A 210915-nucleotide genomic window follows, 5' to 3' on the forward strand; every position below is an offset into this window, starting at 1 on the left:
TCGTTCTACCTGTCGATGTTCTGGATGTTGAATACCATTGGTTGGGTCACCTTCTACTGGCATTGGAAACATCTGGGCATTTGGCAAGGGAATGTGGCTCAGTTTAATGAGTCTTCGACTTACCTGATGGGTTGGTTACGTGATTATCTGTGGCTGAATTCGGCTCAGTTGATTAACGGGTATAACCCTTATGGTATGAATAATCTGGCAGTTTGGGCCTGGATGTTCTTATTTGGACACCTGGTTTGGGCGACTGGATTCATGTTCCTGATTAGCTGGCGCGGTTATTGGCAAGAACTGATTGAGACTCTGGTTTGGGCGCATGAGCGCACTCCTCTGGCGAACTTGGTTCGTTGGAAGGATAAGCCGGTGGCAATGTCGATTATTCAAGGTCGCTTGATTGGTTTGGCTCACTTTACGGTGGGGTATATCCTAACTTATGCGGCGTTCTTGATTGCTTCGACGGCAAGTAAGTTCGGTTAATCTGGCACCAGAAAAGCCAAAATTTGAAGAGACTCCCCCCACCCCGATGATGGTAGTAAAGGGGGAGTTTAAATAAAAATCCCCCGCTGATAGCGGGGGATTTTTATTGCCCGAGGGCGGATTGGTAAAGAGGGCCTAAAAAGAGGGGTGGGGAATCATCGCCGGTCGTTGTTGTCCTCACCGCTCTTTTTTCGACCCCTGGCGATTCATTCAGGGAATGATGCCTTGAATTAGCGATCGCTTTCAACGTAGATGAACAGCAGACCCATAACCACTGCTGGCATTAACCAACAAACGACGGGAATCAAAATCCAAGGCAGGTAAGCAGCTGCGTATGCACCTGTCATATCTAATTTCTCCTATTTCAAGTTTTAGGTTGACGAGAGGACAATTCACGACGGTGAGTCGGTTATTTTCCTCTAAAGTGGACTTTTCAAACATCAAAATCTGCCGGTGCAGATGAGCTAATTTTAAGTGACCCGAGGTCACGATTCAAAACCAGCAAATTAAAGCCCTAGCCAGGGACTAAATGTCGAGTTAGTTGACTAAACCCCGGAAAATGGCATCAACGCCACCCAGGTTTTCCAAGAGGAAATAGGCGACAAATGCGCCACCCATTGCACCTACGAAGAACCCAGCGGTTAGCTGACTCCAACCCTCAGCACTTTTCAGGCTAGTGGGGGCTTGGGGATTTTGGCTGGGGTAATCATCATCGCCGGTAACTTGGAACGAGGCAATCCCGTAGATAGACATACAGGCGGTGGCGATTAAAACTAAAGACAGAGTAGAGACTAATCCGCCTAAATTGGCCGCTTCGGTATAATCGCGCAGGGGACCCAATTTAACCCAAGGCCCAACCAGGAAATAGCCGTGGGCCATCCCAATTTCGATCCCACGGAGAATGGGAGAGAGTCCTTTCCGGTAGGCAGGCAGGTTACCAATGAATGCTTTGGTGAAGGCAGAATCACTAATCGGGGTGGACAGGTGACCCACAAAGGGGTCTCCACCGTAAGGCTTCACCATTTCAATATCTCTTGCATCGGCCATATTTGTTTTTCCTCTTGGTGTGACAATCAGTAAAAGAACTTAAGGTCATATTCTAAGCAAGGAGGGGTCGCCTAGTCTCAGAATTAGTGCGTAGCTTTAAAAAACTTCATGAAAATCGCCTAAATCCCCTGGGGCTGGTAACCACTGATTTTAATTTACCTCGGTTCGGTGACCTTTGCGATCGCGATCCCAGCCTTTAATTTTCGGATGGGAGTAGGTTCGGGGTTTAACCTCGGTTTCTGTTAAATTTTGTTAAGAAATTTAACAATTTCAGGGAATAGGCAGGGTATTTCTACTCCTTTAGAGATTTTGGCACAGGTCAACGGCGATCGCCCCGGGTCAAAAGGCAGATTTCAGCCGAATCGGCAGGGAGAGTGACTCATCCACTGGCATGATTTGGAACGGTTCCCCGCAACGAGGGGAGTCGGCTTTTAAACTGTTCTAGTCCCGGTGTAGGGTAACAATTAGAAACCGGGGTTTTTTACCCCATTTTGGCTGACTCTTTTCCACTCCTATAGGGAATTGGGCAATTCAGGGAGAGGCGTAGGAGGTGGGATTATAGAAATTAAAATATTCATAAATTTTATAAATTAAACCCCAATTAAAAAGCGATCGCCTGACTCTTTCTAAGTTCCCGGAAGCGATCGCCTTAAGTTGGGTTAGGGGTTATTCGGGAAAATCGGGAATAATCCATTTCGGAGGCTGCATCCGTTTTTTTCTAACGGCTTCCTCGGCGATTTCTATCATTTTATCTAAGGATGTTTCCTCGATAAACTGGGACGTTTGTTCGGCATATTCGCGGTTAGGGCATTTGTCTCCCAATACACAGCCATTCACGCAGGCTACAGCACAGTTAATAGTCTCTGTCACGACAAACCTCTTCTTTATGTTCCTCTGAGTTGACATTAACCCCAAACAACTGGATCAGCTAGATGAAACCCAACTACAGTCGTCTGTTAAGAATCTAAGTTCTGAATATTTATTGTAGCATCACGGGTGAGGGGCATTAATATCCGTGGGACCGTGACAGTTAGAAAAGACTTGACTCCCAGGGATCACAGAAAAGGGCGATCGCCACAATCCTCTCCCAGGAGACCCCCGGAATCAATCCTCTGGGGAATCTCAACTTTTACTCGGGAATTTCCCGAAAACAGAGGGGTTGCGATAGACTATGAGCAAGACTAATCTATTGGGAGAGGTTGCCTCCGGATGTTCGGATTCCCCTAGGGTTGCTGGGGTTGAGTGGGTGCGATCGCCCGCTGCTGAAACCTGCCCAATCCGGTTTCTGTGATTGAGGAGATCGCTGCGATCGTACGGGCATTAAACCGCTATTTATTCTTTAAAATTATCAAGATTTTTAGTCAGTTTAACCCTGAAAATGCCATCCCAACTCTTCCGGATTATTAAGTGTTTTAGCTGTGAATTATAACCTCTTTAATTGCTATATTTTTGACATTATGGCTTTCCCTCTCATGTTCCGTGCCTTAAATCAAACTGTTAAAATTGGCTCTTTATCGTTGATGATTGCTGGACTCTGGGGCTGTACCAATTTGCTTAAGTCGGGAGTCGGCGTCACCGATATTGAGCGGATCCAAAGCGACTGGCAGGACCAAGATACAGTGTATTTAAAAGGCACTGTTGAAAATCTTGCCCCGTTTCTGGAATCAGGGGCTTATCAACTTCAGGATGACACGGGCACAATTTGGGTGATGACTCATTCACCTCTGCCAAATGTGGGCGATCGCCTGGTGATGAAAGGGCAGGTTACTTATCAAAGTATTCCCATTGCAGGACAAGAGTTAGGAGAAGTTTATATTAAAGAACTGGAACAGCTTGAACGAGAGAGTTCTGCCCAGAGTAATCTTTAACCTGTTGGGTGCAAAAGAAACCGGGTTTATTCAAGAAACCCGGTTTCTTTTGGGTGAAATTAACGTAAGGTTACGAATTCCTCGGCAGTAGAAGGATGAATACCGATGGTGGCATCAAAGTCTTTTTTAGTGGCTCCCATATTGACAGCAATGGCTAACCCTTGAATGATTTCGGCGGCATCTTTACCGACCATGTGAACGCCTAAAATGCGATCAGTAGTTTTGTCCACAATTAATTTAATCATCACCTTTTCATCGGCATCGGTGAGACTATAAAACATGGGACGGAATTTAGCGCGATAGATGGTTAAATTATCGCCCACTTTATCTCGGGCTTCCTCTTCAGTCAATCCCACTGTGGAAGCTTCCGGCTGGGAAAAAACAGCAGTAGGGATGCCGGTATGGTTAATATGACGGGGGATATGACCAAAGACGGTATCAGCGAAAGCACGACCTTCAGCGATCGCCACGGGGGTTAAATTGATGCGATCGGTGCAATCTCCTACCGCATAGATATGGGATTGATTGGTGCAACTATCGGGACTGACGGCGATCGCACCAAGAAGCACTTCTACTCCTGCATTTTCTAAGTTTAAGCCGCTTAAATTCGGTTTGCGCCCCGTCGCACAGAGTAAGGTATCTACCGTGATTGGCTCATGTTTTTCATCGGCAAAAATCAACTTTAAACCATCATCAGTTTTTTCAATCTTCTCCAGGGTTGTCTGAGTTTTGAAGTGAATCCCATGTTTAGTCATGCCTTCTTGAATGTTCTGGGCAATATCATGATCGAAGCCATGTAAAATATAGTCGCGCCGAATAATTTCGGTGACTTCAGCCCCCAACCCATTCATAATTGAAGCAAACTCGACGCCAATATAACCGCCACCCCAAACAGCGAACCGTTTGGGAAATTCACTGAGGTGGAACATTTCATTAGAGGTGATGCTATGTTCGATGCCCTCAATATTCGGTTTCTCCGGTTTTCCTCCTACTGCAATCAAGATTTTGTCCGCTGTGATTTTGCGATCGCCCACTTCAATGGTGTGGGGATCAACAAAAGTACCCATGCCATTGATTAACTCAACGCCCGCTTTTTCCAGATTATTAATGTGGATTTGATTCAGGCGCATCACTTCTTTCTGAACCGCTTCCACCAGTTTATTCCAATCAAAATTGGGTTCAGCTTTTTCCCAACCGTAACCCACGGCATTTTGATACAGTTTAGAAAATTGGGACCCATACACCATTAATTTTTTGGGAACGCAACCCCGGATGACACAGGTACCCCCCACTAAATCCCCTTCGGCGATCGCCACTTTAGCCCCATAAGAAGCAGCCCGTTTCGATGCTGCTAATCCGCCAGAACCCGCACCTATCACAAATAGGTCATAATCAAAGTTCGTCATCTCAGTCACTCCGTTTGTCTTCTTTTAATAACAGGGTAATCCGTTTCGCAAGGCGATGGGGAGATGGGGGAGATGGGGAGGATGGGGGAGATGGGGGAGATAGGGGAGATGGGGCGGATGGGGAGGATGAGGGAGTAACGACTGAAGTCGTTGCTTTCGTGTGAGGGCTGAAGCCCTCACACCTGCAATCCAAGGGTCTAGCGCCTGCTTGGGAACTGGAAGACGAGTCTGATAGGAGGGCGCTACGTCGTTACTCCGAAAATTTCTTCATCCTCCCCATCCTCCCCATCTCCCCCATCCTCCCCATCCTCCCCATCTCCCCCATCTCCCCACTCCTCCGTATAAATACTAACAAAACCCTCCGTATCGTTACGGAGAAAGGATTGATGACAAATACGGATGTTTTAAAACACGGGAACCGTTAAGCTATAGCATATTGGAAAAATCAGCTTTTCTAGGGGTGGAAGAAATCAGAAATTGCCCCTCAGTTGTAGAGCGAGTTGAGAAGATTGCTGATTGTATTGGATAGTGCTGATGAGTCTATATTAAGGGTTCGACTGAGTAGGGCTAATCGCGGAATTTTACGGGGCGGGCGTAGGAATTAAATGGAGAAGAGAAAACCTCTAATTTCCCCGTTTGATAGGTTCGTAATTTATCTAAATTTTATCACAAAATACCGAGTTGCTTCCCTATTCTGAACTGACGGTTTAGGAGGGGATTGTTTTAAACTTGCTTGGGTGAACTCGGCAAAACAGTATTTAAAAATCAGCCATCTGGCTGATGCGATCGCCCCAGGTCAGGGGGTCATAATGTAACTATACTCTCTGACCGGATTGACATGGATTAAGTAGTTTTAGATAGCCCGCTTCCCCGGATGCCCGATCGCCTATTGTTAAAAAATCCTGATAAATCAGGGGGCTGAGTGGCTTGAATGTTACGGTGGTAACACCCTTAACCTTAACGGGTTGATAAACTATAGAGACAATTAAGGTTTAAAACTGGCAGAGGAGGTTATAAAAGTCAAAACAATTAGTAAATTTCATTTTTTATTGGGGTTAAAGCGTTAGTTATTAATTTTTAATTTAAAAGCTGTCGTTAGAAATTAAAAAAATATAAATTTTAAGCCGAAACACCGAGAAATAAAGAGGGGATTATGGTAGAAAACACACCCATTCAGCCGCAGAAACCAGAGAACGTTCACAGTGCAGCCGCTCAGCTTGTCGGGTCACCGACTAAGGCATTACAAAAAATTGTGAACAATAATCTATCCGGGCGATTGACGATTCGAGATACGTCCGATCCTTCGGTATTTTGGCGGGTCCATTTTGGCAATGGCAAGGTGCATTTTGCCAGTAGTCTAACGGGATACAAAGAGCGCCTCAGTTATTATCTGTCTCGATTGTGCCCGCAACTGAAAGAGCTTTCCCTAGAAGGGTTTCAGTCGGACTATCAGGCAATTTGCCATTATTGGAAAGCGGGAAAAATTTCCTTACAACAGGCTAGAGAAGTCTTACTTAAACTCACCCAAGAAGCATTGGTACAGGTCCTCAATTTACCTCAAGCGGGACTGCAATTTGAAAAAACCGTGGGACTCGATCCAATTCTGCTTTCCCTGCCGTTGAAGCAGACGATATTGCCGATGCGAGAAGCGATTGGGAAATGGGGGAAAATTAAGGCAGAAATTGCCTCGCCCTTTCAGAGGATTTTTATCAGGAATTTAGAGCAAATTCCTAAGCTGTTATGGCCGACGTTTAAAAATGTTGACGGGATTAAACGGCTGATTGAAGTTTTAAATCGAGGTGGGTGTCTGTATGAAGTGGCTCAAGGGTTGAAAATCGATGTTCTATCTTTGGCACTCTTACTGCAACCTTTGGTGCAAGCGGAAGCGGTTGGGGTGAAGCCCTATCAGTCAGAAAAAGTTGAAGATGGGCCGATTATTGCCTGTATTGATGATAGTAAAACCACTCAGCGGCACGTTCGGGCGATTTTGCAGGCGGCGGGATACCGCTGTTTGATGTTAACGGAACCGGCGAAAGCGTTAACAACTTTGGCGCGGCATAAACCGGCGTTGGTGTTGATGGATATTAATATGCCAGAAATTAATGGTTATGAACTCTGCCGGATGTTGCGCCAGTCGAGTTTGTTGCAGGAAATCCCGATTGTGATGTTGACGGGACGGGATGGGATCATCGATAAGATGCGATCGCGGATGGTGGGAGCGAATGATTATATCACCAAACCTTTTGATGCCCAACAACTCTTGAAGGCGATCGAAATGCAGTTACTCGGCACGGCGGATTCTGACGGGGAAACAATTCTGCAAACGGGCTGATTTTACCTCATTTCCCTGGGGAATGAACTATCGTAATCTATAGCAAGCGGATTGGAATTAGGGATTCAAAGTGCGATAGGATAACCGGGAAAATGCTGAGAACGTATGCAGGGTTGCAATTAAGTCCCAAGGTACAAGTTGTGGTGCCGATCGAGCAAGTCGTAGAGGAAATTGCCCGATCGCGACGGCAAATTTGTCCGATCCCTGGGGTTCCCGAGGCTATTTTAGGGGTGGTGAATATCGCCGGTAAGTTGCTATGGGTGATTGATTTGGCTGATTTTCTGACGGAGGTTTTGGGACTGACGCGCCGATCGCCCTCGCGAGGGGATGAGTTAACCTTGGTCGTCATTCGCAAGGACCCCCGAACAGAACAGGACCCGGAGGAGGAAGAATCCACCCTCACTCCCTTTGCTTGTGTCGTCTGCGATCGCCTTGTCACTCTCACGCTCAACTCAACCCACGTTACCCCCATTCCCGACCCCTGGAGACCCCTACTCCGTCCCCTGTTTTCCGGTTTAATCTGGATCTCACCTCCTACGGATGCGGCATCCCCTCGGTTTCCCGTGGGATTGCTGCAAGTGAGCGCCCTATTTGAGGCCCTCAGTCGGCACAGTACCTCCACTGCCGGAGAATTTCGATGATAGCATCCAATCGGGAATCCTCTGTGCCAGAAAATCTCCGCCTCGACTCCCCGGCGATCGCCACCATTGATCCCGATGCGCGCCACTGCTTCCTCCATGAAGAAGCGCCAGAATGCTTACTCGCTTTAGAACAAGGGATTCAATGTTTAAGCAGCAACGCCGCCACTCAGGAGAACCTCGGCGCTGCCTTTCCTGACCTAATTCGCGCCGCCCATACCCTCAAAGGGGGTGCCGGAATGGTGGGATTACCACAACTTTCCCACCTGGCACACTATATCGAAGAGTTATTAATCGCCCTCAATGAGGGACGAGTCCCTCACTTACCTTCCGCCTACGAACTTTTATCTTTAAGTCTCGATCCCATCGGGGATTTACTGATTCAAGCTTGGAATAACAACGACTCCCTAACCTCCGATCGCCGACTTCAGAACCTGATCCTCACCCTGGATCGCTTTGTCCAAGATTTACCCCCTCCACTTCAGGAGAGTTTGGAAGAAGAAGGTGCGGGGGAGGAATTCCCTCACGCCTCTGATTCCTCGGTGAACTCCTTTGTTAAAATTGCCTTGGAGGTTGATTTAGAAGAGTGTCTGGAACGCCTAACGCGATCGCTGGCTGAATTTACGGACCATCCCACCTCCGCAGAACCCTCCCTCCGCGAGAGTCTCACCGTTTTTTTAGAAGAATGTACCCTCCTGGGGGAAACCTTGGGATTAGAGAGGTTAACCAATATCAGTCGGGAAATTTTTGCCTCCCTCTCCCAGGAACAAGCGCCAGCGGAACAGTTAGCACAACTCGCGATCGCCCGAATTCGCACTCTCCAAACCGAAACTCTCACCCCATCTCCCCCATCCTCCCCATCTCCCCAGTCGGAGTCAACCCGTTCCTCTATCCCAGAACGATTTTTAAAATACCTGATTGTCAATCCCAATCCTGATCTGGCACCCGCAAATCTCACCCTACGAGTCCCCGTCACTCGCTTAGATCGGATGAGTGATACCCTGGGTAATTTAGTCCTAGAATCCGATCGCCTCACCTTAGAACAAGAAAAACTCCAAACCGCGATCGCTACCCTCTCCCAATCCTCCCCATCTCCCCAATCCTCCCCATCTCCCCAATCCCTCCAATCCTCCCCATCTCCAAACCTAGCAGCGATCACCGCTGAAATCCAACAAACCCTCGATCGCCTCAAAACCTCTTTAAACCAACTGAACCGGGACCTCACCGACTCCCGACTCATCCCCTTTGGGGCGATCGCCGAACGATTTATCACCCCCTTGGAAACCTTGCAACGACAGTATGGGAAGCAAGTTGAATTAGTCATCCAGGGAAAAGATAGACGAGTCGATCAACCGATTTTAGAACAATTACAAACCCCCTTAACCCACCTGTTCCGCAATGCCTTCGATCACGGGATTGAGTTACCCACGGAACGCAAAGCACTCGGCAAGTCACCCACCGCTAAAATCACCTTCTCTGCCACCGTTGAAGGGACTCAACTGGTAATTACGGTGGAAGATGATGGACGAGGAATCGATCCCCAGAAGGTTTATAAGCGTGCCTTAGCAATGGGATTGATTGATCCCGAAAAAGGGTTTTCTAAAACCTTTTCTCCGGAGAATTCCAACCCGAGTGAGATTTTACAATTTCTGTTCACGCCGGGATTTTCCACTGCCTCAAAAGTGACTGATTTATCGGGGCGTGGGGTAGGATTAGATATCGTGCAACATCAAGTCGCGCGACTACGGGGAACGTTGCAAGTTGAGACAGTATTGGGACAGGGTACTAAGTTTACCATTGCAGTTCCCTTAACCTTGAGCCGGTTGTCCGTTTATTTGTGCCAATGTCAGGAGTACACCGTAGCAATTCCCGCAGATAAGGCGATCGCCGTGGTGAAGTTATCCGAGGCAGAGATCGCCGGGGGTGAAATTGGCGATCGCCATGAAGAAATTCCAGGACAAACGGAACCCTTGCCCATCTTTAGATTATGGGATGTGCTGCCCTACGGATCCCAAGTCCGGCAAACAGTTTCTGAAGTGAATTCGCCCTCAGTTTGTCTGATTTTGCGGGTAAAGGGTCAACAGGTGGCGATCGCCGTAGATGCGGTACTGGAAGAACGTCCTGTCATGCTCAAACCCCTGGATCTCACTGTCCCCGTTCCTCCCTACGTTGCCGGTTGTACAGTCCTAGGCAGCGGTGAAGTTGTGCCGGTCCTCGCCCCGCATCACTTTCATCCTTTACTGTTTCCCCGTTCTTCCCTTAAACCCATCGCCAATGTCTCACAGGATACAGTATTAAGTTCTGATACTGCTCCTCATCTATTAATAGTGGACGATTCCCTCACCATGCGCCGGATGTTGCAGGACCTATTCGAGAGTGCTGGATTTATACCCACCCTCTGTACCGATGGACGGGAGGCATTAACTCAACTAGCGCGATCGCCCCAGGGACAATTCCACCTGATCCTATCCGATGTAGAAATGCCCCATTTAGACGGATTAGGATTACTCCAAACCGTGCGATCGGACCCCCAATGGCATCAAATCCCGATGGTGATGCTATCCTCCCGCGCCAATCCCGAGGATATTCACAAAGGCATCGAATTAGGCGCAACTGCCTATTTAAGTAAACCATTCGATCCAGGGATGTTGCTTGCTGCTATTCGCGAGATCCTTGATAGGGGATGAGGGAGATGCGGGAGATGGGGAGGATGGGGGAGATGGGGAGGATGGGGGAGATGGGGGAGATGGGGGAAATGGGGGAAAAATAGGCTTTTTAAGTCTGACTAAGCCTATAGATAGAGATAGTAAATTTAAGTTTTATGTCTCCTGATACAGGTCAAAATAAAGAAAGAATGCTAGATATATCTCAGGTCATAGAACTTTAATTAAAATCAATTAACGTACTCCTAAAGATATATGACTCAGGTTCCTGGGGTGTTTTACTCTGGTGGAAGAAATGAAGGGATTTTAAAACTCTTATCAGGCGACTGGGGAATGAATTAAGGGGGGATGACAATCTTTAAGAGAACTTTACATAAAACTTCTGGAATTTACTCTAACCGATGATAAACTTGGGATAAATCAGCTATCCTTCCGACTGATTGAACTCAAGTAGGAGTGATCGCTAAATAATCCCGGTCAAATTTATAACCGTTTTTAGGGAAACTCGACTGAGACTCATAAAACGGTTTTTAGAATCAGGAACGTTAGGCGATCGCTACTGAATAGAGGATCACAAAGTCCTGAAATCCCATAAATTCCATTAATTTACTAAGGGTGAACCACAGTCATTATAAAGATTCAGAAGATTTGGCATTGAAATTTAGCACCAACTAGATCGTTTCAGCTTAAGCAAATCCCAGAAGCTTTTAACAATCCTGGGATGTCATTTCCGGAGATTAATAAACTCCTTTTAAACACTGCGATTCCATCAATCGCCAGATGTCGTGTGAATTTATGTCGTATCTATCAAGGTAAACTCATGAGAAATCCTGTTATCGCCATTGGATTGGATGCCGGAGACCCGAATCTGCTCGAAAAATGGATGGCGCAAGGGCATTTAAAAAACTTAAAAAAATTGCGCGATCGCGGAGCTTACGGACGACTCAAAACCTTTGATTATTATCGAGCCGAAACCCCTTGGACTACCTTTTTAACCGGAGCTTCTCCAGAAAAAACTGGCTATTGGGCACCCGTAAAACTGCGGGAAGGGAGCTATCATGTAGACCCCATAGAAGCCTATGATTTTGCCGAATATGAACCCTTTTATGCCCTAGGGGATGATTATAAAGTCGCTGTCTTTGATATGCCCCAAGCTCCCCTAAGCGATCGCGTTAATGGAGTTCAAGGATTAGCCTGGGGTGCACATTCCCCCCAAACCCCCACCCATTCCAAACCCGAAGCATTTTTATCCGACATCATCGCCAAACATGGGGAACATCCCGCATTACATAAAGACTTTGCCAGTATCTTAGATATTCCCGCCCTCCAGGAACTTCAGAAGAAATTAGAAACCGGAATTGAGCGGCGGGGTCAGATTTGTAAAGATTTACTCCAACAGGATAACTGGGATTTCTTCTTAACCATTTTTGGAGAAACCCACTCTGCCGGACATTTTTTTTGGCACTTAAGTCAACCGGATCATCCCCTCTATCCCCTGGTTGGGAATCGCTATCCCGGAGACCCGTTGTTAGAGATTTTTGAAGCTATTGATACCGCCATTGGGGAGATTTTAACCGCAGCGCCTGAGAATGCCAATGTGGTCGTCTTTGCCGCACATGGCATGGACTTCAACAATATGGATCTGCCGAGTATGGTATTTTTGCCCGAGTTTCTCTATCGGTGGAATTTCCCCGGAAAAGTGGGATTAGCCGAGGGTAAAATGGGTCAAAATCCTGGGGGACCGCTTGTGGGAGAACGGGCGAAACGGGGCTTTATGGGCACCCTGTGGAGTCTCAAAGGCGATCGCAATCCCTTACGAGGATTTTTGCGGCGAACCCTCCCGACTAAAATCTTTAACCGGATTGAACCCTTGTTTGGTTCCGAACTGGAACAGGACTTGATTTCTCCCTTTGAAATGCAAAAAAAAGGCGATCGCTTATTCTTCCAAACCCCCTGCTGGTATCAACCCGCATGGCCCCGGATGAAAGCCTTTGCCCTCCCGAGTTTCTCCGAAGGATACATCCGGATTAACTTAAAAGGACGGGAACCCAATGGAATCGTTGACCCCTCGGAATACGATGCCGTTTGTGATGAAATTACCGCACAATTGTATCAACTCAAAGATTCCCGAACCGGGGAAACAATGGTACAAGATGTAGTGCGCACTCGCACAAAGGCTACCGATTCCGACCCGAAACTACCCGATGCCGATTTAGTGATTATCTGGCAGGATCAATGCGCCAGTGATACTGTAGAAAGTCCTCAAATTGGCCGGATTGGACCTATTCCCTTTAATCGCACGGGATCTCATCGGTCCGATGGATTTTTAGCTCTAGCAGGGCCCGATATTCAACCCGGTTCGACCTTGCCTTTCGGCCATTCCTTAGATTTAGCTCCCACTTTATTAGCCTTATTAGATGCCCCGATTCCCAACTCTTGCGAAGGGAAATCTCTCATCAATCAACCGGCAGTGGTTCGCTAAATAACTGGAGTTTAACCCTCCGAAACCAGGGCTTTATTTCCTCTTTTAGACTCCCCTAGCACAGGCCAAACTTGACGGAATCAAGCCTCAGTTTAACAAGGCTGGGGGAGTCAACCCGGGGAGAAATAACCCTCATCTAACATCCAGAGCCGAGTTACCCCCTTTACCCTTGTTCAGTCCGCAATATTGAATAGTTTTTTGGCTTAGACTTGTCGTCATCAAAGGAGTTTTAAGTTTGAGAATTAATGAAATAAATCCTATGAGCTTAGGTCATTCCAGGTTAGAAAATAAATTACTGAAAATCCCGCTGACTGCTTACGCTAGTCCTCTGGTAAAAAATGTAAAGAACATGATAAATCTGTATAGGTTAAGGATAGATAATCAAACTATCAATCCTGCCTATTTGGTTTCCCGACAGATCACTTGAAAAACAATCACTATTAATTAGGGGTGAATCACCATGCCATTAGTTTCTGTTGTCGTTCCCGCTTACAATGTTTCAAAAACGATTCGCGATACCCTCGATTCGATTTTAAAACAAACTTTTTCTGATTTTGAATTAATTATTATTAATGATGGCTCTACCGATCATACGTTACAGGTTATCGAAGGAGTCCGAGACCCCAGACTTCAAGTCTTTTCTTATGAAAATGGCGGACTCCCCGAAGCGCGAAATCGGGGAATTGCTCGCGCCACCGGAGAGTTTATTACCTTTATCGATGCAGACGACTTGTGGACGCCAGATAAATTAGCGCTCCAAGTTGCTGCATTACAACAGAATCCGAAAGCTGGACTTGCTTATAGTTGGACCTGCTTTATGGATAGCGAAGGAAAATCTTTCAGTCAAGATTTTCCCTGCTATATTGAAGGAAATGTTTATCCTCAATTGTTAGTCGGTAATTTCATTAGTTCAGGGTCCAATGTGATGCTGCGTGCATCAGCCATTGAATCCGTGGGACTGTTCGATCCTACCCTGAAATCCATTGAAGATTGGGAATATTGGTTGCGAGTTGCCGCAAAATGGCCGTTTGTAGTTGTCCCCCAGTATCAAATCCTATATCGACAATCAGCGACATCAATGGCCTCTAAAATTGATGTCATGGAAAAATATAGCGTCATGGTCATCGATCGCGCCTTTGCCAACGCACCCGCCGAACTACAAGGACTGAAAAAACACAGTTTAGCCAACACCTATCAATATTTAGCCCGCATCTGCGTCACCCACACCCCAGATGCTGACAAACTGAAAACCGGCTGGGAAAATTTGCAAAAAGCCATTCACTTACACCCCGCTATTTTATTAGATAAAAAGGTCCAGCGGCTATTAGGAAAGTGGATGTTACTGCGTTTAGGTTCTCCTGAAGTCTCCCAATATTGCCTAGAAAAATTTGGACAAATGAACCCCAAAAACGACCCGCGTCGAAATAATCTCAATAACGAGAAAGCCGAGAAAAATGTCCTGGAGATTGATAATAAAATTCAAAACTTTCTGAATCAAGGAGTTTTGTAATCTCTAGCAACACCCCCCAAAGGTTCAAATCCCCACTTTTCTCCTACACAGATGTTTAAAATCCACCCTAAATGTAAAGACGATTCGTGCGATCGCCTCTACATTTAGGGTTTAATATTAAAAATGGCCCAACTCCCGTCACCCTTGACCCCATCACCCCACCCCCTCCTAAAACCTGGAGTTTCTTCCAACCCCCTACAGCAATTCTGGGACAATCTAGGCTAGGGGGCAAGTCTGACTTACACCAGACTGAAAGGACTGAAATGCTGCCAAAACATGAGGTTCAGAAATTTAAGGAAATATTCAGAATGTTAGCTGGCTTGTTCAGGTTATTGTAATAACAATAAGTCTAAGCACTTTGCAGACCTCATCACTCATTTGGGCATTGCGGAAGCCCCTTAAACTCTCTGGAGAAGTTTGCCACTTACCTCGGTATGTCTTTCCAGACCGTCAATGTTGAAACGATAATGGATAAACGGACTATGACGGTCTGTGCTTCGACGGCAACCAGGCATTTTTCATCCGGATGAATGCTTGGGATAGCCTCCCGAAAGCGATCAAGGGAATATCATTAGATTGCTGTCCAGGCGATCAATGCTCAGGGTAATTAGTTGTTGGTTATTAAAAGTTTGTCTTAGTTTTTAAATTTGGGGTACAACATCATGGATCAAGATAATAAAATTCAAGAGCCCATTTTTGATGTAAAAAGTATAGAGGAAGTTGATTCATTTCCATTAGCATCTCGCATCATGAATCGACAGAATCAATATCGTATAACGATGGATAGATTTATTAGATATTGCCTTATGTACGATCCATTGATTGATTCAAAAACTGGAACAACCCAAACCATTTTTATGAATCCAGGCGCGCTACCGGGTTATGAGTTTGATAGTAAAAAAGAACGGCACAAACAAATATTTTTATTAACTCATCTTATGACAATACCTAGTTTGACTATTTTAAAAAATCAGTATATTGATGCTCAAAATTGCTCCCGGAATAATTATAATGATTATTTAGAAAAAGCTGGTAAACAAATTAGTTATTATTCTTGTCTTGCCCCCTACAGAGTTTTAAATCCACAAGAAATAACTGAAAAATATTTTAATGATTACTATGTTAGTAAAAATGAAACGAAACCCCTAGGAAAAAAAATAGGTCTTCAACAACAAGAAAATACAGATGATAATAGTAATAAAGAATCAAATATCCACAAGAAACCGAAATTGGATTGGATTGGGAAAAAGAGGTTGGATAAATTGGAAACCAGTGAAGTATTGGGTTACAAGCAATATATTTGTTGCGAGCATGAAGGACAAAAGGGCTGGATCGTCCTTTCCAGAAGTTCAAGTTTAAAACTAGATGATTTCTATACAAACTCACTAGGTATTGGTGAAAATATTGTAGAAGCAGACTTAAATTTTCAAAGTAAAAGAGCAAATTTATTTTGGCAAAATATGGAATTTAATTCCAACCTACTGGATTTAAATACTCCAGTTAACCTAGAACAGATGAAAAAAATGTGTCAGAAGTACGATCAAGATATAATAATTGATAGCCTAAAGCATAAATGCCTTAAATCGGTTGAACCCAATTTTGGATTTGAGTTATCTTGTGAATCCGAGAAATATAAATTTAATGTTGTTGTCAATTTTTCCTCAATTCAGTGGACTGTAAAAAGATACATAGAAGCGGATTACGATATTCCGATAAAAGCCACAGGCAAAACCTTAAAAGAAGCGTTTGAAAACTTAGTAGAAAAGTATGAACGGCTTTCCACCGATCCAAAATTTATTGAAGAACAAGTAAAGCGTATTTACCAAGAAGAAGAAAAGTTAAATATGCAAGAAAGTTATGAGGTGTACAGATGGCTAATTTCTGAATTTGGAAGTGATATTTTCCCTGATTAAAATTCAATAAATTAGCGGGTGTTAAAATCACTTACAAAGTTGACAAACTGATTCAAAATTCACCTCAGCGGCAGCGAGTTCATGAATGTAGAAAGGTTGGACACTTAGGAACCTGCTCAAACCGATCGCCTTATCCCCCTGTAGAGGCACTCATAGAAGCACCTCTACAGAATTGAAACCCCCAGAGGTTGTTGCAACTCAGGGCACTGGATTACAAAGACCGATGAATTGAATCGGGCCAGAAGTCCGTGACATCATAGCCGAGTTCTTCCAGAAGACTCCGCAATAAGGGTAAACTTAAGCCAATCACATTGGTATGACAGCCCTCCAATTTTTCGACGAAGAGTCCGCCTCGGCCATCGATCGCAAAGCAACCGGCACAGCGCAGGGGTTCTTCTGTTGCCACATAGTTTTCGATTTGCCGATCGCTGATGTTAGCAAAGTACACCCGCGTCATTTGGCAGCGCACTACATGGCGATCGCTGTTTAAATCGAACAAGGCATGACCTGTATAAAGTTCCCCCACACCCCCGCGCATTTTTTGCCAGCGTTGGATTGCTGCTGCTGGAGTTTCTGGTTTGCCGTAGATTTCCCCATCTACTTGTAAGACGGAATCGCACCCCAAGACGACTACCCGGGAGGGGTTATCGGGTTTTTCTGGGGGGATAGTGCGATCGCCCGGATTCCTAAACTTAGCGACTACAGTTTCGGCCTTACATTGCGCCAGGGTATTCACGAGAGTTACCGGATCCGGTGATGTCACTGTTGATTCATCAAAGTCACTCCGACAGACAATCGGTTCGATTCCCGCACTTTGCAACAAGTGCAAACGCGCCGGAGAAATTGAAGCTAATACAAATGCAGGAATGCCCATAACTTTATTTTTGCTTATTAGTAGAAGACTGAACCCCCTCCCCTTTTAAAGAAAAGAGTTGAGGTAAAAAGGAGGGGATTTCAGCTTTATGATATTTACCGATTTAGTAAACTGAGAAACTATCAACCACGGTTTGAAACTGCTCTTTCATTTTTTGGGCGCGCGCTTCAGAAGTGGAAACATTTAGCGTAAAAAGTTTCCCGCGACTAATCGCAACACTGGCAAAATTATGTCGCTCTTGGGTGGGAAGTTTTACCGCATATTCTAACAGATAGTAAGTCTTTGAACCCTTTTCTCGCTGTTCGGCATTAATTAATTCCGCTTCGCGCCCGGATCCCGGCGGGGCGATCGCATTTTTGGAGAGTTTATACCCCACCTCACTCGGTGTACCCAGTTCGCTTAAGGTTTTCCCATCTTGAACTGGAGAAATCACTACGCTCACATTTTCCCGGGTTTCTATCAAATCGTGATACACCACATCCGGACCCTTATTCACCTTCACGGGCACCCATCCATTCGGATACAGGAATTCGTATCCATCGGTACTATCGATATGGCTTTTGAGTCCACTGGCGGCTGAAACCGCACAACTACTGAGGACCAGACTAACTATGACCACCATAATTGTGGCAATTCGTTTGAGCATGACTGCAATCTCCTTCATTGATGACCGGGATTGCACCAGCACCAATGGCTGAAGCGCCCCCTTACGCTTGCGCGTGCTCTTATTTTCCCATTGCCGGGGCCGATTTTATCTGAGAGCGAGTTTATTTTTTCCTGAAGGGCACAGGACAGGACGCCGATTTACTTAGTTTTAGGCGTAGTCCCTTCAGCGAGTTTGGGAGTGATAATTATGGGTTGAAAATTAGTAAAGATGCAGCCTATAGAAAGTTATTTCCATCAAAAGGGTCGCAAATTTTTCTAACAGGACTTCCACCTATTTTGAAAACCTACCCTAAATGCAGAACTATTGTAAAAAAACGGATTGATCCCCCCAACCCCCCTTAAGAAGGGGGGCTTAAGAGATTTAGGCTTAAGTCCGACGATTTTGCAACAGAAACCCGCTGATGCAGCAGCGTTTAAGGAATTCCCGGAGATGAGTCAACCCATTTAATTTTAAGGTCGGGAAATGAGTCAACGACCTTAACTTTAAAATCCGGGAACGACTCAACCACCTGCCACTTGCCACAAGCATCAGGAAATGAATTAACCATTTTTACCCGGAGGTCGGGAAATGAAGCAACCATCTGAATTTTCAAGTCCGGAAAACTCTCGACAATTTGCACTTTGCCAAACAAGGAAATGTCATTATAGGTACAGTTCCCATCCACTTTGTTTTGAGTCCGTGCTGGGGTCACCCAGAGGATGAGTCCGACCGTAAAAAGGCTGGTGAATATCCACAAAAACCAACGTTTCATCATTTGGGGATAAAATTAATCAGGGGAAGAGTTGAGGATTGAATAGACTTTTTACAAAATACCAGTTTGATTTGCCTTTTTCCCCGTGCGATCCCCCTCCCGTCCCCCTTAAGAAGGGGGAGGCCAGAGGAATAAATGTTTTATTACTGGGGGAGGGCAGAGGAATAGACATCTTGCAAAATTAATTCTCTGAAGCCCCCCTTAGTAAGGGGGGTTGGGGGGATCAATCCGTTTTTTTGCAAGATGTCTAGTTTTTCTGAAAGACTAGAAATAAACAGAAACAGAACAACTGCACTTGACAATGAGCCAGATCGATCGCACTGAAAAAATAAACCGGGTTGGAGTAATAGGCGGGGGTCAACTGGCCTGGATGATGGCGGATGCGGCGGATGCACTCGGGATTGAACTGGTGGTGCAGACGCCCAAAAAGAGTGATCCGGCAGCGGCCCGCGCTGCTGAGGTGATTTTAGCACCGATTGATGATGCTAAGGCTACGGCGCAACTCGCTCAACGCTGCGATGTGATTACGTTTGAAAATGAGTTTGTGGATTTAATGGCGTTGGGGGAGTTGGAACGACAAGGGGTCTGCTTCCGCCCGAAATTGTCGGTTTTAGCGCCCATTTTGGATAAATATGAGCAGCGGTGTTATTTGCGATCGCTAGGGTTGCCGGTGCCCAAATTTATGGCCTTTGATGGGACGGAACTGCCCCCGACCCCGGACCTGCCATCGGAAAAGGTAGTGATGAAGGCGCGACGGCATGGCTATGATGGTCAGGGAACGGCGATTTGTGGCGATCGCCAAACTCTCCTCGCCACCTGGGAACGTTGGGGATGCCCTCCGGTCCTGCTGGAAGAATTTATCCCCTTTGAGCGAGAATTGGCAGTTATGGCAGCGCGAAATCAGGCCGGTGAGGTGGTGATTTATCCGGTGGTGGAAACCCAGCAGGAAGCGCAAGTTTGCCGCCGTGCGATCGCCCCTGGGGATGTGACCCCGGAGGTGAATGCTCAAGTGGAGGCGATCGCCCACCGTCTCTTATCCGCCTTAGAGGTTGTTGGTATCTTCGGCATCGAACTGTTTTTAACCCCCCAGGGTCAGGTCCTGGTCAATGAAATTGCCCCCCGGACCCACAACAGCGGACACTTAACTATCAATGCCTGCAATACCTCGCAGTTTGAAATGCATCTGAGGGCAGTTTGCGATTTACCCTTGCCCGACCCCTCCCTCAACTGTGCGGGGGCCGTCATGGTGAATTTGCTGGGATATGAGGAGTCTGAAGACGACTATAGCGCCAAACAGCAACAACTCCGGGCAGTTCCCGGGGCACATCTATATTGGTATGGTAAGACTCAATCCCGTCCTGGACGAAAAATGGGTCATGTAACGGCGATCGTCGAGGGGATATCCGGAAATGCCTTACAGCACCACTGTCAGGAACTCGCCCACCAGATTGAATCCATCTGGTACCCAGGGTCCCGTTAAATTCAGGACGGAGGCATCTCCCCCATCCTCCCTATCTCCCCCATCCACCCCATCTCCCCCATCCTCCCTATCTCCCCCATCCACCCCATCTCCCCCAAATTATTCCCCAGCCCCCCTTGTCATTTCTCTGAAATAGATTACAATGAAAAAGCTGAACTGCAACGTTGGTGACTGCCAATAGTGTTTTATGATCTATGCCTTAATTTATAAGGGAATCGTAGAGCTCTAGTCGCCGTAAACCGGACATTGTATCCGGAAACGTAAAGCTATGAGCCGCGATGCCCACCTGGTTTTTCCAGGTCAGAAGCTGAGGTAAGACGGCGTTGCGGTCAGCCCCAATTTTTTAAATCCTATCCTGTCAGGAGAATCCCGCTTCATCAGCATCAAGGATGCGGGGTGCGAGGGTAGAAGAATAAACGGTTACGGTTGGTCGCGGTTGTAAAGAGGATGACCTGTGACCGGGTAAAGTTGACCAAATCGGAAAAAGCACTTAACATCACGAATAACTAATTTTTTAGACCGGATCAGGTCTAGCCTTTGGGTGAACACTGGGAGTCGGTCTGAAAATTAGCACCGGAGATTGTTGTCTGCGGTGAATCGACCGGACTGATGCCAAGAAAGCAAATTAAACTCTATAGGTCGAGGCGATATGAGAAGCGCCCCTATCCCTGTAGAGAAAGAAGAGGTTAGTCCGGTTAAGTAAGGGAGCAAAAAAGCCCCTAAAAATGTCCATCTCTTCATCATCCTGAATTAAGGGTCTTAATTGAGTATGATCAGGAGAATCAAACCGTTGAACGCCCCTAATTGCCTATGGCTCGCTACACTGGCTTATTTATCGTTGCAGTTCCCCTGGAAAATTTCCGGCCCTTGCTTGGAGAAATTTTAGAGGCTGCAAATTTGAATATTATTTACGAAACCGTGGATTATATTATGGCGCGGGAACAACCGGGAGAAGTTCCATTTACCAAGTTAGTAACCGTGGAAGTGTTAATAAATAGAACGGTTGGGGTAGACGATGAAGTTCGCATGAATGTGGTGATGAAAAATGAAGAATTGCCCCTGCATTTAGATAACCGTTGTCGGCAAATGTTTAATCTACTATCGGAGGCGATCGCAGAAAATCGCTATTGGGAGCTTTTAGAAACTGCCGCTAGTTAATCGGGGTATCGGTTCCCAATTAGGGGCAATGGGAACCGATTTAGACTAGACCTTTTGCAGAATTCTAACAGAGATCCCCCCAACCCCCCTGAAGAAGGGGGGCTTTTTATAATGAAGTGCGACGCAACAATAGGGAATTAGTGACGACACTCACGGAACTGAAGGCCATGAATGCACCAGCAGTCGCGGGATTTAATAAGATGCCCCATAGAGGCAGTAGCAGACCCGCAGCGACGGGAATGCCGAGGATATTGTAAGCGAACGCCCAAAATAAGTTTTGCCGAATTTTGCGAAAGGTGGCGCGACTCAGTTGGATAGAACTGACTACATCAAGGAGAGAATCGCGCATGAGGACGATGCCTGCGGTTTCTACGGCAACATCGGTGGCGGCATTTAAACTAATCCCAATATTCGCTTGCGCTAAGGCAGGGGCATCGTTGATGCCATCTCCGACCATTGCGACGCATTGTGCCTGGGATTGCAGGTGCGCGATCGCCTCTGCTTTACCGGCAGGGGAGACTCCGGCGAGAATATCGGTGGGGTTGAGTCCCAGGGATTGACCGATCGCCTGGGCCGCTTCTGGGCGATCGCCCGTCACCATCATCACCCGTAATCCCATATTCCGACAAGCATCCAGGGTGGATTGAGCATCCTCTCGCAGGCGATCGCGCACGGCGATACACCCCATTAATTCTCCCCCTTTCCCCACTAACACAACGGTTTTCCCCGCTTCGGCGAGTGTTTGGATCCGGGAACTCCAGTCTGGGGAAATCTCTATCCCCTGTTGCCTAAACCAGTCCTCAGTTCCTAACAGGATGGCATCATTCTCCACCGTTGCCGAAACTCCGCATCCCGGTTCCGTCTGGAAGCAGTCGCCACTCAGGAGAGGGAGATTTCGGGTTTTGGACTCACTTAAAATCGCCTTGGCGAGGGGATGATTGGTCCCGCTTTCCACTGTAGCGGCGAGTTGCAGCAGTTCGGTGGCATCAACCGAGTCCTTGCAAAGACAATCCGTGACTTCCGGTTCTCCGGTGGTGAGAGTACCCGTTTTATCAAAAATCACCGTATCAATTTGGGCCACTCCTTCGAGAATGTCTCCCCCGCGAATCAGTAATCCGCGTTCTGCACCCATGCTAGTGCCGACGAGGAGGGCGGTGGGGGTGGCGAGTCCCAGGGAACAGGGACAAGCGATGACTAAGACGGCGATCGCCAGTTTTAAACTGAGTAACAAGGGGGACGTCGGTTCCATCAGGGAATGGAGGTGCCCTGCCATCGGTAAGAGGGGGGTCAACTGCATCGCCGGTTGTAACACTTGGGGAAACAGGTGCGTGCCGATTAAGTACCAGAATACAAAGGTAACCGTAGCGATCGCAATGACACCGTAGGTAAAGTATCCCGCCACAGTATCCGCGAGGTTTTGAATTGGTGCTTTGCGGGTTTGGGCCTCTTCCACGAGGGCGACAATTTGCGCGAGGGTGGTTTCTCCACCAATGCGGGTGGCGCGGATGACAATAACGCCGGACTGATTCAGGGTTCCCCCAACCACGGGATCCCCGGTTTGTTTGAGGACCGGGAGGGATTCGCCGGTCAACATGGACTCATCAAGGGTGGTACTGCCGGAGATGATTTCTCCATCCACGGGGATTTTTTCGCCTGGGAGGACTTGGACCAATTCCCCGACTTTGACGCGATCGGCGCTGATTTCCAGGGTGAAGGGGGGGGAGTCGGAATCAGTTGCCGCAGAGAGGGGGGTTGTAATTAAGCGGGCGGTAGCGGGTTTGAGGGAGATTAGGGCCTGGAGAGAGGCGGCGGCGCGTTGCCTTGCCAGTTGTTCTAGGGTGCGTCCGAGGAGGATAAATCCGAGTAACATCACGGGTTCATCAAAAAAGCATTCCCATTTGAGTTGGGGAAACAGGAAGGCGATGCAACTAGCGAGATAGGCACTGAGTGCGCCTAATCCGACTAGGGTATTCATGTTGGGACTGTTGCGCCATAAGGCGCGGACCCCTTCGATGAGGATGGGACGGCCTGGAATGGCGATCGCCGCTGTTGCTAAGGCCCAATGAAATCCGATTTGGTTGAGGAGTCCGAGTTGGCCGAGGTGTCCGAGTCCGGAGAGGAGGATTAACAGGGTGGCGATCGCCAGATTCCAGATGGCGGCGCGAATGGATTCCCGGTGGCGACGAGTTTGGGCATTCTCCCCCTGTCCATCCGGGGTGCTACAACGCAGTTCCGTGGGGAATCCTGATGCGGTCAATTTTTCGGCCAGTTGTGCCGGGTCAATTTTGTCCGGTTCATACTCCACTGCGGCCACTTCCGTGACCAAATTGACCTGGGCGGAAATCACCCCAGGTTGTTGTGTGAGTTGACGTTCTACCGCTTGGACACAACCGGCACATTTCATGCCGCCCACATCCAGGGCAGTAGTGGCAACAGGTGAGGGCGGATTCGTTCTCTGGGTTTCGGATGAAAGCATGAATATCAAATCATCAAAGTATTATCGCCAAAGTGTAACGCTTTTCCCACGGGAGTGGGCCTTATCCTTCATCCTCGGGTTCCGCGATCGGGCGCTTGACTGAGGAAAAAATTCGGTATTTTTTATTCTCACTATCCGAGAATCCCGTGGCGGAGTCTCCCTCCCATCTCACTACATTATACTCTACGTTGTCAGCATAAATGGCGAAGGTGATTCTCACAACTTCTAAAAAGTTGATCAGCCACTTGCATTCTGTTTGTGACTGTTCCTCATAGTAGCGGATTAAATTAGCTAAACAGGCTTCTAAGTGAGGGGAACAGGATTTACAAATTAACACCAACTTCAAAAGGACGATCGCTAAGGTCATGGGATTGCCATTTGCCAATAATAAAATAAATAACAAAGAGGGTTCTTTACCCGTTTCTGTGGTTAAAAATTCAATGGTTTTTTTGCAAGTAGTTTCGAGTAATAGAGGAGTTAATATTTCTGAATCATGATTTTTCCCCAACTCCAATAATTTATGGGAAAGCTTGCTATTAATCGTATCTACAAAAGTTTGATGTTCCACGGAAAAAATTAGATACTTTTTTAAGGCAATTTTAAAAGATTTATAAGGAATTCCTTGAGTTTGATTGACAAAAATATTAGCCAAATTTACATAATTGTAAGGTCCTCGTTTAGCGACCACGGTTTTAATCAGTCGGAGGACATCATTGCCCAACCCCGTTGGGTTTTTGTTCGTGACTTCCGCAGGCATAATTTGAGATTGGGACCGCGCAGTGTACATAGCGAGGTCAAACTTAAACCGTTCTTTGAGTTGGCGCGAGAGGGCTTTGGCGGCTTCTTTTTGTTCTTGGGATTTACCAAAGACCGATTGATGAGCTAATAAATAACTCGAATAGCGATGACTCCAATGACCATCATCGGTGCGCGAAGCAAACAGTTCCAGGGCTTTGTAATCTTGGCTATTGGAGAAATTAGTTAACCAATTTCGGAGCCGCTGTAAACTCATAGAAGCGGTATAAGAGCCAATCGTTTTGTCCTCAAATATTTGGATGAGGTCCTGAATGGCAGCATTGTGGCGAGTGGATTGCCAATTATTGACGAGAATGTAACAACAGCGGTTGAGGATTTTATGAAATTTGTCTTCATCTTCCGCATAAAGAATCCGAAACAGAACATTCCAAGCATCGGTATTTTTATCGGTATTTACAAATTCAATGAATAAGGTTTTAAACTCAAGGGTGACGATTTCCGGAGAATTCGTGGTCACCAGGGTGAGGAAAAAGCTATAAATAATTTCTTCATTTTTATAAAGGGGTGTGGACTGCCCGTCCAGATTGGGGGAATCTGGGTGCTGCCCATTGGGTAAAGCGCCACTGGTCATAAGTTCTTTGATCTCAGATCTAAATAGGGGTAAAAAGAGTGGAATCTTCGACTGAAATTAAGTTTAAGGAGGAAAGATTGGGGGAAATAATTCAAGTTTAGATTAAACCGATCGCCCGCCTTTGACCCGTTTAAGTTTGCCGAAATAACCCGACCCCGACACCCTGGGTATTCCCTTGGGGTTCCCGATACTCGACAGGCAGTGGAGGGGTTTAAGGGTGGCGATCGCCAACACTCTACTCTTAAAAGACTTGAGAGGATGGGATCATCTGACAAGTCGCCATTGCCCAAGGGGGAAATTCTCAACTTTAGGGGGTGGATTAACCTGAATAACTATCAATTTCATCGATTTTCCATAGGATAAGATTGGAGATCGCACCGGAAATTTTTTGGTAACCGGAGAATTATCTTTAATTATAATTGACCGATCTCGATTCAGTAGGATGCAGCCTTTAACCCTGTCTCCACCTAGCATTCAGGTTATGGGATTATACCGGAAAAACTGCCCAAAACTGTCTCAACGGTTCAGATCCGAAGGCGATCGGATGGTTTCCCCCAGGGGAGGGGATGTAATGGCCCTAGAGGAATGCTACAGTCATCGCCATGCCTGATGATCGGTCGGGACTTGGGGTGAAGAGGTGCAGATTGCCGGTTGCCCTTGCCACCCGGAGGCGATCGCCCGGGGAGGCGCTTTTCCCGAACTGCCCGATTTGAAGGGGATACCTCGGCGATCGCCAAGGAATCTGTCCTGGAATGTCCCTGTTTTTTCAATGGGTTCCAGGTCGCGTAGATGACGGATGAATTGAATAAGCGACCTGGATCGTTGGGGTTGTCCTAATCGGGAAACAAGCGGCCCGGACTCGTGATAAAAGGCGAGAATAATTTATCGACCCGCACTTTTAATTCTCGCTAAAATTGTTTCCATTTCTGATAATTCTATGGCCCCGGAGAACGGTTCTTCATTCATGAAAAAGAACGGCGTTCCATTAATGCCTAATTTACGGGCCAACATGAGGTCTTCCTCAATGGCGGCTTGGGCGGTTTCACTCTGGCGATCGCTATTAAATTTCTCTAAATCTAAATTTAAGGTTTGGGCGATCGTCCCATATAACGCTTCTCCCAACTGCTCTTGCTGTTGGAATAATGCATCATGATATTCCCAGAATTTCCCCTGTTGTTGAGCGGCCCAAGCCGCTTGTGCTGCGGGAAGTGCTTGGGCATGAATTTGCGTCAAAGGCAGATGCTTGTAAGTCAAGGTGACCTCAGACTGATGTTTCGCCATAAACTGATTCACCGTTGCGTGAGCTTGGGCACAAAACGGACATTGAAAGTCAGAAAATTCCACAATCACGATATTTTTTTGAGGAGACCCTTTAAGGGGAGAGTTCCCGATAATTGCGCCCGGGTCGGTAGTCATTTGCTGTAAGAAAGCTTGCCTTGCTTGCTGAACCTCATTTTGTTGGTTCTCTTGATAGGCTTGCACCGATTCAATAATAACTTGGGGATTATTCCGAATAATCTCCAAGACTTGTGCTTCGAGGTCGGAATTGGCACTCGTGCTATTGAGACTGGTACAACCGAACAATCCAAAACCGAATATCAAACAGCAGGCTAAAGTCAAGGAAAAAAAGCGAAACCGGGACATGAATAACCTCTCGGATAAAAATTAGCAGCAGATCACTACTATAGGCGCTTTCCCAGGATTTTGACGAGTTTTCCCGGGGTGCAGAAGGCCCGTTTCATTGGTGATATCGATCGCTGCTAGATTAGAGGAGTAACGTTACCATCATCTCCAGCACTCCCCGGCCCTTGGGCAACACTGGACGGCGGTAGATTTCGGTAGCCTACAGTACAGTTTGGGCATTAAGGAGTCATCGGTTATTTGATCCAAATAGATTTGGCCCGTCTGCTTTCCGTTGCCTTTGAAGCAAGCGGGAAGCAGCGATCCCAATTTGAGGTCCCCGGTTATCCCGAGACGGCGATCGCCCCCTGGTTGCATTGCACTGATGGCGAACCGTTGCTGTGGAAATCTGACCCCTCACTAAACTCTAACCACCCCTCACGAATGTTACTCAATCCCCTATGTATGAGCGGAATTTTTCAGTGGATGATCGCGTCCAATCCCCTAATCAACCCATTAAAGTCGGGGTGTTACATTCCCTAACGGGTACGATGTCGATCGGTGAAGTATCCGTCAAAGATGCCACCCTGTTAGCGATTGAAGAAATTAATGCCGCCGGTGGGGTATTGGGCCGCCCCTTAGAAGCCGTGATTGCCGATGGGGAAAGCAATTTAAAAACTTTTGCGGACAAAGCCAAACAATTACTCACTCAAGAGCAAGTGGAAGTGGTTTTTGGCTGCTGGACCTCTGCCTCACGCAAGGCGGTACTCCCGATTTTGGAGGAATTAAATGGATTGTTGTTTTATCCGGTCCAATATGAAGGATTAGAACAGTCTCCCAATATTTTCTATACGGGTGCAGCACCCAATCAACAAATTGTTCCGGCGGTCCAATATTTATTGGATCGGGGCTTTCGCCACATTTATTTACTCGGGTCAGATTATATTTTCCCCCGGACAGCGAATCAAATTATTAAAGCGCAATTAGTAGCCCAAGATGCGGTTTTAGCGGGGGAAGAATACATTCCCCTGGGTTCGCGAGAGGTGAGTACCGCGATCGCCCATATTCTTTCCGTACAACCGGATGCCGTCTTCAATACCCTCAATGGCGATACGAATGTAGCCTTTTTCCGAGAGTTAAATCAAGCGGGGTTGACCCCGCAGGACTTGCCGGTGATGTCTGTGAGTGTTGCCGAGGCGGAGGTCCGGGAAATAGGGGCCGAGGCGATCGCCGGACATTGGGTGGCGTGGAATTACTTTCAAAGCATCGATACCCTGGAAAACCAGAAATTCGTGAGGGCCTATAAAGCCAAGTATGGCAGCGATCGCGTTACTTCGGACCCGATCGCCTCGGGGTATCTGGGGGTCTACTTGTGGAAAAAAGCCGTGGAAAAAGCCCAGTCTACTCAAGTGGCGAAGGTGAAGGCAGCGGCGAAAAATATAGAATTGGTCACCCCTAAAGGGTTAGTCAAACTGGATGCCAAAACTCAGCATCTGTGGAATACGGTCCGCATAGGGCAAATCAAGCCCGATGGGGCGATCGTGGAAATTTGGAACTCCCGGGAGGCTATTGCACCAGACCCCTTTCTCGCCCGCTATCCTTGGGCCGCCGGACTCTCTCAACGAGGCTTCCGCTGGGGAATCAATGCCAAACTGATGAGCTTATTTAGCAGTTTAGTGGCGATCGCCTGGGTGGCATTGGGCTTAGAGTGGCTGACAGCAGCAGAAATTCAGCGAAATATCGCCGCCCTAATTCAGCGGGTTGAGCAAATGTCTACACCCCACGCGGAAATGTTGCAATGGGGGGATGCGGTGATGGCCGCAGCGCAACGCAGTCAATATTTATTGCTAATGCTACTCCTGTTGAGCATTCTATCAATGGGGGTGGCTTTTTTTGTCGTTTCCCGAATTACCCGGGCATTAAATGGGGTGACTCAAACCGCCCAACGATTAGCATCCGGGGATTTAACAGCGCGATCGCCCCTGGTTTCAGGAGATGAAATTGGCGTGCTCTCTTCGACTCTGAATACAATGGCACAACAGGTCAACTGTTTACTCAAAGGGTTAGAAGTTCGTTCTCGCCAGGTGGAAGAACACAGTTTAGAATTAGAGGCAGCGGTTTACGCTGCCCAAGCTGCCAGTCGGGCTAAAAGTACGTTTTTAGCCAATATGAGCCACGAATTGCGAACGCCACTGAATGCGATCGTGGGGTATAGCGAACTCCTGCAAGAAGAAGTAGAGGAGATTCTCGCCGATGAACAGTTGATCAGTGACCTCCAAAAAATTAACATTGCGGGCAAAAATCTCTTGGCGATCGTCAGTGATATTTTAGATATTTCTAAAATTGAAGCAGGCAAAATGGACTTGTGTTTGGATGCCTTCGATGTCCCCCAGTTGATTCATGAGGTAGTAACCACCCTTGAGCCCTTGCTGCTGGCGAATGGTAATGCAATCTGCTTAGATTATCCTCACCCAATGGGAATGATGACAGCGGATCTCACCAAGGTCCGACAAATCCTCTTAAACCTGCTGAGTAATGCGGCTAAATTTACAAAAAAGGGCAAAATTATGGTAGAGGTGAGGATTACAAATCCCGCAGAAAATACCGGGGAACAGGTCACCCTAAATTCTACGCCTCTCCCCCCAAGTGAAACGCCCTGGATTCTATTTCGGGTCCGGGATACAGGAATTGGCATGAGTTCCGAACAAATCGCCCAACTGTTTCAACCCTTTGTGCAGGGGGATGATTCGACTACGCGCAAGTATGGCGGGACGGGATTGGGTTTAGCGTTGGTTAAAAAATTTTGCGAGATGATGGGAGGGGCGATCGCGGTGGAAAGTGAACTGGGACGAGGGTCGGTGTTTGAGATTGCCCTCCCCTTGGTGGTCAAGAATACACCCGCCCAGAAGATGACCCTTAATCAGGCTGCTTAAAGCGGGACGGTCAGCAGGTGAGCCGATTGCCAGTAAAATATTCAGCAAAACCACTTGAATTCAAACAATTATAATGCCTGAACCTATGATAGGGCGATCGGTTGAGACCTTCTCAGGCCACTTAGACCGGGTGAGTTCCGTGGCCGTCTCGCCGGATGGAAAAACCCTTGCCAGCAGCAGTTTGGACCACACGATCGCCCTATGGGATTTAACCTCGGGTCAAAAACTCCATACCCTCTGCGGACATTCTGGAGCGGTTCTGGGGGTGATTTTTTCCCGGGATGGTCAATGTTTGGTCAGTTGCGGGACGGATAAAAAGATTCAGGTTTGGGATTTGGGCCGCTTGAAGCCCATTCGCCAGTTGGGGCGATGGTTTGGCGGTCATCAGGAACCTGTTTTAGCCCTGGCAATGGCCCCCGATGGCAACATTCTGGTGAGTACCAGTGGCGATCGCACCTTGAAACGCTGGAATCTAGGGACAGGTAAACTGGAATGGACCCTCACTTTGGAGGGGGAGGAACTGGGGGAGATTCAATCCCTAGCGATTAGTCCCGATAGCAAAATTTTAGCGGGAGGCAGTAGCGATAGTCAGATTGCCCTGTGGAATTTACAGACAGGAGAAACATTGCGGACCCTCACCGGCCATTCTGCCGGGGTGACAGGGGTCGCATTTAGTCCCGATGGGCAGGTTTTGGCCTCTAGTAGTTGGGATAAAACCGTGGCCCTGTGGAATTCCCAGACTGGAGAGCAAATCGCCTCCCTGGTGGGACATTCCGATGTGGTGAATGCCGTCACGTTTCATCCCGATGGAGAGAGACTCGCTTCTGGGAGTTGGGATAAAACTGTGGCCCTGTGGAATAGGAAAACGGGAGAACAAATTGCGTCCCTAGTGGGACATTCCGATGCTGTGCGATCGCTGACCTTTAGTCCCGATGGGAGTGTGTTGGTTTCCGGGAGTTGGGACCAAACGATCGCCCTGTGGCAGGTATAGCCTGTCTCGGGTTGGTATGGAAAGATTTATTCCTCATTCAAAATCCCCCCTAAATCCCCCTTAAAAAGGGGGACTTTCCAGGTCCCCCCCTGATGGAAACATTTATTCCTCCGGCTCCCCCCTTCAGAAGGGGGGCAGGGGGGGATCTCAGGGAGCTAGGGGGGGCTCCAATCGAAGGGTGCGATCTAATGCGCCTATCACCGGGGGCGATCGCTGCGAATGCCCCATTCTTCCCTCGTCCCTTGTGCGCGATCGCCGGGGACTTTTGGCGGGAAAACAGCGGCCCTAGGTAGCTGAGTGAGGCCGTAATTCCCCTCTCTAGGTTAATCGAGGAAACCCATCAATCCCTCACTCTCATCCACGTCATTCGAGCAAATGGGCCGGTTTCCCATCAAATGATCGCAGTTCATGAGGATGGTGCTTTCTGTAATCGGACGATTTCCAGATACCTGCATGGAGTGGGCGACATGAATCAGACTCGCCCCAATCGGACGAATTCCCGAGGAGTTTAAGGTATCGGCGACGATAAAATTACTAGCCTCAACGGGACGGTTGCCGGACAGGTTGATACTGTCAGAAATCTCAAAGTTGCTCAGTCCGATGGGGCGGTTTCCGGGTAAACCCCCTTGCCGATAGAGCTGAATGCCTTCCGGGGCGGCTTTTTCAGGTAATTTATCTTGTATTTTCTTCATACTATCTTGGGGTTCGTTTTCTGGGTTGGGTTTCTCAGTTTCATCAGCGATCGCGCTATCCGCCATCTCGGGATTCTCCTCCAAAAACACTGGGTTAGTTTTCCTTTCCTCCTGAAAATCCGTCTCGTTTCCGCCCTGTTTTAGCACGGTTGAATCGGTACGTTTCTACCTCATCGATGGCGATAGGGCCTTATTTCATGAGTCGGAGACTAGCTTTCGCTGTCAGATCTTTTTTAGGGTTCTAACTTAAGCCTTAATTATACGGGTTGAAGGATCTGCAGACGAGTTCATCGCACTCTACATTACTGTAAATTTTTGTAAAACTCTCAAAAAAAATCTTATTGGGATCATAAGCGGGGATAGCCGTTCCTCGGGCATCCTAGGGTTCTTGCAGATTCGCTACGGGGGGGATCTGAAGAAAAGGGCCAAGGGGCGATGCGTTGCGATCGCCCCTTGGCCCCCAATTTATTAAATCCGCCTGATCCTCGCCTTACTTGCGATTACTCAGCCATTTTGCCGCAGCAATTCCTAAAATAGCCGCGACTAAGGGATTACTCAAAAACTTCATCATCCAGGGTTTATCCGCTAACACATCCCGGAAAATATCAGGATGAGCGTGATAGGCAAATGCGGCTAATTTGGACACATCATCTGCCGACATTTTCTTGGGATGATGACTAGAAAGAGCGAGTTGTTTTTCTAAATCCCGATCGCTCAGTCCGCGTTTTTTCAGTTCTTTAAAGAACTCCTGGGCCACATCATCCCGTTCATCGGGCTTAATTTGGGCGATCGCTTTTCTCAGTTCCGGTTCCATCTGGGCCGGAGGAATGCGATCGTGTTGCAGAGACTCGCCAAATAAGCGCTTACGCTCTTCCCGCGTCGAGCGCTGGGCAAAATCATCAAAATTTTGATAATCGTCGGTCTGGGGAGCATTCGGCATCATGTCGCGATCGCCTCTTGCCAAATCGCCCATAATTTCCCGTTTATATTCGTCACTGGTCGCCATCTTATTCTCCTAATTTATTCTTTACTGTCGATCGGTCGTCAACAGGGGGGCAATTTGGCCTCACACCCTATCCCGCCTTATACTGAATCTGCTGGGACTGCACATCATAATCAGCCGTCAGAATCAGTTGTTTATCCGGTGCATACACCATCACTTTTAAATTCCGATTGGGGAAGTTGTGATGAAAGCCTTGAGCCAGCGATCGGGCTAACTCTCGCACTTCATTCGGTCGCACTTCCGGCGTAATCACCACCCCTAATTTATCATTGTCTCGCACATAGGCATCTTGAATCAGTCCTTTGGCATTTCTTACCACCCAGTTGCCAAAATTCTCCCCGGTTTGAGTATTACCCCGTTCAAGTTGGCTGTAATTGTGCGGACTCGTCACGGAAGGGGAGAGGCGGTTGGGTTGCTGCGCCGTCGGAGCTCCTGCACTACAAGCGCTGACCACGCTGAGGACTAATACCAAGACCAAAGCGGTCAACCCTTTCTGAACTCGCTTAAACAGACTCACCTGAATTTTCCTCCCAAATTTATAGTAATTTACCACCCCGTTCTCAGGGGATGCCGGTTTATTGAGAGGTGAATTGATCACTGTTTTATCAAATTTTGGACCGACCCCTTCAACAAACCTTTAAACAAAATATTGAATTTTTCTCCAATTTCCCCTCTGAAAATGGGGCATTGGAAGGTTTCCCTTCACCTGAAAGCAAAAGGGTTAAGACTGGAGGGAAAGGCGGGGAGTCTCCCCGCCCTTCCCTCTCTTCAAAGATTAAGCTCTAGTCCAGAGCTTCTTTTAAGTTATCTTTGATATCTTCTTTGGCGTGTTGGGTTTCAGCTTCAGCTTGCTTCATTTTGCCCTGAGCCTTATCTTTGGGATCGCCGGTCACGTTTCCTAACGCTTCTTGTGCTTTCCCTTCTACATTCTTCATCGTTGCATTAACTCTATCTTCAGCGCTCATATTATTCTCCGTCTTTTTGACTGGTTTTTATCTGAATTAAGATTAGCAACGATCACCCGGCTAAAGCATCTATCAATGGATATATTCTCGTCCTACCCCTTAAGATTTCAAATCGGGGATCGCTGAAATCTAAGCAGCTTCCTATCCCATTTTGTCTAATTCGGGGGTTTTTAGCTTCCATAAAAAAGGGCCAGGGTATCAATACCCTGGCCCTGATCCCTTGACTCGCCTACAACTCTTCTATTTGAGTTCTCTTGATATCCAGTTCTTCTTTTAAGTTTTCGACCCCATGTTCAATATTGGCTTCGATTTGCTTGGCTTGACCCACTGCTTTTTGCTTGGGGTCTCCCGTCAGGTCCCCGAAAGCTTCTTGGGCTTTCCCTTCGATATTCTTAGCCGTGGCTTTCATGCGATTTTCCATACTCATGTGAATTTTTCCTCTTTATTTTTAGTTTTTATAGGCTAGTTTATTTGAGTTTTACACTTAAATATTTAGCCTTAAACTTATAGTAGCAACCTATTTCCTAAAATGCCCTCTATCCTCCGACATATATTTAAAAAACCCGCTAAAAAGTAAGAGGTAACAGCAGCAGTCCAACTCATCCCATCGGTCCAGAAAGCGGTCTTTTTCCTAAATGGGACCTAGAAGTTCGGCAGGAGGACATCTCGAACTAAGTACAAATTCTGCATCCATTCAAAAGCATCAACAGGGATTAGTATTTTGAGTAGATATTTCCCTCAACAACCTTCTACAATAGGAAAGAACTCATCCTCAATCCGACTATGCAGCCCTTTCGCCTTGAAGCGCCCTATCAACCGACAGGGGACCAACCCCAAGCGATCGCCAAACTGGTCCAAGGTATCCAAGGGGAAAAACCCTATCAAACCCTCTTAGGTGCCACTGGAACTGGAAAAACCTTTACCATTGCCTCCACGATCGCCCAAGTCGGCAAACCCACCCTCGTTCTCGCCCATAATAAAACCCTCGCCGCCCAACTGTGTAACGAATTGCGGCAGTTTTTTCCCCATAATGCTGTTGAATACTTTATCAGCTATTACGACTACTATCAACCCGAAGCCTATATCGCCGTCACCGATACCTATATCGAAAAAACCTCTGCCATTAACGATGAAATCGATATGCTACGGCATTCGGCCACGCGATCGCTCTTTGAACGGCGCGATGTGATTGTTGTCGCCTCGATTAGCTGCATTTACGGGTTAGGAATGCCTTCAGAATACCTTAACGCCGCGATTCCCTTACAAGTCGGACAAGAACTCGAACCCCGGCAACTCTTGCGCGACCTCGCCGGTATCCACTATCATCGCAATGACGTAGAAATCGGTCGCGGACGCTTCCGCGTCAAAGGAGATGTCCTAGAAATCGGACCCGCTTATGAGGACCGGATCGTTCGCGTCGAGTTTTTCGGGGATGAAATCGAGGCGATTCGCTACGTTGATCCCGTCAGTGGCGGAATTCTCGCCAGTCTGGATACCTTAAGTATCTATCCAGCGCGTCACTTTGTTACCCCTGATGACCGCCTAGAAGCAGCGTGTCAGGCGATCGAACTCGAATTAGAAGACCGCCTTCAGGAACTAGAAAAAGCCGGAAAATTAGTTGAAGCACAACGCATAGAACAACGGACTCGCTACGACCTAGAACTGCTGCGAGAAGTCGGATATTGCAACGGCGTAGAAAACTATTCCCGCCACATGGCGGGACGGCAAGCGGGAGAACCGCCCGAATGTTTACTGGATTATTTCCCCAAAGATTGGTTATTGGTAGTGGATGAATCTCACGTTACCGTCCCGCAAATTCGGGGAATGTACAATGGCGATCGCGCCCGCAAACTGGTCTTAATCGAACATGGATTCCGCCTCCCCTCTGCTGCGGACAACCGACCCTTAAAAGCAGAGGAATTTTGGGACAAGATGAATCAATGTATCTTCGTCTCCGCCACCCCCGGCGACTGGGAAATTGAACAATCTGCCGGGGAAGTGATTGAACAGATTATTCGCCCCACGGGAGTGGTAGACCCCGAAATCTTTGTCCGTCCCACGGAGGGTCAAGTGGATGACTTGTTAGGTGAGATTAAAGACCGAGTGAAACGCAATGAACGAGTCTTAATCACCACCTTAACCAAACGCATGGCGGAAGACCTCACGGAGTATTTCCAGGACCGGGGAATTCGAGTGCGTTATCTACACTCGGATATTAATTCTATCCAACGCATTGAGATTCTCCAGGACTTGCGGGAGGGGGAATTTGATGTATTGATTGGGGTCAACTTGTTACGGGAGGGGTTGGATTTACCGGAAGTGTCTCTCGTGGCGATTTTAGATGGGGATAAAGAAGGATTTTTGCGATCGCATCGGTCCCTTGTCCAAACCATCGGACGCGCCGCCCGCCACATTCGGGGACAAGCGATTATTTATGCAGATAACATGACCGACAGCATGACCTTGGCGATCGAAGAAACCGATCGCCGTCGTGGAATTCAGACCGCCTACAATCAGATGCATGGCATTACCCCCACAACCATTATCAAGAAATCCAGTAATGCCATTTTGGCCTTCCTAGACGTTTCGCGCCGCTTAAATGCTGCCGCAGCCGAAGGCGTGGATTCCCTCACCGTCGCCCTTCAGGAATTGCCCTTAGAAGACATTCCAGAAGCGATTTCTAAACTGGAACTCCAGATGAAAGAAGCAGCCAAAAAACTGGAATTTGAGGAGGCCGCCAAATTGCGCGATCGCATCAAAAAATTGCGGGATAAACTCGTGGGTCATTCCTAATCCAATTCAGGTAAAGCGGGTGGAACACTCCATCCACCCTCTCATCCCGCCACCCTAAACTATGGTAAACTTATCTTCCAGTCCCTAAATCGGCATCATCAGACCGAACTCCCGTCAGCCCTCAAAAAAAGTTGAGATTCCCGACAACTCAGGAATAACAGCTTTTTTGATAAGGTTCAGGCAGACTGAGTTAAGTGACCTCCATTTATGACTGATTATTGTTGTTTATCCCTCGAACCGATGGCAATTACGAAAACTGAAGCCAAACAGTTATTAGAACGGCTAATTTTTGACGAAGAACCCCCCAGAGAGTGGGTGCAAGATGTCTGGGAAATGAGTCCTACCCTGGGAGAAACCGCTGCTAAATTATGGGACGTTTATGAAGCCATTATTGAATGCTGTCCCGAAGAAAAACTGGAAAATTTACTGCACAGTATCTATCAAGATTCTCTCAAAGACTTGTAAAATTTTAGAAGTGGAATAACCGGAACCCTTGCCAAAAGCAAATTGTTCCGGCTATTCTAATAAACAATGCAAATTAACTGGAGAATAGGCAGTCGTGACAGAAGCAACCAATGTACTGGGAGGAAAACTGGAAAATTGCTGCACCTCCCCCATGACCGGATATTATCGAGATGGAAAATGTAACACGGGCGGGGGAGACTACGGTGCTCATGTCGTCTGTGCACAAGTCACAGAAGAGTTTCTCACATTCAGCAAACAGCGGGGAAATGATTTGAGTTCCCCGGTTCCCTTGTTTAATTTTCCCGGCTTAAAACCGGGCGATCGCTGGTGCTTGTGCGCCTCTCGCTGGAAAGAAGCCCTGGATGCTGGAGTTGCACCCCCCGTCGTCCTCTCCGCTACTCACGCATCCGCTTTAGAGTACGTCTCAGAAGAGGAACTCAAACAATATGCCATAGACGAATCATAACCCACTAAAATTGTAAACATTGCATCTAGGGGCCCGAAATCTTTTCAAAAAACCCGGTTTCTCACCCTGAATTAGAACCCGGGTTTTTCTCCTCACCTTTTGCCAATTTTTCCCGAGAGATGTTCCCCAAAACTTACCCCTAACCGCGATATCAGCCATTATTCCAGCGGTTCTAACGTTACCGGGTCCTCTGGAATCGGCACAATAAACCGACTATTAGCACGAACAAAACAATTCCCCTCCTCAATAGAGACAGGAATCCAAGGTTTCCCCCGCTTATCTAGCAGCACAATCTGATTAGCTAGATTTCCCGTCACCGCCTCCAATCGGTCGCCCCCTTCAAAAACCCTCACAACCGACCACTGAGAAATTTCATTGCGATTATTCGTGCGTAAGGTTTCCGGTACCTCCATACTATCCATAACAATGCCCAGAAATTGCCGAGGCATTCGACAATTTAACCCATTCGGATCGCGATCGCTCACCTGCCAATTAAACTGACGATTTCCACGCCTTCCGGGGAACAAATAATCCCCATCCGCATTCGTAGCAGGAACCGCCCAACTCGGACCAGAAACCAGGACCAGACTAGCCACAACAGCCGATAAACACTTTAATAGTTTCATTCGAGTCTAACCTCAAAATCTTACCTCTGTTCTAGCATCTTTAGTCCGGCGATCGCAAGAGTTCCCGAGGAATTAATCCTCCCTACAATTGTATTCAATAAGTTGCTCAAATTCCAACAGCGAATTAATCAAAATAGCCCATTTTAACAACTGCTGTTTTCCTTACAGTTTCCCGATGTGATTGTGCCGGTGGAAGTGAGAACAACGGCAGCAACCCAGGAGACGGACGCGATCGCCTCGGTGAAACCCCACCCCAGTTTTCCTCCTACCGCCTGGGTTCCACCCGTTCGTTCCTTGGGATATAGTCTCGCTGCCGGGGTGTTGTTTATAGCGATCGCCTGGTTATGGATTAAGCGCAAGGACCAATGATGTTACCTCATTGGCGGTATTCTCAACCCTTTTAACCCCTTCCCCTTTTGCTCTTCACTTAATCCTTTTCCCTGGATTAACACGCCAAATCCTCCTAATCCTCTGGGGTCGATCGCCTCATGTAAGACTTGCCTGCGGTTAATCATCGTTCCCAAATCCATGCCGGGGGTGGTGGAGAGTGCCGCAATGCGATCGCCTAACCCCAATGCCATTAAAAACATTGCCTGTTGGGTAAACCCCAGTTTCTCTAATCCGCAGGATTCCCCGACTCGTTCCAAGGCGGTAAAATCAACGTGAGCAGTTATATCCTGTTCTCCGACTAAAATATAGGGATTATCATGATAGCGGTGTTGATAATAACATTGTAATGTTCCTTGAGGTCGCGTTGGCGTATAATAACGGTGAGCCGGATATCCATAATCAATGGTTAGCACATATCCTTGCTTAAGTTTTTCGCTCACCTGTCTCACCCAATCCAATGAAGCAAGATTGACTTCCGTGCGATATCCGTCGGGATAGGGTTTGCCGGTGATGTCGATGTCAATCTGTTGAAAATATTCGGTAATTTTGGGCGTGGAGAGTTCACCCGTGATTTCTTCAAAGGGAGATGCTTCGGGAGACTCGGGGATGTTGTCCGAAGTGGTGATATAAATTTCTTGGAGTTTTCCCTCTATTACCTGAATTTCATGTACGGGGAAGGCATCGATTAATTCATTAGAAAAGAAACAGCCGGTGATTGAATTTGCTGCAATTTCCTCCCAAGTCACCCAGCGCAAATTGGCACCACTGCTGGAGAGTTTTGAGAATTGCTGCTGTTGTAACTGGCGCATTGCTGGAGATTGTTCGATGATCAGATATTCGGTGGCGGCGAAACAATCTCGATGGTGGCGATAGAGATATTTGATGACATCCGCAGCGATTAATCCTTGACCCGCACCCATTTCGACGAGATGCAATGGGGTAGGATGTCCGAGAATTTCCCAGATTTCGATGAACTGCACTGCCAGCATTTCCCCAAAATCTGCACCTAAGTGGGGGGAGGTCATAAAGTCTCCTTGTGCGCCAATTTTTCCCACATGGGCGGCATAATATCCATGTTGAGGGTGGTACAGGGCTAATTCCATATAGTCGGCAAAGGTGATTTGCCGTTGGGGATTTTGTTTGATTTTTTCTAGGATGATTTGGGTTAATATATTGGACATTTTGAGTTAGGATTTAAGAGTAGGGTGGGTATTGGTTTCCCTACCGCAATCAGGCGGCAGAGCCGCAAATAATGCGTGTCACGGCAGAGCCATGACACGAAAGGTCTATTTCTATTAGTCGGTTTCAACCGACTTTAGCTGTTAGGCGGGGGTTCAAACCCCCGCCAGTTGTTGCACCTACAGGCGGGCATTTAATTATCGGTCAACGGAACCCATAATCACATCGATACTGCCGAGAATTGCCACAATATCCGCGACTTTGTTACCGCGTAAAATCGAAGACAAGACTTGCAAATTATTGAAGTCAGCCGCGCGGATTTTCCAGCGCCAAGGGAAGACATTATCATTACCAATCAGATAAATTCCCAGTTCTCCTTTGCCACTTTCCACTCGGAAATAATGTTCTCCAGCAGGAATTTTAAAGGTAGGGGCAATCTTTTTGGCGATGAATTGATAGTCAAATCCGTTCCAGTCGGATTTGGGTCCTTCCATCATCCGCTTGGCTTCTAGGTTCTCGTAAGGTCCACCGGGAAGACCCTTTAAGGCTTGGCGAAGGATTTTCACCGATTCGCGCATTTCGGCCATGCGGACGGTATATCGCGCTAAACAGTCCCCTTCGGTTGCCCAGCAAACTTCCCAATCAAAGTCGTCATAACATTCGTAATGGTCAACTTTTCTTAAGTCCCACTTAACGCCGGATGCTCTCAAAACGGGACCGGAAAGACCCCAGTTGATAGCTTCTTCCCGGGAGATGACGCCGAGGTTTTGAATCCGACGACGGAAAATGGGGTTGTTGGTGATTAGGCGTTCGTATTCGTCAATAACGGGATCGAAGTAGTCGCAAAAGTCTTCGCATTTATCCACCCAACCGTAGGGGATGTCAGCGGCGACGCCACCGATGCGGAAGTAGTTATTATTGACCATGCGTTGCCCGGTGGCGGCTTCCCAGAGGTCATAAATCATTTCCCGATCGCGGAAAATGTAGAAGAATGGACTCAGTGCCCCGACATCGGCGAGGAAGGGTCCCAACCAGAGTAGGTGGTTGGCGAGTCGGTTCAGTTCCAGCATGATTACCCGCAGGTAGCTGGCACGTCGGGGAACTGCGATGTCGGCGAGTTTCTCCGGCGCATTGACGGTTACCGCTTCGTTGAACATTCCCTCAGCGTAGTCCCAGCGACTAACGTAGGGAACGTACATGATGTTGGTGCGGTTTTCGGCAATTTTCTCCATGCCTCTGTGCAGGTAGCCCAAGACTGGCTCGCAATCGACGACATCCTCGCCGTCAAGGGTGACGATTAGGCGCAGCACCCCGTGCATGGAGGGATGGTGCGGTCCCATGCTGAGAATCATGGGATCGGTTCTGGTTTCTATCCGGGTTGGTGGTGCCATAAATTCAGGGTGCTCCTGTTGAGACAGATTTGGGCTGCCCTACCCGCCTGACAAGGATTTTCTCCAATCTAAAATCGGGACGGGGTAAGGCTGTTCTGTTACCAATTGTTTCTTTTTGTTTCATTGCTTTCATCATTATAGGGAGATTGGGTCCGTGGTAAATCAGGGAGTGAGTGTAAATCCCGAGGCAATGGAGGGGTTTGTCCATTTGTCGGTGTTGAGTCGGGAAGTGGTGGAGGGGTTGGCGATTCGTCCTGGAGGGCGTTATTTGGATGCGACGGTGGGTGGGGGGGGTCATTCCCGGTTGATTTTGGAGGCGGCCCCGGGGGTGCAGTTGGTGGCGATCGACCGCGATCGCCTCGCCCTAGATGCCGCAGGGAGTCGGTTGGCGGAGTATGGGGATGCGGTGACATTTTGGCAAGGGAATTTTGCCGACTATCAGCCCCAGGAGATGCGGTTTGATGGGATTGTGGCGGATTTGGGGGTGAGTTCGGCGCAGTTAGACCGCCCGGAACGGGGGTTTAGTTTTCGGTATGAGGCTCCGTTGGATATGAGAATGGATGAACGGCAGGATTTGAGTGCCGAGGAAATTGTCAATCATTGGGATGAGGTGGAATTGGCGGATATTTTTTATCGGTATGGGGAGGAGCGGTTTTCTCGTCGGATTGCGCGGCGAATTGTGGAACGGCGTCCGTTGGAGACGACGACTCAGCTTGCCTCAGCGGTGGCTTCTTCGGTGCCTGGGAAGTACCGCAATGGGAAAATTCATCCCGCAACCCGGGTGTTTCAAGCCTTGCGAATTGCGGTGAATGGGGAACTGGCTGCTTTGGAAACGTTTTTAGAAAAGGCTCCTGAATGGTTGCATCCGGGGGGACGTCTGGGTATTATTAGCTTTCATAGCCTAGAAGATCGACTGGTCAAGCATCGGATGCGGGATTCACCGCTTTTGAGGGTGCTGACGAAAAAGCCGATCACGCCAGGGGAAGCAGAAATTGCCCACAACTCGCGATCGCGCTCGGCCAAGTTAAGAGTATTCGAGCGCATTGAGCCGGATCTAACCTAGGAGGGGACACTCCACTGGGTTAATCCTGATGTCAAGGGTTTGGAGGGGCTAGAAACACTGACCCACTGCCTCACCTCAACAGAGTCACGGTCTTTAACAAATTGACCGAACTCAATTGCACTCGGCTCACAAGCCAGCTCTCTATGTTAAGCTCATTTGAGCGGAGAAAAGCCCGTTAGTGCCTGCCGATCGCCGGGTACTTTTGTAGAGAAAGGAATGCCCACCCAAAGCGTGATTTGCCAGTGGTGTTCTCAACCCGTTAGGCACCCGATTGAGATCGGCCCGTCGAAAACAGCCGTACAAGGGCGCAAGTCACACTGAATCCATATAGCCTGTAAGTGGGGTATCGCATGAGTCGGGGAAAAGGGAGCAAGCTGAAACTGATGGTGGTCGATGATGAAATCGACAACCTAGACTTGCTATACCGGACGTTTCGGCGGGACTTTGACGTTTATCGAGCAGATAGTGCGTTTAAAGCTCTGGAGGAGCTGGACGAAAGCGGCGAAATGGCCGTGATTATTTCAGACCAGCGAATGCCAGAAATGAACGGCACAGAATTTCTCAGTAAAACGGTAGAACGGTTTCCCGATACGATTCGGATTCTACTGACCGGCTACACCGATGTAGAGGACCTGGTAGAGGCGATTAACTCCGGCCAAGTATTCAAGTACATCACCAAACCGTGGAACCCTGAAGAATTAAAGGCGGTGGTTCAGCAAGCGTCTGAAACTTATAAGGTAGTTAAGCAAAGTACAAATATTCTCCGTCGCGCTCTGCGCCGGGAAGCATTATTTAATGCGGTAATGAGCGCAATTCGGGAGTCATTGGACTACCGCAGTATGTTGCAGACCATTGTGGAAACCGTTGGCGAAAATTTTGAGGCGACTCGTTGCATTCTGCGACCTGTAGAGGGCGATCGCCTCACGCCAGACTCGTTTTCCTATCTGAACCCTAACACAGGCTCCATTGATGTACCCGAGGAGGAGGACGCCCTCATTGCCACAGTCTTGGAAAGCCGTCAGACTCAATTAGTTCAAGGAGACAACAATGGCAAGGATTCCACTCGCTTGGTTGTCCCCCTGAGCTACCAAAAGGATCTGCTCGCGGTGATGTCGGTCTACCAAGATGGCAGCGCTAACAGTTGGTCTCCTGAAGATATCCAATTGATTGAAGGGGTGACCGAACAAGCCGCCCTGGCGCTGTCTCAAGCCAAGCTCTATCAGCGCACTGAGGAGCAAGCCCAGCAAATGATGGCTGAATTAGAGGTGGCTCGTCAAATTCAAACCAATTTGCTTCGGCAAAGTTGGCCGGAATTTGAAACCGCTCGGGTTCAAGCCTCTTGCTATCCCGCTCGCGCCGTCGGTGGTGATTTCTTTGAGGTCTACGTTCATGCTCAAGGTGATATCTGGGTCGCTGTGGGTGATGTGTCCGGGAAGGGGGTACCCGCTGCCCTGTTTATGGCGAGTGCTATTTCGGTGATGCGGCGCGAACTGGCCCAGGAAACTTCGCCCGAACCCGAAACAGTCATGATGAACCTGAACAGCGCTCTGGCCGATGACCTAATGGGCAATAACTGTTTTATTACAATGGTTGTGGCTCGTTATCGCCCCTCTACCCGAGAGTTGGCCTATGCAAATGCTGGACATATCTATCCCCTCGTCTGGTCTCATCAAATGTTAACTTCTTCTGATGCAGCCACCATTGAACCCAATTTCCTCAAAGCTCGGGGCATTCCTTTGGGAATTTTACCCGTTTGGAGAGGCAAGGTGGGGAGCATGGAGTTAAATCCAGGGGAAGTTTTTCTGCTAACGAGCGATGGTCTCACAGAGGCCACCATCACCAATCCAGACTCCTCGATTGGACATCATAAGGGGTCGATGTTGGAACAAGAAGGTCTCTGGCAGTTGATCGGTCAGGAAAATCACCCCCTCGACCTCAATCACTTATTAGCTCGCGTCCGCGAAATTGCTCAAGAGCAGGAAGATGACCAAACTATACTTTCTCTGGAGGTTCTGTAAGCAATGAGAACTGAGTTGCACGTCCCAAGCGACTTGCGGTTTTTGACGATTGTTGAAAACTGGCTGTTGGGCTGTCTGGAAATGGAGCTTGGAGATCATATTGAGTGGCCCCGTCAGTCGAATCGCTTACGTTTAGTTCTGGCGGAAGCCTATTCTAATGTGGTGCGTCACGCTCACCGGGATCAACCCAATCTCCCGGTCCTGGTTCGTCTGGAACTCAAGGAACGGGATATCGCCCTGGAAGTTTGGGATCACGGCAAAGGGTACGATTTGTCTACCTATATGGCCCCAGTCCCGGAACAAATGCCCGATGGCGGTTATGGATGGTTAATTATGAATCGTCTGATGGATCGCGTTGAGTACAGTCTCCAAATTGATGGTCGTAACTGTCTCAAGTTGGAAGCGAGTATGTCAGAACAAAAAGTGTAAGCGATTACCTGTGGAACGGCGATCGCTCTATTTTTTTCCAGGGTTCAGATCGTCCGTTCGGGCGGCGAGGATTCTCCTATGAAAGCTACTCTCTAGGCGATCGCCCCTTGACGTTCTCCTCTCGCCCTCCCTCTAAAAAAGGGGTGCATTCTATGTCTAAGAACTCCACAAAATAAAATATCCAAAACCTACCCCCTCAAGGGTGGGGAGAAACGCGGACAAAGCCTCCCTAAGCCCGCTACAAGAGTTAAGTAAATTCTCAACCATCGGATTGGGATAATTTATGTTTTAGCATACCCTAAGCATTTTAAAAACTCTCTCTCCCCCATCCTCCCCATCTTCCCCATCCTCCCCATCCTCCCCATCCTCCCCATCCTCCCCATCTCCCCCATCCTCCCCATCCTCCCCATCTTCCCCATCTCCCCCATCCCCAATCCCCTACCGTCTCAGGTTGACTAATTCTTTCAAGGATGCCAACAATTTAACCCGGACGCTGAGAATTTCTGCCTCTGGATTCAAGACAAAAAACCAGGCAACGTTCACTTTAAAAAAAGCTGTCTCGACCTGTCCCCGGATTTCAAAATGCTGGTTTCCCTCTTCAACCGATTCCTGAAAGTCCGATCGCGGATAGAGTTTCATTCCTTTAGCTTCCGCTTCTAAATAGGCGGCGATCGCCTCCGGTCCCACTACAGGTTCCTCAAACGGTGGTTGCAGTTCCCCCTCCGGTGCAAATAACTCGCTGACTGATTCAAACTCCCCTTCATTCAAGCCCTTAAAATACTGCTGAATAGTTTTAAGAAACTCCTCTTGTCTTCCTCCTTCGGACATAGAATTATCCAAATTTGAGTTATAATTAATCTCAGTTAGGGTCTCTATAGTTGTCATAATTTTGTCGTAAAATTTTTGAATTCAATTGATAACCATTATAATTCTAGGTCACCAAATAAAATCTGGCTGCGGAAGAAAACCAAAACTTCCACAAGCCAGATTAAGTTTGCCTAGGGAGAGGCAAGAACGTTGGGAAAACTTATATCAATCTCAAGGCGAGGGTTGTATCTCCTCCCAGAGATCCAGATAAAAACTTACAGAGTTTAAAATTTAGAGATTCTTCGCCGTGGAGGTTCTGCCACCAACACGGAGGATTAAGCCAGTAAGCGGATTATTTTCGCTTCTGCTTTTCCTTCTTGACTCCCATTATGTAACATTTCTTTACAACTAGCAACCCCTGGATAATCAGAATTATCAATCACTGTCTTAACCTAGAGTAATGAGAGTCCCCAACCACGGCGACTGCCTTAATTTCAGCCGATCGCCTCGCCACCGATCGCCCCACCCAGAGAGGCGATCGCATTCACCTACCCAGAAATCTAGCCATGAACCCCACCCCCACCCAAATTAAAGCCAAAGCCGAAGAATTAGGATTTCATCAAGTCGGCATCGCGGCGATCGACCCCCCAGACCCCGCCCCCATCGCCGCCTTACAACAGTGGTTAGCCCAAGGCTATCAGGCTGAAATGGAGTGGATGAACAATCCCAGACGCCAGGATATCCGCCAAGTCATGCCCGATGTCCAATCCGCAATCTGTGTCGCCCTCAACTACTACACGGAACACCAACACCCCCAAGACCCCAGTTATGCCAAAATCTCTCGCTATGGGTGGGGGCGGGACTATCATAAAATCATGCATAAAAAGCTTAAAGCTCTCACTTTATGGCTGCAAGGGCACAACCCGGAGATTCAAGCCCGCTATTATGCGGATACCGGCCCAGTCCAGGACAAAGTGTTAGCACAACGGGCGGGAATCGGTTGGATTGCTAAAAATGGCAATGTGATTTCTCGACAGTATGGTTCCTGGATTTTTCTCGGGGAAGTTCTCACTAATTTACCTTTAACCCCGGATTCTCCCCATACTTCCCATTGTGGAACTTGTACCCGTTGTATCCAGGCTTGTCCTCCGGGGGCGATCGAGCAACCTTTTGTAGTCGATGCCAATCGTTGTATTGCTTATCATACCATCGAAAATCGTTCAGAAACCTTGCCTGACTCCATCCAACCTCACTTAAACCGCTGGGTTGCCGGTTGCGATATTTGTCAGGAGGTTTGTCCCTGGAATCAACGCTTTGCTCAACCTACAGATGTTAGTGAGTTTCAACCCTATCCAGAGAATGTTTCACCGACGCTGGCAGAGTTAGCGGATATTTCTGATGAAGAGTGGGACCGCAGGTTTCGCGGGTCGGCATTGCGTCGGATTAAACCGGCGATGTGGAGGCGGAATGCGAGGGCGAATTTAGATAGGATTAAGAGGGATTAACAGGGATTTCAGGGATTTTCGCGGAAGGGGAGTTAATTTCTTAGGGTTTGAATAAGTTGGCGTTTGATTTCTATGAATTCTGGGGTGAGTTTGGTATCTAAAGTGCGAGAGGGTGGTAGAGATATGGCTTGTTCCTCTTTGATTTGTCCCGGATTAGCACTCATGATATAAATGCGTTGGGATAGGAAGATTCCTTCTTCTAGGTCGTGGGTTATCATTAAGATGGTGGTCTGGGTTTTTGACCACAGTTCTATCATGAATTGTTGCATCTGTTCTTTGGTTTGGGAATCTAAGGCTCCAAAGGGTTCATCCATGAGTAAGACTTCGGGTTCGTTGGCTAAGGCGCGGGCGATCGCAACTCGTTGTTTCATCCCTCCAGAGAGTTGTTTGGGATAGGCATTACTAAATTTTGTTAATCCGACTACTTCTAAATAATAGTGAATTTTCTCCTGTCGTTCTGCTTTAGTCATACCTTTGAGGGATAGACCAAATCCAATATTATCGCTAACGGTTAGCCAGGGAAATAAAGAGTAGTTCTGAAAAATCATCCCGCGATCGCACCCGGGTCCTAAGACGGGTTCTCCATCAATCAACACTGTTCCAGATGTTGGGGTTGCTAGTCCTGCTATAATGTTTAATAGGGTCGATTTTCCACAGCCCGATGCCCCGACGATACAGACAAACTCATTGGCTTGAAGGTGGAGGTTGATATTCTCTAATACCACCAGGCGATCAAAGCTTTTATAAAGTCTTTTGACTTCGAGTTTCGGAGAATTAGGTTCGGGAGCGGCTTGGTTCATTTGATTAACTGCGATCGGGTTATTTTAAATAAAATTTGGGGGCGCGGCGCAATTTTTTTTTAAGTTTGGCTTGCCAATCTTGCGGTTTATGCTATTATATTAGATAATCAGAGTAGTGAATAAAATTTTATAATAAGCACCACTCTGATTATCTAATATAATATCATGAAAATCAAGCGGCGGCGCATATTTTAAAAAAAAGTTGGCGCGCTGCAATTGTAACGTTATTTTAATCCCTGGGCGATCGCCTTCGTCTGGATGCCAACTGCGATAGAGTAGACGGGATTCGTTGCGACGAGAGACTAAAAGATTATGCCGCGATCGCCTAAACCCCATCTTAAACCTTCCATATTTTGGAGTATTCGGCAAGGATTTCCCTACCGACTCCGGATTTTGTTAGCCATCAGCGCCCTTGCCATTCCCCTGCTAGTTTGGTCTATTTTAAGCTATGGCGGGTGGATTTCACCCATGCTGTTGCCCACTCCCACCGCTGTTTTTAGTGCAGGCATTCAAATGTTTGCCCAAGAGAACCTATGGGGGGATGTAGTTGCCAGTTTCCTGCGTGTCACTGCCGGATTCTTTGCTGCTGCTGCCGTTGGCATTCCCATCGGCATTGCGATGGGAACCTTTTACAGCATGGATAGTTTATTTAGCCCGCTTGTGGGAACAGTCCGATATATGCCCGTGGCAGCATTTATTCCCTTAATCATCGTCTGGTTTGGACTGGGAGAAAGTGCCAAAATTGTGATTATTTTTTTAGGCATTGTCTTTTATAATGCGATCATGATTGCGGATGCAGTGAAGTTTATTCCTAATGAACTGTTGAATGCAGCTTATACCCTAGGTGCGAACCGATGGGATATTTTAACCAGAGTGATTTTACCCGCATCAGTACCCAGCATTTTAGATACCTTGCGAGTGAATATAGCTGGGGCTTGGAATTTCTTAGTGATTTCTGAATTAATTGCAGCCGATCGGGGGTTAGGATTTAGAATAGCCCGGGCGCAACGGTTTGTGCAAACCGATCGCGTCTTAGTAACCATTGTAGTAATTGGGGCGATCGGCTTACTCCTAGATTTAGCCTTTAAAACCCTATCCAAACGAGTCACCCCTTGGGCAGAACATTCTCAACATTAACCGCGAAGTTTAGAGGATGAAGCCAATCAAAATTGGTTTTCATCTCCTAAACTTCGGGAAGAAGGAAAAGAGCGAGTTGCATCATTATGAGGGACATTCTAATAGTCCCTCTACGCGATGAGTCCGGAAAACTCTATATCTCTATATTCATCTTAACAAAACAGGCTGGAGTTTCGTTCGATTTCGCCCCAATCGCGATCGCCTCCTCAAACATCGGATACAATAGGAGAGTGCAAAACGAACCTGGCAACCACCCGATTGCCCCTAACGATGACTCAAACCTTAGTTACCCCACCAGAAGTCGGTTCCCATTTGGTATTATATGGCGTCAGTTGGGAGATGTATGAACAACTGCTGGCTATTTTTGAGGAAAATCCGACGCCGCGCATGACTTACTACAAGGGAACGTTAGAACTGATGACGCCGTTACCGGAACATGAACGCTATAGCTGGACCTTGGGACGTCTGATTACGGCTCTATCGGAGGAACTGGAGATGGAAATTTGTGGGTTGAAATCTACAACCTGGCGATCGCAACCCAAAGCAGTCGGGAAAGAAGCTGATGAATGTTTTTATATTCAAAATGAACGGGTAATTCGCGGTAAATTAAAGATTAATTTAGCCGTAGACCCCCCGCCAGATTTAGCCATTGAAATTGATACAACCCATTCCTCTGTGAATCAAATGGATATTTATGCAGAACTAAAAGTTCCAGAGGTATGGCGTTGGCAGCAGGGGAAACTCAGCCTTTATTGTTTAACTGAGACAGGGTATGTAGAATCAGAAAACAGTTTAGTCTTTGGTTCGTTTCCGGTGAAAGAATTGGCGCGGTTTATGCAGTTAGACTCGGAGAAAGGAGAAAATGCTAGATTGCGGGAATTTCGGCAGTGGGTGCGATCGCAATTGCCAAGATAGAGAATTGCTGACTCAAAGGTGAGGGGATGAAGCGAATCAAAATTGACCCTCATCCCCCATCAACTTAATTGGATCGTTTGTCTCGTAGGGCAAGCACAAATCTCGGGTCAATGAAGGGCGTTAAATCAGGAAGTTGTTGGATTTGATTTCGAGATTTTAAGAATTGGGCGAGGGAATTCATAGTGTTTAATAAATAGAATTCACTCTCAGGATTTGCCAGCATCTCGATATTTGCGTTCAAATCTGGGAGACGCACCCCTTGCAATCCGGCTTTTAATTCATCAAGTGGAATGCCTAATTGAGTGGAGGCGATCGCCACCCCTTCCTCGGGATTGGCTTCCAGAAATGCCAATCCTTCCAAAACTCCGGCAACAAAGGCTTCTACCATTTCTGGATTGCGATCGGCATAGTCCGCATCGAACACATAAAGGTCATTAATTGCCGTCGGCATTTGGGAAGAATCATAAATAATTCGTCCATCAGGTTGGGCAGTATTGGCTTGTTGTAAATAGGGGGCATAAGTGACGGCGATGGGAATATTTCCCGATTGATAAGCTGCCGCTGCTGAATCCGGTGGCGCATTAATTAAAGTAAAATCTCCCGCCCCCAAACCCACTGTATCCAACACTTGCAACAAGAAAAAATGACTAACACTGCCTTCTTCTACCGCAATTTGTTGACCGCGAAAATCAGCTAAACTGGTAATACTCCTGCGGGCTAAAATTCCATCGGCACCCACAGAAGTATCTTGGACTAAAACAATTTTAAATGCCTTACCTGCTGCGGCTAAAGTTACCGCCTCCGACCCCACTGGAGAAACCGCATCTAAGCGGCGAGAAATAAAAGCCGTATTGGCATCGGTATTAGCACTAAAGACTTTAATATCTAAGTTTAATCCCCGGTTCTGAAAAAAGCCTTTAGCTTGGGCAATATAAAGGGGAGTAGAACCCACCCAAGTAAATAAGCCTAGGGCAGGGGATTGGGTATTAGTTGCAGGAGTACAAGCGTGTAAAGCCAGACCCCCAGCGGCACCAACTAGCATCCACAGAGTTTGACGACGAGTCCAACGTTGAGTCATGGGTTTAGGAAATAGGATAGACGCGATTGTATTGTATCTGAATTAAATCCATAGGGAGGATAATCAAAGAAAAAGTTGTCCAATCGCGTATAAAGTACCCAGGAGGGACGTTGCCTCTTGGGTTTTCGGGTAATTCCAATCCCTAAACGACTTCTACAGAAATCAGAGACGGATGAATTGGCGATCGCCTCAAAATTTACGGGGTTTAAGAGATTTTCCCGATATGAGCAGCAACGATATGCCAACTTCCGCTTGAAGAGACAGCCCAAACTCGCGTGAACCGAAAGTCTCCATGTGCAGGGCTGCCATTGTAACTCCCAGTGATTTTCATTCGGACAGAAACGATCGCAACTTCTCCATGTATTTGAATATGCTGCTCCGATGGTTCCAACTCATGAATCTTAATTAACCCTGATTCATGAGCACCTATATCATCTTGTTTTGCCAATAATTCTCCTAGATGACTCGTAATCAGAATATCCGGGGCTAGTAGTTCATTCAAAACGGGTACATCAGAAGCAAGCATTGCCTGTCTTAGACATTCTTCGGCATCAATAATTTGAGTTTCCACTGTTTTATTCATATAATTTTTTCCCAATTATAAAAATTTTTCACGCCTTATAAGTGAAACTTTCGCAATAAAACCCAATTTTATTTATTTTAAGGATTATTCGTTAAATTGCGAAAAGTCTTGTTCTAATTGTCGATATTTCGGCACATCAATGATGGTTTCAAAGTTTTGAAAATTCACTAAATTATCAAACCCAGTCGTTGTTTGATGTTGTCTTAAATACTGGAAACAGTCCTCGATCGCCTTCGTTGCTGCAAACAACCCCGACAACGCATACACCGCAATTTTATACCCCAATGCCTCTAACTCCTGCGCTGATAACACCGGCGTTTTTCCCCCTTCTATGGCATTGGCAAACAACGGTACATCGGGAAAGGCGGTGGCAATTTCCTGTAACTCCTCTGCGGACTGCGGAGCCTCTATAAATACAATATCTGCCCCGGCTTCATAATAGGCGCGACCCCGACGAATGGCTTCGGGTAAGCCTAACGGTGCTCTGGCATCGGTGCGTCCGACAATGACTAATCCACTCTCACCTCGGGCTTGGACTGCGGCGCGAATTTTTTGTATATGTTCTTCGGCAGGAATCACCCGTTTTCCTTGGAAGTGACCGCACTTTTTCGGCCATTCTTGGTCTTCTAAAATCACGCCCGCAATTCCCTGCTGTAGGGCATCGGTGACAGTGCGGATGACATTCAGGGGGTTACCATAGCCGGTATCAATATCGGCAACTACGGGAATTTTGACTGATTGTGCGATGCGGCCTACACTATATAGCATTTCCGTGGCGGTGAGGAAGCCATAATCGGGCCGTCCCAGGGTGGAGGCAGAGATGCCGAATCCACTGGTGAAAACCATTTCAAAACCGGCACGTTCGGCGAGTTGGGCGCTGATACAATCATAAATCCCCGGAACGACGAGCATTCCGGGGCGCTGGAGGAGTTGTCGCAGAGTGTGAGTTGAGTTCATGATTCGAGTGGCGATCGCAAGCAACATGAACCCTATTTTAAACGCTGAGTGCCTCCGATAAATAATCTGCTGCCGCCTCTACGATCGCGATCGCATTTTCATAAACCATCCGCGTGGGTCCGAGAACCCCCACACTCCCCACAGGGACGGTTCCGCGATGATAAGTCGCCGAAACCAAGGTACAGGTTCTAATCGGTTCTAAGGGATTTTCCGCCCCGATTCGCACTTGCACCCGCCGTCCGGACCCTTCCGGTGCAGGGGGTTCAAAAATCAAGGGTAAAAGTTGGTCCTGTTCTTCTTCCAGTAATTGAATCAGGGTCTGGACTTGGGTCAGTTCACAAAATTCCGGTTGTCTCAATACTTCTGAAACGCCACTAATCAAAATTTGAGTTTTGCCCGGGGTTTGAGCACGGAGGGCTAAATCTTGTAACCAGTGACTCAAGACTTGGGCATACCGCTCAAATTCTCGGCCTAATTCCGTCCAATCCAGGGCGGATAATTCGGCGAGGGTTTGTCCGCGTAGATGGTTATTGAGGAAGTTGGAGAGGATTTGCAACTCGCGATCGACCACTTCTGCATCAGCGAGGGAGTCCTCTGAGGACTCGGGAAGTTCTATGACCGCAGATTGGGTTTGATAGTTATCAATCACCACCACAATCATAATTTTGCGCGGTTCAATCTGGATTAACTGCAAATGCCTCAGACAAGCGGTGTGAGTCTGAGGCATTGTAATTAAGGCGATATATCCGCTGAGGGCCGCCAAGATTTGAGAAGCCCCGCGCAATACGGCTTCAAAGGCCCAATTTTCTAACTTCAGGCGATCGCTCAGGGCTTGTTCCACTTGGCGCGAGATGCCATCGTCGGGTTTAATTAGCTTATCTACATAAATACGATAACCGGAATCCGAAGGGATACGACCGGCGGAGGTATGGGGTTGATAAAGTAATCCGGCTTTTTCTAACCACCCCATTGCATTGCGAATGGTGGCGGGACTGACGCTTAAATTATATTCATCCACCAAGGTTTTAGAGCCTACAGGTTCGGCAGTGGCGATATAGTGCCGGACAGTCGCCCATAAAACATATTGTTGTCTTTCGTTAAGGTTCATTTGCACAAATATGGGAGCCAAAGCCAAATGTAATCGGTTTTAAAAACTGAGCGGTTATCAAGTGAAAAGGGAGTTATGGAAATCAGCCCTAGGGTGAACTACGCCCATTGTGGGGATCCGTCAGTGGAATCCGGACTAGGTAGAATATAGCGACGTTTACCCTGAAATTCTGCTGCTGTCGTTACAGGTTGGGAGAAGGTTCACGCTCTTTTGAGACGGATTTCCATTGGGTTTAGATTCTATTTTAGTTGAAAAAGGTACGGGATGGGGGTTTGGGACCCTGGAACAGGCGGGTCCCGCAGGGGGAGGGTAGCCCTTGGTATAGGGGGGTAGTCGCCTTATCCCGAAACGTTCAAGTGCGATCGCCCCAGGGACTGGGCCGAGACTGCACCAGAGGGCCTCGGGATTAAGGCAGTTCTACGGAAGTGGGTTTCGCAATGTGAGGCAGACCCCACCCCAGTTTTTCTCGGAGAACATGGAAGAATTCCGGGGGATTAATCCGGATAAATTTAGCCGAGTAGGGCGATCGCTGAATTCGCACCTGGTCCTCAGGCAACACATAGCACCCGGCATTCCCATCCACCACCATTACCAAACGATTGGTATTCGCTGGAAAAATCGTCACAGGTTCAGTATTGGCAAACACCAAAGCCCGAGACGCTAGAGAATGGGGACAAATCGGCACCAGTTGCAAGACCGGGACATCCGGGGTAATCACCGGACCCCCAGCCGAGAGACCATAAGCCGTTGAACCCGTGGGGGTGGAAATAATCACCCCATCGGCGGCAATATCTACCGGCGCATGACGTCCCACTTGAATTTCAAAGTGACACATACAGGTGAGGGGTTCCCGGTGTAGGACCATTTCATTCAGGCAAAGTGCCTCCCAGACAACGGTATTGTCTCGGATAGCCTGCACCGTGACCATAGTCCGTTCTTCGATTTGATAGTTCCCCGCTACCACCTGTTCGATCGCCTCGGGAAGTTGGTTGAGGTAGGTTTCCGTCAGAAACCCCATGTGGCCCGTATTGACCGTTAACAAGGGAATGCCGCTGCTTGCCACCTGCCGAAATGCGGACAGCACAGTGCCATCGCCTCCCAACACCACCGCGAAAGACATTTCAGCGTTAAATCCAGGAGGGGTGAGCTGTTCGACGGTGGTATGACAGACCGGCTTATCGAGGTCAGAATAGCCCAGAATGCCGCCCATGCCGGTGGCGAGAGCAACTTCCCAACCCAATCCAATCAGCTTGTCTCTCCATTCTTCGGCAGCGCGACAAGCTACGGGTTTAACATCGTTGTAAATAATGCCAGCTTTGGGCACCGCGAAAAAGTCCTGCTAGTGGTTTATTAATTGCCAGAGTTAGGGATGGAATAACATTCCCGATGAGTCACCGTGAATGCACTGGGCGGATGAATGGCACTTGTGATGCCAAATAGCCCTGTGAAACTAGAGTCTGAACAAAGCTATGCCATTTGTCAAGAGCCTTTAGGCGATCGCCCTCTACAGGCGAGTTCCTTTCATGGGGCTCACCCCACAGCAGGGGTTAAAATGGGACTCTGCGTTTGGACTGCTTCTTGGTTTTGCTCTGTTCGTAATCTAATTCTTTCAACTTCTTTAAAATTCGGCTGAAATACTCTTTCAAGTACGATTCTAGGGTAGTTGTGTCCTTGGGGTCCAATCCAAAGACAGGATACACTTCATCCATATTGGCCGTTAAGGGTTTCTCTGAGGCGAGCACTTCAGCAAATGCCAAGCGATCGGCTACATTCCAACCCCATTGGAAAAATCGCACCACCCGGCGAAAGGCTCGCAGGACACCCAAAGGCATTCGGGTTACCTTGGCTTTTTCCCCTGAGAGTCGTTCGCACTGGTCGATAATTTCCTGGGGAGTCCAAGGACGAGTCCCCACCACGGGAAAAACAGACTTGGAGGTTTCAGGGACCGACAAGGCCCTTACTGCAAATTTAGCAATGTCCTGGGTATCCATATAGGCGATCGGAGCAGTTTGGTTAGTCACCCACACCGCTTGATTGTCCAAAATGGGGATGGCATATTGAGAAATCAACCCTTGCATGAAGCCCGCTAATTGCAGGATGGTGTAATCTAATCCCGATTCAGCCAGAAAGACTTCTGTGCAGCGTTTAATTTCCATTAAGGGGACTTCTGGATACTGGTCCGCATCCAGAATCGAAAAGAAGATATACCGTTCGACCCCCGCTTTTTTGGCAGCTTGAATGAGTGCAACTTTACCTTCCCAGTCCACTTGTTTGATGCTCAAAGAATCCGTTGGCCGATTCGTTGCTGCATCAATAATCGCCGTCACCCCTTCTAGGGCAACGGGCAAGGTTTCTGGATCACATAAGTCTGCACGGACCAACTCAGCGCCCCATTCTTTTAAAAAGGCCGCTCTTTTGAAACTGCGTACTAAACAACGTACCTGGTATCCCTCGTCTAAGGCGCGACGGGCAACCTGTCTGCCTAGGGTACCAGTGGCACCGACAACCAATAAGCTCATCCAGGATAGTTTGACGAAATTTTAACTTTTATGAAATTTTATCAGAGATTCCTGAGATTTCTTTGGGAAATTCGTTACAAATCTGAACAATTTTGACCCATTGCGCTAAAAAACGTAAAGAATCGAGGGCACTCAGGTCCCTACTTACCTCAAACCAGAGCCATCTCCAGTCTCCTTCTATATCTAACGAGACCAGGACCTAGGACGCGGATACCGTAATTAGAGACCCTAGGACTAGAAACCGGCTTTCTAACCGTTACTGGATCCCCGGACTAGGATCCCAAACTCAAACCGCCTCAACCCCCCAGTGTCTTGACAAAACTACCCAGATTGGTTACAGCTTGAACGATAAAAAGGCGTAATATTTCTGTTAAGCCCAGCTTGACCCGCCAAAGGCAGTCGATTCACATCTTGAACAATCCCATCAATGTCCCATTCCCTCTAACCAACTGCACTTATGAAGAAACGCTGGATTTCACTAATCATCCTATTTCTACTGGCCCTGCCGATCGCCGCAGTCGCCCAAGAAGCTGAAGAGGCTGCACCCACCGGGTTCCTCCCCACCCTCGATGCCGTCTTCACGCAACTGGTGAACTGGATGTCTGCGGTCCTCTTTTTCGATTTTGGCCTGGGCATTCCCTTCATTGTCTTATGGTTGATTAGCGGTGCGGTTTATTTCACCATTCGCATGGGCTTTATCAACTTCCGCGCCTTGAAGCACGCCTTTTTTGTCATCCAAGGTCACTATGACGACCCTGCCGAAATCGGAGAAGTCAGCCATTTCCAAGCCCTAGCGGCGGCCCTGTCCGCCACGGTGGGACTGGGAAATATTGCCGGGGTGGCGATCGCCATTTCCCTGGGGGGACCCGGGGCCATGTTCTGGATGACCATCGCCGCCTTATTCGGCATGACGAGCAAGTTTGTGGAATGTACCCTGGCTCAAAAATACCGCGTTGTCTTGCCTGATGGGCGGATTGCCGGTGGCCCCATGTACTATCTCTCTCGGGGTTTAGCCGAAAAAGGTAAGGCTCAACTGGGCAATATCATGGCAAGTTTGTTTGCCATCCTCTGTATTGGGGCGGCCTTCGGTGGGGGCAATATGTTCCAAGCGAACCAATCCTTTGCGGCTATTTCTGGCTTATTCCCGATGATACCCAACTGGCTCTACGGAATCGCTCTCGCCTTCTTGGTTTCCCTCGTGATTATTGGTGGGATTCGCCGGATTGGGAACGTTGCCGGTGCACTTGTCCCGGCTATGTGTACCATTTACGTTGCTGCGTCTTTGTGGATTATTCTGAGCAATCTGCCTCAGATTCCGACTGCCTTTGCCCAAATTTTTACCGAAGCGTTTGTCCCTCAAGCGGCTTATGGGGGATTAATTGGCGTCTTAGTCCAAGGGTTCAAGCGAGCGGCATTCTCCAATGAAGCGGGGGTCGGTTCAGCGGCGATCGCCCATGCTGCCGCCCGAACTGAAGAACCCGTCCGCGAAGGCATTGTCGCCCTCCTCGAACCCTTTATCGATACGGTGATTATCTGTAACATGACCGCCTTAGTCGTCATTATCACCGGAGAATATGCCAACCCCAACACCGCACCTGGGGTAGAAACTACCGCTGCCGCCTTTGCTTCCGTGATCAGTTGGTTCCCCGTCGTTCTCACTTTGGCGGTCTTTCTGTTTGCCTTCTCCACCATGATTTCCTGGAGTTACTACGGTGAACGTGCCTGGACCTACTTGTTTGGCGAAAGCACCATGATTGTCTACCGTATCATTTATGTCGTTTGCGTCTTCCTTGGGAGTGTCATCAACCTAGGTGCCATCCTCGATTTCGCCGATATGATGTTCTTTGCAATGTCCTTTCCCAATATGTTAGGCGGGTTCCTGCTGGCGGACAAAGTTCGGGCGGATCTCGATAGTTATATGCTCCGTCTCAACCGTGGCGAAATGCCAGTTTATAAGTAGTCTTGTATCTGACTCCCTGAAAGGGCTGGGGTGAGGTTTAGTCTTGATTGTTTGACTCATCCTCTCCCCAACCCCACTTCGTTACTATCCACCGCCTCTGTAATTCCATCCCTGTATAACCCTACTCCTAACCCCTGTAAAACTTCTCCGCGTTCCGGGGTAAAGGCTCCCTGGGTGTTATTGTTTTCCCAATAAACCATAAACAATGCTCACCAGTTTACCTCTATCCCTTAAGGGGACGCACAGAATTGACTTGGGTTGAGCTTGTTAGATATAAGAATCCCTGGTAAAATTGTTGCGGCGTGGGGCATCATTTAACATCAGAGTTTCTTGAATACGGGCTACATAATTGACTATAAATTCCCAAAGGGTCTGACAGTTTTTCAAGGGAATCGCTGGCAACACCATGACCCGATTCTCAACGCATACGATTAATTGATGGTGGGGCGATCGCCTCATTCAAACCGAGGAAAGAGAGTCAGGGTAACGCCGGAAGTTAGCGTAATCCAGTAAAGCGCTTTTGACAGAGATCAAAATAGATATGCGCCACCTGATCACCGGGATTTTGATTTAAGCAATAGGCCAATAAACGGGCTGATCCCAGAAAGTCTTCGTCATCAAATAGAGATAAAGCTTCAGTAAATTGGTCTAAGGTCGCTAACTTTGCCGCTTTGATTTCTGGAGGGTCGGCATCAAAGACTTCATAGACTGTTACTTCTTCGGATTTTCCTTTGACCTTGACCCGATCAATCCGGCGAATGGCATAGCGATCGCGATGGATTAACCGCGAATAAGTTTGCTCCGTAATTAACAGCGCTACCCCATAATTTTTGGTCAATTTTTCTACTCGGGAAGCTAAATTCACTGCATCGCTAATCACCGTCCCATCCATGCGATTTTGCCCCCCCACGGTTCCTAACATTAAGGACCCGGTATTAATCCCAATCCCATTTTTAATGGGTGCAAAGCCCCAACTCACCCGATGTTGATTGTAATCAACCAGACGATGCAGCATAGAAATTCCCGCTTTAACGGCATTATCGGCTTCTCCACTGAAGAGCGCCATAATTGCATCGCCAATATATTTATCAATAAATCCTGAATGTTCAGCGATCGCGGGTTCCATTCGGGATAAATAAGAGTTAATAAATTTAAAATTTTCTTCCGGGGTCATACTTTCACTCAGGGTCGTAAAGTCGCGAATATCGGAAAACAAAACTGACATTTCAACCTGTACTTGGTCCCCCAATTCCACATCCACAATACTGGTTTTATTTAACACCTGGAGAAACTGACTAGGAACAAATCGTTGGTAGGCTTGATTGAGTTGAGCTAAATGCTTTTCATTCTCTCTAACTTCGGAATAGAGTTTAGCATTTTGAATAGAAATTGCAGCTTGTCCCGAGAGGAGTTTTAAAATTTCTACCCGTTCTGGGATAAATGCCCCAGTAGTCCGATTATTCTCTAAATAGACAATACTAACCAGCTTACCACCATCAATGAGAGGAACACAGAGGATAGATTGGGTTTGATTTTTTTGAATATAGGAATCATTGGTAAAATCGCCATCTTGGGTTGCATTATTTAAAACAATGGTTTCTTGAGTTCTCGCCACATAATTGACGATCGCCACTGAAACCCGATCCGATTCAATCACGGGAATCGATTGCAACACCGTGATGCGATCGCCATCAATCGTTCCCTCTGCTTCTATCCTCAATTGTCCCTGATTAGATAAAATCAAACAACCCCGTTGTGCCCCGGCATTCTCAATGGCAATTTTCATTAAACTAGAGAGCAATTTCTCTAAAACAATTTCCCCATAAATCGCCTGGGATGCTTTCATCATGGTTGATACATCCAGATGGGCGAGTAACTCTGCTGCACTGGCAGATATCGTTTTTTTTGTGTCTGGAATTTTCCGATTTTCTGGGGTGAGTAAGTTATCATATAATTTCTCTAATTGCTTTACCTTAGCGACTGCACCCCAAAGTTGATAGCAGTAGTAAGCTTCCTGTAAATAGGCTTTAGCAATTAATCCTTTGGATTGAGCAAAATAAAATTTAGCTGCCCGTTCATAAATTAGGGCAGTCTCAGGGAGACAATCCCGTTGTTGAACCAAATCAAGGGCGGAATCGTAGCAGGCGGCAGCCCGTTGATTTTGACCCAAGACTCGATACCGTTCTGCCTCAACTAGCTGAAATTTATGAGCATTATTCATGCCCGCAATCCGCGCCCATTTTTTAAGTTTTTTCTGGTTTATATTAACTTTTTCAATCCGTAGTTTTACAGATAAAGGCTCAGATTTAGCCGCCATATCTAAGCGAATTAGAGAATCATAAAAATAAAAATAAATCACTACAGGAGATGCGGTAACCCCATCCAGATAAGGTTCACAAAGATTAGCTGACTTAATTGCTTGGTCTAAATTGCCAAACAGATAATTTAAGATTAATTTATTAAAATATAAATAACAAATAGCAGTCCGGTCATTCCGGCTTTCAAGTTCCGGCAGCATGATGATTTCATCAAAAGCGGTCCCTTGTAACGTGCAAGGATCCGCAGACTTTCCCAGTAAGTTAAGCACTCCCTGATGAAAGACTTCTTGTAAATTCAAAACCCGCACCTGTCCCATTTCCTGAATTCGGGTAGCATAGGTCGCCATTTGTGATTCTAAGGGGACTAATTCATGTCCGCTTAAAAAGGCATTATAGCAATAGTGACAAGCGGCATAAGCGGCATATTCTAAGTCTCCGTTTTCCAAACCCATTTGATAGGCACTCAGAAGGGGTTTTAAGACGGAATTGAGAGGGTCAATCCAATGCTGAATTAAAGCCCCGACTACAAATTCGGTTCGGGCTTTCACATCTCGAGCATTCAGTTGAGAAAGAACCTTAAGGCAGAGTTGACCAAATTGATATCCAGTTTGCAATTGTCCCACGACTCCACAGAGAATTACCCCATAACTACTATAGGCATAAGCGGATTCTGAACTATTGCCCCATTTAATGGATAAAGTGACATTTTTAAACACAATTAAGGGAAACATTAAGGGGGCTGCAAAATAGGCTGAAGAGGTAATTTTACCGAGGATACTCACGGCGGCTTTCGGATAGGCAGCAGTCATCAAGGGAAGATTGACGAAGCTGGCAATGGGTTTAAATCCGATCGCTAATTTGCTTTGCAACAGGCCCCATAAAACATGGCCGGTGTGGGGATTCTTGGGGAGTTTAACGCCCAAGAGTTTTAAGACTTTTAATCCAATGGCGATCGCCTCCTTAAATTGACTCTGGGCATTATAAGCTAAGATTTTGACTTCATACACTGCCACTGTATCTAAAACCGTTTTAGCATGACTCAAAACCGCTTCTATCATTTGGTCCATCAAGGCAAAATCTGTATTCAAATAAGCCACTTCTGCCGCTTTTACATACAGAGATAATGTTAAAGTATAATGCTTTTTCCAACTGTTCTGTTCTAATAAATTTATCCCGACTTTTAAATAATTTAAAGCGGGTTGATAAGCAGCGGACAGTTTAGCTTTTTCTCCTGCCATCAGATTTAATTCAGCCCATTCATATTTTTGCTGGGATTCAGTCACTAACCCTAGGGCAAAATTAAATTGATTTACCATATCAAAAATTTTTTCTTCCAGGCGACTGGGGGGAGTATTCTCCAGAAGAATTTGCCCAATATCTCGATGAACCCCAACCCGTTCGGCATCTGGAATCAGAAAATAAGCCGCCTGTTGAATGCGATCGTGAACGAATTGATAAACCAGGGCGGGATATTCCTTGCGAGGTAAATAACAATAAGAATAATCCTCTTCACTCAGAATTAACTCGATTTCCCCAGAATTTAGGCGAGATTTTAATAAATTTTCGGCAACTGCGGCGTTTAAATCTTCTACTGTTTTTCTCAAAGATTGCTGACTGATTAATTCTAAGAGATTTAAGTCAAATTCATTACCGATACAAGCAGCCAATTTTACTAATACTTGAGTCGCTTCGGGTAGCTTTTGAATTTTACCCGTCATCAGTTCTACCACATTATCCGTAAAATCTCTGGCTTTAATTTGCCCTAAATCCCAGAACCAGCCAACCCTACTACTTCCTAAGTTTTCCGGAGAATCAGGGAGGAGAGAAGTGGTATCCGGATCCTCAGATCCTTGAGTTCTAAACTTTAGTAGTCCTTCTGTATAAAGAGACTTTAAAAATTCGTTCATAAAAAAGGGATTGCCCCCGGTTTTAAACTGGACTAACTCCGCCAATTCCATCACTCGTTCTGGCGTTGATTTCAGGGTATCGGCAATTAATTGGGCAATGGTTGGTAACTCTAAGGGAGATAAAAAAATTCGCTCAATAAGGATTCCATTTTTCGTAATTTCATCCACCATTAACTCCAATGGATGACCCGCCGATACTTCATTATCTCGATAGGCCCCAATTAAAAATAATCCTGGGACCGCCCCTGCGATCAGTCGTTGAATTAAGTTTAAAGAGGCCCCATCTGCCCATTGTAAATCATCAATAAATAAAGCTAAAGGATGTTCCGGTTGTGTAAAGACTTTAATAAAATTTTGAAAGACTAAATTAAAGCGATTTTGGGACTCATTGGGACCGAGAGTGGGAACCGGAAGTTGTTTGCCAATAATTAATTCAATTTCCGGAATGACTTCTACAATGACTTGACCATTAACCCCTAACGCAGTTAAGAGTTTCTTCTGCCATTGTTTAAGTTCAGATTCACTTTCCGTTAATAGCTGTTTGATTAACTGCTGTAGCGATCGCACCAAAGCACTATAGGGAATATTCCGCTGGTATTGGTCAAATTTACCCGAAATAAAATAGCCCCGATGAGCCGTGATTGGTTTGTAGAGTTCTTGTACTAAAGCTGATTTGCCAATCCCGGAATATCCAGCAATCAGCATTAATTGACTTTGCCTCCTTGCCCGTTCAAATGCAGAAATTAAGCGTTCAATTTCTACCTCTCTGCCATAGAGTTTTTGCGGCAGTTGAAACTTATCCGAAATATCTTGTTGTGCAATAGGGAAGGGAGAAATTTGACCAGTTTTCTGGAGTTGCTGTAAACAAAGTTCTAAATCTGCTTTTAATCCGTAAGCACTTTGATAGCGTTCCTCCCCGGTTTTTGCCATCAGTTTTAAGATGATGTCAGATAGAACTGGCGGAATCAGACAATCCGGTAAAGTCTTGGGGATTCCGTCTATATCAGTTTCCAAACGCTTTCCTTCTGCATTTAACTTTTCAACCTGAAGATGAGGGGGAATTGGCTGTTTGGCAATATGACAATGGATTAATTCTAAAGGGTCGGTACTTTCAAAGGGTAATCGGTGGGTCAGTAGTTCATAAAAAGTCACCCCCAAGGCATAAAAGTCACTGCGATAATCCACACAGCGATTCATTCTGCCTGTTTGTTCCGGAGATAAATAGGCCAAAGTTCCTTCCAAACCACTAGGATTTTGTAGGGGGGTATTTTGCCGGTTTAATTGGGTAGAAATTCCAAAATCAATGATTTTAATCTGCCCCGTAGTCGGGTTAAAAACAATATTACCCGGGTTAATATCTTTATGAATAATATTGGCAGCGTGAATCTGGGCCAGGGCCTCGGTTGTTTCAATGGCAATTTGCAGAAATTCAGCTAAAGTAAATTGGCGATGCTGCATCCAATAGCTTAAAGATTCCCCCCCAAAATCCTCGATAAACATGACGAGGCGATTCTGATATTTTTGCAAGTCATAGACTTGCACCACTCCCGGTACATTGAGAGATTTAGTAATTTCATATTCCGTGCGATAGCGAATGAGTTCTTGAGGAGTGGGATAATTTTCTTTCAGAAATTTGAGGATAATAGATTGATTATCTTCCTCACGAATCCCTCGATACAAGAGAGAATTAGAACTTTCATAGATTTGCACTTTAACCGCAACACCAGGAAGAGTCAGCATAGTTACATTATCGCTAGAAAGCTATGAAATTTGAGGGAATTCCGGGGCGATCGCCACTCAAACCCGCTCAACATTCGCACCCCCAATGGGGCTAAAATCGGCAAACGTACAATTCTGAACCGACTATCCCCGATCCGTACAGTAGGTCCTACCCAAAAATGTCGTTAAATATCAGTCTTTAGATAGATGCAGCTTAATCTATTAGTTTATCTAAATCAACCGCCCAAATGAGGGTAGGGTCACCCCTTACCCTTTCTGTAAGGGAGAAGGGATTGAGATACTGACGCCACTCAGAAGGGAAACATCAACCCGGGGGAACCCTAAAATAAAGGACCCTCATGAACCCCAAAGGAATAGATAGTTTGAGTTTAATTTTGTCGCCCATCTGAACGAAAGCAAGTGCTTTCTAGGATAGCTTATCTGTTCTCAGAATTTTGAGGCGATCGCCCCTAAAATTGGGGGTACTCATCCCCATTTCCCCGCCACGGATTCTCTCAGGGTTGGGCTTGCGGAGTCCCCTTTTCAAAACAGGACCCAATTAATTCGACTCCTTTAGGGATTAAGCTTCCGTTGAGCGCGATCGCTATAAATCTGCACCACGCGATCGCCAGGATTTTGCTTCAGACAGTCCCCAAACAACTGTAACGCCTCCAAAAACTTCCCGGCTCCATCGAAAGATAAGACTTTCGTAAATCGCTATAAAGTCGCTACTTTCGCACTTTTATTTGACTCACATAACCGTGGGCTTTTTATAATCATTTCACCCTTTTGGTAGAGGGAAATTAAAAACCAAAAGGGATTGATTTATAGCGTAACCAGTTGCCCAATTTACTCCGCTTCCCCCGCATGATAGGAACTGCGAACTAGAGGACCCGATCGCACATGAGAAAAACCCATTTCTCGGGCGACTGTCCCTAACTGATCAAACTCCTCCGGTGTCCAATATTTCTGCACCGGCAAATGTTCTAAAGAGGGCCGCATATACTGTCCCAACGTCAGGCGATCGCAATCTACCGCCCTCAACTCTTCCATTGCCTCAATTACCTCATCCTGGGTTTCTCCATGTCCCAACATCAAACCCGACTTCGTAGGAATCGTTGAATCCAGTTCCTTGACTATCCTTAACACTGCCAAAGAGCGATCCAACTTTGCTCCTCGACGCACCCGCCCTTGTAACCGTCGGACGGTCTCAATATTATGGTTGTAACAAGCCGGTTTGGCGGCCACAACTGTGGCAATTCTCTCCCGTTGTAAGCGCTCCAACTCTGTCCCTTGTCCCCCCCAGAAATCGGCGGTGAGAACTTCTATCTGAGTCTCCGGAGTGCGATCGCGAATTTCGTTCATCGTTGCCACAAACCATCCCGCACCGCCATCGGCTAAATCATCTCGCGCCACCGAAGTCAGCACCACATACCGCAAACCCAACAACTGTACCGCCTCCGCCACCTTTTGCGGTTCCTGGGGGTCCAACGGCATCGGCGCATGACCCTTATCCACCTGACAGAAGCCACAAGAGCGAGTACAAGTGGGACCCATTAACAAAAACGTAGCCGTCTGATTGCTATAACATTCCCCCCGATTGGGACAACGGCCCTCTTCACAAATCGTATGGATCTGCCGTTGCTTGATAATCCGTTGCACCTGGGACAACTCACTCGCCTTGCCAATGCCGCGACGTCGCAACCAGTCCGGCATCGCCTCTATTTCATTGCGGAACGGGGTTGCAGCCGTCGGATTCGTGGGGTTGGGTTGAGCAGACATGGCGTTAAAAGGGTGAAGGGGGTAAAAACTGCTTCATTCCAGCCGGGGACTGAAGCGGAGCGAACCTATTCTACTCTAAGCCTTTGCGCCTTGATCTGTAACCCCAGACACGCTCCAGGGCGGGAATTGCCATCATGATGAGGTTAGCATAGACCTGGTTCGTGCAAAAAGAACCAAGAGGGAGATCAACCCGGTCCCAAAGCCCAATACAATCAAGAAAGCTGTCATTTTTGGGATCTGCCTGGACCACCGTCTAGTTTTGGCGGGGGTGCATCAGCATCCTAGGGGCAGGCATAATGAAAAAACTCTCTTGTTAGAATTACAGCTTTCACTCACCCCCAGAGGAGTCAGTCGTGGCAAGTCACAAGATCCTAGTTATCGATGATAGTGCAGTGATCCGGCGCATGGTCAGAGATATGCTGCCTGCCGGTAACTTTGAAGTATTAGAAGCAAAAGACGGCGAACAAGGACTCAAACAGATCCGCGAAGAACGCCCTAACCTGATTATGTTGGATTTCCTATTGCCAAAGGTCAGCGGTTGGGAGGTGTTCCAGCAGTTGGAGAAAATCTCTAAAACTGAAGGAAAGATGACTCCACTCGTTTTGATGTCAGGACGGAAGGAGGAAGTCGCCGAAAAAATTGCCGAACCGTTCAATTATTTTGAATTTATTGAGAAGCCGTTCGAGAAGAAATCTCTAATTGAAGCGATTAAAACCTCGATGGCGAAGGCCAAAAAATGGCAACCGGAAGGGGCCCCCGTACCTCAACCCAGCAGTGGTGGAGACAGTGCGGCAGAAATTCAGGCACTCAAGCAACAAATGGCTAAGATGCAAGCTGAAATTAATGCGTTAAAGAAACAAATGACTCAAGTGGTGACCCTGATCAAAACCAAGTTGAAGTAGTCCCTAAGCTCAGGGATGGTGTTAATAAACTCAGTTCAATCCCATCGTCTCGTTTCTGTCTGACCTGACGGGGAATTGGCGTGGGTTGAAGGGGGATTGAATGCTCCCAGGACCTCTGTGGAGAGATTTGCTCAGGCGATCGCTCTTTTTTGGTGCGATCGTCAAGATTGCCGATCTCGTCCCTGTGGTCCAGAATTCTGATGTCTGAACTTTTAACAGAGAGTTGACCGAAATGGCTATTGAGTCCCACTTTGCCGATCGCCTCCGGGAAGGAGCAAGACGCTCCCTAGAGTTGATAGACCGCTTTTCAACAGCGCGGGTCCTCGTGATTGGCGATTTGACCCTGGATGAATTTCTCACGGGTCAGGTGGAGCGTATTTCCCGAGAAGCGCCTGTTTTAATTCTGCGCCATGAAAGCACCCGCCAAGTCCCCGGAGGGGGAGCGAATGCGGTTTACAATCTGGCAAAAATGGGAGCTAAGGTTAAAGTCGCCGGTTTAATCGGCCAAGATGAACAAGGAAAGGCCCTCTGCCGCATTTTTGAAGCAGCAGGAATCGATACTGGGGGGATTTTCCTTGATGGCGATCGACCTACAGTCACCAAAACCCGGATTTCGGGCCATGCGCGTCAGTCGGTGACTCAGCAGGTGGTTCGGGTCGATCGCAAATCCGATGAGTTACCCAGCATAGACTTACAGCAACAACTCGCCGACTACATCCGCGCTCAACTCCCTACGGTGGATGCGGTTGTTTGTTCCGACTATGGCGATGGCGTCCTGACTCCCCTGGTGATTGAGGCAGCATTAGGACATGAACTGACGGTGGTGGATGCTCAAACCGCCCTCCATCGCTATGCCGGTGCCACAATCTTTACCCCCAATGTCCCAGAAGCCGAACAAGCGGTGGGATACGCCATTACTACACCTCCATCCGTCACCCAAGCGTCACGGGACCTGCTGACCCTCACCCAGGCGCAACAAATGCTAATTACCCGAGGGGATGAAGGAATGACGTTATGCGATCGCGCCGGAATGGAACATCACATCCCCCCGTTCAATCGCACGGACGTGTTTGACGTCACAGGTGCTGGAGATACGGTAGTTTCAGCACTCACCCTCGGACTCTGTGCCGGGGGTTCCTACTGGGAGGCAGCAGTTCTCGGCAATTTGGCCGCCAGCATTGTGGTCCGCCAATTCGGCACCGCCACCACCACTCAAGGGGAAATGAAGGAGGCGTTAGCCTTATTGTTGAGTGAGGAGACGGTTTAAGGGAGATGGGGGGATGGGGGAGATGGGGAGGATGGGGGAGATGGGGAGGCTGGGGGAGATGGGGGAGATAAGTGCTGGTGATTTGGCTAATGCCAAGTCACGGGTTCAGAAGGAGGCGATCGCGCCAGTCCCCAAACAGATGCTTAATCCGCTCAGAGTAAGTGCCATAGCGGATGCCATGACACGAGAGCAATGACTGAAGTTGTTACCACAAATAATCTCCCCCATCTCCCCCATCCTCCCCATCTCCCCCATCCTCCCCATCCTCCCCATCCTCCCCATCCTCCCCATCTCCCCCTCTCCCAAGATAAGCACAACCAATCAGAGAACAGGGGAAAGCTCAGAATTTTGGGCCAATCCGTCCGATGCTGGGTTAGAAATGTAAAAATATTATTATTTTATTAGAGCTTCCCCGTTACCCAAGACTGCACTCCGGCTCGCCGGATCGTCTTCATAAGGGGATCGCCTACCATGAATGGGTTTTCACCTATACAGCCCTTCCCGATTTACCGGGATTTTTAAAGGCGCAGGGATGCGATCGCTCTCCCCTTTAACCGCATAAGGCTAACGGTTGGGAGAGTTTCTATCGGTGAAATAGTAGCTTTTTCAATGCAATTCGGTACAATAAAAGTGAAAAGCAGTTCGTGATTCAGGTCACAAACATGGTTTTAGCAATATGGAGATTCACAGTCCCCTGACCGGCGCAATCCGTCTGGGAATCGCCCATGAAACAATCCATAGGGCCTCTTTCAGCCCAAAAAGATTCCAACCGACTCAAGGTAAAGGGTGTAACCTGACCGTTCAGGTATTCTACAGGGTCTTGCTTAACCAACTGATGTATTTTTTCTAAAGCTGCGGGGTTTTTTCTGTGATTGCTATTTCACCTCGTCCAATAGAGCGTAGCTGGAACACCATTAGCTTTGCTTCCACGCTCTATTTGTGTCCAATCCTGGATCTGCTATTGGTTGATATTCCGCGCCAATGGCAGGCCGAAATCCGTCTCGGACTTCAGGAAGCATTAGTCAACGCTGCCAAGCATGGAAACAATTTAGATCCCCGAAAAACCGTGGTGGTTCGATTTAGTGGGATGGCCGATGAATACTGGTGGGCGATCGCGGATCAAGGAAAAGGTTTTGCCTGTGCTTGCCCTTGTCATGTCGATCCCGAGGAACATTTGCCTCATGATGAAGGAGAATGCGGCAGAGGGCTTTTTATTCTACACCAAATTTTTGATCAAGTCAATTGGGACGATAATAACCGAGAACTGAAATTATGTAAACAATTTAATCAGTCCTCCCGATTACCTAAACTGCGATAAGCGATCGCCCAGGGTACGGAATTCCAGAATCAAGGGTCGATTCTTCTTGAGGCTAGACCCAAACGGGGAAAAAATGCTCCCGTGAGGTCCTTCTGGATGGACTATTGCTCAGAGGATTTAGAAGACCGATCGCCATGAGTTGGGCAGGGGGGAGCACTAATTGAGCGATCAATCCACCCCACAGCTTGGTGTAGTCGTAACAAAGCTTCTTCGGGGTTCTCCTTGAGCAAAAACACTAAAGCAGCAGCAGCCTGTTCTTGGGCGCGAACCGCTCGGTTAGACTTCAGGCGATGCCAATCTTTTTCGGTTAAAGTCAGGCGTTCTGCGAGGGCCTGAGCGAGTTCTAGGGTACTAAACTCTTGTAACTTGTCCGAAAGCGGACTCTGCAAACCCATCGTCCGGTTGCCGTGGGTGGGAGTTGGGTTAGCCATTGTACAAATCCCCTGAATTCAAGGGGGGCAAATTTCTTGTGCGCGGTCAGGAATGGGTGAGCGCATCAATCCAGCCCATTTCAGGGGCCAGATGTCTTGAATGGAAAAAGAGTAGAAGTAGCATACCATATTTATGGCATCCTGCACGGTGAGCTTGTAAAATTATCTATTTTTATTTCTAACAGTTCCGAATGACATTACCCTCCGACCCATTTGACCCCTCAGACTCTGAGCGATCGGGCGAACTGCGAAGCGATCGCGGCGTCAATCGTGAGGGTCCCCCCGGACCAGACAGTAATCCCTTGGGAGAAATTGAGCGCCAAGTTGAAGAAACCGAGCGATCGCTCACCCATCTCAAAGAGCGGATCGCGCAAGTTCAGCGCGATCGCCAGCGCCAACGAGAGCTCCAAAACCGACGAGAGGACATCTATCAAGAAGTTCGTCAAGCCAAAACCATAAACCCATCGCTGATCCCGGAACTCAAACAAGAGTTAAAACAAATCCAGACTACCCTAGAGGCGATCGAACTCAACTTAGAAAGCGAACTCTTCAGTTTTAGCGCCCTCAGAGAACCTTTTTGGCAAGCCCTTCGCTTTGGGGGAATTGGTATTATTATCGGCTGGTTATTAAGAGCCTGGGCCAGCTAAACTCATCCTTCGCCACCCTCACGCCCTTTCCTCCGTTAAAATCATTACACTCTCAACCTAAACGCGAAACTCTAAAATGAAACAAAGGATAGTTGAAATTTTGCGAACTGGCGAACCCCAAACATCCGTAACTGTTCAGGGGTGGGTCCGCACCAAACGAGAATTAAAAGAATTTACCTTTGTTGAAGTCAATGATGGTTCCTCCCTGGCGAACCTTCAAATCGTTCTCAACCCCGATTTACCCCAGTACGCCGAAATTCTCAAACAACTCAACACCGGCGCATCCCTAGAAGTCTCCGGCATTCTCGTCGAGTCTCCTGCCAAAGGACAACGGATCGAGCTCAACGCCTCCGAAGTCAAACTCTATGGCGAATCTGACCCGGAAACCTACCCCCTCCAGAAAAAGCGCCACTCGTTTGAGTTTTTGCGGACGATCGGACATTTGCGCGGACGGACCAATACTTTTGGGGCCGTCTTTCGCGTCCGCAACGCTGCCGCAACTGCCATCCACCAATTCTTTCAAGAACGAGGGTTTCTCTGGGTTCATACTCCCATCATGACTGCGAGTGACTGTGAAGGGGCCGGGGAAATGTTAGCCGTCACCAGTTTAAATCTCCAGGACATTCCCCGGTTAGAAAATAGCAATCAAGTGGACTATGGAAAAGACTTTTTCGGTAAACCGGCTTATCTAACCGTCAGTGGTCAATTAGAAGCCGAAGTCATGGCAATGGCTTTGAGTGATGTTTATACCTTTGGTCCAACCTTTCGGGCTGAAAATTCCAACACCTCGCGACACCTCGCTGAGTTTTGGATGGTAGAACCAGAAATGGCCTTTTGTGACCTAACTGGGGACATGGATTTAGCCGAGGCATTCTTAAAATATATCTTTAAGTTTGTGTTGGAAAAATGCCCGGAAGATATGGAATTTTTCAACGATCGCATCGATAAAACGGTGCTGGAAACCGCCCATAATATTATTAACAATCAATTTGAGCGAGTGACCTATACCGAAGCCGTTACCCTCTTGAAAAAAGCCGATAAAAAATTTGAGTTTCCCGTAGAGTGGGGACTAGATTTACAATCGGAACATGAACGTTATCTGGCGGAAGAGTTATTTAAAAAACCGGCGATCGTTACGGATTATCCTGTAGAAATCAAAGCCTTCTATATGCGGCTGAATGATGACAACAAGACCGTAGCCGCAATGGACATCCTCGCCCCCAAAATTGGGGAAATCATCGGCGGTTCCCAACGGGAAGAACGTCTGGATATTCTCCAACAAAGGTTAGAAAAGCAAGGACTCAGTATTGAGGATTATTGGTGGTATTTAGATTTACGCCGCTACGGGACCGTTCCTCATGCCGGGTTCGGATTAGGATTCGAGCGTTTAGTCCAATTTATGACCGGCATGAGTAACATCCGAGATGTGATTCCCTTCCCCCGTGCACCCCTGAGCATTGATTTCTAAGGGAGGGAAAAGAAACTGGGTTTCTGCTGTCAATTGATTGCCAATTGCCAGCAATTTAGAAAAGAAACCCGGTTTCTAACCTATAGTACAACCGGGCATTAGGGATTGGAAAAGGTATTAATATTACCGCCCCCAATATGGCGACCGGGAACGGAATTGGGGACTGAAAACGGCTGAATCGGTTGAAGGGGTTGCACTCCGGGAGTCTCTCGGTTGAGATTAAGGCTCGAATTGTCTACTGGAGTAGACTGAACCGAGGGGGGATTTACGGGTTGATTGATCGGTACATTGGTGGCGGGATTGAGGGAGGAGGGACTGGGTGGCTGGCTGGGTTGATTTAGGGGTAGGGGTTGCGCTCCTGGAGAAACCGGAGGAGAAACCGCAGGAGAGTTGCCTACAGGTTGGTTAGTCGGAGGCTGATAGATCGAAGAGTTCGGCGTTAAATCCCTGGCAGTTCCGAGGTTGTTTGGTGCTAGGGGAACCGCACTGGGTGCAGTGGGTGCCAAGGGAACTTGTGTCCCGCGCAATTGTAATAAATACTCATAGGCATTAGTAGGAATGGAATTCGGAGTCAAAGGGGTAGCGGGAAGGGTTTGATAGTTGTTCGGACTGTTGTAATCCTCAGAGTAATCCACGGTATAGGTGGGGCTGATTTCTCCCGGCAGTCTGGGAGTGATGACTTGGTTGGGATCTCCCGATGGCTGATTCAAAACAGACCCTTCAACGGGGTAGGGATTGAGGAGAGTCTCCGGGGTGATATTAGGTATTGGCGTCAGTTGAGGCGAGTTGCCGTAGGGACTGGGGGAACTTAAGGGCGTGCCGTAAGGGTTATTTGACCCGGGTTGAAGCGGGTTGGCGGAAGGATTGGCCGCATTCTGGGGAGTGCCGTTCGGCGTTGGCGTCCGTTGAGGAGTGTTCCCCGAGGAATTGGGTGCAGTTTGGGACCCGGAGTTCGCTCGATTTTCTGGGGCGTTGGGGCGATTTTCCCCAGAGTTCCGGCGATTGGATTGTTCTTGAGGGGTAGATTCTCGCTCTTGACTCCCTTCGGGATTGTCCGGGTTGCGATCGCCATCGGTGGAGTTGTCGGGAGAATACAAGCGATCCATTGCTGATTGTAAGGGACTTACCGGCAATCGGGACAGGTCTGGAGTCTCAAAATTATTAACGCTACCGGAATAGATTCCCAAGCGATTCCCGGGAGGTGGCGGGGTCCCATTGCTATTTTCTGGAGGCGTAGGCACTCCGAGAACGCTTACCTCGGGTAATTCTTCAGAGGTCCCATTAGCCTCATTATTGGATGGGGGTAAAATAGAGAGTTCTGGCAGTTTGTATAGATCTTCCCCATTTTGATTCGGGTCCTCCACGCCCCCTAAACCCCTGTTAATCGGAGATTGAGCGGGGTTCGATGGCGATCGCCTAGATGAAGACCTCCGGTTGGAGTTCCTTGGGGTGGGCAGTGTAAGGGATGGAGGCGGTTGGATCTGCTTCAAATCATTGATCAGCACTGAGGAACTATCAATATCTGCGGCGATCGCACTATCTTCCGGGGACATTCCCATCTCCCCCTCCAACTCATTCCCCAGTTCCATCTCCTCATCCTCCTCTAAGCTAAACAGATAGAACTGTTCAGGATTTTGGGAAAACTCCCAGATTAACAGGGTTAAGAGTCCCAGAATCAGCACAGAACCCCACACGAAGGGTCGCGTGTAATGTCTTAACCTGGCTCGGATTTTGCGGATGGCAGGAGAGGTTGAGTTGGGGTGTGACATAGCTTTTAATCCCGAGCTAATTGATCTAGGTAGAGGGATGAACTGATTTAATGTTGCTGATTATAGAATAATCGCACTTTAGAACCCAGGTAATCAGTTCCGGATAAACTTTTTATAAAGATTGTCTACTATGTATTATAGTCCTTCAATGGATTGATGGGTCCTTATTTATAAGGGTCATCAGGATTATTAATTTTTAGATTCAGCATTCTTATAGGACTCCTGAATCTATTCTGTTCTGGCTATAACCCTGAGAGCCTTGAGCGTGGGTTTGCTTAATCTGTAGGTTAGCACCCATATTTAGCTCGTTAGTTTGGTTATAAATCATTTAGGATGGCGATCGCCTCAGAGCCACTGCGATCGCCGTGGCTCTGTAAAATCGGGCTACCATCAACCGTAGTTTATCGTGAAGCCCGCACTAATAAAAATACGCTTATCACTAACCCCAGGGCTATGGGCAACCAGGCTGCCATAAAGGGAGAGAGAATCGCCAATTGACCCAGAGCATTAGCAAGAAACGCCGTTAAATAGTAGCCAAAAATGATAATAATGCTAATCCCAAAACTGGTCGCTTTACTGGCACGACGGGGGCCGAGTCCCAAGGTAGCCCCGACTAAACCAAACAAAACACAGACAAAGGGCAATGCATATTTTTGTTGAATCCGCACCTCTAATTCCCGAATATTTTTTTCACTCCCTCCAAACCGAATAATTTCGAGTCGTTCTTTAGCTTGGGCGATGCTCATTTCCCCATAATCTCGCCCCCGGGAGGCTAAATCTAACGGAGTGCGAGGCAGTTTAAGTTCTTGATGTTCAAACCGGACAATATTCCGATAAGAGCCATCGGGTGCGATTAAATAAACCGTACCATTAAAAAAATCCCAGGTATTTTCTTTGGGATTCCAAATGGCCGATTCTGCTGAAACGATTTGGTTTAAGCCTACCTGGGAACGGTCCAAAATGGTTAAGGTTTTCATCCGTTCACCATCGAACTCTTCCGCATAAAATAGGCGTTTCATCACCGTAACTCGGTCCCCATCCTCTTCGGTTACCCGGTCAAATTCTGTATAAATAATATTCCGGTCTTGAAAAGAAGGTCTATCTTGATTGAGTGCCCGCTGTAAGGTAACGGTTGCCTCGTAGTTGGCTGCTGGAACAATCAGTTCATTAAAAGCAAAGGTCAATCCAGTCACGCAAAAGCTCAGGGCGATCGCCGGGACAACTAATCGATAAACACTCACCCCACAACTGCGTAAAGCGACGATTTCGCTATCGGCAGACATCCGGGAATACCCCATTAAGGTAGCGAGTAATACGGACATGGGAAAGGCTAGAACGATGAAATCCGGGAGTTTTAAGAAGAAAACTTGCAGCGCAATTTCTATGGGTAAGCCTCTTTCCGTAACGCGCCGCACGAGGTCAAATAAGGTCCCGATCGCCACCCCTACGGAAGAAAACGAGCCGACTCCAAAGAGAAACGGCCCGATTAATTCAAGGGCGATATAGCGATCCATCACCGAGCCTCGCAACAGCCACCAACTGAAGGATTGAAACGATTTTAATGAATTCGAGATCATGGGAAGTGTGAGGAGGAGTTGATGCGATGGCAGTTTTTAGCAGTCCGGAGGAAGGACTGCATGAACCCTGAATCTGGTTATTCAAACGAGGGACTAATCCCTATTTTCTACTAAATTTTCAAGATTTACAGACTGCTATTTTTTGAATGAATTCCAGTTAGAAAAGCAATTTTTAAAGAAAAAAAGGTAAATTTAACCGAGATTGAGCTAATTTTAAGATAGCGTAAAATTCTCCCCTAAATAATATTGTCGGACCAGGGGATTGGTAGAGAGTTCCTCCGGGGTGCCAAATGCCAGAATTTGTCCATCCCGCATGATGTAGGCGCGATCGGTGATGGCGAGGGTTTCGCGGACATTATGATCGGTAATCAGAATCCCCATGTCGCGATCGCGAAGTTTGGCGACGATTTGCTGCATTTCCGACACGGCGATCGGATCAACCCCCGCAAAGGGTTCATCTAACAGCAAAAATGTAGGACCCTCGCCCCGTACAGCTAAGGCCCTCGCCATTTCCGTCCTTCGTCGTTCTCCCCCGGAGACATTTTTGCCCTTTGTCTGGGCGACAACTTGTAGACGGAATTCTCGCAGCAGCGTATTGAGACGCTGCTGCCACTGCCAAGGTGGGACTTTAGTTTGTTCTAAAACCAGCAAAATGTTATCTTGAACCGTCAGATTCCGAAAAATGCTCGGTTCTTGAGCCAGATAGCCAATTCCCAACCTAGCGCGGTCTTGGATGGATAAAGGGGTAATATCTACGTTATCGAGCCAAATTTTCCCTTGGGTGGGTTTTTCGAGTCCCGTCACCATATAAAAGGTGGTGGTTTTTCCCGCACCATTAGGACCAAGCAACCCGACAATTTCCCCTTGGGAAACCGAAAGGCTCACCCGGTTAACAACGGCACGCTTGCCGTAGGATTTGTGAACATTCTCCAACCATATTTTCACTCGGGACCATCCTCTTAGGACTAAGGGCTAATGTCTACAAACGGAGCAATTTTTTCCCCGATTGGAGAGAAGGAGTTACCGATGGGGCGATCGCCCCCAACCACTCCTTCTTAACCATTTTTAAGCATTCAGGCGTCCATTGTCTCCCTTAGAGTCCAGGAGCGGTCCCATCCGGTAGGAAATAAATCGACTCCACTTGTTTGTTGTCTTCCGGAAGGGCAATAAATCGGCCCTCATCCAAAAGATAGGTAATCGTTTCCCCCCGAATGCTGTTGTTATCTTGGATCACATAAGCATTCCCACTGAGCACGATGCGTTGCTCTCGGCTAAAAAATTGGGCTTGGGCTGCGGTCCCTTGCATATTTCTCGCAGGATAGTTGATACGGACATTGCCGCGTGCCGTGATAATCCCGGTTCTGGAGTCAGATTCTTGCATATCCGATCGCACTCGCAAGGCACGGTTGTCCTGCGCCGCATTCGGAGTTTGGGGATAACTCGGCATGGCAACAACGCTCGACAAGGCGACTGGCATCATCAATGCCAACCCGAGGCGAAGCAATAAATGTGAGGAACTTAAGCGGACAGAGGGCATCATAGCTGAGTTCACTGGTATAGGCATGATAAGCACATTCGCAAGAGGATGCAGATGGAGTTCTGCCATCTTCTATTGGTAGTCTAGCCAATCCTACCAATCCGTAATCCGGATCGCGTCCGAGGGCAACTTCTGTAGCCTCCGTTCTGCTTGATGTTTGACGGTTTCCAGTCTTCCGAAGTTTCGGAAGCCTTGACTAGGACAAGATTTTACCAAACTTTATCTCCCTCTGGATTAAGGGCCAGAGGCTTTCTCTCTTTTTAGCTATTGTGACCCCTTTTGGACACCCAGGGGGCAGCTTTTTCAGGCCCTGGCTTACAACATCTATCTTTAGGGGGATTTCCTCCTATCCTTACAGACAAATAAATTAGGTGCTTTAGAGGGAAAATTCAGGCTTACTTTTATAGCCTCATCCCTCCTAGGCTGACCTTTTTCCCTTCCCAGTCATTGCCTCCGCGTCATCTTTCCGGATTTCAAATTCAGGATTTGAAAACTTTATAATTTTCTTAATTTTCTATTGGGCTACTTTCATTTAATGTATTTAAAAAGTTTGAAAATTTAAGTATTATCCCCGATCAAAAATTTCAAATTTTTGATTATCCTAATCACAGGATCACCGAAAATTCCTTAACGCTTATTATTTACCGCACCCAGATTGAGCTAATTTTTATAAAATTTTTAATAAATGTTTCCTAGTTTCCCGTGAATTGGCTCACCATAAGGGACAAAATTCTAAAATTTTACCGTCACCCTTAAACATGAAAAAATCTAAGAGAGCTAAAATCTAATTTTGGCTCAGTAAAACTTTATTTATGGTAAAAAGCAAGTTTTATTGCTACAGATAGATTGAAATTTTACCTTGTTTTTTGAGCAAACCTCCCCCTGTAAACTCATCTTTATTTTTTGAATTTAGGTTAATTCCTTCATGAGGTTTGCCGGAAAATTATTTCGGCTTTTGAAAAGTGAACTATTAAAAATGTAACTGCTAGAAAGTAGAGGCTTCCAAAATTACCAGATTTATCCAGCTATTGCCTAAAATTTAGCTGGGGAATAGGGTATTGGCAAACCTTGAATAGCAGTCATTCAAGTTCAACTGGAGGAATTCCCTTGGAAGGAACTTTAGACTTAAATGCCTTTACCGTCCTGGTCGATGAGACGGACTATTTAACAGCTTATCCCGATGTTAGAATAGCCGTAGAGACGGGGATATTTACCTCGGGATTAGAACATTTTCAACGCCACGGAAAACCGGAAGGCCGTCAACCGATCGCCGGATACAATACCGCTTACTTTTTAACGGACAATGCTGAGGTAGTTGTGGCGACAAATCAAGCGGATTTTATCCTAGCACTCGATGGAGGCGATCGCGTTTTTGGATTAGAAGGAAATGATTTTATTAATGGCAATCAGGGAGATGACTTCATCAATGGGAACCAAGGCAATGATACCCTTCATGGGGGACAAGGGAATGATGTCTTGCGAGGGGGTCAGGGAAATGACCTCCTATGGGGAGACTTAGGAGATGATACCCTTTATGGGGATTTGGGTGCGGATACCTTAACGGGTGGCAGTGGCAATAATGTCTTTGCGATCGCCAGGAGAGACGATGTACCCGGTTTTCGGTCCACTGGTAGCGCCAACTTACCAGAAGCGGACTGGATTATAGATTTTAAAAACAATCTTGATCGCATTTACCTAGACGGTGGACTGGCATTTGAAGACCTGTATATTTTTCAAGGAACAGGTGCTTATTCTAGTCATACTATCATTCAAGATAGAATCACCGCTGACTATTTAGCAATCTTAAATGGGGTCGATTTCGCCACCGTTGATCGGAATAATTTTATTTCCCTTTCTCCCCCCTCTTCTTCTGATCCAAAAATTGTATTTGCACCCACGCCAAACCTAGGAATATCTAATCCCGAACCCACACCCACACCGGAACCCACACCAGACCCCATCTTAGAACCAACTCCGGAACCCGAACTCACACCAGGCGCGGTGGGATTGAATGCACCGATCTTTACCGTAAAAGAAGATGGAACAGCGATCGCCTCTGTCACCGTTGTTCGGACTGATGGCAGCGATGGCGCAATTAGTGCCGATTTATTCCTTACCGATGACACCGCAACTGCACCCGCCGATTACATTAATGAAACACTTACAATCACCTTTGGCGCGGGAGATACTACCCCTAAAACTGTACTCATTCCCATCATCAATGATAGCGAAGTAGAATCCACAGAAACCCTTAATTTATCTCTCGGCAATCTCTCCGGTGGTGCAGTATTGGGGACTCAAAATACTGCCATTTTGGAAATTCTGGACAATGATAATCTCAATAATTTAGAACTCACCCTGGCAACCTATCTCGGAGGTGGGGGAAATGACGAAGGGAATGCTGTAGCGATTTCTCCCCTTGATCGCGCCATTACTGTTGCGGGTAATTTAAATGGAACGGCGCAACTCCTACGATTTTCCGATCGCGGTGATACCCTGCTGTCGGAAACAGATTTAGGCGGGATTGTCAAGGATTTAGATATCGATCGCAACAGTGGAGAAATCGTCACTGGCGGCGATTTTGGGATTAAAGTATTTGATAGTACCGGGACTAATCTTCTCTGGTCCCAACCGGGAACAGTGGATCGGGTAGCGATCGCTAATAATGGTGCGATCGCCGCCTTAAACATCGCCACGGATACTGTCACCCTCTGGAGTGAGACAGGCACTCCCCTCGCCTCCACTACCTTGACTGGCACCGATATTCGTCCCTCAGATATTGCCATTAATCCCCTGAATAATCAAGTGTATGTCACCGGATTCAATCAAGTTTCTTCTGACTTACAAACTCCCTTAATCCGAGGATTTGATAGCAACTTAAATCTACTTTGGAATACCTGGGATTACAGTGCCACTGAAGTCACTTCTCAAAATTTAGGCGCAGATACTCGGGGAGAACGCCTCACCATTGCCGATGATGGCACTCTTTATTTCCTGGGAAAAACTGATGGAGGAAATAACGTGTTTACGCGGGATGGCAATACCATTACCACAACCCTGGGTAGTCGGTTAATTCAGCAGGATGAATATAATAATTTATCCGGCGCTGGCAGTGGTTCATTTACATTTTTTGCGAAAATTGATAGCAATACGGGTATGATCGACCGGGGTCAATTTATCGCCACTCGCCTGAGTAATGGCAATGCCAATAGTTTCAACCCTAATTCTATCGCCGTCGATGAATCAGGGACTGTTTACATCGGTGGTGCTGCTGCTGCCTCTATCCAAAACCGGAATTTAAAAACCATTAATGGGGAATCTGTGGGGAATTATACCCTCGGTGAAATGGCAGTATTAGCAGTCTCCGCAGATTTTACCACCCGCCAATTCTGGACTCCCTTAACTCAATCCGGTGATCTGGATGGGTCATCGGGAACGGTCAATTCTTTTGCCGTGGCAGGCGATCGCGCAGTGATTTTCGGAACGGTTAATAATCCCGGAGTTGCCACCACTTCCAATGCCATCAATCCCAATCCATTAGGGGGAACTGATGCCTATTTAGCAACTTGGGTAATCTAAATAATTCCCCAATCTTTCAAAAACGAGCAAAGTAGGGACAAGGCAATATCTTGTCCTTTTTTTATCCCCTAAATCCGGTCAATAGGACAAGAAACCGAATGTCTTGAGGAATTTTTTAATTCATTCAAACTTGTTATAGACCACTTTCACAATTTGAGGGACTTTCAATCCGGCTATTTCATCAGTTGGTTCGAGTCGATCCGAACTCAATAACTGTTGCGCAAACTCTGCCACATTATCAGGCCCTGACTCCTGCAAAGCTCGTAAAATTTTTTGACTTTCTCTGAGTAATTTTTCGACATTTATATTATAATATTCAGGAGAATAATACCCTAATCGACTCATTCCTTCGCCCAATAAAATGGCCGCACCTCGCCAGTTGAGATTTCCTAAATGATAAAGGGATACGGCAATCTGTAGCACCCCTTGATAAAACTTTTTGTCTGGTTCTACTGCATCCATCCATAAAGCTTCTAAGGTGTCGTGGCAGGCATAAAAATCTTGAGCATTAAACTGCTCTACCGCTTGCCAAAATTCTTCAGGAATCTCTTCTGTCATCGTATTTAATTCTATCACAATTCAACCCCGATTAGAGGCGCTCCAAGCTACAGAATTTGGCAAAGTGGAGCGGCTCTTGTGGTATTTTATCCCATGCGGCGATCGCTGAACAGCCCCACCCCAAGCAGGAGCCATCCCACGCCAAATCCGGTCCCTCATGAAACTTTGACCTAAATAATTTTGGCCCGTAGCCTGGTAAATTTTCTCTAACATGGAAAAATGGATAGCAATAGGAGAGCCAATGCTATATTTGGGGACAGAAATATCTTAATCTAGGTAACAGGGATGCGATCGCCCTTTCACTAACCGGCGATCAAAGCCATTGATCGCTATCACGCTTCCGAACTTGAGTTGTGGACCTCTTATGCCAGTAATCGGGTAATATTGAGTTCACCTTACCTGCTCCCAGCAATTTACCAATCCCCTGGGAATCGAGACCTGGAGTGCGGATATCCGTTTTTTTAACGGCAATTTCGCCCGATAAGCGAAAGACACCTAGACCCTGCTAGAGTAAATTCTCATGGGTGGCAGACATGGGTATGATGCGAATATTGTGGCCCCAATGCTCGTTTACGGCATTAGAGCGCTACTCACGTCACGAATAACGTCCAAGATTTAAGCGATTTTGGGATATATTAAGGTTGCGATCCTAGCTAGTAGGGGGAAGCGGAGATCTCTATGCTCTGTCTGTTTTAGGTTAAGCGCACCATCTATTTAATTAATATCCACCCTTCCAGATCCCCCGTGAAAAAAATGTTAGAAATATTAGAGTAGTGCTATAAAATTTTATGGAATCTCCCACTAAAATAGTTCCAATACAACTTGCTGACGGAACAATAATCCGCCTTGAGGCTACTGTTTTTGGAAAATCTGTAGAAGAAACCCCTGTTGCTATTGGCGAAGAAATAGAAACCGATGTTTCCTTTAAAATACCACTCAAAGAAGTAACGGATGCGATTGAAGGTATTGCCGGGGCTATCAAAAAAAGCTTGGATAAAGTTAAACCGAGTAAAGCAAGCGTTGAATTTGCTTTAGAGTTTGGTTATGAGTCCGGAGAACTTACCGCTATGATAGTCAAAGGTACTGGTAAAGCAAACTTAAAGATTACTCTGGAGTGGAGTAACTAATAATTTAGGTAAAGAGTTGTAGTTACAGATGGATGGTCAGCTATATGAACTTTTCCGAGAATGCACAGTCCGGTTGAAAACACCTAGCGATTACGGTACCGGCTTTTGGGTAGCTCCTGGGCTAATCCTTACCTGTACTCATGTGGTCAAGGGGGCAGATATCAATTTGATTCAAGTTTGCTGGCAAGAGGAAATTTACATTCCAGACAGAGTTGAGCCGTTGTCAGAACCTGATCTAGCGCTTCTGAGCTTGCCAATAGACCATCATCCTTGTGTTTATTTGGATGAGGAAGTAAAACCCGGGCACAAACTTTACAGTTATGGTTACCCAGATCAAGACCGCGACGGTGCATCTATAACTGTTGAGTGTGAAGGCCCTTCTGATAAGGGGCAGTTACTTACGATTAAAGATGAAAACGTGCGGCCAGGGTTTAGTGGAGCACCTTTGCTAAATCAACACACTCTAAAGGTATGTGGAATTATAAAAAGTGGACGTAACGTACGCGTTACACCTGATATTTTACGAGGAGTGGGCGGACAAGCAATCCCAATAAGGGTTATTTTTCATGAATGGCCCGAACTGCAAGATAAAAATCTGGATTTTCATGAGAGAGATAGGAGTTGGATAAGTTTTTTGTCAACGATTGAGGCACTTGATTCGGATTGGGAATCTTTAGATGCTACTGGCAAAAGAATTACCAACTACTTGAAAACATCTCTGTTTTTGTTAGGTGTTCTTTGTTCTTGGCTTATCCTAGGATTGTTTGCTAAAAATTCTTTCCCTTTTGAATTTGCTATTTCATTGCTGTTGTGTTCTCTTACTGGAAAAATTGGACAAGAGGTTAGACGCCAACAAAAACAGCTCAAACAATTAGAGTTATCCCCATTTTATTCTATTAAGGGAGAGGCCAAAAGGCTAAACAAGCTTGATTCGCGATATTGGCTTCTTATAAAGATTATAGATTTTGCTTCAGGAGGAGAAACTGATTCAATTAGTACCTCTCGACTTTTTTGGACAATCGAAGCCCTTGATGAGCAAAGAGCTATTATTTTAGAACTAAAAAATGAACCTTCTAATACTTTAACTTTATTAAGCAACATTCAAAATTTTATACAACGTATTTTTTCTTCGATAAATCCTGGTAATAGGGAGTTAACAAAAACAAATCTGGTATTAAATATGTTGATTCATAACTATGTTTTTGTAACGACACAATATTACATAGAAATTCACGAGATTTTCATTAATTTGACAATAACACTTAAAGAATACCCTTTGTTTATAGATTCATTTAATTTAACAATAGTTTTTTTGGGAGATCTATTCAAGGAAGTAAATAAAATTTTAGATTTAGCAATAGCTGAATCCTTAGAAAAATTAGACCAAGAATTGATAAAAAATAAAAGAATAAAACTTTTATATAAAATCAGGATTTTGTTGCACTGGATTGCCAAAAATGATGAATCAGTATTTTTTGAAAATAGTGATGGTGTGTTTAATGAAAAGCCCCAAATTTTAATTCAAGGTGGACCTATCAGATCTTGGATAAATAGGCGCACATATCATTTTAACAGAGACTGTAAATTGTATCCAGAAAGAGTGAAATATGAAGAAAAGACCAAGATTATTTGTTATAACAGTCGTGAAGAAGCCGAGAAAGATAATAGAAATCCATGCAAAATATGTATTAAATTAAATGTTAAGGCAGATTAGGCTTAACTATCTGGAATAAATATTTGGTAAAAATATTCAATCAAAATACTAAAAATAAATTTTATTTATTGCAGCTAGGAAAAAAGCTTAATTTACAACTAAAATAGTAATAAATTAAGGATATTTTTATCTAAGAAAAAAATAATTTCGGAGTTTGACAATTGATTTTACTCAACCCCATCATCTCAAATTCTATAAAATTTCAATTAAGAGCTGCCCATCAAAATAAATTTTAAACCTGTAAAACTACACCTAAAATAGTTGACTTATGGAAGAACTGTTAGAACTCAAAGAAAAGCTCCTCAAAGGTGATATTCAAGGGTCTTTAGCACTGGTTGAAGAATTGACAGAAATAGGACGTAAAGACATCATCAAGAATATTCGCAGTTATGCGGTGATTTTACTGATCCATTTGATTAAGCAGCAAGTAGAAAAACGGTCTACTCGGTCTTGGGATGTCTCGATTCGTAATTGGATTTTAGAAATAAAAGAAGAAAATAAGCGACCAAAATCAGCCGGATTTTACCTTTCCCTAGACAAATTACAGGAAGTTTTAGAAACTGCGTATCAACAAGCGTTTAATACAGCGTCCTTAGAAGTGGAAGAAGGGCGTTACGACGTCGGGGAGTTGGAAGAGAAACTAAATCAAGCAGAAATTATCGATCGCGCCTTGGGTTTAATTACAGCCGAATCAGAATAAGGGGGGCAATCTACTAGATTTTGCTCGGGGTTTGGACCCGGCGATCGCCCCCTGGGATAAACCGGCATCACTTGACGCTAAACTTTCTCTGATGTTGACTTATGGAAGAACTGTTAGAACTCAAAGAAAAACTCCTCAAAGGCGATATTCAAGGGTCTTTAGAACTGGTTGAAGAATTGACAGAAATGGGACGGAAAGACATCATCAAAACCATTCGCAGTTATGCGGTGATTTTACTGCTCCATCTGATTAAGCAACAAGTAGAAAATCGGTCTACTCGGTCTTGGGATGTGTCAATTCGTAATTCAGTTCGGGAAATTCAGTGGGAAAATAAGCGCCGGAAAGCTGGGGGTTATTACTTGAATCGGGAAGAGTTACTGGAAACAGTAGAAGAAGCCTATACCAATGCCCTTGATGAAGCGTCCTTAGAAGTGGAAGAGGGGCGTTATGAGGTGCGGGAGTTGGCTGAGAAAGTAAATCGAGTCGAAATTATCGATCGCGCTTTAGGTTTAATTACAGCAGAATCAGAATAAGGGGGCCAATCTACCGAATTTTTATGTACCCCTGCATACTCGGGAGCACTCTCCCCTGAATTCTGTACTCAATAACTCAACCCCCTCCCAATCACGCTCATCTGACGCGGTAGAAACTATTCGGGATTGAACAAAACTCAGCAGAACAATTCGCCGATCGCCCAATGGCTGACCCTGAAATCAGGTGTTCAGGTTCTATCGCTACATCTGTGTCTACAAAAACTTTTCTTTAAACCAAAAAACCCGCTGAAGGGGGGATCAAGATTAGCCCCAATTGGAGCCCGATCAAGAGATCCATTGCTGATGCTTTGAGGATCAAAGACGGGGGGTTTGCGAGTCCGGGAGTAAGCACTTTTACTCTGGGGTATGAAAATACAGTTTAGAGATTGACACCACTGGGACTGCGCGATAACCTGACCATAAGTACAAGGCTGATCCTCAAGAATTCTTGGAACAAAACTTATTACCATCTGGCACTCATTAAGCCTACAATGACAATATGAATAAATTATTTAATTTTTTGGGCAGTCCCCCATATTATGGCTTGAGGCAGAATAGGTCTGAGCGTTAAAATTTTATATAATTCTGCTGATCCTAAGCCAGCCCTAAACCACGTCCCAATACAAAACCGTTGAGAAAGCCAAGCCTTTCACAAAAATCGAGGGAGCAATGAATCGGATGAACGTTAGCGAACTACTTGAACAGTATGAAATGGGTCAGAGGGATTTTTCTGGGGTGGACCTGAGTGGAGCCGATCTCAGCCGAACCAACCTAGCCGGTATAAATCTCAGTCATTCAGTGTTGCGGGGAACGAATTTAAGTCGCGCAAATTTGACTAAAGCGGACTTTAGTAAGGCGGCATTGCAATGGGCGAATCTGAGCTATGCAAAGATGGAAAACGCTAAATTGATGGATGCAGATCTAACCAAAGCGGCGCTCTCCGGTGCAGTTTTAGTCAAAGCAAAATTACCTAGAGCCAAACTCAGCGCGGCGAATCTCAATAGTACAAACCTGCGAAGTGCCAACCTACGAAGTGCAAATTTGACAGGTGCAAATCTGGAATGGGTAAATCTGCGCGCGGCTAACCTGACGGGTGCCAACCTCAGTTGGGCTATCCTAAATTGGGCCAGACTCAGCGGTGCAATGCTCTATGGTGCCAATTTAAACGGCATTACCCTAGAGGGGGCCTATTTAAACGGGGTAGACCTGAATGGGGTCAATCTCAATGGCATCAATCTCAAGCAAGCTAAATTGAGTAACTCTAATTTAGAGGGGGCGAGCTTGATTGCTGCTAATCTCTCGGATGCCACAATGCGATCGGCGAGTTTAATGGGGGCGGACCTGAGTGGAGCCAATTTAACGGGAGCTTCTCTCCAGAAAGCTAACTTAAATTGGGCCTCTTTAAATCGGGCTGAGTTGGTGGAAGCGGACCTGAGTAATGCCACGTTGGTGGGAACGAATGTCGAGGGGGCGAATTTTGCCGATGCAGTTTTACCCGAACTAACGAGGCGCTACTTTTATTTAACTACTGGCGGCAGTTCGAGCTATCAATCTGAGCGAGTCGTGAGCGCTCCGATGAGTTAACTTTGATGAGGTTCAGGAGCAAGCAAGCGCCGGTGATGACTGCGCTTGCTGCTACCGGATTGAGCAACTCTTTCTCCGGTCACTGAGTAGCCTGTAGTGGCTTGTGAAGAGCAAAATGAGGGCTATTCCCTAGATTTTTGGATGCTAGGAAATAGAGTTTATACCCGGTAAGGGCAATCTAAAAATTAAAATATCCTTATATATATAGACCTCTGGTAAAAAACTGGATTGCTCCTCCCAACCGATCGCGGTTTTGAAGGGGGGCTTCAGAGAATTTTGCCAAAAGTCTAATCAATGGCTTGGGGATTGTAGGGAGCGATCGCACCGAACTTGAGTCCCCTGCGCTCGCCACACCAGGACCGATCGCCGATGGGTCATCCCCCAGATTAGGGGTGAAATTGCTGGGTAGGGTTGTCAGAGATTTTTGAGATCGCCAGAATAAATGCGATAAAATCCTTGAACAATGAAAAACTCTTAAACTACCTGCGATTTACCCAATGGGGATGCAACGCTCGCTTTTTCTTCTTGGACTCTGCCTGGTTGTGGCTTTGGGGGCAGTATGGGGTTGGGTGCTAGTCGGACTCGACTCTGTAACCTGGAAACTAGCGTTATCGATACCGGCTGGATTGGTCCTGTTTTGGCCGATCGCCCAGCATATTGCCAACAGTTCATCACTATCCGTAGGAACTAGACGGGAATGCGTGATTGAATTAACCCTCAAGTTCCTGGCTAAAACTATCATGGGAGTCAGTGCTGTAACTGGGGTGGGAGCATTGCTACTCGCCGGGTTTTGGGCCATTACTAGGCGGGGGGCGATGGCTAAAGAAACTGCCCTGTTCGGGGTCCAGTCGTTCGGGGTTGCCCTCGCTGCTTTGCTGATGGCGATCGCCTGTCATTATCTCTTTCGCTTCCTTCTCAAAAAGTTAGGGGCCGTCCAACTGGATATTCTCTATTTAGCTGGGGCCGGGGCTACGGTTCTAGCCGGGGGTGGACTGATCGCTGCTCAAACCTGGATAGGCATCCTAGAGGAACCCGCTCTCTCCCACCGAATTGCCAATTCTGCCTGGATTGCAGTGGTGGGAGTTGGCTATGCCTGGGTACAAATTCTAGCGGCTACCCCCAATGAGAAAAAAGTCGTCGTTCCTGATGCCTTCATGACAGCTTTCGTGGTAGTCTGTGGGTCCGTTTTATTTTGGGCGATCGGCAAAGCAGCCTTTCCCGTGGCGATCGGGTTACTGGCTTGGGTGGGCGCTTTAATCTTGGATAAAGACCAGAAAAAACGAAAATTTTAGATGAGTCATCCCCCTTAAATATGAAGATAAGACATTGCAGATCCTCATCCTCTCAGGCGCGGAACTTTGACTTTGATTTCATTACACCTCGGGCAAAATTCCTCTAAACCCACCCGCACCAACCCCCCCTTGATCCGGACAGGAGTTAGAGTTTGCATGAGGTTAGAAACCGGGTTTCTTGACAAACTTTTTGCTCATCAGCCACGAATGAGGAACAGAAACCAGGTCTCTGGTCCTATGGATTTAATCCTGAACCCTGCCTTAGAAAATTTTTAACTTTTTTCTCAACCGACGAAACGTAATCCCTTAAAACCTTTGATGTCTTCTACCCAATCCACCGTTACCGTTACCGTTCCGGCCACCACTGCTAACCTTGGGCCGGGTTTTGACTGTTTTGGGGCTGCATTGACCCTGTACAATCACTTTAAGTTTTCGCCGATCGCCCTCAATCCATCCACACCGGCTCAAAAACCGCTTCAGATTCTCGTCAAGGGATTAGAAGCCGATCGCGTGATTGCTGATGAGACCAATCTGGTCTATAAAGCTTTTGCTAAATTCTACGCCCATCTCGGCCAATCTCCACCGCCGGTTACAATCGAGATAGAACTGGGCGTTCCCCTCGCGCGAGGACTGGGAAGTTCCGCAACGGCGATCGCCGGGGGATTGATGGGAGCCAATCACCTTGCCGGAAAACCCCTGACGCTACTGCAACTGGTGGATCTGGCGATTGACATGGAAAAGCATCCCGATAACGTCGTTCCAGCCTTACTCGGGGGATGTCGTCTGGCGGCATCGATCCCGGAAGAGTTAGCAACGGATGGACCTGGTTGGGAAATCTGTGACGTGTCCTGGCATTCAGAAATTGTCCCGGTAGTGGCAATTCCGGATTTTGAGTTAGCCACAGAAACCGCGCGACAAGTGCTGCCAACCCACTACACCCGGGCGGATGCGATTTATAATACCGCCCATTTGGGGTTACTCCTGCGGGGATTGGCTACGAACAATGGTCAATGGTTGCGCGTTGCCATGAGCGATCGCCTCCATCAGCCCTATCGCAAGAGTTTGATTCCCGGTTATGATGCGGTTCATGCAGCGGCTTTAAATGCGGGAGCCTACGGGTTGACCATTAGTGGTGCGGGTCCAACCCTGTTGGCGTTATGTTCTCCAGGGCAGTCGGCAGATGTGGCGATCGCAATGGTGGAAGCATGGCAGCAAGCCGGAATTCACTCCCAGGCACAATCTGTACAACTGGATATCCGAGGCTCGGTGAGTGTGGAAGCGAAATCTTCCTTGTCCCCAACCCGTTAACTTTTCTACCTCCGGGTAAGGGCTTTGTCGGTGGTAATTTTCCTCTAGTTGCGCCACAGGAGGCAGAACCTCCAACGGCGCGTGACTTAAGTTGAGCTTTCGTCACGAGGAAAATTACCCCAGTGCCGGTTCTGGCTAATTATCCACGCGCCAAATTCGGGACAGATGAGAGCGATCGCGATTGGCGGCATTCCAGTCCAGGGACTTGCGGAAATTCACCACCATTGCATTCAAGTCTTCCATATCAATTAAAAAAGCATCGTGACCGTGGGGAGAGTTCAACCAACCCAGTTGAGCATTGGGAATCAACTGCGCTAACTTCTCTTGTTCCACCGGAGGATAAAGTACATCCGAGTCGATCGCCACCACGAGAGTCGGTTGCTGGATACTGGCGAGCACCGAATCATAATCCCCAATTCCACGAGACACATCGTGACTATCCATCGCGTAAGTCAGGGTGATATAACTATTCGCATCAAAGCGATTCACCAGTTTTTGACCTTGATGGTGGAGATAGTTTACGATTTCCCAATTGCCATCCGCACTTTTGTTGCGCCCAAATTTTTGCTCTAAACTGGCCCAACTGCGATAAGAACACATTGCCATCATCCGTGCAGCAGACAATCCAGCGGCGGGAGGTTGTTCAATGGTGTAATAGCCACCGCGCCAGTAAGGGTCCGCATAAATGGCTTGGCGTTGGGCTTCGCTGAGTCCAATACACCAGGGGGAATGTCTTCCCGAGGCGGCAAAGGTGGCGATCGCCTCGACTTTTTCCGGATACATTACCCCCCATTCGAGGACCTGCATCCCCCCTAATGACCCCCCGATCACCAGCTTCACTTTGGCAACTTCCAATTCATCCAGCAAGGCCGCTTGGACTCGCACCATATCCCGAATCGTAATCCGAGGGAAATCGGGACCGTAGGGACAGCCGGTTTCTGGATTGACCGAGGTAGGTCCAGTGGTGCCGTAACAACTGCCCAGGACGTTGCTACAAATCATAAAATCTTTTTCCGTATCCAGGGCTTTTCCCGGTCCAAACAACGGGTCCCACCACTGATCCGCATCGGCCCATCCGGTTAACGCATGGCAGATAACCACGGCATTATCTCGTTCAGGGTTGAGCTTCCCCCAGGTGCGATAGGCAACTTGCACCCCGATCAAAACCTGTCCAGATTCTAGGATAACGGGTTGTTTAAGCTCACAAAACTGGGTTTCAGGGGAAATATATCGGGTCTCATTCATAATGTTTCATCTCTAGCGATCGCATAATGGGTCGGTGAACAATCGGCTAAGAAACGCTCCTGGCGTCTGATAACCGTTAGCGTTGGGTATTCGCTGACGGCTTGTTGCTACATAGTACCCCTTGCCGGTCACCGACTCCCCTCAATTTTTATTGTTTCTATTGTAATCCAATCTTGTTCTGGGTTCTATTTTTTAGGTCACGAATTGATCATCCCTGGAGTTCTGGTGGGAAAAATCAGACTCCAAAGGCCCTCTATTTTGAATGAAGTTCTGAAGGTTAGAGGTGCGAACACAGAGGCGATCGCCTCTGTGACGCAGCATTCTGTAATTAACCCTTTCCTTCCTTTGCAGGCAACAGGGTTAATCCCTAAGCTTTAAAAGCTTGGTCGAAATCCGCCTTGATATCCTCAATATGTTCAATTCCCACAGACACCCGAATCATATCTGGGGTAACCCCAGAAGATGTTTGTTCCTCTTCACTCAATTGTTGATGAGTCGTCGAGGCGGGATGAATCACCAGAGTTTTGGCATCGCCGACATTGGCTAAATGGCTGGCTAACTTCACACTATTGATAAATTCTCGCCCCGCTTCCATGCCACCTTTAATCCCAAAATTGACCACACAGCCAAACCCATTGGTCAGGTATTTTTGAGCTAAATTGTGATAGGGATTATCCTTGAGTCCGGCATATTTAACCCATGCGACCTTGGGATGATTAGAGAGCCAAGTCGCTAATTCCATCGCATTATCAGCATGACGCTTAACTCGCAGAGAGAGGGTTTCTAACCCCTGCAAGAGTAAGAAGGCATTAAAGGGACTCATCGCCGGTCCAAAATCGCGCAATCCTTCTACTCGGGCGCGAATGATAAAGGCAATATTCCCAAAAGGACTCTTGGGTCCAAAGACTTCATAGAAATTCATCCCATGATAACCCGGAGACGGTTCCGTAAAAATCGGGAATTTGCCATTTCCCCAATCAAATTTACCCGAATCCACAATCACGCCGCCAATGGATGTCCCATGACCGCCAATCCATTTGGTTGCCGATTCCGTAATGATATCTGCACCATGTTCCAAGGGTTTACATAAGTAACCCCCACACCCAAAAGTATTATCTACAATTAAGGGAATTCCATGTTCATGGGCGATATCCGCAATGGCAGAAAAATCAGGAATATTGCATTTAGGATTCCCAATACTTTCTAAATAAATGGCCTTGGTTTTGTCATCGATCGCTTGACGAAAATCTTCCGGATTATCTCCATCAACAAATTTAACGCTAATCCCTAAACGGGGCAGGGCGACTTTAAATTGATTGTAGGTTCCGCCATAAACAAAACTGGTAGAAACAATGTTATCTCCGGCTTCACAGATCGTAGCGATCGCCAGAAATTGTGCAGCTTGACCACTCGATGTTGCTAAGGCTGCAACCCCCCCTTCCAACGCAGCAATCCGCTTCTCAAATGCATCGGTTGTCGGGTTCATAATTCGGGTATAAATATTCCCGAATTCTTTCAGAGCAAATAAATTGGCTCCGTGGTCCGCGTCATTGAAGACATAAGAAGTGGTTTGATAAATTGGAACAGCCCGGGCATTTGTCCCTGGGGCTGGTTCCTGTCCGGCATGAACTTGTAGGGTCTCAAAGCGGTAGTTCGGCGTTTCACTCATAAACTTGAAAAGTTCCTCGAATTTCTGGTGTTTTTAGCTGATTGGATATACAATTCATCTAGCGCTAGAGAGTCATACTTGACAAGGATTTTACCCTTCCCTAACCAGCTCAAAACATTAAGCAATTATAGGGCTATTTTTTTCGGCTCGGGTGATATTTTTAAAAAACTTAATAAACTCTCAAGGTCCAAGACTCGATAAACACTCAGGTCTGACCCTGTTTTGGAGGGAATTTTTTAATAACAGAAAGTGCTTCTCATCTGCCAGCAAACCAGGCGGGGAAATTAACAGGCCATCACTTGAGGGACCGGCCCCATCAGTAGAGCCTAGGTCATGGACCCGGGTCAAGTACCAGTGATACCCAATCCAGTTGTAGTAGGTCTATAAAACCCTGCCACCTCAAAAGAATGGGGCTATTTGCAACCGGATTTGGTAGGACTTCAATTCAGGAATCAACGGGGACGAGTGTCGAGTTCTATGCCGTTGTTCTCAATTGAATAAATCCCGGAAGCGCCGGGGTGGGCCTAGGAGAGCTTACCGGACGATGGAGAGTTCATCCACGACTTGCACCCGTCCCCGGCACAGAGAACGGAGGAGGCGATCGAGACTGAAGCGGTCCTCGTCGCTGAGGGATTCATCTAAAATCGCGGCCATCAGTCCATAGCGATCGGCTTTGGTGATGCAGTGGGTATCTTGGACCGTGGCAAGTAGTTCAGGAATGGCACCGGGGAGCAAGTTGAGGTAATACATCAGTAGGGTGTTGAACTCGACATCTTTATCATCCCGTGTTTTCTCGCGATCGCCCGTGATTCTACTGAACCCCCTCCGTGATTCTAACGAGGTTTAGCAGTGATCTAACCCAATCAGGTGCGGTGATGGCGATCGCCAGGAAGGAATCCCGAGAATTCAAGGGACCTCAATCCCCCAATAGGGACTGAACTGTTCACCATGATAAGCATTTATACTAGCTTATCAGTCCTATTGATGATTTTTACTTAACATCCCTTTTCAAAACTTTATATAGCTTAATAAACTAAAAGAGTAAGCAATAAGTATTTATTACCATCTATGTTAAGCATAGACTTTCCCTGGCTAACCACTATAATTCTTTTCCCGCTCCTAGCGGCCTTAGTCATCCCGGTACTTCCCGATCAAGAGGGTAAAACCATTCGCCTTTACAGCTTAGGCGTCGGCGCGATCGAACTCGCCCTCACCCTAGTCGCTTTTTGGCAAAACTACGACCTCCAGAACCCCGAATTGCAGCTTGCTGAATCTTACCCCTGGATCCCTCAACTGGGGCTAAACTGGACCCTCGCCGTTGATGGCATTTCCATGCCCCTGATTGTCTTAACCGCCTTAGTCACCACCCTTGCCATTGCCGCCGGGTGGAACGTCACCAAAAAGCCCCGGTTATTCTATGCCCTGATGTTGGTCTTGTACAGCGCCCAAATTGGCGTCTTTGCCGCTGGGGATATGCTGCTGTTCTTCCTGATGTGGGAAATCGAACTCGTGCCGGTTTACCTGCTCATTTCGATTTGGGGTGGGGAAAAACGCCTCTATGCCGCGACTAAATTCATTTTATATACTGCATTAGCTTCTATCTTTATTCTGGTCGCAGCCTTAGCAATGGCATTCTACGGCGATACCATTACCTTTAATATGGCCGAACTGAGTGCCAGACATTATCCCATTGCCTTAGAATTGCTGCTTTATGCTGGGTTGTTCATCGCCTTTGGCGTCAAACTCCCCATTTTCCCCCTGCATACCTGGCTCCCTGACGCTCACGGAGAAGCCTCTGCCCCAGTTTCCATGATTTTAGCTGGGGTCTTGCTGAAAATGGGCGGCTATGCCTTAATTCGCATGAACCTGGAAATGCTTCCCAATGCCCATCTCTACTTTGCCCCAGTTCTAGCAATCCTGGGGGTCGTGAATATTGTTTATGGCGCATTGAGTGCCTTTGGGCAAGATCACCTCAAGCGGCGTTTAGCCTATTCTTCCATTTCCCACATGGGATTTGTCTTGATTGGGATTGCTTCTTTAACGGAACTGGGAATCAGCGGTGCTGTTTTGCAAATGATCTCTCACGGATTGATTGCTGCCGCTTTATTCTTCCTCGCTGGAGTCACCTACGATCGCACTCATACCCTGGCAATGGAAAAAATGGGCGGTTTGGCGAAGTTGATGCCTAAAGTATTTGCCCTATTTACTGCCGGTGCAATGGCATCCTTGGCGTTACCGGGGATGAGTGGATTTGTGAGTGAGTTGACCGTATTTTTGGGACTTTCCACCAGTTACGCTTACAGCACCCCGTTTAAAGTGGTGGTGATTGGGTTAGCTGCCGTGGGTTTAATTGTCACCCCCATTTATTTGCTCTCTATGCTGCGCCAGGTGTTCTACGGCAAAGTTGAGCCAATGGTGAATGTCGAGGCGTGGGAGTTCATGGATGCGAAACCTCGGGAAATTGCGATCGCCGCTTGTCTGTTATTGCCCATTATCGGAATTGGGTTATATCCGAAAGTGGCGACTCAAACCTACGACGTGAAAACCACGGAAGTTGCCGCAGAGGTTCGCAATGCCCTACCCATCTTTGCTCAACAGCAAGATCGCTTGTTCTCCGGTGGATTTTACGCCCCCAGTATCCCCCGTGTCGATGCTCAAGCTTTATTTGGCGTGACGGATATCGGTAAGGGCGCTTAATAGATTTCGGGGCATGACAATTCATGCCCCACAGTTACCCCATACTCCCGAATCCTGGCTGAATTCGGGAGTTTAACGCTTTTTAGGGACTTGTTTGCTATGCCGCAAGCATCCCCTATGATTTAGACTCGCTGTATATATATAGTGAATATCTAAAAGTCTGTTGAGTGAACACCTTTGGTTCTGAGCCGTAGGCGATCGGTACAGTACCGATTAAAAACCAGATTTTTGGACAAAATTTTGTGCGAATTGCTACAGATTTTCTCAAAAAACTCGATTTATCTTATTCATACGGTGCTGATATTTTAAGGCTCAACGCCGGAAAGCTTTCGGGTGGGGATTAGATAAAAAGGAGAAAAAACAGGCTTTCTCCGGGGTAATAAATGGCTGATTATTAAAGATTGTGTAAAGACAAGGGGTTTGTAACCTCAAAGCATTTGTTGAAATTAGCCCGCCCAAGCGGGCTTTATTTTATGTGATTCCACCCTTCCAGGCTAGGGGATTTCCGATAGATCCGCCTCTAGGAGTAAGCGTGGGAACAAATGTAATCCACGTTTCTAAACTTGACCCAATGAAGTAGGACGATTTACACCCTGGAGTATAGATGACAGGGAGAGAGTTTTATGCTATTTCTTGGCGGCATGGTCCGTAAATCTTCATTTTTAGCGTAGTAATCAGCTATTGGAAGTTTTTTTTAGAAAAAATCACCTCAAAACTTCATCCCAATGGCAGATGAGAGCTTTACAACTGATCGATGAGAATTATAAGCAAGCGATAGAGAACTCCGAGAGTCAAAAGCGGACCTGAAATGGACTGTCCAGTGTGAGGACAAATCCCAAACAGAACGCTTAAAGATGGGGAGACTTTCTATCGGGTCGAACTCTAGTAGAATGGCGGGACTCTGAAAGGGGGTGGGATGGCCTGACCCACTAACTCCTTAAATATCGGAAGACCGGCTGCATTTACCACTGTGCGATCGCACTGATTGTCTGGGTCTGAATTGAGCAACAGACCCCCGTGAGTATCGCTGCTGATAGGAAGAGGATAAAGTTATGAATGATGCTGTAAAAATCTTTTCTCATTATAATACCAAGTCAGGCTCTGTGTCTAAAAAAAGCCGGTGGCCTATTTACTTATTTTTAGGAATTACAACGAATCTGGTGGTTTGGGGGCTGGCGATCGCCTATATTACCCTCAAAGCCCCAAACTATACGACAAAATGGTCGATCACGTTACCGAGTACGGGTTCTACAACCCGCGTAGACTTACCCGATATTGGGATCGCTTCCTCCCAAACCGACTCTCCCTACCGATATGATTCCCACCACGACCCTCGGGAAAATTACAAATATATTGCTGGAAGCGATGAGGTGAGAAGCCGCGCAGCCCAATTGCTCAATCTCGACCTGAAAGCCTTCAATAAACCCAAGATCGAGATTATCGGCAACTCCACCCTAATGGAGTTTGAAATTGTCGGAGATACTCCCCAACTCGCTCAACAAAAGGCAACCGCCCTCCACCAAGCCTTTGAACTTCAGTTAGAGGCACTCAGGCAAGAAGAAATCAGTGATCAGGACCGCAGCTTACAAATGTTGCTCAGTCAGTCTCAGCAAAACTTAGAACAGGCCCAGGCTAGATTATCTGAGTATCAAGTTAGCTCCAGCATCATGTCTTCTGAGCAATTGGTTGATCTCTCAAAAACCATTGAAGCCTTACGGAAGCAAAAAGCGGAAGTGGATGCCCTGAATCGGCAAAGTAATGCCCGAATGGTCCAAATTACTCAAAACTTAGACCTTTCCCCCGCAGAAGCAAACGAAGCCTTTGCCTTACAGTCTGATGCTTTATTTCAAGACTCTCTGCTGAAATATCAAACGGCGAGGGGTGAGTTAACGACCTTGACCTCGGTTTATACTCCGCGTCATCCTGTGGTTCTGGCTAAACAACAAGAAATCGACGAAGCCCGAGAACAATTAACCCAACGGAGTCAGCAAATTGTCGGGCGACCCTTTGATCCGGAAATCTGGGAACAAACCAACTTAGGAAGTGGCGACAATGCCTCTAAGCGAGACCTCTTTTTCCAAGAGTTAATTACATTTCAAACCGAAAATGTGGGCTTAGAAGCACAATCCCAAGAGTTAGGATCGCAGATTGCCAGCTTGGAAAATCGCTTAAAAACCTTGTCCGTGCAGGGGTCAGAACTGGAAAATTTACGCCGGGACGTTCAAATCGCCGAAGCGGTGTTTTCTTCAACTTTAACCCAGCTTGATATCAGTAAATCTAACATTTTTGCCAGCTATCCACGGATTCAAATGTTGACGCCACCGGCCTTGCCTGAAGAACCGAGTTCGCCTAAAAAAGTTTTAGCCTTACTTGGTGCAGGCATGAGTTCGATCTTTTTTACCACTGGATTTCTGCTGCTGTGGATGCGGGATGTCAAAAATCAACGGCGTAAACAGGGGGTAATCCTAGAGCCTAAACCCCAACCGATTCCCGTTAACTCAGCTTACCCTCAGCAAAATTCCTCTACCGCAGTGTCTAAGCGATGAAGCCAGAAAATCTACCTGAAAAGTTAGTGTGGTATTACATTCTTGGCACTTATATCATTTACTTTATAGGCGCTCAGTATGTACTTGCCCCTCTGTTATCTTATGTTCTGCTATTTTATGTGCTAAAAAAATGGTGGAACCAAACGGAGGAGACACCCCTAGAAGAACGGGTCAGGTTTACTCCCTCGAACTGGCTGTGGATTGTGGCGATGTTCATCATGCACATCGCGTTAATCATGGGTCATATAGAGTTTGGAATGGGATTACCGCAAATCATTCGCTCTACGGTGAATGGATGGCTCCGAAGCTGGGCGCTGTTGGCACTCTTTCCCCTCGCCGCTCATTTAGATATTCGCCCAAAGTTGATTTATCGAGCGATCGCTATTCTTTGTATTCAAAGTTTGATTTTGATTCCCTTCGGTTATCTGTTTAGCATGGCCGGTCTTCCGAGCAAGCTCTATACTTCTCCTTTGCAAGCTTTTGGAGGGGGTTCTTTATACAACGTCAATTTACTCTATCAGTATGATTCCGAAGGGGGTCAAACGCGAATGTTTTTATTCGCACCTTGGGCACCGGCGTTAGGAATGATTGGCAATATGTACTTTGCGATCGTTCAACAAGAGCAAGACAAAAAATGGCGGTGGTGGGGGATGGTGGGGGCAGCAGCAATGGCGGTTTCATCGGTTTCTCGCTTAGGAATTATCGCCTTGCCTTTGGTTCCTGTCGCGGTGTGGGGATTGACCCATTTTTTAAGACCTTGGGTAATCTTTACATCCGGGTTTGCCAGTTTAGGCTTAGGGCTATTTGCACCCGCCTTGATCGAGTTTCTCAGCGCCGTTAAAAATCGATTTACTCAAGCCCGGGCTAGTTCTTCCCACGTTCGAGATCAACTCCAAGAAATAGCCCTTTATCGATGGAAAATGGATGCCCCTATTTGGGGACATGGCATTCTTCAACCGAAAGGACCAAAAGTGGTGGAATATATGCCCGTTGGCTCTCACCATACTTGGGTTGGGGTGTTGTTTCTGCATGGACTCGTCGGCTTTTTCGCCATCGCGATTCCCATGATTTGGACCTTCATAGAAATGCTGATTAAAGCCCAGCACTCTCAAATTGCTAAAGTTAGCTTACAATTTCTGATAGTTTTATTTTTGTTCACTTTTGCGGAAAATGTTCAGGGTTTGGCTTACCTCTATTGGCCCTGTTTGATTCTGATGGGCATGGCCTTTAAAGAACAATTAATCGTTTGGAGCGACACTGATGAAAAAGAAACGTATCTTATTTCTGATTTCTGATAAAAAGATGGGCGGTGTGATGACAATGGTGGATAGTTTGACGGGTTCTTATCTATCCAAACAGTTTGACTTTAAAACCGTGTGCCTCGATGCCCATGAAGCCATCAATGAACGGGTGACTCCCGATGTCGTGGTGATTAATAAAGCCTGTACCTGGAAGAGAATCCCGAATTTACTCTGGTTATATCTCCGGAAAAGAAAAACCCAAGTGGTGATTATCGAGCATCACTACACGGCGGGATTTGAAACCCATCAAGTTCCTGAGAAAAAGCGCTTCCGGTTGATGCTAAAAATTTCTTACGCTTTAGCCGATCGCGTGGTGGCAGTTTCCGAAGACCAAGCCGATTGGATGTTTAAAAACAACCTCGTAGAGGCTGAAAAGCTTTATAAAATTAATCCAGCGGTCAAACTGAAAGAATTCCTAGAAGTGTCCGATCGCCAGCCCCGCAAAGAAATTCATTTAGCCGCCTATGGTCGATTCTGCCAACAAAAAGGATTTGACATTTTGATAGAGGCCATGAAGTTAATTCCCCAACATACTGTGAATTTATATTTAGGAGGTGATGGCCCGGACAAAGATGACTTGAAAGAGCGCGCCATCGGCTTAAAAAACGTGACATTTTGTGGGGCAATTGACGATGTTCCGCAGTTTTTAGAAGGATGTGATGCAGTGGTCATTTCATCACGCTGGGAACCCTTTGGATTAGTCTGCATGGAAGCCAAAGCCGCAGGAAAACCCGTGATTGCCTCAGATATTGATGGGTTACGAGAACAAGTGGACAATTGTGGGATTTTGGTTCCCCCAGAAGATCCCGTTAAATTGGCCGAGGCGATCGCCTCCTTGGGCGATCATGACCTGTTGACTTGGGGGCAAAATGGGCGGAACTCGGTCAAAGATGCCCGGACCCAATTTTTAACAAAATGGGAAAACTTACTGCTGGAATTAACTCAAAGTTAAAATCGGTCTGTTTTTTTAAAAGTTCTGATCAACATCTCAATCATCAATAGAAAGGAAGATATTTAATGAAAAAGTCCATGCGCTGGGATCGTTTTTTTACGAGGGGAACACCAGTTATCGCACTGCCGGATTGGAATGCTCCTCGGCTTTTTGTCCCGGCTGAAAATTTTTCGCAGCGGTGGAAAGGAAGCTCCTTATGTCCTCCGCCCTCGGTGGAACCCGATGCCATTGCCTTGCCCCCAAAACTGAGGCGAATTTTGTATCGAATTCGGGTGGCGTTAGGCCCGTCACCGATCATATTTGCCAACCGAAAAAAGTCGGGATCAATCGATATTAAAGGGTTTGTCCGGGAGGTTTTACCCGAGTTTAGTTGGGCCGCCCTTTCCGTCGGTGTTCCGGGTAAAGCGCAGAAAATTACCGCCCAACTTTGGAACGATCGCAATGAAGTGATTGGATATTTGAAATACTCTTCCAAACCCATCGCCTGCGATCGCATCGCCCGGGAATACGCCGTTCTTTCTCAATTGGATGTCCAACCCCGACCCTTAAAATTTGGCCCATTGAGTAAGGGGACTGCCCTTTTAATCGAACCGATTCAGGGAAAACATATCTCTTGTGGAACGCTTCCCCCAGAACCCGCGATTCTCACTCTCCTCGATCAGTATGCGATCGCCCCACCTGTGCCCCTACATGAGCATCCTTGGGTTCAATCGTTCCAACAAACAGCCGAACCCTTCGCCATCAAGTGGTTAGAAGCCCTGGACCGTCGCCCCTGGCCGATTGTCGCCCTACATGGGGATTTTTCCCCCTGGAACCTGTTGCGATCGCCCGATGGCAATATTTTTGCCATTGACTGGGAATATGGTGTAGCGGAAGGGTTTCCCTACCTCGACCTCGCGTATTACATCCTACAGGTCGCCTATTGGTGCTTGCAGTGGTCTCCCACTCAAGCTTTTGAGTCCGCAGTCAAGTTTCTCTCTAGTACAGATGGGCCAAACCTGACATTAGCGGAAGCAACAGCGATCGTGCGATTGAGTGCCTATCAGGGCTATCAATTTATGCTCGAAGATGGACATTCTTTGGAAGAAGAACCTCAATATTGGCGATCTAAGGTGTGGGAACATGAACTTTGCAACGTTACAAACTAAGGTTAAAAAGAAGCTCAGTAACAAATTTGTTCAGAATATTGGCTGGCTAACCGGGGCCGAATTTGCCATCCGAATTGTCCGCTTACTGACAACCGTGGTCTTAGCCCGGTTTTTAACCCAGTACGATTATGGATTGGCAGCCATTGTCTTAACCACTTATGAATTTACCCATGTTTTTACCGACATTGGCATCGGTGCCAAACTGATTCAAGCCGAACCCGAAGAACTCGAAGACCTCTGCCGAAATGCTTATTGGATGAGTTGGGTCCTCTATGGCGGCTTATTTCTGGGTCAGGCCCTGGTTGCTTTTCCCATTGCCTGGTTTTATAGCGATACCAATCTAATTTTCCCCATCGCCGTTTTAGGAGGTGTCTTTTTAATCACCCCGTTAGGGGTCGTGCAAGCCATCTTACTCCGTCGAGAAAATCGCTTAGAAATTCAAGCGCTCAATCATACCGCTGTCCAGGGAACCAGTAACTTGTTATCCCTGGTTTTTGCGGTCTTAGGATGGGGAATTTGGGCCATTGTCATTCCGAAAATTATGGTAACCCCTTTATGGGCTTATATCTACCTCCGCAACCACTCTTGGCGGCCAAAAGGAGGTTTTCGGAACGATAAATGGAAAGAGATTTTTGGGTTTGGGAAAAATGTCTTGGGCATTGAACTATTAAAGACCCTGAGAACGAATCTGGATTATATCCTCGTGGGTCGCTTTTTAGGAATTACGGAGCTAGGCGCTTACTTTTTTGCCTTTAATGCTGGATTGGGCATTAGCTTGAGCATTATTAAATCCATTAATGCTGCCCTCTTACCTCATTTATGTGCACTCCGACAAGACTGGGTAAAAATGAAACAGCAGTTCTATAAGAGCTTAAAGGTAATTGCTGCTTTAATCATTCCCTTAGCCCTCTTACAATCCACAATGGCCCCGTTCTATGTCCCGATTGTCTTTGGAGAAAAATGGATCGGAGCCATTCCGGTTTTAATGCTAATCTGTCTCTCTGCTATCCCTCGTCCGTTTGGGGATGCTGCCTCTCAATTAATGGTGGCAATTGGCCGACCGGATATCGATTTTAAGTGGAATATTATCTTTACCACAATCTTTACCATCAGCCTGTTTATCGGCCTCCAGTGGCAAGTGATTGGGTTAGCAGTAACCGTATTACTCGTTCATGCGATCGCCTTACCGGCCTATACGATTTGGGCGAGTCGGTATGCGTTCAACCGCAATCGCTAATCCTTACTCGGGGGAACCGTTAATCACCGTTTCCCCCAGGCCATTCCCCTCTTTTGTATCCCCTTTTAAAAAGAACAACCCTCTCCTTAAGTCCTTTAGTAAATTGCAGGGTTAAATCTATGAAATTTATTTCTGTCATCGTTCCCGTTTATAACCTAGAACAGTATATCGTTGACACCATCCAATCTGTGTTAGCCCAAACTTACAAGCATTTTGAATTGATTGTAATTGATGATGGATCAACCGACCGAACCGCTGAAATTTGCGAACAATTTCAGGAACCCAAATTAAAATTAATTCGTCAGAGAAATAAAGGGGCAAATGCCGCTCGAAATGCGGGACTGCGGGCAGCTCAAGGAGACTATATTGCTTTTCTTGATGGGGATGACCTCTGGTTCCCTGAAAAACTCGCCAAGCATATTGAGCATTTAGAACAGTCCCCACAAGTGGGCATTAGCTATAGTCAATCCGCTTTTATTGATGAAGCAGGAAACCCTATGGGACTCTATCAAATGCCTAAACTCACTGACATTACGGTTAAAGATGTCCTCTGTCGTAATCCTATTAGTAATGGATCCTGTGCTGTCCTTCGTAAAGAGGTATTTGAAGATATTAAATTCCAAGATGACCTCTATGGAACTCAGGACGATTTTTACTGGGATGAGCGATTAGAAGGATCACAAGACCTCGATTGTTGGTTTAGAATTGCTCTGCAAACGGATTGGAAAATGGAAGGAATTTCCGAAATTTTAACCTTGTATCGGGTGAATTCTCATGGACTCTCGGCCAAACTCTTAAAAAAACAAGAGTCTTGGGAACAAGTTATCGAAAAAACTCGGCAGTATGCACCGGATGCCGTCGCTCAATGGGAAAATCCAGCCCGCGCTTATCACTTGCGATATTTGGCGCGTCGGGCAGTTACATTAAAGGATGGAATAACCGCCCTAAAATTAGCCTGGATTGCGATCGCCACTCACCCCAAAATGGTGCTAGAAGAACCGAAACGCACGGTAGTTACCCTAGGGGCTGCCACAGTTCTTTCAGTGCTGCCTAAACCCATTTATCAACAACTCGAAGACCTTGGAATGAAAGTAGCAGGATGGTTTCAAAAACGTCAAGTTTTTCAGTATAAAATTTAACCCCTCTGTTGCCGTTCCTTCTCAACCCTCGATTTTCTAGCCGTAGGGAAACCAGGTTCTCCCTAAACTGTTTTAAAATTTACTCACTTTCTCAATCTAACCAGTCATTATGAAGCTAGTTTCGGTAGTGGTTCCGGTTTATAATGTTGAAACCTATATTGCGGAAACCATTCAGTCAATTCTCAATCAAACGTACTCTAATTTTGAAATCCTGCTTGTCAATGATGGGTCAAGCGATCGCAGTATAGAAATTATTCAAACCTTTGATGACCCCCGCATCACTCTGATTCATCAAGAGAACCAAGGGGTATCAGCCGCCCGAAATCGGGGAATTGCGCAAGCCAAGGGAGAGTATGTTGCCTTAATTGATGGGGATGATATCTGGGCTCCGGAAAAGCTGGAAAAGCACGTTGAACATTTAGAAAAATCCCCCAAAATTGGCCTTAGTTTTTGTCGTTCTGCGTTTATTGACCTCAAAGGAATGCCCTTGGGAATTTATCAAATGCCCCGGCTTCACAATATTGAACCCCATCATATTCTCTGCCGAAACCCCATTGGTAATGGGTCAGTTCCAGTAATTCGTCGGGCTGCCCTTGAAGCAATTAAACATCCCTCAACCCGAAATAATGGTGCATCAATTTCCTATTTTGATGAGAGTCTTCACCACTTAGAAGATGTAGAATGCTGGCTCCGAATTGCCCTAAAAAGTGATTGGCAAGTGGAAGGTATTCCTGAAGCACTTACCCTCTACCGCGTTAATTTAGCAGGGGCTTCAACTAAGGTTGATCAGCAGATAGCTTCCTTAGAAAAAATGCTGCTTAAAACTGCCACTTATGCGCCTGAACTCGTGGCAGAATGGGGCAGTATGGCGCGGGCTTATCAAATTCGCTTTTTATCCCGCAGAATGGTCAGTCTCGGCAAGGGAAAACAAGCGGTGAAACTGGCAAATCAAGCGCTGTTAACCTCCTGGAAAATCGCCCGGGATGAGCCTCGCCGGACCTTTCTCACTTTAGCGGCAGCCTATTCCCTCTATCTTTTACCCGCATTTATTTATAAACAAATCGAAGCCCGAGGGATGAAAATGGCGGGACTGGCGCAACAAAAACGAATTCTGCGCGAACAGCGTAACTAGACAATTGATTGAGTTTTTAAACTGAGGATAGTAAACCGATGAAATTTGTTTCTGTGATTGTTCCCGTTTACAATGTCGAGCGATATATTGCCGAAACCATTCGCTCAGTTTTAGCTCAAACCTATGCTCATTTTGAAGTATTAATCGTGGATGATGGGTCACCGGACCGGAGTATAGAAATTTGTGAGAAACAGTTTGATGACCCCCGAATTAAAATTATCCGCCAAGCCAATCGGGGATTAGCGGGAGCGAGAAACACGGGAATTCGTCACGCCCAAGGTGAATATTTAGCCTTTTTAGATAGTGATGATTTGTGGGAACCGGAGAAACTAGCAAAACATATTGAACATCTGGATAGGGCGGGGGATGTCGGAATTAGTTTCTGTCGTTCCGCTTTAATTGATGAAGCGGGCAATCCTACCGGAACCTATTTGATGCCCCAATTAACCGATATTGATGTGCCTTGTTTGTTGCGGGGTAGTCCTTTAGGAAATGGCTCAACTCCAGTCATTCGACGAGAGGTTTTTGATGCTATTGAATTTGAAGAAAACCGCTACGGTACGGTAGAAAAATTTTACTTTGATGAAGCATTTCGGCAGTCGGAAGATATTGAATGCTGGTTAAGAATGGCGTTAACCACCGACTGGAAATTTGAGGGAATTCCTGAAGCACTTACCTTATACCGGGTGAATACAGGGGGTCTTTCGGCGAACTATCTTAAGCAGCTTGAAAGTTGGGAACAGGTGTTAGAAAAAACCCGGTCCTACGCACCGGATGCGATCGCTCAATGGTGGGATTTGGCGATCGCCTATGAACTGCGATATTTAGCCCGCAGTGCCATTCGCGTCAAAAATGGCAAAGTTGCCGTAGAGTTGATGAATCGAGCGCTAGGGACCTACTGGCGCATCCTCCTAGAAGAGCCCCGGCGCACGGTTTTAACCCTAATTGCTGCCTATGTCTTACGATTGTTACCTCCCTCCATTTATAGCTGGATTGAAAATCGCGGCAATCAGTTAAATGGTTCCACCCAACAGCAGAAAATTCACCGCGATCGCCATCCGGAAACCTCCCCATCCAGTATCGAAATCGGGGTCTCTATCAAATAGCCCTTGGCGATCGCTGGCGATCGTCCGTTAAAATAGAGAGAAAGCCCTCACCCTATCCGGTTAGGGCTTTCCAGATTAAGCCCCCTGATGACGGTCTATTTAAGGTTTTTACAAACCAGTTTTGACCTCAACCCACTGAAAACCTGATCGGATTGTGACAATGTTTAACCATTGGTTTCAAGGAAAGATGCGCACCTCTGTTTTAGCGGGTACGGCGATCGCATTGGCAGCATCTGCCACGGTGTTCGCTATTGGGTCCCTTGCTCTCGAAAATCGCGATCGCTTCGCCCAGAATCGAGGCAATTTTGAAGTAAAAAATAGTAAAATTTATGCCCCCGATGGCTCAGAATTTCTGATTAAAGGAACCAATATCAATGGTCCTGATTTTGGCTGGCCGGGAAATACCCCAAGCTATGTTGATTTAGTGGCAGACTGTTGGAATTTCAACACCGTGCGAGTGAATATCCGACTGTTAGGCGGGGAAGAATCCTACGAGGAAAATGGCACGATTGAAGAAATTATTGACGTTTACACCGGGCGCGGTTTAGTCACAATGGTGGAACCCCATGACCGCACCGGGTCTTACTATGAAGGGGAAGATTTAGAAACCCTCAAAGATTTCTATCGAGACCTAGCCACTACCTATAAAGATAACCCTTATGTCTGGTTCAATGTGATGAATGAACCGGGGGGTCATGAAAGTAGTGCCAATATTGATAAATGGTTGAAAGTTCATCAAGAAGTCATTAAAGTGATTCGCGATGAAGTCGGCGCAGAGAACATTATCGTGATTGATGGGCATTACTGGGGTCAAGATGTAGGAGAGTGGAATTCTAAAGCAGTTTCTTCAGAAAAAAGTGCTATTTTAGGACAGTCTCAAAAACTTATGAATTTTAACGGTAAACGCTATGATAATTTAGTGTTTAGTGTCCATTTTTATGACCAATGGAAATATTCTGAGACCAAAATGGCCGATTATTTAGACCGAGCGATCGCCAAAAATATCCCCCTGATTATCGGAGAATATGGGGTGGAAAAAAATGCCGAATTTAAGTCTCCTGTTGAGTTCATGTTCAATACAGCCGTGCCTCGAAATATTGGACGCATTGTTTGGGCTTGGTGGGGGGGCGATAATTTTGAATTAACCACTACGGATAATGGCGGAGGTCATCATATTGATAGCTGTGAAAATCCCACCAATTTAACTTGGTTGGGAGAGCAAGTTTGGAAAGATAATCATGGAGAAGATCCTCGCAATTGACCCCGAGTAACCCACCGATGAACAGCCACCCCAGGGGTTTAAACTGGAGGATCTCTTTCCCCAAAAGTCTCGCACGTTTAGCCGTTGCTCTATTAACCCCGATCGCCCTCACGGGTTGCCAGTCTCCAGCACAGATACAACCCCCAGCGGTACAAACGGAGTTTGAGCCGGGGTGGAATAACGTAGCCCTAGGCGGCGGGGGATATGTCACGGGCCTCTATCTCCATCCCCAAGTGCCTAACTTAGTATATATCCGAACCGATATGGGAGGGTTCTATCGCTGGGACGCAACCCAGACCCGGTGGATACCCTTGACCGATCGCTTTACTCGGTCCGAAAGTGGTTACTATGGCGGGGAAGCGTTAGCACTTGACCCCAACCATCCCGACCGGGTGTATATTGCGGCAGGCAAATATTTATGGGCCGAACCGGGGACAATTTTTAAGTCTAGCGATCGCGGTCAAACTTGGGTGCAGTCGGACCTCCGCCTGCCAATGGGAGGGAACGAAGAACTACGCGGGGCTGGAAATCGCCTGGTAGTGAGTCCCCATGACTCGAATTTGCTGTTATTTGGGTCCCGACAAAATGGCTTGTGGCGGTCTCTTGATGCCGGAATAACCTGGAACCCCATCCCCGGTTTTCCCACCCCTTCAGACTCAAAAATTGGCATTCTGGCGATCGCTTTTGACCCCAATGATGCCAGCCAAATTTATGCCAGCGTTTACGGCGATCGCCTCTATGAATCCACCGATGGCGGAACAACCTGGAATCCCCTGCCCGACAGTCCCTCACAAGCGTTTAAATTAGCCGTCGCCTCCGATAGCACTCTCTATGTAACTCATGCCCAAGGGGTTAGCAAATATCTCCAGGAAACCTGGCACGATATTACTCCCCCGAACAATCCTTTTCTCTCCTTGATGGGTCGCGAAACTCCCCCCTTTAATGGATTAAGTATTCATCCCCAACATCCCCAAGAACTGATCGTCAGTCATGGCGAAACCACCCGAACGCAACTCTACCATTCCCGAGATGGCGGGGTAACTTGGACTGAGAAAAAATCTCAAATTAATAATACCGTTCCCTGGTGGCCGGATGATTATTTTAGTAATCATTTGTCAGCTTTAGAATTTGACCCAATTGTTTCAGGGCGAGTTTGGTTATCCGATTGGTATGGAGTCTGGAAAACGGACAATTTTAACGAAAATCGGCCCCTTTGGACCAACTATAGCCAAGGTCATGAACAAGTCGTTACCTTTGAGCTCATCTCTCCCCCGACGGGTGCATTACTCCTGAGTGCTGTAGCCGATGTGGAAGGATTTTATCATTCCCGATTAGATCAGATTCCGCCCCAACGTTTTGGGTCCGATCGCGGTTCATTTCAAGAGACTTATAGCCTAGATTATGCGGCACAATCTCCTGAACATTTAGTCCGAGTCGGAGGCGATCGCTGGAATTCTCGTTATGGCGGTGCCACCTCCGCTGATGGCGGGTTAACCTGGCAAAGATTCCCTCAATTTCCGGAAGAAATGATGCCCATGCGGGTTGCCGTCTCAGCCACCAATCCCCAGCTATTTGTTATCACTCTGAGTAATGCTCAAGGCATCCAAACCCAAGATAATGGTCAGTCCTGGCAACCGATTCAAGGTTTACCGGATAGCATGAAAGGTCCTTGGAAATGGTCTCAACCTTTAGCGGCTGATGCGGTGAATGGTACCCGATTTTATTATTATCATGAAGGCACAGTTTACCAGAGTCAGGATGGCGGATTATCCTTTGCTCCAGTTTATCAAAACTTACCCAAATCTGATTGGCATTTTCTTAAAACAATGCCGGGAGTTGAGGGAGAAGTTTGGATCAGTTTAGACCAGGACGGATTATATCGATCGCCGGATGGGGGACAGAGTTTTTCCAAGGTAAAAGGAGTTGAACAAGCTTATTTATTTTCGTTTGGAAAAGCTGCCCCCGGACAGAAAGTACCCGCCCTATATCTATATGGCAAAATTGTTAATCAACCGGAGAGTATTTTTTGGTCTCCTGATTTAGGAGAAACGTGGATTAATATCGGCGATCCAGAGATTCCCATCGGCAATCAACCCAATGTAATGGAAGCCAGTCAACAGCAGTTTGGCTTAGTGTTTGTCGGGACCAATGGTCGGGGGATTTATTACCGGGCGATCGGCGATGAATAACACGCAAGTCAAAACGCCATTTTTACTCAAATCGTTACCTTTCCTGTTGATTTAGAATGGGAATAGGTTGAGCGCTGAGCGTTTTTCGGCGACGTTTCATGAGTAATGCACCGACAAAACCGAGGGCAACTGCGGCGGAGGGTTCATAAACAGATTCTGATTCCATCACTGGGGTTTGAATCATGTTAAAACCCGGGGGGCCCATGTATCCATCCCCATACTTTGCACTCATCTCACAAGCCTGAAATTTACAAGCGCTCAAAGGCAAGCCCGGTGGTGCTTTTATGTATCCACTAAAAATATCTGTGAAACGCGGCTCCGTATTCTCTAGGATCCACAGGTATAATCGGTCCTCCAGGATTCCAAAAAGAGAAAGTTCCCCGTTCAATGGCTGTAAGCTGCCTCCCCCTGATGACCATTTAAAATCTGTGACAACCTCCGGGACCACCGTCGCCCGGTTGATGCTGTCGAAATAACCGGGCGCGGCAGTGTATTCTCCATCAATGAAAAACGTATTAGGTGGAGAAGAAATGATGGTATCGAAAATCCCATCAGCGAGGGTATATTCAATTTCAAAGTTTTTAAAAGCCAGGGCAGATCCAGAAAGGCTGCCTTTAAAGGTCAACCCATTTGCTGGAGTTGCACTCAGCACTCCCATTGAACTAAAAAGGACGGCGAAAAGGGTCAAAAATTGGGGCTGGTTCAAGAGTAGTTTTGGCATAATATGCTCCTATTATTTAATGAATCAATTGGGTCGTTGAGGAGTGGATTTTTCGAGCCTTGAATTTAGCAGGAACTCAAAGGGAGATTGGCGATCGCCTGGTTCTGATAGAAAATCAATCCATCCAAACACCCAATTTTAGGGGTTTTATTGGGGCTTTCAGTCGGCCTCAGCAATGACAACCGCTGGTATGCTGACCGCTTTTCGGGGACGTTTTAAGAACAAGAAACCGACAAAACCGAGGGCGATCGCCGCTGACGGTTCGGGAATCGATTTGGGTTCGGGGACTGGCGTTACCGTCATCCGAGACCCGTATAATCCGCCTTTCCCTCCAAAGTCGGCAGAAGCATCACAAGCCTGCGTTTGACAAGCGCTCAAGGGTAGTCCCTCCGGTGCTTTTATGGTGGACATGAAAATATTCTGGTAAATGGGGGATTGGCTCACATCAAGGAGTTGGAGGAATAATCCAGCCTCGGTGATTCCAAAAATAGAAAGTTGGACGTCCACTACATTGACAGGATCCCCTACTGTATAGGTCTCATTAGTTGTCCATTTAAACTTCGTTACCACTTCTGGTACAAGGGTTGCAAGGCTCATCGGTACTGTAGGTTCAGGACCGAATGTGTAATCTCCATCTATGAAAAAGGTATTAGGTGGCGAAGAAATGATGGTTTCAAAAATGCCATCAGCAAGGGTATATTCAATTTCACTATTTTCTAAAGCGGGAAAGTCAGTTTGGTAAATTATTCCTTTAAATGTTGCTGCATTTGCTGGAGTTCCAATCAGCAGGCCCATTGAACTGATAACGGCAGCGGAGAGAGCAACTAATCCGGGACGAGTCAAGCCAAATTGGGTCATCATAGGGTCCTCTTGTATGATTCATTAGGGGTTATTTAAAAAGAAAATATGGCCGTGTAATTGAGGGGCTTTAGAAGCCCTGGGGCGGAAAATTGCGAAGCGATCGCCTGTTGAGAACAGAAGAGCAAGATTTTTCTCCCTGTTGCCTTTACAGTTGAGCGGCGATCGCACCTTGTTGAATCACTCCACTCGCTGTTTTATTAATAAAATTTACAAGATTTGGGTCGGAAACCTGTTCAATCTTATGGATTTATTTTATCTTTGATAGTTGAATTTAAACTCATAAAATATTAAAAGTTTTATGAAGATAATTATGGAATTTTTATACCCAATAAAGCCGAGGGTTGAAGTAAATCAATCCTCGGCTTTAGATAAGAATTATTTAAAGTTTGAAAGGGATAGTTCATTCAAACTTTGAAGCTAACTTAAGAAGCGATCGGCGTCATGGAGTGTTTGCCATACTTTTGCTTGTCCTCTAAGGACCGCACCTTATGTTCAGCCTTAACTGTTTCCAGAAACCAATCGATGGTTTCTTGCTTCACCCACCCTTTAAGAACTGCTATTTCTCCAAACTTCATCCCGGTTTGACGTTGATAGTTTAAAATGCGGGTGATTTGGTCATCATTTAACAAAGCCGCTTTCTTCAGATAATGTCCTAAAGGCTGCTGAGGATGAGCAGTTTCTAAATGGGGTAACTGTTCCGCAAAAAAGTCAACGGTTTCCGGTTTAACCCAGCCTCGGCGTGCGAGTAAATCTCCGAAGCGCAGATGCCGTTGATAAGCTTGTTCTTGCAAAATTGCTGCTACTTGTTCGGAAGAAATTAAGCCAGCTTTTTGGAGCAACTGACCGATGGGACTTTTGTATTGGTAGAGATTCAACTTTTGTTGAAATACTAACCAGAAAAAGGGCAAGTCTTCTACCAAATATCTCTTCCAGAGGCGTTTGGGTTCAGACATCAGGCGAAATGCCCATTCCACCCCATATTTACTCATCCATTCCGGCGATCTCGGACGGTTCCCGGCTTCAAAATCTAGGGTTGCCCCAATTGCCATAAACACTTTGATATTCGGCAACTGATTTTTATATTTGTAAATCCATTTCTCCTGTTTGGGTGCACCCACTCCCACGGCTAAAACCGTGGCCCCGGATTCATTGATCATTTCAATAATTTTTTGACATTCGGCTTCATTTTTCTCAAACCCGTATGAAGGGGAATAACAGCCGATTACTATTTCCCGACCTAACTTACTGTTAATATTTTCCTGGGCTTTTTGGGCGACTCCCTCGGCGGCACCGAGTAGAAAAATTTTAGTGTCTGGGTCATCTTGGAAATAGTTATAAAAAGCGGGAAATAAGTCTGAACCTGATATTTTTTCTCGGATAGGACTCCCCAGCCATTTGGAAACTATTTTAACAATTTGGCTATCACAAACCCGATAATCTGCTTCTTGATAAATATGATGAAACTCTGGGTCTTTTTGCAATTTTATTAAATGATCGACATTGGGGGTGACTACGACTCCGCCTTTGTCTTTAAGGAGACTCAGTAACTCTTCTTGGGTTACGTTATCGATGCTTACATTTAAGATGTTAATTTTGTTCATTGAATCAACCCCTGGAATAAGAGATGTGGACAATCTTGCTTTTACCGGATTTTTCACGAGATTTCTAAAAATTTATTTCGATTGTTCTGACCCACCCCTGAGAGGCAATTTCCGGTTTCCCCTCATCTGAGTCGATGGCCTACCTCAGATTATCGATGGCGATCGCCTCGGGAGAGAATCGGAGAGATTAAACTACAGGTTCTTGTTCCAGTCAGCAACACTAGCATTTTTCAGTTCAGGTTCAGGATTAAAAATGATAGGAGATAAACCGGGTACTTACCTGTGGTTCTGGTATTGAAACTATCTTTCCATAGCCGGAGCCTTTATGACATCCCCCTGCATGAATACACGGAAAGAGATTCCGACTGTCATTAACTTCTCTTTATTGAGAATATTCATGCTATTGGAGTATCTATTTTACTCTTTGTAAAAAAAATAGTTGAGGGTCATCTGTCTATAGATAGATTTTGCTTTAAGTTTTATACAAATATTCACGAAACTCTAATTGTAGAATAGAGATTTAGTTATACTGCTCTATCTCCGGGAGTACGCCTTTTACTCTCACACTCTCACCCCTACTCCATCGAATGTAGAATTTACGGAGATAGACTTCTAGCACAAAAAATAATAGCCTTTTAACAACTGCATTTAGTATGATCGTTACCAGTTAGCTCAATTTTGGGTAAAGCTTTGCATCATTGAGCGGGTTGAGATTTCGTAGAATTTGCCCGGGCGGGGAGAGGGTAAAATCTTCTCAACCTTTTATCGTCGTATCAAATTATTTTGCAAGCCGTGTCAAAACCTCTAGGATCCGGTGTTTGATCTCTATCAACGCGGATATTGGACCCCGGTTGACCCAAAGGCTCCAAATTTTAACCCATTTGTAGGATCCCGCTGGTGGGATTTTTTGAGCGGCTGTTACATCATTTACATAACATCAAGAGCTAAGGGGCTGAATTTTAAAGAGGCCCGGATGCAGTCAGAGGTTTTTCTTCGGGAAGCCTCCACTCACAATCCAGTGTCTGAGGAAAGTCACCTAGAACCCTAGCCTTATTCCTGCTTGAGTCCGGCTTTGAGGTGAGGGGCGCGGGAGGGTGTGCTGCAAGGGGTCTAATGTAGGATATTCTATAGCATAGGGTCGCTCCCGTTCGTTGTGCCTGGAGATGAAAGCTATAGGGGCGACGAACTCACCAGAAATTTCAGATAGGCAAAATAAGTCAACGATGATAGATCCCCAGAAAGATGAAATATTAGCCATTCTCTCGCAAATTGAGGAGTTGCAACGGGAACGGAGTACCCTTGCCATTGATGAGCTTTCTTTAGAAGAGGACTCTCCAGAAGCGATCGCAATGGCGTATCGACGTGCGGCAAGAGAAACGGCGGCGGTTGCTATAGAAGTGAAAGGAATTGACGATGCGATCGCCGCCCTGCACAGAAAACTTTCTCAGAAACAGAGCGAGTTGAAGCGCCAAGGCGGAAATAACGCGATCGCCGCCCAGGTTGAAGAGTCCCGAGAGTGTGCCCGGGTTCATGCCCACCGGATTAACGAACTGGCGAACGAACTGAGCGAAGAAGTCAAAGCACTCAAGGCGATCGCTGATGAAATTTCTCCCCGTTATTGGCAGGTTTATTACAAACCTTTTATTACCGGATTTACCAGTATTTCAGTCCCCCACGTTCGTTCCGATGGGGATGTCTGGATGATTATCAACCGCGTTTTGTAACTCGGAGTATTTCGGGACGGTTACCTTCTAGTAATCACCCAGACTGCATGAATAATGCCGGGAAGATAGCCCAAAAACGTCAAAATCAGATTAATCCAAAAGTCTCGACCCAAACCCACTTGTAAAAAAACGCCTAGGGGCGGCAGAAAAATAGCACAAATCAGGCGAATAGGATCCATTTTTTACCTCTTTTGTTAAATATCATCTCAACGGATCTCGAACGCTCACCGCAGAAGCACTCTCAGCGTTGTCCTCGTCCGGTCCATTTCCTATGTTAGCTTTTTCCGAAAGAATGCATCGGTGAGCGCACCCGAAGCGGTTTGACCCTGGGGGTCTATCACTGGGATTTTGTACGGACTTTTATCGCCAAGGAAAGCGCTGTTCTGAGGGCATCCATCTAGGGCGGGGGCGGGCTGCCCCAGGGTTGCCACTCTAGATCAACTCATCTCCGGTTTGAGGGTCTGGAGGGGCAACTTTGATCGCACCCAGAGCATAAACGATGGTAGGGTAGATCCGGTACGGTGACTCGACCCTCGCAAACACAAGCTAGGAATAGAGATCAAAAAAGAGAGCATCCCACCTGGGTGCTTAATTATCTCAAGCTGGAAAAAAAAGGGAGTGCGAACCAATGGCTGGCTGTATTTTTGCTCGGGAGGCTTTTGCTCCTACTGCGTCCCTGCCAAAACCAGGGAATCACAGGACAATTGAACCGATCGGGGTTTGTAATCGAGGGTTCTTAGGATGGGAAGGGCCGCGCCAGAGTGGTTTAGGTTCCGTTCCCTTCCGTCAACGCACCATGATATCTGCCGTTTTATCTTTAAAGTGTAGCTGAGGTAATTTATGCTGGCACCCCGTGACCTGCAATATCTGTTGGATATTTTAATCTCGGCAAAACTCGCTTTGAACTACGTTTCGAGAAGTAGCTGGTCCAGTTTTGTAGAAGATGTTCAATTACAAGATTCAGTAATTCGGCGATTAGAGGTGATTGGAGAGGCGGAACGTCGTCTGTCCGAACGCACCCGAGTTTCTCTGTCCCGAATTCCTTTTATTATGATGCGGAATAGAATTATCCATGAATATGATAAGATAGTATTAGAAGTGGTTTGGGATACGGTTCAAAAAGATTTACCTGTTCTTGTGGAATCTTTAGAAAAGGTTTTACCCGGGCAAGAACCCGAGGAACAATCCTACTACTAAACCTCGAAAAATAGCCTCTGTTTTCGAGGTTTAAATCTGCGTTAATCGGGTTCTATTTTGTGTTCGAGTCGGGATTTAACCTGGGGTTTGGTAAGTTGAGGATCAACGCCGCACCCCTGGAAAACCGACCAGTTGATCGCCCTTGGTGTGTTCTTAGTCTGGGTCTAAGGGGCGATCGCGCGCGCTTCCAGTCCCTGCATAAGCCCTCGTCGAACCCAGGAGAAGGTCCTGCTGTGTTCCGGGGATGCTCCGCCTTTTTTCCGTAAAACTACGGAACTTTTTACCCCTAGGGCAATCCCCTCTTTAGCGATCGCTGGACCCATTCCTCTTTCTGCGCCACCTCAGCCTACTGAACTCGTCCCCCTCCCCAGATTTCCAAAAAAAACTCCCCGAAATGATATAATTTTCTATAAATTCTCATCACCGGGTAGAAAATAACTCCCTCCCTTCAATCGGTAACAACTACAACGAATTATCAGGGGTTTTTAGGCCGAAAAGGGTCACTCGAAGTCGCTCTCCTGCTAAAGAATGGAAAACTTATATGGATTCAAATCGGAAACTCAACTCATACATTTGGCGAGTAGCGTTGCTACCTTTTGGCGGATTATTGATCCTTCTGGTCTTGCTCTATTCTAACCGAGAACAAGCCGAGCAATCCTGGACCCGTCTTAAGCCCATTAGTACCCAAAATTTAGGGGGAAGCGAAACCGTCTTAACCCCAACTGAACAACAACTCGGAACTCAAGAAATTAGGAACCTTGAAAATAGCTTCAATAACTTACAAGTCACCCTAATTTTAGGGGGATTAATCGAACTAGGGTTAATGGGGTATGCCGTATGGGCGATCGCCTCCGGCGTGAACCGTAGAGTTGAGGAAGTCGCCCAAGAAATCACCCAATCCTCCACGGATATTGCCACCACCATGACGCAACAAGAACGCATCGCCAATGATCAGGCAGCGTCGGTGAATCAAACCACTACCACAATGGATGAATTGGGTGCATCCTCCCGACAATCCGCAGAACAAGCGGAAGCGGCTGCCGCTGATGCACGCAATGCTTTAGTGTTAACCGAAGGCGGTAGCAAAGCCGTTGAACGAACCTTGGCGGATATGTCCGCTTTAAAAGCCAAAGTCGGAGAAATCGCCGAACAAATCCTCCGCTTGAGCGAACAAACCTCTCAAATTCGTAATATTTCTGGACTCGTCAGTGATTTAGCTACTCAAACGAATATGTTGGCCTTAAATGCTGCCGTAGAAGCAGTTCGGGCGGGGGAACATGGCAAAGGATTTGCCGTAGTTGCCAGTGAAATTAGAAAACTGGCCGACCAAAGTCAGAAATCAACGGAAAAGATTAATGGGCTAGTTGGAGACATTCAATCGGCGATTAATTCCACGGTAATTGTCACCGATGAAGGCAGTAAAACAGTCCAAGCTAGTTTAAAAATTGCCAAAGAAACCGCTGAAGCCTTCGAGGGAGTGACCGAAGCCATTAATAACATTACTTTAAGTACGCAACAAATTTCCTTGAGCGCCAAACAGCAAGCGATCGCTATTCAGCAAGTCGTCGAAGCTATGAACTCCCTGAATAAAGTTGCCAATCAAACCGCCCAAGGCATTAGCCAAGTTAAAACTGGCACCGATCGCCTCAACAGCGTGGCTCAAAATTTGAAGCAAATTGTTTAAAACTCCTGCGCTTTAAACCGGGCTAAACTCTTGAAAACTGCTGTCAGAGTTTGCCCCAGTTCAAAGGCATAATTCAGTGGATTTACCCGTAAATGGGTGCAATTTTGAGGAATTAAAATCAGCCGCCACTGATTTTGGCCGAATAACCTAAACTCGTCAAAATTTCCACAACTTTTTGCTTGCAATCCCCTTGCATTTCAATCGTATTTTCCTTTACCGTTCCCCCAGTTCCGCACTGGCTTTTGAGCTGCTTTGCTAAGTCCGATAACGTTTCGGGTTTGAGTTGAAAGCCAGTAATTTCTGTAACCGTTTTACCCTTGCGCCCCTTACGCGAGGCTTGCACGCGAATCTTTTGCTGAGAAGGCGGCAGTTCTGTAACCGGACGCTCCGTAGCGGCATTCGGTTGGCTACCTGTTCCGAATTCTTGATAAGCGATGCGATTGTCCCGAGCGGATTTCTTTTTAGAAGCGTCCATAAACCGTATCAAATCATAAGAAACAGCAATCCATTGTAGTTTAGCCTAGGGCAAACCCGAGGGAGTTAAAAGCGGCAAAGGGAGACAGCCGGAGGACTCCGGAATGAGCGCTGGCCTCGTATAATGGAAGTCTGATTCCATTATTGTTTCATTTATTGCGATCGCCGTGACTACCACACCCAGACCCTTAACCCCCACCTCTAACCCGCAACAACCGGATACCTTTGGACGCTTCGGACGCTTTGGCGGCAAATATGTCCCTGAAACCCTCATGCCTGCCCTAGCGGAACTGGAAACCGCCTATCAGCAATATCGCAACGACGCGGAATTTCAAGCTGAACTGGACTTGTTGCTGCATGATTATGTCGGACGTCCCAGCCCCTTGTATTTCGCGGAACGCCTGACCCAACATTATGCTAGACCCGACGGCAGCGGCGCACAAATTTATCTGAAACGGGAAGACCTCAATCATACGGGTGCTCATAAAATTAACAATGCGATCGCCCAGGCCCTCCTCGCCAAACGCATGGGCAAACAGCGGATTATCGCTGAAACGGGCGCGGGTCAACATGGGGTCGCCACCGCCACGGTCTGCGCCCGCTTTGGCCTAGAATGCGTGATTTATATGGGCGTTCACGATATGGAACGTCAAGCTTTGAACGTGTTTAGAATGCGTCTGATGGGGGCTGAAGTCCGCCCCGTTGCCGCTGGGACGGGCACCCTCAAAGATGCCACTTCCGAAGCGATTCGCGACTGGGTAACCAACGTGGAAACCACCCATTACATCCTCGGTTCCGTGGCTGGACCCCACCCCTATCCCATGATGGTCCGCGACTTCCATGCGGTAATTGGTCAGGAAACCCGCAGCCAATGCCTGGAAAAATGGGGCGGGTTGCCGGATATTCTCCTCGCTTGCGTCGGCGGCGGTTCCAATGCAATGGGGTTATTTCATGAATTTGTCAACGAACCCCAAATCCGCCTGATTGGGGTAGAAGCAGCGGGGGAAGGAGTGAATACCGATAAACACGCCGCGACCCTGACTCACGGCCAAATCGGAGTCTTGCATGGGGCAATGAGCTATTTATTGCAAGATGATGAAGGGCAAGTCATTGAGGCCCATTCGATTAGTGCCGGGTTGGATTATCCCGGAGTCGGTCCCGAACATAGTTATTTGAAAGACCTGGGACGGGCGGAATATTACAGCATTACCGACAAAGAAGCATTAGATGCCTTTCAGCGGTTATCGCAATTAGAGGGGATTATTCCTGCCTTGGAAACCTCCCATGCGATCGCCTATTTAGAAACCCTTTGTACCCAAGTTGAAGGTAGTCCTCGGATTGTGATTAATTGCTCAGGCCGGGGTGATAAAGACGTACAAACGGTCGCGAAACATCTTCTCCCTAACTCCTAACCGGATCAAACCCCATGAAACTCGGATTTCTACTGGCAAAGCTGGCACTCTTGACAATGGCGACGACGGTCAGTGGTTGTCAGTTTTCCACCTATTTAGAAGCCGGATTAGAAGAAGTGGGAATGGGGTCGAGTCCTCAACCCACAACCCCCATTCCCGCACCTTCTGATTCTGAATTAAGCCAGATGGAGCAAAGGGTTCATGAACTGGTGAATCAATATCGGCAGGCCCAAAACCTGCTGCCCCTAACCATAGACCCCCGAATCAGCGACCAGGCCCGAAAACATAGTGAAGCGATGGCCCGGGGTGAGATGACCTTTAGTCATGATGGGTTTGAGGACCGGATCAAGGCGATCGGTAAATCCTTGTCCTATCGCAGGGCTGCGGAAAATCTAGCCTATAACATGGGCTATCAGGATCCGGTCAATCAAGCGGTCGAGGGGTGGATTGGGAGTCCCGGCCATCAGAAAAATATGGTAGGGGCTTACGATTTGACCGGCATCGGCATGGCTAAAAATGCCAAAGGCGAGTATTATTACAGCCAAATTTTTATCAAGCGTCGGTAAGGTGAGCGCCCCCCTGGATTGGTCGGAGTGATCCAGGGCCATTACACCCCTTTCCGCTTCTAAATTCCACTCATCCCCAATACCCAATATGAACCCACAATTCAGACATCCCATTCTCCCCGAGACCACCCATGACGAGTTGGCACGGCAAAACTTCGTCACCAGCTTGAAAAAGCACGTTTTTAGTCTGAGTGTCAAAAATCAAGGGGTTTACGAAACCCGTGCGAAACCTCGCTTTGAGCAAGAGCATCAGCGGTCCCCAGAAACCCGCTATGAAATTCAGCAGGCGATGAAGGACGAGCCCCAATATCGATGGGTCAGCGCCCTGAAACGCATGGGCCAAGAACTGATGTGGGATTCAGTTCTTAGTAGTGTGGAACGTCAACTCCCAGCGTTACGGGAACGGGCGAAGGGGGTCACGCAGCCCTTGGGTTCTTTAACGTTAAACCCTGATCTGGTGATTCCCAGCTATCAACAAGCAGTAGACATTCATTGTATGCCGGGAAGTTATCACAGTGACTTGGACGGCGATGATGTAGCTGCCGGTGCACTCTACGATCGCGGGGTTTATTTATATGCCCAAGGAATGCTGGGTCCCCTAAATGATGATATGGGGCGATCGGCAGTGCAGAACTTTCTCAAACGGGAATACCCTGACTTTCACCCGCGCCATATTTTGGATATGGGATGTACGGTGGGTCACAGCACTTTACCTTATGTAGAAGGCTATCCGGAGGCAGCCGTTCACGGCATTGATATTGGAGCCTCTCTGTTACGATATGCCCATGCCCGGGCGGAAGCGTTAGGGAAGCGGGTCCATTTTTCCCAGCAGAATGCGGAAAAAACCAATTTTGCCGATCAGTCCTTTGATCTGGTGGTGAGTCACATTTTGTTCCATGAAATCCCGGTTCCCGCGCTTCGGAATGTCCTGCGGGAGTGCTATCGGTTGTTGACCCCGGGGGGAATGATGGTCCATATCGAAGCCCCTCTGTATCGCCACATGGATCCCTATCGTGCTTTCGCCTTCGATTGGGAAACGGTGAATAATAATGAACCCTTTTGGAGTGCATTTCGGGACCTGGATTTGAAAGCAGAGGCCACAAATGCGGGGTTTGAGCCAGACCAAGTGTTAGAAACCTTTGCACCCAATGGAGCCTGGTTGCAAGCCCAATCGAATGGGATTCCCAAGGGTCAAGGTTTTGGCAGTCGCGGGACCTGGTTCATGTTGGTAGCTTGGAAATAAGCAGTAAGGATGGGGATGAAAAAAAAATCCAAGGGAAAAAGGCCCGTTTATTTACAAAACCCGGAACAAGACCAGTTATTGGCGATCGCCCTGGCATTAGCAGGGGAAGTCTCGGTCCTGCGGGAACGACTTGACACAATCGAAAGAATCGCTGAGACTAAAGGACTGTTCACCGCTGCGGAGATTGAGGCGTATCAGCCTGATCCCCAAGGTGAACAGGAACGAGAGCAATGGCGGGCGGAATATATTGCCCGGGTATTGCGGGTGTTGCAGGAGGATGAGGGGTAGGTTATGACATTGCAAGCATTTCAAGTGTGCGATCGCGATTTAACACCGGAACAGTTGGCGGGGTATTTATCCGCTAGTGCGATCGCCGTGGATACGGAAACAATGGGACTCTTACCCCAGCGCGATCGCCTCTGTTTGGTCCAAATTTGCGATCCTCAAGGTCATGTCACCGTCATTCGCATCCCCCGAGGCCAAAAAGAAGCCCCCTATCTCAAAGAACTTCTCGAAGCGTCCAATATCCTCAAAGTCTTTCACTTTGCCCGCTTTGATATGGCAACCTTGCTCTATCATCTCGGCATCGCCGTCCAACCCGTCTTTTGTACCAAACTCGCCAGCAAACTCGCCCGTACCTACAGCCCTCGCCACGGACTAAAAGAAGTCGTCCAAGAACTCTGTAAAGTTGAACTGGATAAAAGTGCTCAAAGTTCCGATTGGGGCAATCCTGACAACCTGGAAGAAGCACAGTTAAATTATGCCGCCAATGACGTGCGCTATTTACTCCAGGTACAGCAGAAGTTACAAGCCATGCTAGAACGAGAGGAACGTTGGGAACTCGCCCAGCAGTGCTTCCAATGTTTGCCCGTGTTTATTTCCTTAGATTTATTGCAATATAAAGATATTTTTGAGCATTAAGTGGCTTCAAAATTTTCAACAATTCCATCCACCTTGCCACTGAAAATCGGGAACATTGTCGGGGATGAAACATAATCGGGTGAAAGCCTCTTATCCTGCTTAAACCCGGTTTCTGCTCCTGTTCTTTAGGATTCCGTCGGACTTACCGAAGGTTGTAAGCCACTGACTAACTGTTCAATTCCGCGTTTAATCCAGCGCGTCACGGTCATGGGACTCACCCCAATTTGTTCCGCCACTTCTTTGCGGGGAATTTCATTAAAGAACACCGACTCAATCACCGTGCGAGTTTTATCTTCCAACTGACTGAGCGCTTGTTGGAGTTGTTGGCGTTCTTCTTCTAAACTTTGGAGAGATTGATAGTGATGATCCACCAAGGTATCACCCAAGGTCACCGGAGAATCAACCTGGACAGAAACCAAGGCATCTAAACTCAGGGGCATCCGATTTTGTGTGGCTAACTTCGTTTGCCGCCATTCTTCCACAGAAACCAGCAACTGTTCGGCAATCTCTGTATCCGTGGGGACACGCCCAAGGGATTGAGTTAAAGTTTCGCGAATCCGTTCACCTCGGGTTTGCAATTCCCGCCACCGCCGGGGAATTTTCACTGAAGAGCCTTTATCCCGCAAAAAATGCAGCATTTCGCCGCGAATGTAGGGGACGGCAAAGGAGCTAAAGGCACAACCTTGACTGGGTTCAAAGCGCTCGATCGCCCGAATTAAGCCCAAATAACCAATTTGTTCCAGGTCTTCGTAGGGTTCAGCACATTGATGGCTGACTCGGTGAGCTATTTTTCTGACCAAGCCCGCATTTAAACGCACAAGCTGATTGCGAACAAGCACTGAGGGATTTTGGTGATAGGAGACTAAGAGCTCCATCCCTCGGTAGTGCATAGAGGATTGAGTCGCCATTTTATTTACATCCTCAAATAAAGGTATTCCCTGGTTTTCAGGGGCGGTGGATTCGGGAATAAGAAAAACTGTTTTAAGAGTTAGTCAATAAATTTAACCTACTTTTAGTATGCCTTAAGGTAGAGGGAGCCGGTAGAGTTGTTTTACGGAACTCCTCCGGGTTGAAACGAGGGAGTTACGCAAAAATACGGAAATTTTTTTTGATGAATGTAAAGTCTCTCCAGGGCTTGTGAAGAAATGTTAATTCGCCCCTCTGGTCCCCTCCCCTTAGCAAGGGGAGGGTTAGGGTGGGGTCCTTCTGATGTGGCGATTCCCTACGGGATAGCTCCGCTTACCGCCAGGTCACGCACTCAAAGGAGGCGATCGCACCTGTATGGAGGCTGGGTAACCCTGTTTCTTCGTGATGCGAGATCGGGCAAGAGGACCCCACCCTAACCCTCCCCTTAGCAAGGGGAGGGGACCGGAAGTGGAGCAAATCACTATGAGCGTAAAAAAGCTACTTTTCTAAGGGTGAGGTCCCGGGCATCGACACCCCAAAGAACACAGTCTGCTTGGCCCAACTTTAGCTACAATAGCAATCAGTTATCAGCTTGATTGAGAAAGGAAATCCGCGACAGCCAACATGGAAGTTTTAGAAATCAAACGGGAAGTTGAACAGTTGTACGATCGCCTGGGTAAAACCCAGGACTATCTTTGACATTCCCGCCCTCACTGCCAAAATCCACGACTTAGAGCAATTAGCCGCTCAACCCGAGTTTTGGGATGACCAGAACAAGGCATCTTCTACCCTGCAAGAACTCAACGACCTCAAGTCTCATTTAGACCAATATCATCAGTGGAAAAATAGCCTAGAAGATACCAAGGCTATCTTAGAACTGCTGGAAATTGAAGCCGATGAGGCACTGTGTCAAGAAGCGGAATCCACCCTCACCCAACTTGACCAAGAATTGGATCGCTGGGAATTAGAACAATTGCTCTGTGGACCCTACGACAAAAGTGGTGCGGTTTTGAGCATCAATGCTGGTGCCGGTGGTACTGATGCTCAAGATTGGACAGAAATGTTGGTGCGAATGTACACCCGCTGGGGTGAAAGTCACGGGTATAAAGTCCAATGTAGCGAAATCTCCGAGGGAGACGAAGCGGGGATTAAGTCAGCTACTCTGGAAATTGAGGGACGTTATGCCTATGGTTACTTGAAGGGAGAAAAAGGAACTCACCGACTGGTAAGAATTTCTCCTTTTAATGCCAATGGCAAGCGACAAACCAGCTTTGCTGGAGTCGAAGTCATGCCGATGTTAGATGAATCGGTCAAGTTAGAGATTCCCGAGAAAGACTTAGAAATTACTACCTCCCGTTCGGGGGGAAAAGGTGGTCAAAACGTCAATAAAGTGGAAACTGCCGTGCGGGTGGTGCATTTACCAACGGGACTCGCGGTGCGCTGTACCCAGGAGCGATCTCAACTTCAAAATAAAGAAAAAGCCCTCGCTTTACTCAAAGCCAGATTACTTGTGATTGCTCAAGAGCAACGCGCCCAAGAAATTGCGGAAATCCGAGGGGATATGGTAGAAGCCGCCTGGGGGAACCAGATTCGCAACTATGTTTTTCACCCCTATCAAATGGTAAAAGACCTCCGCACTGGGGTCGAAACCACCAATATTACGGACATTATGAATGGGGAATTCGATGCCTTCATCGAAGCCTATCTTCGCCAAGAAACCCAACTGGGGGATAGCAATTCTATTTAAAAATTGCCGGATTGCTTGATGTCCTCTCCCTGAGTCTCACCTATTAAAAATTCAGAATAACGGGTTTAATTTTCTGAGTTTTTAATAGGCTTTTTTTTGAATTCTAACTCAGTTGATCCGCCAGGATTGAGCAAATTTTTCCGAGGTAACGGGATAGAATGGGTACATTTCTTGTTCTTTATCATCAGAGTGACTTCAGGGAATGGGGAAATTATGTCTGGGTTTTTTAAAGCTGGGGGAATTCAACACCAAAAAAGTGGTAGAATTGAAAAAAATCCTATCCATTTTGTTCTGAACTCATAATTTTATTAACTGCAATGAGTCACCCATCCACCCCATCTGAATTGTCCGACCAGCCCGCACCAGAAACGGCCCCCTTGACTGAATCAGAACCCGGTGAAGCCCCAAAAAGCCCCCAAGATAGCTATGTGAAACTAGCCATGCGAAATATGGTTCGCAAGCGGGGGACCTCTTTGAAGCACTTCTTCCTAACGACGGCGGGATTGTTGGGGCTACTGGTGGGATTGGCGTATCTAACCCGTTAAGCAGAGGACAAAAATATAGTGCAGTGTCAAACGATTCCACTCGATCTGAGTGTGCAGAATGCGTATTGGGAGTCTGATGTGGCGGGAAGAGTGCAGTTTGAGGCGATCGCCGAGGAAACCTGGGACCAGTGGTTCCAAACTTGGTTGCAACAGCTTGCCGCCGAACTACCCCCGGCGATCGGCTATGAACTCAGCATCCGCCTGAGTGACGATGGGGAAATCCAACAACTCAATGCCCAATATCGCCATCAAGATAAACCCACCGATGTGTTGTCCTTTGCCGCTTTAGAGGTAGAGTATCCACAGATAGAGTCTATCCCCGGAGAGATTCCTCTGTATTTAGGGGACATTATTATTTCCGTGGACACAGCCGCTCGACAAGCCGAACAGCAGGAGCATTCCGTCACCGTAGAACTCGCTTGGTTGGCGGCGCACGGACTCCTTCATCTGTTGGGTTGGGATCATCCGGATGAAGAGAGTTTGATGCAGATGCTAGGTCAACAAGAAACCTTACTCATCGCTGTTGGTCTTGCTTTGTAACGATACAGACAACACAACTTCTCAAAAAGTGAAGTTGTAGTATGGGTTCAGTATCTGAGCTTTCCTAGCGCACGGAAGTAATATCTGCCATGAAATTAGACCGTTCGGAAATAACCGGCCAACCGACTCCATCCGTTGCCCCCTTATCAAATTTGTCTACTGTCCTGCCTATGTCTCCAGAGGGATCGACCCAACCACCGAAGCGATCATCGCATCAGCCTACCCGATTCAATCGGGATTTGTCCTGGCAGGTTGCTACGAACTTATTGGTTAGTTTTAAATATGCGGCAACGGGAATCAGCTACGCCTTCCAAACCCAACGTAACTTTCGGATTCATGTCGTTATTGGTTCGGTGGCGATCGCCTTGGGGATTTTTTTACAAGTCGGCTTTGTAGAAATTTCCATCATTACATTAACAATTGGAGCCGTTTTAACAATGGAACTCCTAAATACTGCCCTAGAATCCGTTGTGGATTTAACCGTGCAGCAAAGTTACCACGAGTTGGCTAAAATTGCCAAAGATTGTGCCGCTGGTGCAGTCTTAATTTCGGCCATCGTGGCGATCGCGGTTGCCGGATGTTTGCTGTTACCCCCCTTATTCACCTGGGTGCAAAGTATTCTTTGACTATTCCTCTTTATCCTTACCCAGTGGAGACCGTCCCCGGTCCCGTTCACACCCTGTACGGTCCCCGCCTAAACTCCTCGGGTTATGAATTGCCAAGGCTACAGTCTCAATCGCGATCGGGAAGGGTGGAACTCATCCACCCCTCACCCGAATCCTGGGGTCCTTAACCCCCTGAATCCGACCCGCTCAACTTTGGTTAAAAAACTGATTATTTTATCAGAGAATGTCCATTTATTGATTTAACCCAATTGGCCTAAACTGGCAACTCTAAGCTTTAAACTCTAAACTCTAAAATCTCCAATTATTATCATGATTGTTCGCCTAAAAAGGAGTCTTTACCTTGATTATCGTTATCGATAACTACGATAGTTTTACTTATAACCTCGTCCAGTATCTCGGAGAACTGGGCAAAGAAACGGCGATCGCCTCAGATATCCGCGTCTACCGGAACGACCAAATCACCCTCGACCAAATTCGTAAATTAGGACCTGATGCGATCGTCATCTCCCCAGGACCCGGACGCCCAGAAGACGCAGGCATTTCCCTAGACTTAATTACCCAATTAGCCCCCACTCTGCCGATTCTCGGCGTTTGCCTCGGCCATCAATGTATCGGACAAGTCTTTGGCGGTCAAATCGTTGGTGCACCGGAACTGATGCATGGGAAAACCTCCGAAGTTCATCACAACGGTGTGGGCGTCTTTCAAAACCTCGACAATCCCTTTACCGCCACTCGGTATCACAGTCTCGTCATTGACCGAGAAACCTGTCCGGAGGAACTCGAAATTACGGCGTGGGTTGAAGATGGCACCATCATGGGAGTCCGACATCGGAAGTATCCCACCCTAGAAGGGGTGCAATTTCACCCGGAAAGCATCCTCACCACCCCGGGAAAACAACTGCTACAAAACTTTCTGGATCAGTTGAAATCCCGCGTGTAATCGAACCTTTCCTCCTCGACCGTTGACCTTTAAATTCCGCTGTTGGTAGCGATTTCGATCATGATTAATCGGCGACAGTTTTTCCATTATGGGAAAGTAGCGGCTTTGGCCGGTATTGCCACCACCCTTCCCTCGGCATGGCAACAGTGGGCCGCTCAAATGCCCCCCACCTCCGAAAACTTGGCTAACAACACCAATTCCCTCTCGGTACAATGGTTAGGCCATACTTGCTTTTTATTTGAAGGGGAAGGCCAGCGGGTCCTCGTCAATCCCTTCCGAACTGTCGGATGTACCGCAGGATATCCCCCCCCGTTGGTCTCCGCAGATTTAGTCTTAATTAGTTCTCGGTTATTGGACGAAGGAAATACCGAAGGACTACCAGGACAACCCCGATTATTATTTGAACCCGGGTCCTATCAGTTTCGCAACAAGCAAATCCAAGGGATTCGCACCGACCACGATCGCTATGGCGGACGACGCTTCGGCATCAATGTCGCCTGGAGTTGGACCCAAGCCGGGGTCAAAATCCTCCACCTAGGCGGCGCAGCGGCACCGATTAATTCAGAACAGCAAATCCTCATGGGACGCCCCGATGTGCTGTTATTGCCTGTCGGGGGAGGACCGAAAGCTTATACCCCCTCCGAAGCGAAGGAAGCGATGCTCAAGTTGAACCCGAAAGTTGTGATTCCCATGCACTATCGCACCACCGCAGCAGATGCTCAAATGTGCGATTTGGTCGAGGTAGATGAGTTCTTATCCGTTCTGGATAATCCGCTTGTCGAAAAGGTCAATGCCAATTCGATTCAACTGAGTACGGGTAGTTTGCCCGAAACAGGTCCGGTAATTAAGGTCATGAATTATTAAAGTGTTACAGGTTGAGAAGTAACCCCCGGAACTACTCATGACCGCTATTAAAGAAGGCGGGGCAGTTTATAGCCTACCTCGCCTTCGGATGGGGATTAACTGACTTTTCTGCCCATGAGTAGGGCTTTGGTGGCGGATTCTCCAGCTAAATTGAGTTGCTGACGTAACTTGAGGGAGAGTCCGGCTAAAATGGTGAGATGTCCTAGGAATGCCATGAATATGGGGGTTGCGGTGGCGTATTCTAGGCCGGATAAGGAAAGGATGGAGAGCAGATAGAGTTCGGGGATGGTTTGGGCTTGTCCTCCTAATAGGGCTAGAGTGAGCAAGGGGAGGCCGATCGCAGCCCCAACAACGCCACTTACCCACAATGCTCGCTTTTTGGATTTAATCAATAGCATGATCTGGGCTAGGACCGCATAAATGCTCGCCAAAATGATGTAGAAGCCGATCGCCGCGATCGCTTGCAATTTGGAGAGCATTTCCACAGGCCATAAGAGGACCCAGGGGATGAAGATGAGGGCGGCGATGGTGGCACAGATGGCGATCGCTACAGGTGCGGGACTTTTTTCCCCCCAGATTAAATCTTGGAACACCGCTTGAGGGCGTGCTTTATGAGCATAACGTGACCAATCCAAGAGGGTTTGTCGCGCGGGTGAGAGGGCGACAATCAGACCCAAAAATAAGAATAAATTCAGGGTGGCTATAAAACGCAGACTGTCAAACCAGAGATAAGCCCCTGATAATTTGGGGTCATACTCTGAACCCAAATAGGATGTCACTAATCCTAAGAATAAAACATTCACACAAAAAACTAAGGCATAACTTTGTTTTTTGCTGATCAGGGTCACGGCAGGATTGCGAAATCGTCGATGCAATCCTTGCCAAATCCAGTAGGTCCAAATGGCACAATTGATTAAAGCAAATAGCCGAACATTGAAGAGATTATCTCCATTTAAGCTGAACCCAAACCATTGGTGTGAAACCCAATCTTTTCCATAGTAATACCATTCATAATACATTAACCACCACAGTGTTCCGAAGGTCAAACCGGCCCCCACCAAGGCTTGATGACCTCCCATCAAGGCAAAAAGGGCCGCCGCACTGTAAAATACAGAGCAAAGGGCAGGGAAGCCGAGATAGAAACTCAAGACTTCTGAGAGGGGAACTTGGGCAACAATTGCGCTGGCGGCATAACTCGGTAAGGCGATCGCCACGGCGAGATAAAGTAACACGGGAACTCCGAGCAATTTTCCCATTAAAATGCTCTGACTCGACTGGGGACTGACGCGAATAAAATTCAAAGTCCCCAGTCGTTCTTCTCGGGCCAAATCGGCAATCAGCAGATAGACTCCCCCGCTGACTAACACCAAGGGCAAAATCCAATAAAATACCTGATTTAAGTCTTCCTTCCACTGAATCCAATTGACGAGACAAGGGCTATTTTCTTGGTAGATACAATAGGTTCCGTATTGGGCGTCAGGTTCGGGAATTTGACTAATGAAGGCAATAAAAATCACCAGTTGAGCAACAATGGAAAGTCCTAGGGATAAGGTAATGTTACGACTTATCAAGCGACCTTTTAATTCCCGAACAAGTTGGGGATTCCATTCCCCGAGATAATCCATTAAACGACTGTTCATTGAAATATTTCCTTAAAGAAACAACAAGATTTAAAACCGGGAGTAAAAAGGTGAATCCGTCCTTAACATTTAGGAGTTCACTTGCTTTGATTAGCAGTCAGCAGCAATTTAGAATAGGATGCACCTGCTCTATGGATTTGATGGGTTAGGGTTAAGACAGCGATCGCCACAAACTGACCTAAAAACCGGACAAATATAGCCATTGCAGAGGCTTTCGGGAGGGCAATCCCGGGCGAACCAAAGACGAATATTATCCATAATGTAGTGTTAACCGAGACATCTTGGAAGAATAAGGGAATTAACTAACGTTTCTGCCTAGGAGTAGGGCTTGAGTGGCGGACTCCCCAGCCCGGTTGAGTTGCTGACGTAACCTCAGAGAGAGTGCAGCTAAAATGGCGAGATGCCCTAGGAATGCAATGAAGATGGGAGTCGCGCTGGCGTATTCTAGGCCCCTGAAGAAGTCGATGGAGAGCAGATAGAGGTCAGGGATTGTCCGGGGGTGTTCTCCTGATAGAGTGAGGATGAACAGAGGAAGGCCGATCGCTGCTGCCACAACGCCAGTGGCCCATAATGCTCCCTTTTTGGATTTGATCAACAGCATGATCTGGGCCAGGACTGCATAAATGCTTACTAAGATGGCGTAGAAGCCGATCGCCGTGATCACCTGCAATTTATAAACCATTTCCACAGGCCATAAGAGGACCCAGGGAATAAAGATGAGGGCGGTGATGGTGGCACAGATGGCGATCGCCACAGGTAACGGACTTTTTTCCCCCCAGATTAAATCTTGGAACACCGCTTGAGGGCGCGCTTTGTGAGCATAACCTGCCCAATCCAAGAGGGTTTGTCGCGGCGGTGACAGGGCGGCAATTAGACCCAAAAATAAGAATAAATTCGGCATGGCGATAAAATCCAGTCTTTCAAACCATAAATAAACGGGTTCGGGTGCGTCTAGGGCGAGGTTTGTGAATCCGAAAGGAAAGACATTAATGCAACAAATTAAAAAGAAACAATTCCAGTAAAAAACCAAGAGGTAACTTTGTTTTTTACTGAGGATTGTGGCGGTAGGGTTGTGAAATTGTCTATAAACCCCTTGCCAAATCCAGTAGGCCAAAAAGGCACAATTAACTAAAATAAATATCCAACCGGCGAAGAAAATATCTTCCTGGAATAATAAGCCAAATGTAAACTGAAGGCGGGCTCCCGGGGTACATACCCAATCGCAATAATAGGGTCGCAGAAAATTTAAATCTATAATGCTATACCCTGATTGATCTCTTAACCACCACAGCATCGAGAGGGTAATACCGGCCCCAACTAAGGCTTGATGACCTCCCCTCAAGGCAAAAAGTGTTGCCGCACTGTAAAATATGCCGCAAAGGGCAGCCAGGAAGACATAGAATATCCACACTTCCCATAGGGAAATGTGGGCCATCATTGCCGTTGCTACATAGGCGGGTAAGGCGATCGCCACGGCGAGGTAAAGTAACACCGGCACCCCGAGTAATTTTCCGATTAAAATGTGCTGACTTGACTGGGGACTGAGGCGAATCAAATTCAACGTTCCCCGTCGTTCTTCTTTTGCCAAATCGGCAATCAGTAGATAGACTCCCCCGCTGACCAGGGCCAGGGGCAAAATCCAATAAAATACCTGATTTAAATCTTCCCACCACTGCATCCAATCCACAGTACAAAGGCTACTTTTTTGGTATAGACAATAATGATTGTGTAGGTCTTCAGGTCCAGGAAGTTGGCTGATGAAGGCGATAAAAATTACCAGTTGAACACCGAGGGATACCCTCACTGCTAAGGTGACCTTACCCGCTATCAATCGACCTTTTAATTCCCGAACAAACTGAGGATTCCATTCTCTGAGATGATCCATTAAACGACTGGTCATTGAAGTAGTTTTTTTAAGGGAAAACAACCTTTAAACAAGGGAAGATAAAGGGAGGCTGCCCCGGGCTTAAGCTTTGGGAGCAATTGGCGTTGGATTGACAGCAAACAGCAATTTAGAATGGGACGCACCTGCTCTATGGATTTGATGGGTTAGGGTTAGGGTTAAGACAGCGATCGCCGCCAACTGACCTAACAAACTGATCAATATAGCCATTGGATAGGCTTCAATGAGAGCAAACCAGGGTGAACCAAAGACGAACAACATCCATAAGGTGGTGTTAACAGAAACAGTCTTGAAAAATAAGACGAACACCAGAGGCGGTAAAGTTAGAGTTCCCATGACGATTCCCATTGAAAGAAGTGCAGGTTTTGGGAATTTAATTAAGGTCAAAAGCTGGGCAATCATATTATAGATCCAGATTAAATTGAACGTCATCATCAGCCCTATTGCCACTTGGAAATTCTCCTCAAAACTGCCCTTCCAGAGCATAATCCAAGGAACCCAAATTGCAGTCACGATGCCCAAATTAATGGCGATCGCCACGATAGATGGACTTTTTTCTCCCCAAATCAAATCTTGCCATTTAGTTCTGAGACGTTTAAGCCCTAGTCGCCTGGTTTCATGAGCATACCGCGCCCAATCCAAGAGGGTTTGTCGTCGGGGAGAAATCGCGGGAATAATCAATAAAAACAGGACTAACGTCAAGATAGACATCATAAACATCATCGGCATCAAATCCTCGTCGATAGCACTCGGAGAAATCCAGGGATAGAACATCCCCAGTATCCAAATTTGAAAGCTGGCTGTTAACCTATAGCTTTGAGCTTTACTTAATAATGTGCCATTGGGATTTTTGAAATACCGATTTAGCCCTTGCCAAATCCAGTAAATACCCCCCATGAAACTGAAGCATAACCAGGCAAATGCCAAGTTATAATTTTTCCCCAAGTCTTCGGAGAAAAACCACTTAAATGCAAATTCGTTAAAATCGCTATTTTTCCAGCTTAAGTAGTACAAAATGAACGAGACCAAACTGTAACCCAGCCAACCCGCTAAAGCACTACTGATGATGGCTTGATATTGGACTTCAGCCACAAATAACGCATTGAGAAGGGCTCCGAGATAGAGAAAAGCACCCAAGGCAAGGATGACTGCATAAAAACCCAAAACCCACCCCAGAGGAATACCTGCGGCGATCGCACCGATCAAATGTAAGGGAACAGCAAACCCAACTCCTAAGTACAAGAGCACCGGAACCCCTAACAATTTACCTAACAAAATGTTTTGACTGGTTCGCGGACTCAACCGCAGGAAATTAAGAGTACCTCGGCGTTGTTCTTTGACCAAATCACTGCTTAATAAATAGACTCCTCCAACTAATAACAGCAACGGTAGTATAAAGCTGAAAGTCTGAAAGACCCACTCCCACCGAATCGCGAGTTGATAGTGTTGACAGGATCCACTACCCGACTGGGACCAATCTGCACAATCGCGCTGGGAAGAGAATCCTACTATCCCACACTGAGTAATCGCCGATAAATACAAAACAAGTCTAAGGGAACGGGGATTCAAACGCCCTTTTAGTTCTCGAACTAACTGGGGATTCCATTCATTCCAATCCTTGAATACTTTTGCGATCATTTTATCCTTATTTGAAGAGAAAAAATACGGAAACTTTCTAACAACCAGTTGAAATTTTCGGAATAAAAACCAGACCTATTGTTCCTGGTCAAGATGCCTGCTTATGCCCTAAATTCAGGAAAATTGTTTCCAAATCTTCCTGCGTAGAGTGAAATTCATGCAAAGGAATCTTGGCATCTATCAGCGATCGCAACAAATTGGCACTGTCTTCCGGAGTCCCCGCAAAATGCACCCGCAGGGTTTTCCCATCAGGATTGACTTCCCATCCCTCAACTTGCGGACACTGTTTCAGTTCCCCTTCTAATACCTCTAACTGACCCAAAGTGGAGATTAAAATTTGCTGGCGACTCAAACGTTCGTAGAGTTCTTTTAAAGGCGCACTTTCCACCAAATATCCAAGTTCCATAATTCCTACAGAGGTGCACAATTCCGCCAAGTCACTCAACACATGAGAGGAAATCAAAATGGTCATCCCCGCTTCCCGGAGGGTTTTAATAATTTCCCTAAACTGCATTCGGGCGATGGGATCTAATCCGGAAACAGGCTCATCAAGTAGGAGTAAAATCGGTTCATGGACAATGGTTCGCGCCAGAGAAAGCCGCTGTTTCATGCCTCGGGACAAGGTGGCGATGGAACTATTCCGCTTATTCTCTAACTGAACTAATTCTAATACTTCATAAAGACGCTGACTGCGCCGGGGTTCCCGCAGATAATAGAGTCGGGCAAAATAGTCCAAATAGTCCCAAACGGTTAAATCATCATACAGGGGAAAATCATCGGGCAAATAGCCGAGACGACGTTTAAGGGTGGGATTATTACTATCCCGCAGGAGGCGTTCCCCATTGATATAAATTTCCCCAATGGTCGGTTCCTCTGCCGTCGCCAGCATTCGGATTAAGGTGGTTTTACCGGCACCATTGGGTCCAATCAGTCCATAAACTTCCCCGGGACTGACTTGTAAATGAACATCATTAACGGCGATATGTCGGTCAAATTGCTTAGTGAGTCCACGAGTATCGATTGCCAGTTCTGTTGCCATAAGTGCTGGACGTTGAGATCGTTAAAAAGTGACTTATCTGCTACCGTAACCTCTCCCTAGGGCGATCGTCAGTAGTGTTTCAGAAATTGCTACTGGGGGAGTTGATGGCGCTGGAACAAGCTGAGTAAAAATATCTGGTCTCAGCAGGACTCTTGCTTGATATAGTGGAGTTTCTTAACCAAAATGGGTGTAACTTTTACGAGATTGGGTGGTAATGGCACTGGCAACTGTGGATTCTCTCCTGTCCTCCTTTGGACGCTTTGGCGTCGAACTGGGCCTCGATCGCATCAAACGACTCTTAAATGATTTAGGCAATCCCCAAAACAGCGTTCCCTTGATTCATGTCGCGGGAACTAATGGCAAAGGGTCTGTCTGTGCTTATCTTTCTGCCATTCTTATGGAAGCAGGGTATCGAGTCGGGCGCTATACTTCGCCGCATCTGGTGGATTGGACGGAACGAATTTGTGTAAATGACAGCCCCATTTCTGAACAAGGGTTGCAGGAGGTCCTCATCCAAGTCACCGAGGCGATCGACCCCGCAGCGCCTTCCCCAACACAGTTTGAAGTGATTACCGCCGCAGCTTGGCTGTATTTTGCCCAACAACAGCTTGATGTGGTGGTGATGGAAGTGGGACTTGGAGGCCGCTTGGATGCTACCAATGTTTGCGATCGCCCTCTGGTGAGTGTGATTACTTCAATTAGTTGGGAACATTGGCAACGCCTAGGCCCTACCCTGGCCCATATTGCCCGGGAAAAAGCCGGAATTCTCAAACCGGGATGTCCCGCAATTGTCGGACCCTTACCCCCGGAAGCAAAAACCGTAGTCGATCGCCGGATTGCGGAACTCAACTGTCCCGCCTTATTTCCTGAACCTGCCACCCCGATCCCCATGCAACCGGGATGGGTCCAGACGCAAGAACTCTCCTATCCTCAGACCCTTCCGGGAGAAGCGCAATTGATTAATTCTGCCTTAGCCATCGCCACCGTGCAAACCCTCAGACAGCAGGGGTGGCACATTTCCGATGAGGCGATCGCCCAGGGAATGGCTAAAACCCAATGGCCGGGGCGTCTTCAGTGGGTGATTCGCGACCATCGACCCCTCCTCATTGATGGGGCTCACAATGCAGCAGCGGCCCAAATCCTGGGGAATTATGTCGCCAGTCTCAAGGCCCCGCAGACCCTCCCCAACATTCCTGAAGGGGCCTCGCGACCGAAGGTAACCTGGGTGATGGGAATGCTTTGCACCAAAGATCATGCCGGGATTTTCAGCGCCTTGCTGCGATCGGGCGATAATTTATACTTAGTTCCCGTCCCTGACCATGACTCGGCTAAACCGGAAGAGTTAGCCACTCTTGCTCGAAATATCTGTCCGGAGTTAGAGGACATTCGCTGTTATTCTGACCTTTTTCCCGCGTTAAAAGAAGCCTTGCAACGAGAGAGTAACTTAACCGTATTGTGTGGATCTCTTTATTTGCTGGGCTATTTTTTAGCCGATACCATAACTCAAAAAGGATGAATAGATAGGGGTGAGAAAACCTCTTCCCCAGCCTAAAACTGGGGATACAAATTGAGGTTTTCGCCGGAATCTCATTCACTGACCCGCCTAATTGCGAGCGTTCCACTGCTGGGCCGCATTGGTAACGGCTTGATCTACGGACTGTTCACCCAACATGGCCCCTTGCAAATTATCATAAATAATCCGTTGCAGTTGCTGGATATCTTCCATCGCCGGGACGAGGGCCTCTGCACTCTTGAGATCCTCAGCACTAATCATTCGGGCGCGATCGACCTGGGAGGCATTAGCCGGTAAGGTCTGGAAATGACTATCCTGGAGGGCTTGCAGAGTAGAAGGCAAGACATTTGCATCCTTGGCAAAGGTCAACTGATTCTCATCATTGGTGACAAATAGGGCAAACTTAACCGCTGCTTCTGGAACATCCGTATCCCGAGGCACCACCAAATTCATCACTGCTGCGGTTTTCTTGCCCGTTTGGCCGGTGATTTGGGGGGCTGCCGCCGAGACTTCAGCAATACTGGGGGCATTTTCGGCGATCGTCTTGAAAAATTGGGGGCCAGAACCGAGGATAGCGATTTCTCCCGCTTGATACAGTTGGACGGCTTGACGATGCCCTTGAGTGAGCACTTCCCGAGGCAACAGACCCTTTTGATAGAGGTCTACCCAATATTGAAACGCGGCGCGCCCTTCGGGGGTGTTAAAGGCGGCTTTACCTTCAGCGTCCACCAGTTGCATCCCCATTTGAACCATCGATTCGAGGACCTCCGACGAATCCCCCGGAACAAATGTCATGAAGAGGGCATATTTGCCCGTTTTGTCGCGAATTTGTTGCGCCACCTGGGCTAATTCTGCATAAGTGCTGGGGGGTTGGTCAATGCCAGCTTCCTTGAAGAGTTGGGTGTTATAAATAGAAATTCGCGTGGTCAGATACCAAGGAATACCAAAACTTGTGCCATTTAAGGTACTCGCTTTCCAAATGTTGGGAAGATACTGTTGACGAATTTCAGCCGGGATCTGATCATCCAGGGTGAGCCACGCATTGCGACTGGCAAGAAGCGTGGCAAAATTAGGATTCAGGTTAACCACATCTGGGGCAGTTTTAGCCGAAACAGCGGCCAAAATCTTGCTTTCCATTGCGGACCAAGGCACGTCCACCCACCGCACTTTGATTTCTGGATTTTCCGATTCAAATGTGGCGATTAAGCTGTTGAAATAGTCCGTAAACTGGGGCTGGAGTTGCATTGTCCAAAATTCAACTTCCGAAGTTTCCGAAGCGGGTTGTCCCGAATTGGAGCCAGTACCGGGAGTGCAGGCGATCGCCCAACTCAGTAACAACCCGGATAAGGCAAATAGTCCAAACCGTTTCCAACTGTTGATTCTTACTCTCATAACCTAATTAGCATAGGACCCCTAGGGTCTGGTGAGATAACGCGGGTGAAGGGAATTTGACCCAGGTAAAGCGTGCTGATCGTAACTTAAATTGGGTAGATTATGAATACTCTATCCCCCTGGGAGACTGTTTTGCAGGCTCCCAGTTGGGGAACGCCTTGGGCGATGCCCGTCAGGGTTAGCTTGCTAAGATTAGGGAAAAGCACTGCCTACAGTCTTATCTAGTTTTGATGAGTTCAAACCCACCCCCTTTAATTCAATATGGAACAAAACCGTGGTTAATTTCTTTAAAAAATTCCTGTCTAAAGGATCCAATGGAATTGGACTGGAAATTGCTCCAGAACGACTCAATATCGTGCAACTGCGTCAACAGGGTGCCTCCTATCAACTAGAAACATACGCCACGGCGGAAGTCCCCGAAGGCGTTGTAGAAGAAGGGTTGATTGCAGACCCCCCGGAGATGGCCCAAATCATCCAAGAGACCCTAGCGGAACACAATTTAACCAATATTAAGCGGGTTGCTACGGCTGTACCGGCGCGGGAAGGGGTGATTCGGATTATCCCCGTTCCCAAAGAACTGAATGATTTGGAATTGCGGGAGTACATGAACCAAGAGGCGGGACTCTATTTGCCGTTTCCCCGAGAAGAGGCAGATGTAGACTTCCAAAAATTAGGGGAGTTCATGGATGAGGATGGCATCGAAAAAGTCCAGGTGCTGCTGGTGGCAACTCGCAAGGAAGTCACGGATACTTATATTAGTACCTTTCAAGAAGCGGGATTAGGGATAGAAATTCTGGAAATTTCTAGTTTTGCCCTGTTACGGACGATTCGAGAACAACTGCTACAGTTACCGCCAGAAGAGGCAGTAGTCCTGACTGATATTCAGTTTGATAGTACCGAAATTGCGATCGTGGTGGATGGGATTCCGCAATTTTCCCGAACCATCCCGATCGGGACCTATCAGGTACAAACGGCCCTATCCCAAGCGATGAATTTACCCCCCTCTCGCAATACGGATATGTTGCAGGGGATGACGATTCCGGCTAACCCAACAGAAAGTACCGGGTCAGGTACAATGGGAGGGGGAAGTAGCCCCGGAACTCAAGCTATTATTAAAGTGTTTTCCGAGCTAGGAGACGAACTGCGGCGCTCAATTGATTTTTATATGAATCAGAGCGAAGGATTGGAGGTCGGACAGCTCCTGCTGGCAGGACCGGGCGCATCGATTGGAGGGTTAGATGACTTTTTCAATCAGCGATTAAGTTTATTAAGCATCGTAGTGGATCCAGTGGAGAATTTAGCCCTGGAAGTAGATGAAGAAAAAATGCCCCTAATGCAGCGCCCAGGATTGGGAGTTGTGCTGGGGTTAGCCATGCGGGAGGCCAAATGAAATGTATAGTCTAGAAATTAATTTTCTCAACGATCGCGCTGATTATAAGCCCCCAGTTGTTAAAAAAGCGCCCGGTGCAACTTCCCGGCAACAAACGACGATGTTGATTGGGGGACTGGCGGCAGGAGTCTCGGCGATCGCGGTGGTGATGGGGGGCTGGTTTGTGGTGAATAACCAAAATACCGAACTCCAGGGACAGTTGGCTAACCTGGAGAGTCAATCCGGGAGTTTGGGTGAACAAGTTCAAGCGGTGGAAACTATCAATGCGGAAATTGAGCAGTTAAATACCCAAATCACATTTTTTGCCAATATTTTTAATACTTCAGTCAAGCCGATGTCAGCGCTATTACAAGAATTGCGCGATCGCCTACCGCCGGGAGTGCAACTGGCTAATCTGAATCATCAGATTGAACAAGCCCCTCCAGAAGAAATTCAAGCTTCCTCACCCTGGACCAAAGTTAAACAAAAAATTGAGATCAAGGGATATGCCAAAACCTTTGATGATGTCAATGATTTTGTGCTCACCCTGAAGCGATCGCCCTTCTTTAATGAGAGCCAAACCCAGTTAATTAACGCCACTCTGGTAGACAATCCGGTGCAGGTAGAATGCGATCCCAGTTTTGAGGGTCAACAAACCACCTGTCCCCCGACTGACTTTCAACTGCCAAAAGTTGTCGAATATAACATTAGTGCCACAGTGAGCAACGTTCTGGCTTCAGAAATTCTCGCCGATCTCCAGCGAACTCGGGCTGAAGGACTGACCACTCGCATCAATTCACTCGAACAACAGGGGGTAATTCAACGATGACCGTCAGCGAACAGTTTATGGCAATGCAGGCAGCCCGGGCTGAAGAGGCTGCACCGCCAGGAAGTTATAAAATTGGTAGCTTTGTTCTCACCCCGCAAATTCAAGGGATTTTAATTGCGGTACTCGGGTTGGGACTTGCCGGATTTGCAGCCTTTAAAATGCTATTGCCTGCGATGGAAGAGCAGACCAACTTAAAGACGCAAATTGCTGCCAAACAAGACGAAATCGCCAATCAACAATCGAAAATTCGTCAAATGGATGAGGCTAAAGCTAATTTAGTTATCACCCAAGAGCGAAAGGAAAATGTCTTAGCTTTATTTGCTCAGGGGGCGACTTTAGAAACCTTGCTGCTGGATGTTAACCAAATTGTGCGGCAAAGTGGCGGAAAATTAGAATCCTTCAAGCCCCTAGAAACCAGCCCGAACGACTGGATTTTTACCGAAGGCACTGCCGCAGCGGGAGGCGCACCCGCAGCAGCAGCAACTCCTCCCCCAGCTGACCCAGCAGCCGCTGCTCCCCCACCCCCTACGCCTTCCTTAACGCTGTCCCAAGCAGTGGAAGGAAAGACAATGGAACTGGAAATGGCGGGAAACTATCAGCAAACCCTAGATACCTTGCGACGGCTTGAACGATTGCAACAAATGGTAGTCTTTGGTCAATTGACCAGTACATTGGGTGAAGGCAGTCAGACGATTTTTGTCAATCCTGATGGTAAAATTACCGAACAGGCCCAAGCAAGTCTCGAAACCAATTTTAATTTGATAGCAGTGATGCCGTTACCACCGGAGCAGCTAAAAAACTTAGCCGCGCCACCGCCGCCCCCACCGGCAGCGGCGGAAGGAGAACAGCCACCGGCTCAATAATGTTGAAAATAGCGATCGCAGTTGCAGGAGTTTCAGAACAAAAAGGTCACGGTATCGGAAATCCGGGGAGGGCGATCGTAACCCATTTCGATACAGCCGTGTCCCTTTACAAAAATTTAAAGTCAAAATCCGGATAGGGGAGTATTAATCAATAAAACCTATCCGTTTTTTGACAGTTAGGGATTGAAGCGCTATATAAGACTTTAATCGCAGTTTAATCAGAGTGGACTTTTTTAAGGGAGGAGGGAACGGTGAAACAGCCTCATGCACTTGGGTGCTTATTCGGAGCTAGTGCGATCGTGGTCATGGCAAGCGCCCCAGCAATGGCAGTCACTCAAATCACAGGAGTGAACGTCAATACCAGCGGTGGCGGAGTCCAGGTGATTTTGGATACCCAGGGGGGCGATCGGCCCCAAGTCTTTACCGTCAACCGAGGTACAGACGTTATTGCAGATATTATCAATACTCAACTCAGCCTACCCGGGGGACAGAGCTTCCGTCAAAATAATCCCGCCCCAGGTATTGCCTCCATCGTCGTCACTCCCCTGGATGCCAACAGCGTCCGGGTGATCGTCAGCGGCAGCAGCAGCGCCCCAGAAGTCGCCATCAACCAAGCTGATGCCGGTGGCATCAATCTCGGATTCAACACCGGCGGAGTAGCTACAGTTCCCAATCTCAGCCCTTCCGCACCACCTCCACCCCCAGGCATGACGCCACCCCCAGCCCCCACACAGGGCCTAGAACCGGGGATGCCTACTCCCCCCATCAGCCTTGAGGGTGGACCTGCTCCTATTGCTAGACCAAACCAGTCATCTGTCCCCCCATTTCAGCCGCGAGCCGTTGCCCCCCCGGTCGGTGATATCGCGGTTTCTAATATAAATCCCGCTGCGAGACCCATTGATCTCAACACGGGGGAGGTCATCCCCCGCTTAGTCTTGCGAGATGCCCCGGTGCGTGATGTGTTAGCGCTCCTCGCCCGCGTCGCAGGTGTTAACGTGGCGTATGCTACTGGCGCGACGACCGGAGAGGAAGGAGGAGAGGGAACAGAAGATGAACTGAAAATATCTTTAGATATTGAAAATGAGCCAGTTCAAAATGTTTTTAACTACGTTCTTCGTTTAAGTGGGTTACAAGCAAACCGACAGGGAAACACGGTCTTTGTGGGGGTTCGACTACCCGATATTGCTCGGGATGTGATTAGTCGAACCGTGCGGGTCAATCAGCTTAATTTAATCCAAGCGCTCAACTTCCTTGTTTCTCAAGGTGCCGAGCGCAATGAGGTTCAAACCACCACTCAAACCGTGGTCACTGGAGAAGGTGCAACGGCTCAATCCTTCACAAATACGACAACTACTGTTGAATTAATTGGAGCCGATACTACTGACAACCCCTATCAAGGTAGTGCTGCGTTGCCACTTCGAGGTGTATTAGTCTCGGGAGATCAGCGAACGAATTCGATTACGGTAGTGGGCGATCCTACCCAAGTGGAGGTTGCAGTTGCTCTGTTAAGTCAAATCGATGTCCGCCGCCGTCAAGTTGCTGTGAATGTCAAAATTATTGACGTCAATTTAAGCAACATTGATGAGTTTAATAGTAGCTTTTCCTTCGGAATTAATGATAGTTTCTTTGTCAACGATGGAGGAGCCGCAGCGGTTAACTTTGGGGGGATTAATCCGCCCAGTCGGGAAGGCGTAGCGACGGGGACGCTTTCACGGCCTGTAATCCCAAATCCACTGATCAACGCCGGAATCCAGTACGATCGCAACCAAACCACTCAAGTTCCCCTCACGGGTCCTGGTGCAGGAGCATTATTTCTGCGCCCGGTTCCCGGAATTTCAGACGATCCTTTGAGTGTAAGGGTTGCAGGTTATGAGGTGTTTGAGGTTGATCCCACTACTGGGGTGATTACAGCGGGTGAGGCTGATTTCAGTTTACCAACCTTATTCCAATATCCGAAAAAGTTTTTGGCACTTCTGGAAGCCCAGATCCAAAGTCGCAATGCCAAGATCCTCACGGACCCGACTTTAGTAGTGCAAGAAGGAGAGACGGCTAGAGTAGAACTGACTCAGCAGGTACTTTCTAGCGTCACCATTCAAACTCAAGATACGGTGGCAGGCCCACGAGAAACAATTAGCCCGAATCTGGAACCTGTTGGATTAACCCTCAGTGTGAACGTTGAGCGGATTGATGACAATGGCTTTATTTCTTTAGATTTAATCCCTGAAGTCAGTTCACCTCTAGCGTCAGTAGACACAGGTCTGGGTGGTTTTGTGACCCCTATCCAACGACGACTGCTACAATCGGGTACGATTCGGATTCGGGACGGACAGACTCTGATTATCTCTGGGATTATTCAGGATCAAGACCGAACCACGGTAAGCAAAGTCCCGATTTTAGGCGATTTACCTCTGATTGGTTCGTTGTTCAGAAGCACCAACCGCACGAATGAACGGGCTGAGGTGATTGTCTTGCTGACTCCTCAGATTCTGGATGATTCCGAAAATGCCAACTTCGGGTATGGGTATGTCCCAGGACAAGAGGCCCAGCAAATGCTGAATCAAAATCGGTAATTTTCTAGGTGGATCTGCCCCCATTGCTGACTTCTATTCCTTTAGATTTATTTTTTGGGATGACTTCCCGGAGTAGAATCGAGAATTAATAAAGCCTCCTGGTAGCTAAAACCCAGGGGGTTTTATTTTTTAGAGGAGCTTCAGGGATTTAACTGTAGCTACAATTGTGTTGTTTTTGAGGGTAATTCTTGTATGGATCCATTGGTGCGACCCGGGGGTAAAATGAAAAAAAAATCCTCAAATCTATATAAATTAAAGGTTTCACCGATCCATATTGGGTTGACACCCTTTAGAATAATGCAGTGAAAAGTCGAATCAGTGGGAGTTTCAGCGATTTATTTCTGATTCTTCCCTTAAACTACCTAAGAGACCTACTGAATTGCTGTCGCAATGGAGGTCCCTTGGAGTCCCTCAAATTAACCTGTACGGAGTAACAAAATGAACAAAGGTGAACTCGTCGATGTTGTAGCCGAGAAGGCTAACGTCACTAAAAAACAAGCAGATGCCGTCCTGACTGCGGCCCTCGATGCCATTATCGAAGCGGTCTCCTCTGGGGATAAAGTGACCCTGGTGGGATTTGGATCGTTTGAAGCTCGTGAGCGCAAAGCGCGTGAAGGTCGCAACCCCAAAACCGGCGACAAAATGGAAATTCCGGCAACCAAGGTCCCTGCCTTCTCTGCTGGTAAGTTCTTTAAAGAAAAAGTCGCTCCTAAGTAAGGGAGTCACATCCCGATCGCCCTTTGAATCAGCCAAAGCATGGGGGGAATTTAGCCTGGGCAGCAACTCTGGCAGGCTGTCCCCCTTCCTCTATCCTGGATTTCTCGGCCAGCATCAGTCCGTTGGGGCCACCCCCATCGGTGGATGCGGCGATTCTCAGCCACTTGGGCGAACTGCGAAACTACCCTGACCCCAGCTACTATTCCTTGCGATCGCAGTTGGGTCAGGTTTGCGGTCTTCCTCCAGAGTGGATCCTGCCCGGTAATGGGGCGGCAGAGTTGTTAACCTGGGCAGGATGGGAATTCTCCACCCTGCCTACTACGTTGCTGTTAACCCCCGCCTTTGGCGATTACCGTCGGTGTCTACAAACCTTTGGCGCAACGGTGGTTGATTGTCCTCTATTGGGAGAGGAGGAAGGGGGATTCCTGGGGGTGGGTGAAGCTACGGCTAAAACCCCCTCGGGACTGGACTGCCTCATTCCTAAATTGCAGCAGCAGAAAGCTCCTGGGGGGCTTTTACTGAATAATCCGCACAATCCTACGGGTCAACTGTTTTCAAAAACCGAAATTCTGCCGTATCTGGAGCGTTTTGCCCTGGTGGTGGTAGATGAGGCTTTTATGGATTTTCTCCCCCCAGGGAACGAAGAAAGTTTGATAACGGTGATCCAGGATTATCCCAATTTAGTAATTCTGCGATCGCTGACGAAGTTTTACTCGATGCCTGGACTCCGCCTGGGTTATGCGATCGCCCATCCCGATCGCCTGCAACGCTGGCAACAGTGGCGCGACCCTTGGCCGGTCAATATTCTCGCTGCGGCTGCCGGGGAAGCGGTGCTTCAGGATACGCCCTTTCAGGAACAAACTTGGGCCTGGTTGCCGACCGCGCGATCGCAACTTTTTGACGGATTAGCCAAAATCCCTGGATTGCAGCCCCTGCCTTCAGCGGCGAATTTCTTACTGGTGCGATCGCAGTATTCCTGTTCTCAACTGCAACGGGACCTACTCACCCGTTACCGCATCTTGATCCGGGACTGCCTGAGTTTTCCTGAACTCGGCGACGCCTATTTTCGGGTGGCCGTGCGTCTCCCAGAAGAAAACCAGCGCCTAATTGCCGCCTTAACCGATATTCTGTCTTAGATTGGGGAATCGAACACCGTGACCTTGGATTACGATTTAGTGGTGATTGGCGGCACTCGCCCGGGAATAGAAGCGGCGATCGCTGCCGCCAAACTGCAAGCACGAGTGGCCCTAGTCCAACCGCCTCAACAGGCGGTGAATGCCCCTCCCTTCTATGAGGGGACAGGGGCTTTACAAACAGCGGAGTTATTTGATTCTCCTTCAATTCTCTGGGGTGCGCCCTTTCCCCAAGACCTCCCGGAACTGGCCCACGCCCTAGAACACTCAACCCAGGCCCTTGCATCCCTGGGGGAGGAACGGTCCCCAGCGGTGCTCGCCTCTCAGGGCATTGATGTGATTGCGGAGGCGGGAGAGTTTATTTCTATACCACAACTTGCATTAGATGTCAAGACTAGACGCCTAATTTCTCGCCATTATTTATTAGCCCCCAGTTTTCGGTCAGCGATTCCTGACATTCCCGGACTGGCAACCACGGGGTATCTCACCCGGGAAACCTTTCATCACTTCACCGAAGGAACCCTTCCGAATACGATTGCCATTATTGGCAGCGACCCGAATGGGATTGAATTGGCACAAATCCTCGTTCGGTTAGGAATTGCAGTTACTCTGATCACTTCTGCACCCCAGATTTTGCCGAAAGAAGACCCAGAGGCGGCGCAACTGATTCAGGCACAACTCGAAGCAGATGGGATTTTGGTCCTGACGAATACCCCAGTTATCGCTGTTGAATCGAGTCCCGGGAAAAAGATTGTTCAGACTGAAACCCGGGCGATCGCCTGCGATGACATTTTTATTGCCTGTGGTTTCCAATCCAATATCCACGGATTAAACTTAGAAAGCGTGGGCGTGAAATTCTACCAGACCCCCCTGGGTCAAAGAGTGCAACTTAATGCTAAATTACAAACGACGAACCGGCAGATCTATGGCTGTGGGAACCTAGCAGGGGGCTATCCCCTCGTTAATGTAGCCCGACATGAAGCGGAAATCGCCGTAAAAAATGCCTTATTTTTCCCCCGTCATCAGGTGAATTATTGGGGGATTCCCTGGGCCTTTCAGACCTATCCTGAAATTGCCCGAGTCGGACTTACTGAACCCCAAGCGAAACGTCGATATGATGATGTGGTTGTTTTGAGGCAATATTTTAAAGGCATTGCTGGGGGGCGATTACAGGAGGAAACAACGGGTTTTTGTAAAGTATTAGTGCGAGGAAATGGGGAGATTTTGGGCGCTCATATTTTGGGACCTGGAGCATCGGAACTGATTCACAGTTTTGCTTTAGGAATGCAAAACAACTTGAAAGTTGAGGCGATCGCCACTTTACCCCATATTTGGCCCAGTCTGTCGGAGATTAATCAACAAACGGCCCAGCTCTGGCAGGAGGGACGGTTTAAGCAAAATACAGGGTGGCAGACCCTGCTTGACATTTGGTTTAATTGGCGGCGATAATTCCCTGACGAAGGTATAAACCAATAGAAACCCGGGAATTATAGTGCGGAGTTTAGGGTGCGAGTTGACTGGATCTAATTTCTATTTCATCTCTCAAAAAGGGCGAAACGACTGTCTATGAAAATTCTGGGAATTTCTGGTTACTATCACGATAGCGCAGCGGCGTTAGTGATTGAGGGCGATATTATTGCGGCGGCACAGGAAGAAAGATTTTCGCGGAAAAAGCATGATGCTCGATTTCCTCAGAGTGCGATCGCCTATTGTCTTCGGGAGGCCAATCTCTCGCTCACGGAGTTAGACCAAATTATATTTTATGATAAACCGCTGGTTAAATTTGAGCGGCTTTTAGAAACTTATTTGTCTTATGCACCGAATGGGTTTCGTTCCTTTATTGCAGCGATGCCCGTTTGGTTAAAGGAAAAGCTTTATTTAAAAACTATTTTAAAACAAGAATTGGCTAAATTGGCAGGCTGCAAAACCTCCCAATTACCTCAACTTTTATTTACCGAACATCACCAAGCTCATGCGGCGAGTGCCTTTTTTCCCAGTCCGTTTCAACGGGCGGCAGTGATGTGTTTGGATGGCGTGGGAGAATGGGCGACAACTTCGGTTTGGTTGGGGGATGGCAATCAACTGATTCCCCAATGGGAAATCGATTTTCCTCATTCTTTAGGATTGCTCTATTCAGCGTTTACTTACTACACCGGATTTAAAGTGAATTCTGGGGAGTACAAATTGATGGGGTTAGCGCCTTATGGCGAACCCAAATATATTGATAAAATCCTGAATCATTTACTGGATTTAAGGGATGATGGCACCTTCCGCTTAAACATGGATTATTTCAACTATGCGACGGGTTTAACCATGACTAATCGCAAGTTTGATGAGTTATTTGGAGGACCGCCCCGCCGTGCAGAAAGCAAGCTAACTCAGAAAGAAATGGATATCGCGAGTTCGATTCAATATGTCACGGAAGAGGTGGTATTGCGTCTGGCGAAAACAGTTCATAAAGAGTTAGATGCTGATTATTTGTGTTTGGCAGGCGGGGTGGCGTTAAATTGCGTTGCTAATGGGAGACTGTTGCGGGAAAGCGCCTTTAAAGGGATTTGGATTCAACCCGCAGCAGGAGACGCAGGCGGAGCGTTAGGGGCCGCGTTGGCAGGTTGGTATCAGTATGGTGAACAACCTCGGGTAGTGAATTCGGAGAGGGAAGACTCGCCTAAGTCGAATTTAACCGTGGGCGATCGCATGAAAGGCTCTTATTTAGGGCCGAAGTTTGGAGATGAGGAAATCCGGTCTTATTTGGATACCGTTCAGGCAAAATATTATCGGTTAGATGATGCGGAATTGTTGCCTCGGTTAGGGGAAATTTTAGCCGATGAAAATGTGGTGGGATGGTTCCAAGGACGGATGGAATTTGGTCCAAGGGCGTTAGGTGGGCGATCGATTATTGGCGACCCCCGCAGTGCAAAAATGCAGTCTGTGATGAACCTAAAAATTAAATATCGGGAGTCATTTCGACCCTTTGCCCCTTCCGTATTAAGCGATCGCGTTTCGGATTACTTTGAAATAGATTCGGCGAGTCCTTATATGCTGTTGGTGGCGGAGGTAAAAGAGGGGTTACGGATTCCCATGACAGCGGAACAGGAGTTATTATTTGGAATTGAGAAACTGAATGTGCCGCGATCGCAAATTCCAGCGGTGACTCATGTGGATTATTCCGCCCGGATCCAAACAGTGCATCCCGAAACCAATCCTCGGTACTATGAATTAATCCGTCAATTTGAAGCAAAAACCGGCTGTGGGGTATTGGTGAATACGTCCTTTAATGTGCGCGGTGAGCCGATTGTTTGTACTCCTGAAGATGCCTATCGCTGTTTTATGCGCACCGAGATGGATTATTTGGTGATTGAGAATTTCTTGTTACCGAAAACTGAGCAGATTCCTTGGAAAAAGGATGAGTCTTGGAAACAAGAATTTGAATTAGATTAGGGGGGAATTAGCCCGCACTCTTAAGGGTAGGGCTATACAGACAAAGCCTGCCTGCGCGGGCTGATTTTGAGAACAAGCTCTTTTATTGTTGATGGCTGATGCCTTGGTTATGACTCATACGATTCCGAAGCTGGATAAGAAAGGATTGCGTGAATTTGGACTGGTTACAGGAGCAATTTTTGTCGGATTGTTCGGGTTATTGATTCCCTGGATTCGCGATCATTCTCTACCAATTTGGCCTTGGATTGTGGCGGGAGTGTTGTGGGTTTGGGCATTAATTGCTCCGAAAACGTTAGAACCTGTTTATCACGGTTGGATGAAAATTGGACTGGTTCTCGGGGCGATTAATAGCCGAATTATTTTAGGGATTATTTTCTATTTGTTGTTGATGCCAATGGGATTAGTCATGCGGGGAGTGTTTAAAAAAGACCCGATGGCACGCCAGTTGGATGCGAAGCTAGAAAGTTATCGAGTTTCTAGCACTCTGAGAAATCGAGAAAGTATGGAGAAGCCGTTTTAATGTTGGAAGCAACTTGGGATTTTATCAAGGATTTATGGGGATTTTTAAGGGAGCGTAAAAAATACTGGTTGGCTCCTTTAATTATTACCTTGGTGTTACTGGGTGCGGTGATTGTATTAACTCAGGCATCCGCGATCGCCCCGTTTATTTATACGTTATTTTAACGGTTCTTTTTCGGGGATTGGGAGCATTTTGCTTCCAATTCCGTGAATATTTATCCTATTTAATACAAGGGTCTTATAAGTTTATGAAACGATTGTCTGCATTGCAAAAAAAAATCCCTGAAATTGTTAAAATTGCTCTAATTAATTTGGTATTTTTGGCAATTTTTATTGAGTTAGGGGCGGCGGCTTTATATTGGAGTAAATATAAACAACTGTTTTATACCCGTAACGAGAACCAAACGAATGAGGCGATCGCCCAATTGGGATTACCCCTGAGTCAAACGGCAACCGATGAAACGGTTCTCGAAAGACTACACCCCTTTTTTGGATATGTTCTCAAACCCAACCTCCCTTTAAATTTAGAGTTTTCTACCCGAGTTTTCACCGTTAATAATTTGGGATTTCCTGCGGATTATGATTATCCTTTTATCCGGCAAAATCCCAATCAAGTGATTATCGGTGTCTTTGGGGGTTCGGTTGCGAGTAATTTTTCGATGTATGAAATCGAAAATCAAGTGCTTGCCAAAACCTTGAAAGAGAAAATACCCGAGTTAGCTAATAAAGAAATTATTATTCTGCCTTTTGCCTTGGGAGGGTATAAGCAACCCCAACAGTTACTTATTTTAAATTATATCTTGTCTTTGGGGCAAGAGTTTGATTTTGTCATTAATATTGATGGATTTAATGAAGTTGCGCTTTCTAATCTGAATTACCAGGAAAATATTGCGCTTTCCATGCCGAGTGTTCAGCATTTGTTGCCCTTGCGGGATGTTGCCAGTAATAATTTAGGGGTTGATGAATTGAGTGCGATCGCCAAAATTATCGAAAATCGGGAACAGTTACAAGAAAAACAAGAAACCTTACAACAAAGCAAGTTAGCTTCTACTTATTTATTCCGCATGGTTTCCACCCAGGCAGCGGCAAAGAACTATCAAGAAAACTTGATGGAATTTGAGAAAATCAGAGGGCAAAAACAACAAAATCCCGCCCAAGATTTTATCCTCCGCATTGAAAATGCCCGGGAAGCGGTGGATGTAGATACAGCATTTAGCCGGATGGCAGAGTTATGGGGAAATTCATCGCGGTTGATGAAGGAATCTTTGGAGAAGCAAAATAGTCTGTATTTCCATTTTATCCAACCCAATCAGTATTATCCCACCGGGCGATCGTTTAGTGAGGAGGAGCGAAAGTTAGCCATTATTGATAATCATCCCTATGAACTTGGGGTGCAGAAGGGCTATCCGATGTTGTTTCAAACCCTAGAACAGTTAAAAACAGAAAATATCCCTGTTTTTAACGCCACCCAAATTTTTGATAATGTAAATGACATAGTTTATATTGATAGTTGCTGTCATTACAATAAAGCCGGAAATCAAGTCTTTGCCACTTATATTGCCGATTCAATTGTGGGTTTTATCAATCAAAATGCTGACGTCAAAAAACGCTGGGAATAATTTTTTTATCCAGAGTAGTATCTAACCTAGATTAGAATTTTAATCCCGAAAAAATGGAGTATCTCGCTCCCAATTGTTTACCTACGGATAATCAGGAGCAAGATACTCCCTTCTTTACTACCCATCAATTTTAGCTAGAAAAAGAACGTTGAAAAGTCTCCTAGACCGGCATTACCAATATTTTATCAACACGATTACCATCCATATCCATGACTTCAAAGCGAAATCCTGCCCATTCAAAATGGTCAGCCGCCATTGGAATTCGTCCCAGATGGGTAATTACAAACCCGCCCAAGGTGTGATAGTTCCCTTGTTGTTCTCCGGGTAACTCTTGCAAATTAAAAACTTCCCGGAATTTTTCAATAGAGACCATACCATCTAATAGCCAGGACCCATCCTCACGCTGGACAATTTGCAAGTCATCGGGTTGATTCATGGAGGGCAAATCTCCGACGATCGCCTCTAAAATATCATTCAACGTCACCAATCCCTGAAGCACGCCATATTCATCGACGGCTAAGGCAATATGAGTACCAGTTTGCTTGAATAATTCTAAGACTTTGAGGGCTTTGGTATGTTCAGGCACGAACAAAGGCTGACGCAAAGCAGCGGTGAGGTCGATGGGTTGGGAGAGCAGAGAACGGGCCAATAAATCATTAATTTGAATCACACCTAAAACATTATCTAACACATTTTGACAGACGGGAAAGCGGGTGTGGGTACTGTTAATAATTTTATGGCGGTTCTCTTCTATAGAATCATCTAAATTCAGCCAAATGACATCGGGTCGAGGAGTCATTAGAGAACTGACGCGCCGTTCATCTAAGCGAAAAACTCGCTCGACCATTGCCTGTTCTTCTTGCTCAAAAGTCCCCGCTTCAGTTCCTTGTTCCAGTAAAATTTTAATTTCTTCTTCGATGACTTGGGGTTCGTTAGACGGTTGAGTTCTCAATATTCTTAATACCAAATCCGTTGAAGCACTCAACAAATGAACCACCGGGGAACCAATGCGCCCCAGCAATCGCATAGGAATTGCAATCCGAGTGGCAATTCGTTCGGGATTGTTTAAGGCGAGGCGTTTGGGGACCAGTTCCCCGAGAATCAGAGAAAGGTAAGTAATGCTAACCACCACAATCAACAGTGCAATGGCCCCTTTATAAGGCACGACTACTGGAAGACGATCCAACTGAACGACCACTTTTTCGGCAATGGTGGCACCGCCAAAGGCCCCAGCAAAGATTCCCACTAAAGTAATTCCAATTTGTACCGTTGAGAGGAAGCGATTAGGGGAATTTGCCAATTCTAAGGCAACTCTGGCCTTAAGGTCCCCTTGATTAGCCCATTGTTGTAGTCGGGCCTTCCTTGCCGAAACTAGAGCAATTTCGGACATGGCAAATATCCCATTAATGAGAATCAGGAGTAGAATGATCAGAATTTCCAGGGAAAAAGAATTCATGTTGTGTGGAATTTGCCTTGGGATTCGGCGAATGTGGCGATCGCCCCTTAATTATAGGAGTGCGATCGCCACCGTGGACAGATGCAGTTAGTGCCAGATTCTAGCTAAGTTAACATTTCTCGGCAATAGCCGAATCATCCCCACCTAGAAATTGTGTTCCTAACGTTCCTCGTCCGAGGTGATCCGCACAGTTAGTCCCTAGGCTTCTAAAATAAATAGAGGAAAAGATCCGGGGATTTTTTTCAACCTACGCTCTCGCATTTGTGACAAGTCATGGCCTGTTCTTCCATTATCCGCACCCTGGGGCGATCGCCGTTAGCGACCGAACTCCTCACCAAACTCGATCGGCATCACCACATCGAACTCAACGGCATCTCCCGCTTCCCGAAAGGATTGGTCGTCTCGGCGATCGCGCAAAAACGGGACCAGAGTTTATTGGTGGTTACCGCCACCCTGGAAGAAGCAGGGCGATGGGCCGCCCAACTCGAAGCAATGGGATGGCCTACGGTGCATTTTTACCCCACCTCCGAAGCATCTCCCTACGAACTCTTTGACCCGGAAGAAGAGACCACCTGGGGCCAAATGCAAGTCCTCGCCGATTTAGTCCGAGGAGAAAACAATCTCGCCATTGTCACGACAGAACGGGCGCTACAACCCCATTTACCCCCGGTGAATCAGTTTAAACCCTACTGCCTCACCCTCACGGCCAAAAGCGAATGGAACTCCAAAACCCTAGATGAACAACTCGCCCGCATGGGATATGAGCGCGTGGCCCTTGTGGAAACCGAGGGCCAATGGAGTCGCCGGGGGGATATTGTCGATATTTTTCCCGTTTCTGCCGAACTTCCGGTCCGCCTAGACTGGTTTGGGGACGAACTAGAAAATATCCGGGAATTTGACCCTTCCACCCAGCGTTCCCTCGATAAAATCGCGCAACTGGTCCTCACCCCCACCTCCTTCAGTCCCCTCATTCAAACCCATCTCCCAGAAGCATTCAGAAGCGTAGGGACAGCTATCTCTAATGATTTAGAACTCGAAGATTCCCCGGAAACCCCCTCTCTGCATCGGTTTCTCGGAGTTGCCTTTGAGCATCCGGCCTCCTTGCTGGACTATCTCTCCCCGGATACCATTGTTGCCATTGATGAACCCGATCGCTGTAGTGCACATGGCGATCGCTGGGCGGAACAAGTCGAAGAACATTTCCAAACTCTCCCCTCAAAACCGATTCCCCTGTCTCGGGTGCACCGCAACTTTAGCGAATCCCTTGCCACTGCCGAATCCTTTGACCGCATTTCCCTCTCAGAACTGGTGATTCCGCGCAAAACCGAGGGTCCTCAGATTAGTTTTGACTTAGATAGTCGTCCAGTTCCGGTGTTACCTCATCAGTTTGCCAAACTTGCCGAACTATTACGAGAAGAACGCGATCGCCGGTTTAATGTCTTTCTGATTTCCGCGCAACCGAGTCGATCGGTTTCCCTGTTGCAAGAACATGACTGTCCCGCGCAATTTATTCCCAATTCTCGGGACTATCGGGCGATCGAAAAACTGCAAGTCCAACATATTCCCGTTGCCCTGAAATATAGTGGACTCGCGGAACTTGAAGGGTTTATTTTGTCCGCCTTTAGAATTGTGATTATCACCGATCGCGAATTTTATGGACAACATACCCTCGCCACCCCCACCTACGTTCGTAAACGTCGTCGCGCTGCTTCCAAACAGGTAGACCCCAATAAACTACGTCAAGGGGATTTTGTTGTCCACCGGCATCATGGCATCGGCCAATTTATCAAACTAGAAAAACTCCAAAACCGGGAATATTTAGTTGTTAAATATAGCGATGGACTGCTCAGAGTTCCCGTAGACCAACTAGAATCGCTCTCCCGCTTCCGGACGACTGGGGGTAAAAAACCAGAACTCAATAAACTCACGAGCAAATCCTGGGAAACGACCCGCAACAAAGTCCGCAAAGCGGTCAAGAAACTAGCGGTAGATTTGCTGAACTTATATGCCAAGCGATCGGATCAACAAGGGTTTGCTTATCCGCCGGATATGCCTTGGCAACAAGAATTAGAAGATTCCTTCTCCTATCAACCCACGCCGGACCAGTTGAAGGCGACTCACGATGTGAAGCGGGACATGGAAAGTGAGCGTCCGATGGATCGCTTAGTTTGTGGAGATGTGGGATTTGGAAAAACCGAAGTGGCAATCCGGGCCATTTTTAAAGCAATTACAGCGGGAAAACAGGTCGCATTATTGGCCCCGACTACCATTTTAACCCAACAACATTATCACACCATTAAAGAACGATTTGCCCCCTATCCGATCCAAATTGGATTACTGAATCGCTTCCGCAGTCAAGCAGAACGCCAAGATATCCAAAACCGCCTCGCGACAGGGGAATTAGATTTAGTCGTGGGAACTCATTCGGTTCTAAGTAAATCGATTCAGTTCCGAGATTTGGGACTATTAGTGGTAGATGAAGAACAACGGTTTGGGGTGAATCAGAAGGAAAAAATCAAGGCATTGAAAACCCAAGTGGATGTGCTGACGTTGACAGCTACACCCATTCCACGCACTTTGTATATGTCTCTATCCGGTGTGCGAGAAATGAGTTTGATTGCCACACCCCCGCCCTCCCGTCGCCCAATTCAGACGCATCTGGCCCCGTATGACTTAGAAACTGCGCGATCGGCCATTCGCCAAGAATTGGACCGAGGGGGACAAGTGTTTTATGTGGTGCCTCGGGTGGAAGGCATTGAGGAAGTGGGGGCGGCATTGCAACAGATGGTTCCCAGTGCCAGAGTGGCGATCGCTCATGGTCAAATGAACCCCTCAGAATTAGAAGCAATTACCATTGCTTTTAGTTCGGGAGAAGCGGATATTTTAGTCTGTACCACAATTATCGAATCGGGATTAGATATTCCTCGGGTAAACACGATTTTAATTGAAGATGCTCACCGCTTCGGATTGTCCCAATTGTATCAATTAAGAGGACGAGTGGGACGGTCTGGAATTCAAGCTCATGCTTGGTTATTTTACCCCAAAAGTGGCCGATTAACCGATGAAGCGCGGAAACGATTAAGGGCAATTAAAGAGTTTGCTCAATTAGGGTCAGGATATCAACTCGCCATGCGCGATATGGAAATCCGAGGCGTCGGCAATCTGTTAGGGGCGGAACAGTCCGGTCAATTAGATGCGATCGGGTTTGATCTCTATATGGAAATGCTAGAAGAAGCAATTCGAGAGATTCGCGGCCAAGAAATTCCCACCGTAGAAGAGACACAAATCGACCTCACCTTGACCGCGTTTATTCCTGGGGATTACATCGTAGATTTGGACCAAAAGATGAGTGCTTATCGGTCAGTGGCCTTAGCAACCTCGGAGAAAGAACTAGCCCAAATCGAAGCAGATTGGCGCGATCGCTACGGACCGATTCCCAAACCCGTCACTCAACTCATGCAAGTCATGAAACTCAAACAAATCGCCAAACCATTAGGATTCTCGCGAATCAAACCGGAAGGCACTCAAAACATTGTTTTAGAAACTCCAATGGAAGAACCCGCCTGGAACTTACTCGCCCAAAATCTGCCTGCCAATGTGCAAGAAAAGTTTGTTTATAGACCGGGCAAAGTCACCGTTCGCGGTATTGGCATCATGCGTCCCGAGTATCAATTAGAAACCCTGATTGATTGGTTAGGCCGAATGCAAGGGGCGCTACCTGAAGCAGCGATTTCTCACGGGTAACTTGTTCAGACACTCGGTTTTAAGAAACCGAGTTTTTAACCGGGCGCTTAGACATCTCTTTTGTCACTGGGATGGTGGAATTTATGAATCCTAAGCTAAAGCATCTCCTAATTGGCGAGTTTTCTCTCAAGCGCTTGGTTAAATCGCTCCTGTTTGTTTATGTCTCCATTGGCATTTATGGTTACTTCTTTTCCGAACGGATGATATTTATCCCTCAACCCGTTTCCTATTCTCAACTGCCGGGGATGCTGACGTTGACCTCGGCAAATGAGAAGCAAATTGCAGCGGTTTATTTAGCGAATCCTCAAGCAGACTATACCATTCTCTATAGTCATGGCAATGCGGAAGATTTAGGGGATGTTTTGCCAGTTTTGACTGAATTCCAGAAGATCGGGTTTTCGGTGTTGAGTTTTGATTACCAAGGGTATGGAATTTCTGAGGGGAATCCCACGGAACGGAGGGCGGTTCAGGATATGGAAGCGGCCTATTTTTATCTCACGGAAACCCTGAAGATTCTGCCGGAGCGAATTATTGTTTATGGGCGATCGGTGGGTGGGGGACCGGCGTTGGAGTTAGCAGCGTGGTATCCGGTGGGGGGATTGGTGGTGGAAAGTTCATTTACTTCCATTTTTAGAACCGTGACGCGAATTCCAATTTATCCCGTGGATAAATTTAATAATATTCAGAACATTCAACGGGTGAATTGTCCGGTGTTGGTGATTCATGGGACTGAGGATGAGGTGATTCCCTTTTGGCATGGGGAGGCATTGTTTGCGACGGCACCGGAACCGAAGCAGGCGCTGTGGGTGGAGGGTGCTGGACATAATGATGTAATCTTCCTGGCAGGCGATCGCCATTCCGAGGCACTGCTGGGGTTTGTGGGGTTACTGGAGGGGAACGAACCGGCAGAGTGAACCGGATGGACTCAGAAGCATCCAAAATTGGGTCCCGAGAAACCAAAACCTAGCTGTTGGTGGAAGGGCGATCGACTGGTATGATTGTGCTGGCTAAGGGAAATAGCACACTCTTTGCGCGATCGCTCTTTTGGGATGTCCCGAAACCGGGATAAACTAGGGCGATTCAGTTTGAAAATTAACGATTCATAACAAAACGCTAAAGATGGAATGGCACGGCAGCGATGCTCAGAGTCTGGCAATTATTGACCGGGAAATCGGGGATCACATTTTCTCCCCGGCGGAGTATGAGATTGTGCGGCGGGTGATTTATGCCACCGCTGATTTTGAATATAAATCCCTGATTCGCTTTTCGGAACAAGCACTTCAGGCGGGTGCGGCAGCGTTGGCGGCACGTTCAACGATTGTGGTAGATGTGCCGATGGTGCAAGTTGGCATTTCTCCCCACATCCAAAACACCTTTGCCAATCCGGTTTACTGTTCGATGGATGCACTCACCCGTCCTCAAAAAGAGAAAACCCGTGCTGCCTGGGGCATTGAAACCCTTGCCAAACGCTATCCTGAAGGCATTTTCATCCTGGGTGAGGCCCAAACTTCCCTAACCACCCTGGTGGAGTTAATCGAAGCGGAGGAAATTCGTCCCGCTTTAGTGATTGGGACTCCTGCCGGGTTTGTCGGGGTGGATGCGGCAAAAGCGAGACTGAATGACTCGATGATTCAGAATATCCGGGTGGATGGACGCAAAGGGAGTGCAGTGGTTGCGGTTGCTATTTTAAATGGATTGGTAGACTTGGCATGGCAAGCTTATGGACAGGAAGGACGGGGAATGATTTGAGGATGAATTAGCGAATTTATAGCCTTAAACCTTTACCTAAATTCTTCTCGGCGGACTTTTTTTCTGCGGGGTCGCGGTTGATTTAATGCTTCCATTTCTTGGCTGATTTCTACAAATAAATCTCGGCGTAAATAGGGATAATCACTAATCCAAAAATCAATCCGGGGGAGGTAAATATCGGAGACTTTGGCAATGCGTCCGAGGTCCGGACGGTTGGACATGACCACCATTTCGGCCATATCTCCCGGGGCGATCGCCTTGTGTTCTTTCCGCAAAGGGACCAGCACTCGCGTACTAAATCCGGTTTCGTCACCCACTTCTAAATTCAGTCGGCGTTCGCGGTTTTCTACGATGACCAGTTCTCCCCGGGGACTGACGGTTTCTTTGGTGCCGACGACTTCTTCGGTGACAAAGACATCCCAAACTTCTCCCCGCCAAAATCCACTGTATTTATAACGCCGACATTGGTAATTTTCTCGGGAGGCGGAGGCGATCGGGCCCCACAACCAATAGAGACCGAAAATAATACCAATAATTAATAAAAAGGGTCGCCAGTTGTCCGGTAGTGCATTGGCGGTTAGGGTGAGTAGTCCAATTCCAGCTACGGAGATCAGGACTCGTTTTAAAATTTTGTCAATTTTACCCCCATAATAAGCATATTGCGCGCCGGTTGCGATGCCGGGAATGAGTTGTTCAAAGGTTTCACGGGTTAAAGGAATTAGCATTGTTAATAGGGTTCAGGATGGGTTAATTATTCAAAGATAAAGGCAAGAGACGGTTTTGAGAAATTAGGAAAATTCAAGACAGTTTTAGCCAGAATTTTTTCTCGTGACGTGGCTCTGCCACGTCATGGACCATAGGAGGCTCTGCCTCCAGTCCCCAAGCAAGGGCTTAAGCTACCTATGATGCTATCTGTTACGGCTTGAACTCGTTACCAGAGATACAGGCGGCAGAGCCGCCAATAATGCGTGACGCGGCGGAGCCACGTCACGAGGAATGGGAATTGCTATATTCAATCCCGAAAAAACACTTACAAGAGTTTTTCTAGGCCATAAACGAGGGTTTTGAGTTGGAGAATTTTGCGAATAGAGAGCAATACTCCGGGCATATAACAGGCCCGATCGCTAGTGTCGTGACGCAGGGTATAAACTTGACCCGGTGCACCAAAAATCACCTCTTGGTGAGCGATTAAACCCGGGAGGCGGATACTATGAATGCGAATCCCTTCTCCCGCGTCACTGCCTCGGGCCCCGGCAATTTTTTCCGTTTCTTTCACCTGGGGAGGATTAAAAGTTTTGCCCATTTCTGCTAACATTTGGGCGGTTTGAATGGCGGTCCCGCTGGGGGCATCTGCCTTTTGATTATGGTGGAGTTCGATGATTTCTACATGATCAAAATGTTGAGATGCTGCGATCGCCGCTTGTTGTAGCAGGACCATCCCAATCGAAAAGTTGGGAATAATGGCACAACCAATGCTTGATTTTTCTGCAAAGGTTGCCAGATCTTGAATCTGTTCGGGACTCATGCCGGTGGTGCCAATCACGGGGCGGATCCCATAGGCGATCGCCGCCCGCGTATTTTCATACACCGAGTTGGGATGGGTAAAATCCACCATCACCGCTGATTGCTTTTCCTGAAGTGCCATCCCCAGAGTGCCTTCCAGGTCATTTAAAACCGGGATTTCTAAAGGTCCACATCCAATCACTTCCCCAATATCTTGACCCAGATACTCCGGATTGCGATCGACGGCCCCTACTAAAATCATATCTGGAGCCTCAGAAACCGCCTGAACGACTTCACGGCCCATTTTGCCCCCAGCGCCATTGACGACAACTGGAATCGGAAGTTGATTTGTCATACTGCAATAAAGTCCCCTGGAACTAGATGAGGGAATTTTACCCCGCTTCGTGGGCATCTCCATATTGATACTATAGTAAGGTTGAGTGGGTCTTGCCCGGTTGAGATTGCCGCCCGGATTGAACCTTGAGCCATTTTAATCCCGGTGGTGGGGAGATCTTAAGTTAAGTTGGGCCATTGACAATTGAGGGCAGGGAAGGCAGGATCAAGAAGCTGGGAATTTAGACCGGGACATCCTCTACAACTGACTCAGAATTCGGCAAAACTGGATTGAGCCGATCGCTCCCTCTAATCTGGATACTTGATCCCCCTTTTTATCACTTTTTTAACCCATATACGGTGCTTGATAAATTTTCTAGGCAAGTCAACTCGTTGGCATCTGGGGTTTATAACCAGATTGCCCAAATCAAGCTCAACCGGGTGCATACTCCGGTCAGTTCTGTGGCGATCGCCATTGCTATTGCGATCGGAGTCGTTCTCCCAATTCGAGAAACCGGCGGGGTTCAACCCTTAGAACTGGTGACTTATGATTGGATGATGCGAAATCGCTGGTACAATCCCGGACTCGATCACCGATTATTACTGGTAAAAATTACAGAAACCGATATTCAAACCCAACAAAAATGGCCGCTTTCTGATCGCATTGTCGCCCAAGTATTAGACGAACTTGCCAAATTTGAACCGGCAGTGATTGGGTTAGATTTGTATCGCGATGTCCCCCACTCACCGGGTCATCAAGACCTACGTTTTCAACTCCAATCTTTAGATAATGTAATTGGCATTACCAAACTCTCGGATTCTCAAGAACCGGGCGTTCCCCCCCCACCTCATTTACCCGCAGAAGCGGTGGGATTTAATGATATTGTCAATGATCCTGATGGCATTGCCCGCCGAAATTTACTGTTTGCCCAAAATGCCGAGGGAAATACGTTTTACTCCTTTGCCTTGCGCGTTACCTTAAAATATCTGAGCGATCGCGGCATTGTTATTGAAAATAGTCCCACCGATCCTCAGCGTATTTTGTTGGGAAAAGCTACTTTATCCCCTTTAGAGCAGGATTCGGGAGGCTATAAAACTATTGATGCTGAGGGATATCAAATTCTCCTCAATTATCGTGCACCGGGTTCTATCTCTCAAGAAGTGACCCTTACCGAAGTCTTAAATCGAGAAGTTGACCCCAGTTGGATCAAAGATAAAATTGTTTTAATTGGGACGACTGCATCGAGCGAAAAAGACTTATTTTTTACGCCCTACGGCATCAAAACCGAAACCGAAACGTTTAAAATGCCTGGGGTGCGACTGCACGCTCAAATGGTGAGTCAACTCCTGAGTAGCGCCCTGGATGGTAAGGCAATTTTTTGGTTTTTGCCCAACTGGATCGAGATGTTATGGATTGCCACTTGTAGTGCGATCGGGGGAATTGTGGCATGGCAAATTCAACATCCCCTGAAATTGGGTTTAGGGTTTATGCTTGGAGTGGGCGGCATTGTCGCCATTGGATTTGCCCTATTTCACTGGGGTGGATGGATTCCAGTTGCGGCCCCGGTGCTAACCTTTACCCTTGCCCTGAGCGGAGTTGTTGCCTCAAAATTACTCTATACCGCGTTTCATGATGACTTAACGGGACTGCCGAATCGCGCCTCATTCATGAACCAACTCGATCGCGTTTATCGGCGATCACAACCGAAAACATTCCCGTTTTTCCTACCTTTAGGAAAGCGCTCCCCAACTCTTTCAGAACAGAAACCTCCGGTTCTCTTCTTGGACTCTAAATTCACTCCTATACCTCGGTTATTAGCCGTCTTATTTCTGGATTTAGACCGATTTAAAGTCATTAATGATGGACTCGGACATGAGCTAGGGGATCTGCTACTGATTGCGATCGCTGAACGTATTCGGACGCTGATGCGTCAACCTCGCACCGATGGCATTGAAGCAGTTACCATTGCCCGAGTCGGTGGAGATGAATTTGCCATTCTCCTGGACAATCTTTACCGTTCTGAAGATGCCATCAACATTGGCGAATCTCTCTACCACCAAATTGCTAAACCCTTTACCTTGAAAGGTCAACCGATCTATACTACTGCCAGTATTGGTATGGCCCTCGGGCGGGCGGATGACTCTCGGAATTTATTGCGCGATGCTCACACCGCCATGTATCGTGCTAAAGCATTGAGCAAAGCTCGCCCGCAAGTCTTTGAAAGTGCTATGCAAAATAATGCCGTAGCCCGATTCCAGCTAGAAACGGACTTGCGCCGTGCGATTAATGCAGGGGCGACCCCAATCAATGGCAAGATTGAATCCGAGTTTTTGGTTTATTATCAGCCTTTGGTGGATTTAACCTCGGGAAAAATTAGCGGATTTGAAGCCCTTGTCCGTTGGCAACATCCGGAACGGGGTTTAGTGTTTCCCGGTGAGTTTATCACTGTTGCCGAAGAAACAGGTTCCATTGTGCCATTAGGCGAGTTGGTGTTAGTCATTGCCTGTTGGCAAATTTGCAAATGGCAAGAGGAATTTCCTCAAGAACCTCCGTTAATGGTGAGTGTGAATCTTTCCGGGAAGCAGTTTGCTCAACCCAATTTAATCGAAGTTATTAAACGAACCTTAGACCAAACCCATCTTGATCCAACTTGTTTGAAGTTAGAAATAACTGAAAGTGTGGTGATGGATGAGGTAGAGTTGGCGATCGAAATGTTGTCTCAAATGAAAGCTTTAAATGTGAAATTAGGCATTGATGATTTTGGCACCGGGTATTCATCTTTGAGTTATTTGCACCGATTTCCCACGGATACTTTAAAAGTGGATCGGTCCTTTGTGACTCGGATGGTGGAAGGAGACCAAAATTCAGCAATTGTTAAAACAATTATTGCCCTAGCCCATAATTTAAACATGGATGTGATTGCCGAAGGGGTGGAAACACCGGAACAATTAGCCCAATTGCGATCGCTAGGCTGTGAGTGTGGACAAGGGTACTTTTTCGCCAAACCCTTACCGGCAGCACAAATTGAAGCCTTATTAAAGTCAGACCCCACTTGGTAACCCCAAAAACCTACAGCCTGTTTCCGAGTTGGGGATGACCCTAAACCCCAAGACGGATCGCAAAAGGACAGACAAGGGGGGTTAAACAATGGCACAATGAGAAACGCCATAAACAGATAGAAATATAGGTAAAGTCGTGAGTCCGATTGCCCAAGCTATTCCAACTCAACCCGCGATCGCGCGGCGTGCTGTGTTTCCCTTTACTGCTATTGTGGGGCAGGAAGAAATGAAACTGGCATTGCTGCTGAATGTCATTGACCCCAAGATTGGCGGGGTGATGATTATGGGCGATCGCGGCACTGGCAAATCTACTACCATCCGCGCCTTAGCTGATCTGCTGCCAGAAATTGAAGTGGTGGCAGATGACCCCTTCAACAGTCATCCCTCGGATCCGGAACTGATGAGTGATGTGGTCCGCGATCGCGCCTCTCGGGGAGAAACCTTACCCGTGATGCAGCGCAAGGTGCAAATGATTGATCTCCCTCTCGGTGCCACAGAGGACCGGGTTTGTGGGACAATTGATATTGAAAAAGCCCTCTCAGAAGGGGTAAAAGCCTTTGAACCGGGTTTGTTAGCCAAAGCCAATCGCGGTATCCTCTATGTGGATGAAGTCAACCTACTCGACGATCACCTCGTGGATGTGTTGTTAGACTCTGCTGCTTCGGGGTGGAATACCGTTGAACGGGAAGGGATTTCCATTCGTCACCCGGCGCGATTTGTGTTGGTGGGGTCTGGTAACCCGGAAGAAGGTGAACTCCGTCCGCAATTGCTCGATCGCTTCGGAATGCACGCCGAAATCCGCACGGTAAAAGAACCCGCTTTACGGGTGAAAATCGTTGAGGAACGCTCAGGATTTGACCAAAATCCTCAAACCTATTTGGAACAACACGAAGCAGAACAACAAGCGTTACAGCAAAAGCTGATTGATGCTCAAAACTTGTTACCTTCGGTGAATTTGGATTATGAAATGCGCGTCCAAATTTCCCAGGTTTGTTCTGAGTTAGATGTAGATGGATTGCGCGGAGATATTGTTACCAACCGCGCTGCCAAGGCGATCGCGGCGTTAGAAGGACGCACCGAAGTTACCCTGGATGATATTAGCCGGGTCATTACCCTCTGTCTGCGTCACCGCCTCCGTAAAGACCCCTTAGAATCCATTGATAGTGGTTATAAGGTTCAAAAAGTCTTTAGTAGTGTCTTTGGCGTGGAAATGCCAACCGAAGGTTAAATCGGTGTAGTGGCGCTGGGGTAGAGTACATCAAAAAAGCCCTCAAGCGCCTCTACATCCAACGGTTATGGAAAAGCGAATTTTAGGATTAGACCCGGGTTTAGCAACATTAGGATTTGGGGCGATCGCCGCTCAAACTGGAGGCACGGGCAGAAGTCGCAGCGAAACCGTTTCCCTGCTGGATTTTGGCATTATTCAAACCCCCGCCAAGACTGACCTGGGTCAGCGGTTATGTACGATTTATGAAGATTTACACGCCCTGATTGACCAGTTCAAACCGGACTTAGTAGCAGCGGAAAAATTGTTCTTTTATCGCATGGGAAATACCATCTTAGTCGCCCAAGCGCGAGGGGTAATTTTACTGGTGGTAGCACAACATCAATTACCGTTAGTTGAATATACTCCCGCACAAATTAAACAAGGGATTACCGGCTATGGTAATGCGGATAAATATGAAGTGCAACAAGCAGTAGCGAGGGAATTAAATTTAGAGACGATTCCCAAACCCGATGATGCAGCAGATGCCTTAGCCGTCGCCTTAACCGCCTGGTTTCAATGGGAAAATTGAGGAGGAATTCACAAGTCAGTAATTCTATTATCAAAAACCGGGTTTCTTCACTCTGACTTTTGGTACTGATCCACATTGGTGTTGGTGAAGAAAGTGGGTTTTCTTCCTATTAAAGTATCAAGACCCCAAGAGGAGCAAACCCGGATAGCACAGAGATAGATTGATATTAAGAAACATAAACATTTACTGCTTCAGGAATTGAGTAAGTTATACTAGAGCGTAGTGCAAGGCTGTAGGTCCAAATTTCTATAGGGTCTGCACAGCCCACTTGATTAAACTTGAATTCCTGAATGGCATGGATATAAATTTAATCAAAGATATCATCCGGAAAATCACTATCAAATCTTGTTGGGTCGAATATTCACAAGTTTGTTCGGCATTAAAATCCTATGAACTGATGGCTGTTGAACCAGGGTTTTTTTTGAATAACAATCAGGATTTCAGGACTTATCCGATGTGTAAACCGAACGATTTTTACATTGCCTTAGCAGAGAGTTTTCCTTATCAAATGGAGTCTCTATCACATTCTCTGAATATGCCTTCGGATAAAAAACCTCCTTCAAATTGGGCGATTGACCCTAAAATCAAACCCCGTAAAAATAAGATTTTAGAGCAATACGGAATTGATGATACTGAGGAGGATAAAGTTTTTCAAGAAATTAAGACAGTAGAAGACTTGCAGCAAGTGATTGGCAAGCTTATCAAAAAAATAGCGAGAGAATCCAACCAATCCACTATAGAGATCCAGGAGATCGGAACAGAGTTTTATAACGTTTATCAAGTACCAATCAGGTCTACCTTAAAGCAATTTTTTGCTGCTTTAAAACTGATGGATATATTACAAAATATAGAGTTTATAACGGTTGATATGGTTGATTCTAAAAAGGTTTTCTTAAAGAAAAGGAATTCTGAGGTGGTTAAGTGAGCAATAGGGTGGGAAGAAGCACACCCTACCATCTTACTTTGTAGCAAATTTAGGTCAGAAATCCGGTTTATTGTTTTTTTGAAGCAGATCTCTCAAAATGTGAGACGACAAATCAACAAAGAGGCAAGCATTCCTGTCGCATCAGCTAACAGGGCAGCGGGTAAAGTGTGGCGCGTCCGGCTCACTCCAATACTACCAAAATAAACCGCCATCACATAAAAGGTGGTTTCCGTCGAACCTTGCATCGTTGAAACCAGATAAGACAAGAACCCATCAGGGTCATTCTCTACAATTTCCGACATCACCCCAAATGCGCCACTGCCCGATAAAGGACGAATTAGCGCCATTGGTAAGGCTTCCGGTGGCATGGCAATCAAGTTGGTGATGGGGGATAACACTGCTGTCATCACATCCAATGCGCCACTGGTGCGAAACATCCCGATCGCCACAAAGATTGCAACCAGAAACGGGATAATTCTCACCGCAATATCAAAGCCTTCTTTCGCCCCTTCCGTTAACACTTCATACACTTTCACCCCGCGAAAATAGCCAATCAGCAGGAAGCTACAAATCACTAAAGGTAACAACCCATTAGAAATCGCCTCAATGATTTGGGTACTTGCCAATCCCGCCGTTCCCGTGATGGTTAATCGATAGAGAAGTGCCCCAAAAAATAGCACAATTAACCCACCAAAGAATAACCGTCCTACCCGTCCCGGGGGTTCTAAAGGTTCAACAGGTTGGGCATATTCAGGACTCTGTGAGGGGCTGTCTGAATCCAGTTCCGGGGCGTTTACTGGGGGATTCGGGGCAGAATCTTGGTTGCGATGGGCCAGAACTTTAGCGGCTACAATGGCTACAGTGGTGGAAGCAACTGTTGCCACAAGTGAGGGAATAATAATTGCCCCGGGATTGGTGGCCCCTGCGGAGGCCCTTACAGCGATCGCCCCAATGGGTAAAAGGGTCACCGATGAGGTGTTAATGGCTAAAAATAAGCACATCGCATTGGTGGCAGTTCCAGGGTCCGAATTCAGCCGATTCAGTTCCTTCATAGCTTTGAGCCCAATGGGAGTGGCAGCATTGCCCAAACCCAGGGCATTAGCGGCGAGATTTAAGATCATGGCAGACATGGCGGGATGATCTGCCGGGATATCAGGAAACAGTCGTAACATGAGGGGACGAATCCCTTGGGCGATCGCCTCCATGACTCCCGCCACTTCCACCACCCGCAGAATTCCCAACCACAAGGCTAACGCCCCAATTAACCCGATCGCCAAGGTAACCGCATTCGCTGCCGACTCAAATGCCGCTTCGGTCAATTCCGGCAGAGTCCCACGCATTGTTGCGACGACGGTAGACCCTACCATCAGAAACAGCCAAATGCTATTGAGGGGAGATTCAGATTTTTTCACAGACGGTTCACCGGGAAAGTTTCCGAGTTATGGTAACATCACCCACCTAACAGGATAAACTTTTTTCTCTCCCCTCAATCGGCATGAGTGGACATCAAAACACTATTGGCTGAGTCCAAAGATGTACCACACCAAGGACACCCAAAATCGAGAAGTTTATAATGAGAAATTTTCTGACAATTGGGACATTTTAAACCATAGGTCGGCAGCGGTTTGCGGGGAAGGCGACGGCGTAGGGGTTGACTGATAGAGGCTTCGCTATCATCATCCTCTGGGGCAGAAAGAGTTACTCCCTGAGAAAATCGGAGGTCAATGGCAATGACTTTCAGTTTAATTTGTCCCAAACAAATCAGACTACCTAGGGTTAACATCATCTCACCCTGGGTTAACAGTTGCCCATCTACTTTAGAAGGATTGCTGGGCCGAAGATTTCTCAAATAAAAATGACTTTTCTGGGGGTCATAAAAGATTTCAACGTGCAACCCAGAGACTGTCGGATGAAGCAACACGATATCGCAGCGAGTGGGATCGCGACCGATCCGGACGGTCCCCGGATTTTTGCTCGGTTGCTTATCCCAGATAGTTTGAGTTCTAAACTCACCCGCTTCAATCCATTTTAGGGTTAGTTCATGCATGGCGATCGCAAGTTTCCATAGTAGCAGCACCTGTTTTCCGCCCCTGACTCGGGAAGATATCTTTATTATCTAGCTTTTTTCGGTTCAGGAGCAAGTATAGAAGCACACCATTCTGTGAGTCTCCTATCCCTTATCCATTTCCTGGAACAGGGGAGGAGTTCACAGGGATTTTGAGTTTTGTACAGAAACGATTGAGTTTAGGCCAACATCAGGGGACAAACCCAGAATGCCATCTTCTCTACCGGGTCCGGATGTGATAATCGGGTTTCCAGTTGATCGGTCCTCTTGAAACTTTACCGGGTTCCTTCCCTGAATGGACTGGGTTTAACGAATCTTCATACTTGCGATCGCATCCGGTTCAGGTGGGGAAGTGACCCTTGAGTAAACTAAGCTAAAAAGCCTTACTCAAGGCCCTCCAGCCCTTCGCCGTTCTGTAGGACCGGGCAAATGTCTCTGATGAGTTTAGGGAATCGTCTCACTCAATTCCTCCCATAACGTATTCATTTTTTCAAACGCATCTTCTAAAGAAATTTTTCCCCCAGTTGCGAGACTACTCAAAATGCTCACTCGATGACTAAAGGTTTGCAAATTTTTATGGCGAAGTAATTGTTCTGCATCCCGATTTCCGTGGGCATGATTGGGGGAATCAATAGATTGGAAATGAGTTGTCATGGCAGAACCCTCCCATCGCTTCTGAATCACAGCGACTATTTTTTTAACTACGATAATTATCTCTGAAAAACTCTAACCGCACAGCGATCGCTTGAACGTTAAAGGTGCGATCGTGATCAAGTGTAGCCGTGACCCCAATCTAACCGGAGTGCGATCGCGATCGCACTCCGGAATGGTTCTAACTTGAAGCGAGGCGATCGCTGATTCGGGTAGTTTCCGGGAGTCGGTATTTCGGAGTGCAACGCAGCACATAATCCAAGGCAGTGGGTAAACTAATGCGATGACCAATGGAAATATAAAGGGGATTGACATGACTGCGCGATCGCAGAACCGCCCCCACGGTTTCCCCTTGATCCAGCAACGGTTGCCAACTGCCACGTTCCGGGGGTAATCCTTCATGAGTACCAATAAAGCGCGATTTTGCTACCCCAATCGCCGGGAGATTCGTCAAGACCCCCAAATGACAAGCAATCCCAAACCGCCGGGGATGGGCCAATCCCTGACCATCACAGAGTAGCAAATCTGGCACAATAGACAACTGTTCCAGGGCCTCCAAAACCGCCGGAACTTCGCGAAACGAAAGGAATCCAGGAATGTAGGGGAAGTGAGTCGGACACCGGGCGATCGCCTGATCACACAGTTGCAAATCTGGAAAACTTAACACCGCCACTGCCGCCTGCGTCACATTATCCTGTTCCTGATATCCCGCATCCACCCCCGCCACATATCGAACCTGTGGCAAGTCATCTTCTACAATGACTTGTTCCCGTAACTCTTCCTGAATTGCCCTCGCCTCCTCCACCGTCTCCGGCCAACTTTGGGGCTTATCAATTTTCATAACATTTTATTACTTTTAAGACAATTTTCTGGATTCCGGTTTAACATTTTAAGAGTCACTCAATTTGTATCAAACTTTGGGAGACAACAATAGTCCCGCAAGTCCCTGGGAATATCAAAGTCAAACCTAGACCCATCTGGACTGAAATTCTTAAAAACTTAAGAAAAATTTAATAAAGGTTCGGGATGGGGTGTTTTTTACAAACCGTAAGTTTCAACCTCATTAAGGTAAATTCCAATGCCAGCTAAAACCAGTTATTCTTACGACTCAAAGACCATTTTCTGGATTGCCGGTTCCGTGATTGGAGGAATATTCTTCTTAATTTTAGCCGCCAATTTAAAACCTTTTGTGATTATCAACGCCGGGGAACGGGGCGTGGTCATGAAATTTGGAAAAGTCCAGGAAGGCATTCTCGATGAAGGGATTCACGGAATTATTCCCTTAGTCACCCGCGTGGAAACCCTCAGCGTTCGGGTGCAAAAAGATGAACTCAAAGCCGATGCTGCTTCTAAAGATTTACAGTATGTTACCATTAATGTCGCCCTGAATTGGCGTGTGGATGCTACTCAAGTTAACAAGGTTTATCAGACCATAGGCGATGAAACTCAAATTGTCAACCTGATTATTTCCCCCGCTGTTTCTGAAGTGGTGAAAGCAGCAACGGCTAAAAATAATGCTGAAGAAATCATCACCCGACGCCGAGAATTAAAACAAGAAATCGATAGTGATATTCGGCAACGACTGGCTAGTTATGGCGTTTTAGTTGATGATATTTCCTTGGTAAATATTGAATTTTCTCCGGAATTTGCTAAAGCCATTGAAGCCAAGCAAATTGCAGAACAAGAAGCCAGACGAGCCTCATTTATTGCCCAGAAAGCCGAACAAGAAGCTTTTGCGGAAATTAATCGGGCCAAAGGTCAAGCTGAAGCCCAACGATTGTTACGAGAAAACCTAACTCCATCGATTCTTCAAAAAGAAGCCATTGAAAAATGGAATGGACAATTTCCGATGGTGATGGGGGGTAATGGAGCCTTGCCATTTATTAATATTACGCCACCTGCTTCTACCGCTAATCCCTAACTTTAAAGGAGGAGGGAAATGTCATCAATTCACCTCAAACTAGGGGGTTTGGTTTCACGTTTTCGCCCTCCAATGTCAAAATAGAGGGGAAGTAGTTTCGAGACAGACAAATCCATGACTTCCAACGAGACCCTGCGATCGCGTCCCCTCCCTCCTGGTAAATTAGGCTTACCTCTGATTGGCGAAACCCTGAGCTTTTTTCGCGATCGCGACTTCCATAAGAAGCGCCGCGAAAAATATGGAACCGTTTACAAAACCCATCTGTTTGGACAACCCACAATCGTCCTAATTGGGTCCGAAGCGAATCGCTTTTTGTTCACCCATGATAATAGCTATTTTACCGCCTCTTTTCCCCCGAGTACCCGCATCTTACTCGGTCCCCACTCCCTCACCATCCAAAGCGGCAACGAACATACCAGCAGACGGCGATTGATGGCACAGGCATTTTTTCCCCAAGCGATCGCTGGATACCTTCCCGGCATGGAACAACTCACCGATCGCTATCTGAAACAATGGGAAACCCTCCAAGAACTGACCTGGTATCCGGAACTCCGAACCTATATGTTTGACATTGCCAGTACCTTATTAATTGGCACTGAAACCGGATCCGAAACCATCTATCTCAGTCAAATTTTTAAAACCTGGGCTGAAGGATTATTTTCGATTCCCATCAATCTGCCTTGGACACCATTTGGAAAAGCCCTCCACTGCCGGAAACTGCTACTCGAAAAAATCGAAGAAATTGTCCATCGCCGCCAACAAGAAACCGCACCTAGAAACGATGCCCTAGGGTTACTGTTAGCGGCCAAAGATGAAGAGGGAAATGGATTAAGCTTAGATGAAATCAAAGACCAAATATTGCTACTCCTCTTTGCCGGTCATGAAACCCAAACCTCTTCACTCTCATCCCTCTGTCTACTCCTAGCACAACATCCCCACGTGATTACCAAATTGCGGGAAGAACAGGAAAAAGTCGGCTTTACGGGTTCTCTCAATATGGAGATACTCAAAGAGATGATTTACTTAGAACAGGTGGTCAAAGAAGTCTTACGATTAGTGCCACCCGTTGCCGGAGGATTTCGCCGCGTACTTGAATCTTGCGAATTTAATAACTATCAAATTCCCGAAGGTTGGATGGTTTTGTATCAAATTAATCAACTGCACAAAGATAGTTCAATTTATTCTAATCCTCAAGAATTTGACCCCGATCGCTTTAGTTTAGACCGCGCAGAAGATAAGCCAAAACCCTTTACCTGGATACCCTTTGGAGGCGGTGCGAGAGAATGTGTAGGTAAGGCATTTGCCATGTTAGCCTTACGGGTTTTTACAGCCCATTTAGTCCACGGTTATGACTGGGAATTGTTGCCGGACCAAAATTTACAATTATCCATGATCCCAACCCCCTCTCCTCGGGATGGATTGCGGGTCAAGTTTAGCCGAAGAGGCTAGAAATGGAGGGAGTTAAGAACGTTTCCGTATAGTCGCATCCTAATGGAGAGTTGATTCGCGAATCAACTCTCCATTAGGCGTTTAATAGTAGTAAATATTGCGTAAGTCTTACCATAAGAAATAGGGCTGTCATCGCGCATCCCATAACCTCTTGACAATCACGGTAAGATTAGCTAGTATAATAAAGGAATGCTACCAGACCGCTAAAAGTTAGACTATGAGCAAAAAAGTTAGCATCACCCTAGACGATGAAGTTTTAAAATTTGTAGATACAATTGCACCGGGCCATAACCGTAGCCGATTTATTAATGATATTCTTTTAAAAGAAAAACAGCAGCGGTTAATGAGAGAGCTTGCCGATGCTTATCGAGAACAAAGTAATGACCCAGAATTTCAACAAGAGGTCTTAGCTTGGGATGTTACGGTGAGCGATGGTTTAAATGCCTAACGCAATTTTAACTTATAAACGAGGCGAAATCTGGTGGGTGGATCTTCAGCCAGTTATTGGCAGTGAAACTGATAAACAGCGTCCTTGTTTTATTTTGCAAAATGATATTGGGAATCAACAGGGTTCGACTACAATTATTGCTCCCTTATTGCCAGGGAGTAAAAAATATCCGTTTGTTGTTAATGTCAAGCCAACGTTACAAAATGGATTGGATGGCGATCGCTATATCAATTTAAGCCAACCAAATCAGAGCAGTAGATGCTCAACGGATCAAGACAAAACAGGGGGTTTTAGAGGATGAATATTGGAGTAAAATTGAAAAAGCAATAACAATTGAGCTGGGTTTCTCCAAAGAGTAGTTCTGAGGTTCTATTGAACTTTGGCTTGGTTATCTTCATCTGCAACGCTTTATCAGCTTGCCGCCACAGCTTTTTATCCAGGGAATTTTGTGAGTTACTCTAGTCTAGGTATTTGTTAGATTTCAAATTGTCAATAAAAGATTTAAGGATAGCCAAAAAGAGCGCATCCAAAAATAAAAGAGTTTACAACTTGCTCTAAGCTGTAAACTCTTGATCATAATAGAGTGCGGACGGGGAGACTCGAACTCCCACATCAAAGACACTAGAACCTAAATCTAGCGCGTCTACCAATTCCGCCACGTCCGCATAAGTTTATCTTAGCAGAGGTTGCCCTCTTGCACAAGCATTTTGTGCCAACCCCCAAAAATCTGGAATTCTCATTCCTTCATCCCCATGAGAGTGACTTCCCAGACGAGGCGGGGACTGGCATAACTGAGGAGATAACGCCTTGCGCGATCGAGGATATGGAGGGGGTTGGCGTTGAAGGTCCCGCGCTGTTGGGAGGATAACCAGTATGCCTGTTGCAGATATTCAATCAGCCAGAGTTGGGACTCGGTGTCCAGACTGCGATCGATTTCTTTGGCAATTTCTAGCGCTTGTTTGGTGGAGAGGGAGGGTTTTAGGGGTTTTTCCAGAAGTTCGGCAGGGATTTCCTGGAGTTTTTCCCAGCAGGCGATCGCCGTTCCCGGAGACCCCTGCGCCATTGCCAATACTGCTGGATTCTCCAAAATCTGCGGGTATCCCACAGTTGCTAAAACTTCCCTCATCTGTGCCTCGGTGAGGCGATAAAAAGGAATTCGCTGACACCGGGAAACTAGGGTGGGGAGGAGAGAATCAATTCCTGGTGCAATTAAAATAATACTCGCTCGTCCCGGTTCTTCCAGGGTTTTGAGTAATCCATTGGCAGCACTTTCTTTCATGGTTTGTGCCTCTTCTAGGACCACTACCTTGCGGAGTGCCTCTAATGGATGGCGTCCCAAAAATTCCCCGATTTCACGGATTTGTTCAAGGCGAATTTGCGGGGGGGATTTGCGCTTAAACCCGGTTGCTGCCGCTTCGGTGGCGGTGAGCATTTTGCCTTTATCCAGATAGGTGGGTTCTATCCAGAGTAAATCGGGGTGATTTTCCAGTTTGCGGGTAGAGGGAGGGGTTATGCCGGGATTTCTGGCGGTGAGGAGGAGTTCCAGGAAATACCGCGCTGCCAAACTGCGACCCACACCGGGAGCACCAGCAAAGAGGTAGGCGGGTGCAATGCGATCGCGGTTAACAGCCTGATTCAGCAGTTCGACTGCCTGGGGTTGTCCAATGAGTTTAGCAAAAACGGTCATAAATTTTAGTTTTTAAAATTTAGATGGGAGAGTGCAAAGATAGTAAGAGATGTCCTAGGGTTCAACCGTTCTATCATGTCAGCGATCGCCCAAACTTTATCCAGTATTCTTGGTTCCGACGGTGTTATCGAGTGGGATAGTCTGGATTCCCCTACTCAACAGCGTCTCCGTCGCGCTTTTCCGGAGTCTTCCCTGCCGCATTGCATTGCCTATCCCTCAACTCAAGCACAATTCGCTGAGGCGATCGCCGCTATTGCTGCCAGTCGCTGTGCCTTTGTCCCTGCTGGGTCCTTGAGTAAAATCGATTGGGGTGGGGTTCCTTCGGGGGTGCAAGTGATTCTGAGTACCGCACGTCTGAATCGCCTGATTGAACACGCTGTCAATGATTTAACGGTGACGGTGGAAGCGGGGATGCGTTTAGCCTCGTTACAGTCTATTCTCGCAGATGCGGGGCAGTTTTTGGCTTTAGATCCAGCTTATGGCGATCGCGCGACTTTGGGAGGAATTGTTGCCACTGGGGATACTGGCAGTTGGCGGCAACGGTATGGGGGAGTGCGCGATCAACTGTTAGGAGTTTCTTTCGTGCGATCGGATGGGGAGTTGGCGAAGGCAGGGGGACGCGTCGTCAAGAATGTGGCGGGATATGATTTGATGAAATTATTCACCGGGTCTTACGGCACATTGGGGATGATTTGTCAAGTCACATTTCGAGTTTATCCTCAAGCGGAGGCATCGGGTACGGTGATGTTGTCTGGGGATACGGAGGTGATCGCCTCTGCGAGTCAAACGTTACTCGCTTCCGCCCTCACGCCAACAGCAGCGGATTTGTTGTCCCCGGGATTGGTGAAGCAACTGGGGAGAGGGGAGGAAATGGGACTGCTGGTGCGTTTTCAAAGTGTAGCAGAAAGTGTGCAAGAACAATCGGCGCGACTCATATCTGTGGGGGAAACGTTAGGATTAAAGGGGACTTGTCATACGCAGAAGGACGAGGCGGATTTATGGCAAGGATTGAGAGAACGAATGCAACCGGCTGACACAGAAGGGGCGATCGCCTGCAAAATGGGAGTACGTCCTACAGAAGCAGTGGCAGCTTTATCGAAATTTGCGGCACTTTCTGAGGGTATTGGGTTGGGTCAAATTCATGTCAGTAGTGGGTTGGGTTGGTTGCGGTTTGGGGAGGGGATACAGAAGGAGTCGGTTTTATCGATGCGGCAATTCTGTCAATCTTCTGGGGGGTTTTTGAGTGTGATGGTTGCACCGATCGCCTTTAAAAATCAGGTTGATGTTTGGGGATATCAGGGAAATGCTCTTGAGGTGATGCGGAAGATTAAGCAGCAGTTTGATTCAGATAATATTTTAAGTCCTCATCGATTTATTGGGGGAATTTAAGAGGGCGGTTAACATTTGCAAGAGAACCTCTTCAGGCGTTACTACGAACATTGGAAAATATATTGAGTTGATGAATATGCAACCTGTTGAATCTACTATTGCCGCTAAATCTAGTAATTTTTTGGGTCAGAATCCGCATTTGAATGAGTTAAGCGAGTCGGAAGTGTTGCCGGGATTTGATGCCAAACATCCACCGGATCCGAAATTGATTGATACTTGTGTTCATTGTGGCTTTTGTTTGTCTACTTGTCCCAGTTATCGGGTGATAGGGAAAGAAATGGATTCGCCGCGAGGGCGGATTTATTTAATGGATGCGATCGCCACCGGGGAAGCACCTCTGGCAGAGGGAACCGTAGAGCATTTTGATACTTGTTTGGGATGTTTAGCTTGTGTCAGCACTTGTCCCTCGGGGGTGCAATATGATAAATTGCTGGCGGCAACTCGTCCTCAAGTTGAGCGTAATTATGAACGTTCCCTAGGCGATCGCGTGATTCGTAGTCTCATTTTTAACTTATTTCCCTATCCCAACCGTCTGCGTCCTTTATTAGTTCCCCTTTATGTTTACCAAAAGTTGGGAATGAATAAATTAGTGCGTCAGACGGGTTTATTAAAGAAATTCTCCCCCCGATTGGCAGCAATGGAGTCAATTTTACCCAATATTACGGGAGAGTTTTTTAAGGGAAATTATCCCGATGTGATTCCGGCACAAGGAGAGAAACGGTATCGGGTGGGGATGTTACTCGGATGTGTACAGCGGTTATTTTTTAATCCCGTCAATGAGGCAACGGTAAGGGTTTTAACTGCCAATGGCTGTGAGGTGGTGATTCCCGAAGGACAAGGCTGTTGTGCGGCGTTACCGGCACACCAGGGACAAGAAGAACAGGCACAGGCGATCGCTCGTCAAATGATTGATAGTTTTGAAGGCACTGAGGTTGATTATATCATTATTAATGCCGCTGGATGTGGTCATACCTTAAAAGAATATGGTCATATTCTCCAGGATGACCCCAATTATCGAGAGAAAGCACAAGCTTTTGCAAATCAGGTTAAAGATGTGCAAGAATTCCTGGCAATGGTGGGGTTAACGGCTCAACTTTCTCCCCTAACGGATGGGAAATTAACCGTGGTGTATCAGGATGCTTGTCATCTTTTACATGGTCAAAAAATTAGTCAGCAACCGCGCCAAATTCTTAAACAAATTCCCGGGGTTGAACTGAAAGAACCGCTTGATGCAGCGTTATGTTGTGGCAGTGCGGGGGTCTATAATATGCTCCAGCCGGAGGTATCGGAAGAGTTGGGTCAGCAAAAAGTGCAAAATTTACTCAATACCGGGGCCGAATTAATTGCTTCTCCCAATCCCGGTTGTGCGTTACAAATTCAAAAGCATTTGCAGTTAGAGGGGAAAGATATCCCGTTGATGCACCCGATGGAATTATTAGATTTATCCATTCGGGGGGTGCGGTTGAAATAGGAGGATGCGTGCGTCAGAATGTAGAGGTCCTGATGGTAGGAATAAGTTAGATTCTGACGCACCCTTGAGGGCTAAAAAATCAGCAACATCATTAATAGTAGACACCTGTCAGCGCGGGTTGAGGAAATTGGGTTAAGTCAACTCTTTGATCAGTTTTTCTAACTCGTTGCGGAGTTGGCGGGTATTGGGGTTGGTGGGTTCGATTTCCAGGGACTTATCAAAGGCGAGGAGGGCTTGTTGCAGCAGGGGAATAGCTTCGTTAGGACTGGGTTTTTCTCCAGCAAAAAGGATGAGGGACCCGCCAAAATTCAGCCAGCCACTGGCTTCGGTTCTCTCTCCCCAATTGCCATCCCCCGTGAGTGCGCGGCGACAGGATTCTACAGCGTCTTGATAGCGATCGAGTTGCAGGAGGGCGACACAGCGGTTAGTTAATCCGAGGGAATAGTCGGGTTTGAGGGTAACAGCCCGATCGCAAGCGGCGATCGCCTCGCTGAAGCGCTGTTGTTCCACCAAAGTGCTACATTCGTTTCCCCAGGCGTTATAGGTGTTTTCGGGGGTTTGGGCAATTTCCACAGTGGCATTCACCCCCCACTCGGCGTCAAGTTCCGAATAAGGGGCAGTAGTCGCAAAGACTGGCATTTCCAGACACAGACAAGCTGCTGCCGTGAGGAGTCCAGATCCAAGGAGATGGAGTTTCATTGTTACGATTTGTGAACGGAGGAGTTTACTTTGACTATGAAACCACACCTGTTACCTAAAATGTCAAGTTTAATGATAAAATTTTATCCCCTTTTTCTCTGATTAGAGAAAGTTATGGCCTGGGGTGAGGATCACTTATATAATCTGTTTAAATCCTGGTGACCCTAAAATTTAGGGGCTAAACCGGAATTGCCCTACCCAGGATCGGGGAAATGCTGCCCGATCCTGGACCCTGAGTGTAAAAAATAACGACTGTATCAGTCGCTAATCTGTGGAGTGAGATAAAAAGGTTTCGATCGCCCAGTACACAGAGGCGGATCAGAGTGGCGATCGCGCTTTTAAGGGGTCAGGTTAGGAATGAGTGAGATTCCGGTGGGAATAGCTTACGCACTCACTTGGAGCCATCCGCGACGGACCGCATAGAATAAGCGATGCACGAGCAACGCATCCTCCCGACTCAAGGCGTTATTGAGTAACGCAACCTGAAGGCTATGCTGTTCGATCGCAGTCAGTTTCCCAGAAAACCAGGCTTGTGCGAACAAGTCAGTGAGGTTATCTTCCAGATTCAGAGTAGGTGCAGGCATAAGTTTGGATTCAACTCTACTGTGTTTCTAGTTTGCAGCAAGGGGTGAAGGTGAGCGGTGATTTGAGTATTACCCACCCCTTAGATTAATCACTTACAGTTGTGATTCAAATCGCACCCCATTGCGATCGCCTGTAGTTATCCCCCTAGGTTAGGACCCAGTAAACCCCAGATCCTAACCCACTGACCCTTTCTCCTGGATTACTCCGGCAGCATTTCCAAACAGAGTTGACGGAAATGATCCCCGCGTTGCTCAAAGTTTTGATATTGATCAAAACTGGCACAAGCTGGAGATAGGAGGACTACCTGTGCCTCCAATTCTTCCGCTAATTCGGCCCCGCGAATGACCGCCCGTTCCATACCATAAACGATTTCATAGCGGGGATTTCCCACTTGTTCTAAGCGTTTGGCAAAGGCATCGGCAGCATCGCCAATCAGCAGCACTTGGGCAACTTTCGCTTCGATGGTTTGTAACCACCCGGTATCATCCCCTTCTTTCGCTTCACCCCCGGCAATTAAAATCACTGGCGCAGCCACGGAGGCTAATCCCACTTGTGCCGCATCATAATTGGTGGCTTTACTATCATTAATAAAGTCAATGCTATGCCAAGTACGAATCAGTTCTAAGCGATGAGAAACACCAGGGAAGTTGGCAACCGCATCGGCGATCGCCGCTTTATCAATTCCCGCCAAGCGCGCCACACCCACTGCCATCAGCAGATTCGTGAGGTTATGTTCCCCGGGCATTTTCAAGGCATCAACGGGGACGACTGCCTCGCCCATTGCCACCGCCCAACCGTCTTCAATATAGACGCCTTTATCGGGATTTCCTAATAACTCACTTTTACCTTTGATGCTCGTCCAGCAGGCATTCGGCCAGCGATCGCTTAAACTTTTTCTCAAGTAGGGGTCATCCCCATTTAATACTTTTTGCTGCGATCGCTCCAACAGAGATGCCTTAATATTAAAATAATTTTCTAACGTACCGTGACGGCTCAAATGATCCGGCGTAAAAGTCGTCCACACTCCAATTTGCGGCGCTACGGTTTCGGATGCTTCGACTTGATAGCTACTAATTTCCGCAATCACCCAATCTGGGTACTCAGGGGTTGCCCGGTCCTCGTCAAATCCTTTTAACGCCAACTCCGTCGCGGCATATCCAATATTGCCACAAGCCGGTGCATTGAGTCCGGCAGCCTGAAAAATTGCAGCAATTAAAGCGGTAGTCGTCGTTTTTCCATTGGTTCCCGTAATCCCCACCCAAGGACAAGCGTTGAGATTGCGCCACGCTAATTCCATTTCCCCCAGGGTTGTAATTCCCATCTGTCGCGCCTTCACCAAGGCGGGAAGATCCCAGGGAACCCCTGGACTGACAACCACCCAATCCAAAGACTTTTCCGGTTCAAAGGACTGATTAAGGTGTACCTGGATACCATCAGCAGCCAACAATTGTTGTTGTTGTCGCAAGGCATCATTGTCTGAGCGATCGCTCAAGGTGACATCCCATCCTTGCTTTTTTAATAACCGCGCTGCGGCAACCCCTGACCGTCCTAGTCCAATGATATGAGCCTTTGGCATACTTTTATGGATCGTATTTTTTCAAAGTCTAACCTTCATCTTACCGTTTCTTGTTCTGTCTACAGGGGGTTTTCTCTGCAAAAAGATTTCCGGCAACAACCCGCAAAGGTTTAAACCCCTGCTGGCTGTTGCCACTGTTCCCGGTACTATTGGGGCTTGACAATCGGACCAAAATCCGCCAAAACCCGAGCGTGATTTCGCAGTAAACCGATGGAGTTGAGGCGATTGCGGCGGATTTCTGGATCGGGATCCATAACCAGTACGCTGTCCTCCCCATCAAAAAACTGGCTGACGACGGGGGTAATTTCTGCTAAGGCATCTACCAACTGCTGATAGTTGCGCTGCGATCGCGCTGCTTGGGTGGTGGGCATTAACCGGATTAAGGCATCATAAAACCCTTGTTCTGAGGATTTTTGGAACAATTCGGGTTTGAGCACTTGAGTTGGATCTAAAACCGTTGTCTCCAAATCCCCCTGTTTCGCCAATCTTGCGGACCGATTCACAGTTTCATAGATGGTATCCAAACTGCCATTCTTGCGGATGGATTGGAGGAATAAAGCGCGATCGCGAACGTCCAAGACATCCTCTAAAGCCCGTTGGCTATATTCCGGGTCTTCTTCCCCCAAAACGGCATTCACCAAGTCATAATCAATGCCTCGTTCCTCTTGCAACAGGGTCCGAATCCGTTGTAAGAAAAACTCTTGTAATTGGGAGAGCAATTCTGGGGAAGTTTTCGGATGGCTGGCCGTAAACAAACCGGCTATTTTCCCGAGTAATTCCCCTAAGTTTAAGGGTAAATTCGCCGTCCAAGTTAGATTAATCACCGCATTAGCCGCCCGTCGCAGGGCAAAGGGGTCCGATGAACCCGTGGGAATCATGCCCAAGCCAAAAATACTGACTAACGTATCTAATTTGTCTGCTAATCCCACCACTTGACCCACCGGAGTTTCGGGTAATTTATCCCCCGCATTTCGGGGTAAATAATGTTCATAAATAGCGGTGGCGATGGCTTCCGATTCCCCACAGGCCCGGGCATATTTTTCTCCCATGACCCCTTGGAGTTCTGGGAATTCATAGACCATTTGGGTGACTAAATCGGCTTTACAGAGTAAAGTCGCCCGAGCAATTTCCTCTTTTTGTTCGCCCTGAATTTGCAATTGTTCCGTAATCAAAGCGGCGACCTGACAGAGGCGATCAACCTTCTGGCGCATTGAGCCTAAATCTTCCTGGAAGGTGACTTCTTCTAATTTGGGCAGGTAGGCTTCTAGGGGTTTAGCCCGGTCGGTTTCATAGAAAAATTGCCCATCGGCTAATCGGGCGCGAATGACTCGTTCATTGCCTAACCCAATCAGTTCAGATTTGGCCGGGTCACCGTTAGAAATGGTAATGAAATAAGGGAGAAGTTCGGGGGATTTACCGGAGGTTTCTGCGGATTTCAAGACGGGAAAGTACCGCTGATGGCTGACCATGACTGTGGTAATCACTTCAGCGGGTAAAATGAGAAACTCTTCATCAAACTTACCTAAAACTGCCGTCGGCCATTCCACTAAATTGGTAACTTCTTGGAGTAAATCCGGGGAAATATCGGCAGTTCCTCCGACTTTTTCGGCTGCCGCTTTTACTTGGTCTTGAATAATAGCTTGACGGCGGTCCGGATCTACGGAAACAAACGCCTTTTCTAAGGATTTGACGTAATCGGCGGCGGTGGCAATTTCCACAGGTTGAGGATGTAAGACGCGATGACCCGAGGAAATGCGATCGCTGGTGAGACTTTCGGACCCGTTGTCCAGTTGAATCGGCAAAATATCCTGGTCAAATAGGGCCACCAACCAGCGCAAGGGGCGAGAAAACCTCATTTCTCCATTCCCCCAGCGCATGAGGCGTTTGCCTTCGAGTTTGCTAATCCATTGCGGAATCAGTTCCTGGAGAATGTCGGTGGTGAGACGTCCGGTGATAGTTTTCCGCAGGAATACAAAATCCCCTTTATCCGTGGGGCGAATTTCCAACGCATCGAGTTCCACCCCTTGTTTTTTAGCAAATCCTTCCGCCGCTTTGGTAGGTTTGCCGTCTTTATAGGCAGCGGAGGCGGGAGGGCCTTTAATGTCTTCCTCGCGATCGTCTTGTTGAACCGGCAACCCTTCTATCACCACCGCTAACCGGCGAGGCGTGCCGTAAACATAAACTGCGTCATTTGTCAAGAACTGTTCAGCGAGGGAGTCGGGAATGCGCGATCGCCATTGGGTAATAGCGCTTTCGAGAAACCCTGCGGGTAATTCTTCTGTACCGACTTCTAATAGAAAGGTAGCCATATCGGATCGTACTCTAAAGGACTAGAGGTCACTTGTGCCTTCCAACTGAAGCCAACAGCCAACCCCATTCAACAACTCTTTCTAAGAATACGCCAAGAAAGCCCCTGGATTCTACCCACCCCTCCCACTCTAGGCCGGAACCCCCCGAAACGGGATATTTGCGTGAAATACTGAGAAATTCAGGTTTTTTTTGGCCCCAATCTTGGGAGTGAAAATGTTATTGTAGAACAGATTATCCCAACCGTAGCGATTTTTAAACCCAGTCCGAGATTCTCAAAGCTCAAAGTTTTTAAAACAGCAGTAATCACCCGGGGTTTTTTAAGCGCGAATCCGGTTAAATTAGAAAAGACAAATGGTTGTATGGCGGTTCATTTGAAAGATGTTGGAGAAGTTAAAAATACCCTATTGGGAATCCGGACTTACCTTCCGGTGGGATTAACTTTACTCGTGGGTTTGTCACTGTCGGCGATCGCTGCTACGGGCGTGTATGAATGGGAACGAAGATCCGCCCAAGACAACTTAGCCCAACGCCGGGAAACCGTGACTGTCACCTTAAAAAGTGATATCGAGGAATATCTTCAAGTGACCCGATCGCTGGGCGCATTATATGATATTTCCGGCCCGGTGACTGAAGAAAATTTTCAGCGGTTTTCCCAATCTTTTTTGGAGAATTACCCCGGAATTTTTGGGATGGCATGGATAGAAAAAGTACCTAGGTTACAACGGAGGGCTTTTGAGGAAAAAATGCAAGCCCAAGGGAAAGAAAATTACCAGATTCGCGATCGCGCCCCTGATGGCAACTTAGTCCCGGCTGGCGATCGCCTAGAATATTTTCCCATTATCTATGGACAGCCCAGCAGTCGCTATCAAGGAGATCTATTGGGACTGGATCCTAGTTATGACCCCAAGGTTAAGGCTGCAATCACCCAGGGAAAAAATCAGGGAGAAATCGTACTAACGGAACGATTTAAGTTAGCCGATGGCAAGACTTATGGGGTAGCAATGTTTCGCCCGGTTTATGAAGGGGGCGATCGGCCCGAGGGCATCTTTGATCGCCGCAATGCCTTTAGGGGAATGACTTACACAGTCTATAGTCTCTCCAATTTGTTAGAAAAGTCCCTGGGCGGATTAAACCTCAATCACCTAGATTTTTACTTAATTGACCGGGCAGGGGAACCTCATAATCAAGTCCTCATCTTTTATGACTCTAGCACCCATCGATTTATTGCTGATACCCGTCTGAAACCCCCCGAACCCATCTCTCGGGAGTCTTTGTGCTACAAAAATCCTAACCTTTGTACCCAGACCCTTCAGATTGCCGATCGCCAATGGACTCTATTACTTCGTCCTACCTCCACCTTTGAAGGCTTCATGGAGAGCACCATTGCCACCCTGACGATCGGCTTGTTACTCACAGGTATTATCGCCATTTATTTAGGACTCTCTATCCGCCGAACTACGGACTTAGAAGCCGCGATGCAAAAATTGCAAACCACCCAAGGGCAACTGATTCAAGCGGAGAAAATGTCCTCTATTGGTCAATTAGTAGCCGGAGTGGCCCATGAAATAAATAACCCCGTGAGTTTTATCTACGGCAATGTTAATCATGCCGATGAATATGTAAAAGACTTACTGTTATTGCTGGATCTCTATCAACAACATTATCCTGAACCCGTAGCAGAAATTCAACAAGAAGCCGAAGCCATCGACGTAGATTTTCTGATAGAAGATTTACCCAAAACCATCAAATCCATGATGGTCGGGGCAGAACGAATTCAAAATATCGTCTTGAGCTTGCGAAATTTTTCCCGCACCGATGAAGCCGAAATCAAGGCCGTAGACATTCATCAAGGGCTGAATAGTACCTTAATGATTTTGCAACATCGCCTGAAAGCCACCGCCGGACATCAGGCCATTCAGGTGGTCAAAAAATACGGGAATTTACCCTTAGTAGAGTGCTATCCGGGACAACTGAATCAGGTCTTTATGAATCTTCTAGCTAATGCAATTGATGCGTTAGAAGACACCCTGGCTCAAACCTCTTCCAAAGACTATATCCCTACCCTCACCCTCTGTACCGAAGTCTTGCAAAAAAGTCCAAAGGAAACCTCCACTGAGGGGGCAGCGGTCAACCCCGAGTTCATCGTGATTTGGATTGAGGATAATGGAGCGGGAATTCCTCCAGAGATTATCCCCAATATTTTCAATCCATTTTTTACGACTAAACCCATTGGTAAAGGAACCGGATTAGGGCTTTCAATTAGCTACCAAATTATTGTTGAAAAACATTTAGGCAAGTTAAACTGTTTTTCAAAACTGGGAAAAGGAACCGAATTCCAGATTCAACTTCCGGTGAGTCAAACTGGGCAAACCAACCCGTCATAACCCAGAGCGATCGCCCCGTTGTCATCACCGAACCCAGGGATTAGGGATTGCGCGATCGCTCTAACAGTCGTTCCGCATTCATCGCCCGTTCCGCATTGCCCTCCAAAGTATAAAGGTCTCGGGCATATTCCAACACCCGTTGAGCCTCGGTAAAATTCCCCTGACGCATAAAAACCAACCCCGCCCCATAATAGGCATTGGCATAATTGGCATTCCCTTCAGCCGCCCGCCGAAATGAATCTAAAGCTCCATTCAAATCCCCTTGATTGTACGCAATAAACCCCAGATGATAATGAGCCGCAGCATGAGTCGGAGTAATCCCGACAGCCCGGTTAAACGCCGATTTAGCCGCCTCCAGTTGCCCTTGTTCGAGATAGACCAATCCCAGATGATAGGGGGGTTCGGGGGTCGTTGGACTATACTGCATCGCCTGTTGAAACGAAGCCGCTGCCGCATCCCATAACTGCTGTTTCTCCAGGACCAGACCCAAATTATAATGAGCCAAGCCCATTTGAGGATCCAAGGCGATCGCCCGTTGTAAATAATCCCGGGCGCGATCGAGATTATTCCCCTCAATCAGGGCTGCCCCCAAATTGGCAAAAGCCAAGGTAAAGCTAGGATCGGCTTGAGTCGCTTGGTAAAACGAATCCGCCGCCCCTTGTAATTCTCCAGATTGCCGTAGAGCCAAGCCCAGATTATAATGGGCTACAGCTAGGGTCGGGTCTAGTTGAGCCGCTTGCCGAAACGCGGCGATCGCCTCAGATACCTTACCCGCTTGAATCGACCCCAGTCCCCGGTTGACCCAATCCAGGGCTGCTTGGGAATTCCCCTGGGCGGCAGCGCGCATCCCGGGCATCCCATCCCATGACATCCACAGCAACGGCAGCATCCAAATCCCCAGCGTCACGCCCACGATTCCTGACCATTTGTTCCGTTGTAATTGCATCGCCCCTCCTGGTTGCGAGTCGATGTGGTTTAACCTGGTTTTACCCTAAAATCCCTGCCTCTGACTAGAGTCCGTCAGAAGGTGATCCGTCAAAATTTATGGGCAACGATACACGAGAGTTCTTAAACCGCCCCAATCACACGCCACAAGTTCCACTGAAGCGGATTCCCGATTAACTTAAAAGATCACCAAGCCGGGATTCTTCACAGAATCTAGGCTAATCCGTCCCAAATCCGAGCCAAAAACTCAGTTTTCCCGGTTACGGGATCGACATTGGAACCCCGGCGATCGCCCCTTGCACCCAACCGTCACCGGCACAAAAATTTTCAACGGATGACACTTCTTAACAGTCAAAACAAAGGATTAACCTTAGAAAAATAAGTCCTTCAATCGGTAATTCCTGGGTCCAAAAATACGGTACTCTAAAATACATCAAGACCCATACGAGAAGTGCTGATGTTGATTGCCGTCTTTCCAATAGAGTCAGGATAAGGATTTTACTTTAAATAGACCATCCTCTTGGCACGCTTAAATTTTTTTAATCTTTACTAACTAACTCACGGGAGTGAATCATGACCGAAAAAGTTGTCTCTGGCGTGCGAAACGTCGCTATTGTCGGCCCATATCTGAGTGGAAAAACCACCTTACTCGAAAGCCTGTTGTTTGTAACGGGTGCAATTACTAGGAAAGGGAACGTCAAAGAAGGTACAACCGTTAGCGATAGTTCCACCGAAGCCCGCGATCGCCAAATGAGTGTTGAGGTATCCTCCGCCACCACCGAATACCATGATGTCCGCTTCACCTTCTTAGACTGCCCCGGGTCCGTAGAATTTATCCAAGAAACCTACAACGCCCTCAAAGGCGCGGGTGCTGCCGTCGTCGTTTGCGAACCCGAAGTCAGCCGAGTCCTCACCTTAGCCCCCTTATTTAAGTTCTTAGATGACTGGGAAATCCCCCACCTCGTCTTTGTCAACAAAATGGACCGCGCCAAAGATAGCTTTATGGACGTTCTCCACGCCCTCAAAGCCGTCTCTACCCGGCCCTTAGTCCCCCATCAATATCCCATCCTCAAAGGCTCAGACCCCGTTGGGTTTATCGATCTCGTCACCGAACAAGCCTATCACTACCACGGTGGCAGCGACCCCGAACCCGTCCCTATCCCCGAGGAACTCAAACAAGAAGAACATGAAGCGCGTCAAGAAATGTTAGAAGAATTGGCTAACTTTGACGATCACCTTCTTGAAGAACTCCTCGAAGAAATCGAACCCTCCCAAGATGAAATCATCGCTAACCTCAAAATGGAATTAGGGGCTGATTTAATCGTTCCTGTTTTTATGGGCCTTGCCGATTCAGATTATGGCGTCAGACCCTTGCTGGATGCCCTAATTCGGGAAGCGCCAGAACCCGCCACTACCGCCGATCGCCGGGGCATCCCCCTTCATGCTGGCGCACCCTTAGCCCAAGTCATTAAAACTTACTACACCCCCCAAGGAGGCAAGCTGTCCCTCGTGCGAGTGTGGAAAGGTGAAATCACCGATAGTATGACCCTCAACGGTGTCCGGATTGGGGGAATGTATCGGATGAAGGGACAGCAAACCGAAACCATTCAGAAGGCCGTTGAGGGCGATATTGTAGCCCTGTCGCGCATGGAAGGGATTCAGACGGGAGATACCCTCACCACCGGGGAAGGCAAGCTTAAATCGGAATTACCCAAAGCGGAACAACTGCCCCCAGTTTTTGCCCTGGCGATCGCCCCGGAACGGCGCAGCGACGAAGTGAAAATCAGCGCCGCCTTGACCAAACTCCTGGAAGAAGACCCCGCCCTCGCCTGGGAACAAAATCCCGATACCCACGAGATTATCCTCTGGGGTCAAGGGGAAATTCACATCAAAGTTACCTTGGATCGCTTGCGGCGGAAGTACAACCTGCCGATGGTGACCCAAGTTCCCCATGTCCCCTACAAGGAAACCATTCGCAAAGCAGCGCCCCGAGTACATGGTCGCTACAAGCACCAAAGTGGGGGTCACGGGCAATTTGGGGATGTTTACCTGGAAATCAAGCCCCTGCCTCGGGGGGAAGGGTATAGCTTCAACGATAAAATCGTCGGCGGCGTCGTGCCCAAACAGTATATTCCTGGCGTAGAAATGGGGGTGCGTGAGTACCTGAATCAAGGACCCTTGGGATTCCCGGTGGTCGATATTGCCGTTACCCTCACCGATGGGTCCTATCACTCCGTGGATAGTTCAGAACAGTCCTTTAAACAGGCGGCCCGGTTGGCAATGCAAGAGGGGTTAGCCCAATGTGAACCCACCTTGCTGGAGCCGATCGCCTCCGTAGAGATTTGTGCACCGACGGACTTTACCTCGAATATGATGCAACTGATCAGCGGACGACGGGGCCAAATTTTAGGCTATGAACCCCTCGAAAACTGGAAATCATGGGATAAGGTCTTGGCCTATTTACCCCAAGCAGAAATGCAGGATTTGATTGTGGAGTTGCGATCGCTGACAATGGGTGTCGGGTTCTTCCGCTGGAAGTTCGATCATCTCCAAGAAGTCCCTGATAAAATTACCGATCGCCTCTTAGCCGCCGCCGCTAATAGCAACGGAAATTCTAAATAATCGATGAATTCCAAGCAGGCAAAAGGTTCGAGTTTTTCCTCGATCTTTTGCCTGTTTTTTTGTCTTCCGGGTCCTGTTACTACAATTGGCTCCCCTCAAAATCCTCGTTCTTTCTTATTCTCAACTCCTCATCCATCATTTTAACCCCCAGTCGTTTTATAAGCCTTCAATAGCTGCAAATCCCCTTATCAGTTTTTGAAAAGCGTGATAAAATCAGAAGTGTCAAGACAGTAAATCCGATTTTTTGATCTCGGGAGTTAGTTCGTTCAAATTCGGGGAAAACTTCTACTAATTGTTGAAGGTTCCGGCAGTTTATAGCAGTTTGCGGGTAACGGGTCTGCTTAACAAAACTTAAAATCCCTGGTTTAGGAGAAAGTCAGGGTTACAGACTGAATGGAGGCACCTCATTTCCATTAAAATTGCTATTTAGGGATAACAACCAAACAACGGATTAAGTTTTGAATTAACATCTAACACGCTTTAAAAATAGCACGAGAGGATTTTCAATGTTATTTAATTTAAAGTTAAAAGCCAGAATTTTATTAGGGTATTCCATCCCTTTAATATTTTCCCTCACTTCCGCTGGGGTAGTTTTTTTCAGTAGCAAGCAAGTTCAGCAGGAAGTCAAAAACTCAGAAGAGGGGGCAGCGATAGTCCGAGAGTCTGACCGTCTGGCTTTACGTTTAATGTCCATCCAACGATCTGCAAGAGGCTATATTATTGATCGGGAAGAAATTATTCCTAAAGCCATTGAAACTGACCTAGAACATCTACAGCACTCGATCACTTTTTTACAAAGTCATGTACAAGACCCCGAACAAAAAGTTAGATTAGAGCGAATTTTAGAACTGACTAAAAGAACCCTTGACTTGAATAAAAATCTGATTAATTTAGTCCAAAAAAACCAAGTTCAAGACGCGATCAAAGCTTATGTATCCCCGGAACGAGAACAATTGAATCGGGAACTAGAAGCGCTCCTACAGGAGTTGAACGACCGGGAAGATGAGCTTCAGAAGGAAAAAAGCGATCGCACCAATAACGTCCTAAATTTATTGAGTGTTGTCGTGTTACTGAGTACCGGCATCACGGCGATCGTGGCTTGGGGATTAGGATGGGCGATCGCCAGTCGGATTACTGACACCCTCAGCGACACCACCAACACCATCGCCTCCTCCTCCACGGAAATCGCCGCAATGACCGAACAACAAGAGCGCGTTGCCAACCAACAAGCCAGTGCAGTTCATGAAACCTGTACCACAATGGAACAACTGGGCCTCTCCTCTCAGGAGTCCTCCGAACGCGCCGAAGCTACCACCATTCAAGTTGAACAAATTGCCAATCAAATTTTGCATCTGAGTGAGCAAGTCAACCAGATCGACAAAATTGCTGGATTAGTCAGCGATATCGCCAATCAAACCAATATGTTAGCCCTGAATGCTGCCGTAGAAGCAGTCCGGGCCGGAGAGCAAGGCAAAGGCTTTGGCGTCGTCGCCTCGGAAATTCGTAAACTGGCCGATCGCAGCAAACAATCCGCTGAGAAGATTAGCGACCTCGTAACCGATATTGAACGGGCGACCAATTCAGCCGTGATGGTCACCAGAGACGGAACTCGCAGCGTAGAAAGCGTGGTTTCTGCGGTCAATCATATCGCCGTCAACGCCCAACAAATTTCCTTGAGTGCCAAACAACAAGCCCTGGCGATCCAACAAACCTTGGATGCCATGAGCAGTCTAACTCAAAGTGCCCAAGAAACCGCCAGCGGGATTGCCCAAACTAAAATCAGCATTCAACAACTCAATCACGTCGCCCTCAAGTTACAACGCGAAATTTAGGGGTCTATATTTAATAAACCGCTCCAGGACTGACGCAGATTTTGAGAATCCACCCTAAATGTAGAGCCATCCTTTGCGAATCGCCTCTACATTTAGGGTTCACTTTCCAGATAGCATCAGACTTGCTCAGGCTTTGATTTGAGGAACACTCCCCCCAGTTCCCCGATCTCCGGGGAGAGTTTGAGAATTCTGCAAGAAGTCTATTAGACTTCTTCCAAAAATCCGGATTGCTCCCCCTCCCGTCCCCCTTAGATCCCCCTCCCGTCCCCCTTAAGAAGGGGGAAGCCAGAGGAATGAATGTTGATTTCACGGGGGAAGCCAGCGGAATGAATGTTGATTTCACGGGGGAAGCCAGAGAAATAAATATTAGACTTCTTGCCCAATTCTCTTAGGCCCCCCTTCTTAAGGGGGGTTGGGGGGATCTATCCGGTATTCTGCAAGAAGTCTAATGAAGGTGTCGGGGCTTTTCCAGCCGGGAAAGCCCCCAACTGTAGCATCAAGGCGGAAGTCCTAGGTTAAGATAAGCCCGAAGCGGCAACAACAATATAAGCGATGGGACAGTCAATCATCAGAATCGATTGATTCTGAGTTTAGGCATCTCCCTCTGGGAAATCTCATCATCATTGAGGTAGCCACTCAGGGCTGCAATAAACCCGGTTTAAATCCGGGGATTGAGGTCAAATTTAAGGAGTCATCATCTGATTATGTTGGACAGCTTAAAACTGAGGGGACGAATTCTCGCTTGCATTATTATCCCATTGTTTGTGTCAAGTGTACTAGCTACCCTGATTGTTTCAACCGTTAGAAAAGCCGAGCAACTCGATGAACAGATTGGGGTTTCTTCCGAGGTCATTGATCATTTGGCAGAAGCTACCCTGCAAGCGATTCGGATGGAACGCTCAACCCGAGGATATTTGGTGAATGCAAGCGATCGCCATCGCCAAGGATTTGAAAGCGGGCGTGAGTCCTATCGGCGGGTGATTAAGATCTTAGAGCCAAATATTGCTCAATTGGAGGACCCAGTACAACAGCAGCGATTTCAGGATTACACTCAGTTGGGAAATCAACTCGAACAAGCTGATTTGCAAATGCTTCAACTGGCACAAGCAGGTCAAAGGGAAAAAGCTGTGGCTTTATTTTCTACGGATGAAAGTAGCAATATCGCCCGGGAGATTGAGTCGATTTATAATGCTTTTGTTGAACAAGAACGACAGACTTTGACGGTTAAACAAGTACAAGCGCAAGAGGCGTTAAATTTGTCCCTTGCCATTGCCGGATGGGGAACAGCGATCGTGGGTTTAGTAACGATCGCCATTGGTGCCAAACTCGCCTCTAGCATCCGCGATCGCATCGAACGTGCCATTCATGAAGTGGCAACCTCATCTACGGAATTTGCCGCTACCTTCGCTCACCAGGAAACGTCCACCAGCGCCCAAGCCACTTCCGTCAACCAAACAACCACCTCAATGGAGGAGTTGAATGCATCCTCTAAAGCCACCGCTGAACAAGCCGAATCCGCTGCAGCTAACGCGATTCTCGTCTTAAACTTAGTGGATTCCTCCAACCATCATGAACTGCCGGTGCATCCCTCCTACCGTTTGGGTTCCAACTACAGCACCAGCCCGTCCCGCAATCGCCAGATTGCACCCCAAAATACCAGCTTAAAAGAAACTGTCCATCAGATTGCCCACCGCATCCAACAACTTAGCCACCAACTGTCCCAAATTGATGAAATTGCCGGTAACGTCAGCAATATTGCTAATCAAACTAATATGTTAGCGCTCAATGCTTCCGTGGAAGCTGTGCGGGCTGGTGAAGCGGGGAAAGGATTTGGGGTGGTTGCCACCGAAATTCGTAAACTGGCGGACCATAGTGGCCGATGTGCCGATCGCATTAATTCTCTCGTCAAAGAAATTCAATCGGCAACGTCCCTGACTGTTCAGGTCACAGAAGAAGGGACAAAAACCGTGGAGGTGGTTGTGCAAGCCATTGATGAAATTGTTAATAATACCCAACAAATTTCATTAACTGCCCAACAGCAGGCGATCGCCATTCAGCAAGTTTTTGAAGCCATGAATGCCCTGAATAGAATTGCTGGCGAAACCGTTAACAGCATTTCTCAGGCTAAAATGGGAACTGAAAAACTTAATCAAGCCGCCCTCGACCTCAAAGAAATGGTCTGAGCATTCTATTTGGCTTTGAGGGGATTTATCAGCCCGGGTCCGTTCTCTCCCTGGGAGAGTTCACCGGAATCAGTCAGGTAGGCATCTGGAAATTGCGGCTCAATTATCCTGAATCTGGTTATCCAGGCGGAAATCAGCCATCCATCGGGGGTGCTTTCCCTTGCCTTTGTCCATAAATTATGCGAAAATTGCAATAAGCCAAAATATCATAGCCGTTTCGATGAGGCCCAGAGGTCGAGACAGTCCCCAGACCTAGAGTTGGGCTTGAGAAGAGCCAGAAAGTTGGGAAATTTAGCCCCACTTTTTGTAGATTCAGGGATGGGAAACTCCTGGGAGTCTGGTTTTCGGTTTGAATCGGGGACTGTTCATCGAGCCACCTGTTGAGGAATTCAGCAGGCGATCGCCTCCGAGTTTTGTCTCCTCACTGCTCCTCAATAGAGGTCTCTCCTCAACCCGCCGTTCAGTGACCAGAAAACCCGGGTAGAAACCCTAGGGGGAACGGTAACATTCACCCTCCGTTCAGGAACCAAACCGGGAATGAGTTGAGCAAAAAGATGGCCTATTTAAGCCCGGAAAAGATTGGCCTTGATGACTTTGCCAAACCCGCAGAGAAGCTGATGAAAACCCGAAGAAATAGGGAGCGTTTTGGGTTAGAATTTAAAGCATTAAACCCGTCTAAAACAGAGTCGATCACGCCGGGAAGCAGGCCAAGGAGAACAGCGGGAAATTTGACTAAAAAAGGGGAATCTTCAAGGTAGGGGAAATTGTCCCCGGAAAATCCCTAAATCGGACTTTGGAGGAGCTAAAACCATGATGATCGACGATGAAGAACTCAGAATTACATTCAAAGTAGCCAGTGAAGAACACCTGCAAAAACTCAACGAAGGGTTATTGCACCTAGAAGAGCAGCCGGACGACTTGGGGAAACTTGAAGAATTGATGCGAGAAGCCCATAGTCTAAAAGGGGATGCGGGAATGTTGGGGGTGAAAGATATTGCTACCCTGGCACATCAGTGGGAACATTTGCTGGGAACGGTTAAGCGCAAAGAAACCGCCTTAAGCCCAGAATTGTGCGATCGCCTTTATCATGGCCTAGATGCGATCTCCAAACTCGTTCACCAATCCGTCACTGGCGAAGATGCCGGAGTTAATACCTTTTACGTCCTCGCCTATTTGATGGGCGCTTCCTCGGACACCACCGAGACTGAAGCATCCGCGCCCCAAGAACCCCAAGAACCCCAAAAATCTGCACCTAGAGAAAAGCTCCCCCCAGAACAGAGGGACAGTCCCCAAGAAACCTTAGAGCCCATAGAGGCGGACATAGAAACAGCCGGGACAGAACCCTTCGAGGAAGCCGAGGACGCGATCGACCTCGACCCGGAAGAAGCCCCAGAGGAAGCCCTCCCCGAACGACTAGAGCTCCTCTCCCCCGTAGAAATCGCCGCCCCTTACCCCGCGACAGTCAGTGCCAACGGACATCATTTAACTCCCAAGCATCCCATACCGGAGATGGCTAAACCCCTCCCCAGTACCACAGCCCCTCCCGGGGGCGATCGGCGTCGCGAGTCCAGCCCTAGTAAAACCCCAGTCCTACCCGCCCTCACCGTCACTCCCGCTCAAGCGGGTAGTAGCAACTACCGAATCGATACCATTCGGGTGGAAACCCGCAATCTGGATAGTCTGATGACCCAAACCGGGGAACTCACCGTCAGCAAAATCCGGATCGCACATCGCCTCGCAGAAGTCGAAGAAATTGTCACCCTCTGGGAAGAATGGAGTCGCGATAGCTTTGTCAATCGCTTTGCCCTGGAAGAAGTCATGCGGGGCAACCATAATGGAGCCTTAGACCGATTACAAAGCTTTCATCATCGCAGCGAAGAGCGACTCGAACGCCTCGGGCAAATTGTCAACCGCCTCAGAAATTCAGTCTATGAAGATAATGCCCGCCTCGATACCATTGCCGATGAACTCGAAGAAGGCATCCGGACCTTGCGCCTGCTGCCCTTATCCACCATCTTTACCCTGTTTCCTCGGATGGTGCGGGATTTAGCTAAACAAGAAGGCAAGCAAGTAGAACTGCTGATTGAAGGGGGAGAGACCCGCGCGGATAAGCGGATCCTGGAAGAAATGAAAGACCCTTTGATGCATATCATCCGGAATGCGATCGACCACGGCATCGAAACCCCTGGCGATCGGCAACAAACCGGCAAACCCCCCAAAGCTACCATTGTCCTCAAAGGCTACCAAACCGCTAACAACATCGTCATTGAAATCCGTGATGATGGGCGCGGACTCGATGTAGAAAAAATCAAACAAACCGCCATCAAACGGGGAATCTGCCGGGAAGAAGAACTCGCCACCATGACCCCTCACCAAATTCATAGCCTCATTTTCACCCCGGGATTCTCCACCCGAACTTTCGTTACTGAGGTGTCTGGACGGGGGGTGGGACTGGATGTGGTTCGCACCAACGTCGAACGGCTCAAAGGCAGTATTCATATTGACTCGACCCCAGGAGTGGGGACGACTCTGCGCTTATCTCTGGGGACGACCCTCGCCACCGCTCATGTTCTGCTGGTCGAGGTGGAAGGCATTGCTTACGCCCTGCCGGTGGAGTTCGTACAACTGGCTCGGTTGGTGCCAGAGAACGATATTTTTGCCCTAGAAGGACGGGAAACGATTATTTTAGAGGGACAACCCGTTTCGGTCGTCAAACTCGCCGATTTGCTGGAACTGCCCCCGAGAGGGATTCTGAATTCGTCAAAAAGCATGAATAATTCCAGTCTCCCTTGCATTATTCTGCAAGTCGGAGAAGAACGCTTAGGTCTCTTGGTGGATGCCTTAGTGGATGAGCAAGATGTGGTGCTCAAACCTCAAAGCAAATTGCTCAAACGGGTCCGAAATGTGGCGGGAGCAACGATTTTGGGAACAGGGGAAGTGTGCATGGTGTTAAACCCTCATGACTTGCTCAAGTCCGTGCGCAAGCCGGGAAAATCCATTTCCCACCCGAAACCACAGCCCCAGGGCGATCGCAAATTATTAGTGTTACTCGTGGAAGACTCGATCGCCACCCGTACCCAAGAAAAACGCATTTTGGAAAATGCGGGATATGAAGTGGTCACCGCTGTGGATGGTATGGATGGATACAATAAGCTCAGAAGTCGCGACTTTGATGCGGTGATCTCCGATGTCCAAATGCCCAATTTGGACGGGTTAGGGCTAGTGACTAAAATTCGTCAGCATCAGGAATATTCTGAATTGCCGATTATTCTGGTAACCTCCCTAGCCAGTGATGATGATAAACGACGCGGTGCGGAAGCCGGGGCCAATTCCTACATTCCCAAAAGCAGTTTCAATCAAGAAGTGTTATTAGAAACGCTCAAACGGCTGATTTAGACCCGCGATCGAGGGAGTTCTCGATACCTAACTGAACCGGGTCGGGTGATGGGTCCAAGGGTAAGAAGCAGCCAGAGTAAAGTATGAACAAGAAGCCGATTCGAGTGATGTTAGTGGAGGATTCTCCCGTAGCGTTGATGATTTTTAAGCGCCTACTGGGCTCAAGTCCCGAGATTGAAATTGTGGGGACAGCAGGGACGGGAATTGAAGGGTTGGAGTTGATTCCCAAGGTTCATCCCCAGGTGATTTGTACCGACCTCCATATGCCAAAAATGGATGGGTTGGAGTTTACTAAAGAGGTCATGGCAAAGTTCCCTTGCCCGATTTTGGTGATCAGTTCTTCGGTACAAGCGGAGGATACTCACACCGTATTTAATCTGCTCAAGGCAGGGGCGGTGGATGTATTTCCCAAACCTCGTCAGGGGGTGATGGGGAATTTTGAGGCGATTCGTCAGGAATTGATTTCTAAGATTAAGGTGTTATCTGGGGTGACTGTGTTTACGTTGCATCGTCGGGATGCAGCACATCGGGAGATGCTGCGCTCCTCCCCCGGAGTTGTCCCACCTAGAAATACTGAAAAACTCCTCATCCCAGAACAGAAGCGGGTCGATCCGGTGATTCAAACGGTCAAAATTCCATCGTCTTACACTCCGACTCCTCGTTATCCCGCTACGCCTGGGAGTCCCGATGCGGCGACGGTGGCGGGTTCATTTCACGGGGTAAAAATCGTGGCGATCGGGGCTTCGACCGGAGGACCCCAAGCCTTACATACCATTTTATCTCAGCTCCCGGCGAAGTTCCCGGTGCCCGTAATTTGTGTGCAGCACATTAGTGAGGGGTTTTTAAAAGGGTTGGTGGATTGGTTGGGTTCAGAATGTCATTTGCCGGTGAAAATTGCCCCTGCCGGAGAAAGACCCGAACCGGGAATTATTTATTTTCCCCCGGAACAAAAGCATTTAGAGTTAGATAATAGCGGTCGGTTTCTGCATTCGATCGCCGGTCCGGTTTCGGGACATCGCCCTTCGGTAACGGTGACGTTTAATGCCGTGGCGAAGGTTTATCGCCGTGCAGCATTGGGAATTTTGCTCACAGGGATGGGTCGAGATGGGGCGGATGGGATGTTAGAACTATTCAAACAGGGGGGGATTACGATCGCCCAAAATGAGGCCAGTTCTGTGGTATTTGGAATGCCCAGAGAGGCGATCGCCTTAAATGCGGCGCAGTATATTCTCCCGATTACGGATATTGCTCCCCTGCTCCTCCATCGCCTGATGAGCGATCGGCATTAGTAATTCTCACTTTATAGAGCGCGATCGGGAGGAGCATATCAATCGCTAACTGCAAATGGAGCATTTACATCACAGAACTTACACATTGAGCGGTGAACGTTTGTAAGGGGACTTCTCCTCCCCATCTCCCTTATCCTCCCCATAAACCAAGAACATAATGACCAATGACAAATGACTACCGATCGCCCCTCGTAGATGATAAAATTAGGTGAACGGTTCACGAGGTTAGCATGGGCGATCGCCAACTTAACAGTTACACCCTCCCTTTCCCTGATTTAGCACTGGAGAACGGTCTGTCTTACCCCTTTCCCGCAGATCAGACTCCCGGATCTGAGCAATCTCCCCCTCAGGAACGGGTTACCCAAATGCTCTCCCAGCTTTTAATTCAGCACCTGCGCGGCACGAATGCGATCGTTTCTCTTCATCCGAGGCCGGTTTATATTGAAGCCGCATCTGCCTACTGTTATCCTGATTTAATGGTCACCCATGACCCTCGGGATTTAGATCGCCGCCACCGACGGGATGGGGTGATTCAATATCCCTGTTTGATTATTGATGTGATATCTCACTCTATTTCTTCCGGTGAGAGATTCGCTCAATTTGAGCAGTATCGCCAAATTGAAACTTTAGAGGAATATGTTTGGGTTGATCCCACTCAACCCAAACTGAATTGTTGGCGTCAAATTGAACCGGGAGTTTGGGAAACCTATCGATATGAGTCCGGGAACGATGTTTATTTAGATAGCCTAAGTTTTCTCATCGAAATTGAGGCTATTTATCATCGGACCCTGACTTGATGAGGTCATTTTTCCAACAAGTCTCAATCCAAGAGTTTATCCAAATTCAGATAGAAAGCGACGGTACCGGCATCGGTGGTAATAATTTTTTCTACCGCTGCTGGTGCAGCATTTTTACCGTCCTTGCCTTGGCGATAGGAGGCGGGGATTTCTACAAATTTATCTTCAGGAACGTCTAAAATAGCGGGTAACTCTTGCAGGGGAATACCAATGCGATCGCCATTGGTAACGGTGCAAACAATTAAATAAGAATGCTCCTCCTGAGAATCCTTGGGGGTGACAAATAGCTGGGATAAATCTAACAGGGTAATCAAATCTGCATCCAGTTTCACTAAGCTACGGCCCCCTTGGACAGTCCCTTGGGTGGTAAATTCGGTGAGGACACGCTGCACCTGTTCAATGGCGATCGCATAGGTTTCTCCGGCAACTTCAAAAAGGACGATTTTGCGCGTGGGGGTGCGCTGAATAGCGGCTTTTTTATTGTGAAATCGGCGGCTGTATTTAGAGGGTGAAAACATGGTAGGGATTGTTTTTTAGGGGAGGGTGAATTTAGAACTTTACTAGGAACTGCTATAGAGTTGCTCCAATTAATTGAGCGATCGCACTTAATAATTGACGTTCATTATAAGGTTTAGTAAAATATTTAACTGCACCCAAATCGAGGGCGCGTTGTCGATGTTTAGCACCGCTGCGGGAGGTCAACATCGCGACGGGAATTTGGGAAAACTGGGAATTTTCTTGGACTGCTGCGAGGAATTCAAACCCATCCATACGGGGCATTTCAATATCAGCAATAATCAAGGCACATTTTAACCCCTGATGCAATTGTTCCAGCGCATCTTGACCATCTTTGGCCTGCGCAACGCGATAGCGAGCACGGGTGAGGGTTAACGAGAGCATTTGGCGAATGGTATAAGAGTCATCAATCACTAAAATTTGGGGTTGAGAGGGTAGGGGGGGAAGCAGGGGGACGGGAGAACGCGTGCCTGGGGGGAGAAGGGTACTGCGTGCAGGACTCTCCGTGGGGATAACCACGGCTTTTTGCACGTGAGGATGGAGTTGTCCTATCAAGTCATCTACATCGAGAATGCTGACGACTTCCCCATCTCCGAGAATGGTACAACCGAGGATGCCGGTGGGTTTGGATAACGGTTGAGGGAGGGGTTTAACCACCAGTTCCTGTTGGCCGACGAGGCGATCGACCACGATCGCCAGAATCCCTTCACTAGCGCTTAAAACCAGCACCGGCATATAATCTTCTCCAACGGGAATCGGAGAAGGAATATCCCGCGAGGACTCGTTGTAATGGAGTAAATGATTTAAGGGAACTAACCGAATATACTCATCCCGCCACCGTAACATCGGTTGATGCATCGCCATCTGGATCTCACTGGCGTTAACGTGCAGAATTTCTTCTACGGCATCCAGGGGTAAGGCGAGGGTATGATGTTCGATTCGGACTAATAAGGCATCGGAAATCGAAAGCATCAAGGGGAGTTTAATGATAAAGGTAGTTCCCCGACCGATGCGAGAGTCTACTTTAACAGTACCTCGCACTTGGCGCAAATTGCTTCGCACGATGTCTAAACCGACCCCGCGTCCTGATAAATCGCTGACCTCACGTTTGGTACTGAATCCGGACCAAAATAGGAAGTCGTAGAGTTCGTTGAGGGAGAGTTCTAGGGCCTGTTCTTCAGAGACGAGATTTAATTCGACCAGACGAGACCGAATGATTTCCGGGTCGATGCCTTGACCGTCATCGGAAATAGTGATGATGGTTTGTCCCCCTTGATGGCGCGCTTCGATTTCGATTTGGCCGTTAGGAGGTTTGCCGACTGCTTTGCGGTCTTCGGGGGATTCAATGCCGTGGTCGAAGGCATTTCGCACTAAATGTACCAGGGGGTCGCGCAAGGCGTGTAATAAGCTTTCATCGATTTTTGTATCTCGTCCGATGAGGAGGAGGTTGACATCTTTGTTATAAGTGCGAGACATATCGCGGATGGCACGAGGGAGGTGATCCACGGCGCGACTGAAACTGACGACGCGCAACTGCATGACTTGAGACCGGAGGCGATCGCAAATTCGTCGGAGGCGATCGGTACTCCGGTCCAGATTGAGCGCTACTTCGTCGATTTTGGTACTGGAGTGAGCGATCGCCTGGGTGGTTTCAATGGTTTCTCGGGCGAGATCATGGAACTCCGTATAATGATCCATTTCTAGGGCGTCGAACCCCAGGGGATGCGGGATATTTCGACCCTGATGGCTTTTTTCTCCCGCAAGGCGGTCATATTCTTCCCGCAGTTGTATCCCAAATTGATTCAAATCGCGGATGTGTCGTCGCAGACGTTTGACTTCCCCACGCAGTTGGGTTTCCTGAACTTCTAAATGGGTGCGACTGATCACTAATTCTCCCACGAGGTCCACCAGTTCGGTGAGGCGATCGAGTTCGACTCGGATGGTGGGTTTGACTCCCGATTCGCTGGGGGTAGCACTCGGCAGTAGGGAGGGGTCGGCAGGGGGTGCAGTGGGGGGACTGTCGGAGGGGAGGGGAGGAGGGGGAGAAGGAACCGCAGAAATGGTGATATCATCCAGGGTGGGTTCCGGAAGTTCCATCGGTTGTAAGACGATGGGTAATTCTTGTAAGATTTGTTCTCGAACCGTTTCTAAATTTTGAGCGATCGCCCACCCCAATTTTTTTAGGTCTTCTACGGACAAATTGGGGTTATCCACAGCAGTCCGCAGGGATTCGGCAATTTCACCCAGTTCCGGAACTTCCAACATTCCGGATAAACCGGAAAGCTGATAATAAATTTCATTAAAAACCCGACAAGATTCTTCGACTGTCTCCTCTTGCATTTGGGAGAGTTCAGTTTCTAGGCGGTTAAAGATCGGGGGTAAATCTTGTTGGAAAATTGCCTGAATTATTCCGGTATTGGCGGGATGTTTTTGCATCCAGTCTGCCGGTTTTTTTAAGCTGCCGCATTCGGTTTCTAACTCTTGTTTGATGAGGGCGATCGCCTCCAAATCCGCTTGGAAATCTTTGGGGTCTTCTTCTTGCTTTTCTTGGACGAGGGCGGTAGATTGGGCGGTGAGTTTTTTTAACAGGTCCACCCCTTGGAGGAGTTGAGTAATAGAACGACTACTCAGAGGAGTATCTTCCGGGCGATCGCGCAAAATTGCAAAACAATCTTCTATCCGGTGTGCCGCAGTCGATAGGGACTGAAAGCCAAACATCAACGCCGAACCCTTAATGGAGTGCGCCGCCCGAAACATTTCCTTAATGGTGCTTTTTCGAGCTTCTGCGGTCTCGATTTGTTCCATTGCCAACAACTGAGTTTCTAAACTCTGTAAAAACTCATCGGTTTCGGCAATAAATGCCCCCAGTAGTTCTTGAATATCGTTAAAGTCCATTAATGATGACATGATGGTGCAGAGTACAAGTGTCCGTGACCAAATTCGACGCAATCACAGGCGGATTCAGCCCTTCCTGTTTCAAGATTCGTTGAGTATGAAATCAGTAGATGCACCTCCAAAAACCCTCGGATTTGAACCTCTTCCTGGTCCTTTCCTAAAAGGAGAGAGACAACGAGGCTTTCCGGCCCCCCTTCCCTAGGAGGGAAGGGGTTTGGGGGTTAGGTTTCCTAATTTAACTGCGGAAATTAGAAACTGAATCCTGAAGTTGAGTGACTGCGATCGCCAGTCCATCTAAAGACTGGCGAACCTGCACGGATTTTTCGGCAGTTGTAGTAGAAATGGAGCTAACTTTTTGCATCACGGCGGCAATTTCGGAAGCATTTTCGGTTTGATTGGTTGCTGCCCGGGTGATATTTTGAACTAGGGCATTCATCTGCCGACTCACTTCAATAATAGCGACTAAATGATGTTTGGCTTCAGCGGCTAATTTAGTCCCCGCAACTACCTCTTGAGTGCCTGCTTCCATTGCTTCAGTAACCCGTCCAATTTCGCTTCTAATTTGTTCGACAATTTCGGAAATTTCCTCCGTTGCGGAACCTGAGCGATCGGCTAATTTGCGGATTTCTTCGGCCACTACTGCAAAGCCTAATCCCTGTTCTCCGGCGCGGGCCGCCTCAATGGTAGCATTCAGGGCCAATAAGTTAGTTTGAGCAGCAATTTGAGAAATTGAGGTCACAATTTTACCAATTTGCTGAGAGCTTTCTCCCAACCGTTTAATCATTTTCCCGGTTTGGGAAATGGTTTGGCGCAGTTCGTTGATGCCTTCAACCGCTCTATCTACCGATTGGCCTCCCACTTCCGCCGTTTCGGCGGCTTGATGGGCGACATTTTCGGCTTTTTGAGCCACGGTACAGATGTCTTGAATGGAGTTAGCCATGCGCTCAATTTGGCGCAAGGAGAACTCAACTTGTTGAGCTTGTTCTCCCGCCCGTTCCGTTAAATCTTGGGTGTTGGCGATCGATTCCCGGGTGGCGCTGCGGACTTCCGTGGCGAGTTCTTGAATCCCGGTTACGACTTTTTTGAGGGAAGAAACCAAAAAATTAAACGAGTCGGCTAAAGCCCCGAGAACATTATTGTTAACTTCAGCCCGAACGGTTAAATCTCCTTTAGCTGCCCCTTTAATTTCCATTAAGAGTTTGAGGACCTGTTCCGTGAGGGCATCAGCTTCCGCTTTACGTTCTTGAGCAAATTTTTCCAACTCTTGGGCGACTTTTTTGCGATCGGTGATATCAAACCGGATGCCAATATATTTAGCGAGGTGGCCGTGAGCATCAAAAATGGGAGAAATGGTAGTATCTACCCAATAATATCCTCCGGTTTTAGTCTGGTTTCTGAGTTCTCCTTTCCAGATTCGACCGCCGCTGATGGTTTTCCACATTTCCTCAAAGAGGGATTTGGGATGATATCCGGAGTTAATCATGCGATGATTTTTGCCCATAAGTTCGGGGCGAGAGTATCCGGAGATTTCACAGAATTTATCATTTACAAAGGTAATGTTGCCCTCGCTATCAGTTTCACTGACGATCGCCGCTTCATCAAGGGCATTTTGGCGAGTTTTGAGTTCTTGAAGCAGTTGGGCTTGTTCCGCCGCCAGCAATCGAAATTGTTCCTCGGTTTGTTTGAGGGGGGTGATATCATGGGCAACGGCATAGAGCAGTTGCTGTTCGTTGGAAGGATTCACACTCCAAGCTAACCATTTATAAGAGCCATCTTTACAGCGGTAGCGATTTTCAAAATAGATGGTTTCTATACCCGTGGTTAGTTTTTGGGCTTCGGCAAGGGAGGATTCGTGATCATCCGGATGAATGAAATCAAAACAGGGTTTCCCGATTAGTTCGGCTGCACTATAGCCCAAGGTGCTTGTCCAAGCGGGATTAATCCGTTGAAATACGGCATTAAAGTCAAAGATAACCAGTAGATCCAGGGAAATGGTAAAGAATTGATCGCAGGTGACTTGGGCTAATTTGCGATCCGTAATATCGCTGCAAACCCCTAACCATTCCCGAATACTGCCATCACTGGTGTTGAGAATGGGGACGGCGCGAACACTCATATATCGATACTCGCCATCGTGACGGCGCAGACGGTATTCAACTTCATAAAGCGCTCGATTTTGGACCGCCTGGGACCAGGCTTGGGCCGTCTGTTCACGCTCATCGGGATGAAGGGTATTGAGCCATCCATGCCCCTTGTATTGGTCAAAGGTTTGGCCGGTGAAGCGACTCCAAGCGGGTTGTTCCGTGACGAATTCGCCATCGGCAGCGGTGTTCCAAATGATTTGAGAGGTGGCTTCAATGAGGGAACGGAAGCGTGCTTCGGACGTTTGAAGGGCTTTTTCGGCTTGTTTGCGATCGCTGATGTCGATACCCATTTCTAGGACTAGCCGTTTCCCATCCACATCGTTACAGGGATAATCATAAATTTGGTAGGTGCGCCCGGTGTTAGGGTCTTGCCATTCCCACTGTTGCGGCTGTTTGGTTTCAAAGACTTGGGTCCGAATCTCGGAGTACAGTTTACCACCGGGGTTCAAGAGGGTGGCAGCGGAACCCGGGTCCCCAAAGAACTCGATAAATTGGCGGTTGGCTAACTGGACTGCATTGCTGCGATCGACGAGATAGAGGAAGGCGGGAATCCCATCAAACAGGTTAGTGAGTCGCTGGCGTTCGGCTTCTAATGCCTTCTCAATGGCTTTGCGATCGCTGATATCCCGGACTAGCGCCAGCAGGAGGGTTTCTCCCTGGCGGGAAAATTTGCCCAGGCGGATTTCTACCGGGAAGGTACTCCCATCGGCGCGACGATGGAGACTTTCCAGGGTGAGGGCTTCGCTAGGAGGCAACTGAGTCACCGCTAGGGTGCGTTCCTCGGTGCGAAATCGGGGTTCAATCGCGTCTAAATTCAAGGTCAACAGTTGATTTTTGCTGTATCCTAAGCTTTCCGAAGCCCGCTGATTCACGGCTAAGATTTTGCCATCTAAGGTGGTCAAGAAAAAGGCATCCGCCGCATTTTCCACCAACTGCCGGAACCGTTCTTCACTCTCGGCGAGGGCGTTTTGTTGTTCTTGGCGATCGCTAATATCCCGAATCACCGTCGAAATCGACTCAATTTCCCCATTATCTTTTTTGTGGGCGAGGATCACTTGGGAGGCGGGAAAACATTCCCCATTGCGGCGTTTGATCACCGTTTCTCCACTCCAAACCCCCTGGGTAAGGGTGGTTGCCATCGCCTCTTCTAATCTCTGGCGATCGGGTCCTTCTTGGACAAAATCAAAGGGGGTGAAATCCGAGGCGGGTTGATCCTTGGGAATCCCCGTCATTTTGCGGCAGGCTGGATTCAGGTAAATACCCTTCCCCTGACTGTCGCAGATGCCGACAAAATCGGGGGTATTTTCAATAATGCTCGCCAATCGTTTCAGGGCCGCTTCTGCTTGTTGGCGTTCTTTAATTTCCCCTTGCAGGGCTTTATTGGCCTCCTCTAGTGCCGCTTTCGCACTGGGGAGGGATAGGGCGACTGGCAGAGTCGGGACCATTTCTAGGGCCGTTACCAGGGAAATGCCAGCGGTAAGGGCTTTGATACTCCCGGAAACCCAATAGTCTGGATGCCAAAGGGTCCAAACTTCCATCAAATGGGTGAATCCACAGCTAATAATAAAGGCTGCAAATAACAGAAAAATCCGACTAAAGGGTAAATCTGGCCGTTGTCGGACAAAATAAATCAACATCGCCATAATCGAAAAATAGGCCAATGCGATCGCAAAGTCCGATCCCACGTGCAGCCAAACTAAAAACGGATTCCACAGGTAGCAATGACCGTGGGGAATAAAATTGGCCGTGAGGAGGGTAGATAAGGGGTGCAACATACAGGGTGCGTCAATCAGTAACGGCGTTGAGAGGGGTCAGAATCAGGGACAGAATAGAGATGAGGGGCAGTTGATCTATAGCAATTTTCACATTCATGAAGTACGTTGATTCGCTCTCCCTTAAATTCCCCTCCCGTCCCCCTGATTATCCCCCTCCTGTTCCCCTTGGATCCCCCTCCCGTCCCCCTTAAGAAGGGGGAAGCCAGAGGAATCAATGTTTATTTAACGGGGGAAGCTAGAGGAATCAATATTTATTTAACGGGGGAAGCCAGAGGAATCAATGTTTCTATCACGGGGGCGATCGGGAAATTTCCCACTTTTTAAGGGGGATTTAGGGCGATCGGGAAAGTTCCCACTTTTTAAGGGGGATTTAGGGCGATCGGGAAAGTCTCCCGGGAAAGTCCCCCTTTTTAAGGGGGATTTAGGGGGATCCTTAATGGACTTTACCCCCAACAGAAAGGCTTACCGCCTCACCTTCCAAGCTTAGTATTTCCCCAAATCGGGGGAAGTTCTAGGCATCAGTATCCTACAGGGAAGATCAACGGGGTCTCTTGAAAAGCTTGCTTAATCAACTGCCACTCCTTCAAAACCGCAACCTGGTTTTGAGTCCCCTTGAGTTGAGGCTGTAGATGCCCTTGAAAAATTATCTCCAGGAGGAGAAAAAGCATACAGAACCGAAAACCCTACCCGGTTGAGTATTGCATGAGCCTAGGTTAACTTCGGAAATGGGCCACAGATTGCTGAAGACTTTCTACTGAGATCGCCAAACCATCTAGGGAATTCTGAACCTGCACTGATTTTTCTGCTGTATTGCCAGAAATGGCACTGACGGCACGAATCATACTCACAATCTCCGTAGCACTATTTGTCTGCTTCGTAGCTGCGAGGGTAATATTTTCTACCAAGGCATTCATTTCCCCGCTGACTTCGATGATCTCGATTAAATGGGTCTTAGCTTCTGCAGCTAGTTTAGTTCCGATCGCCACTTCCTGAGTACCTGCTTCCATCGCTACAATCGCCCGTCCAATTTCACTCCTGATCTGTTCAACTATTTCAGAAATTTCCTCCGTTGCCAATCCTGAGCGATCGGCTAACTTGCGGATTTCTTCAGCGACGACAGCAAAACCCAACCCTTGCTCTCCGGCTCTGGCCGCTTCAATCGTAGCATTAAGTGCCAATAAATTGGTTTGAGCCGCAATTTGCGAAATCGAAGTCACAATTTTACCAATCTGTCCCGAACTCTCCCCTAACCGTTCGATGGTTTTCCCCGTTTGAGAAAGGGTTTGTCGCAGTTCGTTAATCGCAGCCACCGCCCGATCCACCGACTCTCCCCCCACTTGCGCTTTTTTGGCCGCTTGTTGCGCCACATTTTCCGCTTGTTGAGACAGGGTAAACACTTCTTCAATCGAGTTCACAATCTTCTGAATTTTCTGAATCGTCTCCTCAATTTTTTCAGCTTGTTCTTGGGCTTGTTGCGCCAATTCTTGAGTATTAGAAATCGATTCCCCCGTGGCCGCATTGGCTTCGGTTGCCAGTTTTTGAACTCCCTTGACCACTTTGCGTAAAGAGGAAATCAAAAAGTTAAACGAGTCGGCTAATGCCCCTAAAATGTCATTAGTGACTGCAGCCCGAACGGTTAAATCCCCTTTGGCTGCTCCTTTAATTTCTCCCAACATTTTGACCACTTGTTGAGTTAGGGAATCCATCTCCGCTTGCCGTTGAGCAGACATAATTTCCAGGTCGGCAATTAACTGGGTTTTTTCCGCTTCAGCACCGATGCGATCGCCCACTTCTTGTTGCAGTTTATCATTGATTTCCTGCAACTCTTGGGTACGTTGAGCGACTCGATTTTCTAAGTCTGCGGCTAACTGTTCTAGGGCTTCTTGATTCCGCCGCTGTTCAGTCACATCTCGGGTAATCTTAGAGAATCCCTGCAACTCTCCTTTGGCATTCCGTAAAGGTGTGATTAACACATTCGCCCAAAATTTACTCCCATCTTTTTTGACCCGATACCCTTCATCTTCCAACCGCCCCTCGGTTTCGGCTGCCTTAAGTTCCGCTTCTGGTTTACCACTGGTGCGGTCCTCTAGGGTATAAAACCGCTGAAAAGGTTGACCCAGAATTTCGGGTGCACGATACCCTTTAATTCTTTGCGCTCCCGCATTCCAACTGGCTACCCGACCCGCTACATCCAGTCGAATAATGGCATAATCCTTGACACTTTCGACCAGGGCGCGAAATCCTTCTTCACTTTCTCGGCGCGCTTCTTCCGCTTGTTTTCGTTCAGTAATATCTAACCCCGAGGCAATATATCCGAAAAATTTCCCTTCCCGATCAAACCTCGGTAATCCACTCATCCAACTCCAACAATATTCCCCATCCCACCGTTTGAATCGCACTTCTAATTGGAAGGGTTGGCGTTCTTCAAAGGCGGTTTGATAAACATTAATGCAGCGGTCTTTATCATCGGGATGCAAAATTTGCATCCAGCCATAACCAAGGTCTTTTTCTAACGGTCGTCCCGTAAAATCGACCCATCGTTTGTTAAAATAGGTAACCTGTTTATCGGGACCGGCAATCCAAATTGTGGCCGGAACTGTATCCGCCATCAACCGAAATTGTTGTTCACTTTCTTGTAAAGCGCGTTCGGCTTGTTTCCGTTCCGTAATGTCTAAGGCGATCGCCACACAGGAGAGTTTTGGTGTCTGCTGGGCGATTTGAAGATACATCTCAATCGGATACATACTCCCATCAGCGCGGCGATGGATTCCTTCAAACCGCATTCTCTGTTGGTGACCCTCTAATAATGGCATGAAAGCATTTTTAGCTTCTGCTAAACTTACCACCTCTGGATTGATATCCATTGGTGTTTTTTGGAGGATTTCTTCCTGAGAATACCCTAAATTAAGACAGGCTCCTTTGTTGACATATTCAAAGCGTAGGGTATCCACGTCAAAAATATAAATTTCGTTCAGACTAGACTCAACGAGATTAAACAATCGCATTCGTTCTTGTTCCCCTTGAATGCGCTCTGTAATCACTTCCGTCAGTAGCATAATGCCGCCGATTTCTCCTTGGCGATCGCGCCAGGGATACATCTCCCATTTCACCCAATCAATGCTCCCATCTACCCGGGTATAACCTTCCGCATCACAGCTAAAGGATTCTCCCCCTAAGACGCGCTGTAGCATATCTTTTACATGATCAGGCAGTTCCGGAAATAGCTCGTGGTGCGATCGCCCAATAATGTTTTTAACACTCTGGAAATCTTCTCTCTTATCCAGTTTATAATCTTTCACCCACCGTTGGGAGGCTACCAAATAGCACATCTGGCGATCAAGCATGGCAACCGCTGCCGGAAGATGTTCCAGAAATAATTTGAATTCTTCTTCCCGTTGGCGCAGTTCGGTTTCCAGCTTCAAGCAATGGCTGATGTCTCGCACACTCAACCCAATCACCTCACGATTATCTACCAGGGTGAGCCGTTTTCCCGAAACTTCTACATCCAATATACTACCTGCTTTCGGTTTGAGGGCTTTCCATCTTAACGAGCCACCCTTGCTGACTGCCGCCTCAAAATCCGCCTGAGATTGCCCAAAACTGGATAACTGATTAAAAAAGTTTTTGCCTCGAAGTTGGGTTCGTTCCATGCCGTACAATTGACAAGCTTTTTCATTGGCATCTAAAATCGTTCCATCCCACTCCTGAAGCAAAATCCCCTCATCAATTTGATTCAGGAAATCTGTGAAATCTGACCCTATAGCTTCCGTATATCCCAGGATTTTTTCATAGGTTGAGATGATTCCTACGGGTTTTCCCTGGGGAGTTTTAACGGGCCATTTATGAATTTTCCAAAGCAATTCTGAACCGTCGCCTAGGGGAGAATTCGGCACTTGGACTACCAGGGTTTGAGAATCCTCTGGATTAATTTTTGCCCAATTTTCCAACCGTTTACCCCCCCAAGAGAGTGCGCCGTCGGTTTTACCCATGACTTGTGCAGGGGATACCACCCCCACTTGTTCTGCAAAGCGTTGATTTCCTCCCAGGTAAACCCCTTGAGAATCTTGCCAAGATACCGCCCAAGGTACGGAGTCGAGGGCCATTTGCAGGAATGAACCGCTGGAAAAAATGCCACTGCCAAGGGTTTCCCGGATGCCTTGACGGTAGGCGAATAGGGCAAGCAACAAGGCGATCGCACTCACCCCTTCCAATGCAGAGGTGAGGGTTTCCCCTGCCGTTGAAACCGGAAGGGCGGGGGTGGAGAATAGATGGAAGAAACGACTCCCGGTGGCGATCGCTAAAAAAGCACTAACTATCCATAAAAAACGGCAATGCAGACGAGACATTGTGATTTGCAGGAGGATTACAGTTATCCCCAAATAGGACAGTGCAATGACCCATTCTGCCCGGTTTTGTATCTCGACCCAATTAATATTGCTCTCGATGGCGAAATACAGTTGAGAACCTATTCCGTTTATTAGCATAATTCAGTCCCAAAGTAAAGCAAAATTTGATAGGGGTTATAAACGGTTTACCACCCTTCAGATTGGGCGATCGCTTCTACATCTAAAATCATCACTAAGCGTCCCGTCCAATCATATAATCCCCTTAAAAAAGGAGCGAGTTCTTCCCCCACATCCATGCTAGAAACCATGCGATCCAGATGAACGGAAATCACCCCTTCCACCCGAGAAACGGCTAATCCCATTCGCATCATCACCAAGGTTCCATCTCGGGGATCCGGGGCTTCTAAAATTAAAATTCGACTCTGTACGGAATGACTATCCACTCCCTCGGTCCGCAAAAACCGACCGAAATCTGCCACCGCTAAAATTTCTCCGCGCAAATTGGTCAATCCTAAGACAAAATGACGGGTATTTGGAACCGGCGCGATCGGTTGCTGCCCCAAAAATAGCACCTCCCGGACTGCCAGCAAATCCACCGCAAAGAGGCTCTCTCTTTGACCAAATAACAAAAACTGCTTGAGGTTCCCGGGATTAGGGGAACCGGGCAACTCACTCATCCCAGAACTGAGGGTCAATTTTCCAGTCATACTGTCTTAAATGTTGAGAAAATCCAGCCTTTAAATGTTAGCGGCTTGCGGTTGAGTTATCTGAAATATTGCGAAGAATTAAGCGGTAAAGAATTAACGGAAGATGTATCAACTATTCTTTTAAAAAATTAAGTAACTTGTCATCGGATGAGAAGACCCGGCCTAATTCTTTCCGCTGAATTCTTCACAATAACCGTTCAACAATATTGATCAATTGCTCGGGGTCAACAGGTTTGGTAATATAGGCATCGGCACCCAAATCCATACCCCAAGTCTTATCAATTTCAGTATTTTTCTGACTGCAAAACACAACAGGTAACTTGGACGTCTTGCGATCGCCACGTAACTCTCGGATCACCTCAAATCCATTCATGCGAGGCATTACCACATCCAGGATGACCAGATCCGGTGCAGTCTCCTGAATCCGGGCGATCGCCTCCTCCCCATTGGTTGCCACAACCACCTCCATCCCTGCTTTTTTTAAAATCCGGCCAATCATCTCCAGTTCACTCGGCACATCATCTACTACTAAGATTTTGGTCATTCGGGCCTTTCCCTCGCTTTGCATGACTATTCCAATCTTATTTTAGCGTGAGAGTTAGAAATTTCCCCGCCCTATCCCCAACTTTAACCTCATCTACAGTTTACTCACGCCATAGCTCCAAGGGCGAGTCCTGCTTAAATACGCTTAATTCAGCTTAATTCTCCATCAATTTCTAATAAAAAATTTCTTTAACTCGTGACAGAGTTCCGCTATACTCTACAACATTGTAGGCTCTGGATCTAATATAACCAACCTCAGTTAAGAAAACTTAAATCATCCTAAAACTTGGGACATAACTCTACCATGACTTGCAATATTAGAGTCTATAAATTTTAATATAATTTTCAAACTTAATTTAAAATAAATCATAAATAGATTGCTCAATTTTCTTAAAATCCTCTAATTTATACCAGAAATTACCATAAAAAAGCGGCATTATAAGTCTTAACCCATTACTAAAACCCTCCAAAACCTCAAGATTTATTCCTCTTGCTTCTCCCGTTAAATAAACATTGATTCCTCCGGCTTCCCCCTTAAGAAGGGGGACGGGAGGGGGATCTAAGGGGAAAAAAGGGGGATCTCCCGGGCGGTTGGGGGGAGTATCTCCCCTAGAAGTTTTATTCTTTCGAGTGCCTTCAAAAAAAAATAGTGTCCACCCCTAAATCCTTGATAAAAATTAAAAATTCCCTCAACAAACCCACTCGCCTACACTCTACTGTACCCACATCTGAGGGTAAAACTAAAAGTGATAGCTTCCTAAATTGAGTACCCTCAAACCCGAGAGGTTTGCGGAAAGTTTTAGATCCCGGGGTCAAACAACCGGGTTTCTGGCCCTAATTGCCTACAACTCAGGTAGAGAACTCCTGAAGAAACACCGTTGTCTTCCCCTGGTACAACTCCCTAGACCCCGGCCAATTGTAAAGATTTTTAAGGCAAATCACTCTTCTCTACAAACAGTGATAGAATCCGAAATTGAGCTAGGGGTGTCCGACCAACGGGCTGAGAACAAACCCTTAGAACCTGAGTCCGGGTAATACCGGCGGAGGGAAGCTGTTATTTGAGGAATTCAAAATGCGAAAAGAATGGGTTGCCAAACGTCAGGGCCAAAGTAATGTTACTCAAATGAACTATGCCCGACAAGGCATCATCACTGAAGAAATGGACTATGTAGCGAAGCGGGAAAACCTTCCTGTTGAGCTCATTCGGGACGAAGTGGCACGAGGACGGATGATTATCCCTGCCAACATTAACCACCTCAACCTCGAACCGATGTGCATCGGTATCGCCTCCAAATGTAAAGTCAATGCCAACATCGGGGCATCCCCCAATTCTTCTGATATAAACGAAGAATTAGACAAACTCAAACTCTCCGTTAAATATGGTGCCGATACCGTCATGGACTTGTCCACCGGCGGCGGAAACCTGGACGAAATTCGCACCGCCATTATTAATACCTCCCCGGTCCCGATCGGCACCGTTCCCATTTATCAAGCATTAGAAAGCGTGCATGGTAACATGGAAAATCTCACCCCCAATGATTTTCTCCACATCATTGAGAAACACGCTCAACAAGGTGTAGATTACATGACCATTCACGCGGGGATTTTAATCGAACATCTGCCCTTGGTGAGAAACCGAATTACCGGAATTGTCTCTCGTGGCGGCGGAATTTTAGCCCGGTGGATGCTACATCATCACAAACAAAATCCCCTTTATACTCATTTCGATGACATTATCGAAATCTTCAAAAAATACGATGTGTCCTTTAGTTTAGGCGATTCCCTCCGTCCCGGTTGTCAACATGATGCCTCGGACGAAGCGCAACTCGCCGAACTCAAAACCCTCGGACAACTCACTCGCCGCGCCTGGGAACATAACGTGCAGGTGATGGTCGAAGGGCCGGGTCATGTGCCAATGGACCAAATTGAATTTAACGTCAAAAAGCAAATGGAAGAGTGTTCCGAAGCACCCTTCTATGTGCTGGGTCCGTTAGTCACGGATATTGCCCCAGGATATGACCATATTACCTCAGCGATCGGGGCCGCAATGGCGGGATGGTACGGAACTGCCATGTTATGTTACGTCACCCCGAAAGAACATCTGGGATTACCCAACGCCGAAGATGTGCGAAATGGGTTAATCGCCTATAAAATCGCCGCCCATGCTGCGGATATCGCACGGCATCGCACGGGAGCACGCGATCGCGATGACGAACTCTCTCACGCCCGGTATAACTTCGATTGGAACCGCCAATTTGAACTCTCCCTCGACCCAGAACGGGCGCGAGAATACCACGATGAAACCCTCCCCGCAGACATCTACAAAACCGCCGAATTCTGCTCCATGTGCGGTCCTAAATTCTGCCCCATGCAAACCAAAGTAGACGCCGACGCCTTAACCGAATTAGAGAAGTTCTTAGCCAAAGAACCTGTCACTCAAGGTTAAGAGTAGAAGAATAGTAGAATAGTAGGGTGGGCATTGCCCACCTTATTTTCTAATAAAAACTGGGAGCATCTTGCTGCCTAGCGCAGCGATAATCTCCCAAATAGTAAGCAATCCTGAGCCAGATAAAATTCTTTATTCAGCGATTCATCATGGATAATTCCCCCTTACAACGCATCACCATTGATCCAGAAATCTGTCATGAGAAACCCTGTATTCGAGGGTTGCGCTATCCGGTGGAATTTTTACTAGAACTTCTCACTTACGGTTCGCTCATTTTTGACCCTACTCCCTGAGATGGGAAACCATAACAGAAGGCTCACTGGAAGTGGAAGGG

At 47.3% G+C, this 210915-nt stretch carries 164 protein-coding genes, 1 tRNA gene, 1 other RNA gene, 2 pseudogenes and 1 riboswitch; of the genes and pseudogenes, 97 read left to right on the top strand and 71 right to left on the bottom strand.

Annotated elements, in window-relative coordinates; all coding sequences use genetic code 11:
• A pseudogene (gene psaB, locus NG796_RS07670) lies at positions 1-483 on the top strand (photosystem I chlorophyll a apoprotein A2); the annotation flags it as partial.
• A 230-nt stretch (positions 484-713) separates the two neighbouring features.
• Here psaB and NG796_RS07675 read toward each other — a convergent pair.
• From NG796_RS07675 to NG796_RS07685, 3 genes are all read right to left on the bottom strand, one after another.
• A complete protein-coding gene (locus NG796_RS07675) occupies positions 714-830 on the bottom strand; it encodes a photosystem I reaction center subunit VIII (RefSeq protein WP_261201763.1) in 117 nt (38 codons plus the stop codon).
• A gap of 190 nt (positions 831-1020) precedes the next feature.
• On the bottom strand, positions 1021-1530 hold the full coding sequence (locus tag NG796_RS07680) for a photosystem I reaction center protein subunit XI (RefSeq protein WP_261205319.1): 510 nt from the start codon (positions 1528-1530) through the stop codon (positions 1021-1023).
• Positions 1531-2196: 666 nt separating this feature from the next.
• Complete coding sequence (locus NG796_RS07685) at positions 2197-2436, bottom strand: hypothetical protein (protein ID WP_263012135.1); 240 nt, start codon at positions 2434-2436, stop codon at positions 2197-2199.
• Between the two features lie 512 nt (positions 2437-2948).
• Here NG796_RS07685 and NG796_RS07690 point away from each other — a divergent pair.
• The gene (locus tag NG796_RS07690; RefSeq protein ID WP_261205320.1) at positions 2949-3398 is read left to right on the top strand and encodes a hypothetical protein; all 450 of its coding nucleotides are present in this window, start codon (positions 2949-2951) and stop codon (positions 3396-3398) included.
• A 59-nt stretch (positions 3399-3457) separates the two neighbouring features.
• Here NG796_RS07690 and gor read toward each other — a convergent pair whose 3' ends face one another.
• Complete coding sequence (gene gor, locus NG796_RS07695; RefSeq protein WP_261205321.1) at positions 3458-4804, bottom strand: glutathione-disulfide reductase; 1347 nt, start codon at positions 4802-4804, stop codon at positions 3458-3460.
• Between the two features lie 1153 nt (positions 4805-5957).
• Between gor and NG796_RS07700 the strand changes: the two genes are divergently transcribed.
• The 6 genes from NG796_RS07700 (at position 5958) to NG796_RS07725 (ending at position 16342) form a co-directional block, all read left to right on the top strand.
• Entirely contained in the window at positions 5958-7136 is a 1179-nt protein-coding gene (locus tag NG796_RS07700; protein ID WP_261205322.1) for a response regulator, read from the top strand.
• 92 nt (positions 7137-7228) lie between these two features.
• A complete protein-coding gene (locus NG796_RS07705; protein ID WP_261205323.1) occupies positions 7229-7777 on the top strand; it encodes a chemotaxis protein CheW in 549 nt (182 codons plus the stop codon).
• Positions 7774-10461 carry a hybrid sensor histidine kinase/response regulator gene (locus tag NG796_RS07710; RefSeq protein ID WP_261205324.1) on the top strand — a complete coding sequence of 896 codons (2688 nt, stop codon included), beginning with the start codon at positions 7774-7776 and terminating at the stop codon, positions 10459-10461. The genes NG796_RS07705 and NG796_RS07710 overlap by 4 nt, the downstream gene beginning before the upstream one ends.
• Positions 10462-11257: 796 nt before the next feature.
• Positions 11258-12919: an alkaline phosphatase family protein gene (locus tag NG796_RS07715; RefSeq protein ID WP_261205325.1), complete on the top strand. Its 1662-nt coding sequence runs from the start codon at positions 11258-11260 to the stop codon at positions 12917-12919.
• 460 nt (positions 12920-13379) lie between these two features.
• Positions 13380-14429, top strand: coding sequence for a glycosyltransferase family 2 protein (locus NG796_RS07720; protein WP_261205326.1), 1050 nt, complete (start codon positions 13380-13382; stop codon positions 14427-14429).
• A gap of 662 nt (positions 14430-15091) precedes the next feature.
• Complete coding sequence (locus tag NG796_RS07725) at positions 15092-16342, top strand: hypothetical protein (RefSeq protein WP_261205327.1); 1251 nt, start codon at positions 15092-15094, stop codon at positions 16340-16342.
• 211 nt (positions 16343-16553) lie between these two features.
• Here NG796_RS07725 and NG796_RS07730 read toward each other — a convergent pair whose 3' ends face one another.
• The 3 genes from NG796_RS07730 to NG796_RS07740 form a co-directional block, all read right to left on the bottom strand.
• Positions 16554-17216, bottom strand: coding sequence for a nucleoside triphosphate pyrophosphatase (locus NG796_RS07730; protein ID WP_261205328.1), 663 nt, complete (start codon positions 17214-17216; stop codon positions 16554-16556).
• A 103-nt stretch (positions 17217-17319) separates the two neighbouring features.
• Positions 17320-17862, bottom strand: coding sequence for a photosystem II reaction center PsbP (psbP, locus tag NG796_RS07735; RefSeq protein ID WP_261205471.1), 543 nt, complete (start codon positions 17860-17862; stop codon positions 17320-17322).
• A gap of 433 nt (positions 17863-18295) precedes the next feature.
• Positions 18296-18637, bottom strand: coding sequence for a hypothetical protein (locus NG796_RS07740; RefSeq protein ID WP_261205329.1), 342 nt, complete (start codon positions 18635-18637; stop codon positions 18296-18298).
• A gap of 298 nt (positions 18638-18935) precedes the next feature.
• On the opposite strand from NG796_RS07740, the gene NG796_RS07745 reads away from it, so the two are divergent.
• The 3 genes from NG796_RS07745 (at position 18936) to NG796_RS07755 (ending at position 21272) form a co-directional block, all read left to right on the top strand.
• Positions 18936-20114, top strand: coding sequence for a 5-(carboxyamino)imidazole ribonucleotide synthase (locus tag NG796_RS07745; protein ID WP_261205330.1), 1179 nt, complete (start codon positions 18936-18938; stop codon positions 20112-20114).
• A 150-nt stretch (positions 20115-20264) separates the two neighbouring features.
• A non-coding RNA gene (ssrS, locus tag NG796_RS07750) (6S RNA) lies at positions 20265-20449 on the top strand.
• A gap of 475 nt (positions 20450-20924) precedes the next feature.
• A complete protein-coding gene (locus tag NG796_RS07755; protein WP_261205331.1) occupies positions 20925-21272 on the top strand; it encodes a hypothetical protein in 348 nt (115 codons plus the stop codon).
• A 106-nt stretch (positions 21273-21378) separates the two neighbouring features.
• Here NG796_RS07755 and NG796_RS07760 read toward each other — a convergent pair whose 3' ends face one another.
• Positions 21379-23748 carry a heavy metal translocating P-type ATPase gene (locus NG796_RS07760; RefSeq protein WP_261205332.1) on the bottom strand — a complete coding sequence of 790 codons (2370 nt, stop codon included), beginning with the start codon at positions 23746-23748 and terminating at the stop codon, positions 21379-21381.
• 61 nt (positions 23749-23809) lie between these two features.
• Positions 23810-25135, bottom strand: a complete 1326-nt coding sequence (locus NG796_RS07765; protein WP_261205333.1) for a hypothetical protein — start codon at positions 25133-25135, stop codon at positions 23810-23812.
• A gap of 651 nt (positions 25136-25786) precedes the next feature.
• Here NG796_RS07765 and NG796_RS07770 point away from each other — a divergent pair.
• The gene (locus tag NG796_RS07770) at positions 25787-25924 is read left to right on the top strand and encodes a hypothetical protein (protein WP_261205334.1); all 138 of its coding nucleotides are present in this window, start codon (positions 25787-25789) and stop codon (positions 25922-25924) included.
• Positions 25925-26017: 93 nt separating this feature from the next.
• Here NG796_RS07770 and NG796_RS07775 read toward each other — a convergent pair whose 3' ends face one another.
• Positions 26018-26779 (bottom strand): DsbA family protein, encoded by a 762-nt coding sequence (locus NG796_RS07775; protein WP_261205335.1) that lies wholly within the window; start codon positions 26777-26779, stop codon positions 26018-26020.
• Between the two features lie 458 nt (positions 26780-27237).
• Between NG796_RS07775 and urtA the strand changes: the two genes are divergently transcribed.
• Positions 27238-29688 (top strand): urea ABC transporter substrate-binding protein, encoded by a 2451-nt coding sequence (gene urtA, locus NG796_RS07780; RefSeq protein WP_261205336.1) that lies wholly within the window; start codon positions 27238-27240, stop codon positions 29686-29688.
• A gap of 73 nt (positions 29689-29761) precedes the next feature.
• Positions 29762-30679, top strand: coding sequence for a WD40 repeat domain-containing protein (locus NG796_RS07785; RefSeq protein WP_261205337.1), 918 nt, complete (start codon positions 29762-29764; stop codon positions 30677-30679).
• A gap of 323 nt (positions 30680-31002) precedes the next feature.
• Here NG796_RS07785 and NG796_RS07790 read toward each other — a convergent pair whose 3' ends face one another.
• From NG796_RS07790 to NG796_RS07810, 5 genes are all read right to left on the bottom strand, one after another.
• Positions 31003-31461 carry a hypothetical protein gene (locus NG796_RS07790; RefSeq protein WP_261205338.1) on the bottom strand — a complete coding sequence of 153 codons (459 nt, stop codon included), beginning with the start codon at positions 31459-31461 and terminating at the stop codon, positions 31003-31005.
• 400 nt (positions 31462-31861) lie between these two features.
• Positions 31862-32377 carry a hypothetical protein gene (locus NG796_RS07795; protein ID WP_261205339.1) on the bottom strand — a complete coding sequence of 172 codons (516 nt, stop codon included), beginning with the start codon at positions 32375-32377 and terminating at the stop codon, positions 31862-31864.
• 67 nt (positions 32378-32444) lie between these two features.
• Positions 32445-32891 carry a hypothetical protein gene (locus tag NG796_RS07800; RefSeq protein ID WP_261205340.1) on the bottom strand — a complete coding sequence of 149 codons (447 nt, stop codon included), beginning with the start codon at positions 32889-32891 and terminating at the stop codon, positions 32445-32447.
• A gap of 265 nt (positions 32892-33156) precedes the next feature.
• Entirely contained in the window at positions 33157-33339 is a 183-nt protein-coding gene (locus tag NG796_RS07805; RefSeq protein WP_261201021.1) for a CsbD family protein, read from the bottom strand.
• A 229-nt stretch (positions 33340-33568) separates the two neighbouring features.
• Positions 33569-33766, bottom strand: a complete 198-nt coding sequence (locus NG796_RS07810; RefSeq protein ID WP_261205341.1) for a CsbD family protein — start codon at positions 33764-33766, stop codon at positions 33569-33571.
• A gap of 356 nt (positions 33767-34122) precedes the next feature.
• Here NG796_RS07810 and uvrB point away from each other — a divergent pair, with 356 nt between their 5' ends.
• The 3 genes from uvrB to NG796_RS07825 all read left to right on the top strand — a co-directional run bounded on the left by uvrB (position 34123) and on the right by NG796_RS07825 (position 37063).
• Positions 34123-36132 carry an excinuclease ABC subunit UvrB gene (gene uvrB / locus NG796_RS07815; protein WP_261205342.1) on the top strand — a complete coding sequence of 670 codons (2010 nt, stop codon included), beginning with the start codon at positions 34123-34125 and terminating at the stop codon, positions 36130-36132.
• 207 nt (positions 36133-36339) lie between these two features.
• On the top strand, positions 36340-36597 hold the full coding sequence (locus tag NG796_RS07820) for a hypothetical protein (RefSeq protein ID WP_411268792.1): 258 nt from the start codon (positions 36340-36342) through the stop codon (positions 36595-36597).
• 94 nt (positions 36598-36691) lie between these two features.
• A complete protein-coding gene (locus tag NG796_RS07825; RefSeq protein WP_261205343.1) occupies positions 36692-37063 on the top strand; it encodes a DUF2237 family protein in 372 nt (123 codons plus the stop codon).
• 158 nt (positions 37064-37221) lie between these two features.
• Here the strand turns inward: NG796_RS07825 and NG796_RS07830 are convergent, their stop codons facing one another.
• On the bottom strand, positions 37222-37689 hold the full coding sequence (locus tag NG796_RS07830; RefSeq protein ID WP_261205344.1) for a hypothetical protein: 468 nt from the start codon (positions 37687-37689) through the stop codon (positions 37222-37224).
• A 189-nt stretch (positions 37690-37878) separates the two neighbouring features.
• Between NG796_RS07830 and NG796_RS07835 the strand changes: the two genes are divergently transcribed.
• Complete coding sequence (locus NG796_RS07835; protein WP_261205345.1) at positions 37879-38058, top strand: hypothetical protein; 180 nt, start codon at positions 37879-37881, stop codon at positions 38056-38058.
• A gap of 2 nt (positions 38059-38060) precedes the next feature.
• Here NG796_RS07835 and NG796_RS07840 read toward each other — a convergent pair whose 3' ends face one another.
• Together NG796_RS07840 and NG796_RS07845 are read right to left on the bottom strand one after the other, a co-directional pair.
• On the bottom strand, positions 38061-39260 hold the full coding sequence (locus tag NG796_RS07840; protein WP_261205346.1) for a class I SAM-dependent methyltransferase: 1200 nt from the start codon (positions 39258-39260) through the stop codon (positions 38061-38063).
• A gap of 195 nt (positions 39261-39455) precedes the next feature.
• Positions 39456-40649, bottom strand: coding sequence for an NAD(P)H-quinone oxidoreductase subunit H (locus NG796_RS07845; protein ID WP_261205347.1), 1194 nt, complete (start codon positions 40647-40649; stop codon positions 39456-39458).
• Positions 40650-40839: 190 nt separating this feature from the next.
• On the opposite strand from NG796_RS07845, the gene rsmH reads away from it, so the two are divergent.
• The 3 genes from rsmH to NG796_RS07860 all read left to right on the top strand — a co-directional run bounded on the left by rsmH (position 40840) and on the right by NG796_RS07860 (position 44159).
• On the top strand, positions 40840-41712 hold the full coding sequence (gene rsmH / locus NG796_RS07850; protein WP_261205473.1) for a 16S rRNA (cytosine(1402)-N(4))-methyltransferase RsmH: 873 nt from the start codon (positions 40840-40842) through the stop codon (positions 41710-41712).
• Between the two features lie 350 nt (positions 41713-42062).
• On the top strand, positions 42063-43730 hold the full coding sequence (locus NG796_RS07855; protein WP_261205348.1) for a SpoIIE family protein phosphatase: 1668 nt from the start codon (positions 42063-42065) through the stop codon (positions 43728-43730).
• 3 nt (positions 43731-43733) lie between these two features.
• Entirely contained in the window at positions 43734-44159 is a 426-nt protein-coding gene (locus NG796_RS07860) for an ATP-binding protein (RefSeq protein WP_015148816.1), read from the top strand.
• A 438-nt stretch (positions 44160-44597) separates the two neighbouring features.
• Here the strand turns inward: NG796_RS07860 and NG796_RS07865 are convergent, their stop codons facing one another.
• On the bottom strand, positions 44598-45044 hold the full coding sequence (locus NG796_RS07865) for a nuclear transport factor 2 family protein (RefSeq protein ID WP_261205349.1): 447 nt from the start codon (positions 45042-45044) through the stop codon (positions 44598-44600).
• Positions 45045-45532: 488 nt separating this feature from the next.
• Between NG796_RS07865 and queG the strand changes: the two genes are divergently transcribed.
• Positions 45533-46471: a tRNA epoxyqueuosine(34) reductase QueG gene (gene queG, locus NG796_RS07870; RefSeq protein ID WP_261205350.1), complete on the top strand. Its 939-nt coding sequence runs from the start codon at positions 45533-45535 to the stop codon at positions 46469-46471.
• 32 nt (positions 46472-46503) lie between these two features.
• On the opposite strand, the gene NG796_RS07875 is transcribed toward queG, so the two are convergent.
• Both NG796_RS07875 and NG796_RS07880 read right to left on the bottom strand, forming a co-directional pair.
• On the bottom strand, positions 46504-47271 hold the full coding sequence (locus NG796_RS07875) for an ABC transporter ATP-binding protein (protein ID WP_261205351.1): 768 nt from the start codon (positions 47269-47271) through the stop codon (positions 46504-46506).
• Between the two features lie 99 nt (positions 47272-47370).
• Positions 47371-47607: a hypothetical protein gene (locus NG796_RS07880; protein ID WP_261205352.1), complete on the bottom strand. Its 237-nt coding sequence runs from the start codon at positions 47605-47607 to the stop codon at positions 47371-47373.
• Between NG796_RS07880 and NG796_RS07885 the strand changes: the two genes are divergently transcribed.
• Positions 47584-48408, top strand: coding sequence for an ABC transporter permease (locus NG796_RS07885; protein WP_261205353.1), 825 nt, complete (start codon positions 47584-47586; stop codon positions 48406-48408). The genes NG796_RS07880 and NG796_RS07885 overlap by 24 nt on opposite strands.
• A 270-nt stretch (positions 48409-48678) precedes the next feature.
• Entirely contained in the window at positions 48679-49323 is a 645-nt protein-coding gene (locus NG796_RS07890; protein ID WP_261205354.1) for a Uma2 family endonuclease, read from the top strand.
• A 64-nt stretch (positions 49324-49387) separates the two neighbouring features.
• Here NG796_RS07890 and NG796_RS07895 read toward each other — a convergent pair whose 3' ends face one another.
• From NG796_RS07895 to NG796_RS07920, 6 genes are all read right to left on the bottom strand, one after another.
• Positions 49388-50401 carry an ABC transporter substrate-binding protein gene (locus NG796_RS07895; protein WP_261205355.1) on the bottom strand — a complete coding sequence of 338 codons (1014 nt, stop codon included), beginning with the start codon at positions 50399-50401 and terminating at the stop codon, positions 49388-49390.
• Positions 50402-50606: 205 nt separating this feature from the next.
• A complete protein-coding gene (locus tag NG796_RS07900) occupies positions 50607-50984 on the bottom strand; it encodes a nuclear transport factor 2 family protein (RefSeq protein WP_261205356.1) in 378 nt (125 codons plus the stop codon).
• An 84-nt stretch (positions 50985-51068) separates the two neighbouring features.
• Entirely contained in the window at positions 51069-51968 is a 900-nt protein-coding gene (locus NG796_RS07905) for an oxaloacetate decarboxylase (protein WP_317619284.1), read from the bottom strand.
• A 10-nt stretch (positions 51969-51978) separates the two neighbouring features.
• Positions 51979-53055 (bottom strand): heat-inducible transcriptional repressor HrcA, encoded by a 1077-nt coding sequence (gene hrcA, locus NG796_RS07910; RefSeq protein ID WP_317619285.1) that lies wholly within the window; start codon positions 53053-53055, stop codon positions 51979-51981.
• A gap of 400 nt (positions 53056-53455) precedes the next feature.
• On the bottom strand, positions 53456-54373 hold the full coding sequence (locus tag NG796_RS07915; RefSeq protein WP_261205358.1) for an NAD(+) kinase: 918 nt from the start codon (positions 54371-54373) through the stop codon (positions 53456-53458).
• 223 nt (positions 54374-54596) lie between these two features.
• Complete coding sequence (locus NG796_RS07920; RefSeq protein WP_261205359.1) at positions 54597-55568, bottom strand: SDR family oxidoreductase; 972 nt, start codon at positions 55566-55568, stop codon at positions 54597-54599.
• A 457-nt stretch (positions 55569-56025) separates the two neighbouring features.
• Here NG796_RS07920 and NG796_RS07925 point away from each other — a divergent pair, with 457 nt between their 5' ends.
• Complete coding sequence (locus NG796_RS07925; RefSeq protein WP_261205360.1) at positions 56026-57528, top strand: alanine/glycine:cation symporter family protein; 1503 nt, start codon at positions 56026-56028, stop codon at positions 57526-57528.
• Between the two features lie 56 nt (positions 57529-57584).
• Here NG796_RS07925 and NG796_RS07930 read toward each other — a convergent pair whose 3' ends face one another.
• From NG796_RS07930 to lipA, 3 genes are all read right to left on the bottom strand, one after another.
• Positions 57585-57728: a hypothetical protein gene (locus NG796_RS07930; RefSeq protein WP_261205361.1), complete on the bottom strand. Its 144-nt coding sequence runs from the start codon at positions 57726-57728 to the stop codon at positions 57585-57587.
• Positions 57729-58024: 296 nt separating this feature from the next.
• Entirely contained in the window at positions 58025-63493 is a 5469-nt protein-coding gene (locus NG796_RS07935) for an AAA family ATPase (RefSeq protein WP_261205362.1), read from the bottom strand.
• Between the two features lie 828 nt (positions 63494-64321).
• On the bottom strand, positions 64322-65254 hold the full coding sequence (gene lipA / locus NG796_RS07940; RefSeq protein WP_261205363.1) for a lipoyl synthase: 933 nt from the start codon (positions 65252-65254) through the stop codon (positions 64322-64324).
• Between the two features lie 353 nt (positions 65255-65607).
• Here lipA and NG796_RS07945 point away from each other — a divergent pair, with 353 nt between their 5' ends.
• From NG796_RS07945 to NG796_RS07955, 3 genes are all read left to right on the top strand, one after another.
• Positions 65608-66156: a response regulator transcription factor gene (locus tag NG796_RS07945; RefSeq protein WP_261205364.1), complete on the top strand. Its 549-nt coding sequence runs from the start codon at positions 65608-65610 to the stop codon at positions 66154-66156.
• Positions 66157-66388: 232 nt separating this feature from the next.
• Positions 66389-67423 (top strand): bifunctional heptose 7-phosphate kinase/heptose 1-phosphate adenyltransferase, encoded by a 1035-nt coding sequence (locus tag NG796_RS07950; RefSeq protein WP_261205365.1) that lies wholly within the window; start codon positions 66389-66391, stop codon positions 67421-67423.
• Between the two features lie 868 nt (positions 67424-68291).
• Positions 68292-68741, top strand: a complete 450-nt coding sequence (locus NG796_RS07955) for an ATP-binding protein (RefSeq protein ID WP_261205366.1) — start codon at positions 68292-68294, stop codon at positions 68739-68741.
• A 101-nt stretch (positions 68742-68842) separates the two neighbouring features.
• Here the strand turns inward: NG796_RS07955 and NG796_RS07960 are convergent, their stop codons facing one another.
• Positions 68843-69136 (bottom strand): DUF6439 family protein, encoded by a 294-nt coding sequence (locus NG796_RS07960; protein ID WP_261205475.1) that lies wholly within the window; start codon positions 69134-69136, stop codon positions 68843-68845.
• Between the two features lie 227 nt (positions 69137-69363).
• On the opposite strand from NG796_RS07960, the gene NG796_RS07965 reads away from it, so the two are divergent.
• A complete protein-coding gene (locus NG796_RS07965; protein ID WP_261205367.1) occupies positions 69364-69819 on the top strand; it encodes a DUF2203 domain-containing protein in 456 nt (151 codons plus the stop codon).
• A 76-nt stretch (positions 69820-69895) separates the two neighbouring features.
• The gene (asnS, locus tag NG796_RS07970; RefSeq protein WP_261205368.1) at positions 69896-71287 is read left to right on the top strand and encodes an asparagine--tRNA ligase; all 1392 of its coding nucleotides are present in this window, start codon (positions 69896-69898) and stop codon (positions 71285-71287) included.
• Between the two features lie 98 nt (positions 71288-71385).
• Here asnS and NG796_RS07975 read toward each other — a convergent pair whose 3' ends face one another.
• From NG796_RS07975 to NG796_RS07990, 4 genes are all read right to left on the bottom strand, one after another.
• Positions 71386-73056 (bottom strand): hypothetical protein, encoded by a 1671-nt coding sequence (locus NG796_RS07975; RefSeq protein WP_261205369.1) that lies wholly within the window; start codon positions 73054-73056, stop codon positions 71386-71388.
• A gap of 401 nt (positions 73057-73457) precedes the next feature.
• Positions 73458-74570, bottom strand: coding sequence for an LptF/LptG family permease (locus NG796_RS07980; RefSeq protein ID WP_261205370.1), 1113 nt, complete (start codon positions 74568-74570; stop codon positions 73458-73460).
• 276 nt (positions 74571-74846) lie between these two features.
• Entirely contained in the window at positions 74847-75578 is a 732-nt protein-coding gene (lptB, locus tag NG796_RS07985; protein WP_261205371.1) for an LPS export ABC transporter ATP-binding protein, read from the bottom strand.
• 148 nt (positions 75579-75726) lie between these two features.
• Positions 75727-76173, bottom strand: a complete 447-nt coding sequence (locus NG796_RS07990; RefSeq protein WP_261205372.1) for an LptA/OstA family protein — start codon at positions 76171-76173, stop codon at positions 75727-75729.
• A gap of 1104 nt (positions 76174-77277) precedes the next feature.
• Between NG796_RS07990 and NG796_RS07995 the strand changes: the two genes are divergently transcribed.
• A complete protein-coding gene (locus tag NG796_RS07995) occupies positions 77278-79749 on the top strand; it encodes a Calx-beta domain-containing protein (RefSeq protein ID WP_261205373.1) in 2472 nt (823 codons plus the stop codon).
• Between the two features lie 120 nt (positions 79750-79869).
• Here NG796_RS07995 and NG796_RS08000 read toward each other — a convergent pair whose 3' ends face one another.
• Positions 79870-80307 carry a DUF309 domain-containing protein gene (locus NG796_RS08000; protein ID WP_261205476.1) on the bottom strand — a complete coding sequence of 146 codons (438 nt, stop codon included), beginning with the start codon at positions 80305-80307 and terminating at the stop codon, positions 79870-79872.
• Positions 80308-81095: 788 nt separating this feature from the next.
• Here NG796_RS08000 and NG796_RS08005 point away from each other — a divergent pair.
• The 7 genes from NG796_RS08005 (at position 81096) to thrB (ending at position 88565) form a co-directional block, all read left to right on the top strand.
• Positions 81096-81434, top strand: coding sequence for a CU044_2847 family protein (locus NG796_RS08005; protein WP_261205374.1), 339 nt, complete (start codon positions 81096-81098; stop codon positions 81432-81434).
• 28 nt (positions 81435-81462) lie between these two features.
• Positions 81463-83148, top strand: a complete 1686-nt coding sequence (locus NG796_RS08010; protein WP_261205375.1) for a serine protease — start codon at positions 81463-81465, stop codon at positions 83146-83148.
• A gap of 268 nt (positions 83149-83416) precedes the next feature.
• Positions 83417-83848, top strand: coding sequence for a DUF29 domain-containing protein (locus NG796_RS08015; protein WP_261205376.1), 432 nt, complete (start codon positions 83417-83419; stop codon positions 83846-83848).
• A gap of 101 nt (positions 83849-83949) precedes the next feature.
• Complete coding sequence (locus NG796_RS08020) at positions 83950-84381, top strand: DUF29 domain-containing protein (RefSeq protein ID WP_261205377.1); 432 nt, start codon at positions 83950-83952, stop codon at positions 84379-84381.
• A 678-nt stretch (positions 84382-85059) separates the two neighbouring features.
• The gene (locus NG796_RS08025; RefSeq protein WP_261205378.1) at positions 85060-85965 is read left to right on the top strand and encodes a pentapeptide repeat-containing protein; all 906 of its coding nucleotides are present in this window, start codon (positions 85060-85062) and stop codon (positions 85963-85965) included.
• A 503-nt stretch (positions 85966-86468) separates the two neighbouring features.
• Entirely contained in the window at positions 86469-87257 is a 789-nt protein-coding gene (locus NG796_RS08030; protein WP_261205379.1) for a hypothetical protein, read from the top strand.
• A 318-nt stretch (positions 87258-87575) separates the two neighbouring features.
• Entirely contained in the window at positions 87576-88565 is a 990-nt protein-coding gene (thrB, locus tag NG796_RS08035; protein WP_261205380.1) for a homoserine kinase, read from the top strand.
• Between the two features lie 135 nt (positions 88566-88700).
• Here the strand turns inward: thrB and metX are convergent, their stop codons facing one another.
• The 3 genes from metX to NG796_RS08050 all read right to left on the bottom strand — a co-directional run bounded on the left by metX (position 88701) and on the right by NG796_RS08050 (position 92229).
• On the bottom strand, positions 88701-89810 hold the full coding sequence (metX, locus tag NG796_RS08040) for a homoserine O-acetyltransferase MetX (protein WP_261205381.1): 1110 nt from the start codon (positions 89808-89810) through the stop codon (positions 88701-88703).
• Between the two features lie 367 nt (positions 89811-90177).
• Positions 90178-91479 carry an O-acetylhomoserine aminocarboxypropyltransferase/cysteine synthase family protein gene (locus tag NG796_RS08045; RefSeq protein WP_261205382.1) on the bottom strand — a complete coding sequence of 434 codons (1302 nt, stop codon included), beginning with the start codon at positions 91477-91479 and terminating at the stop codon, positions 90178-90180.
• A gap of 534 nt (positions 91480-92013) precedes the next feature.
• Positions 92014-92229 carry a hypothetical protein gene (locus NG796_RS08050; RefSeq protein ID WP_261205383.1) on the bottom strand — a complete coding sequence of 72 codons (216 nt, stop codon included), beginning with the start codon at positions 92227-92229 and terminating at the stop codon, positions 92014-92016.
• Between the two features lie 318 nt (positions 92230-92547).
• Here NG796_RS08050 and NG796_RS08055 point away from each other — a divergent pair, with 318 nt between their 5' ends.
• From NG796_RS08055 to NG796_RS08105, 11 genes are all read left to right on the top strand, one after another.
• On the top strand, positions 92548-94176 hold the full coding sequence (locus tag NG796_RS08055; protein ID WP_261205384.1) for an NAD(P)H-quinone oxidoreductase subunit 4: 1629 nt from the start codon (positions 92548-92550) through the stop codon (positions 94174-94176).
• Positions 94177-95228: 1052 nt separating this feature from the next.
• A complete protein-coding gene (locus NG796_RS08060) occupies positions 95229-96722 on the top strand; it encodes a GumC family protein (RefSeq protein WP_261205385.1) in 1494 nt (497 codons plus the stop codon).
• Complete coding sequence (locus tag NG796_RS08065; protein ID WP_261205386.1) at positions 96719-98017, top strand: O-antigen ligase domain-containing protein; 1299 nt, start codon at positions 96719-96721, stop codon at positions 98015-98017. Before NG796_RS08060 ends, NG796_RS08065 begins: the two co-directional genes overlap by 4 nt.
• The gene (locus NG796_RS08070) at positions 97983-98975 is read left to right on the top strand and encodes a glycosyltransferase family 4 protein (protein WP_261205387.1); all 993 of its coding nucleotides are present in this window, start codon (positions 97983-97985) and stop codon (positions 98973-98975) included. The genes NG796_RS08065 and NG796_RS08070 overlap by 35 nt, the downstream gene beginning before the upstream one ends.
• Positions 98976-99052: 77 nt before the next feature.
• The gene (locus tag NG796_RS08075; RefSeq protein ID WP_261205388.1) at positions 99053-100123 is read left to right on the top strand and encodes a phosphotransferase family protein; all 1071 of its coding nucleotides are present in this window, start codon (positions 99053-99055) and stop codon (positions 100121-100123) included.
• Complete coding sequence (locus tag NG796_RS08080) at positions 100098-101360, top strand: lipopolysaccharide biosynthesis protein (RefSeq protein WP_261205389.1); 1263 nt, start codon at positions 100098-100100, stop codon at positions 101358-101360. The genes NG796_RS08075 and NG796_RS08080 overlap by 26 nt, the downstream gene beginning before the upstream one ends.
• Before the next feature lie 119 nt (positions 101361-101479).
• Positions 101480-102499 carry a glycosyltransferase family 2 protein gene (locus NG796_RS08085; protein ID WP_261205390.1) on the top strand — a complete coding sequence of 340 codons (1020 nt, stop codon included), beginning with the start codon at positions 101480-101482 and terminating at the stop codon, positions 102497-102499.
• 109 nt (positions 102500-102608) lie between these two features.
• Entirely contained in the window at positions 102609-103631 is a 1023-nt protein-coding gene (locus NG796_RS08090; protein ID WP_261205391.1) for a glycosyltransferase family A protein, read from the top strand.
• Positions 103632-103669: 38 nt separating this feature from the next.
• Positions 103670-104737 (top strand): glycosyltransferase family 2 protein, encoded by a 1068-nt coding sequence (locus NG796_RS08095; RefSeq protein ID WP_261205392.1) that lies wholly within the window; start codon positions 103670-103672, stop codon positions 104735-104737.
• Between the two features lie 187 nt (positions 104738-104924).
• A complete protein-coding gene (locus NG796_RS08100) occupies positions 104925-105998 on the top strand; it encodes a glycoside hydrolase family 5 protein (protein WP_261205393.1) in 1074 nt (357 codons plus the stop codon).
• Positions 105995-108187 (top strand): hypothetical protein, encoded by a 2193-nt coding sequence (locus tag NG796_RS08105; protein WP_261205394.1) that lies wholly within the window; start codon positions 105995-105997, stop codon positions 108185-108187. The genes NG796_RS08100 and NG796_RS08105 overlap by 4 nt, the downstream gene beginning before the upstream one ends.
• A 34-nt stretch (positions 108188-108221) precedes the next feature.
• On the opposite strand, the gene NG796_RS08110 is transcribed toward NG796_RS08105, so the two are convergent.
• The 3 genes from NG796_RS08110 to NG796_RS08120 form a co-directional block, all read right to left on the bottom strand.
• The gene (locus tag NG796_RS08110) at positions 108222-108908 is read right to left on the bottom strand and encodes a PEP-CTERM sorting domain-containing protein (protein WP_261205395.1); all 687 of its coding nucleotides are present in this window, start codon (positions 108906-108908) and stop codon (positions 108222-108224) included.
• 159 nt (positions 108909-109067) lie between these two features.
• The gene (locus NG796_RS08115; RefSeq protein ID WP_261205396.1) at positions 109068-109769 is read right to left on the bottom strand and encodes a PEP-CTERM sorting domain-containing protein; all 702 of its coding nucleotides are present in this window, start codon (positions 109767-109769) and stop codon (positions 109068-109070) included.
• A gap of 422 nt (positions 109770-110191) precedes the next feature.
• Positions 110192-111370 carry a WecB/TagA/CpsF family glycosyltransferase gene (locus tag NG796_RS08120; protein ID WP_261205397.1) on the bottom strand — a complete coding sequence of 393 codons (1179 nt, stop codon included), beginning with the start codon at positions 111368-111370 and terminating at the stop codon, positions 110192-110194.
• A gap of 1223 nt (positions 111371-112593) precedes the next feature.
• Between NG796_RS08120 and NG796_RS08125 the strand changes: the two genes are divergently transcribed.
• Entirely contained in the window at positions 112594-113094 is a 501-nt protein-coding gene (locus tag NG796_RS08125) for a hypothetical protein (protein WP_261205398.1), read from the top strand.
• Between the two features lie 20 nt (positions 113095-113114).
• Here the strand turns inward: NG796_RS08125 and NG796_RS08130 are convergent, their stop codons facing one another.
• Positions 113115-113273 carry a YqaE/Pmp3 family membrane protein gene (locus NG796_RS08130; protein ID WP_261205399.1) on the bottom strand — a complete coding sequence of 53 codons (159 nt, stop codon included), beginning with the start codon at positions 113271-113273 and terminating at the stop codon, positions 113115-113117.
• A 661-nt stretch (positions 113274-113934) separates the two neighbouring features.
• Between NG796_RS08130 and NG796_RS08135 the strand changes: the two genes are divergently transcribed.
• Both NG796_RS08135 and NG796_RS08140 read left to right on the top strand, forming a co-directional pair.
• Complete coding sequence (locus NG796_RS08135) at positions 113935-114291, top strand: DUF86 domain-containing protein (RefSeq protein WP_261205400.1); 357 nt, start codon at positions 113935-113937, stop codon at positions 114289-114291.
• A 541-nt stretch (positions 114292-114832) separates the two neighbouring features.
• On the top strand, positions 114833-115975 hold the full coding sequence (locus NG796_RS08140) for a methyl-accepting chemotaxis protein (RefSeq protein ID WP_261205401.1): 1143 nt from the start codon (positions 114833-114835) through the stop codon (positions 115973-115975).
• A gap of 118 nt (positions 115976-116093) precedes the next feature.
• Here NG796_RS08140 and NG796_RS08145 read toward each other — a convergent pair whose 3' ends face one another.
• Positions 116094-116450 (bottom strand): translation initiation factor, encoded by a 357-nt coding sequence (locus tag NG796_RS08145; protein WP_261205402.1) that lies wholly within the window; start codon positions 116448-116450, stop codon positions 116094-116096.
• Positions 116451-116616: 166 nt separating this feature from the next.
• Between NG796_RS08145 and trpB the strand changes: the two genes are divergently transcribed.
• From trpB to NG796_RS08170, 5 genes are all read left to right on the top strand, one after another.
• Positions 116617-117861, top strand: coding sequence for a tryptophan synthase subunit beta (gene trpB / locus NG796_RS08150; protein ID WP_261205403.1), 1245 nt, complete (start codon positions 116617-116619; stop codon positions 117859-117861).
• Positions 117862-117875: 14 nt separating this feature from the next.
• Complete coding sequence (locus NG796_RS08155) at positions 117876-118427, top strand: CAP domain-containing protein (RefSeq protein ID WP_261205404.1); 552 nt, start codon at positions 117876-117878, stop codon at positions 118425-118427.
• Between the two features lie 88 nt (positions 118428-118515).
• The gene (locus NG796_RS08160) at positions 118516-119670 is read left to right on the top strand and encodes a class I SAM-dependent methyltransferase (RefSeq protein ID WP_261205405.1); all 1155 of its coding nucleotides are present in this window, start codon (positions 118516-118518) and stop codon (positions 119668-119670) included.
• A gap of 15 nt (positions 119671-119685) precedes the next feature.
• Positions 119686-119958, top strand: a complete 273-nt coding sequence (locus NG796_RS08165) for a hypothetical protein (protein WP_261205406.1) — start codon at positions 119686-119688, stop codon at positions 119956-119958.
• 3 nt (positions 119959-119961) lie between these two features.
• On the top strand, positions 119962-120591 hold the full coding sequence (locus NG796_RS08170; protein WP_261205407.1) for a ribonuclease H-like domain-containing protein: 630 nt from the start codon (positions 119962-119964) through the stop codon (positions 120589-120591).
• Between the two features lie 125 nt (positions 120592-120716).
• On the opposite strand, the gene NG796_RS08175 is transcribed toward NG796_RS08170, so the two are convergent.
• Positions 120717-121499, bottom strand: coding sequence for an RNA polymerase sigma factor SigF (locus tag NG796_RS08175; protein ID WP_261205408.1), 783 nt, complete (start codon positions 121497-121499; stop codon positions 120717-120719).
• Between the two features lie 622 nt (positions 121500-122121).
• On the opposite strand from NG796_RS08175, the gene prfB reads away from it, so the two are divergent.
• The 6 genes from prfB (at position 122122) to NG796_RS08205 (ending at position 126759) form a co-directional block, all read left to right on the top strand.
• A protein-coding gene (gene prfB, locus NG796_RS08180; protein ID WP_261205409.1) for a peptide chain release factor 2 occupies positions 122122-123244 on the top strand; the annotation gives its coding sequence in 2 pieces (ribosomal slippage) (positions 122122-122193 and positions 122195-123244; 1122 coding nt in all).
• A gap of 317 nt (positions 123245-123561) precedes the next feature.
• Positions 123562-123789 (top strand): DUF3285 domain-containing protein, encoded by a 228-nt coding sequence (locus NG796_RS08185; RefSeq protein ID WP_261205411.1) that lies wholly within the window; start codon positions 123562-123564, stop codon positions 123787-123789.
• A gap of 18 nt (positions 123790-123807) precedes the next feature.
• Positions 123808-124329, top strand: a complete 522-nt coding sequence (gene ybeY / locus NG796_RS08190; protein ID WP_261205412.1) for an rRNA maturation RNase YbeY — start codon at positions 123808-123810, stop codon at positions 124327-124329.
• Positions 124330-124418: 89 nt separating this feature from the next.
• Positions 124419-124955, top strand: coding sequence for a diacylglycerol kinase family protein (locus NG796_RS08195; RefSeq protein ID WP_261205413.1), 537 nt, complete (start codon positions 124419-124421; stop codon positions 124953-124955).
• A gap of 340 nt (positions 124956-125295) precedes the next feature.
• A complete protein-coding gene (locus NG796_RS08200; protein WP_261205414.1) occupies positions 125296-125895 on the top strand; it encodes an anthranilate synthase component II in 600 nt (199 codons plus the stop codon).
• Positions 125896-125955: 60 nt separating this feature from the next.
• The gene (locus NG796_RS08205) at positions 125956-126759 is read left to right on the top strand and encodes an MBL fold metallo-hydrolase (protein WP_261205415.1); all 804 of its coding nucleotides are present in this window, start codon (positions 125956-125958) and stop codon (positions 126757-126759) included.
• 95 nt (positions 126760-126854) lie between these two features.
• Here NG796_RS08205 and NG796_RS08210 read toward each other — a convergent pair whose 3' ends face one another.
• The 5 genes from NG796_RS08210 to NG796_RS08230 form a co-directional block, all read right to left on the bottom strand.
• Entirely contained in the window at positions 126855-128399 is a 1545-nt protein-coding gene (locus NG796_RS08210; protein WP_261205416.1) for a hypothetical protein, read from the bottom strand.
• A gap of 77 nt (positions 128400-128476) precedes the next feature.
• On the bottom strand, positions 128477-128602 hold the full coding sequence (locus NG796_RS08215; protein ID WP_261205417.1) for a hypothetical protein: 126 nt from the start codon (positions 128600-128602) through the stop codon (positions 128477-128479).
• 95 nt (positions 128603-128697) lie between these two features.
• Positions 128698-130299 carry a hypothetical protein gene (locus tag NG796_RS08220; RefSeq protein WP_261205418.1) on the bottom strand — a complete coding sequence of 534 codons (1602 nt, stop codon included), beginning with the start codon at positions 130297-130299 and terminating at the stop codon, positions 128698-128700.
• 66 nt (positions 130300-130365) lie between these two features.
• Positions 130366-131940 carry a hypothetical protein gene (locus NG796_RS08225; RefSeq protein WP_261205419.1) on the bottom strand — a complete coding sequence of 525 codons (1575 nt, stop codon included), beginning with the start codon at positions 131938-131940 and terminating at the stop codon, positions 130366-130368.
• Between the two features lie 88 nt (positions 131941-132028).
• On the bottom strand, positions 132029-132979 hold the full coding sequence (locus tag NG796_RS08230; protein WP_261205420.1) for an ABC transporter ATP-binding protein: 951 nt from the start codon (positions 132977-132979) through the stop codon (positions 132029-132031).
• Positions 132980-133193: 214 nt separating this feature from the next.
• Here NG796_RS08230 and NG796_RS08235 point away from each other — a divergent pair, with 214 nt between their 5' ends.
• Positions 133194-134495, top strand: coding sequence for a bifunctional folylpolyglutamate synthase/dihydrofolate synthase (locus tag NG796_RS08235; protein ID WP_261205421.1), 1302 nt, complete (start codon positions 133194-133196; stop codon positions 134493-134495).
• Positions 134496-134582: 87 nt separating this feature from the next.
• On the opposite strand, the gene NG796_RS08240 is transcribed toward NG796_RS08235, so the two are convergent.
• Entirely contained in the window at positions 134583-135884 is a 1302-nt protein-coding gene (locus tag NG796_RS08240) for an ABC transporter substrate-binding protein (protein ID WP_261205422.1), read from the bottom strand.
• Between the two features lie 274 nt (positions 135885-136158).
• On the opposite strand from NG796_RS08240, the gene pilM reads away from it, so the two are divergent.
• The 11 genes and pseudogenes from pilM (at position 136159) to NG796_RS08295 (ending at position 148944) form a co-directional block, all read left to right on the top strand.
• The gene (pilM, locus tag NG796_RS08245) at positions 136159-137274 is read left to right on the top strand and encodes a type IV pilus assembly protein PilM (protein ID WP_261205423.1); all 1116 of its coding nucleotides are present in this window, start codon (positions 136159-136161) and stop codon (positions 137272-137274) included.
• Between the two features lies 1 nt (position 137275).
• Positions 137276-138082 carry a PilN domain-containing protein gene (locus tag NG796_RS08250; RefSeq protein WP_261205424.1) on the top strand — a complete coding sequence of 269 codons (807 nt, stop codon included), beginning with the start codon at positions 137276-137278 and terminating at the stop codon, positions 138080-138082.
• Complete coding sequence (locus NG796_RS08255; RefSeq protein ID WP_261205425.1) at positions 138079-138945, top strand: hypothetical protein; 867 nt, start codon at positions 138079-138081, stop codon at positions 138943-138945. Before NG796_RS08250 ends, NG796_RS08255 begins: the two co-directional genes overlap by 4 nt.
• Positions 138946-139196: 251 nt before the next feature.
• Positions 139197-141515, top strand: a complete 2319-nt coding sequence (locus NG796_RS08260) for an AMIN domain-containing protein (protein ID WP_261205426.1) — start codon at positions 139197-139199, stop codon at positions 141513-141515.
• A 435-nt stretch (positions 141516-141950) separates the two neighbouring features.
• A pseudogene (locus NG796_RS08265) lies at positions 141951-142232 on the top strand (HU family DNA-binding protein); the annotation flags it as partial.
• Positions 142233-142255: 23 nt separating this feature from the next.
• Positions 142256-143368: a threonine-phosphate decarboxylase CobD gene (gene cobD, locus NG796_RS08270; RefSeq protein WP_261205427.1), complete on the top strand. Its 1113-nt coding sequence runs from the start codon at positions 142256-142258 to the stop codon at positions 143366-143368.
• A gap of 18 nt (positions 143369-143386) precedes the next feature.
• Positions 143387-144814, top strand: a complete 1428-nt coding sequence (locus tag NG796_RS08275; protein WP_261205428.1) for a dihydrolipoyl dehydrogenase family protein — start codon at positions 143387-143389, stop codon at positions 144812-144814.
• Positions 144815-144931: 117 nt separating this feature from the next.
• Positions 144932-146806 carry a carbamoyltransferase gene (locus tag NG796_RS08280; RefSeq protein ID WP_261205429.1) on the top strand — a complete coding sequence of 625 codons (1875 nt, stop codon included), beginning with the start codon at positions 144932-144934 and terminating at the stop codon, positions 146804-146806.
• A 109-nt stretch (positions 146807-146915) separates the two neighbouring features.
• Positions 146916-147326, top strand: a complete 411-nt coding sequence (locus NG796_RS08285; protein ID WP_261205430.1) for an SxtJ family membrane protein — start codon at positions 146916-146918, stop codon at positions 147324-147326.
• Positions 147326-147490: a DUF5989 family protein gene (locus NG796_RS08290; RefSeq protein WP_261205431.1), complete on the top strand. Its 165-nt coding sequence runs from the start codon at positions 147326-147328 to the stop codon at positions 147488-147490. Before NG796_RS08285 ends, NG796_RS08290 begins: the two co-directional genes overlap by 1 nt.
• Before the next feature lie 83 nt (positions 147491-147573).
• Positions 147574-148944, top strand: coding sequence for a hypothetical protein (locus NG796_RS08295; RefSeq protein ID WP_261205432.1), 1371 nt, complete (start codon positions 147574-147576; stop codon positions 148942-148944).
• A 160-nt stretch (positions 148945-149104) separates the two neighbouring features.
• Here the strand turns inward: NG796_RS08295 and NG796_RS08300 are convergent, their stop codons facing one another.
• Positions 149105-150400 carry a hemolysin family protein gene (locus NG796_RS08300; RefSeq protein WP_261205433.1) on the bottom strand — a complete coding sequence of 432 codons (1296 nt, stop codon included), beginning with the start codon at positions 150398-150400 and terminating at the stop codon, positions 149105-149107.
• 273 nt (positions 150401-150673) lie between these two features.
• Here NG796_RS08300 and mfd point away from each other — a divergent pair, with 273 nt between their 5' ends.
• The 3 genes from mfd to NG796_RS08315 all read left to right on the top strand — a co-directional run bounded on the left by mfd (position 150674) and on the right by NG796_RS08315 (position 155893).
• Positions 150674-154144: a transcription-repair coupling factor gene (gene mfd, locus NG796_RS08305; protein ID WP_261205434.1), complete on the top strand. Its 3471-nt coding sequence runs from the start codon at positions 150674-150676 to the stop codon at positions 154142-154144.
• Between the two features lie 83 nt (positions 154145-154227).
• Positions 154228-155058: an alpha/beta hydrolase gene (locus tag NG796_RS08310; protein ID WP_261205435.1), complete on the top strand. Its 831-nt coding sequence runs from the start codon at positions 154228-154230 to the stop codon at positions 155056-155058.
• Positions 155059-155263: 205 nt separating this feature from the next.
• Positions 155264-155893 carry a precorrin-8X methylmutase gene (locus NG796_RS08315; RefSeq protein ID WP_015148597.1) on the top strand — a complete coding sequence of 210 codons (630 nt, stop codon included), beginning with the start codon at positions 155264-155266 and terminating at the stop codon, positions 155891-155893.
• Positions 155894-155925: 32 nt separating this feature from the next.
• Here the strand turns inward: NG796_RS08315 and NG796_RS08320 are convergent, their stop codons facing one another.
• Together NG796_RS08320 and dapB are read right to left on the bottom strand one after the other, a co-directional pair.
• Complete coding sequence (locus NG796_RS08320) at positions 155926-156618, bottom strand: phosphate ABC transporter permease (protein ID WP_261205436.1); 693 nt, start codon at positions 156616-156618, stop codon at positions 155926-155928.
• A gap of 305 nt (positions 156619-156923) precedes the next feature.
• On the bottom strand, positions 156924-157751 hold the full coding sequence (gene dapB, locus NG796_RS08325) for a 4-hydroxy-tetrahydrodipicolinate reductase (protein WP_261205437.1): 828 nt from the start codon (positions 157749-157751) through the stop codon (positions 156924-156926).
• A gap of 371 nt (positions 157752-158122) precedes the next feature.
• On the opposite strand from dapB, the gene NG796_RS08330 reads away from it, so the two are divergent.
• From NG796_RS08330 to NG796_RS08345, 4 genes are all read left to right on the top strand, one after another.
• Positions 158123-160789, top strand: coding sequence for an EAL domain-containing protein (locus NG796_RS08330; protein WP_261205438.1), 2667 nt, complete (start codon positions 158123-158125; stop codon positions 160787-160789).
• A 136-nt stretch (positions 160790-160925) separates the two neighbouring features.
• On the top strand, positions 160926-162017 hold the full coding sequence (gene bchI / locus NG796_RS08335; protein WP_261205439.1) for a magnesium chelatase ATPase subunit I: 1092 nt from the start codon (positions 160926-160928) through the stop codon (positions 162015-162017).
• Positions 162018-162084: 67 nt separating this feature from the next.
• The gene (ruvC, locus tag NG796_RS08340) at positions 162085-162585 is read left to right on the top strand and encodes a crossover junction endodeoxyribonuclease RuvC (RefSeq protein WP_261205440.1); all 501 of its coding nucleotides are present in this window, start codon (positions 162085-162087) and stop codon (positions 162583-162585) included.
• Positions 162586-162880: 295 nt separating this feature from the next.
• Positions 162881-163510 carry a hypothetical protein gene (locus tag NG796_RS08345; protein ID WP_261205441.1) on the top strand — a complete coding sequence of 210 codons (630 nt, stop codon included), beginning with the start codon at positions 162881-162883 and terminating at the stop codon, positions 163508-163510.
• A gap of 92 nt (positions 163511-163602) precedes the next feature.
• On the opposite strand, the gene NG796_RS08350 is transcribed toward NG796_RS08345, so the two are convergent.
• From NG796_RS08350 to nfi, 4 genes are all read right to left on the bottom strand, one after another.
• Positions 163603-164922, bottom strand: a complete 1320-nt coding sequence (locus NG796_RS08350; protein ID WP_261205442.1) for a nucleoside recognition domain-containing protein — start codon at positions 164920-164922, stop codon at positions 163603-163605.
• 74 nt (positions 164923-164996) lie between these two features.
• Complete coding sequence (locus tag NG796_RS08355) at positions 164997-165587, bottom strand: FHA domain-containing protein (protein ID WP_261205443.1); 591 nt, start codon at positions 165585-165587, stop codon at positions 164997-164999.
• A 432-nt stretch (positions 165588-166019) separates the two neighbouring features.
• A complete protein-coding gene (locus NG796_RS08360; RefSeq protein ID WP_261205444.1) occupies positions 166020-166229 on the bottom strand; it encodes a hypothetical protein in 210 nt (69 codons plus the stop codon).
• A 178-nt stretch (positions 166230-166407) separates the two neighbouring features.
• The gene (nfi, locus tag NG796_RS08365) at positions 166408-167067 is read right to left on the bottom strand and encodes a deoxyribonuclease V (RefSeq protein WP_261205445.1); all 660 of its coding nucleotides are present in this window, start codon (positions 167065-167067) and stop codon (positions 166408-166410) included.
• 237 nt (positions 167068-167304) lie between these two features.
• Between nfi and NG796_RS08370 the strand changes: the two genes are divergently transcribed.
• The 4 genes from NG796_RS08370 (at position 167305) to NG796_RS08385 (ending at position 170345) form a co-directional block, all read left to right on the top strand.
• A complete protein-coding gene (locus tag NG796_RS08370; RefSeq protein ID WP_261205446.1) occupies positions 167305-168147 on the top strand; it encodes a prohibitin family protein in 843 nt (280 codons plus the stop codon).
• 114 nt (positions 168148-168261) lie between these two features.
• A complete protein-coding gene (locus NG796_RS08375; protein WP_261205447.1) occupies positions 168262-169596 on the top strand; it encodes a cytochrome P450 in 1335 nt (444 codons plus the stop codon).
• 217 nt (positions 169597-169813) lie between these two features.
• Entirely contained in the window at positions 169814-170044 is a 231-nt protein-coding gene (locus NG796_RS08380; RefSeq protein ID WP_261205448.1) for a hypothetical protein, read from the top strand.
• Entirely contained in the window at positions 170037-170345 is a 309-nt protein-coding gene (locus tag NG796_RS08385) for a type II toxin-antitoxin system PemK/MazF family toxin (RefSeq protein ID WP_261205449.1), read from the top strand. Before NG796_RS08380 ends, NG796_RS08385 begins: the two co-directional genes overlap by 8 nt.
• A gap of 283 nt (positions 170346-170628) precedes the next feature.
• Here the strand turns inward: NG796_RS08385 and NG796_RS08390 are convergent.
• Both NG796_RS08390 and NG796_RS08395 read right to left on the bottom strand, forming a co-directional pair.
• Positions 170629-170709: transfer RNA gene (locus NG796_RS08390), tRNA-Leu, on the bottom strand.
• Between the two features lie 71 nt (positions 170710-170780).
• Positions 170781-171731: a DNA polymerase III subunit delta' gene (locus NG796_RS08395; RefSeq protein ID WP_261205450.1), complete on the bottom strand. Its 951-nt coding sequence runs from the start codon at positions 171729-171731 to the stop codon at positions 170781-170783.
• A gap of 75 nt (positions 171732-171806) precedes the next feature.
• On the opposite strand from NG796_RS08395, the gene NG796_RS08400 reads away from it, so the two are divergent.
• Both NG796_RS08400 and NG796_RS08405 read left to right on the top strand, forming a co-directional pair.
• Positions 171807-173120, top strand: coding sequence for an FAD-binding oxidoreductase (locus NG796_RS08400; RefSeq protein WP_261205451.1), 1314 nt, complete (start codon positions 171807-171809; stop codon positions 173118-173120).
• Between the two features lie 76 nt (positions 173121-173196).
• Positions 173197-174591, top strand: coding sequence for a (Fe-S)-binding protein (locus NG796_RS08405; RefSeq protein WP_261205477.1), 1395 nt, complete (start codon positions 173197-173199; stop codon positions 174589-174591).
• A gap of 132 nt (positions 174592-174723) precedes the next feature.
• On the opposite strand, the gene NG796_RS08410 is transcribed toward NG796_RS08405, so the two are convergent.
• The 4 genes from NG796_RS08410 to glyS form a co-directional block, all read right to left on the bottom strand.
• Positions 174724-175290, bottom strand: a complete 567-nt coding sequence (locus tag NG796_RS08410) for a tetratricopeptide repeat protein (protein ID WP_261205452.1) — start codon at positions 175288-175290, stop codon at positions 174724-174726.
• A gap of 383 nt (positions 175291-175673) precedes the next feature.
• Complete coding sequence (locus tag NG796_RS08415) at positions 175674-175874, bottom strand: hypothetical protein (RefSeq protein ID WP_261205453.1); 201 nt, start codon at positions 175872-175874, stop codon at positions 175674-175676.
• A gap of 200 nt (positions 175875-176074) precedes the next feature.
• The gene (gene murD / locus NG796_RS08420; RefSeq protein WP_261205454.1) at positions 176075-177451 is read right to left on the bottom strand and encodes a UDP-N-acetylmuramoyl-L-alanine--D-glutamate ligase; all 1377 of its coding nucleotides are present in this window, start codon (positions 177449-177451) and stop codon (positions 176075-176077) included.
• 146 nt (positions 177452-177597) lie between these two features.
• Complete coding sequence (gene glyS / locus NG796_RS08425) at positions 177598-179760, bottom strand: glycine--tRNA ligase subunit beta (protein WP_261205455.1); 2163 nt, start codon at positions 179758-179760, stop codon at positions 177598-177600.
• A gap of 360 nt (positions 179761-180120) precedes the next feature.
• Here glyS and NG796_RS08430 point away from each other — a divergent pair, with 360 nt between their 5' ends.
• Complete coding sequence (locus NG796_RS08430; RefSeq protein WP_261205456.1) at positions 180121-182145, top strand: CHASE domain-containing protein; 2025 nt, start codon at positions 180121-180123, stop codon at positions 182143-182145.
• 40 nt (positions 182146-182185) lie between these two features.
• On the opposite strand, the gene NG796_RS08435 is transcribed toward NG796_RS08430, so the two are convergent.
• Positions 182186-183091 (bottom strand): tetratricopeptide repeat protein, encoded by a 906-nt coding sequence (locus NG796_RS08435; protein ID WP_261205457.1) that lies wholly within the window; start codon positions 183089-183091, stop codon positions 182186-182188.
• Between the two features lie 572 nt (positions 183092-183663).
• Here NG796_RS08435 and NG796_RS08440 point away from each other — a divergent pair.
• The 6 genes from NG796_RS08440 to NG796_RS08465 all read left to right on the top strand — a co-directional run bounded on the left by NG796_RS08440 (position 183664) and on the right by NG796_RS08465 (position 195209).
• Positions 183664-185712: an elongation factor G gene (locus NG796_RS08440; protein ID WP_261205458.1), complete on the top strand. Its 2049-nt coding sequence runs from the start codon at positions 183664-183666 to the stop codon at positions 185710-185712.
• A 506-nt stretch (positions 185713-186218) separates the two neighbouring features.
• Positions 186219-187544, top strand: coding sequence for a methyl-accepting chemotaxis protein (locus NG796_RS08445; RefSeq protein WP_261205459.1), 1326 nt, complete (start codon positions 186219-186221; stop codon positions 187542-187544).
• 704 nt (positions 187545-188248) lie between these two features.
• Positions 188249-189727: a methyl-accepting chemotaxis protein gene (locus tag NG796_RS08450; protein ID WP_261205460.1), complete on the top strand. Its 1479-nt coding sequence runs from the start codon at positions 188249-188251 to the stop codon at positions 189725-189727.
• A gap of 810 nt (positions 189728-190537) precedes the next feature.
• Positions 190538-193123, top strand: coding sequence for a response regulator (locus NG796_RS08455; RefSeq protein ID WP_411268793.1), 2586 nt, complete (start codon positions 190538-190540; stop codon positions 193121-193123).
• Between the two features lie 83 nt (positions 193124-193206).
• Positions 193207-194412, top strand: a complete 1206-nt coding sequence (cheB, locus tag NG796_RS08460) for a chemotaxis-specific protein-glutamate methyltransferase CheB (RefSeq protein WP_261205461.1) — start codon at positions 193207-193209, stop codon at positions 194410-194412.
• Positions 194413-194642: 230 nt separating this feature from the next.
• On the top strand, positions 194643-195209 hold the full coding sequence (locus NG796_RS08465) for a Uma2 family endonuclease (protein WP_261205462.1): 567 nt from the start codon (positions 194643-194645) through the stop codon (positions 195207-195209).
• A 23-nt stretch (positions 195210-195232) separates the two neighbouring features.
• Here NG796_RS08465 and NG796_RS08470 read toward each other — a convergent pair whose 3' ends face one another.
• The 6 genes from NG796_RS08470 to NG796_RS08495 all read right to left on the bottom strand — a co-directional run bounded on the left by NG796_RS08470 (position 195233) and on the right by NG796_RS08495 (position 208136).
• Complete coding sequence (locus NG796_RS08470; protein WP_261205463.1) at positions 195233-195727, bottom strand: chemotaxis protein CheW; 495 nt, start codon at positions 195725-195727, stop codon at positions 195233-195235.
• 52 nt (positions 195728-195779) lie between these two features.
• Positions 195780-198632 (bottom strand): hybrid sensor histidine kinase/response regulator, encoded by a 2853-nt coding sequence (locus tag NG796_RS08475; RefSeq protein WP_261205464.1) that lies wholly within the window; start codon positions 198630-198632, stop codon positions 195780-195782.
• 223 nt (positions 198633-198855) lie between these two features.
• Complete coding sequence (locus NG796_RS08480; protein ID WP_261205465.1) at positions 198856-202539, bottom strand: PAS domain S-box protein; 3684 nt, start codon at positions 202537-202539, stop codon at positions 198856-198858.
• A gap of 713 nt (positions 202540-203252) precedes the next feature.
• Positions 203253-207023, bottom strand: a complete 3771-nt coding sequence (locus tag NG796_RS08485) for a PAS domain S-box protein (protein WP_261205466.1) — start codon at positions 207021-207023, stop codon at positions 203253-203255.
• A 47-nt stretch (positions 207024-207070) separates the two neighbouring features.
• Positions 207071-207592 carry a chemotaxis protein CheW gene (locus NG796_RS08490; RefSeq protein WP_261205467.1) on the bottom strand — a complete coding sequence of 174 codons (522 nt, stop codon included), beginning with the start codon at positions 207590-207592 and terminating at the stop codon, positions 207071-207073.
• Positions 207593-207776: 184 nt separating this feature from the next.
• Positions 207777-208136 carry a response regulator transcription factor gene (locus tag NG796_RS08495; protein ID WP_261205468.1) on the bottom strand — a complete coding sequence of 120 codons (360 nt, stop codon included), beginning with the start codon at positions 208134-208136 and terminating at the stop codon, positions 207777-207779.
• 969 nt (positions 208137-209105) lie between these two features.
• Positions 209106-209201, top strand: a riboswitch (TPP riboswitch).
• Between the two features lie 6 nt (positions 209202-209207).
• Here NG796_RS08495 and thiC point away from each other — a divergent pair.
• The gene (gene thiC, locus NG796_RS08500; RefSeq protein WP_261205469.1) at positions 209208-210581 is read left to right on the top strand and encodes a phosphomethylpyrimidine synthase; all 1374 of its coding nucleotides are present in this window, start codon (positions 209208-209210) and stop codon (positions 210579-210581) included.
• A gap of 149 nt (positions 210582-210730) precedes the next feature.
• The gene (locus NG796_RS08505; RefSeq protein WP_261205470.1) at positions 210731-210874 is read left to right on the top strand and encodes a DUF433 domain-containing protein; all 144 of its coding nucleotides are present in this window, start codon (positions 210731-210733) and stop codon (positions 210872-210874) included.
• Positions 210875-210915: the final 41 nt, after the last annotated feature.

Origin of the sequence: Laspinema sp. D2d (assembly GCF_025370755.1) — a bacterium.
Taxonomy (GTDB): Bacteria; Cyanobacteriota; Cyanobacteriia; order Cyanobacteriales; family Laspinemataceae; genus Laspinema.

Coding starts and splice junctions, on each gene's coding strand:
- NG796_RS07675 (WP_261201763.1), bottom strand. CDS start 830: ATGACAGGTGCATACGCAGCTGCTTACCTGCCTTGGATTTTGATTCCC.
- NG796_RS07680 (WP_261205319.1), bottom strand. CDS start 1,530: ATGGCCGATGCAAGAGATATTGAAATGGTGAAGCCTTACGGTGGAGAC.
- NG796_RS07685 (WP_263012135.1), bottom strand. CDS start 2,436: ATGTCAACTCAGAGGAACATAAAGAAGAGGTTTGTCGTGACAGAGACT.
- gor (WP_261205321.1), bottom strand. CDS start 4,804: ATGACGAACTTTGATTATGACCTATTTGTGATAGGTGCGGGTTCTGGC.
- NG796_RS07700 (WP_261205322.1), top strand. CDS start 5,958: ATGGTAGAAAACACACCCATTCAGCCGCAGAAACCAGAGAACGTTCAC.
- NG796_RS07705 (WP_261205323.1), top strand. CDS start 7,229: ATGCTGAGAACGTATGCAGGGTTGCAATTAAGTCCCAAGGTACAAGTT.
- NG796_RS07710 (WP_261205324.1), top strand. CDS start 7,774: ATGATAGCATCCAATCGGGAATCCTCTGTGCCAGAAAATCTCCGCCTC.
- NG796_RS07715 (WP_261205325.1), top strand. CDS start 11,258: ATGAGAAATCCTGTTATCGCCATTGGATTGGATGCCGGAGACCCGAAT.
- NG796_RS07720 (WP_261205326.1), top strand. CDS start 13,380: ATGCCATTAGTTTCTGTTGTCGTTCCCGCTTACAATGTTTCAAAAACG.
- NG796_RS07725 (WP_261205327.1), top strand. CDS start 15,092: ATGGATCAAGATAATAAAATTCAAGAGCCCATTTTTGATGTAAAAAGT.
- NG796_RS07730 (WP_261205328.1), bottom strand. CDS start 17,216: ATGGGCATTCCTGCATTTGTATTAGCTTCAATTTCTCCGGCGCGTTTG.
- psbP (WP_261205471.1), bottom strand. CDS start 17,862: ATGCTCAAACGAATTGCCACAATTATGGTGGTCATAGTTAGTCTGGTC.
- NG796_RS07740 (WP_261205329.1), bottom strand. CDS start 18,637: ATGATGAAACGTTGGTTTTTGTGGATATTCACCAGCCTTTTTACGGTC.
- NG796_RS07745 (WP_261205330.1), top strand. CDS start 18,936: ATGAGCCAGATCGATCGCACTGAAAAAATAAACCGGGTTGGAGTAATA.
- NG796_RS07755 (WP_261205331.1), top strand. CDS start 20,925: ATGGCTCGCTACACTGGCTTATTTATCGTTGCAGTTCCCCTGGAAAAT.
- NG796_RS07760 (WP_261205332.1), bottom strand. CDS start 23,748: ATGCTTTCATCCGAAACCCAGAGAACGAATCCGCCCTCACCTGTTGCC.
- NG796_RS07765 (WP_261205333.1), bottom strand. CDS start 25,135: ATGACCAGTGGCGCTTTACCCAATGGGCAGCACCCAGATTCCCCCAAT.
- NG796_RS07775 (WP_261205335.1), bottom strand. CDS start 26,779: ATGTCCCGGTTTCGCTTTTTTTCCTTGACTTTAGCCTGCTGTTTGATA.
- NG796_RS07785 (WP_261205337.1), top strand. CDS start 29,762: ATGCCTGAACCTATGATAGGGCGATCGGTTGAGACCTTCTCAGGCCAC.
- NG796_RS07795 (WP_261205339.1), bottom strand. CDS start 32,377: ATGGCGACCAGTGACGAATATAAACGGGAAATTATGGGCGATTTGGCA.
- NG796_RS07805 (WP_261201021.1), bottom strand. CDS start 33,339: ATGAGCGCTGAAGATAGAGTTAATGCAACGATGAAGAATGTAGAAGGG.
- NG796_RS07810 (WP_261205341.1), bottom strand. CDS start 33,766: ATGAGTATGGAAAATCGCATGAAAGCCACGGCTAAGAATATCGAAGGG.
- uvrB (WP_261205342.1), top strand. CDS start 34,123: ATGCAGCCCTTTCGCCTTGAAGCGCCCTATCAACCGACAGGGGACCAA.
- NG796_RS07820 (WP_411268792.1), top strand. CDS start 36,340: ATGACTGATTATTGTTGTTTATCCCTCGAACCGATGGCAATTACGAAA.
- NG796_RS07830 (WP_261205344.1), bottom strand. CDS start 37,689: ATGAAACTATTAAAGTGTTTATCGGCTGTTGTGGCTAGTCTGGTCCTG.
- NG796_RS07840 (WP_261205346.1), bottom strand. CDS start 39,260: ATGTCCAATATATTAACCCAAATCATCCTAGAAAAAATCAAACAAAAT.
- NG796_RS07845 (WP_261205347.1), bottom strand. CDS start 40,649: ATGGCACCACCAACCCGGATAGAAACCAGAACCGATCCCATGATTCTC.
- rsmH (WP_261205473.1), top strand. CDS start 40,840: ATGGAGGGGTTTGTCCATTTGTCGGTGTTGAGTCGGGAAGTGGTGGAG.
- NG796_RS07855 (WP_261205348.1), top strand. CDS start 42,063: ATGAGTCGGGGAAAAGGGAGCAAGCTGAAACTGATGGTGGTCGATGAT.
- NG796_RS07860 (WP_015148816.1), top strand. CDS start 43,734: ATGAGAACTGAGTTGCACGTCCCAAGCGACTTGCGGTTTTTGACGATT.
- NG796_RS07865 (WP_261205349.1), bottom strand. CDS start 45,044: ATGACAACTATAGAGACCCTAACTGAGATTAATTATAACTCAAATTTG.
- queG (WP_261205350.1), top strand. CDS start 45,533: ATGAACCCCACCCCCACCCAAATTAAAGCCAAAGCCGAAGAATTAGGA.
- NG796_RS07875 (WP_261205351.1), bottom strand. CDS start 47,271: ATGAACCAAGCCGCTCCCGAACCTAATTCTCCGAAACTCGAAGTCAAA.
- NG796_RS07885 (WP_261205353.1), top strand. CDS start 47,584: ATGCCGCGATCGCCTAAACCCCATCTTAAACCTTCCATATTTTGGAGT.
- NG796_RS07880 (WP_261205352.1), bottom strand. CDS start 47,607: ATGGGGTTTAGGCGATCGCGGCATAATCTTTTAGTCTCTCGTCGCAAC.
- NG796_RS07890 (WP_261205354.1), top strand. CDS start 48,679: ATGACTCAAACCTTAGTTACCCCACCAGAAGTCGGTTCCCATTTGGTA.
- NG796_RS07895 (WP_261205355.1), bottom strand. CDS start 50,401: ATGACTCAACGTTGGACTCGTCGTCAAACTCTGTGGATGCTAGTTGGT.
- NG796_RS07900 (WP_261205356.1), bottom strand. CDS start 50,984: ATGAATAAAACAGTGGAAACTCAAATTATTGATGCCGAAGAATGTCTA.
- NG796_RS07905 (WP_317619284.1), bottom strand. CDS start 51,968: ATGTTGCTTGCGATCGCCACTCGAATCATGAACTCAACTCACACTCTG.
- NG796_RS07920 (WP_261205359.1), bottom strand. CDS start 55,568: ATGAGCTTATTGGTTGTCGGTGCCACTGGTACCCTAGGCAGACAGGTT.
- NG796_RS07925 (WP_261205360.1), top strand. CDS start 56,026: ATGAAGAAACGCTGGATTTCACTAATCATCCTATTTCTACTGGCCCTG.
- NG796_RS07930 (WP_261205361.1), bottom strand. CDS start 57,728: ATGGTTTATTGGGAAAACAATAACACCCAGGGAGCCTTTACCCCGGAA.
- NG796_RS07935 (WP_261205362.1), bottom strand. CDS start 63,493: ATGCTGACTCTTCCTGGTGTTGCGGTTAAAGTGCAAATCTATGAAAGT.
- lipA (WP_261205363.1), bottom strand. CDS start 65,254: ATGTCTGCTCAACCCAACCCCACGAATCCGACGGCTGCAACCCCGTTC.
- NG796_RS07950 (WP_261205365.1), top strand. CDS start 66,389: ATGGCTATTGAGTCCCACTTTGCCGATCGCCTCCGGGAAGGAGCAAGA.
- NG796_RS07960 (WP_261205475.1), bottom strand. CDS start 69,136: ATGGGTTTGCAGAGTCCGCTTTCGGACAAGTTACAAGAGTTTAGTACC.
- NG796_RS07965 (WP_261205367.1), top strand. CDS start 69,364: ATGACATTACCCTCCGACCCATTTGACCCCTCAGACTCTGAGCGATCG.
- asnS (WP_261205368.1), top strand. CDS start 69,896: ATGAAACAAAGGATAGTTGAAATTTTGCGAACTGGCGAACCCCAAACA.
- NG796_RS07975 (WP_261205369.1), bottom strand. CDS start 73,056: ATGTCACACCCCAACTCAACCTCTCCTGCCATCCGCAAAATCCGAGCC.
- NG796_RS07980 (WP_261205370.1), bottom strand. CDS start 74,570: ATGGATCGCTATATCGCCCTTGAATTAATCGGGCCGTTTCTCTTTGGA.
- NG796_RS07990 (WP_261205372.1), bottom strand. CDS start 76,173: ATGATGCCCTCTGTCCGCTTAAGTTCCTCACATTTATTGCTTCGCCTC.
- NG796_RS08000 (WP_261205476.1), bottom strand. CDS start 80,307: ATGACAGAAGAGATTCCTGAAGAATTTTGGCAAGCGGTAGAGCAGTTT.
- NG796_RS08005 (WP_261205374.1), top strand. CDS start 81,096: ATGGAATCTCCCACTAAAATAGTTCCAATACAACTTGCTGACGGAACA.
- NG796_RS08010 (WP_261205375.1), top strand. CDS start 81,463: ATGGATGGTCAGCTATATGAACTTTTCCGAGAATGCACAGTCCGGTTG.
- NG796_RS08015 (WP_261205376.1), top strand. CDS start 83,417: ATGGAAGAACTGTTAGAACTCAAAGAAAAGCTCCTCAAAGGTGATATT.
- NG796_RS08020 (WP_261205377.1), top strand. CDS start 83,950: ATGGAAGAACTGTTAGAACTCAAAGAAAAACTCCTCAAAGGCGATATT.
- NG796_RS08025 (WP_261205378.1), top strand. CDS start 85,060: ATGAACGTTAGCGAACTACTTGAACAGTATGAAATGGGTCAGAGGGAT.
- NG796_RS08030 (WP_261205379.1), top strand. CDS start 86,469: ATGCAACGCTCGCTTTTTCTTCTTGGACTCTGCCTGGTTGTGGCTTTG.
- thrB (WP_261205380.1), top strand. CDS start 87,576: ATGTCTTCTACCCAATCCACCGTTACCGTTACCGTTCCGGCCACCACT.
- metX (WP_261205381.1), bottom strand. CDS start 89,810: ATGAATGAGACCCGATATATTTCCCCTGAAACCCAGTTTTGTGAGCTT.
- NG796_RS08045 (WP_261205382.1), bottom strand. CDS start 91,479: ATGAGTGAAACGCCGAACTACCGCTTTGAGACCCTACAAGTTCATGCC.
- NG796_RS08050 (WP_261205383.1), bottom strand. CDS start 92,229: ATGTATTACCTCAACTTGCTCCCCGGTGCCATTCCTGAACTACTTGCC.
- NG796_RS08055 (WP_261205384.1), top strand. CDS start 92,548: ATGTTAAGCATAGACTTTCCCTGGCTAACCACTATAATTCTTTTCCCG.
- NG796_RS08060 (WP_261205385.1), top strand. CDS start 95,229: ATGAATGATGCTGTAAAAATCTTTTCTCATTATAATACCAAGTCAGGC.
- NG796_RS08065 (WP_261205386.1), top strand. CDS start 96,719: ATGAAGCCAGAAAATCTACCTGAAAAGTTAGTGTGGTATTACATTCTT.
- NG796_RS08070 (WP_261205387.1), top strand. CDS start 97,983: ATGAAAAAGAAACGTATCTTATTTCTGATTTCTGATAAAAAGATGGGC.
- NG796_RS08075 (WP_261205388.1), top strand. CDS start 99,053: ATGCGCTGGGATCGTTTTTTTACGAGGGGAACACCAGTTATCGCACTG.
- NG796_RS08080 (WP_261205389.1), top strand. CDS start 100,098: ATGAACTTTGCAACGTTACAAACTAAGGTTAAAAAGAAGCTCAGTAAC.
- NG796_RS08085 (WP_261205390.1), top strand. CDS start 101,480: ATGAAATTTATTTCTGTCATCGTTCCCGTTTATAACCTAGAACAGTAT.
- NG796_RS08090 (WP_261205391.1), top strand. CDS start 102,609: ATGAAGCTAGTTTCGGTAGTGGTTCCGGTTTATAATGTTGAAACCTAT.
- NG796_RS08095 (WP_261205392.1), top strand. CDS start 103,670: ATGAAATTTGTTTCTGTGATTGTTCCCGTTTACAATGTCGAGCGATAT.
- NG796_RS08100 (WP_261205393.1), top strand. CDS start 104,925: ATGCGCACCTCTGTTTTAGCGGGTACGGCGATCGCATTGGCAGCATCT.
- NG796_RS08110 (WP_261205395.1), bottom strand. CDS start 108,908: ATGCCAAAACTACTCTTGAACCAGCCCCAATTTTTGACCCTTTTCGCC.
- NG796_RS08115 (WP_261205396.1), bottom strand. CDS start 109,769: ATGATGACCCAATTTGGCTTGACTCGTCCCGGATTAGTTGCTCTCTCC.
- NG796_RS08120 (WP_261205397.1), bottom strand. CDS start 111,370: ATGAACAAAATTAACATCTTAAATGTAAGCATCGATAACGTAACCCAA.
- NG796_RS08125 (WP_261205398.1), top strand. CDS start 112,594: ATGATAGATCCCCAGAAAGATGAAATATTAGCCATTCTCTCGCAAATT.
- NG796_RS08130 (WP_261205399.1), bottom strand. CDS start 113,273: ATGGATCCTATTCGCCTGATTTGTGCTATTTTTCTGCCGCCCCTAGGC.
- NG796_RS08135 (WP_261205400.1), top strand. CDS start 113,935: ATGCTGGCACCCCGTGACCTGCAATATCTGTTGGATATTTTAATCTCG.
- NG796_RS08140 (WP_261205401.1), top strand. CDS start 114,833: ATGGATTCAAATCGGAAACTCAACTCATACATTTGGCGAGTAGCGTTG.
- NG796_RS08145 (WP_261205402.1), bottom strand. CDS start 116,450: ATGGACGCTTCTAAAAAGAAATCCGCTCGGGACAATCGCATCGCTTAT.
- NG796_RS08155 (WP_261205404.1), top strand. CDS start 117,876: ATGAAACTCGGATTTCTACTGGCAAAGCTGGCACTCTTGACAATGGCG.
- NG796_RS08160 (WP_261205405.1), top strand. CDS start 118,516: ATGAACCCACAATTCAGACATCCCATTCTCCCCGAGACCACCCATGAC.
- NG796_RS08165 (WP_261205406.1), top strand. CDS start 119,686: ATGAAAAAAAAATCCAAGGGAAAAAGGCCCGTTTATTTACAAAACCCG.
- NG796_RS08170 (WP_261205407.1), top strand. CDS start 119,962: ATGACATTGCAAGCATTTCAAGTGTGCGATCGCGATTTAACACCGGAA.
- NG796_RS08175 (WP_261205408.1), bottom strand. CDS start 121,499: ATGGCGACTCAATCCTCTATGCACTACCGAGGGATGGAGCTCTTAGTC.
- NG796_RS08185 (WP_261205411.1), top strand. CDS start 123,562: ATGAGTCACCCATCCACCCCATCTGAATTGTCCGACCAGCCCGCACCA.
- NG796_RS08195 (WP_261205413.1), top strand. CDS start 124,419: ATGAAATTAGACCGTTCGGAAATAACCGGCCAACCGACTCCATCCGTT.
- NG796_RS08205 (WP_261205415.1), top strand. CDS start 125,956: ATGATTAATCGGCGACAGTTTTTCCATTATGGGAAAGTAGCGGCTTTG.
- NG796_RS08210 (WP_261205416.1), bottom strand. CDS start 128,399: ATGAACAGTCGTTTAATGGATTATCTCGGGGAATGGAATCCCCAACTT.
- NG796_RS08215 (WP_261205417.1), bottom strand. CDS start 128,602: ATGGCTATATTTGTCCGGTTTTTAGGTCAGTTTGTGGCGATCGCTGTC.
- NG796_RS08220 (WP_261205418.1), bottom strand. CDS start 130,299: ATGACCAGTCGTTTAATGGATCATCTCAGAGAATGGAATCCTCAGTTT.
- NG796_RS08225 (WP_261205419.1), bottom strand. CDS start 131,940: ATGATCGCAAAAGTATTCAAGGATTGGAATGAATGGAATCCCCAGTTA.
- NG796_RS08230 (WP_261205420.1), bottom strand. CDS start 132,979: ATGGCAACAGAACTGGCAATCGATACTCGTGGACTCACTAAGCAATTT.
- NG796_RS08235 (WP_261205421.1), top strand. CDS start 133,194: ATGGCACTGGCAACTGTGGATTCTCTCCTGTCCTCCTTTGGACGCTTT.
- NG796_RS08240 (WP_261205422.1), bottom strand. CDS start 135,884: ATGAGAGTAAGAATCAACAGTTGGAAACGGTTTGGACTATTTGCCTTA.
- NG796_RS08250 (WP_261205424.1), top strand. CDS start 137,276: ATGTATAGTCTAGAAATTAATTTTCTCAACGATCGCGCTGATTATAAG.
- NG796_RS08255 (WP_261205425.1), top strand. CDS start 138,079: ATGACCGTCAGCGAACAGTTTATGGCAATGCAGGCAGCCCGGGCTGAA.
- NG796_RS08280 (WP_261205429.1), top strand. CDS start 144,932: ATGAAAATTCTGGGAATTTCTGGTTACTATCACGATAGCGCAGCGGCG.
- NG796_RS08285 (WP_261205430.1), top strand. CDS start 146,916: ATGACTCATACGATTCCGAAGCTGGATAAGAAAGGATTGCGTGAATTT.
- NG796_RS08290 (WP_261205431.1), top strand. CDS start 147,326: ATGTTGGAAGCAACTTGGGATTTTATCAAGGATTTATGGGGATTTTTA.
- NG796_RS08295 (WP_261205432.1), top strand. CDS start 147,574: ATGAAACGATTGTCTGCATTGCAAAAAAAAATCCCTGAAATTGTTAAA.
- NG796_RS08300 (WP_261205433.1), bottom strand. CDS start 150,400: ATGAATTCTTTTTCCCTGGAAATTCTGATCATTCTACTCCTGATTCTC.
- mfd (WP_261205434.1), top strand. CDS start 150,674: ATGGCCTGTTCTTCCATTATCCGCACCCTGGGGCGATCGCCGTTAGCG.
- NG796_RS08310 (WP_261205435.1), top strand. CDS start 154,228: ATGAATCCTAAGCTAAAGCATCTCCTAATTGGCGAGTTTTCTCTCAAG.
- NG796_RS08315 (WP_015148597.1), top strand. CDS start 155,264: ATGGAATGGCACGGCAGCGATGCTCAGAGTCTGGCAATTATTGACCGG.
- NG796_RS08320 (WP_261205436.1), bottom strand. CDS start 156,618: ATGCTAATTCCTTTAACCCGTGAAACCTTTGAACAACTCATTCCCGGC.
- dapB (WP_261205437.1), bottom strand. CDS start 157,751: ATGACAAATCAACTTCCGATTCCAGTTGTCGTCAATGGCGCTGGGGGC.
- ruvC (WP_261205440.1), top strand. CDS start 162,085: ATGGAAAAGCGAATTTTAGGATTAGACCCGGGTTTAGCAACATTAGGA.
- NG796_RS08345 (WP_261205441.1), top strand. CDS start 162,881: ATGGATATAAATTTAATCAAAGATATCATCCGGAAAATCACTATCAAA.
- NG796_RS08360 (WP_261205444.1), bottom strand. CDS start 166,229: ATGACAACTCATTTCCAATCTATTGATTCCCCCAATCATGCCCACGGA.
- nfi (WP_261205445.1), bottom strand. CDS start 167,067: ATGAAAATTGATAAGCCCCAAAGTTGGCCGGAGACGGTGGAGGAGGCG.
- NG796_RS08370 (WP_261205446.1), top strand. CDS start 167,305: ATGCCAGCTAAAACCAGTTATTCTTACGACTCAAAGACCATTTTCTGG.
- NG796_RS08375 (WP_261205447.1), top strand. CDS start 168,262: ATGACTTCCAACGAGACCCTGCGATCGCGTCCCCTCCCTCCTGGTAAA.
- NG796_RS08380 (WP_261205448.1), top strand. CDS start 169,814: ATGAGCAAAAAAGTTAGCATCACCCTAGACGATGAAGTTTTAAAATTT.
- NG796_RS08385 (WP_261205449.1), top strand. CDS start 170,037: ATGCCTAACGCAATTTTAACTTATAAACGAGGCGAAATCTGGTGGGTG.
- NG796_RS08395 (WP_261205450.1), bottom strand. CDS start 171,731: ATGACCGTTTTTGCTAAACTCATTGGACAACCCCAGGCAGTCGAACTG.
- NG796_RS08400 (WP_261205451.1), top strand. CDS start 171,807: ATGTCAGCGATCGCCCAAACTTTATCCAGTATTCTTGGTTCCGACGGT.
- NG796_RS08405 (WP_261205477.1), top strand. CDS start 173,197: ATGCAACCTGTTGAATCTACTATTGCCGCTAAATCTAGTAATTTTTTG.
- NG796_RS08410 (WP_261205452.1), bottom strand. CDS start 175,290: ATGAAACTCCATCTCCTTGGATCTGGACTCCTCACGGCAGCAGCTTGT.
- NG796_RS08415 (WP_261205453.1), bottom strand. CDS start 175,874: ATGCCTGCACCTACTCTGAATCTGGAAGATAACCTCACTGACTTGTTC.
- murD (WP_261205454.1), bottom strand. CDS start 177,451: ATGCCAAAGGCTCATATCATTGGACTAGGACGGTCAGGGGTTGCCGCA.
- glyS (WP_261205455.1), bottom strand. CDS start 179,760: ATGGCTACCTTTCTATTAGAAGTCGGTACAGAAGAATTACCCGCAGGG.
- NG796_RS08430 (WP_261205456.1), top strand. CDS start 180,121: ATGGCGGTTCATTTGAAAGATGTTGGAGAAGTTAAAAATACCCTATTG.
- NG796_RS08435 (WP_261205457.1), bottom strand. CDS start 183,091: ATGCAATTACAACGGAACAAATGGTCAGGAATCGTGGGCGTGACGCTG.
- NG796_RS08440 (WP_261205458.1), top strand. CDS start 183,664: ATGACCGAAAAAGTTGTCTCTGGCGTGCGAAACGTCGCTATTGTCGGC.
- NG796_RS08445 (WP_261205459.1), top strand. CDS start 186,219: ATGTTATTTAATTTAAAGTTAAAAGCCAGAATTTTATTAGGGTATTCC.
- NG796_RS08450 (WP_261205460.1), top strand. CDS start 188,249: ATGTTGGACAGCTTAAAACTGAGGGGACGAATTCTCGCTTGCATTATT.
- NG796_RS08455 (WP_411268793.1), top strand. CDS start 190,538: ATGATGATCGACGATGAAGAACTCAGAATTACATTCAAAGTAGCCAGT.
- cheB (WP_261205461.1), top strand. CDS start 193,207: ATGAACAAGAAGCCGATTCGAGTGATGTTAGTGGAGGATTCTCCCGTA.
- NG796_RS08465 (WP_261205462.1), top strand. CDS start 194,643: ATGGGCGATCGCCAACTTAACAGTTACACCCTCCCTTTCCCTGATTTA.
- NG796_RS08470 (WP_261205463.1), bottom strand. CDS start 195,727: ATGTTTTCACCCTCTAAATACAGCCGCCGATTTCACAATAAAAAAGCC.
- NG796_RS08475 (WP_261205464.1), bottom strand. CDS start 198,632: ATGTCATCATTAATGGACTTTAACGATATTCAAGAACTACTGGGGGCA.
- NG796_RS08480 (WP_261205465.1), bottom strand. CDS start 202,539: ATGTTGCACCCCTTATCTACCCTCCTCACGGCCAATTTTATTCCCCAC.
- NG796_RS08485 (WP_261205466.1), bottom strand. CDS start 207,023: ATGCTAATAAACGGAATAGGTTCTCAACTGTATTTCGCCATCGAGAGC.
- NG796_RS08490 (WP_261205467.1), bottom strand. CDS start 207,592: ATGACTGGAAAATTGACCCTCAGTTCTGGGATGAGTGAGTTGCCCGGT.
- NG796_RS08495 (WP_261205468.1), bottom strand. CDS start 208,136: ATGACCAAAATCTTAGTAGTAGATGATGTGCCGAGTGAACTGGAGATG.
- thiC (WP_261205469.1), top strand. CDS start 209,208: ATGCGAAAAGAATGGGTTGCCAAACGTCAGGGCCAAAGTAATGTTACT.
- NG796_RS08505 (WP_261205470.1), top strand. CDS start 210,731: ATGGATAATTCCCCCTTACAACGCATCACCATTGATCCAGAAATCTGT.